Source organism: Shewanella sp. 1311 (genome assembly GCF_059338235.1).
Genome location: NZ_CM181686.1, coordinates 1,038,085 through 1,268,770, shown reverse-complemented (window position 1 = coordinate 1,268,770; position 230,686 = coordinate 1,038,085). Strand labels below are relative to the sequence as shown.

204 protein-coding genes, 12 tRNA genes and 1 riboswitch (2 of these 217 running past the window's edge) are annotated in these 230,686 nt (G+C 46.5%); of the genes, 122 read left to right on the top strand and 94 right to left on the bottom strand.

What is annotated here, in order from left to right:
• Positions 1-369, top strand: partial view of a transposase gene (locus AC5YB3_RS05725; RefSeq protein WP_494526728.1) — the final stretch only. It extends 666 nt beyond the left edge of the window; the window shows 369 of its 1,035 coding nt (coding positions 667-1,035); its start codon lies beyond the left edge, outside the window; its stop codon occupies positions 367-369.
• A 238-nt stretch (positions 370-607) separates the two neighbouring features.
• Here AC5YB3_RS05725 and AC5YB3_RS05720 read toward each other — a convergent pair whose 3' ends face one another.
• Positions 608-1,966 carry a YjiH family protein gene (locus AC5YB3_RS05720; protein WP_494526727.1) on the bottom strand — a complete coding sequence of 453 codons (1,359 nt, stop codon included), beginning with the start codon at positions 1,964-1,966 and terminating at the stop codon, positions 608-610.
• Between the two features lie 694 nt (positions 1,967-2,660).
• Here AC5YB3_RS05720 and AC5YB3_RS05715 point away from each other — a divergent pair.
• Entirely contained in the window at positions 2,661-3,389 is a 729-nt protein-coding gene (locus AC5YB3_RS05715) for a DUF998 domain-containing protein (protein ID WP_494526726.1), read from the top strand.
• Positions 3,390-3,537: 148 nt separating this feature from the next.
• On the opposite strand, the gene AC5YB3_RS05710 is transcribed toward AC5YB3_RS05715, so the two are convergent.
• Positions 3,538-4,431, bottom strand: coding sequence for a U32 family peptidase (locus tag AC5YB3_RS05710; RefSeq protein WP_494526725.1), 894 nt, complete (start codon positions 4,429-4,431; stop codon positions 3,538-3,540).
• 41 nt (positions 4,432-4,472) lie between these two features.
• Positions 4,473-5,483: a ubiquinone anaerobic biosynthesis protein UbiU gene (ubiU, locus tag AC5YB3_RS05705; protein WP_494526724.1), complete on the bottom strand. Its 1,011-nt coding sequence runs from the start codon at positions 5,481-5,483 to the stop codon at positions 4,473-4,475.
• A 137-nt stretch (positions 5,484-5,620) separates the two neighbouring features.
• Between ubiU and ubiT the strand changes: the two genes are divergently transcribed.
• On the top strand, positions 5,621-6,154 hold the full coding sequence (gene ubiT / locus AC5YB3_RS05700; RefSeq protein ID WP_106651277.1) for a ubiquinone anaerobic biosynthesis accessory factor UbiT: 534 nt from the start codon (positions 5,621-5,623) through the stop codon (positions 6,152-6,154).
• Positions 6,155-6,272: 118 nt separating this feature from the next.
• On the opposite strand, the gene AC5YB3_RS05695 is transcribed toward ubiT, so the two are convergent.
• The 3 genes from AC5YB3_RS05695 to trhP all read right to left on the bottom strand — a co-directional run bounded on the left by AC5YB3_RS05695 (position 6,273) and on the right by trhP (position 10,284).
• Positions 6,273-8,162 carry a S8 family peptidase gene (locus AC5YB3_RS05695; protein WP_494526723.1) on the bottom strand — a complete coding sequence of 630 codons (1,890 nt, stop codon included), beginning with the start codon at positions 8,160-8,162 and terminating at the stop codon, positions 6,273-6,275.
• A 498-nt stretch (positions 8,163-8,660) separates the two neighbouring features.
• Entirely contained in the window at positions 8,661-8,912 is a 252-nt protein-coding gene (locus AC5YB3_RS05690; RefSeq protein ID WP_006082676.1) for a YfhL family 4Fe-4S dicluster ferredoxin, read from the bottom strand.
• A 4-nt stretch (positions 8,913-8,916) separates the two neighbouring features.
• A complete protein-coding gene (gene trhP, locus AC5YB3_RS05685) occupies positions 8,917-10,284 on the bottom strand; it encodes a prephenate-dependent tRNA uridine(34) hydroxylase TrhP (protein ID WP_011847485.1) in 1,368 nt (455 codons plus the stop codon).
• Between the two features lie 341 nt (positions 10,285-10,625).
• Here trhP and AC5YB3_RS05680 point away from each other — a divergent pair, with 341 nt between their 5' ends.
• Together AC5YB3_RS05680 and AC5YB3_RS05675 are read left to right on the top strand one after the other, a co-directional pair.
• A complete protein-coding gene (locus AC5YB3_RS05680) occupies positions 10,626-11,468 on the top strand; it encodes an HDOD domain-containing protein (protein WP_006082674.1) in 843 nt (280 codons plus the stop codon).
• A 93-nt stretch (positions 11,469-11,561) separates the two neighbouring features.
• Positions 11,562-13,055 carry a putative bifunctional diguanylate cyclase/phosphodiesterase gene (locus AC5YB3_RS05675; protein WP_006086904.1) on the top strand — a complete coding sequence of 498 codons (1,494 nt, stop codon included), beginning with the start codon at positions 11,562-11,564 and terminating at the stop codon, positions 13,053-13,055.
• A gap of 445 nt (positions 13,056-13,500) precedes the next feature.
• On the opposite strand, the gene AC5YB3_RS05670 is transcribed toward AC5YB3_RS05675, so the two are convergent.
• Positions 13,501-13,932: a thioesterase family protein gene (locus AC5YB3_RS05670; protein WP_006086903.1), complete on the bottom strand. Its 432-nt coding sequence runs from the start codon at positions 13,930-13,932 to the stop codon at positions 13,501-13,503.
• Between the two features lie 386 nt (positions 13,933-14,318).
• Here AC5YB3_RS05670 and AC5YB3_RS05665 point away from each other — a divergent pair, with 386 nt between their 5' ends.
• Positions 14,319-15,299 carry a chemotaxis protein gene (locus AC5YB3_RS05665; protein ID WP_006082671.1) on the top strand — a complete coding sequence of 327 codons (981 nt, stop codon included), beginning with the start codon at positions 14,319-14,321 and terminating at the stop codon, positions 15,297-15,299.
• Between the two features lie 171 nt (positions 15,300-15,470).
• Here the strand turns inward: AC5YB3_RS05665 and AC5YB3_RS05660 are convergent, their stop codons facing one another.
• Positions 15,471-16,727 (bottom strand): adenylosuccinate synthase, encoded by a 1,257-nt coding sequence (locus tag AC5YB3_RS05660; RefSeq protein WP_006086902.1) that lies wholly within the window; start codon positions 16,725-16,727, stop codon positions 15,471-15,473.
• Between the two features lie 140 nt (positions 16,728-16,867).
• On the opposite strand from AC5YB3_RS05660, the gene AC5YB3_RS05655 reads away from it, so the two are divergent.
• Positions 16,868-17,758, top strand: a complete 891-nt coding sequence (locus tag AC5YB3_RS05655) for a LysR family transcriptional regulator (protein ID WP_071938372.1) — start codon at positions 16,868-16,870, stop codon at positions 17,756-17,758.
• A 28-nt stretch (positions 17,759-17,786) separates the two neighbouring features.
• Here AC5YB3_RS05655 and AC5YB3_RS05650 read toward each other — a convergent pair whose 3' ends face one another.
• Both AC5YB3_RS05650 and AC5YB3_RS05645 read right to left on the bottom strand, forming a co-directional pair.
• The gene (locus AC5YB3_RS05650) at positions 17,787-18,611 is read right to left on the bottom strand and encodes a substrate-binding periplasmic protein (RefSeq protein WP_413472002.1); all 825 of its coding nucleotides are present in this window, start codon (positions 18,609-18,611) and stop codon (positions 17,787-17,789) included.
• A 327-nt stretch (positions 18,612-18,938) separates the two neighbouring features.
• Positions 18,939-19,373: a PACE efflux transporter gene (locus tag AC5YB3_RS05645; protein ID WP_006086899.1), complete on the bottom strand. Its 435-nt coding sequence runs from the start codon at positions 19,371-19,373 to the stop codon at positions 18,939-18,941.
• Between the two features lie 90 nt (positions 19,374-19,463).
• On the opposite strand from AC5YB3_RS05645, the gene AC5YB3_RS05640 reads away from it, so the two are divergent.
• Positions 19,464-20,351, top strand: a complete 888-nt coding sequence (locus tag AC5YB3_RS05640; protein ID WP_006086898.1) for a LysR family transcriptional regulator — start codon at positions 19,464-19,466, stop codon at positions 20,349-20,351.
• Positions 20,352-20,460: 109 nt separating this feature from the next.
• On the opposite strand, the gene AC5YB3_RS05635 is transcribed toward AC5YB3_RS05640, so the two are convergent.
• Entirely contained in the window at positions 20,461-21,084 is a 624-nt protein-coding gene (locus AC5YB3_RS05635) for a TetR/AcrR family transcriptional regulator (protein ID WP_115334105.1), read from the bottom strand.
• A gap of 393 nt (positions 21,085-21,477) precedes the next feature.
• Between AC5YB3_RS05635 and AC5YB3_RS05630 the strand changes: the two genes are divergently transcribed.
• From AC5YB3_RS05630 to AC5YB3_RS05605, 6 genes are all read left to right on the top strand, one after another.
• On the top strand, positions 21,478-22,716 hold the full coding sequence (locus tag AC5YB3_RS05630) for an efflux RND transporter periplasmic adaptor subunit (protein ID WP_311898007.1): 1,239 nt from the start codon (positions 21,478-21,480) through the stop codon (positions 22,714-22,716).
• Positions 22,717-22,729: 13 nt separating this feature from the next.
• On the top strand, positions 22,730-25,888 hold the full coding sequence (locus AC5YB3_RS05625) for an efflux RND transporter permease subunit (protein ID WP_494526722.1): 3,159 nt from the start codon (positions 22,730-22,732) through the stop codon (positions 25,886-25,888).
• A gap of 581 nt (positions 25,889-26,469) precedes the next feature.
• On the top strand, positions 26,470-27,147 hold the full coding sequence (locus AC5YB3_RS05620) for a methylamine utilization protein (protein WP_012197474.1): 678 nt from the start codon (positions 26,470-26,472) through the stop codon (positions 27,145-27,147).
• A complete protein-coding gene (locus AC5YB3_RS05615; RefSeq protein WP_494526721.1) occupies positions 27,137-29,443 on the top strand; it encodes a bifunctional diguanylate cyclase/phosphodiesterase in 2,307 nt (768 codons plus the stop codon). Before AC5YB3_RS05620 ends, AC5YB3_RS05615 begins: the two co-directional genes overlap by 11 nt.
• 85 nt (positions 29,444-29,528) lie before the next feature.
• The gene (locus AC5YB3_RS05610) at positions 29,529-30,398 is read left to right on the top strand and encodes a DUF3034 family protein (RefSeq protein WP_427721469.1); all 870 of its coding nucleotides are present in this window, start codon (positions 29,529-29,531) and stop codon (positions 30,396-30,398) included.
• Complete coding sequence (locus tag AC5YB3_RS05605) at positions 30,395-30,871, top strand: group I truncated hemoglobin (RefSeq protein ID WP_494526720.1); 477 nt, start codon at positions 30,395-30,397, stop codon at positions 30,869-30,871. The genes AC5YB3_RS05610 and AC5YB3_RS05605 overlap by 4 nt, the downstream gene beginning before the upstream one ends.
• A gap of 78 nt (positions 30,872-30,949) precedes the next feature.
• Here the strand turns inward: AC5YB3_RS05605 and AC5YB3_RS05600 are convergent, their stop codons facing one another.
• Positions 30,950-31,423 (bottom strand): LabA-like NYN domain-containing protein, encoded by a 474-nt coding sequence (locus AC5YB3_RS05600; RefSeq protein ID WP_006082658.1) that lies wholly within the window; start codon positions 31,421-31,423, stop codon positions 30,950-30,952.
• Between the two features lie 293 nt (positions 31,424-31,716).
• A complete protein-coding gene (locus tag AC5YB3_RS05595) occupies positions 31,717-32,580 on the bottom strand; it encodes a helix-turn-helix transcriptional regulator (protein WP_494526719.1) in 864 nt (287 codons plus the stop codon).
• 193 nt (positions 32,581-32,773) lie between these two features.
• Between AC5YB3_RS05595 and AC5YB3_RS05590 the strand changes: the two genes are divergently transcribed.
• A complete protein-coding gene (locus AC5YB3_RS05590) occupies positions 32,774-33,685 on the top strand; it encodes a DMT family transporter (protein ID WP_226059628.1) in 912 nt (303 codons plus the stop codon).
• A gap of 72 nt (positions 33,686-33,757) precedes the next feature.
• On the opposite strand, the gene AC5YB3_RS05585 is transcribed toward AC5YB3_RS05590, so the two are convergent.
• Entirely contained in the window at positions 33,758-34,525 is a 768-nt protein-coding gene (locus AC5YB3_RS05585; protein WP_494526718.1) for an AraC family transcriptional regulator, read from the bottom strand.
• 142 nt (positions 34,526-34,667) lie between these two features.
• Here AC5YB3_RS05585 and AC5YB3_RS05580 point away from each other — a divergent pair, with 142 nt between their 5' ends.
• Positions 34,668-35,831 carry a multidrug effflux MFS transporter gene (locus AC5YB3_RS05580; protein WP_432367507.1) on the top strand — a complete coding sequence of 388 codons (1,164 nt, stop codon included), beginning with the start codon at positions 34,668-34,670 and terminating at the stop codon, positions 35,829-35,831.
• Between the two features lie 82 nt (positions 35,832-35,913).
• Here AC5YB3_RS05580 and AC5YB3_RS05575 read toward each other — a convergent pair whose 3' ends face one another.
• The 7 genes from AC5YB3_RS05575 to AC5YB3_RS05545 all read right to left on the bottom strand — a co-directional run bounded on the left by AC5YB3_RS05575 (position 35,914) and on the right by AC5YB3_RS05545 (position 45,288).
• Positions 35,914-39,057 carry a multidrug efflux RND transporter permease subunit gene (locus AC5YB3_RS05575; RefSeq protein WP_494526717.1) on the bottom strand — a complete coding sequence of 1,048 codons (3,144 nt, stop codon included), beginning with the start codon at positions 39,055-39,057 and terminating at the stop codon, positions 35,914-35,916.
• A complete protein-coding gene (locus tag AC5YB3_RS05570) occupies positions 39,057-40,166 on the bottom strand; it encodes an efflux RND transporter periplasmic adaptor subunit (RefSeq protein WP_259522288.1) in 1,110 nt (369 codons plus the stop codon). The genes AC5YB3_RS05575 and AC5YB3_RS05570 overlap by 1 nt, the downstream gene beginning before the upstream one ends.
• 211 nt (positions 40,167-40,377) lie before the next feature.
• The gene (locus AC5YB3_RS05565) at positions 40,378-41,172 is read right to left on the bottom strand and encodes a substrate-binding periplasmic protein (protein WP_011847468.1); all 795 of its coding nucleotides are present in this window, start codon (positions 41,170-41,172) and stop codon (positions 40,378-40,380) included.
• Positions 41,173-41,451: 279 nt separating this feature from the next.
• A complete protein-coding gene (locus AC5YB3_RS05560) occupies positions 41,452-42,654 on the bottom strand; it encodes a metallophosphoesterase (protein WP_494526716.1) in 1,203 nt (400 codons plus the stop codon).
• Between the two features lie 325 nt (positions 42,655-42,979).
• Complete coding sequence (locus AC5YB3_RS05555; RefSeq protein ID WP_494526715.1) at positions 42,980-43,450, bottom strand: nuclear transport factor 2 family protein; 471 nt, start codon at positions 43,448-43,450, stop codon at positions 42,980-42,982.
• A gap of 2 nt (positions 43,451-43,452) precedes the next feature.
• The gene (locus tag AC5YB3_RS05550; protein ID WP_494526714.1) at positions 43,453-44,145 is read right to left on the bottom strand and encodes a DsbA family protein; all 693 of its coding nucleotides are present in this window, start codon (positions 44,143-44,145) and stop codon (positions 43,453-43,455) included.
• Between the two features lie 219 nt (positions 44,146-44,364).
• The gene (locus tag AC5YB3_RS05545) at positions 44,365-45,288 is read right to left on the bottom strand and encodes an MBL fold metallo-hydrolase (protein ID WP_006086880.1); all 924 of its coding nucleotides are present in this window, start codon (positions 45,286-45,288) and stop codon (positions 44,365-44,367) included.
• A gap of 273 nt (positions 45,289-45,561) precedes the next feature.
• Between AC5YB3_RS05545 and AC5YB3_RS05540 the strand changes: the two genes are divergently transcribed.
• On the top strand, positions 45,562-46,506 hold the full coding sequence (locus AC5YB3_RS05540; protein ID WP_432395524.1) for a LysR family transcriptional regulator: 945 nt from the start codon (positions 45,562-45,564) through the stop codon (positions 46,504-46,506).
• A 163-nt stretch (positions 46,507-46,669) separates the two neighbouring features.
• On the opposite strand, the gene ettA is transcribed toward AC5YB3_RS05540, so the two are convergent.
• Positions 46,670-48,337: an energy-dependent translational throttle protein EttA gene (ettA, locus tag AC5YB3_RS05535; protein ID WP_006086878.1), complete on the bottom strand. Its 1,668-nt coding sequence runs from the start codon at positions 48,335-48,337 to the stop codon at positions 46,670-46,672.
• Between the two features lie 189 nt (positions 48,338-48,526).
• On the opposite strand from ettA, the gene glyA reads away from it, so the two are divergent.
• From glyA to AC5YB3_RS05490, 9 genes are all read left to right on the top strand, one after another.
• Positions 48,527-49,780, top strand: coding sequence for a serine hydroxymethyltransferase (gene glyA, locus AC5YB3_RS05530; protein ID WP_006082644.1), 1,254 nt, complete (start codon positions 48,527-48,529; stop codon positions 49,778-49,780).
• 200 nt (positions 49,781-49,980) lie between these two features.
• Positions 49,981-50,430, top strand: a complete 450-nt coding sequence (gene nrdR, locus AC5YB3_RS05525; protein WP_006082643.1) for a transcriptional regulator NrdR — start codon at positions 49,981-49,983, stop codon at positions 50,428-50,430.
• 145 nt (positions 50,431-50,575) lie between these two features.
• Positions 50,576-51,730 (top strand): bifunctional diaminohydroxyphosphoribosylaminopyrimidine deaminase/5-amino-6-(5-phosphoribosylamino)uracil reductase RibD, encoded by a 1,155-nt coding sequence (gene ribD / locus AC5YB3_RS05520; RefSeq protein WP_494526713.1) that lies wholly within the window; start codon positions 50,576-50,578, stop codon positions 51,728-51,730.
• Positions 51,731-51,741: 11 nt separating this feature from the next.
• Positions 51,742-52,398 carry a riboflavin synthase gene (locus AC5YB3_RS05515; RefSeq protein ID WP_107948637.1) on the top strand — a complete coding sequence of 219 codons (657 nt, stop codon included), beginning with the start codon at positions 51,742-51,744 and terminating at the stop codon, positions 52,396-52,398.
• Positions 52,399-52,464: 66 nt separating this feature from the next.
• Positions 52,465-53,568, top strand: coding sequence for a bifunctional 3,4-dihydroxy-2-butanone-4-phosphate synthase/GTP cyclohydrolase II (gene ribBA, locus AC5YB3_RS05510; protein WP_006082640.1), 1,104 nt, complete (start codon positions 52,465-52,467; stop codon positions 53,566-53,568).
• A gap of 130 nt (positions 53,569-53,698) precedes the next feature.
• The gene (gene ribH, locus AC5YB3_RS05505) at positions 53,699-54,178 is read left to right on the top strand and encodes a 6,7-dimethyl-8-ribityllumazine synthase (protein WP_006082639.1); all 480 of its coding nucleotides are present in this window, start codon (positions 53,699-53,701) and stop codon (positions 54,176-54,178) included.
• An 11-nt stretch (positions 54,179-54,189) separates the two neighbouring features.
• Positions 54,190-54,594 (top strand): transcription antitermination factor NusB, encoded by a 405-nt coding sequence (gene nusB, locus AC5YB3_RS05500; protein WP_006082638.1) that lies wholly within the window; start codon positions 54,190-54,192, stop codon positions 54,592-54,594.
• A 78-nt stretch (positions 54,595-54,672) separates the two neighbouring features.
• Positions 54,673-55,629: a thiamine-phosphate kinase gene (gene thiL / locus AC5YB3_RS05495; protein ID WP_494527167.1), complete on the top strand. Its 957-nt coding sequence runs from the start codon at positions 54,673-54,675 to the stop codon at positions 55,627-55,629.
• A gap of 15 nt (positions 55,630-55,644) precedes the next feature.
• Complete coding sequence (locus AC5YB3_RS05490; RefSeq protein ID WP_006082636.1) at positions 55,645-56,139, top strand: phosphatidylglycerophosphatase A family protein; 495 nt, start codon at positions 55,645-55,647, stop codon at positions 56,137-56,139.
• A gap of 123 nt (positions 56,140-56,262) precedes the next feature.
• On the opposite strand, the gene recN is transcribed toward AC5YB3_RS05490, so the two are convergent.
• Positions 56,263-57,921, bottom strand: coding sequence for a DNA repair protein RecN (gene recN / locus AC5YB3_RS05485; protein ID WP_006086873.1), 1,659 nt, complete (start codon positions 57,919-57,921; stop codon positions 56,263-56,265).
• Positions 57,922-58,049: 128 nt separating this feature from the next.
• Entirely contained in the window at positions 58,050-59,012 is a 963-nt protein-coding gene (locus tag AC5YB3_RS05480; RefSeq protein WP_494526712.1) for an AEC family transporter, read from the bottom strand.
• Positions 59,013-59,311: 299 nt separating this feature from the next.
• Between AC5YB3_RS05480 and AC5YB3_RS05475 the strand changes: the two genes are divergently transcribed.
• On the top strand, positions 59,312-60,211 hold the full coding sequence (locus tag AC5YB3_RS05475) for a LysR family transcriptional regulator (RefSeq protein WP_011847456.1): 900 nt from the start codon (positions 59,312-59,314) through the stop codon (positions 60,209-60,211).
• A 21-nt stretch (positions 60,212-60,232) separates the two neighbouring features.
• Here AC5YB3_RS05475 and AC5YB3_RS05470 read toward each other — a convergent pair whose 3' ends face one another.
• From AC5YB3_RS05470 to barA, 3 genes are all read right to left on the bottom strand, one after another.
• Positions 60,233-60,466, bottom strand: coding sequence for a DUF3319 domain-containing protein (locus tag AC5YB3_RS05470; protein WP_006082632.1), 234 nt, complete (start codon positions 60,464-60,466; stop codon positions 60,233-60,235).
• A 220-nt stretch (positions 60,467-60,686) separates the two neighbouring features.
• The gene (locus AC5YB3_RS05465) at positions 60,687-61,286 is read right to left on the bottom strand and encodes a YjaG family protein (protein WP_006082631.1); all 600 of its coding nucleotides are present in this window, start codon (positions 61,284-61,286) and stop codon (positions 60,687-60,689) included.
• Positions 61,261-64,062: a two-component sensor histidine kinase BarA gene (gene barA / locus AC5YB3_RS05460; protein WP_494526711.1), complete on the bottom strand. Its 2,802-nt coding sequence runs from the start codon at positions 64,060-64,062 to the stop codon at positions 61,261-61,263. Before barA ends, AC5YB3_RS05465 begins: the two co-directional genes overlap by 26 nt.
• Before the next feature lie 100 nt (positions 64,063-64,162).
• On the opposite strand from barA, the gene rlmD reads away from it, so the two are divergent.
• From rlmD to AC5YB3_RS05445, 3 genes are all read left to right on the top strand, one after another.
• A complete protein-coding gene (gene rlmD, locus AC5YB3_RS05455; protein WP_063882544.1) occupies positions 64,163-65,515 on the top strand; it encodes a 23S rRNA (uracil(1939)-C(5))-methyltransferase RlmD in 1,353 nt (450 codons plus the stop codon).
• Between the two features lie 152 nt (positions 65,516-65,667).
• Positions 65,668-67,878 carry a GTP diphosphokinase gene (relA, locus tag AC5YB3_RS05450; protein ID WP_011847452.1) on the top strand — a complete coding sequence of 737 codons (2,211 nt, stop codon included), beginning with the start codon at positions 65,668-65,670 and terminating at the stop codon, positions 67,876-67,878.
• A gap of 505 nt (positions 67,879-68,383) precedes the next feature.
• A complete protein-coding gene (locus AC5YB3_RS05445) occupies positions 68,384-69,667 on the top strand; it encodes a hypothetical protein (protein WP_311989246.1) in 1,284 nt (427 codons plus the stop codon).
• Between the two features lie 380 nt (positions 69,668-70,047).
• On the opposite strand, the gene AC5YB3_RS05440 is transcribed toward AC5YB3_RS05445, so the two are convergent.
• Together AC5YB3_RS05440 and AC5YB3_RS05435 are read right to left on the bottom strand one after the other, a co-directional pair.
• Entirely contained in the window at positions 70,048-70,404 is a 357-nt protein-coding gene (locus AC5YB3_RS05440; protein ID WP_115334131.1) for a hypothetical protein, read from the bottom strand.
• 73 nt (positions 70,405-70,477) lie between these two features.
• Positions 70,478-75,247: a DUF3320 domain-containing protein gene (locus AC5YB3_RS05435; RefSeq protein ID WP_494526710.1), complete on the bottom strand. Its 4,770-nt coding sequence runs from the start codon at positions 75,245-75,247 to the stop codon at positions 70,478-70,480.
• A 638-nt stretch (positions 75,248-75,885) separates the two neighbouring features.
• Here AC5YB3_RS05435 and AC5YB3_RS05430 point away from each other — a divergent pair.
• Together AC5YB3_RS05430 and AC5YB3_RS05425 are read left to right on the top strand one after the other, a co-directional pair.
• Complete coding sequence (locus AC5YB3_RS05430; RefSeq protein ID WP_259569570.1) at positions 75,886-76,860, top strand: DUF1852 domain-containing protein; 975 nt, start codon at positions 75,886-75,888, stop codon at positions 76,858-76,860.
• A gap of 55 nt (positions 76,861-76,915) precedes the next feature.
• Positions 76,916-77,995 (top strand): methionine synthase, encoded by a 1,080-nt coding sequence (locus tag AC5YB3_RS05425; protein ID WP_259569569.1) that lies wholly within the window; start codon positions 76,916-76,918, stop codon positions 77,993-77,995.
• Positions 77,996-78,173: 178 nt separating this feature from the next.
• Here the strand turns inward: AC5YB3_RS05425 and AC5YB3_RS05420 are convergent, their stop codons facing one another.
• A complete protein-coding gene (locus AC5YB3_RS05420; protein WP_494526709.1) occupies positions 78,174-79,880 on the bottom strand; it encodes an amidase in 1,707 nt (568 codons plus the stop codon).
• Between the two features lie 78 nt (positions 79,881-79,958).
• Positions 79,959-81,071 (bottom strand): agmatine deiminase, encoded by a 1,113-nt coding sequence (gene aguA, locus AC5YB3_RS05415; RefSeq protein WP_259520052.1) that lies wholly within the window; start codon positions 81,069-81,071, stop codon positions 79,959-79,961.
• A gap of 542 nt (positions 81,072-81,613) precedes the next feature.
• Between aguA and mazG the strand changes: the two genes are divergently transcribed.
• The 11 genes from mazG to rpoS all read left to right on the top strand — a co-directional run bounded on the left by mazG (position 81,614) and on the right by rpoS (position 92,105).
• Complete coding sequence (gene mazG, locus AC5YB3_RS05410) at positions 81,614-82,510, top strand: nucleoside triphosphate pyrophosphohydrolase (protein ID WP_494526708.1); 897 nt, start codon at positions 81,614-81,616, stop codon at positions 82,508-82,510.
• A 116-nt stretch (positions 82,511-82,626) separates the two neighbouring features.
• A complete protein-coding gene (gene pyrG, locus AC5YB3_RS05405; RefSeq protein WP_006082617.1) occupies positions 82,627-84,264 on the top strand; it encodes a CTP synthase in 1,638 nt (545 codons plus the stop codon).
• A gap of 229 nt (positions 84,265-84,493) precedes the next feature.
• The gene (eno, locus tag AC5YB3_RS05400) at positions 84,494-85,789 is read left to right on the top strand and encodes a phosphopyruvate hydratase (protein WP_494526707.1); all 1,296 of its coding nucleotides are present in this window, start codon (positions 84,494-84,496) and stop codon (positions 85,787-85,789) included.
• Positions 85,790-85,888: 99 nt separating this feature from the next.
• Entirely contained in the window at positions 85,889-86,188 is a 300-nt protein-coding gene (gene ftsB / locus AC5YB3_RS05395; RefSeq protein WP_086010657.1) for a cell division protein FtsB, read from the top strand.
• A 12-nt stretch (positions 86,189-86,200) separates the two neighbouring features.
• Positions 86,201-86,992 (top strand): 2-C-methyl-D-erythritol 4-phosphate cytidylyltransferase, encoded by a 792-nt coding sequence (gene ispD, locus AC5YB3_RS05390; protein WP_259562232.1) that lies wholly within the window; start codon positions 86,201-86,203, stop codon positions 86,990-86,992.
• 37 nt (positions 86,993-87,029) lie between these two features.
• Positions 87,030-87,515, top strand: a complete 486-nt coding sequence (ispF, locus tag AC5YB3_RS05385) for a 2-C-methyl-D-erythritol 2,4-cyclodiphosphate synthase (RefSeq protein WP_006082613.1) — start codon at positions 87,030-87,032, stop codon at positions 87,513-87,515.
• Between the two features lie 20 nt (positions 87,516-87,535).
• Positions 87,536-88,669 (top strand): tRNA pseudouridine(13) synthase TruD, encoded by a 1,134-nt coding sequence (gene truD / locus AC5YB3_RS05380; protein ID WP_063882520.1) that lies wholly within the window; start codon positions 87,536-87,538, stop codon positions 88,667-88,669.
• Positions 88,666-89,415, top strand: a complete 750-nt coding sequence (surE, locus tag AC5YB3_RS05375) for a 5'/3'-nucleotidase SurE (protein WP_107402385.1) — start codon at positions 88,666-88,668, stop codon at positions 89,413-89,415. The genes truD and surE overlap by 4 nt, the downstream gene beginning before the upstream one ends.
• Positions 89,412-90,047 carry a protein-L-isoaspartate(D-aspartate) O-methyltransferase gene (locus AC5YB3_RS05370; protein ID WP_006082610.1) on the top strand — a complete coding sequence of 212 codons (636 nt, stop codon included), beginning with the start codon at positions 89,412-89,414 and terminating at the stop codon, positions 90,045-90,047. Before surE ends, AC5YB3_RS05370 begins: the two co-directional genes overlap by 4 nt.
• Before the next feature lie 100 nt (positions 90,048-90,147).
• Positions 90,148-91,044, top strand: coding sequence for a peptidoglycan DD-metalloendopeptidase family protein (locus tag AC5YB3_RS05365; protein ID WP_226059651.1), 897 nt, complete (start codon positions 90,148-90,150; stop codon positions 91,042-91,044).
• Positions 91,045-91,124: 80 nt separating this feature from the next.
• Positions 91,125-92,105 carry an RNA polymerase sigma factor RpoS gene (gene rpoS, locus AC5YB3_RS05360; protein ID WP_006086853.1) on the top strand — a complete coding sequence of 327 codons (981 nt, stop codon included), beginning with the start codon at positions 91,125-91,127 and terminating at the stop codon, positions 92,103-92,105.
• Positions 92,106-92,308: 203 nt separating this feature from the next.
• Here rpoS and mutS read toward each other — a convergent pair whose 3' ends face one another.
• A complete protein-coding gene (gene mutS / locus AC5YB3_RS05355; protein WP_494526706.1) occupies positions 92,309-94,879 on the bottom strand; it encodes a DNA mismatch repair protein MutS in 2,571 nt (856 codons plus the stop codon).
• 384 nt (positions 94,880-95,263) lie between these two features.
• On the opposite strand from mutS, the gene recA reads away from it, so the two are divergent.
• The 13 genes from recA (at position 95,264) to AC5YB3_RS05290 (ending at position 102,643) form a co-directional block, all read left to right on the top strand.
• Positions 95,264-96,331 (top strand): recombinase RecA, encoded by a 1,068-nt coding sequence (gene recA / locus AC5YB3_RS05350; protein ID WP_011847432.1) that lies wholly within the window; start codon positions 95,264-95,266, stop codon positions 96,329-96,331.
• Positions 96,332-96,348: 17 nt separating this feature from the next.
• Positions 96,349-96,819: a regulatory protein RecX gene (locus AC5YB3_RS05345; protein ID WP_422397708.1), complete on the top strand. Its 471-nt coding sequence runs from the start codon at positions 96,349-96,351 to the stop codon at positions 96,817-96,819.
• A 369-nt stretch (positions 96,820-97,188) separates the two neighbouring features.
• Entirely contained in the window at positions 97,189-99,813 is a 2,625-nt protein-coding gene (gene alaS / locus AC5YB3_RS05340; protein ID WP_494526705.1) for an alanine--tRNA ligase, read from the top strand.
• Positions 99,814-99,822: 9 nt separating this feature from the next.
• Positions 99,823-101,079: an aspartate kinase gene (locus AC5YB3_RS05335; protein ID WP_006082603.1), complete on the top strand. Its 1,257-nt coding sequence runs from the start codon at positions 99,823-99,825 to the stop codon at positions 101,077-101,079.
• 118 nt (positions 101,080-101,197) lie between these two features.
• The gene (gene csrA, locus AC5YB3_RS05330; protein WP_006082602.1) at positions 101,198-101,395 is read left to right on the top strand and encodes a carbon storage regulator CsrA; all 198 of its coding nucleotides are present in this window, start codon (positions 101,198-101,200) and stop codon (positions 101,393-101,395) included.
• Positions 101,396-101,600: 205 nt separating this feature from the next.
• Positions 101,601-101,692 (top strand) — tRNA-Ser (locus AC5YB3_RS05325).
• Positions 101,693-101,714: 22 nt separating this feature from the next.
• Positions 101,715-101,791 (top strand) — tRNA-Arg (locus tag AC5YB3_RS05320).
• Positions 101,792-101,825: 34 nt separating this feature from the next.
• Positions 101,826-101,902: transfer RNA gene (locus AC5YB3_RS05315), tRNA-Arg, on the top strand.
• 87 nt (positions 101,903-101,989) lie between these two features.
• Positions 101,990-102,066: transfer RNA gene (locus AC5YB3_RS05310), tRNA-Arg, on the top strand.
• Between the two features lie 48 nt (positions 102,067-102,114).
• A tRNA-Arg gene (locus tag AC5YB3_RS05305) sits at positions 102,115-102,191 on the top strand.
• A gap of 58 nt (positions 102,192-102,249) precedes the next feature.
• Positions 102,250-102,326 (top strand) — tRNA-Arg (locus tag AC5YB3_RS05300).
• 45 nt (positions 102,327-102,371) lie between these two features.
• Positions 102,372-102,463 (top strand) — tRNA-Ser (locus tag AC5YB3_RS05295).
• Between the two features lie 103 nt (positions 102,464-102,566).
• A tRNA-Arg gene (locus AC5YB3_RS05290) sits at positions 102,567-102,643 on the top strand.
• A gap of 639 nt (positions 102,644-103,282) precedes the next feature.
• On the opposite strand, the gene AC5YB3_RS05285 is transcribed toward AC5YB3_RS05290, so the two are convergent.
• The 3 genes from AC5YB3_RS05285 to pepA all read right to left on the bottom strand — a co-directional run bounded on the left by AC5YB3_RS05285 (position 103,283) and on the right by pepA (position 108,535).
• Complete coding sequence (locus AC5YB3_RS05285; RefSeq protein WP_259569561.1) at positions 103,283-106,159, bottom strand: valine--tRNA ligase; 2,877 nt, start codon at positions 106,157-106,159, stop codon at positions 103,283-103,285.
• A 20-nt stretch (positions 106,160-106,179) separates the two neighbouring features.
• Positions 106,180-106,683, bottom strand: a complete 504-nt coding sequence (locus AC5YB3_RS05280) for a DNA polymerase III subunit chi (RefSeq protein ID WP_071938331.1) — start codon at positions 106,681-106,683, stop codon at positions 106,180-106,182.
• 343 nt (positions 106,684-107,026) lie between these two features.
• Positions 107,027-108,535: a leucyl aminopeptidase gene (gene pepA / locus AC5YB3_RS05275; protein WP_006082597.1), complete on the bottom strand. Its 1,509-nt coding sequence runs from the start codon at positions 108,533-108,535 to the stop codon at positions 107,027-107,029.
• A gap of 243 nt (positions 108,536-108,778) precedes the next feature.
• Here pepA and lptF point away from each other — a divergent pair, with 243 nt between their 5' ends.
• Both lptF and lptG read left to right on the top strand, forming a co-directional pair.
• A complete protein-coding gene (lptF, locus tag AC5YB3_RS05270) occupies positions 108,779-109,891 on the top strand; it encodes an LPS export ABC transporter permease LptF (protein ID WP_494526704.1) in 1,113 nt (370 codons plus the stop codon).
• Positions 109,888-110,946 carry an LPS export ABC transporter permease LptG gene (gene lptG, locus AC5YB3_RS05265; RefSeq protein WP_006085768.1) on the top strand — a complete coding sequence of 353 codons (1,059 nt, stop codon included), beginning with the start codon at positions 109,888-109,890 and terminating at the stop codon, positions 110,944-110,946. Before lptF ends, lptG begins: the two co-directional genes overlap by 4 nt.
• A 127-nt stretch (positions 110,947-111,073) precedes the next feature.
• Here lptG and AC5YB3_RS05260 read toward each other — a convergent pair whose 3' ends face one another.
• From AC5YB3_RS05260 to AC5YB3_RS05240, 5 genes are all read right to left on the bottom strand, one after another.
• Positions 111,074-111,583 carry an RDD family protein gene (locus tag AC5YB3_RS05260; RefSeq protein ID WP_006082594.1) on the bottom strand — a complete coding sequence of 170 codons (510 nt, stop codon included), beginning with the start codon at positions 111,581-111,583 and terminating at the stop codon, positions 111,074-111,076.
• Positions 111,584-111,637: 54 nt separating this feature from the next.
• A complete protein-coding gene (locus AC5YB3_RS05255) occupies positions 111,638-111,895 on the bottom strand; it encodes a DUF2960 domain-containing protein (RefSeq protein ID WP_006082593.1) in 258 nt (85 codons plus the stop codon).
• Between the two features lie 29 nt (positions 111,896-111,924).
• Positions 111,925-112,275, bottom strand: coding sequence for a DMT family protein (locus AC5YB3_RS05250; RefSeq protein WP_006082592.1), 351 nt, complete (start codon positions 112,273-112,275; stop codon positions 111,925-111,927).
• Positions 112,272-112,769, bottom strand: a complete 498-nt coding sequence (locus tag AC5YB3_RS05245) for a GNAT family N-acetyltransferase (protein WP_006082591.1) — start codon at positions 112,767-112,769, stop codon at positions 112,272-112,274. The genes AC5YB3_RS05250 and AC5YB3_RS05245 overlap by 4 nt, the downstream gene beginning before the upstream one ends.
• 180 nt (positions 112,770-112,949) lie before the next feature.
• Positions 112,950-114,455 (bottom strand): carboxypeptidase M32, encoded by a 1,506-nt coding sequence (locus tag AC5YB3_RS05240; protein ID WP_494526703.1) that lies wholly within the window; start codon positions 114,453-114,455, stop codon positions 112,950-112,952.
• A 63-nt stretch (positions 114,456-114,518) separates the two neighbouring features.
• On the opposite strand from AC5YB3_RS05240, the gene AC5YB3_RS05235 reads away from it, so the two are divergent.
• From AC5YB3_RS05235 to AC5YB3_RS05225, 3 genes are all read left to right on the top strand, one after another.
• A complete protein-coding gene (locus tag AC5YB3_RS05235) occupies positions 114,519-115,085 on the top strand; it encodes a DsrE family protein (protein WP_494526702.1) in 567 nt (188 codons plus the stop codon).
• 106 nt (positions 115,086-115,191) lie between these two features.
• Positions 115,192-115,827: a YqiJ family protein gene (locus AC5YB3_RS05230; RefSeq protein ID WP_006085764.1), complete on the top strand. Its 636-nt coding sequence runs from the start codon at positions 115,192-115,194 to the stop codon at positions 115,825-115,827.
• A 36-nt stretch (positions 115,828-115,863) separates the two neighbouring features.
• Entirely contained in the window at positions 115,864-117,642 is a 1,779-nt protein-coding gene (locus tag AC5YB3_RS05225; protein ID WP_006082587.1) for a flotillin family protein, read from the top strand.
• Between the two features lie 214 nt (positions 117,643-117,856).
• Here the strand turns inward: AC5YB3_RS05225 and AC5YB3_RS05220 are convergent, their stop codons facing one another.
• Positions 117,857-120,226, bottom strand: a complete 2,370-nt coding sequence (locus tag AC5YB3_RS05220; protein ID WP_494526701.1) for an OmcA/MtrC family decaheme c-type cytochrome — start codon at positions 120,224-120,226, stop codon at positions 117,857-117,859.
• Between the two features lie 355 nt (positions 120,227-120,581).
• Between AC5YB3_RS05220 and AC5YB3_RS05215 the strand changes: the two genes are divergently transcribed.
• The 3 genes from AC5YB3_RS05215 (at position 120,582) to AC5YB3_RS05205 (ending at position 123,982) form a co-directional block, all read left to right on the top strand.
• A complete protein-coding gene (locus AC5YB3_RS05215) occupies positions 120,582-121,226 on the top strand; it encodes a 4Fe-4S dicluster domain-containing protein (protein WP_006085762.1) in 645 nt (214 codons plus the stop codon).
• A 16-nt stretch (positions 121,227-121,242) separates the two neighbouring features.
• The gene (locus AC5YB3_RS05210) at positions 121,243-123,366 is read left to right on the top strand and encodes an aldehyde ferredoxin oxidoreductase (protein ID WP_115334154.1); all 2,124 of its coding nucleotides are present in this window, start codon (positions 121,243-121,245) and stop codon (positions 123,364-123,366) included.
• Between the two features lie 94 nt (positions 123,367-123,460).
• Positions 123,461-123,982 (top strand): YdhW C-terminal domain-containing protein, encoded by a 522-nt coding sequence (locus AC5YB3_RS05205; protein WP_494527166.1) that lies wholly within the window; start codon positions 123,461-123,463, stop codon positions 123,980-123,982.
• Between the two features lie 202 nt (positions 123,983-124,184).
• Here the strand turns inward: AC5YB3_RS05205 and AC5YB3_RS05200 are convergent, their stop codons facing one another.
• The 3 genes from AC5YB3_RS05200 to AC5YB3_RS05190 all read right to left on the bottom strand — a co-directional run bounded on the left by AC5YB3_RS05200 (position 124,185) and on the right by AC5YB3_RS05190 (position 126,479).
• Positions 124,185-124,937 carry a substrate-binding periplasmic protein gene (locus AC5YB3_RS05200; protein ID WP_494526700.1) on the bottom strand — a complete coding sequence of 251 codons (753 nt, stop codon included), beginning with the start codon at positions 124,935-124,937 and terminating at the stop codon, positions 124,185-124,187.
• A 159-nt stretch (positions 124,938-125,096) separates the two neighbouring features.
• Positions 125,097-125,732 carry a DUF2913 family protein gene (locus AC5YB3_RS05195; RefSeq protein ID WP_012587120.1) on the bottom strand — a complete coding sequence of 212 codons (636 nt, stop codon included), beginning with the start codon at positions 125,730-125,732 and terminating at the stop codon, positions 125,097-125,099.
• Between the two features lie 99 nt (positions 125,733-125,831).
• Entirely contained in the window at positions 125,832-126,479 is a 648-nt protein-coding gene (locus AC5YB3_RS05190; protein ID WP_006085757.1) for a peroxiredoxin-like family protein, read from the bottom strand.
• Positions 126,480-126,754: 275 nt separating this feature from the next.
• Here AC5YB3_RS05190 and AC5YB3_RS05185 point away from each other — a divergent pair, with 275 nt between their 5' ends.
• The 3 genes from AC5YB3_RS05185 (at position 126,755) to AC5YB3_RS05175 (ending at position 129,752) form a co-directional block, all read left to right on the top strand.
• Complete coding sequence (locus tag AC5YB3_RS05185; RefSeq protein WP_494526699.1) at positions 126,755-126,970, top strand: TIGR02450 family Trp-rich protein; 216 nt, start codon at positions 126,755-126,757, stop codon at positions 126,968-126,970.
• A gap of 469 nt (positions 126,971-127,439) precedes the next feature.
• Positions 127,440-128,342 (top strand): homocysteine S-methyltransferase family protein, encoded by a 903-nt coding sequence (locus tag AC5YB3_RS05180; RefSeq protein ID WP_494526698.1) that lies wholly within the window; start codon positions 127,440-127,442, stop codon positions 128,340-128,342.
• A gap of 9 nt (positions 128,343-128,351) precedes the next feature.
• A complete protein-coding gene (locus AC5YB3_RS05175; RefSeq protein WP_494526697.1) occupies positions 128,352-129,752 on the top strand; it encodes a basic amino acid/polyamine antiporter in 1,401 nt (466 codons plus the stop codon).
• A gap of 142 nt (positions 129,753-129,894) precedes the next feature.
• Here AC5YB3_RS05175 and AC5YB3_RS05170 read toward each other — a convergent pair whose 3' ends face one another.
• On the bottom strand, positions 129,895-131,196 hold the full coding sequence (locus AC5YB3_RS05170) for a DEAD/DEAH box helicase (RefSeq protein ID WP_011847413.1): 1,302 nt from the start codon (positions 131,194-131,196) through the stop codon (positions 129,895-129,897).
• Between the two features lie 406 nt (positions 131,197-131,602).
• On the bottom strand, positions 131,603-133,171 hold the full coding sequence (locus AC5YB3_RS05165) for a methyl-accepting chemotaxis protein (RefSeq protein ID WP_494526696.1): 1,569 nt from the start codon (positions 133,169-133,171) through the stop codon (positions 131,603-131,605).
• 594 nt (positions 133,172-133,765) lie between these two features.
• On the opposite strand from AC5YB3_RS05165, the gene AC5YB3_RS05160 reads away from it, so the two are divergent.
• On the top strand, positions 133,766-135,031 hold the full coding sequence (locus tag AC5YB3_RS05160; protein ID WP_494526695.1) for an HD-GYP domain-containing protein: 1,266 nt from the start codon (positions 133,766-133,768) through the stop codon (positions 135,029-135,031).
• A 241-nt stretch (positions 135,032-135,272) separates the two neighbouring features.
• Here AC5YB3_RS05160 and AC5YB3_RS05155 read toward each other — a convergent pair whose 3' ends face one another.
• The gene (locus tag AC5YB3_RS05155) at positions 135,273-137,060 is read right to left on the bottom strand and encodes an aminopeptidase P family protein (RefSeq protein ID WP_494526694.1); all 1,788 of its coding nucleotides are present in this window, start codon (positions 137,058-137,060) and stop codon (positions 135,273-135,275) included.
• A gap of 392 nt (positions 137,061-137,452) precedes the next feature.
• Here AC5YB3_RS05155 and AC5YB3_RS05150 point away from each other — a divergent pair, with 392 nt between their 5' ends.
• Both AC5YB3_RS05150 and AC5YB3_RS05145 read left to right on the top strand, forming a co-directional pair.
• On the top strand, positions 137,453-138,238 hold the full coding sequence (locus AC5YB3_RS05150; protein WP_259513631.1) for an ROK family protein: 786 nt from the start codon (positions 137,453-137,455) through the stop codon (positions 138,236-138,238).
• Between the two features lie 312 nt (positions 138,239-138,550).
• A riboswitch (cyclic di-GMP riboswitch) is annotated at positions 138,551-138,639 on the top strand.
• A gap of 114 nt (positions 138,640-138,753) precedes the next feature.
• Positions 138,754-141,360 (top strand): glycosyl hydrolase family 18 protein, encoded by a 2,607-nt coding sequence (locus AC5YB3_RS05145; RefSeq protein WP_494526693.1) that lies wholly within the window; start codon positions 138,754-138,756, stop codon positions 141,358-141,360.
• A 97-nt stretch (positions 141,361-141,457) separates the two neighbouring features.
• Here the strand turns inward: AC5YB3_RS05145 and bamJ are convergent, their stop codons facing one another.
• A complete protein-coding gene (bamJ, locus tag AC5YB3_RS05140; protein WP_012587130.1) occupies positions 141,458-141,928 on the bottom strand; it encodes a BamJ family beta-barrel-assembly machinery protein in 471 nt (156 codons plus the stop codon).
• Between the two features lie 234 nt (positions 141,929-142,162).
• On the opposite strand from bamJ, the gene AC5YB3_RS05135 reads away from it, so the two are divergent.
• A complete protein-coding gene (locus tag AC5YB3_RS05135) occupies positions 142,163-143,518 on the top strand; it encodes a short-chain fatty acid transporter (RefSeq protein ID WP_259503789.1) in 1,356 nt (451 codons plus the stop codon).
• A 74-nt stretch (positions 143,519-143,592) separates the two neighbouring features.
• On the opposite strand, the gene AC5YB3_RS05130 is transcribed toward AC5YB3_RS05135, so the two are convergent.
• From AC5YB3_RS05130 to AC5YB3_RS05110, 5 genes are all read right to left on the bottom strand, one after another.
• Positions 143,593-144,060, bottom strand: a complete 468-nt coding sequence (locus AC5YB3_RS05130) for an Sbal_3080 family lipoprotein (protein WP_012587132.1) — start codon at positions 144,058-144,060, stop codon at positions 143,593-143,595.
• 82 nt (positions 144,061-144,142) lie between these two features.
• On the bottom strand, positions 144,143-144,682 hold the full coding sequence (locus tag AC5YB3_RS05125) for a DUF1294 domain-containing protein (protein ID WP_086014847.1): 540 nt from the start codon (positions 144,680-144,682) through the stop codon (positions 144,143-144,145).
• A gap of 9 nt (positions 144,683-144,691) precedes the next feature.
• Positions 144,692-145,915 (bottom strand): DUF418 domain-containing protein, encoded by a 1,224-nt coding sequence (locus AC5YB3_RS05120; protein WP_494526692.1) that lies wholly within the window; start codon positions 145,913-145,915, stop codon positions 144,692-144,694.
• A gap of 199 nt (positions 145,916-146,114) precedes the next feature.
• Positions 146,115-146,552, bottom strand: coding sequence for a nucleoside deaminase (locus AC5YB3_RS05115; RefSeq protein ID WP_028761325.1), 438 nt, complete (start codon positions 146,550-146,552; stop codon positions 146,115-146,117).
• A gap of 65 nt (positions 146,553-146,617) precedes the next feature.
• Complete coding sequence (locus tag AC5YB3_RS05110) at positions 146,618-147,535, bottom strand: LysR family transcriptional regulator (protein ID WP_494526691.1); 918 nt, start codon at positions 147,533-147,535, stop codon at positions 146,618-146,620.
• Positions 147,536-147,670: 135 nt separating this feature from the next.
• Here AC5YB3_RS05110 and xapA point away from each other — a divergent pair, with 135 nt between their 5' ends.
• A complete protein-coding gene (gene xapA, locus AC5YB3_RS05105) occupies positions 147,671-148,498 on the top strand; it encodes a xanthosine phosphorylase (RefSeq protein ID WP_259522330.1) in 828 nt (275 codons plus the stop codon).
• A 293-nt stretch (positions 148,499-148,791) separates the two neighbouring features.
• Here the strand turns inward: xapA and AC5YB3_RS05100 are convergent, their stop codons facing one another.
• Entirely contained in the window at positions 148,792-149,292 is a 501-nt protein-coding gene (locus tag AC5YB3_RS05100) for a hotdog fold domain-containing protein (RefSeq protein WP_259522331.1), read from the bottom strand.
• Positions 149,293-149,516: 224 nt separating this feature from the next.
• Here AC5YB3_RS05100 and AC5YB3_RS05095 point away from each other — a divergent pair, with 224 nt between their 5' ends.
• Positions 149,517-150,431, top strand: coding sequence for a polyprenyl-phosphate transporter (locus tag AC5YB3_RS05095; protein WP_310802083.1), 915 nt, complete (start codon positions 149,517-149,519; stop codon positions 150,429-150,431).
• Between the two features lie 90 nt (positions 150,432-150,521).
• On the opposite strand, the gene AC5YB3_RS05090 is transcribed toward AC5YB3_RS05095, so the two are convergent.
• Genes AC5YB3_RS05090 through AC5YB3_RS05080 form a run of 3 tightly spaced genes read right to left on the bottom strand, consistent with a single transcriptional unit; the run spans position 150,522 to position 152,914 of the window.
• On the bottom strand, positions 150,522-151,181 hold the full coding sequence (locus tag AC5YB3_RS05090; RefSeq protein WP_006085738.1) for a helix-turn-helix transcriptional regulator: 660 nt from the start codon (positions 151,179-151,181) through the stop codon (positions 150,522-150,524).
• A 50-nt stretch (positions 151,182-151,231) separates the two neighbouring features.
• The gene (locus AC5YB3_RS05085; RefSeq protein ID WP_011847397.1) at positions 151,232-152,506 is read right to left on the bottom strand and encodes an L-cysteine desulfidase family protein; all 1,275 of its coding nucleotides are present in this window, start codon (positions 152,504-152,506) and stop codon (positions 151,232-151,234) included.
• A gap of 24 nt (positions 152,507-152,530) precedes the next feature.
• Positions 152,531-152,914 carry a Rid family detoxifying hydrolase gene (locus AC5YB3_RS05080; RefSeq protein ID WP_006082557.1) on the bottom strand — a complete coding sequence of 128 codons (384 nt, stop codon included), beginning with the start codon at positions 152,912-152,914 and terminating at the stop codon, positions 152,531-152,533.
• A 256-nt stretch (positions 152,915-153,170) separates the two neighbouring features.
• On the opposite strand from AC5YB3_RS05080, the gene AC5YB3_RS05075 reads away from it, so the two are divergent.
• The gene (locus tag AC5YB3_RS05075; RefSeq protein ID WP_494526690.1) at positions 153,171-154,442 is read left to right on the top strand and encodes an SLC5/6 family protein; all 1,272 of its coding nucleotides are present in this window, start codon (positions 153,171-153,173) and stop codon (positions 154,440-154,442) included.
• A gap of 151 nt (positions 154,443-154,593) precedes the next feature.
• Here AC5YB3_RS05075 and AC5YB3_RS05070 read toward each other — a convergent pair whose 3' ends face one another.
• Genes AC5YB3_RS05070 through AC5YB3_RS05060 form a run of 3 tightly spaced genes read right to left on the bottom strand, consistent with a single transcriptional unit; the run spans position 154,594 to position 157,754 of the window.
• Complete coding sequence (locus AC5YB3_RS05070) at positions 154,594-156,213, bottom strand: methyl-accepting chemotaxis protein (protein ID WP_494526689.1); 1,620 nt, start codon at positions 156,211-156,213, stop codon at positions 154,594-154,596.
• 44 nt (positions 156,214-156,257) lie between these two features.
• On the bottom strand, positions 156,258-156,668 hold the full coding sequence (locus AC5YB3_RS05065; RefSeq protein ID WP_283628039.1) for a type 2 periplasmic-binding domain-containing protein: 411 nt from the start codon (positions 156,666-156,668) through the stop codon (positions 156,258-156,260).
• A gap of 9 nt (positions 156,669-156,677) precedes the next feature.
• Positions 156,678-157,754 (bottom strand): porin, encoded by a 1,077-nt coding sequence (locus AC5YB3_RS05060; RefSeq protein WP_342897665.1) that lies wholly within the window; start codon positions 157,752-157,754, stop codon positions 156,678-156,680.
• Positions 157,755-158,528: 774 nt separating this feature from the next.
• On the opposite strand from AC5YB3_RS05060, the gene AC5YB3_RS05055 reads away from it, so the two are divergent.
• From AC5YB3_RS05055 to AC5YB3_RS05045, 3 genes are read left to right on the top strand one after another with little or no spacing between them, the layout of a single operon-like run.
• Positions 158,529-159,671: a transglutaminase-like domain-containing protein gene (locus tag AC5YB3_RS05055; RefSeq protein WP_494526688.1), complete on the top strand. Its 1,143-nt coding sequence runs from the start codon at positions 158,529-158,531 to the stop codon at positions 159,669-159,671.
• Between the two features lie 16 nt (positions 159,672-159,687).
• Positions 159,688-160,005: a membrane protein gene (locus AC5YB3_RS05050; RefSeq protein ID WP_012587143.1), complete on the top strand. Its 318-nt coding sequence runs from the start codon at positions 159,688-159,690 to the stop codon at positions 160,003-160,005.
• Positions 160,002-160,286 carry a heavy-metal-associated domain-containing protein gene (locus AC5YB3_RS05045; protein WP_432320242.1) on the top strand — a complete coding sequence of 95 codons (285 nt, stop codon included), beginning with the start codon at positions 160,002-160,004 and terminating at the stop codon, positions 160,284-160,286. The genes AC5YB3_RS05050 and AC5YB3_RS05045 overlap by 4 nt, the downstream gene beginning before the upstream one ends.
• Positions 160,287-160,533: 247 nt before the next feature.
• Here AC5YB3_RS05045 and AC5YB3_RS05040 read toward each other — a convergent pair whose 3' ends face one another.
• Entirely contained in the window at positions 160,534-161,040 is a 507-nt protein-coding gene (locus AC5YB3_RS05040) for a hypothetical protein (RefSeq protein WP_494526687.1), read from the bottom strand.
• Positions 161,041-161,341: 301 nt separating this feature from the next.
• Here AC5YB3_RS05040 and AC5YB3_RS05035 point away from each other — a divergent pair, with 301 nt between their 5' ends.
• The 12 genes from AC5YB3_RS05035 to AC5YB3_RS04980 all read left to right on the top strand — a co-directional run bounded on the left by AC5YB3_RS05035 (position 161,342) and on the right by AC5YB3_RS04980 (position 171,920).
• A complete protein-coding gene (locus tag AC5YB3_RS05035; protein WP_006082548.1) occupies positions 161,342-162,295 on the top strand; it encodes a YbgA family protein in 954 nt (317 codons plus the stop codon).
• 60 nt (positions 162,296-162,355) lie between these two features.
• Positions 162,356-163,369: a MerR family transcriptional regulator gene (locus AC5YB3_RS05030; protein WP_494526686.1), complete on the top strand. Its 1,014-nt coding sequence runs from the start codon at positions 162,356-162,358 to the stop codon at positions 163,367-163,369.
• Positions 163,356-164,855 carry a deoxyribodipyrimidine photo-lyase gene (gene phrB, locus AC5YB3_RS05025; RefSeq protein WP_494526685.1) on the top strand — a complete coding sequence of 500 codons (1,500 nt, stop codon included), beginning with the start codon at positions 163,356-163,358 and terminating at the stop codon, positions 164,853-164,855. Before AC5YB3_RS05030 ends, phrB begins: the two co-directional genes overlap by 14 nt.
• Positions 164,856-164,878: 23 nt before the next feature.
• On the top strand, positions 164,879-165,325 hold the full coding sequence (locus AC5YB3_RS05020; RefSeq protein ID WP_107402336.1) for a nuclear transport factor 2 family protein: 447 nt from the start codon (positions 164,879-164,881) through the stop codon (positions 165,323-165,325).
• Entirely contained in the window at positions 165,325-166,125 is an 801-nt protein-coding gene (locus AC5YB3_RS05015) for an SDR family NAD(P)-dependent oxidoreductase (protein ID WP_259510761.1), read from the top strand. The genes AC5YB3_RS05020 and AC5YB3_RS05015 overlap by 1 nt, the downstream gene beginning before the upstream one ends.
• Complete coding sequence (locus AC5YB3_RS05010; RefSeq protein WP_494526684.1) at positions 166,122-167,372, top strand: NAD(P)/FAD-dependent oxidoreductase; 1,251 nt, start codon at positions 166,122-166,124, stop codon at positions 167,370-167,372. The genes AC5YB3_RS05015 and AC5YB3_RS05010 overlap by 4 nt, the downstream gene beginning before the upstream one ends.
• Complete coding sequence (locus tag AC5YB3_RS05005; protein WP_494526683.1) at positions 167,369-168,193, top strand: DUF1365 domain-containing protein; 825 nt, start codon at positions 167,369-167,371, stop codon at positions 168,191-168,193. Before AC5YB3_RS05010 ends, AC5YB3_RS05005 begins: the two co-directional genes overlap by 4 nt.
• Position 168,194: 1 nt before the next feature.
• Positions 168,195-169,481: a class I SAM-dependent methyltransferase gene (locus AC5YB3_RS05000; protein WP_494526682.1), complete on the top strand. Its 1,287-nt coding sequence runs from the start codon at positions 168,195-168,197 to the stop codon at positions 169,479-169,481.
• Positions 169,482-169,562: 81 nt separating this feature from the next.
• Positions 169,563-170,144, top strand: coding sequence for a DUF2878 domain-containing protein (locus tag AC5YB3_RS04995; RefSeq protein ID WP_494526681.1), 582 nt, complete (start codon positions 169,563-169,565; stop codon positions 170,142-170,144).
• An 86-nt stretch (positions 170,145-170,230) separates the two neighbouring features.
• The gene (locus AC5YB3_RS04990) at positions 170,231-170,845 is read left to right on the top strand and encodes a chalcone isomerase family protein (RefSeq protein ID WP_494526680.1); all 615 of its coding nucleotides are present in this window, start codon (positions 170,231-170,233) and stop codon (positions 170,843-170,845) included.
• Positions 170,833-171,378, top strand: coding sequence for a DUF3833 domain-containing protein (locus AC5YB3_RS04985; protein ID WP_494526679.1), 546 nt, complete (start codon positions 170,833-170,835; stop codon positions 171,376-171,378). Before AC5YB3_RS04990 ends, AC5YB3_RS04985 begins: the two co-directional genes overlap by 13 nt.
• Positions 171,379-171,689: 311 nt before the next feature.
• Complete coding sequence (locus AC5YB3_RS04980) at positions 171,690-171,920, top strand: hypothetical protein (protein ID WP_494526678.1); 231 nt, start codon at positions 171,690-171,692, stop codon at positions 171,918-171,920.
• Between the two features lie 95 nt (positions 171,921-172,015).
• On the opposite strand, the gene AC5YB3_RS04975 is transcribed toward AC5YB3_RS04980, so the two are convergent.
• Positions 172,016-172,360: a DUF3634 family protein gene (locus tag AC5YB3_RS04975; protein ID WP_494526677.1), complete on the bottom strand. Its 345-nt coding sequence runs from the start codon at positions 172,358-172,360 to the stop codon at positions 172,016-172,018.
• Positions 172,361-172,512: 152 nt separating this feature from the next.
• Between AC5YB3_RS04975 and AC5YB3_RS04970 the strand changes: the two genes are divergently transcribed.
• Positions 172,513-172,698, top strand: coding sequence for a hypothetical protein (locus AC5YB3_RS04970; protein WP_006082535.1), 186 nt, complete (start codon positions 172,513-172,515; stop codon positions 172,696-172,698).
• Positions 172,699-173,082: 384 nt separating this feature from the next.
• Here the strand turns inward: AC5YB3_RS04970 and AC5YB3_RS04965 are convergent.
• The 4 genes from AC5YB3_RS04965 to AC5YB3_RS04950 all read right to left on the bottom strand — a co-directional run bounded on the left by AC5YB3_RS04965 (position 173,083) and on the right by AC5YB3_RS04950 (position 173,969).
• Positions 173,083-173,158: transfer RNA gene (locus AC5YB3_RS04965), tRNA-Thr, on the bottom strand.
• A 7-nt stretch (positions 173,159-173,165) separates the two neighbouring features.
• Positions 173,166-173,241: transfer RNA gene (locus AC5YB3_RS04960), tRNA-Phe, on the bottom strand.
• Between the two features lie 555 nt (positions 173,242-173,796).
• Positions 173,797-173,872 (bottom strand) — tRNA-Thr (locus tag AC5YB3_RS04955).
• Between the two features lie 21 nt (positions 173,873-173,893).
• Positions 173,894-173,969, bottom strand: a tRNA-Phe gene (locus AC5YB3_RS04950).
• A gap of 388 nt (positions 173,970-174,357) precedes the next feature.
• Here AC5YB3_RS04950 and AC5YB3_RS04945 point away from each other — a divergent pair.
• Positions 174,358-174,909 (top strand): cytochrome b, encoded by a 552-nt coding sequence (locus AC5YB3_RS04945; RefSeq protein ID WP_259503825.1) that lies wholly within the window; start codon positions 174,358-174,360, stop codon positions 174,907-174,909.
• 4 nt (positions 174,910-174,913) lie between these two features.
• Positions 174,914-175,489 (top strand): YceI family protein, encoded by a 576-nt coding sequence (locus AC5YB3_RS04940; protein WP_006082533.1) that lies wholly within the window; start codon positions 174,914-174,916, stop codon positions 175,487-175,489.
• Positions 175,490-175,566: 77 nt separating this feature from the next.
• Here the strand turns inward: AC5YB3_RS04940 and AC5YB3_RS04935 are convergent, their stop codons facing one another.
• Both AC5YB3_RS04935 and mutY read right to left on the bottom strand, forming a co-directional pair.
• Positions 175,567-175,845, bottom strand: coding sequence for an oxidative damage protection protein (locus tag AC5YB3_RS04935; protein ID WP_006082532.1), 279 nt, complete (start codon positions 175,843-175,845; stop codon positions 175,567-175,569).
• Positions 175,846-175,847: 2 nt separating this feature from the next.
• Positions 175,848-176,939: an A/G-specific adenine glycosylase gene (gene mutY, locus AC5YB3_RS04930; RefSeq protein ID WP_494526676.1), complete on the bottom strand. Its 1,092-nt coding sequence runs from the start codon at positions 176,937-176,939 to the stop codon at positions 175,848-175,850.
• 199 nt (positions 176,940-177,138) lie between these two features.
• On the opposite strand from mutY, the gene trmB reads away from it, so the two are divergent.
• The 5 genes from trmB (at position 177,139) to AC5YB3_RS04905 (ending at position 181,544) form a co-directional block, all read left to right on the top strand.
• On the top strand, positions 177,139-177,855 hold the full coding sequence (gene trmB / locus AC5YB3_RS04925; protein WP_494526675.1) for a tRNA (guanosine(46)-N7)-methyltransferase TrmB: 717 nt from the start codon (positions 177,139-177,141) through the stop codon (positions 177,853-177,855).
• 53 nt (positions 177,856-177,908) lie between these two features.
• Positions 177,909-178,235, top strand: coding sequence for a YggL family protein (locus tag AC5YB3_RS04920; protein ID WP_006082529.1), 327 nt, complete (start codon positions 177,909-177,911; stop codon positions 178,233-178,235).
• On the top strand, positions 178,235-179,149 hold the full coding sequence (glsB, locus tag AC5YB3_RS04915) for a glutaminase B (RefSeq protein ID WP_494526674.1): 915 nt from the start codon (positions 178,235-178,237) through the stop codon (positions 179,147-179,149). Before AC5YB3_RS04920 ends, glsB begins: the two co-directional genes overlap by 1 nt.
• Before the next feature lie 182 nt (positions 179,150-179,331).
• Complete coding sequence (locus AC5YB3_RS04910) at positions 179,332-180,153, top strand: YggN family protein (RefSeq protein WP_494526673.1); 822 nt, start codon at positions 179,332-179,334, stop codon at positions 180,151-180,153.
• A gap of 449 nt (positions 180,154-180,602) precedes the next feature.
• On the top strand, positions 180,603-181,544 hold the full coding sequence (locus AC5YB3_RS04905) for a LysR family transcriptional regulator (RefSeq protein ID WP_006082526.1): 942 nt from the start codon (positions 180,603-180,605) through the stop codon (positions 181,542-181,544).
• 681 nt (positions 181,545-182,225) lie between these two features.
• Here the strand turns inward: AC5YB3_RS04905 and AC5YB3_RS04900 are convergent.
• The 8 genes from AC5YB3_RS04900 to AC5YB3_RS04865 form a co-directional block, all read right to left on the bottom strand.
• A complete protein-coding gene (locus tag AC5YB3_RS04900) occupies positions 182,226-184,076 on the bottom strand; it encodes a DUF885 domain-containing protein (protein WP_494526672.1) in 1,851 nt (616 codons plus the stop codon).
• A 152-nt stretch (positions 184,077-184,228) separates the two neighbouring features.
• On the bottom strand, positions 184,229-185,395 hold the full coding sequence (gene hemW, locus AC5YB3_RS04895) for a radical SAM family heme chaperone HemW (protein WP_494526671.1): 1,167 nt from the start codon (positions 185,393-185,395) through the stop codon (positions 184,229-184,231).
• Positions 185,395-186,012 carry an RdgB/HAM1 family non-canonical purine NTP pyrophosphatase gene (gene rdgB, locus AC5YB3_RS04890; RefSeq protein WP_011847370.1) on the bottom strand — a complete coding sequence of 206 codons (618 nt, stop codon included), beginning with the start codon at positions 186,010-186,012 and terminating at the stop codon, positions 185,395-185,397. Before rdgB ends, hemW begins: the two co-directional genes overlap by 1 nt.
• A gap of 139 nt (positions 186,013-186,151) precedes the next feature.
• Entirely contained in the window at positions 186,152-186,586 is a 435-nt protein-coding gene (locus AC5YB3_RS04885; RefSeq protein WP_006082522.1) for a DUF4426 domain-containing protein, read from the bottom strand.
• A gap of 131 nt (positions 186,587-186,717) precedes the next feature.
• Complete coding sequence (yggU, locus tag AC5YB3_RS04880; protein ID WP_006082521.1) at positions 186,718-187,017, bottom strand: DUF167 family protein YggU; 300 nt, start codon at positions 187,015-187,017, stop codon at positions 186,718-186,720.
• Positions 187,017-187,565 (bottom strand): YggT family protein, encoded by a 549-nt coding sequence (locus AC5YB3_RS04875; protein WP_006082520.1) that lies wholly within the window; start codon positions 187,563-187,565, stop codon positions 187,017-187,019. The genes yggU and AC5YB3_RS04875 overlap by 1 nt, the downstream gene beginning before the upstream one ends.
• Positions 187,566-187,613: 48 nt before the next feature.
• Complete coding sequence (gene proC / locus AC5YB3_RS04870) at positions 187,614-188,432, bottom strand: pyrroline-5-carboxylate reductase (protein WP_006082519.1); 819 nt, start codon at positions 188,430-188,432, stop codon at positions 187,614-187,616.
• Between the two features lie 215 nt (positions 188,433-188,647).
• On the bottom strand, positions 188,648-189,346 hold the full coding sequence (locus tag AC5YB3_RS04865; RefSeq protein ID WP_012197408.1) for a YggS family pyridoxal phosphate-dependent enzyme: 699 nt from the start codon (positions 189,344-189,346) through the stop codon (positions 188,648-188,650).
• Positions 189,347-189,381: 35 nt separating this feature from the next.
• Between AC5YB3_RS04865 and AC5YB3_RS04860 the strand changes: the two genes are divergently transcribed.
• The 4 genes from AC5YB3_RS04860 to hemH all read left to right on the top strand — a co-directional run bounded on the left by AC5YB3_RS04860 (position 189,382) and on the right by hemH (position 193,314).
• Entirely contained in the window at positions 189,382-190,419 is a 1,038-nt protein-coding gene (locus AC5YB3_RS04860) for a type IV pilus twitching motility protein PilT (RefSeq protein WP_006082517.1), read from the top strand.
• A gap of 9 nt (positions 190,420-190,428) precedes the next feature.
• Entirely contained in the window at positions 190,429-191,541 is a 1,113-nt protein-coding gene (locus tag AC5YB3_RS04855; RefSeq protein WP_494527165.1) for a PilT/PilU family type 4a pilus ATPase, read from the top strand.
• Positions 191,542-191,728: 187 nt separating this feature from the next.
• Positions 191,729-192,268 (top strand): glutathione peroxidase, encoded by a 540-nt coding sequence (locus tag AC5YB3_RS04850; RefSeq protein WP_115334187.1) that lies wholly within the window; start codon positions 191,729-191,731, stop codon positions 192,266-192,268.
• Positions 192,269-192,300: 32 nt separating this feature from the next.
• Positions 192,301-193,314, top strand: coding sequence for a ferrochelatase (hemH, locus tag AC5YB3_RS04845; protein ID WP_006085703.1), 1,014 nt, complete (start codon positions 192,301-192,303; stop codon positions 193,312-193,314).
• An 85-nt stretch (positions 193,315-193,399) separates the two neighbouring features.
• On the opposite strand, the gene ruvX is transcribed toward hemH, so the two are convergent.
• The 4 genes from ruvX to AC5YB3_RS04825 all read right to left on the bottom strand — a co-directional run bounded on the left by ruvX (position 193,400) and on the right by AC5YB3_RS04825 (position 195,310).
• On the bottom strand, positions 193,400-193,825 hold the full coding sequence (gene ruvX / locus AC5YB3_RS04840; protein ID WP_006082513.1) for a Holliday junction resolvase RuvX: 426 nt from the start codon (positions 193,823-193,825) through the stop codon (positions 193,400-193,402).
• 29 nt (positions 193,826-193,854) lie between these two features.
• Positions 193,855-194,418, bottom strand: coding sequence for a YqgE/AlgH family protein (locus tag AC5YB3_RS04835; protein ID WP_006082512.1), 564 nt, complete (start codon positions 194,416-194,418; stop codon positions 193,855-193,857).
• Between the two features lie 66 nt (positions 194,419-194,484).
• Complete coding sequence (yciH, locus tag AC5YB3_RS04830) at positions 194,485-194,814, bottom strand: stress response translation initiation inhibitor YciH (RefSeq protein ID WP_037392612.1); 330 nt, start codon at positions 194,812-194,814, stop codon at positions 194,485-194,487.
• A 178-nt stretch (positions 194,815-194,992) separates the two neighbouring features.
• On the bottom strand, positions 194,993-195,310 hold the full coding sequence (locus AC5YB3_RS04825; protein WP_259510782.1) for a hypothetical protein: 318 nt from the start codon (positions 195,308-195,310) through the stop codon (positions 194,993-194,995).
• A 178-nt stretch (positions 195,311-195,488) separates the two neighbouring features.
• Here AC5YB3_RS04825 and AC5YB3_RS04820 point away from each other — a divergent pair, with 178 nt between their 5' ends.
• Complete coding sequence (locus AC5YB3_RS04820) at positions 195,489-196,049, top strand: DUF4136 domain-containing protein (protein ID WP_006082509.1); 561 nt, start codon at positions 195,489-195,491, stop codon at positions 196,047-196,049.
• A gap of 361 nt (positions 196,050-196,410) precedes the next feature.
• Entirely contained in the window at positions 196,411-197,052 is a 642-nt protein-coding gene (locus tag AC5YB3_RS04815) for a trimeric intracellular cation channel family protein (protein ID WP_006082508.1), read from the top strand.
• Between the two features lie 76 nt (positions 197,053-197,128).
• Here AC5YB3_RS04815 and tpx read toward each other — a convergent pair whose 3' ends face one another.
• The 3 genes from tpx to AC5YB3_RS04800 form a co-directional block, all read right to left on the bottom strand.
• Entirely contained in the window at positions 197,129-197,722 is a 594-nt protein-coding gene (tpx, locus tag AC5YB3_RS04810) for a thiol peroxidase (protein ID WP_063883290.1), read from the bottom strand.
• Between the two features lie 123 nt (positions 197,723-197,845).
• Positions 197,846-198,673 carry a mechanosensitive ion channel family protein gene (locus AC5YB3_RS04805; protein ID WP_006082505.1) on the bottom strand — a complete coding sequence of 276 codons (828 nt, stop codon included), beginning with the start codon at positions 198,671-198,673 and terminating at the stop codon, positions 197,846-197,848.
• A 32-nt stretch (positions 198,674-198,705) separates the two neighbouring features.
• A complete protein-coding gene (locus AC5YB3_RS04800) occupies positions 198,706-199,296 on the bottom strand; it encodes an OmpA family protein (RefSeq protein ID WP_494526670.1) in 591 nt (196 codons plus the stop codon).
• A 64-nt stretch (positions 199,297-199,360) separates the two neighbouring features.
• Here AC5YB3_RS04800 and AC5YB3_RS04795 point away from each other — a divergent pair, with 64 nt between their 5' ends.
• From AC5YB3_RS04795 to AC5YB3_RS04785, 3 genes are all read left to right on the top strand, one after another.
• Complete coding sequence (locus tag AC5YB3_RS04795; RefSeq protein WP_259585090.1) at positions 199,361-199,546, top strand: hypothetical protein; 186 nt, start codon at positions 199,361-199,363, stop codon at positions 199,544-199,546.
• Between the two features lie 94 nt (positions 199,547-199,640).
• A complete protein-coding gene (ltaE, locus tag AC5YB3_RS04790) occupies positions 199,641-200,654 on the top strand; it encodes a low-specificity L-threonine aldolase (protein ID WP_012089747.1) in 1,014 nt (337 codons plus the stop codon).
• Positions 200,655-200,845: 191 nt separating this feature from the next.
• Positions 200,846-202,321 carry an HDOD domain-containing protein gene (locus tag AC5YB3_RS04785; protein ID WP_006085696.1) on the top strand — a complete coding sequence of 492 codons (1,476 nt, stop codon included), beginning with the start codon at positions 200,846-200,848 and terminating at the stop codon, positions 202,319-202,321.
• Positions 202,322-202,450: 129 nt separating this feature from the next.
• Here AC5YB3_RS04785 and AC5YB3_RS04780 read toward each other — a convergent pair whose 3' ends face one another.
• The 6 genes from AC5YB3_RS04780 to AC5YB3_RS04755 form a co-directional block, all read right to left on the bottom strand.
• Positions 202,451-203,083: a nuclear transport factor 2 family protein gene (locus AC5YB3_RS04780; protein WP_494526669.1), complete on the bottom strand. Its 633-nt coding sequence runs from the start codon at positions 203,081-203,083 to the stop codon at positions 202,451-202,453.
• A 24-nt stretch (positions 203,084-203,107) separates the two neighbouring features.
• Positions 203,108-203,932, bottom strand: a complete 825-nt coding sequence (locus tag AC5YB3_RS04775) for a M90 family metallopeptidase (protein ID WP_494526668.1) — start codon at positions 203,930-203,932, stop codon at positions 203,108-203,110.
• 111 nt (positions 203,933-204,043) lie between these two features.
• Positions 204,044-205,783 carry a diguanylate cyclase domain-containing protein gene (locus AC5YB3_RS04770; RefSeq protein WP_494526667.1) on the bottom strand — a complete coding sequence of 580 codons (1,740 nt, stop codon included), beginning with the start codon at positions 205,781-205,783 and terminating at the stop codon, positions 204,044-204,046.
• Complete coding sequence (locus AC5YB3_RS04765) at positions 205,770-207,173, bottom strand: ABC transporter substrate-binding protein (protein ID WP_494526666.1); 1,404 nt, start codon at positions 207,171-207,173, stop codon at positions 205,770-205,772. Before AC5YB3_RS04765 ends, AC5YB3_RS04770 begins: the two co-directional genes overlap by 14 nt.
• A 249-nt stretch (positions 207,174-207,422) precedes the next feature.
• Positions 207,423-207,890: a hypothetical protein gene (locus tag AC5YB3_RS04760; RefSeq protein WP_006082497.1), complete on the bottom strand. Its 468-nt coding sequence runs from the start codon at positions 207,888-207,890 to the stop codon at positions 207,423-207,425.
• Entirely contained in the window at positions 207,850-208,692 is an 843-nt protein-coding gene (locus AC5YB3_RS04755; protein ID WP_494526665.1) for an AAA family ATPase, read from the bottom strand. The genes AC5YB3_RS04760 and AC5YB3_RS04755 overlap by 41 nt, the downstream gene beginning before the upstream one ends.
• Positions 208,693-209,240: 548 nt before the next feature.
• Here AC5YB3_RS04755 and AC5YB3_RS04750 point away from each other — a divergent pair.
• From AC5YB3_RS04750 to AC5YB3_RS04730, 5 genes are all read left to right on the top strand, one after another.
• Positions 209,241-209,711, top strand: a complete 471-nt coding sequence (locus AC5YB3_RS04750) for a GNAT family N-acetyltransferase (protein WP_006082495.1) — start codon at positions 209,241-209,243, stop codon at positions 209,709-209,711.
• A gap of 160 nt (positions 209,712-209,871) precedes the next feature.
• Positions 209,872-210,081: a DUF3820 family protein gene (locus AC5YB3_RS04745; RefSeq protein WP_006082494.1), complete on the top strand. Its 210-nt coding sequence runs from the start codon at positions 209,872-209,874 to the stop codon at positions 210,079-210,081.
• A 126-nt stretch (positions 210,082-210,207) separates the two neighbouring features.
• Positions 210,208-210,510 (top strand): hypothetical protein, encoded by a 303-nt coding sequence (locus AC5YB3_RS04740; RefSeq protein WP_006082493.1) that lies wholly within the window; start codon positions 210,208-210,210, stop codon positions 210,508-210,510.
• A gap of 172 nt (positions 210,511-210,682) precedes the next feature.
• Entirely contained in the window at positions 210,683-211,192 is a 510-nt protein-coding gene (locus tag AC5YB3_RS04735) for a GNAT family N-acetyltransferase (protein WP_494526664.1), read from the top strand.
• 167 nt (positions 211,193-211,359) lie between these two features.
• Positions 211,360-211,884, top strand: coding sequence for a GNAT family N-acetyltransferase (locus AC5YB3_RS04730; RefSeq protein WP_006082491.1), 525 nt, complete (start codon positions 211,360-211,362; stop codon positions 211,882-211,884).
• Positions 211,885-212,141: 257 nt separating this feature from the next.
• On the opposite strand, the gene AC5YB3_RS04725 is transcribed toward AC5YB3_RS04730, so the two are convergent.
• Together AC5YB3_RS04725 and AC5YB3_RS04720 are read right to left on the bottom strand one after the other, a co-directional pair.
• The gene (locus tag AC5YB3_RS04725; protein WP_006082490.1) at positions 212,142-212,852 is read right to left on the bottom strand and encodes a pirin family protein; all 711 of its coding nucleotides are present in this window, start codon (positions 212,850-212,852) and stop codon (positions 212,142-212,144) included.
• Between the two features lie 12 nt (positions 212,853-212,864).
• Complete coding sequence (locus AC5YB3_RS04720) at positions 212,865-213,308, bottom strand: DoxX family protein (protein ID WP_494526663.1); 444 nt, start codon at positions 213,306-213,308, stop codon at positions 212,865-212,867.
• A gap of 231 nt (positions 213,309-213,539) precedes the next feature.
• Between AC5YB3_RS04720 and AC5YB3_RS04715 the strand changes: the two genes are divergently transcribed.
• Positions 213,540-214,433, top strand: a complete 894-nt coding sequence (locus tag AC5YB3_RS04715) for a LysR family transcriptional regulator (protein ID WP_126492431.1) — start codon at positions 213,540-213,542, stop codon at positions 214,431-214,433.
• A gap of 159 nt (positions 214,434-214,592) precedes the next feature.
• Here the strand turns inward: AC5YB3_RS04715 and AC5YB3_RS04710 are convergent, their stop codons facing one another.
• Complete coding sequence (locus AC5YB3_RS04710) at positions 214,593-216,338, bottom strand: bifunctional metallophosphatase/5'-nucleotidase (RefSeq protein WP_494526662.1); 1,746 nt, start codon at positions 216,336-216,338, stop codon at positions 214,593-214,595.
• A 144-nt stretch (positions 216,339-216,482) separates the two neighbouring features.
• Positions 216,483-217,574 carry a CNNM domain-containing protein gene (locus AC5YB3_RS04705; RefSeq protein WP_259559822.1) on the bottom strand — a complete coding sequence of 364 codons (1,092 nt, stop codon included), beginning with the start codon at positions 217,572-217,574 and terminating at the stop codon, positions 216,483-216,485.
• A gap of 150 nt (positions 217,575-217,724) precedes the next feature.
• Here AC5YB3_RS04705 and rlmN point away from each other — a divergent pair, with 150 nt between their 5' ends.
• From rlmN to der, 8 genes are all read left to right on the top strand, one after another.
• Positions 217,725-218,846, top strand: a complete 1,122-nt coding sequence (gene rlmN / locus AC5YB3_RS04700; RefSeq protein ID WP_006082485.1) for a dual-specificity RNA methyltransferase RlmN — start codon at positions 217,725-217,727, stop codon at positions 218,844-218,846.
• Positions 218,847-218,878: 32 nt separating this feature from the next.
• Positions 218,879-219,667 (top strand): type IV pilus biogenesis/stability protein PilW, encoded by a 789-nt coding sequence (gene pilW, locus AC5YB3_RS04695; RefSeq protein ID WP_006082484.1) that lies wholly within the window; start codon positions 218,879-218,881, stop codon positions 219,665-219,667.
• Positions 219,664-220,734: a RodZ domain-containing protein gene (locus AC5YB3_RS04690; RefSeq protein ID WP_259540850.1), complete on the top strand. Its 1,071-nt coding sequence runs from the start codon at positions 219,664-219,666 to the stop codon at positions 220,732-220,734. The genes pilW and AC5YB3_RS04690 overlap by 4 nt, the downstream gene beginning before the upstream one ends.
• 48 nt (positions 220,735-220,782) lie before the next feature.
• The gene (ispG, locus tag AC5YB3_RS04685; protein ID WP_494526661.1) at positions 220,783-221,898 is read left to right on the top strand and encodes a flavodoxin-dependent (E)-4-hydroxy-3-methylbut-2-enyl-diphosphate synthase; all 1,116 of its coding nucleotides are present in this window, start codon (positions 220,783-220,785) and stop codon (positions 221,896-221,898) included.
• A 145-nt stretch (positions 221,899-222,043) separates the two neighbouring features.
• On the top strand, positions 222,044-223,324 hold the full coding sequence (gene hisS, locus AC5YB3_RS04680; protein ID WP_006082481.1) for a histidine--tRNA ligase: 1,281 nt from the start codon (positions 222,044-222,046) through the stop codon (positions 223,322-223,324).
• Positions 223,325-223,348: 24 nt separating this feature from the next.
• Positions 223,349-223,969 carry a tetratricopeptide repeat protein gene (locus AC5YB3_RS04675; RefSeq protein WP_494526660.1) on the top strand — a complete coding sequence of 207 codons (621 nt, stop codon included), beginning with the start codon at positions 223,349-223,351 and terminating at the stop codon, positions 223,967-223,969.
• A gap of 11 nt (positions 223,970-223,980) precedes the next feature.
• Positions 223,981-225,168, top strand: coding sequence for an outer membrane protein assembly factor BamB (bamB, locus tag AC5YB3_RS04670; RefSeq protein WP_006082479.1), 1,188 nt, complete (start codon positions 223,981-223,983; stop codon positions 225,166-225,168).
• Between the two features lie 79 nt (positions 225,169-225,247).
• A complete protein-coding gene (gene der / locus AC5YB3_RS04665) occupies positions 225,248-226,714 on the top strand; it encodes a ribosome biogenesis GTPase Der (RefSeq protein ID WP_006082478.1) in 1,467 nt (488 codons plus the stop codon).
• Positions 226,715-226,836: 122 nt separating this feature from the next.
• On the opposite strand, the gene xseA is transcribed toward der, so the two are convergent.
• On the bottom strand, positions 226,837-228,183 hold the full coding sequence (gene xseA / locus AC5YB3_RS04660; protein WP_494526659.1) for an exodeoxyribonuclease VII large subunit: 1,347 nt from the start codon (positions 228,181-228,183) through the stop codon (positions 226,837-226,839).
• 120 nt (positions 228,184-228,303) lie between these two features.
• Between xseA and guaB the strand changes: the two genes are divergently transcribed.
• Together guaB and guaA are read left to right on the top strand one after the other, a co-directional pair.
• The gene (gene guaB, locus AC5YB3_RS04655) at positions 228,304-229,770 is read left to right on the top strand and encodes an IMP dehydrogenase (protein WP_006085677.1); all 1,467 of its coding nucleotides are present in this window, start codon (positions 228,304-228,306) and stop codon (positions 229,768-229,770) included.
• Positions 229,771-229,889: 119 nt separating this feature from the next.
• A protein-coding gene (gene guaA / locus AC5YB3_RS04650) for a glutamine-hydrolyzing GMP synthase (RefSeq protein ID WP_006085676.1) crosses the window boundary here: on the top strand, positions 229,890-230,686 show its 5' portion. Its footprint extends 781 nt past the window's final position; the window shows 797 of its 1,578 coding nt (coding positions 1-797); its start codon is at positions 229,890-229,892; its stop codon lies off the right edge, out of view.

Here is a 230,686-nt window from a genome sequence, read left to right as displayed (position 1 = left end):
ACCTTACAAACAGATTCCTCAACCAATCAAGCTCACATTCCCCACAACTCTCTTGCCCAATTCGATGGTGCAGCACACCTGAATGAGCAAGCGGGCATTCCGTTTCATTTTGCCGATTATCTCGAACTGATTGATTGGACGGGACGCGTTATGCGCCATGATAAAAAAGGCTTTATTGATAATCAGCGGCCCAAACTGCTCAATGAATTAGGCATTGCGCCCGAGGCGTGGCTCACGTCAGCCAAAGAATTTCGTCGCCAATACAGTGGCATAAGTGGTCGATGGGATAGCATGTGCGAGTTTAAAAAACAGCACAACAGCGGCAAATGGTGTAAAGGTAAAGCCTCAAGCGAAGCGTTACACCCTTAAGCTCATCACTGCTCAGGATCAGCGCTGAGGATTATGTTTATTTATCCGAAATGAAGACGATTCCACGCAAAACGCAGCTCGCTTTTGTCCAAACGTGAGTTGTGTGGTTACGAGTGGAGGTTGTACGATTAAGTCATACGATATAATCAAAACTGTCAGTTCGTGTATGAGTTACTACAAAAAAGGGGAGTCAGTTAACCTGACTCCCCTTTTAGCTGAGCTATTGTGCCGTTAGCTTTTAGAACAATAAATGCGCTACACCCGCGATAACAGGCAGTGTCACTAAGGTACGTAGAATAAATACCACGAAGAGCTCAACAAAGTTCACCGGGATTTTACTGCCGATAAGTAATGCGCCCACTTCGCTCATGTAGATCAACTGAGTCACAGACAAGGCCGCAATCACAAAGCGAGTCATATCCGATTCAATTGAGCTGGCCAGAATTGACGGAATAAACATATCCGCAAAACCCACCACAATCGTTTTAGAGGCTTCGGTGGCTTCTGGGATATGCAGTAATTCGAGTAATGGAATAAATGGCATACCTAGATAGTTAAAGATAGGCGTGTGCTCGGCAATAATCAGCGCCAGCGTACCAATGGCCATTACCACAGGGATAATGCCAAACACCATATCGACAACGTTTTTAACGCCTTCATTCAAAACGGCTTTGATGCCACCGGCACTGGCGGCTTTTTCTAAGGCTTTATCAAAACCCCAAGAGAAAGCGTTGTGACCCGCGGGGATCAGCTCATCATCTGGCATGCGTGGAGTATCGTCTATGTAGTTGTCTTTCTTCCACGATAGCGGTGGCAACTTAGGCACAATCACAGCCGCGGCAAAACCAGCGAGACACACAGTCAAATAGAAGGGCACAAACATGTGCTCTAACTTAACCTGTGAGATCACCACTAGGCTGAAGGTAATCGATACTGCCGAAAACGTGGTGCCGATAACGGCCGCTTCTCTTTGGGTATAAAAACGTGCTTCGTATTGTTTGCTGGTCAGTAAAATACCCACACTGCCATCACCTAACCATGAGGCCATACAATCAATTGCACTGCGACCCGGTAGATTGAACACGGGGCGCATGATTTTGGTTAGCAGTGTGCCAAACAGTTCGAGTAGACCGAAGTTCAGCAGCAGCGGCAACAACATACCCGCAAAGATAAACACCGAGAACAGTACAGGCAGTAAGTCGTTTAAGACTAATGCACCTGTACTTGAGGAGTTAATAGTCTCTGGGCCTAAGCCTAAATAGGTCAGCACGACAAACACCGCACCTATGATCCGCGTGATCAACCATAAAGGACTGACATTTAATAAGGCATTAAGGAAGTGATTCTGGGTCACAAACTTAGGCTTAAATGCTTTTGAAAGCGAAGAGGCCAGCGCCGTAGTCACGATAATCATCGTCACTATGAGGGTTAACACGCCGCTCAATGCGCCTTGCAGAGCTTTAGAGATAATCGCGATTGGAATCGTGATCGCATCGTTGTAGCTGATAGGGGTCATAAATAACAACAGACCGATCAGCGAAGGGACGATAAAGGTGAGTATCGTCTTAATGTTTCGATTTTTATTTTCAGTAGTCAATTTTGTACACCTTAAAGTACGAGTCGTACATGGTAAATTTGAATTAATAGCCGCACATAACGCGCTGTTGACGCCGATTAAGGTGCATTTAAATTCAACTCAAAAACGAGAATGGGGAAGATTACTCGCTTAGCTTGTCTATGTAAAACGATTCGCTAGTTAGTTTGATATAAGCAGCAAAACAGCATAGTTATTTTACTTAAGTTGTCGGTGATATTAGGTCGATACTTCTGGATGGTTTCACATAAAAAATTATTACAAACATGGTGTTATGGGTTATTGTTTCTGAGGGGTTAATCGCTTGTATGATGATGTAGTTAAAACGATTGAGATGTTGTTTTTGCACGAAAAAACATCAGCAACTTTAGCCTTACAGCCCTCTTGGTTGGTTTTTTGTGCGATTTAAGTGGACTGTCGTGATAACACTTTCTATATAGCGTGGGTAAGCACTGTTTAAGAATGCCACGCTTATGTTCAGTGTATTTTGCTGCTCGGTACATTTTTATGCGACAGGCAGTTAAATCTGCTTAGAGATAATAGTGATCTTCCTCAGCATCTTGATGTTTTGGAGGCTGACTAAAAAGTCGCTAATAACGATGAAAGTAAAAATATTATTCATAAAGCGGATACCCGCCGCTTTAAATCTTCTCATTTCCATGTAAGTTAGTATCATTCCTATCCAACTCAAGTATTCATGACTGCAAAAGTAGAGAAGGTTAAGATTAAAGGCGGCTCGACACTGGCCATTAAGTTTGGTTTTCTGGGGATCTTTGGGCTTTTAATCGGTATTGTGATGACTGTTTTAGGATTTGACGACGCCGAATCCCATCGCTTTAATTTTTTAAATCATACCCTAAGCGAATTGGGGACTTATGGCCATTCGTCTTTTGCTGTGATCCTCAACGGGGGATTGTTTTTTGGCAGTTTAAGTCTCGTCTTCTATTGCTTGTCTTCGTTACAGCAAGTGACATCTTTCTGGGGATACCCCTTCTTTATCAGTCTGGCATGCACTTTTCTGGCCTTAGCGAGCGTGGGATTATTTCCAGTGAACGTGTATCACTTGCACGTTTTAGGGCTGAAATGGTTTTTCTATCTGGGAAGCTTAAGTGCGATTTTCTACTTAGCCTTAGTTTTTTTCGGCAAGTCTCATTTTGGTCGCTGGACTGGGTTATTAGCTCTCATTGTGCTGTACAGCATGATGACGTTTCTGTATGCGCCGCAATTGGATTTAGGTTTGACCGAAGGGGATAGGCCGTTTTATCAGGAGATGGTATTGCAGCTACCGCGTCCTAGTTTGTGGTGGCCAGCCCTACTGGAATGGATAGGGCTGGGCAGTCTATTGTGCTGGACCACTGTGCTGCTTTTGAGTCAGTTACACTCCAACCAAGAGCGAACCAGCCAAGATCGAAATAGTACTGGTTAAACTCATTCCTTAAGTTAACGTCGATGTTGGCTTAAATCCAGATTATGGTTCCCGCTCAGATTCCTCGTTAGATTAAGCTCTGTCTCATGTTCTGCCTAAGCTCAGTCTCATGTTCAGACTCAGACTCTGGCTAAGGCTCTGAGTCGGGCTAGGGATTGGCATGCACAGCAAGGCCTGCTTCTCCAAACCAATAGCCGTTGCACTGGGTTGTCTCTAGGTTCGCATCGCTGCCAATCGAGAAGTCTTGAGCATTTTCAGGCGTGTTAATCGCATCGACCAAGGCATTGGCGGTGGCGATGCAGTCAAGACTACTGGGTGATACCCGAAACACATCGACCCCCATCTTTGCCATTGTCGTTATTTCACTGCGTAAATCTAAACAACTAGCGGATTGAGTTTGGATCCCATTGAGCCTGAGCAAAGGCTGCTGCTCTTGGGTTTGCGCGAGTAGCCCTTTGCTGTATTCACTGCACACTGTTTCACAATGATCTTTGGTGAGCTGTTTGTGCCTAGCGGTAAAGCAGCGCGCCGAATGAGCGAGGGGTAAATAGCCGTGGCCGAGCACTTCCACTTCAAATGACGGCTTTTGTTGGATCACTTGGCTAAGCCAAGCCTTTGAGAGTTCCACTGGCATCACAAACCTTTGCATCCCAAATCGCTGCAAAATGTCTAAACTGGCGCGATTGTAGTTATTGATACTCGCGCCGCAGACGAAGGGCAGCTTGTGCTCGTTGGCGAGATAGACTGCTGCCATATCGTTCGCTTCGACCATAAATTCGCCGTTATCGACTTGGCGTTTAAGCTCAGTATATTCCGATGGTGCTTCGATTAACGCCAGCGTTGAAATCACCACTTCTTTACCGGCCTGCTTGAGCATTTGCGCCAGCTCTAGATAATCGCCCCATTTGAGTTCGCGTCTGCGACTGCAGACGGCCTCGCCTAAATACACTAAGGGGATTTGACTGGCGGCGACTTGCTGATAAAAATCAGTGACCTGTTGTTTTTGCCAGCAATACAACAGCGGGCCTAGGGAAATATGCATAACTTGTCCTTTGTTAATCTGGTGCTCTGTTCATTAACCTTTTATTGCCAATCACGCTCGTAGGCGCCAAGTGTAGTGATTTGACCCTCGGAAACTTTTGCAAGGGCTTGTTCCCAATGGGGTTGGTTTTGGCTTGTTGAGTACAGTTCTGGGTTATCCAGATAGGTGTCTATGGCTTGACGCCAAACTCTTGTGACTTGCTCAACATAGGCTGGGCTGCGTTGGCGGCCTTCGATTTTCAACGACACTATGCCCGCCTTAGCGAGTTCTGGCAGTAGGCTTAAGGTATTCAAACTGGTTGGTGATTCGAGTAAATACTGCGGCGAATCTTGATCTTCCGTGATGTAACGGCCTTTACATACCACGGGATAACCCATCTGCTCGTCGAGGGCCGACTTATCAATCAACACATCACTGAGCAGCGTTAATCGGTTCTGACCTTCTTCCTGCCAGCGCACGTGTTTTGCCGGTGAACAAGAGCCGCCAGTATTGGGCGATTGTCCCGTTACATAGGATGACAGCTGGCAACGGCCTTCGGCCATAATGCACAGGCTACCGAAGGCGAACACTTCTAAATCCACTGGGCTAACCTTGGCAAGGTCACGCACTTGTTTCATCGATAACACCCGCGGCAGTACGACTCGGGCGATGTTAAAGGCTTCCTTATAAAAGCTCAGCGCGCCCAGATTAGTCGCACTGGCCTGCACCGATAAATGCAGCGGTAAGTGTGGATAATGTTTATGGGCATAATCGAGCAAAGAAAGATCGGCAACAATCAACGCATCCATTCCCAGTTTTGCGGCGAGATCGATGGCTTGATACCAACGATGTTCTTCGCCGGGCTTTGGGAAAGTGTTTAAGGTTAAGAAGATTTTCTTGCCGTATTTTTGCGTGAGCTCAGTGGCTTCTTGCAACTTTGCGGGGGTGAAGTTTAATCCTGCAAACGAGCGCGCGTTGGTGTCGTCTTTTAGTCCTAGATACACTGCGTCGGCTCCGGCATGCAATGCCGACTTTAGCGAGGCCAGATTTCCTGCTGGACACAACAGCTCCATAGTGATGCTCCCGATAAAATGATAGCCGCTGAGTGTAGGTAAGATTGAATGGCGATGAATTGATTTAAAACAGGTTTAAGATCATAAAATCCCGATAAACTGGGATATATATGTTTTATTCTTGTAGGGTTTACGCCATGTCCGCTGTTTTTTCCGCAAAAATCGCTCAGCAACTTTTAGAATTCACTCCAAAAGCCATTGGCTTTCCCCTTGCTAAAATGCCCTTTAGCCTCAAAGCGAAAGTGATCAGCCAATTACTTGGGCTATTACTCGCCGAGCAAGCAGCAGACGATGAACTCGGATTTTTGAGTGATAAATGGGTTGCGATCCGAGTGGATGATTTAAATCTGGCCTTTGAGGTGAGTTTTAATGGCAAGTGGCAAGTCAGAGAGTTGACCGACGCGCAGGTGAGCTTTAGTGCCAATTCGGCTGAACTAGTGTTAGTGGCAGCAGCAAAGGAAGATCCTGATACGCTATTCTTCCAGCGTAAGTTGAGTATTGAAGGCGATACAGAATTAGGGCTCGAAGTGAAAAACCTGCTGCTCAGTATCGAATTTGCCAGTATGCCGACCCCAATTCGCCTTAGCGTTGAAAAGCTCGCAGCTGTGATCGAGCGTTTGCAACTCGAAGCAAAACCAACGGTTATCCTCGCTAAGTCTCCAAGTTATTGATCAAGTGATTAATGCCATTTCGCGGGATTGGCTTCTGAATAAACCACTAAAAAGCCCACTAAGTTGTTACCTTAGTGGGCTTAAGTGTGAGTCAAAATTCACTGAACCGATTCACTCGCTAGTAGCTTGCACTCAGCTGAACGCCCGAGTAATTAGCATAACCACGTAACATCACATGGTAAGTTCCCGCTTGAGTCACGGTGATTGAACAGCTTTCATTGTTACCGTTTTTATAGGGACGGCAATCATAGCTGGTGGTCGTTGGGACAGCCCCTGCTTTGACATACAGATCCACGTCTCCAGTCCCGCCACTGGTGGTAATATTGAGTTGGCTATTCGCTGGGACGACGATTTTATACAGGGCTTCAGTTCCCGTTGCTCCGCTTAAATTCGTGACGGGTACGCCATTGGTTAAGCAGTTCGTATCGGTACAATTTCCGCCGCCATTGAGGTTGTAGCTGGCTGTCAGCTGGGCGTTGGCATAATTGCTATAGCCTTGAACCATCACGTACCAACGACCCGCCGTAGGTGCAGTGAAATTACAGCTCTCATTGTTGCCATTTTGATATGGGCGGCATTGATAGCTGGTCGTAGTCGGTTTTTGTCCTTGGCTCACATAAATATCCGCATCGCCAGAGCCCCCCGCGAGGTTGATGCCTAAACTTGCTGCATTTGCGGGGACATCGATATAGTAATAAGTCGCTGAACCTGTGGTTCCACTGATCGCAATACCCACATTATTTTGCAGCTGAGTCTCGTCAACTGGGCAATCGTTGCCACAGCCTCCATCATCGTTTGCAAGTGAAAACAGTAACTTATTCGGTGAGCCTGTCTTAGCATCTGTGACTTTGTCCGCAGTGGCGCGCGTCTTGAGTAAGTTAGTCACCTGTGCGGGGGAGAGGTTAGGATTTTCATCTAAGTATAATGCCGCGACGCCTGCCACATGGGGGGAAGCCATTGAGGTGCCACTAATGGTATTAGTCGCTGAATTTGAGGTATACCAAGAAGAAGTTATGCTCGAACCGGGCGCATAGATATCAAGGCAAGTCCCGTAGTTAGAAAAACTCGAGCGGGAATCGTTACTGGTGGTTGAACCGACAGTGATGGCATCCGCTGCGCGGGCTGGAGAGTAGTTACAGGCGTTACTATTATCATTGCCGGCCGCGACAACGAAGGTGATCCCCGCAGCTACGGCGGCATTGACGGCATCATCCGTGGCTTGGGAGGCGCCGCCCCCTAAACTCATGTTCGCGACCGCCGGGCCAGAAGCATTGTTTTTCACCCAGTTTATCCCTGCAATCACGCCAGAGTTACTGCCAGAACCTGAACAGTTGAGCACTCTGACGCCCACCACATTGACGTTTTTCGCGACACCGTAGGTTGAGCCGCCAATCGTCCCGGCCACATGGGTACCATGACCGTTACAGTCAGTCGCATCGTAATCATTATCGATAAAGTCATAGCCACTGCTTGCGCGGCCGCCAAACTCATTATGTGTATTAAGCACCCCAGTATCGATAACAAAGGCGGTCACACCAGATCCATCGTAATCCGTGTGATAGTTGTTATCCAATGGCAAGTTGCGTTGATCGATTCTGTCTATGCCCCAGGTCGGACTCGGTTGGTCCGCATTGGCTTCCATCATGGGCGTTACTGACATCACTTGATCTTGTTCTACGTACTTCACGTTTGGATCTTTAAGCAGTGCCTTAACTTGTTGGGCACTGGCATTGATGAGTACACCGTTGAGCACATTGCCAAAGTTTTTCATCACTCTGACATCATATTGATTGACTAAACTCTCGGCTTGTTGAACCGCGAATTCAGCTATGGTGTTGTTATTACTTAGATTAAGAACACTTGGGGTATTGAATACAACGATGTAAGTATCTTTGATGGCTTTAGATTGTGGGACACTCACCATAGTCGCTTGGTATTCATTAGCGTTAACAGGGAAGTAAGCTAGTCCAGTTGCGACCGCGACTGCTATTAAATGTTTCTTATGCATGTTGAACTCCATTTTCTTTTTATGTCTCCACGGACTTCGAGACATAATCCAATGTAGAAGGTATTTTCAACCTGCCCAGTTTAATGCTTAAGGCTTAGCTCATTCACAATATCAAAATGTAACACTTGATTTACAATTTGGGCCTGAGTGAATTTTTACTGGAATGATTTTTTAGTTGTACAAATAAGCGTCAAAATAATAACTCTCAGTCTATTAAAGTAACAATGTTTGTAAAAGTGGTGATTTATCAAGCGACATTATGTCTTGAACTATAAATTGCGAAGAAGGGATAAATACCGTCTGTTAGTTTTTTGACTGGCAGAACTAAATCAGAGTCAGTCTAAAGTAGTGTTTTTAGTAAACCAGGAATGAATGCTCGGATTTATGCGCTTAAATAGTTTCGCATACTGTTTATATGCATGTCTGTTGCATTGTTTTAGGCGGGGATGAGGTAGATTTGACCGAGAGGTTAGATAACCACTCGGTCTGGCGAAGTGATTAAGCTTTTTGCGTTAACACGGCAAATTTCACTAACAGTTCGTCGTTGGATTCGACGCGGTTTGGATCTGGGTCGATGCAATCAATTGGGCAGACAGACACGCAAGTCGGTTTGTCGTAATGCCCCACACATTCGGTGCAGCGGTCGGGATCGATTTCATAGATCTCTTCGCCCATAGTGATGGCCTGATTAGGACACTCAGGCTCACACATGTCGCAGTTGATGCAGCTATCGTCGATCAGTAATGCCATGACCTTAACCTAGTTCATGTGGGTTGCGCGTATCCTGACCTTGGGGCAGGTTACGCAGCAAAATACCGTGGCTCAAATCGACTTCTTTTGGCACGGGCAGATACACAGTGTGCCCAGAACCTAAGCCCGCTGCAACCGCTTCAGCCTTGCGATTTTCAAGTTGTTCAATCGTCAGACTGATATTGCCCTGCGGTGTCATCAGCTCGACACTGTCGCCAACGGAAAACTTGTTCTTCACTTCGATTTCAGCCAGTCCTGCAAGGTTACGTTTACCCGTCAGTTCACCCACAAATTGTTGGGTGTCACTGACTGAGTAGCCATAGTCATAATTTTGATATTCATCATGCACATGGCGACGCAAAAAGCCTTCAGTATAACCACGGTGGGCTAGGCCTTCTAATTGATTCATTAGGCTGCGGTCGAAATCTTTACCCGATGAAGCATCTTCAATCGCGCGGCGATACAACTGTGCTGTGCGGGCGACGTAATAGAAAGACTTAGTGCGGCCTTCAATTTTAAGTGAGTCTATACCCATTTTGGTCAGGCGCTCAACGTGTTGAATCGCACGTAAGTCCTTAGAGTTCATGATATAAGTACCATGCTCATCTTCAAAGGCTGGCATGTATTCGCCGGGACGATTGGCTTCCTGCAGTAGGTAGATTTGATCCGTGGGCGCACCCGCACCTAAAGTCGTCGGAGTTTCGATTTGTACTGCATTAGGCATGGCAATGATGTCGCCGCTGTCGTTTTGCTGCGCTTCATGCACGTCGTATTTCCAGCGACAAGCATTGGTGCAGGTGCCTTGGTTTGGATCGCGTTTGTTGATATAACCCGAGAGTAAACAACGGCCTGAATACGCCATACACAGGGCGCCATGAACAAATACTTCGAGTTCTATATCTGGGCAGCGTTGACGAATTTCTTCGATTTCATCTAAGGATAATTCGCGCGACAGGATCACACGTTTGATGCCTTGGGTTTGCCAAAACTTGACCGAGGCCCAGTTGATGGCGTTTGCCTGCACGGATAAATGCACCACTTGATCGGGAAACGCTTCACGTACCATCATGATTAAACCCGGATCGGACATGATCAGCGCGTCTGGCTTCATCGCCACTACGGGTTCCATGTCCTTGATATAAGTTTTCAGCTTGGCATTGTGGGGTGCTATGTTGCTCACAACATACAGCTTTTTACCCAGCGCATGGGCTTCTTGTATGCCTGTGGCAAGGTTTTCCATTTTGAAGTCATTGTTACGTACCCTTAGGCTATATCTCGGCTGACCGGCATACACGGCATCTGCACCATAGGCAAAGGCGTAGCGCATGTTTTTCAGGGTTCCAGCTGGAGACAGCAGCTCAGGTTTAAACATAATCACTCTCAAATTGGTTAATTAATCGATGAATAAATGGCGCGGTGCGCGGGGGCGGGATTTTACACAATGAAAGTAGGGTTATGCAAATTGCCCTTACTAACTTTAGTGGTACTTCACATTTTACGAATATAGCGAGTTTAGCTTTGAGCAAGCAGCGAGAAACATTTCAGCTCTGGTGATGATTGATGCAGAAGATTACGGCCGATAATTAAGCCAAAATTGATAACGCAATCATACAATTTATTAACGTCCGTTGCTTTTTTCTACGTATCTAATGACGGTCAGCTGATATACTCCAACTATCCAATGTTCATGTTTACAGATTGATGGGAGCTAAGATGTCTACCGAACATCTACTGTTAGTCAGTTTATTAAAAAAACTAAAAGATGATGCTTTAGTGCTACCGACGTTGCCTGAAGTGGCGATGCGGGTGCAAGAAGTGGTCGGACGCTCCGATGCGAGCCTTAAACAAGTGGCTGAAGTGATCGGCCAAGATGCGGCGATTTCTGCCCGTATCATTAAGGTGGCCAATAGCGCCTTATACAGCCGAGGCGTACCCGCTGAAAGCATTAACAGTGCGGTTTCTCGCATTGGTTTAATTCAAATTAAAAGCATCGCAACTTCGGTGGCGATGGAGCAATTATTCATTTCCACCAATGAAATGGTGTGGGAAGTGATGGATGAAGTGTGGCGCACCTCAATCGATGTGACCGCAGCCGCCTGTGCCATGTTGCAGATGTATAATAAACGCCATTCAACCAGTCGATTAAATTTTGATACCTTAACCTTAGCCGGACTCGTACATAACATTGGCGCTTTACCTGTGTTGACCGAAGCTGAGGCGCAGCCGCATTTATTTACGAGCATTGATCAATTACGCGCGCTCGTTCGTAAAATGCAGGGGCCATTAGGTCGTGCTGTGTTAAAGAGTTGGGATTTTTCTACCGAAGTGATGGAAGTGGTTGAGCGCTGGGCCGATTTACCTTATCTGCCCGATCACGTCACCTATCTCGACTTTATCCGTGCAGCGGCCTTCTATACCGGTGAATTACGTGCAGGCACTGAGTTAGAACAACGTCTTGGTGTGTTTGTCGCCCGCGGTTTACCCGTGACAACCGATGATTTAGCCAGTGATGAGTTTATGGAAAAATTCCATTCAATTAGAGAAAGTTACCAATAATCGTTAGGCCTAAATGGAACTCAAATGGCACGTGAACACTGAATTGCAGTGTCATTTGATAATAAGCTTACGCGGTAAAGCAGAGGCCAAGGTATGTTCGAAATCGGGTTAGTTGTTGCTTCTCTCATTTTATTGATATTTTCATTATACATACTGCAGGCAAAATATAGATCGCAACGGTCACAGCAAAAATTCTTAGCACAGCTTTGTCTCCAGCTAGAGCAACAAAAGATTGAACGCCAAGCATTAGACCTTGGCACGGTTCCCCAAGAGTTTGCGCCTCTCTACCATACCTTAGATGAATTATTGAAGGCCTTACCCGCAAGCGCAGGTAAAGATAAGTTGACTGGACTAGTGAACCGTGTAGGCCTTAAACGTGCGCTGACCTCCATGATGCCGCTGACTCAAGGGACATTAGTGCTGATTGATATTTATCGATTTCGCTATGTGAATGATCTCTTTGGGTTTGTATTTGGCGATATCCTGCTAAAGCAATTTGCGGAACGGTTAAACAGCTTAAGTTTATCCCCAAGGTTAATCGCACGGCTCAATGGTGATGAATTTTGCCTATATTACGAGCAAGCGTTGACTGAGGAGCAACTCATTCATTTAAGAGGCCGTTTACAGGTGCCTTTTAGCATTAAGAACACGCCAGTCAGCGTTAAACTTCAAATCGGTTGTGTGCATTTACAAGAACACCACGCCGACACGAGTCAGATGTTACGTCGCGTCGATTTGGCGCTGAAGAAAGCCCGTCACTCTCGTAGCGCGATTGCTTACTATGCCGAGAATGATGATATTCAACAGTTAAGAGAACTGAGAATTATCGATAGCTTGCCTAAAGGTTTGCAACGCAATCAAGTCTATATGGTGTATCAAGCGAAACAGGATATTGCGACGGGAAGGTGTTTTCAGGTTGAAGCCTTGATGCGCTGGGAACACGACGAACTTGGGGTTATTTCTCCTGGTGAGTTTATCCCTTTAGCCGAATATGCCGGCATGATTGATTTAGTGAGCCAATGGGCACTCGATCAGGTTTTAGCACAGCAAGCAAAATGGCGTGCGGCAGGGATACAATTGTGCGTCGCAGTCAACCTATCAACACGGGATCTTGACAGTGAAACCTTGCCCCAAGAAATTGCGGCGAGATTGGCGCATTACAAACTTCCGCCAGAATCCTTAATGATTGAAATTACTGAAAGTACCTTAATGGCGGATTTAACTAAGGCGGTCGAAACCTTAGATAAAATTCGTGCGTTAGGGGTGAGGCTCGCAATTGATGATTTTGGTACCGGTCATTCTTCACTGGCTTACTTGAAGCATCTACCCGTCAATGAAGTCAAAATCGATAAAGCCTTTTTAAAGGATCTTGAGCAGGATAAACCGTCGGAATATATCCTCGAAGCCAGTATTAATATTGCTAAAAAACTCGGTTATGAGGTGACTGTCGAAGGAATTGAAACCCCTGAAATCAGAGAGATACTCGTCGATATGGGCGTCGATACCCTACAAGGTATGTATTATGCTAAGCCCATGAGAGCTGCAGAACTGGAAATGAACTGGGCCCGGCTGCATAACGCCATGTAAACCCAATGCTCATTAACCCACGGTCACTAAGGCTGCTCAACAGAGCCTTAGTGTATTGCTAACTCACCTTTTCAAGTTGCCGTTGTTTGAAGTGGTTTTGCAGAGGCTTTTGTTGCAGTCACTTTTGTAACAGCTACTATTTGTAATCGCCGCTTACGCTTATGTCGAAAGTCAGCTCAGGAAATCGCGCGTGCAAGTGTATGTAACCTGAGCTCGGGATAAGCAGAGCCGCTGAATAGGCATCTTTTCGGACCTCTCTGCGTTGCACTGTCTAACCATAGCTCGCTATGGCGTACGACAGAGCGCCTTGATATGCGCAAAAATCTGCGCATTCAGTCATAAAATAGATTTTTCATTTAAAACTAATCATTTATAGCATTGATTTAGTTTGTTAAATTTTGATTTTTCGACACTCGTTATCCCGAGTTAAGGTTATGTAAGAATATTAGTTTTGTTCATTTGAGACAAAACCCTGACTTAAGACGGCAATTAAATCTGCCGGCATAGGCGCTAGTTGGCGGGCTTTATTCATACATACCATCTCAATTGTTGCCGTGACCGCAGGCTTTTTACCCTGTGGACGCCAAATCTCCTGCTGCCACACAGTGCGGTACTTACTCTCAAAGTAAAACTTAGTGCGCACATCGATAATATCGGCAAACTCCACCCCGTCATGGCACAGCATATCGCTACGATACACAGCAAAACCCAGTTGGTTTTGTTGCCACAACGCACTTAAACGCTCGGCACCAATCACATGCTCGCGGGCACGCTCGAAGTATTTCAAAAAGTTAGGGTGATACACCACGCCAGAAAAATCAGTATCTTCATAGTAGATTTGCACTGGGAAGGAGAAGGTCGGGCTAAATTGCGGCATGGGTTACGGCTATTTTAGATAGTTTTATTGCGCAATAGTTTAGCGGCTTATCTCTTTAAACAAAACCTCTAAAAAACCTTTAAAACAGAGATACAAAAGCGCGGTTGTGTAGCGCAAAGGCTATTTGAGGTTGGCAGCAGGCAGGGTGAGCTTGATCATAATTGAAATGTGACTACTGAAAAAGCAATGAGATTTGATTATGGGACGTTTTCCTATTTTATCGATAAAAGTAAGTCTCTGAGCAACCCATGCTCAAGAAATATCACGCTAATCAGGCAGTAAAATCACACTATCGTGTCTAAGTGCGTGCCTAAATCATTAATCCCTTCCTATACTGATAGCTGGAATACCTTTCTTAAGTTGATTTGCTAGGTTGAGAGCTTTATATGAGCGAAATAAAAAAATCAGAAATATTGACCGAAAGTGGCACAAATGAACTCGAAATTATTGAGTTTCATCTGCATAAGATACTCCCTAACGGTGGCCATAAAGTGTGTCATTACGGGATCAATGTCGCCAAAGTGAGGGAAGTGATTAGGGTGCCAGAAACCTCTGATTACCCCAATGCTCAGCCGCACATGGTGGGGGTGTTCTCGTTGCGAGAAAAGCTGATCCCTTTAGTCGATCTTGCCGGTTGGCTCGGGATCTCTACACCGGAGGATTTAACTCACAAAGTCGTTATCGTCACTGATTTTAATAAGATGATTAATGGTTTCTTAATAGATAGCGTTCGTAGCATTCATCGTGTGTCGTGGGAGCAAGTTGAATCACCGAGTCAATTTTTAGAAGCTGGTGAAAATGATTGTGTCGTTGCTGTGGTTCGCCGTGATGGCATGCTGATTATGATATTGGATTTTGAGAAAATTATTGCCGATATCAATCCTGAACTGAGTATGGATAAGTACGATGTCACGCTCGATAGGAGTGTGCTGATTAATGACAAAATGCTGGCAAAACGTGAAGCGAAAACGATTTTAATCGTCGATGACTCAGCCTTCATTCGCAAAATGATTGAAAATACGCTCCGCAGCGCAGGCTACAACATTATCACCGCTAAAGATGGTGGTGATGCTCTTGAAATGCTAATGGAATTTGAGAGCCTGGCTGAGCAAGATAATGCCTCTATTTCTGATTTTGTCAGTGCTGTTATCACGGACGTTGAAATGCCTCGCATGGATGGGATGCATCTGGTTAAACGATTAAGAGAATCCAAGGCATACCAACAAATGCCGATTGTGATGTTTTCTTCCCTAATGAGCGAGGATAACCGCACAAAGGCGATGGCATTGGGGGCAAATGACACTATTACTAAACCTGAAATTGGCCGTATGGTCGGTATGATAGATAAATACGTATTCGAAGAGTAATGCCATTTCATTACGCTGCGATCTTTGAGTATCAAATACTTAGTACTAGATATATCAATCCAGCTACCAGCGTCTTGAGAGATTCTTAAATGACAAATGACAAATGATATAAAAGTAAAAAGCCATATTCACCGAAGCGAATATGGCTTTTTTGTAGGGTAAACTTCGCGACTAGCGGATGATCATTTGATCGCGCTCAGGTCCAACAGAAACCATGCTAACGCGCACACCCATTAGGGCTTCAATACGTTCAACATAGTGTTGTGCTGCCACTGGCAGGCTCTCGAAGGTGCGACAACCGGTAATATCTTCGCTCCAGCTTGGCATTTGCTCATACACTGGGCTCAACGCGGCAGTTTGTGGCCAAATTGGGTTCTCAGTGTGCTCACCTTCATAGGCTACGCAGATTTTCAGATCTTTCATGCCTGACAGGCAATCAATCTTAGTCAGGGCAATTTCAGTTGCCGCTTGCAGCTCCACACCATTACGGGTGGCAACAGCGTCGAAGTAACCCATGTCACGTGGACGGCCTGTGGTTGCACCAAACTCATTGGCGTTTTCACGGAAGGCGTCTTGCTCTTCCATAGCCGTCACTAAAGTGCCAGTACCCACAGATGAGCTAAAGGCTTTCGCCACAGCAATCACGCGCTCAGGGCGCAGCGCAGGTAAACCACTACCGATACCTGCGTAAGCCGCAGTCACGTTTGATGAGGTGGTATAAGGATATTCGCCGTAGACTAAGTCGCGGCCAGCACCTAATTGCGCTTCAAACAGTAAGCTTGCATCTAGTTTTTGTAATGCTTTTAATGGCTCAGTCACATTACAAATAAATGGACGCCATGGCGCTGTCACTTCTAACAACCATGCGGTCATTTCAGCGGCGCTTTGATTAAAATCGCAGCTTGGATAAAGTGCCTTTAATTGTGGCATTTTCCAGTCGAGCATAAATTGAATACGTTCTTGCAGCACTTCAGGTTGGTTTAACCAGCCGACTAAAATGCCTTTTTTCATCACGCGATCACCATAGGCAGGTGCAATCCCTTGACGGGTTGAACCATAGGCTAAATCGCCAAGACGTTGTTCTTCTAAGGTATCTTCTAATGCATGCAAAGGTAAGCACAGGGTCGCACGGTCAGAAATGCATAACTTGACGTCAACACCGGTCGCTTGTACTTCAGCAATTTCTATGCTGAGCTTTTCAGGGCTGATGACCATGCCAGGGCCTAATACTGCGATGCAGTTAGGGTTGAAAATGCCACTTGGTAATTGGTGTAATTTAAAGGTGCCATAGTCGTTGACTACGGTATGTCCGGCGTTGTTACCGCCTTGAAAGCGAATACTGGCAGCGGCATCCGCGGCTAAATAATCTACGATGCGGCCTTTGCCTTCATCACCCCAATTTGCACCCACAACCACGATCGACGGCATAACAACATCTCCTCATTGATTAAGACGCTATGCTAGACCCGTCATTTGAATAAGAGAAATTAATTATGGTTATCATCTCAATAAGGATTTCATATATCATTGGCTATAATTAACGCTAACACGCAGCAAAAGGAGGTTTTATGCTCGATATCCATTGGTTAAAGACCTTTGTGACTTTGGCTGAACATAAGCATTTTGGCAAAGCGGCCACGGCGCTGCACATGACGCAGCCCAATGTTAGCTTGCATATTAAGCAGTTAGAGCAAAGCACTCGAGTCAAGCTGATTGACCGTAATCCCTTTCGATTAACGCAAGCGGGATTTCGCCTGTTAGAGAGCAGTCAGAAAACGTTAATGGAGCTGCAAATTTGTCAGGCGGATCTCAATGCGATTAACGACCTTAGTCAGGGCACCTTGACCATTGCCGCCAGCGACATTATCTCGCGGTTATTGTTGATCCAGCCGTTTCAGCTCTTTAAGGCGGAGTTTCCGGGGATCGATTTCTCGCTGCTCAATACCACATCATCCCAAGCTTCTGAACTGGTGAAAAATGCTGAGGCCGATTTAGGGTTTGTGATCGCGCAAAAGGAGAGTCAGCCGCTTCATTTTACTGAGTTACAGCAGATTAAATGGTGTGCAATAGGGGACAATTTACAGCAATGGCAGCAGGCAAACCTCTCTGTGGATACGCCCTTGGCTGAGCAACCGACGTTAATTCTACTGGGTCACGATACGCGAACCCGTGAATTGCTGGACCCCGCACTGCCGTCGCTGAGTTTGCCGAATTACCGAATTATGGAGGTGGGCAGTGTTGACGCGCAAATCGATTGGGCCGAGGCGGGGTTTGGGGTGGCGATCGTGCCGGAGTTTTCGGTTTATACTAAGGCGAATTTGACTACTAAAGTCACTCCGCTGCCACAATTTCCTACAACAAGTTTGGGTTATATTGTGCGCCAGAATCAGATCCTGTCTAAGGCCATCAAGCAGCTATTATATTGGGTGAATCAAGAGATCATTCGCTCGCAGCGGTAATCTATCATTCGCTTGCAGCGGTAGGGGATTAGTCAGCGACTAAGAGTAATTTTTCGTATTGGCCTGTGGCTTTTAGCTGTGATAAGCCCGCATCGAGTTGGGTCGCTAAGGTCTGTGCCTGTGGGTTTTCCTTCGAGAATGCCAAAAAAATATCGCTGCTGTGGTTAGCAAATACTGGAATGACGTCATCATCCACGCCCATTTTTTTCAGGTTCTCCTTGGCGACTAAGTCAAACATCAATGCAGCATCTATGCGGCCAATCAACAATAAATTGATTAGCTGCTGCTGATTAGCGACGGTGACGATATTGAGCTGTTGCTGTTTGACTAACTTGGGAAAATCATCGCCATACTCATAGCTTTTAATCACCCCAATAACCGTGCCTTTAGGTAGCGCCCATTTATTGTCAGCCAAAATAGGCTTCTGTTTCTTCTGATAAAAAGATGCAGTGGCGATAAATAATGGGGTTTTACCGAAGATGAAGCGCTGTTCAGTGCTGTTCTCGCGGGTGACGTTAAATACCCCGTCTACGGCGCCTTTTTCTGCCATCATCAAGGCGCGAGAATAGGGCACGACTAAGCTATTTACTTCAATATGCGATTGTTTAAAGGCGGCTTGGATTAAACGATGGGAAATGCCTTGGCCGAATTGATTGGCAAAGGGCGGCCAACTGTCTTCTGCGGCTAAGGTTATCGCCTGAGGCTGCGATTCTGCGGGCACGGCATTGATTTCTTGGGCGAATGCCATGTTGTAAGCCATGGATGCGAGTAATAAAACGATGCTAAGTATTAATGCTGATGGCAAATTTAATGCCTGCTGCATCCTGAGCCTCACTCTGTTCCCTACACGCATTTTGCTTCCATCTCCCTGCTTAATATATGGCTTTTATAGCATAAAGAATTATATCTAGACTAATGATTTGAATATTAATTATTGATAGCGAGTACTTTTGTGATGTTTATAGGATCTTTCAACAGCCTCAGTTCACTGTGTGCGGGTCTATTACTTTTGTTTACTGTGTTTAAGTGGTTTTTTGCGCTGGGCAACGAATATTCTGGCTTAGCTTTTCTGCTGATTAGAAGAAATTGAAATGGATAGGTTTCAAAACTGCTATCAAACGAACCGCTAAAGTGCTTAGTGAGGTTCGTTTGATGGTGTGTTGTGTTGATGTTGGCTGGGCTATTTGACCTTGGTGGCTTGCATCGTAAACCAAGTCTTATAGGGCTGATACTTGTCATAGCACCAATGGAATAGGGTGCTGTAAAAGAAGAAAAAGATCAAAAAAACTGCTTCTAATCCCATGGCTGCCAACCAGCCTATCTGTAAAAACCAAGCGATGGTCGGTATGCTAATGAAAATAAGTCCCCCTTCAAATCCAAAGGTATGCAGTATTCGGGTTTTTAAAGTGCGTTGCTCTCGATTTGCCCCAAATACTCTGTCGAATCCTAGGTTGTAGAAGTAGTTCCACACCACGGTATAAAGACTCAAAGCGATACCGACTATGACAAGCTCACTGGTTCCCTTGCCTGATATGAGGGCAGAAACAGGGATAATAATCGCGAGTGCAATCGCTTCAAAGAGTAAGGCGTTAAAGATACGTTCTGTCGTTTTCATGGCTATTTCCCATTCATTCAATGTGACTATGGCCATAATTTTATCTAGTATAGGGATAAGTAATAGTTAGATAGTATCGGTAAAAGCGATATGTTTAGTCTCGAACAACTCGAAGCCTTTATGGAAACCGTAGAATCTGGTTCATTTTCGAATGCCGCAAGGCAACTTAAGAAAGCACAGTCCGTGATTAGCCAGCATGTGATGAATCTTGAAATTGACTGTGGGGTTGAGTTATTTGACCGTTCGGGTCGTTATCCGGTATTAACGGCCGAAGGCAGTAAATTATTGCCCTACGCAAGAGCGACGATTCTTCAACATCGAAGACTCAAACATACCGCCTTATCGCTTTTTAGTCGTCAATCTTCAGAAGTGTGCCTTGCGATGGATGAAGGCATTCCGATACAGAGAATATCGGAAATTATTCAGTTGTTAGAAAGTGATTTCCCTAATATCGAACTTGAGTTTCTCAGTGCCTCAAGCATAGATATTATCGACATGGTACATTCGGGAAGAGCATCTACAGGACTGATTTTTAGCGAATTATCTATGCCAAGTAGTATAGATTTTGAGAGTATTGGTGTGATTGAATTCGATCTTTATGTGGCGAGTTCGCATCCCTTAGCGAAATCAGTTGCACCGAACATGGACTCATTGCGACTGTATCGACAATTATGCATCCGCTCACGTAATACTAAAACCAGCAGTTTTCAGCAGGCGTTCAGTCCTGATGTTTGGTATGCCGATAACTATTATGTGTTATTGGAGCTCGCATTACAGGGCCATGGTTGGTGTCTGTTACCAGAGCACATGGCATCCAGCTCAGTTTTATCGGGCAACTTGACTCGGGTCCCCATAGAGTTTGAGCAGATAGGCTGGTATGCAAACGTCGATGTGATCCAGCATCAAGATAAAAGCAGCCTGCCATTATTGAAACGACTCAGACAACTGTTTAGAGAACTCTTGGTTGTGCAGAAGTAAATGGTTGGACAGAAATAAAGCAAAGCATAAATAAAACCCCAGTTAAGTGAGAACTCAACTGGGGTTTATTGTTTGTGCGCATCAGGATTTGTGCATTAGGATTTATGGATCAGGACTCATCATTGCGCGGAAAGTTAGCGAGCACTAGCTCGGCGACTTTGCGTAATTCATTCGGGCAAATCCCACTGGTCGCTTGTACGGCCATGCCTTGCAATACTGTGCCGACATAACGGGCAAGCAGTAACGGCTCGGCATCTGCGGGCAAATCCCCTTCATCTTTGGCGCGTTGCAATCTTTCGCACAGAGCGATTTCACCGTCGCGGCGACGATTAATCAAAGTGTCTTTAATCGCTTGCCCTGCTTCACTGCAGGTTAATGCCCCTTGAACAATCAAACATCCCTGCGGATGGCTTTTATCCACCAAAGAGCTCGCGGCCCCGAGCAGCATTGACTCGACCACTAGATAGGCGGTTTTCTGCTCCAGCGCGGGATAGAAAAACGCACAGGGGCGTTGTTCATATAATTCTATCGCTTTGAGAAATAACTGTTCTTTATTGCCGAAGGCGGCATAAAGGCTTGGCTTATTAATGCCCATAGCTTGGGTCAAATCGGTTAACGATGTACCTTCAAAACCTTTGCGCCAGAAGACCTCTAAGGCTTTGGCTAATGCATCGTCAGTGTCGAAGGCACGTGGGCGACCTACACAGGGCGTCGGGGTGACGGTTGACATCATTAGGCTCCTCAATTCTCAATTGCCCCTAGGATAGACATGGGTTTAGTCCGTGTCCAGCCACACTTGCTGACTGATGACCGACTAAGGGGATTTGTCTACTTAGTCATCCAAGGTGTCACCTAAGTTCAGCATTCAATCCGTGTCAGTCAGCGTTCGCCTCAATATTCAAAAAAATGCTTTGAAGATCAAATTAGTGGCTTTCCGCCTAAGGGCGCATTGCAAAGTAAAGATCAGTGCGCGCCTTTAATTTAATACCAATCGGTACATAAATTTGTTGACAGAGTCATTTTACGCTATATATTACCGTCCAGTACAGAATATTTTTTACCAGTCGGTATTTAAATGTGTGTGGTTCGAACAGCGTGACATGCCCGCCACTTTGAGGATAGTAATATGAAGAGCAATAAACCCTTACGAATAATGATGTTAACGGCTGTGGCCGCTTTCGTTCTGTCAGCTTGTGGTGAGCAAACAGCGCAGCAGGGACCAGCACCAAGTGCGCCTATGGTGGATGTAGCCCAAGTATTGCATGAGCGAGTGACCGAATGGGATGAGTTTACCGGCCGTTTACAGGCGCCAGAAAGTGTCACCCTTATCCCGCGTGTATCTGGATATATCGACTCAGTGAATTTTAAAGAAGGCGCCTTAGTGAAAAAAGGCGACGTGTTATTCCGCATCGACCCGAGCGTATTTGAAGTGGAAGTGGCCCGGTTAAAAGCAGATCTTGCTAGCGCACTCTCTGCTGAGCAACTGGCCACAAATGACTTTGAACGAGCCCATAAACTGTTTGACCAAAAAGCGGTGTCTGCCGAGTTACTCGATACCCGTGAGTCAAACAAACGCCAGACCGCGGCTGCAGTGGCCTCGGTGAAAGCGGCCCTGATGCGCGCCGAGCTTGATTTAGCTTATACCCAAGTGCAAGCACCAATTGATGGCCGCGTGTCCTACGCGAATGTCACCGCGGGCAATTATGTCACCGCAGGGCAGAGTGTGCTGACCAGCTTAGTCTCTACCGCCAGCATGTATGCCTATTTCGATGTGGATGAGCAAACCTATCTTAAATACGTGAAATTAACGGCCGAGAAGAAACGTAACGATCCCCGCGCTGGCGACAACCCTGTGTACATGGCTTTAGCTAATGAACGTGATTATCAACATATCGGTATGGTCGACTTTGTGGATAATGCGATGGATAAGCAAACCGGCACCATTCGCGTGAGAGCTTCTTTTGACAATGAAGACAATAGCTTATTGCCTGGCTTGTTTGCTCGCCTTCGCACTGCAGGTAGTGGCGCTTATGAAGGTATCTTGATTGACGATAAAGCCGTTGGCACAGATCTGAATAATAAGTTTGTGTTAGTGGTGGGCGCCGATGGTTTAGTTGAATATCGCGGCGTGACCTTAGGCGAGAAAGTCCAAGGACTGCGCATCGTGACCCAAGGTTTGAAGGCCGAAGACAAGATTGTAGTCAACGGTATGCAGCGTGTGCGGCCTAAGATGCAAATTGATCCGCACATGGTTGAAATGGTTGATAGCGACAAGCTTGAAGCATTACGCCAAGCCCAGTTATTGCTCGATAAAAACCAAGATACTTTGACGGCGCAAGCGGTCGAAACGGCTAGCCGCGGTTAAGGAATAGAACACCATGTTGTCGCAGTTTTTCATTAAAAGACCGATATTTGCAGCCGTACTCTCACTGCTGTTCTTTATCACAGGGGCGATTGCCGTTTGGCAACTGCCGATCACTGAATACCCTGAAGTTGTGCCGCCCACAGTCGTAGTTACCGCTAACTACCCAGGCGCTAACCCTAAAGTGATTGCCGAAACCGTGGCTTCGCCACTGGAGCAGGAAATCAACGGCGTCGAAGACATGTTGTACATGTCATCGCAAGCGACGTCCGATGGACGCATGACCTTGACCATCACCTTTGCCATTGGCACAGATGTAGACAGGGCGCAAACCCAAGTGCAGAGCCGAGTCGATCGCGCTATGCCGCGTCTGCCGCAGGAAGTGCAACGCTTAGGCATAGTCACCGAAAAGTCATCGCCAGACTTGACCATGGTGGTGCATTTGCTGTCACCGGATAACCGTTATGACATGTTGTATTTGTCTAACTATGCGGCGCTGAACGTTAAAGATGAGCTCGCACGGATTAAAGGTGTGGGCGCGGTACGCTTGTTTGGCGCTGGGGAATACAGCCTGCGTATTTGGCTCGACCCGAATAAAGTTTCTGCTCTGGGTTTATCACCTGCGGACATTATTGCTGCCGTGCGTGAGCAAAACCAACAGGCGGCAGCGGGCAGTTTAGGCGCTCAGCCAAGTGGTAGTGCTGACTTCCAACTCTTGATTAACGTGAAAGGCCGTTTAACTGAACTGTCTGAATTTGAAGATATCATCATCAAAGTCGGTCAAAACGGTGAAGTGAATCGTTTGAAGGATGTGGCTCGTATCGAGCTGGGTGCGACGAGTTATGCGTTGCGCTCACTGCTGGATAACAAAGATGCCGTGGCGATTCCAGTGTTCCAAGCATCGGGTTCAAATGCGATTCAGATTTCCGATGATGTGCGCGCCAAAATGGCTGAGCTGTCTAAAGGATTCCCCGAAGGATTAACGTACGAAATCGTTTATGACCCAACCGTGTTCGTGCGCGGCTCGATTGAGGCGGTGATGAAAACCTTGCTTGAAGCCGTGTTGCTGGTGGTGTTAGTGGTAGTGCTGTTCTTGCAAACGTGGCGCGCTTCAATTATTCCGCTGGTGGCTGTGCCTGTATCGTTAGTTGGTACCTTTGCCTTTATGCATTTGCTCGGCTTCTCACTTAACGCCCTGTCGCTGTTTGGACTCGTGCTCGCCATCGGGATTGTGGTGGACGATGCAATTGTGGTGGTCGAAAACGTCGAGCGTAATATTGCCGCTGGTTTAAGCCCTGTTGCGGCAACGCAAAAGGCGATGAAAGAAGTGACAGGCCCGATTGTGGCAACCACCTTAGTGCTGGCGGCGGTGTTTATTCCTACGGCGTTTATGAGTGGTTTAACTGGGCAGTTCTATAAACAGTTTGCCTTGACTATCACTATTTCGACCTTTATCTCGGCGATTAACTCACTCACTTTGAGTCCGGCATTGTCCGCGTTATTGCTCAAGAGCCATGATGCACCGAAGGATGGTTTAACCCGTCTAATGGACAAGTTGCTCGGTGGTTGGTTGTTCACGCCTTTTAACCGCTTATTTAGCCGAGCATCCGATGGCTATGGTTGGTTAGTGCGTAAAGTGATCCGTTTTGGCGGCATTATCGGCCTAGTGTATTTAGGCATGGTAGCGCTAACGGGCGTGCAATTTGCTCATACACCAACGGGTTATGTACCGGGTCAAGATAAACAGTATTTAGTGGCGTTTGCTCAGTTGCCCGATGCGGCTTCCCTTGAACGTACTGATACCGTTATCAAAAAGATGTCTGAGATTGCCCTTAATCACTCTGGTGTGGCGCACTCTATTGCCTTCCCAGGCCTTAGCATCAACGGTTTTACTAATAGTCCTAACTCAGGCGTTGTGTTTGTCGCGCTTGATGATTTTGAATTGCGTAAGAGTCCAGAACTGTCGGCGAATGCCATTGCTGGACAATTGAATAAAGAGTTTGCTGGTATTCAAGACGCATTTATTGCCATCTTCCCGCCGCCACCTGTGCAAGGCCTCGGTACTATAGGAGGGTTCCGTCTGCAAATTCAAGACAGAGCCAACCTTGGTTATGAGGCCTTGTATCAGGTGACCCAACAAGTGATGTACAAGGCGTGGGCCGATCCTCAATTAGCCGGAATTTTCTCTAGCTATCAGGTGAACGTGCCTCAACTTGAACTGGATATTGATCGAACTAAAGCGAAACAGCAGGCAGTGTCGCTCGAGCAAATCTTCCAGACATTACAAACCTATATGGGCTCGACCTATGTTAACGATTTCAATCGTTTCGGTCGAACCTATCGGGTGAATATGCAAGCCGATGAGGCGTTCCGTCAAAGTCCGCAGCAGATAAGTCAGCTGAAGGTGCCGAATCTGAATGGTGATATGATCCCGTTAGGGTCGTTTATCAACGTCAGCCAAAGCTCAGGCCCAGACAGAGTGATGCACTATAACGGCTTTACGACCGCTGAAATCAACGGTGGCCCAGCAGCAGGTGTGAGTACTGGCCAAGCGCAGGCAGCGATTGAGAAAATCCTCGCCGAAACGCTGCCAAATGGTATGACCTACGAATGGACTGAGTTAACTTATCAGCAAATCTTAGCGGGCAATACGGGCTTGTTAGTCTTCCCGCTGGTGATCTTGCTGGTGTTCATGGTACTCGCTGCCCAGTACGAGAGCTTAAGTCTGCCATTGGCGATTATCTTAATCATTCCAATGACCTTGCTCTCAGCCCTCAGTGGAGTGTTAATTTACGGTGGTGACAACAATATCTTCACCCAAATTGGCCTGATAGTGCTGGTGGGACTCGCGACCAAGAATGCTATCTTGATTGTCGAGTTCGCAAAAGAGAAACAAGATCACGGTATGGCACCTATGGATGCGATATTAGAGGCAGCAAGATTACGTTTACGTCCTATCTTGATGACTTCCATCGCTTTTATTATGGGAGTCGTGCCTATGGTGTTCTCCACTGGCGCTGGCGCCGAGATGCGTCAAGCCATGGGCGTAGCAGTATTCGCCGGTATGATTGGGGTGACTGTGTTTGGTCTTATCCTAACGCCATTGTTCTACTACGCACTGGCAAAGCGAGGCAGTAAAAAAGCCGAAGAGCAAAAAGAGCTAACCGTCAGTTAAGCTTGTTTCCCGCGATGGATAAATGTGTACAAAAGGCCTACATAAAGTAGGCTTTTTTGTGTGTTCACGGCGAAAAATATGAAACCTGACTATCTTTAGTTGGGATAAGTTGAGATTAGATTGCCGGCAAAGTTACAGTCAAAGATGGATAGAGCCAGAAGCATATGGGCTTGTTTTAATTGCTGATGAACAACAAAAGGTCATTTGCCAGAGCAGTGTGTTAGTTACATTGCTTATTATGCATGGCAGGCCTATGTTGATTAGATTCAACTGTTTTATTCAGCCAATCAGCTCGCAGTGATATTTGATCTCAGTAAGCGCTATAGTCGATTTAAACGCTTGTGGTTATCCGTGCTTTAAATGTGTGTATGATGTTGTTTATCCATTGTTTGTGGTCACTTTCGTGCGTAATGGCAGTTGGACGATTAGAATGATTACTGTTTTGGCGCTCTTCTATAGGTTCCAATGGAATATTCGATATATTAGTGATGTACAATGCTACACGAATAAAAATAGTTTGTTTTACGCCGTACTCAGCTAAGGTACTTGTTGACCTTGCATCACTATGCCCGAGGTAACTGATGATCTTAAATCGCGCTTTATTTGCTCTAGTTCTGAGTGTTTCTGCCTCTCTGACGCCTCAAGTCATGGCCGCTGAGCTCAATATTAAGCTGGTGGATTTACAGCAGCAGGTGATTGCCGATACTGTCGTGGAGTTGATCCCAGCAGTGATGCCCGATAAGGCTATGCCTGTTGGACATTATGAAATGTCACAAAAAAATCGAACCTTTATCCCTTTTGTGTTGGCGGTCCCTAAGGGCGCCAAGGTGGATTTTCCTAATCTAGATCGCACTCGTCACCATGTGTATTCCTTTTCCGAGGCGAAACCTTTCGAACTTAAACTGTATGTGGGTCAAGCCGAAGCGCCGATTCAGTTCGATAAACCCGGCTTAGTCGCACTTGGCTGCAATATTCACGATTATATGCAGGCATTTATCTATGTGGCGGATAGCCCAATTGTTGCGGTGACGGACGAAAAAGGTGAGATCCAGTTTAAGGATCTTACGGCCGGTCAATATAAAGTCAAACTCTGGCATCCATGGCAGAAGGCGGCCTCCGAGCCGACTGAGCTAATGTTAACCACTGGCGCGAATCAACTCAGTTTGTCCTTAGACATTGAACGCCAAGCTAAACCGTCAGCCCCGCCGTCGGGATTTGGCCACTACGATGCTCAAGGCAAGCCATTACATGCTAAATAGTTTTCGCGCACGGCTGATTTTAGTTTTCTTTATTGTGCTGACTCTAGTGCAGTTTGCCACGGCATTTTCCGTATTGACGGCGACCGAAAGGGACAACTTTTTACAACAACAAAAAAGTTTAGATATTGGTGCCAATGTGTTTCTCGAAGTCCTTTCGAATCGCGGTATTCAGCTCAGCCAAAGTTTGTCCGTGCTCAGTGCCGATTTTGGTTTTAAGCGCGCGATTGCCACCGGCGAGCAAGAAACCATTGAGTCAGTGTTATCCAATCACGGCTCTCGTATCGGCGCCGACGCTGCAGTATTGTTGTCTCCAAAAGGAGAGCTCTTGACCTCGAGTCTACCCGGACTCACTCAGGATGACATTCAATCCTTATTCGATATGACCACCAGCAATAACAATGCTTTAGCTATCCTCAATTTTGATCATGCCAGCTATCAGTTTGTGTTGCAGCCCGTGAAGGCGCCGACCTTGATTGCTTGGGTCGGAATGGGGTTCCTATTGGATGAGAAAGTCGCCCAACAAGCTAAAGCCATTACCGGTATCGATGTCAGCTTTGTCAATCAAGCCACGGGTCGCACCGAAATCGCGTCAACCTTATCCGACGATGAAAAACGCAGTGTGGTAGAGCAAGCGAGCCTATTCCCCAGCCTACTGAAAATGCCCAGTGAGAACATTCCCGTGGATTATCTGTCCATGGCGATCAAACTTTATGATCATAACGGCAGCCAATTAGCCCTACTGCATCAGTCAAACCTTAAGTGGCAGCAAAGTTATCAGCATCTACGCAATAATATGTTGCTGATTTTTGCCTTGACCTTAGCGCTGGCGATTGTGATTGCAATTTGGTTGTCGGGCAGTTTGACTGAGCCTGTGCATCAACTGGTAACTTATGCCCGTAAAATTGGTCAAGGTAAGCAGCCTGGCAGTATTCAAGGTGCGCCAGCAGAACTGCGGGTGTTGGCCAAAAGTTTGTCCTTGATGCGCGACGATATTGAAGCGCGGGAAAAGGATTTAGTCTATCAATCCCGCCACGACAGTTTGACGGGATTGCTCAATCGTTTTGCGGCAAAACAGCATTTAGCGGATCTTAAACATGAACTATCCGGCGCTATGGTATTGCTGGATATTAAACATTTTCGCCATATCAACGACATTATCGGTTTTGCTAACGCCGATACTTTGTTGCTGCTTTTTGCCCGTCGCTTAGAGCAATTAGCCCCCACTCCAGATTTACTCGCGCGATTAGACGGCGACTCATTTTTACTCCTGTATAGCCAAGGTATTCGTCCCGAGCACTTGCTGAAATCATTGGATATGTTGGAGTCGCCATTTCCAATCCAAGGCTCAAATATCTCTCTTACCGTGCGGGCGGGATTACTTGAAATCGATGGCAACGGTGCCGATATCGATGTGTTAGTGCGCCGCGCCGAAATTGCCCTCAATCAAGCCTGTCTCGAGGATCAACGCATTGTCAGTTATCGTCAGGGCGCCGATGAGAAATACCAGCGTGAGCTGACTATTATCCGCGATTTACCCATAGGTTTGGCGCAAAACCAACTCTATCTCGTGTTTCAACCTAAGGTGGATTTACACTTAAATCAGTGTACTGGCGCCGAGGCACTGATCCGCTGGCAGCATCCAACCTTAGGGTTTATCCCGCCCGATGAGTTTATTCAACTCGCTGAAAACTCTGGCAACATTGATATAGTCAGCCAATGGGTGTTGAAGCAGGCGATTAAACAATTAGTCGCATGGCAGCAGCGGGGTATGCTGCTAAAACTGGCCATTAACCTGTCGGCCCATGATTTAGTCGATACCCGCTTGCCGAATCAAATTGCTAGTTTATTAAAAGATAATAATCTGCCAAGCGGCGCACTCTGTATCGAAGTCACCGAAGGCGCTGTGATGAAAGATGCACAGACTGTGGTGAGCGTATTGCAGCGATTCCGTGACATGGGTGTATCCGTCGCCATCGATGACTTTGGCACAGGGCATTCATCCTTAGCTTATTTGAAAATTTTGCCCGTCAATGAAGTGAAGATTGATCGTAGCTTTATCAAAGACATGCTCACGAATAGCCAAGATGTGATGATAGTAAACACGAGCATTCAGTTGATCCACGGCCTAGGGTTTACCGTCGTGGCCGAAGGGGTTGAGGAACCAGAGGGCGTTGAAATCCTGCGTAACCTCAATTGTGACATCATCCAAGGCTATGTGTTTTCAAAACCCTTAAAAGCGGCTGAATTTGATCTGTGGTTCGAAGCGTTTAACCATGCAAATCCCTCAGACACATAAGTTAATTTGCCCAAGAAAGCGCACAAAAGGCGTTAAAATTAGACGTATTCGAAAGAATAAAGCGGAGTAGCGAGTGAACATTGCCATGAATGCATTGAAGTTGAATTCATTAGCTTGGAATTATGTGAAGGCTTTGCCTTGCCTGTTTTTGCTATTGGGCACAGTTCCTGCGTTTGCCGAAGGTAGCCGCGTGGTTGCGACTGGCGGCGGGACGACGATTGAGGGCAGTGCTGGCGGTGGCATAGTGCCGTGGGCGGTGATCAACGGTTATGGCAGTAGCGATGAATGGTCCGCTACGGCGATGGCGACAGGCGTTTATGTCGATGACTTTACGCTGAAAGTGATTGGCGCTTCATTGAGTTTTGATAATCGATTCGAGCTCAGCGTTGCGCGGCAAACCTTTGATTTAGATACTATGGGCGGCGAGTTAGGCCAAGATATCTTTGGGGTAAAATACAAGCTTGCCGGCGAGTTACTTTATACGGCTATGCCGCAAATCACCTTAGGTGCTCAGTATAAAAGAGTCGATGACTTTGCGATTCCTCTGGCGGTTGGGGCGCGGGATGATTGGGGGTTAGATGTGTATATTGCGGCCAGCAAAGTATTTTTCGATGCGGTGGCGGGGCGCAATTTATTACTTAATGGTACAGTGCGCGCGACCAAGGCGAATCAAACGGGTTTATTGGGTTTTGGTACCCAAGCCAGTAATGATTACCAGTTTGTGCTCGAAGCGTCTGTGGCGGTATTGCTGACGGATAATGTGGCGCTGGGTATCGAATATCGCCAGAAACCCAATGAGTTAGCTTTTGCCCGTGAAGATGATTGGCAAGATGTGTTTTTAGCTTGGTTTATCAATAAGCATCTTTCCGTGGTCACCGCTTATGCGAATTTAGGCAGTATTGCGGGTTTTGCCGATCAGCAAGGTTGGTATGTGTCGGTGGAGGGAACACTATGAGTCGTTTATTGCTGAAGCTATTATCTGTCGCCGCTTTGCTTTTTTTTACTGGCTGCGCAGTGCAAACGGCTGAAACATCGGCGCCACAGGTTAACTCAAATAATGACACCTCAAGCCCGCAAACCTTATACCAAGCGCTAGGTGGTGAAGCCGGTTTATCGGCGATTGTCGATGGCTTACTTGCCCGCATAGCAACCGATCCACGCATAGTGCATCACTTCCAAGAGACGGATATCGCGTTATTTCGTGAGCGCGCCATTGAGCATTTTTGTCTGATTGCTGATGGCGGTTGCGTGTATCACGGTGAAAATATGGCACTGAGTCATCAAGGGTTGAATATTACTCAGGCGGATTTTGATGCCTTAGTGGGCCATTTAATTGAATCGATGAAGGAGCAACACATACCATTATCGACCCGCAATGCCCTCCTAAAACGTCTCGCACCTATGTATTCGGACATTACCTATCATTAGATGTGTTGTAACTTTGATGGCTAAAATAGTGAATTTCAGATGCTGCTGTCGTGATGGATAGCAGCATTTTTATTTGCGCTAGAGCAAGAGCGCTTCATCGATGGGGTGAAATTGAGACGCTGCATCCCTTAAGGATTTAGCCGTCAGGGTAGGGACGCCATAGACTTGGGTTTCAACGCCATATTTTTGATGGATTTTTTGCAGTAATAAATCGAAATCGCCATCACCAGACAATAAGATCACAGTATCGACTTCACTCGCCGCTTCCATAATATCGATAGTGATCCCCACATCCCAGTCGCCTTTGGCCGAGCCATCGCTGCGCTGAATGAAAGGTTTTAACTTCACTTCAAAGCCTATGTGCTTTAACGCGTCCTGGAATTTTAACTGCCCATCGTCCCCCTTGTGGATGGCATAAGCCACGGCCAACGCTATGTCGCCTTCGTAACCTAAGTGTTGCCATAATTTACGGTAATTAAATTGGCGGCCATAGGCTTCACGGCAGGTGTAATAGATGTTTTGTACATCCACAAATAAAGCGATTTTCTTCACAGAGTACTCACGTCAGTAGCAGCTAAGGGATGACTATAACACAGACTGGTGTGGCGGTTTTGAAAGGCGCGAAAGTGTGAACTTTACTGAGTCATTTCCAGCGCGAGCATGTTCTCTGTACTTACACTTCACGCTTATAATGCTAATGAACCGTTTGATTTATCAGCATTGCTACTTCATATGCTACTGAAAAGTAATCCCTTTAATGCCGAGTTTAACCAGCGTGCCTAAACGCAGGCTGTGGGCAAAGATTAACGCAGGATTGAATCGAGCAGGGGAATCGTTTTTGTTTGCTAGCGGCCTTGATGATGTTTTTGATATTCGCCCGGTGACATGCCGCTGAGCTTTTTAAAGTAGCGGCCCATGTGGCTTTGATTAGCGAAGCCATTATTGAGGGCGATATCGGTCAAGGATTGCGTTGAATGACTCAAGCTTTGTTTGACCTTTTCGATGCGCACTTGTAGCAAATACTCCTGCGGCGTCATCGCAAATTGGCATTTAAACATGCGGCAAAAATGGTACTCGCTAAGCTGGGCAATCTCGGCCAGTTCAGACAAATAAATCTGCCGATGTGAATGGCAATAAATAAACTCTTTGATCGCTTTCGCCACTTTAGGTGCTAACCCGCCCTTGATTGGCCCCACCGACAAATTAAAGCCGGAACTTTGTAGTAACGTCACCAGCACAGTGTCGGTTACCTGTTCCATCATTAGATGGTTATCACTGATCTGCCAATTGAGCCCGGCAACTTGATGCCGAAATAGCGCCTCTAACCTCGGATTGTCGACAAAGGTCAGCTCAGGTAAACGCACTTGGCGTGGATCTTTATCAAAGACTCGCACGGCCAATTTCTTCAGATGTTCATCGCTAAAATACAAATGCATAAATTGCTGCGGTTGTCCCAGTTGCCAATGGCTTTGGCAGCCTTGGGGCATAAGGCAAAACTTGCTGGGCGCGCCATAGTCGGCTTTGATATCGGTTCTGTGGGTTTCGTAGCCGCCATCCAGATACATGCTCAGCGTGTGTTGTGTGTCGTTTTGGTAATACAAACGCTCGCCCGCATTTTGATAATGGGCCCAAGATAAATCCTCCGTAATCACTTGTTGGCGAATACAGGTCTTAGCAGATTTATCAAAACTGGTGTATTTGGGCTCCATGGGGTCCTTGTTATCTCACTGGCTAAGTGTTTTGTCTGTCCAAATTATCGCACTTATTAATGCGGCTCAACGTTCGCTCGCGATTAAAACCGCAATATCGTGTTATGACCCACAAGATGGTGACATAAGGACGAAAGTCATCGCTGTATAGTTCGCGTCATTAAGTATTTTATGAAGGTGAGGGGGGCTCATTATGGCTGCTGTGATGTATTTGCTGATGATTTTTGTGTGGGGTTTTTCGTGGATTGCCATTAAGTGGCAGCACGGTGAGGTGGCGACGGAAGTCTCGATTTTTTATCGCTTCGCGATAGCAAGCCTGTTGATGTTCGCCTTCGGCTTTGCCTTTAACAAGCTGCAAGCGGTAAAGCTTAGGCAGCATCCTTGGTTTGCACTGCAAGGCGTGTGTCTATTTTGTTTGAACTTTATCGCGTTCTATACCGCAACCCATTATATCGCCAGCGGTTTAACGGCGGTGATTATGGCCACTGCGCCCATTTTTAATGCGATACATGGCCGCATTTTTTACGGCACGCCCACTACCCGCAACTTTTGGTTAGGAGTCAGTGTCGGTCTGGGAGGCATTATCTTACTCTTTGGCGCCGATTTGCTCGCGACTCAGTGGTCACAAACCTTAGTGTGGGGCTTACTGTTTTCGCTGCTAGGTACGTGGTTTTTCTCGATTGGCAATATGATCAGCATGCGTAACTCGCGCGATAATGTGTCGCCTTTTACCTCGACAGCATATGCCATGTGCTACGGCAGTGCGGCGTTACTGCTGATCATCTGGTTTAAAGGTTTAAGCTTTAGTTTACCGCTAACAACGAGTTATCTTGGCAGCTTGTTCTACTTAGCCGTTATCGCCTCTGTGATTGGCTTTACCGCTTATTTGATCTTGGTTGAGCGAATTGGCGCTAACGCAGCGGCGTATCTGTTGGTGATAACCCCTGTGGTGGCGCTTAGTGTATCGAGTGTGTTTGAGGATTATCACTGGACTTGGTATTCAAGTGTGGGACTCTTGCTGGTCGCGCTCGGTAACATGTTAACGCGCCGCCAACGACCGCTTGCTTGGTTTAAGTCTTCTACCACGCCAGCGCTGAAAGCCTAACGTCGCAGCTAGCGTCATGATGCACATGAGGAAAGGCTCGATTCGACGATTGTAAGTCAGTCGAGCCAGTACTTATTTGAAATATTGTGCCGGTGTGGTGCCGGTATATTGCTTAAAAAAGCTGATAAAGGCACTGTCACTGGAAAATTGTAAATTAAAGCCCACCTGCGCTACCGATGCCCCCGCCGCCAATTGTTCAATGGCTGAGAGTAAGCGCCATTGCTGGCGCCATGCTTGATAAGCCATTCCCGTCTGTGCGCTAAAAATGCGGCTAATTGTGCGTTCACTGGCTCCGATTTCTACTGCCATATCCTTAAGATTGGCTGGCGGTTTTTGGTGTTGTTGCAGTTGCGCAAGCCAGGTTTTTAAACGTTTATTCTGTGGGAGGGGTAAAGCCAGATTTTCTTCCGCGGCATTGCCCAATTCTTCGCAGAGCAGCAAAAAGGCATTGTGCTGAGTGCTTCTTGGTTTGTCCCAAGGCCAAAACGACATAGTGTCGATTAACGCTTTGAGTAGCGGGTTTACATGGAAAATAGTGACTTTATCGGGCAATGAAGTGACGGTTTCTGGTTCAAAGTAGAGTGAGCGATAGGCAACCACATTACGCATGGTGACGCTGTGCTTAACGCCAGCTGGCAACCAAGCCGCACGCGTTGGCGGTAACACCATTTGAGTCTCGGCTAGGGTGAATCTCATCACGCCTGTGGGGGCGTACAGCAGTTGTGCTTTTCTGTGGTAATGCACTCCCGAGTCGTGCTCGCCCATATCTGCGGCAATGCCAATGACCAGATTATCCAGCTGGTCTGGATTAAATTGCTGTTCAGGTAGAATAAAGGCCATTTTGTCCTTTTTTTGATGTTTTTTGTCTAAGTGTTGCTAATGGACACATTTGGATTTTATCTATACTGCGCCATCTTTGACAAGTATGGAGCAACATTTCGGTAAACCAACTCATTTGGATGACTGAAATGGACTAAAAATCATGAATATAAAACCACCATTAGGGCTCGTTGTGCTGCTAATGATGTTTCCGCAAATTATGGAAACCATTTATAGCCCTGCTTTGCCTAATATTGCAGAAAACTTTGCTGTGTCGGTTGCCGCTGCATCGCAAACCTTATCTGTGTACTTTATGGCCTTTGCCATCGGCGTATTTTGCTGGGGCCGCTTAGCCGACATTATTGGTCGCCGTAAAGCTATGCTCGCGGGATTAGTCTGTTATGCCATTGGCTCAGCGTTAGCCTTGATGGTTAGCGACTTTAGCCTGTTGTTGATGGCCCGCATATTGTCGGCCTTTGGCGCGGCAGTGGGGTCTGTGATTACCCAAACTATGATGCGTGACAGTTATAGCGGAGAGGAATTAGCGAAAGTTTTTTCTGTGATGGGAATGTCACTTGGAATAAGCCCAGTTATCGGATTGCTATTGGGCAGTGTCCTCAGTGCGTATTGGGGATATCAAGGTGTGTTTGTCGCACTCATGGTCTCTGCGATCGTGTTGTTATTTTTGTCTGTAAAATCTTTACCCGAAACCAAACCCGCACACACCCAGAAAATCGCCATAGGCGAGTTAGCGATTAAGATGCTTACCGATAGTGGGATTATTAAGAACACCTTGTTGGTGGCGGCGTTTAATCTGATGTGGTTTAGCTACTTTTCACTGGCGCCATTTATGTTTGAGGCGCAAGGGTTATCGACGCTTGCCTTTGGTACCAGTGGCTTACTGTTAGGCTTTGGTACATTCCTTGGCAGTTATGTTAATAAAATAATGCTGGGTCGAGGCCACACCGGTGCACGACTGGTTCGCTTAGCCAGTGCTATTGCACTTGTCGGTGGATTGGGGATTTGGCTGATCCAATCGACCTTTATAGGGCTGAATAATGTTTACTTTTTAGCGCCTATGCTATTGATTGTGATTGCTTACGGTATCGCGATTCCGAACATACTCAGCTCGGCTCTGGCAAACTACCGCGCCTATGCGGGCTCTGCTGGCGCACTCTTCGGACTGTTTTATTACATTTTGTTGGGACTAGGTTTAGGCGGCGCAGGAATCATTCACCATTTAGGTATAGTGATTACGTTAAGTGCACTGCTTTGTGTTGGATTAGGTGTAAATGTGGGCTTAGCCCATAAAGCAAAAAACGCTTAAATATAAATAGAAAAAGCCAAGGCACTGATTGCCTTGGCTTTTTGTTATGTGATTATTTACATTTATGAGTAGGCGTGAAGCGCTAGGCCTTAGGCGCAAGCTCCTGCTGTTTTGCGGCCGCCTCTTGGTCCGCTAACTCTTGCGCTTTAATTGCCGCTTCAAGCTTAGCTTCAACATATCCCGGTGAATGGGTCGCTGCCGAGATTAATCGATACATGGCGGGGATGACGAGTAGGGTCACAAAGGTGGCGAATGCCATACCGAAGAACACTACAGTACCTACAGCGATACGACTTTCTGAGCCTGCGCCCGTCGAGAAAATTAACGGTACAGCGCCCACTAATGTGGTGAAGGCTGTCATTAGGATTGGCCGCAAACGACGGGATGAAGCGTCGATAATGGCTTTATCGAGTTCAAAGCCGCGGTCACGTAATTGGTTAGCAAACTCCACGATAAGGATACCGTTTTTGGTCACCATACCAATCAACATGATCATGCCTATCTGACTGTAGATGTTGATCCCTTGACTGGTGATCAGTAGACCTAAGAAACCGCCAAATACGCCCATAGGCACAGTAAACATCACCACTAACGGGTTGATAAAACTTTCAAACTGCGCGGCTAACACTAAGTAAGCGACCAGTAAGGCCAAACCAAATACGATGAAGATACTGCTTTGGTTTTCCTTAAAGTCTTTGGATTCGCCGGTGTAACCAATGGAAATATCCTTAGGTAATAATTCAATGGCTTTAGCATCAAGAAACTTTAAGCCTTCACCTAAGGTGTAACCTTCACTGACGTTAGCCTTGAGGGTGATCGATTTTTGCTTATTGGTGTGACTTAATCTTTGTGCCGAAGCAATTTCTTCGATATGGGTCACGGTATCAAGCGTCACTAATTCGCCTTTACCGGAACGTATGTAGATTTGGCTAAGATCGCCAACGTTGTTAAAACTGTTTTCATCACCGCGCAAGTACACATCGTACTCTTCGCCGCGATCCACATAGGTGGTTTCGGTGCGACCGCCGAGCATGACTTCTAAGGTTTGCGAGACGTCATCGACACTGATCCCAAGCTCCGCAGCGCGTTCTTTATCAACAGTAACGATAAGCTCAGGCGTGGTTTCGGCGTAGTCTAAATCGGCGCCTTCCATCATAGGGCTGGCATTGGCTTCTTCTTTGAGCACCTGCGCCCACTTAAAGAGTTCGGCATAGTCCGAACCACCAAGCACAAATTGCACCGGTTCGCTCGATTGGCCCCTAAAGCCTGGCATCATAGGGCGAACCATCACATCGGGAATGTCCTTCAATGCTTTGCTAATAATCCCAAGCGCTTGCTGTGCGGATTCGGTGCGTGTGCCCCAATCTTCAAGCTGCATGATCACAAAGCCCGTTTGATCGCCCGCACGGCCACCAAACGCGGGGGCTTGCACGCTGAAGGAGCGCAGCACACCTTGACCCAGCAAGGGCATGAGTCTGTCTTCGACTATGTCCATGTTAGCTGTCATACGGTTATAACTGGTGCCTTCGGCGCCTTTAACAAAGGCGAACAATACGCCGCGGTCTTCCTGCGGCGCCAGCTGTGACGGCACTTGTTGCATTAACCAAGCACTGCCGCCAATACAGGCGAGGATAACTAAGGGCGCGAGTAGACGAAGTTTAATCGCCCGAGTAACAGCGACGCGATAGACGCTTTCCATGCGGGCAAAACCGCGATCGACCCAACGATTAAAGCGATTCGGTTTGACGTTGGCTTTAAGTAATTTGCTGCTCAGCACGGGCGTAAGTGTCAGTGCTACTAAGGAGGAAAACAGCACCGACACCGCCAACATCACGGAGAACTCGGTAAATAAAAGTCCGACCATGCCCTCCATAAAGGAAATCGGCAGGAATACCATGACTAATACCGCCGTGGTGGCGACAACGGCAAAGCCGACTTCGCGGGTGCCTTTATAGGCGGCGAGTAAGGGCTCTTCGCCTTTTTCGATATGGTGGAAAATGTTCTCGACCACCACAATCGCATCATCGACCACTAGACCGATGGAGAGGATTAACGCCATTAATGTCAGTAGGTTAATCGAATAACCTAGCATGTTAGCGGCGATAAATGCCGAGATTAACGATACCGGAACCGTTACCGCAGGGATGAGTGTTGCCCGCGCTTGTCCGATAAAGATATACAGCACGAGTACCACTAAGGCGCCGGTGACATAAAGGGTGCTATAGACCTCGTTAATCGAGCGGTCGATAAATACGGTAGAGTCGAAGTCGACCACTAGGCTAGTGCCTTCGGGCAGGAAGTCTTGTACGCGGTCGACTTCTTGGTGCACTTCTTTGGCAACGAGCAATGGGTTGGCATCGGACTGGGCAATAATGCCTAAACTGATGTTAACGATACCATCGCTTTTGAAGGTCGAGTTTTCGTTTTGTGCGCCGACAGCCACATCGGCCACATCTTTTAAGTAGATAGGCGTGCCATCGCTGGCGGTACGCACCACAAGGTAGTCAAAATCCTTTGGCGTGTAATACAAGCGTTTGGTACGGACCGACATCACTGTGGTGTCGTTTCGCACTTGGCCGCCGGGTGTTTCGATGTTTTCTTTACGCAGCGCGTTCGTTATGTCGGTGACTGTGACATTGCGGCCTGCCATTTGCTCGGGTCTGAGCTTGACGTACATGACCTTGTATAAACCGCCGGAAATACTGATGGAGCTCACGCCACTGATAAGGCTGAATCTGTCCTCTAACACGCGCTGGGCGTAATCCGTTAATTGAGTGCGGTCCATCACACTCGAACTTAAATTAACATAGACGGAGGGCTCGCCCGAACCGTTGTCTTTGGAGACAACAGGATCTTTCGCATCTTCAGGCAGCCTGCGCTGGGCGCGGGCCACAGCGTCACGCACATCACTTACGCCTTCGGTTAAGTTCCACCCGAGGAGGAATTTCACTGTGATACGCGAGCTACCATTACGGGTGGTCGACGTGATTTCGTCGATACCACTGATCCCCGTCAGTTCATCTTCTAGGGTTTTAGTGATCTGGCTTTCCATAATGGCCGCCGACGCACCCGAGTAACTGGTGCTAATGGTGACCACAGGGCTTTCGACGTCGGGCATTTCCCGTATCGACAATTTAGAGAAGGAGACTATGCCGAATACGCACAGCAGTAAGCTTAAAACGATGGCAACGACAGGGCGTTTAACCGAAACATCGGATAACCACATTATTTAGTCTCCGTAGCTTTTGGGCTTGAAAGCTCAGCCGCACGGGTAGATGCCTTGGCATCGAGCGTCACTTCATTGATTTTCAGGCCATCGCGCATATTCACTAAGCCTTGTACGACGACTTTGTCACCTATTTTTAAACCGTTTTCAATCAAGACTTGGTTATCGATACGCGCACCTAACTGCACTTCGGTGCGGTTGGCGATGTGATCGGCGCTAACCACGTACACGTAACGTTTAGTGCCTGAATATTCAAGGGCTTGTACTGGCACCATAGGTGCTGAAATTGCAGGGAACGTGATAGTGGACGACATCATCATGCCAGGTTTTAAGCGATTTTTGGGGTTGTCGAATTGCACCCGCACTTTAAGGTTTAAGGTTTCTTCATTGACGCGTGGATCGATAGCGACAACTTTACCGGTAAAGGTTTCATCCGGCCAAGCACGGCTGGTGGCCGCCACTTGCATACCTATGCTCAATTGCGACAGGAAATGCTCTGGCACTTGTAAGTCGAGGCGCATGCTAGATAAATCATCCAGCGACATTAATTCAGTGCCTATGCTGACCATCTTGCCTTCGCTGAAATTAATCAGTCCAGTATTGCCCGCAAACGGTGCAATCAGCGAGTGGTAATGTAAATCCGCTTGGGCTGAAGCTAAACGTGCTTGGGCGATATCCACACTGGCTTTTTGTGCGTCAATTTCGGTTTGGGTGATGGCGTTACGGCTGATCAGTTTTTCAAATTCTTTGAGTTTACGTTTTTCATCGTTGAGAAACGCATTGGCCTCTGCAACGGCAGCTTGGGTTTTCATATCATCGAGTTCGATGAGCAACTGGCCTTTTTTCACCGCTTGGTTTGAGGTCACGGCGACTTTCTTAATCTTACCTGTGACTTGCGGCGCTATGATCACTGCGCGTTCGGCAGCGAGTTTGCCGATAAGCGAGATAGATTGTGCTAACGGATATTCAACGACTTCCCCCGTGACCACTGGAACGGTACGCATAAGGTGGGGAGCGCTTTCGGGTTTGGCTGCTTGAAGGACATCACTAAAACTCACCGCTGTGGCGATAACCGCAAGCAGGGCAATGGCAATAATGGTTTTTTTCATTGTAATTATTATCTCGCGCAAAGGCAGTTGAAAAAGGTGATAGCTCTAATGGGGCTATTCTAGTGAATAACCTACCCGAGTTGGGTAAAAGTTTGTAAAGGTAAGCAAACGAAAATGAAAGAAATTGTGTTTTTTGAGCCTTGAACACAATTCAACGCGGCTTTTGCGGTTTTTTTTGTGCAAAGGGCCAGTGCGAGAAGACCCACGTGCGCTAGGGATGGACCTCAGTACGCGTTTTTTCCACTGGGGCTTGAGTCGTTTCAACCTGAGGATATTGGCTTAAAATGGAAGCTAATCGACCATCGCTACGCATACTTTCTAAGCCTTGATTAAAATCCGTCACTAACTGCTGATGATCCGTCACGGCCAGAGACACCCCTAAGTGAAATACCTCTGTCGCTATGGGTTGACCGACTTGTTCAAAGGCATCGTTATATTCAGCGGGGCCTTTTTTAATTAAGTATCTGGCTAAATTATGGCCAATCAAGACTAAGTCGATACGCTTTAAAAATAGCTTCTTGAGGTTCATTTCATCCGAATTACCTTCTTCGGTGGTGAGCCCTGCGGCGAAGATTTCGGGTGGATTAGCGTAACCGCGACCTATGCCAATCGTGTAGGGCTTGAGCTCAGAGAGCTGACTAAAGCTCAGCGGCGCATCTTTACGTTTATAAAACACGATTTGTACGGGTTGGATTGGCGCAGAATATTGAGCCCATTGCTCACGCTCTTTGCGATACCAGAGTCCAATAATGCCATCGGCTTGGCCCGTTTTAACGAGTAAGGCTGCGCGAGCGAAGGGATAAAACTTAAGGCTGGCATTGTAACCTTGGCGTTTAAAGGCTTCTTTGACCACTTGGGCGACGCCGCCCTGTTCGGGTAAAGCATCGGCATAAAAAGGAGGGTAGTTAGTGGCGACTAAATGGAGTTCTCGACCCGCAAATGCGGGGTGGATAAAGCCGAGCATAAACAAGCAAAAGCCAGATAATGTGAGTAATTTTTTCCCCATATCTACTCCAGCACTTAGGTGAGTCGCACTTGGCTTGAGTATAGTCAGAGTTAATAAAAACTGGCGAACTTATGAGTACTAAGATGAGTGCATGTTGAGAGCAATATAGATTTAGAACTATGCCGATTAAGAGCCATGCAGATTGAGAACGCTACAGATTTAGAACCATGGTGGGTGCCCGTTTTACCTTTGCTTATTTATACATTCGCGCCCTAACTTATTTATGCATTAGGGCGCTTGGGCATTCACATATTATGGCGAAGATATTAGTGAGGTATTTTATAGCGAAACCTGCTCACCCTGATACAGACCGCGGCTGAGTTTGCCGGCGTCGATAAGTAACAGTTCACCGGATTGACCACTCTTAATGCTGCTGTCTATCGCAATGATTTTATTGTGATAGAGACCAAGCACTTGCTCCTGCGATGTGTGTCCAACGACAATATGCTCGACCTTGAAATAGCTCAGTATGCTATCGATATCCGACTCTTTCAGTTCATCTTTAAAGTAACCGCGATACCAAGTTGGACCATTGGTAAAAAACAGAAAGTTGAGTAAATCATCTTGCTTCAAATCGGCTTTTTTATCATCTAAATGCTGACGAAATAGTTGGTTAGCCTCGCTGATATGTAATTTACGCTCGACCCATTCAGGGCTGATGCCCCCATGCATAAACAAGATATTATTGATTTTGACTAATGTGTGTTTGCTGCGAAGCCACTGGCCGATTTCGGTGTCTTTGTTGTAGAGCCCATCGTAGTGGCGTTTGAGTAAATCTGCCGAGACTTGATAGCGTTCGTTGACGTAGCGTAAGTCGCCGCGGAACACCATTTGCTCGTGGTTGCCCATGAGTAGATGTAAGCGCCCGCCCGCAGCTTGAGCTTCTTGATCTAAGGCATATAAAAACCACAATACTTCATTGACTTGATGGCCACGGTCAAACATGTCGCCCGTCATCACCATATGACCGTCATCAAAGGCCCAGTGGTTATCTTTGTCGATAATCTTATGGGCTTTTAGTAAGTTAATCATCACATCAAATTGGCCGTGCACATCGCTAAGGGCGACAATTTTGCTGACATGAGTAAAGGTATCGGGCTCAACCGTGGCCGCTAGTGTGTGAAGATGGGGCTCTGGTAATTCACCGCAACTGGCAGGGCGAGTTAACTGCGCCTTCGCAATCGGCGTTTGTTTTAGCTCACTCTGGCAAATCCAATAGGCAGTGTCTTTTTGAGCATTGTCCAAAAACACATAAGGGCCATCGGTGACGCTGCTTTCTTGAATATTTAGTTCTGGCTCGGCCTCACTGGTATTGGCCGCCAATGAGTTAAAGGAGAGTGTGACAAAAGGGAGTGCGGTGACAAACCATAACAGGGACGTGAATTTTCTATGTCGCTTGAGTATCCATTGGCTGGCTCGACTCAGTCGGGTGATAGATAGTGTGATTGGGTGAGCCCCGACTGGCATCGAATTGATTTGCATTAGACCGCATCCTTGTTCTTGTTTTAGTTATTCATTCTGTCATTTTAGACACTTGAGTTGATGAGTCTTCGAATGTGTAACTTTGCGAAGTTAATCTCAAGTGTTCAATTTTAAACGCTCAGACTCAAGCGCTTAATCTCAAGTACTTAGTTTCAAGTGCTCAACATATTGAAAAGACTAAATCATACGGATAAGGCTTAGGGTCGACAAGTCACTAGGCGGGCTAAATTAAACTTGCCCGCCTCATTATTCAGTTATTTCATACTTGTATGTCTATAGCTGATGACTGTAGTTGCATGGCATTAAACGTTGCATGCATTGACATTTACATGGCATTGACGACGGTATGACTATCGACAAACTGTTCGAAACTGACGATTTTGCCGCTGTGTATCTTCCATAAATGGGCGACTCGGGCGCTAAAATATTTGCCCGTTTTGACATAGGTACCTGAATAAGTGCCGAAGGCAAAAAACTTATCGCCTTGGGCGACATAGTCTTCGATATCGACGCGATAGTTATCCCATTCAGTTTCGAGGCGAGCGAACACCTTGGTGGCTATCGCGCTAAAGCCTATGTAAGTGCCCGCATAGGGAAAACCTGCCGCCTCTGTCCAGCGTGCGTCACTCGCTAATGCATGCTGAAGATTTTTGGCGTTCTCGGCAGAGCTACTTCCCTCATAGGTGCTTTTAACCAGTGCAAGATTCGCATCAGTCTGCCTTGCTGTTTCTATAAGACTTAACTGAGCAGGCTCACTCACTAATGAACCTGTTGAAACACCATTAAGTATTGGCATGATTATGACGCAAATTGCGCTTCAAGATGGCTTAACCACTGGGCGGGTTGGCCGTAGAAGCGGTTGATATTAATGGCGGTGATGTTGCCGTCATTATCCTCTATAGCCATCGAAGGGAAACCTTGGGCACCTATCAGATTCAATAATGCTCTGGACTCAACGATATGCTCATACAGCTTGTCTTCACCTTGGGCATAATGCTGCGCAAAGCCTATAGGGTCGAGCCCAAGTTCAGCGGCTAACCTTGCGAGATTACCTTCATCACTGGCGCTGTGACCATCGCGGTAATGGGCCAGTTGTACTGAGTGTAGATAGGCCAAACTGTCGCCGCCCATAGCATCGACTGCGAGCATGGCTTTAATGGGGGGCGCCGAGTCGAGTACGACTGTGGTATCGCGCAGCAGACCATCGAAATAGTTCTCACCAAAAGGCTGTCCGGTTAGCTCGGCAATGCGCAGATCGTGGGGCATAACATAGTCGCGCCAGTTGGCATCGATTTGTTTGCGTCTTGGGCCTGTGAGCATACCGCCGCCGTGGAGCTTAATGGTAAAGCCAGCTTTGGCTGCAGCATCGAGTAACGGCGCTGCGGCATAACACCAACCACATAAAGGGTCGATAATCGCGTGCAGAGTACGCACTTTGGTCGCTGGTGTGCAGTTGGCCGTGCTAGCAGAATGAGTTGTTGGGGTAGTCATAGTGTTAAACCTTTTGGCTTAAGTTCGTCGCTACATTAGCGACTAAAGCCCTTTGATATCATCGATTAAAATCGTTAGTTTGGTACCGTTATTTAGGTGCGGTCATTTAGCTAAAAAATGGCACGCAATCGAACACGTGCCTGTCTTTAACTGTTTGCACTTAACTATCTTTTACACCTAACTAGCTGTACCTCATCGCCGAGATAGGTATGGCTGGACTTACATAGGCCAGGTCATTTCGCCCATGTAAACTTTGGCGCTGATTTCAAGCCCTGCATCGGCTGGCATTTGTGGGTATAGCGCCAGCATCTTTTGGATTAATTCGGCTGAATCTTTCGAGGCTTTTGCTGCGACTTCAAAGGCTTTCACATAGTCACGGGTAAAACCGATGGCACGGGTATCAAATCGCGCTTCGCCTAAATAGTGCCCCGGGATCACTGTGGTCGGCAGCAGTTTTTCCATCGCATCTAAATGAGTTAACCATTCCTGACGCTCTGCGGTAGTTTGAGTGTCAGCCATCCAAACATGCGTGTTATCAAATACTTCTACGCCACCTGTAATGGTTTTTGCCGATGGCACCCACAGGAAAGTGTGTTTAGGATGTTTATCATTAAAACCTTCGATAATCACTTGCTCACCGTCTATGGTGAAAGTGTCGCTGTGAATCGCCTTAGGTAACACTAATTCACTTGGCGCATTGTCCTTTAAAATCGGACCCCAGTAGGCGAGCTTGCCTTCCATTGAGGCTTTAATGGCATCGACTGTGGTTTGAGTCGCGACAATTTGTGCATCGGGGAAATTCTTTTTAATCACGGCTAAGCCGAAATAAAAGTCAGGGTCACTATGGCTGATATATACCTGAGTCAGCTTTTTACCGCTGGCCTTAATCGTATCAACCAAGGTTTGGGCATCGTTATTTTGAAATTGCGCATCGACTAACATCATTTCGTGTTCGCCGCTGATAAAGCTCGATGACACGGCAAAGATGCTGTTTTCGCCCGGATTAAAATGGCTCACTTGCAATGGTGCCGCATTGACCGCGCCGAGTCCCGCTAGCAGTAAGGTAGCGGCTAGGCTGATTTTAGACGAGGCCTTCAATGTGGCGTTAACTGTGTTGCGTATAGCATAGGTCGATGTGTTCATTTTTGGCTCACTTATAGTCACAGGATGAAAGAGTAAAAAGGTTCGATTTAGCATTCATTGATTTGCAGCTGCTGCAAAAAGTGAGTTAAGTATAGGTTGCAATAATCAATAGATAAATGCGAGTATCTGCCCATATTTGTTGCATTAATCGGACGAATGGCCGGATGTACTCTTAGTTATTATTCATGTGGGGCGCGAGTATGTGAGTGAGCCTTCGAGTGATTGAAAGTGAGTGATTAAACGTTATTGATTGAACGTGAGTGGAGATAAATCATGGATAGACTCGAAGCGGCTAAAGTGTTTGTCACTATTGTCGAGCGCGGCAGCATGATAAGCGCCGCCAATGCTTTAGATATGTCGCGTTCTATGGTGACCCGTTACTTGAGCGAAATGGAAGAATGGTCCGGCGCTAGATTGTTGCATCGTTCGACGCGTAGCCTCAGCTTAACGCCAGCGGGTGAGCAAGTGCTGGATTATTGCCATCGACTGCTCGAACTGGCGAACGAAGTGCCAGCGGTGAGTCATGCTTCGGTGGCGATTCCGCGCGGATTATTGCGCATTAGCTGCTCCCAGTTTTTGGCGCATCAGATTTTAGCGCCCGTGGTGCACCAATACTTAGCCAGTTATCCGCAGGCGAGTGTGAATATCCACGTGAGTAGTCAAACTGTCGATCTGGTCGCCGAGCGGATTGATCTGGCGATTCGCATCACCAATGAACTCGATCCTAACCTTATCGCAAGGCGCTTGGGGGAATGTGAATCTGTGGTGTGCGCTGCACCGAGTTACCTTGCCACCCGCGCCGCCGTGCTGCATCCCGAAGATTTGACCCAGCATAATTGCTTAACCTATTCCTACTTTGGCGATGTGATGTGGCGCTTTTATCAAGCCGATGTGGCTGCGAAGCAGGCTCAGGCGCTGAACTCTGATCCTAAGTTAAACCAAGGTCAGGCGTTTAATGTGCCTGTGAATGGCAATTTCAGCGCCAATGATTCTATGGTGGTGCTCAATGCCACGCTGGCAGGTGAGGGGATTGCAATGCAACCGCTGTGGGCGGCTAAACCCTATTTAGATTCGGGTCAGTTAGTGCCTTTATTGACTGAGTTCATGCCGCAGTCACTGGGTGTGTATGGTGTGTATCAATCCCGCAAACACATGCAACCCGCACTCAGGGTGATGATGGACATGCTGGTGGCTTATTTTGCCAGTTTGAAAAACTGAGTCGTTTTATCGGAACTATTCGACAGCATCCAATAAAAACAAGTCGATAAAGCGAGTCCAGAAAAACTATTCATAAAAACTTCCCCATAAAAAGCATCCAATAAAAAGGAGCGCAGATCCTTAGACCTGAGCTCCTTTTTTGCTTAATCAATTATGCGTTTGACTACTTAATCATGCGCTTGTATTTCAAGCGGTGTGGCTCAACTACATCGGCGCCATAGGTATTTTTCAACCATGCCGAGTATTCTGTGTAGTTACCTTCGTAGAAGTTCACTTGGCCTTCGTCACGGTAATCCAGAATGTGGGTCGCGATACGGTCGAGGAACCAACGGTCATGCGAAATCACCATAGCGCAACCAGGGAATTCCAGAATCGCTTCTTCCAGTGCGCGCAGGGTTTCAACGTCTAAGTCGTTAGTCGGTTCGTCGAGTAATAACACGTTACCGCCCGCTTGCAGCAGTTTGGCTAAATGTACTCGGTTACGTTCACCACCCGACAAGGTGCCGATGACTTTTTGCTGATCGCCACCACGGAAGTTGAAGCGGCCTACATAGGCGCGGCTCGGGATTTCCATGTTGTTGATACGCATGATGTCTTGACCACCGGAGATTTCTTCCCAAATGGTGTTTTTATCATTCATTGAATCGCGGAACTGCTCAACCGATGCCAATTGCACAGTATCACCCAGCTCAATACTGCCGCTGTCTGGCGTTTCAGCGCCGGATAACATGCGGAACAGGGTTGATTTACCCGCGCCGTTGGCACCGATAATACCGACGATAGCGCCCTTAGGCACAGAGAACGACAGGTTGTCGATGAGTACGCGGTCACCATAAGATTTGGTCAGGTTATTCACTTCAATGACCTTGTCGCCTAAACGTGGTCCGGGCGGAATAAACAGCTCGTTGGTTTCGTTACGTTTTTGGTAATCGTTAGTGTTCAGTTCTTCAAAGCGCGCCATACGAGCCTTGCCCTTAGACTGACGGCCTTTGGCACCTTGGCGTACCCATTCCAATTCCTTGGCAATGGTTTTTTGGCGGGCACTTTCGGTAGCCGATTCTTGCTTCAGACGGGCATCTTTCTGCTCAAGCCATGAAGAATAGTTACCTTCCCACGGAATACCTTCACCGCGGTCGAGTTCTAAAATCCAGCCAGCGGCATTGTCGAGGAAGTATCTGTCATGGGTAATTGCGACCACAGTACCGGCATATTCCTGCAAAAAGTGCTCAAGCCACGCCACAGATTCAGCATCCAAGTGGTTGGTGGGTTCGTCCAGTAGCAGCATTTCTGGCTTTTCAAGCAGCAAACGACAAATCGCTACGCGGCGACGTTCACCACCGGATAACACTTCGATTTTTTCATCCCAATCCGGCAGACGCAGGGCGTTGGCGGCGCGCTCAAGGACGTACTCTAAGTTATGGGCATCTTGGGCTTGGATAATCGCTTCGAGTTCGCCTTGCTCTTTTGCAAGGGCGTCGAAATCGGCGTCCGGCTCGGCGTAGGCCGCGTAAACGGCATCGAGGCGAGTCAGGGCATTTTTTGCCTCTGCTACCGCTTCTTCAATCGCTTCACGCACGGTTTGATTCGGATCGAGTTTAGGTTCCTGCGGCAGGTAACCGATTTTCAATCCCGGCATTGGGCGCGCTTCACCTTCAATTTCGGTGTCGATACCCGCCATAATGCGCAGTAGTGTCGACTTACCTGAACCGTTGAGGCCGAGTACGCCAATTTTGGCGCCGGGGAAAAAGCTTAAAGAAATATCTTTAAGGATCTGCTTCTTAGGCGGAACAATTTTACCCACCCGCAGCATGCTGTAAACAAACTGAGCCATTTTTCTCTATCTTAAGTGACTAATGATGCGGCTAATTCTACTCGATTGTGCGCCGAACTCAACTCGACAATGAGCCAAGTTCAAGTACTATCCACAGGAATTTCATGTTTCAAATACTGGGATTGTGGTCGCGTTCCGAGTAGAATACCGCGCAACCCTACCTATAAGAATTGGCAGCTGGAGTAAGCAATGCTGAAAAAAGATATGAATATCGCAGATTATGATCCGGAACTGTTTAAGGCAATTCAGAATGAAACTCTGCGTCAAGAAGAGCATATTGAGCTGATTGCTTCTGAAAACTACACCAGTCCACGCGTGATGGAAGCGCAAGGTTCACAGTTAACCAATAAGTACGCTGAAGGCTATCCAGGCAAGCGTTACTACGGTGGTTGTGAGTATGTGGACGTAGTTGAAACCTTAGCGATTGAACGTGCTAAAGAATTGTTTGGCGCAACTTACGCTAACGTACAACCTCATTCAGGTTCACAGGCAAACAGCGCTGTTTACATGGCATTGTTAAAACCTGGCGATACCGTACTGGGCATGAACTTAGCCCACGGTGGTCACTTGACCCACGGTTCACCCGTTAACTTCTCTGGCAAACTGTACAACATCATTCCTTACGGTATCGACGAGTCAGGTAAAATTGACTACGACGAAATGGAACGTCTGGCCGTAGAACATAAGCCTAAGATGATGATCGGCGGTTTCTCTGCCTATTCTGGTATCGTTGACTGGGCAAAAATGCGTGAAATCGCAGACAAAATAGGTGCTTACCTATTTGTCGATATGGCGCACGTTGCCGGTCTTATTGCTGCTGGCGTTTATCCAAATCCAGTACCACACGCACACGTTGTGACGTCAACGACCCATAAAACTTTAGCCGGTCCTCGTGGTGGCGTGATCCTGTCTGCTGCTGATGATGAAGACTTGTATAAGAAGTTGAATTCAGCGGTATTCCCAGGCGGTCAAGGTGGCCCATTAATGCACGTTATCGCTGGTAAAGCGGTTGCGTTCAAAGAAGCCTTAGAGCCAGAATTTAAAGTGTACCAACAGCAAGTAGTTAATAACGCTAAAGCTATGGTTGAAGTGTTCCTTGAGCGCGGTTACAAAATCGTCTCTGGCGGAACCAGCAACCACTTGATGCTAGTTGATCTGATTGGTCGTGACTTAACCGGTAAAGAAGCCGATGCCGCCTTAGGTAGCGCTAACATTACCGTGAACAAAAACTCAGTGCCAAACGATCCACGTTCACCTTTTGTGACCTCAGGTGTGCGTATCGGTACGCCAGCCATTACGCGCCGCGGCTTTAAAGAAGCGGAATCGAAAGAGCTGACAGGCTGGATTTGTGACATCCTTGATGATGCAAGCAATCCTGCTGTGATTGAGCGTGTTAAGGGCCAAGTATTGGCACTGTGTGCACGTTTCCCTGTTTACGGTTAATCTGTAAATAGTCTCCTTTTTGTGGTGCTGAGCCTAACAAGCATCAGGTGGTTAACCTCAGCCCATAAATAGGATAAAATCCCATGGCCGCATTAAGCGGCCATTTTTATTGCTAAAATCTTAGACTTAAACCAAACAGGCTAACCTTAGATAACATAGTAAAGCCAACGGCTTTACGTCATTCACTGGCAGGAGGCTCAATGCATTGTCCATTTTGCAGCGCGACAGATACTAAAGTCATCGATTCTCGATTAGTGGCGGAAGGCCATCAAGTGCGCCGTCGCAGAGAATGCACCGAATGCCATGAAAGATTTACTACCTTCGAAGGCGCCGAATTAGTCATGCCTAGGGTGATTAAACGTGATGGTTCACGCCAACCCTTCGATGAAGAAAAACTCCAAGGTGGCATGTTGCGCGCCGTTGAAAAACGCCCCGTGTCTATGGATGAAATCGAGCAAGCGCTCAGCAAAATCAAATCTACCCTGCGCGCCACTGGCGAGCGGGAAGTGCCCTCAGAAATGGTCGGTAACTTGATGATGGAGCAATTGATGAGCCTAGATAAAGTCGCCTACATACGTTTTGCTTCTGTGTACCGCGCCTTTGAAGACGTGTCTGAATTTGGTGAAGCCATCGCTAAACTGCAAAAGTAGTTATTCGATTTTTGTGGCCTGTCGTTCAGTCTTCTGGTTGCGCTAGCTTTAATAGAGGCTTTGATTAATAGCTTCTGCAAGACAGGTTTTAAACACAGATTTACAAGACTGGTGAAAGCCGAAACCTTTAACAACAGGGTTGAACATGAGCTTGAACATAAGTTGGTCCGTACTCGATACCCAAATGATGAGCCGCGCTATTCAATTGGCGCGCAAAGGCTTTTACACCACGAGACCCAATCCCAGTGTGGGCTGCGTTATCGTTAAAGATAATCAGATTGTCGGCGAAGGTTATCATCAAAAAGCGGGTGAGCCCCACGCCGAAGTGCATGCGCTACGCATGGCTGGCGAACACGCCCGCGGCGCAACAGCCTATGTCACCTTAGAGCCATGCAGTCATTATGGCCGCACGCCGCCCTGCGCCTTGGCACTGATCAATATTGGCGTTAAGCGTGTGGTGGTGGCGGTTGAAGATCCTAATCCGCAAGTGGCTGGTCGCGGTATTCAAATGCTGCGCGACGCCGGTATTGAAGTGGATGTGGGGTTACACCGCGATGAAGCTTATGCCTTGAATTTAGGCTTTATGAAGCGCATGGAATCGGGTTTACCCAGAGTTACAGTCAAATTAGCTGCGAGTCTTGATGGTAAAACCGCGCTGTCTAACGGTGTGTCTAAATGGATTACCGGGCCTGAATCTCGCCGCGACGTGCAGCGCTTACGCTTACGTTCCTGCGCGTTGGTGACTGGAATTGAAACCATACTGGCTGACGATCCCTCGCTCAATGTGCGATATCAAGAACTTGGCGACATAAAAGACTGCGTAACCGAGGCGCAATTACTGCAGCCATTAAGAGTCATACTCGATAGTCGCGCCCGTTTGCCGTTATCGGCTGCCTGTTTGGCTATCGTATCGCCGATACTCTTGGTCTCGACCGTGGCTTATCCCGCAGAGTTTCAAGCACAATTGCCCTCCCATGTGAGTTGCCTCGTGTTACCTGCAATTGCAGGTCGCGTATCCTTAGCTGAACTATTAAGCTATTTAGGCCAAAGTTGTAATCACGTGCTGGTGGAAGCGGGTGCAACCTTAGCGGGCGCTTTTTTAGCAGGGGGGCTGGCCGATGAGTTAGTGCTATACCAAGCGATGAAAATCCTCGGTGGGCAAGGGCGCAATCTGCTGCAGCTACCCGATTATAAAACCATGGCGCAAATTCCTGCATTAACTTTGGTGGATGAGCGCAAATTAGGGCCAGATACCCGTTTAATCTTGAGCGTTAAGCTTGATACCTCTTTAATTAATTAAGTGAGTTAACCATGTTTACTGGGATTATTGAAGCCGTTGGCACCCTGCGCAAACTGGAGCGTAAAGGCGATGATATTCGTCTTACCGTGGCGAGCGGCAAACTGGATTTAAACGATGTGCGTTTAGGCGACAGTATTGCCACCAACGGTGTGTGCTTAACGGTTGTGCAGCAATTAGCCGACGGTTATGTGGCTGATGTCTCTGCCGAAACAGTGAGTCTAACCGGTTTTGCTCACTACAAAGTGGGCACTAAGGTTAATCTTGAAAAAGCCGTCACCCCAACGACACGCTTAGGCGGACACATGGTCAGCGGCCATGTAGACGGTATTGCTATGGTTGAGCAACGCCTAGTGCGTGGTCAAGCTATCGAGTTTTGGTTAGCCGCACCTGCAGAGCTTGGGCGTTACATTGCCCATAAAGGTTCCATCACCATTGATGGCGTGAGTTTGACGGTTAACGAAGTGGACGGCAGTCGATTCCGACTAACTATAGTGCCGCATACCGCAGGGGAAACCACGTTAATCGATCTGCAAGCGGGCGATAAGGTGAATATCGAAGTGGATTTAATCGCCCGTTATCTTGAACGCTTGATGAATTATGATGGCAAAGACAGCAAGAGCGGTGGTGTTACCATGGAAATGTTAGCCCGTGCCGGCTTTGTGCGTTAGTGCACTGGTAATCGTACTGCTAAGGTATAGAATTTCATAACAACAGCAAAATCATAAGGTCCTACAATGGCGCTGCACAGTATAGAAGAGATCATCGAAGATATTCGTCAAGGCAAAATGGTTATTTTGATGGATGACGAAGACAGAGAAAACGAAGGTGATTTGATCATGGCGGCCGAAATGGTAACGCCAGAAGCGATTAACTTTATGGCGAAATATGGCCGTGGACTCATTTGCCAGACCATGACCAAAGCCCGTTGTCAGCAGTTAAATCTGCCCTTAATGGTGACGAATAACAACGCCCAGTTCTCGACTAACTTTACGGTTTCTATTGAAGCAGCCGAAGGCGTGACTACCGGTATTTCGGCCCACGACCGCGCGGTAACGGTAAAAGCGGCCGTGGCTAAAGAGGCTAAAGCGTCTGATTTAGTGCAACCTGGGCATATCTTCCCGTTAATGGCACAGGACGGCGGCGTATTAACCCGCGCAGGCCACACTGAAGCTGGTTGTGATTTAGCCCGTCTTGCGGGACTTGAGCCATCGGGCGTTATCGTTGAGATTTTGAACGAAGACGGCACTATGGCACGCCGCCCAGATTTAGAGATTTTCTCCGAGTTGCACGGTATCAAAATCGGCACTATCGCGGCATTGATCGAGTATCGCAACACTAAAGAAACCACGGTTGTGCGTGAAGCTAAATGCAAACTACCGACCCGTTTCGGCGAGTTCGATATGGTGACTTTCAGAGACACTATCGACAATCAACTGCATTTTGCCTTAGTCAAAGGTGAGGTGAAGAGTGATTGTTTGGTGCGCGTGCATCTGCAAAACACCTTCAACGATTTACTCCATTCAGAGCGCGATCAGCAACGCAGCTGGCCACTCGAAAAGGCGATGGAGCGTATTTCAGCAGAAGGTGGCGTATTGGTTTTACTAGGGAATCAAGAACATCCCTGTGAAATCCTCTCTAAGGTGAAAGCCTTTGAAGCCGAAGATCAAGGCCAAGCGCCTGCTTCTGCAAAATGGCAGGGAACGTCGCGCCGTGTGGGTGTGGGTTCGCAAATCCTCGCTAGCCTTGGCGTGACTAAGATGCGCCTGCTCAGCTCGCCTAAACGTTACCATTCACTTTCGGGCTTTGGCCTTGAAGTGACTGAGTATGTGGCGGACTAAAACCCAAAGTTACACTGAAGTAAAATTAACAATTTCTGATAATTTGCATAGGGCTCTGGGCAATTGGCTGTGATATCATGTCGCCACTTTTCGCCCCGAGCTGGGTGCTTTAGCTAAATTAGGTAAGATAATGAACGTAGTTCAAGGTAATATCGAAGCGAAAAATGCCAAAGTTGCGATTGTAATTTCGCGTTTCAACAGCTTTTTAGTTGAGAGCTTGCTTGAAGGTGCACTTGACACGCTGAAACGTTTTGGCCAAGTCAGCGACGACAATATCACAGTTGTCCGTGTACCAGGTGCGGTTGAGTTGCCGCTAGCTGCGCGTCGCGTAGCTGCCAGTGGTAAATTCGACGGTATTATCGCATTAGGTGCGGTGATCCGTGGTGGTACTCCTCATTTTGATTTTGTTGCAGGCGAATGTAATAAAGGTCTAGCTCAAGTTGCTTTAGAATTTGATCTGCCTGTTGCTTTCGGTGTTTTGACCACAGATACCATTGAACAAGCTATTGAACGTTCAGGTACCAAAGCGGGTAACAAAGGCGGCGAAGCTGCTTTAAGTCTGCTTGAAATGGTCAATGTTCTGCAAGAACTTGAACAACAGTTGTTATAGTAGGAAAAATAATGAAGCCTTCTGAGCGCCGCAAGGCCCGCCGTTTAGCCGTTCAAGCCATTTATTCATGGCAACTAAGCGGGAATAATATTGCCGATGTCGAGCATGAGTTTTTAACTGAACAAAGTCTCGACGGTGTTGATGTAGCTTATTTTCGTGAGCTATTTTCAGGCGTTGCAACGAAGAAAACCCAATTGGATGAGCTGATCATCCCGCATCTGGAACGCCCGATTGATGAAGTGTCTCCAGTAGAGAAAGCCATAGTTCGTTTAGCGACCTATGAGCTGACTTTCCGTAAAGATGTGCCATATAAGGTCGCGATTAACGAAGCGATTGAGTTGGCAAAAGCTTTCGGTGCGGACGAGAGTCATAAGTTTGTGAATGGACTGCTCGACAAACTGGTTGCACGCAAGTAATAAAGACAAACGGTATCTTAGGATACCGTTTTTCATTGCTAACAAAGGTGGCCGATGTAAGTCGTGCCAAACTGTACAGTGAAAGAATTCCAATTAATTGAATGTTATTTTAGCAACCGCGGCCCCACTCGCCGTGATGTGAAGCTTGGCATCGGTGACGATTGCGCTTTAGTGCAACCCGCAGAAAACAAGTCGATTGCTATCTCCTGTGACACCTTAGTCGAAAATGTCCACTTCTTCCCCGATATGCCTCCTGCTGCCTTAGGTTACAAAGCCTTAGCGGTAAATTTATCTGATCTGGCTGCCATGGGTGCTGAACCTGCGTGGATGACGCTTGCCTTGACGTTACCCGCAGTCGATGAAACTTGGCTCAGTGGTTTTAGCGAAGGTTTATTTGAAGCGGCCGATTACTATGGCATTGCCTTAATTGGCGGCGATACGACTCGTGGCCCACGGGCGATAAATATCACAGTGCACGGCCAAGTCCCGCAGGGTAAGGCACTCACGCGTCATGGTGCTAAAGCTGGTGATTGGATTTATGTCACGGGCACGCTCGGAGATTCGGCCTTAGGTCTGGATATCATTCGCGGTGCGCAACAGGCCAGAGCTGAGCATAAAGAATTCCTGATCAATCGCCATTATCGTCCAACACCAAGAGTCTTAGCGGGCCAAGCTTTGCGTTCGCTAGCCTCCAGTGCTATCGACCTTTCCGACGGGTTTATCTCGGATATAGGTCATGTACTTAAGGCTTCGGCAGTTGGTGCGGTTGTCGATGTTAATTGCATCCCGCTTTCGCGCGCGATGCAAGATACCGTCAGTGAGGATCATGCCTTAGGTTATGCGCTAACGGGCGGCGAAGATTACGAATTGTTGTTCACCGTTCCTGAGGCGCAAAAAGGCGCGCTTGAGACAGCATTAAGCCATGCAGGAGCAAAGTTTGTTCGTGTTGGGCAAATTTGTGCGGGCAGTAAGCTCAAGTTACGACTCAATGGTGAGCCATTTACGCCGCCATATCACGGTTTCGAGCACTTTTAAGCGAAGAGCATGTTAATGAAATGGTTGTCAAAGGATCAGGCGTTAACGCGCCTGTCATTAAAAAATCCTGTCCACTTTTTGGCACTCGGTTTCGGTAGCGGACTCGCCGCTAAAGCGCCCGGTACTTTCGGTACCATAGCTGCTATTCCCCTCTATTTACTGATGGCGCCATTACCGCTTGCTTGGTATATCGGCTTAACTTTAGTGAGTGTATTTGCAGGATTTTATATCTGTGGTAAAGCGGCACATGACATGGGCGTACACGACCATGGCGCGATTGTGTGGGATGAAGTGGCTGGACTGTTGATCACTATGATAGCGGCACCAGCGGGCTGGATTTGGCTGTTAGTGGGCTTTGGTTTATTTCGCTTTTTTGACATCATCAAACCTTGGCCAATCCGTTGGCTCGATGCCAAAGTCGAAGGTGGTTTTGGCATTATGATTGATGATGTCTTAGCGGGCGTATTTGCCTTTATCTGTCTGCAAGGGCTAGTCTGGTGTGTTAGCTAACATGATAGCTAAATTGGCATGATAGTTAACATGGCCAACAACTAACCCTTAGCTTTTGATTTCGCATTTTTCTGATTGAAGGGATTAGCTGAACATCCCTTATCCCTTTTCTGCTTGATTCTACTATTGCAGCAGTTCCCTTGCGTTTGCTAGGGTATTGCTAGTGATAGTATCGCCACCTAACAGTCTTGCAAGTTCTTGAATACGCTGCTCACGATCGAGCGACTTCATTGTAGTTTCTGTACTGCCCGCCTTATTAAACTTATCGACGAACATGTGTTGATGACCATTGCCCGCAACTTGCGGCAAGTGAGTCACGCACAGTACTTGGGTCGATTCCCCTAAGCTGCGTAACATGCGACCCACCACTGCGGCGGTGGGACCCGAAATCCCGACATCCACCTCATCGAAAATCAATGTCGGCGTGGCAACTTTCTTCGCGGTAATGACTTGGATCCCTAAGCCTATCCGTGAAAGCTCACCGCCAGACGCGACTTTCGAAATCGGTTGTAAGGGTTGGCCAGGGTTAGTGGTGACCATAAATTCGATGTTGTCACTGCCGTTGGCTGACATTTGCTCTGGGTGGAAATTGACTTCGATAGTAAATTTACCCTTAGGCATATTCAGTTCGTGGATTGACTGAGTCACGAGTTTGTCGAGTTCTTTGGCATATCTAGCGCGGCTTTGGCTGAGTTTTTGTGCGTTGCTAAGGTAAGCGGCTCTACTGGCATCGACCTGTAGTTGAATTTCTTCGAGCTTGCTTTCGTCACTGTCTAAGGTGCTCAGTTCTGCCTTTAATGCCAAATGATGTTCGGCTAGTTTATTTGGGCTGACATGGTGCTTACGCGCCAGTTGCATGGCTTTTGATAGCCGTTCTTCTAAATAGGCAAAGTGGGTTGGATCGAGTTCAAGCTTACTCAAATAGTGCTGTAATTCGCCTGCGCTTTCTTGCACTTGGATTAAGGCATCATTGAGCATAGTGTTGATATTGCTTAATGCAGGATCGTAGCTTTGCAGATCTTCGGCGAGGGAAACGACTCGGTTAAGTAGCGACTCTATATTGTTCTCTTCGCCTTCAGTGAGTATATCTAGACTCGCCTGACAGGTATCAATCAACTCAGTGCCATTGGCAAGACGTTTGTGCTCTTGCTCAATTTCATCGAACTCATCGACTTTAAGATCAAACTCATCGAGTTCTTCTACTTGATATTGCACTAATTGCTTACGGGCAATACGTTCATGCTGGGAGGCTTCGAGTTGTTTTAGATCGGCCTCAATTTGCTTGCAGCGTTGAAAGCTGGCGGCAACCGTATCGATAAGTAATCTGTGGTTGGCATAACTGTCGAGCAAGGTGAGTTGATGTTCACTTTTTAACATTGCATGGTGCGCATGTTGACCGTGAATACCGATAAGCAACTGACCCAGTAATTTGAGCTGCGTCAGTGGCACTGGATTACCATTGATGTAGGCGCGCGAGCGGCCATCGCTACCAATAGTTCGACGTAGGATGCACTCATCATCGAGTTCAAGATCGTTATCTTCTAACCAACGTTTTGCCAGTGGAATATCATCCAAGGAAAAGCGGGCGCTGACCTCGGTTTTATTGGCTCCTGGGCGAACACTGCTGGCATCGGCGCGATTGCCTAGGCACAGGCCTAACGCATCGATGGCGATCGATTTACCCGCACCAGTTTCACCTGTGATGCTGGTCATGCCGGGGCGAAAATCCAGTTCTAAAAAACGGACGATAGCGAAGTTATTAATGCTGAGTTGGCAAAGCATAGTGAATTCCTGTCGAAAAACATACCAAACCACTGTATTGATAAACAGTATATACTGATTTTATATACAGTAAAGTGGCTTGGGTAAATAATCGGCATTATTGGCAGTAAATATTTTTAATTAACTGATTATGCGTAGGTTCTTACTAAGCTTTCTAAGATAGGCAAACTAAAAAAAGTGACTAAGGTGCCAAATAGAATGCCCTGAGCACTGGTTGAAGCTTGAGTGTTATAGCGCTGGGCGAGCAAGTACACGCTAGCGGCTGTGGGCAGTGCGCTCAAGATCACGCCCATGATCAGGTAGTCACCGCTCACACCAAAATGGTGAAGCATAAAGTAGACGAGTGCCGGTTGGACAACTAGCTTGAAGAGGTTGATAAGGCTCAGTTCGATAAAATTCTTGGGGCTAAATACGCTGCTATCTTTCTGGTAGCGCATCGCTTTGGCGAGCACCATGCCGATGGCAAACAGCGCGCACGGGCTTGAGGTATTGCCAATTTGTTGGATCATGAGCGCCAGCCCTGAGGGCAGTTTTATCTCTAGCGCCGAAATGCCGACGCCAATCAAACTACCAATAACGATAGGGTTTTTACCGACCGCCATCGCCATTATGACTAAGGCATGGTGTTGTCTTTGGGTGTTAGTGGCCAGTTCCATCGAGACTAAGGCGACGGCAAACATCAGCACGGATAATAAGCTGGCAATCGCGGCGGCAACTAACGCACTTTGCTGCTGCGGGAATAAGATGATAAGCAGTGGAATACCAATAAATGCGGTATTACCAAAGGTGGCATTGAGGGCTCGAATGGCGGCAACCGCATGCTGTTTAGGGTTAGCAAGCAGCGAGAGCCCAAGGCAGACAAGATAAGTAATCACCATAGCCGTGCTGTAGCCCGCAATAAATCCCCATTGCAAAATTTCATCAATCGGCTGCTGGGCGAGGGCGATAAGCATGATCGCAGGGAAAGCAATATAGTACACATACTGGTTTAGCACTTGATCCGTATCGACGGGCAAGAGTTTTAATTTTTGCACTAGTGTGCCGAGCAACATGATCCCGAAGACGGCAAACAGAGGGGTTAAAATGGTCATTTCCCTCACTCATCCTTACGATTAAATTTGAATAAACTCAGCCACCACCGTCATTTCTACTATCGCTATGATTTTAGGTGGGCGCTTGCCATTTTTATGTCACGTTAGAACCAGAACTAGCGCCAGCGCAGTAAAACTCGCCACAAAATAACATATCATTTCAGTCTAAGGCTATTGCGCTATGGTCGTATAAGTGGATTAATTGATGTTTAAAACACAATGACTTAGCGTACGCTGTGATTGTTGATGACTTTATATAGTGCCTAAAGTGGGCAGCTAGAACAGAATTAGGACATGCAATGAGTGATGATTTAGGCGCTGAACTACAACTTGTCTACCTTTTTGTGCATTTAGTCAATGCGGGCAGTTTTTCACAGGCGGCGAAGGAGCTTGATATGCCCATTGCCACAGTGAGCCGCAAGCTAGCGAAGTTGGAAGAGAAGCTCGATAAACAGCTCTTTATGCGCAGCACCCGCAAGTTGCGACTGACGGAGGAAGGGTTGGCACTCTTTCAACGCTACCAGAGTGTGGTTGCCCAATTTGATGAACTGAGTGGTGCGGGCAGCGATAAACCCGAGGGCACCTTGCGCATCGCCGCGCCGATTTCGATTATTTCCATTGTGTTTATTCAAGCATTGAATGAATTTGGGCGCCTGTATCCCGATATCCGTTTACACATTTCCCAGAGCAATGAGTTAGTCGATTTGATTGATAAAGGCATAGATGTGGCGATTGTCGGCGGGGCTCAGCCTGATTCTTCTTGGGTGTCGAGTACCTTAGGTGAACTGGATTATTGCCTGTTTGCCACGCCAGAATACTTGGCTCAGGCACCTAAACTTGAGCATCCCGATGATCTCGAAGCCCATCAACTGATAAAAGTCTGGCCGCTGTTTAATTGGCATTTAAAGCATCCGAGCGGTGAGTCTTTTTATTTTAATGGCCCAACTAAGCTGACCCTCACGGATTTGCACGGTGCGATTCAGGCGACCTTAGGCCATGGCGGGATCTTGTATGGTCCCGAGCTATTTGTAAAACAGCAGATTAAAGAAGGGAAACTTAACGTATTATTGCCAGAATGGATTGGCGAGCAGAGGCGGATTTCGATTTTATATCATCAGCGCAGCCAGCAGCCGCTAAAGGTAAGAGTCTTTATTGAGTTTATGCAGTCAAAGGCGCCAGAGTTATTCTCTATGCGTTGATTTAACGAGGGGAACGGATGCTTAACGTCTTTTAGGTTTTACCGTGTTTTTGCTCATGGTATTTTGCGTTTGTTTCGCGTCCTGCAGGCTGGAGCGTGTCGCGGGTAATATGCCGAGTTCCAAGAAGTATCCCACTAAACGCCGTAGTTCGAATAAAGAACCGATACGCTGTTGATCTTTGATGGTCAGTTTCCAACTGTCGGTTCGTCCTTCGCTATTGGTTAAGACAAATCCTTGATAAACAATCTTTTTCATTGGAATAACTCAATATTGGCTGATGGAACTTGCTAGCTTTGGTCTTACTCGTTTTGGGCTTGCTTGAAAGTGATTGCAGTCGAGCTTAGAGGCTTATTGTTTAGAAACATTATTTAGAAACATTATTTAGAAACATTATTTAGAAACATTATTTAGAAACATTGTTTAGACATATTGTTTAGAAATAAGGGTGCTTGAGTTACCCCAAGCACCCCATCAATTAAGCGACGCTGATGCCGATATTAGATACGCCCGCTTCGATAATGTCTTTGCGTAAACCTTTGACCAGTTCCGCAGTGATCTTTGGATTTTCTTCGATAATTTCCAGCAGAGAATTTTGTAATTCTTTCTCTTCTTCCATAACTTCATGGGCAAAAACAAAATCATCTAATGCTTCATCGACTAAATCGACATCACTGATGGCTTCGATATAGTTAGCCACTGTGCTCGATGACAGTTTGCTGATATTGACGATATCTTCTTCAATCTTGCCTTGTATCGCCCCCAATAAGGTTGATATGGCGACCACAGCGTCCATGGCTGGATAGACGCCATAGGCTTCAAAATCAGCGGGTTCTGGGGTGTTATCTTCAAGACGTTGCAGATGCACATCGATATTGAATTTAAGCTTAGGATCGTACAGGGATTGCCACAGTAGCTCTAATGCAGTGCTTAACACTGCAGGGTCACCAAACTCACAGACTTCGGAAAATAGTTGATAGTTGGGCAACATGCGTTGGCAAAGTGCAGTGGCGAAGAGTTGTTTTTGTGGCAATGTTAACGCCTTAAGACGTTTAAAGAAGCCCGTTTTTTTGGTCATCTGTTATTTCCGCTGATAGCTGTGATATCACTTGATTTGCCGCAGATTCTACCTTAGTTAACTCATCAAGTAACTCTAGTATTTCGGGTTCGAGATCTTCGACCGCTGTTTCACGTTTTAGCGCCGATTCTATTTCTTGGCATAATCTTTGGGTTGTTGGCACGCCGCAGTAGCAGCTCGCACCATGAAGTTTATGGATAGTACTGAGCATGACGGGGTGATCGTTTTGACTCAACGCCGTCTGAATTGTCGTCACAGTTTGCGGTAAAGAGTCGAGCAACATTCTCAGCATATCTAAGGCAAGATCAGCCTTGTGATTGGCTTGGGTTAAGCATAAATCCCAGTTCAGCGTATGCAGGTCAAAATGGGTGAATTTGGGGCGAGTGATCCAGCGATGGATAACGTCTTTGAGCGCCGCTTCATCAATAGGTTTCGGTAAATATCCATCCATGCCACTGCCTAAAATCAGCTCGCGTTCTTCGGCAATCGCATGGGCCGTCACGGCAATAATCGGCGTGTTACGGTTCATCGAGCCTTGGCGAATTTGCTTAGTGGCGCTGATACCATCTGTGCCTGGCATCTGAATATCCATAAAAATCAAATCGAAGGTGCGAGTCTTCGCCTGTTTAACTGCTTCATCGCCACTGTTGACCGCAACTACCGTTGTCACTAACTCGCTGAGCAAGGTATCGATTAGCTTTAAGTTAGCAAAGTTATCATCCACCGCCAGTACGGTTAAGGATTGGCGTGCCGCCGGCGTGGCTATGGTCACTGGGGCTATGATGTCGTATTCCATCGGTGGATAGAGTAAGTTGCGGGCAAGTTGATGCTCACTGACGGGCAGAGACAACACCACATCGGCATTCGGGCGGATAAATTGGGTTAAGGCGTCTTGTTCTTGGCAATCGTATAGCACCACAAGGCAATCGGTTTTGGTCTTTGCCAAGTTAAGTGTGCTTACCAGTTGTCCTGCATCGCTAAACCCATGGCAACTCAACAGAACATAGTCGTATGGCGCTTCGGCCGTGTTGAGTGTGGTCAGCAAGCTTGGGATGTGCTGATGGTGAGTCACTTTGGTATCCCATTGATTCAATTGGCGACTCAAGACTGCATGAGTCAGCACTCGGGGCTCATAAAACAGTATGGTTTTGTCTTTGAGTTTTTCGAGCGGCAGTGAGTCACCGATTTGGAACTGACCTAAGCCGAGCGGCAAACTAAACCAGAAGTTTGAGCCTTTTTCTGGGGATGAGGTAAAACCGATTTGGCCGCCCATTTGATTCACTAAACGCTTAGTGATCACTAAACCTAAGCCTGTACCGCCAAAGCGGCGGGAAATCGACGAATCGGCTTGGCCAAAGGCTTGGAATAAAAAGTCCTGCTGGCTTTCATCGATACCGATACCGGTGTCTACCACATCACAACGCAGTACCACTTGTTCATCCGACTGGCTTTGCAGTTCGATTTTGACCATCACGCTGCCAGAGTCGGTGAATTTAATCGCGTTACCGACCAAGTTATTGATGATTTGGCACACACGCATGGCATCGCCATTCACATTGTCGGGCACGTTAGGAGCGATATCGACGACGAGTTCTAGGCCCTTCGCCTGAGCGCTGCCCGAGATTAGCGTGATGGTATCGCCTATGGTTTCCCTTAGACCGAAGGGCATGTTTTCCAACACCATTTTACCGGCTTCGAGTTTAGAAAAATCGAGAATATCGTTGATGATGCCCAGCAGGTTAGTGGCGCTGCGTTCAATGGTTTTGATGTAATCGACTTGGCTCGAATGCAAAGGGGTTTTCACCAATTGCCGCGCAAAACCGATAACGCCATTGAGCGGCGTACGTAACTCGTGGGACATGTTGGCTAAGAATTCTGATTTAATTCGGCTGGCTTCTAGGGCGCGTTTTTTCGCTAAATCTAACTCTACGTTTTGGATTTCAATCTGCTCTAAGGTTTCCCGCAGATCCGAAGTCGCTTGGTCGATATTTTGCTGCATCTCATCATGGTATTCCGACAACGACCCCGCCATGGCATTGATGCCGCGTTTGAGTAAGTCGAGCTCACCAATCAAGTTGCCATCTAAGCGGGCGTCCAACTTACCTTCACGGATTTTAGCGACGACGCGCACCATTTCAGTTATGGGCTGAGTGACGTTTTTCACCAGCCGGAAAGTGAACAGCAAGTTCAACTGCGCCCCGATCAACACGATTATAAAGGCGGCGACGGCGGCTCTATGTTGCTCGAGCAAGGCGCGTTCTTTATTGATGATGATGGAGATATAACCTAACAGCTGACCATCGTCGGTTTGGATATCGTAATTTGCGGGAGCGGCGCTGGGCCCGGTGGAGAAAATCGGTGTCCGTAAAATCAGGCTGTCGCCCACATGCTCTATTTCGGTTTTATGCAGTGTGTTAAGCGCTTCTTTGTAGCGCATAATTTCAAAGTCTTTGTGGTAGTGCGAGGTCACAAAGAGCTGATTGTTGGCATCGAAAATCGCGATGGATTTCACGAGGGTGGACTTGTTGAGCTGCGCCGCGGCGAGTAAGCGTTTGGTCGCCTCGCGATCATTAGCCACTAAACCGATTTCACTGGCAATCGACAGCGGCTCGATAATATTGCTGCCCTGTTCGACGAGCGTATCTTCGAGCTCATAAAAACGGTTTATGGTAAAGTAGCTGCCCAGAAGGATACCGACCAAGATTGTTGGCGCGAGCGCCAGTACAAGAACCCAAGAACGTAGGCTGTATTTGGTCATGTTGTTGACTGGGTTCATAGCAGCGGCGGTGTTTCCTGTGACAGAGACTAAGATAATTTTATAAGACTGCCAGAAAGAGGGCGGTCTTTGCCAGTATTTTATTGATTTAGAGGCCGAAATGGCGCAATTTTTTAAAGCAAAACCAAATAGTTCCAAACAGTTGTCGGCTAAGTTATCGCTGAGCGTCAATCAGCTCGATCACTTAGGGGCAGGTATAGCACAACATCAAGGTAAAGTCGTGTTTATCCCCGGCGCACTGCCCGATGAAACCGTGACGGTACAACTCACCGAGCAAAAGAAAAATTATGCCCGCGCTAAGTTAATTAAAGTCGATACACCTAGCTCTGAGCGCGTAGCGCCCGAGTGTCCACACTATCACACCTGCGGCGGCTGCGACTTACAGCATATGTCATTATCGGGCCAGCGGGAGCATAAAGAAGCGGCGCTGCTGGATATTATGGCTAAGTTTGCCGGCGCCGAAGGCGGCGCGTTATCGCCCGCACTCACGGGTGAAGGTTGGCATTATCGTCGCCGTGCGCGTCTTGCGACTTTGTTTGATAAAAATACCAAACACTTAAGCTTAGGTTTTCGTGCTGCTAGTAGCAGCAACGTGGTGCCTATCAGTCAGTGTCAGGTGTTAGCTAAGCCGTTATCGGACTTGATCGTCCCCTTTGCTAAGTTGCTGAACCAATTGTCGGCTAAAGCCAGCTTAGGCCACCTTGAGTTGATTGCCGCCGATAATGGTCACTTCGCCGTGCTGCGTATCACTAAGGCGCTAAACGATAAAGATCTCGCTAAGCTGTCAGCCTTTGCTGAGCAGCATCAGATCCACATTTGTCTGCAGGATAATGAAGGCCAATTCCAAGGTATTGGCGCTGAGTTAGTGTTACCGGTTTATCAGCTGTTAGATGACAAAGCTGAGTCGGATGCGGTGAGTTTAAGCTTCACCCCAGGTAACTTTGTGCAAGTGAACGGACAGATTAATAAGGCCATGGTCGCTCAAGCGATGGATTGGTTAGCGCCAGCGCCTGATGAGCGCATTTTGGATTTGTTCTGCGGCATGGGGAATTTCAGTTTGCCCTTAGCGAAAATGGGCGCTGATGTGATTGGCGTCGAAGGGGTTGTCGAGATGGTGACTCAGGCACGGGTGAACGCGAAAGCTAACAATCTTGATAAACTGACCTTTTACCATGGCGACTTAAGCGCGGATTTATCCCTTGAGCCTTGGATGGGCAAAATTGATAAATTACTGCTCGATCCCGCCCGAGCGGGTGCTTTTGAAAGCTTGCAATGGCTGAAGAAAATGAAGCCGCGCAAAGTCGTGTATGTTTCGTGTAATCCTGCGAGCTTGGCCCGCGATAGCGCTGTACTGTTAGAGCGCGGTTACCGATTACAGCAATTGGGACTTATCGACATGTTCCCACAAACACACCATATCGAAGCCATGGCACTGTTTGAATTAACCAAGTAATTTGCGCTGGCAAAGTAAGCAAAGCGTTTGAATAACGTAAAAAATGTGATTATTACGTCGGTTGGGTTTGACAAGTTCGCGCCAATGCTGAAGATAGGAGAGCTGAAGTGGTGCCCACTTTCTCTCTGAGCACGGATAAGGAAATAAATTAGATGGTCTCTGTTCGCGAAGCGCACTTTAATGATCCCGATTTTCACTTAGAAGATTGGGTGGCTCGCTATGTCGGTCATGCCGATGAAGCGCAGATGCTGCTCTCCTTGATAGGGCAGATTGACGCCTTACCCGCTAAGAGTCCTGCGGCGAAGAGAGAACTGCTCGAACGTGCTCGAGAGATGATCGAAATCCTCGCACCGCTGAACATGGACATTGAAACCCTGCAAGCGGCGATTCTGTTTGTGGTGTTCGATGCTGGGTTACTGACCGAAGACGCCATCAAAGAAAAATTTGGTGAGCCGCTGGCGCGTTTAGTGGCGAGTGTCGTGACCATGAATGCCATCGGCGCCTTGAAAATCAATCCCAACAGTCGCTCCACCGAGCCGCAAATCGACAACATCCGCCGCATGTTACTGGCGATGGTTGAAGATGTGCGCGCCGTGGTAATTAAGCTTGCCGAGCGTGTGTGTTTGCTACGGGCGGTGAAAAATGCCGACGAAGAAACTCGCGTTCTGTTGGCCCGCGAAATTGCCGATATTTATGCGCCGTTAGCTAACCGTTTAGGCATAGGTCAACTAAAGTGGGAGCTGGAAGATATTTCTTTTCGCTACCTGCATCCAGATACCTATAAAGACATCGCTAAGCAGTTAGACGGCAAACGACTGGACCGTGAAGTCTTTATCGACAAGTTTGTCAGTCAGTTGCAACAAAGATTAGATGAAGATCAAATTCGCGCTAAGGTCTACGGCCGGCCGAAACATATCTACAGCATCTGGCGCAAGATGAAGGGCAAGCACCTCAAATTTGATGAGTTGTTTGACGTGCGCGCCGTGCGTATCGTGACCGATCGTCTGCAGGATTGTTATGGTGCATTAGGTGTGGTGCATACGCTTTGGCACCATATTCCTCGGGAATTTGACGACTATGTCGCCAACCCTAAACCTAACGGGTATCAATCGATTCATACCGTAGTGGTGGGGCCTGAGGGCAAAACCGTTGAAATTCAAATCCGTACCCAAGATATGCATGAAGATGCAGAGCTGGGTGTGGCTGCGCATTGGAAATACAAAGAAGGTAATAATCATTCCGGTAAGCAAAGCGGCTACGAAGAAAAAATTAACTGGCTGCGTAAAATTCTGCAATGGCAGGAAGACGTGGTCGAAAGTGGCAACTTGGTCGAAGAAGTGCGCAGCCAAGTGTTTGAAGACAGAGTCTATGTGTTCACCCCAAGCGGTGAAGTCGTCGACTTGCCACTGGGCTCAACCGTGCTCGACTTTGCCTATTACATTCACTCCCAAGTGGGGCACAAATGTATTGGTGCTAAGGTCGATGGTCGTATTGTGCCGTTCACCTATCAGGTTGAAACAGGCGAGCGTATCGAGATCATCACCTCGAAACAGCCCAATCCCAAGCGCGACTGGCTTAACCCTAACTTAGGTTATATCCGTACCTCGCGGGCGCGTTCGAAAATCCAGCATTGGTTTAAGCAGCAGGATAGAGACAAGAATATTGTCGCCGGCAAAGAAATGCTCGAATCCGAATTGGCGCGGGTGAGCCTTAAAATTAAAGACGCGGCCATCGCGGTCGAGCGCTTTAATATGGCGAGCATGGATGACTTACTGGCGGCGATTGGTGGCGGTGATGTGCGTCTGCATCAAGTGGTTAACCATATTCAGAGTCGTCTGCGACTCGACGAAGTGTCAGAAGAAGATGCCGTCGAAGAATTAGTTAAGAAAGGCCAGCATAAGCCGACCTCCAGTGGCCGTGGTCAGGTTGAAGTCAACGGTGTGGGTAACTTGCTTAACCATATCGCCCGTTGTTGTCAGCCAGTTCCCGGTGATGAAATCTTAGGTTTTATTACTAAAGGCCGTGGCATTTCTGTGCATCGCGCTGATTGTGAACAAGTTAAAGAGTTAATGCGGGTTCACCCAGAGCGCGGTGTCGATGTGGTCTGGGGCGAAAATTACTCCGGCGGTTATCGCATGCGTCTGCGGGTATTAGCCCACGATCGCAGCGGTTTATTACGTGACTTAACCTCAGTGCTAGCTGCCGAAAAGTCCAATGTACTGGCCATGAGCTCGTCATCGGATACTAAAAACCAGACAGCCGCGATTGAGTTGGAACTGGAGCTTTATAACCTCGATGGTTTATCGCGGGTGTTATCTAAACTGACACAAGTCGATAGCGTGATAGAAGCAAGACGGCTTTAGGTTTCATTCACTACAGTAAAAAAGCGGTAGGGCGAATTTCGCCTGCCGCTTTTTTATTTTATGGAGAATTGTGCTGCATGGTCGTACGCTATTTAAACTATTGAGAGCTTAGCGTGTGCTTATGTCCATGGATACAGGTTCGCCATGGCATTCACTCATCGATACAGTGAATAGAAACCTAGGTTTTCTGAGCTTATGAACAAGATCCATGGAGGGCGAACTGGCAGTTAAAAAGGGATGTTGTTCAAGTTAATCCTTGGATGCTCGACCGCCCCGTCCATGGGGTGGACGGTCGTCTCTCAAATCATCATTGCGTCCCTTTTTTATACCGATTTTTCTTCAGTTTCTCTCGTTCCCCCCGTTTTTTGAACATTCTCTGCCCGAACTTTTCTTAGTGGTGAAACTAACATTCTTCTACTACATTTGTTTCTCTTATAGGTGATCCAGACTACCTATACGATTGTGTAAACCAAATCGATGAAACATCTACCAAAAGGAAAGGGTAATGAAAACACAGATCGAGTCTAAAAATCTCACACTACGTCAGATAAATTTTATAAGTAGGGCATACAGAAACTTAGCGGTATTGGTTTTTACCCTAATTGCCTTATTTTCACCCTTCGCCATCGCGGCAACCTATCAAATGTCGACCCCTGCAAATGATGATGGTCAAGGAAACTTCCTATTCCTTGATAGGCACCATGTCGATTGCGGCGTTAATGCAATGAGTTCACTTCACTTGTTCAGACCTTCATTAACCGAAATTGCTTATGAATATCAGTGCACCGAAATGGGCAATGACAACAGCACTAACGTCTTTACTACTGACAATGATGATGGTGGGGGCAATGTTATTTACTTGGATCGACACACTATAAATTGTGAGAATAAAGGGCTTCAATATCTGCATTTAGAACGTCCGACCGCGAGCACAGCTCGTTATAATTACCGCTGTGGCAATCAAACGCTGAGTAATGTGACGGATTATTTTACTGCTGCAGATGACGATGGTGCTGGTAACGCAGTTTTTCTTGATAGACACAATGTGAGTTGTCCAAACAATAAGGTACTGAGCTACCTTCGACTGGAAAGACCTACCAGTAATACCATTCGGTATCATTACAAGTGCGGAACTTATAGTGATGCAACGGTTCATGGATTTACAGGAGCCTTTGCTCCGGGTCATTGGAGTATATCGGGTGTCGCAGCTTCAAGCATGAGCAGCTCGGCATTGACAGCAGTAGTCAATTCCGGAGGAGGTGGTGTAACGGCATCAATCACCATACCCGTAAAGGGAACCATCAACTTTGACTGGATGATATCCATCTACTCTGCTGGTCAATATGGAGATGTCATCAAGTACCTGATAAATGGCGTGTCTTACAATCTCTCTACAGCCGGCAGTGCTTCTGGTTCAGCTCAGGGTATCGAAGTTAATACCGGTGATTTATTTGAACTTCTGACATGGGGGACTACGCGGTCTTCCAGTTATAGCGCCAAGTTCGATAATTTCAGCTTTGTACCATTAGCAGCAATTACTCCCCAATGTGCCTTTGCAGGTGACAACCAAGGTCGTAACGATGCAGGCTTTACTGGACAAACTTTTGTTTACAGTAACACCAGTTACGGTACCAACAGATTTATGTGGGACGGCATTAACAAAGGTGAAGTGCCAATAGGTACAGGCTCAGTAACCGATGAGAATGGCAACGTATTTACTTTAGGGGCGCAAGTATCGCATCCATACGCAGACCTGTGGTATTACGAGATTTGCGTAAACACGCCCTGAGCCCTGCTAATTTAACCTGAACTCAGGATTAGAAAGTTAGAACTAGAGGCCCTCTTAGTGCTTAGATCTTTCGACCAAGAATCATCCAACCACAACAAAGAGGGCCTATACATAAGTTAATGGAAGTATTTTGTAATGTCGGTCTTTTTCTATAAAAATAGGGCTGTCACAGTTTTTAGTCTTGTAAATAAATATGAGCACTCAAAACTGATTTGGTAAAGTTGAATGTTTTTTGAAACTAAAAGTTGGTAGCTTTGTTGAGCTTGTATTTTGACTTGTTCAGAGTTTTTATATTTTCCTTAAAAAATATTTGTCTACTTTTTAAGGCAACCAAGAAGACCTTTATGGTCTACCCAATTTTGGTGAGATAAAAACTATTCTTAGTATCTAAATACATGTAAATCATAAAAAGAATCATTGTGTAAGCACGCGAATGTAATATAAGCCCCCGTTAACTTAGCCTCTTCGATTTGCCTATCTATCGTTTTGACGATTTCTATATCTCCTTTTTTTTCAATGTAGTCTCGAAAATCTTCAAGTTCCATTAGTGTTAGTTTTTTTCGTAAAACAATGATCTCATCAAACTCTTCTATTAAATATTCAATATTTTCATAGAATTCAAAAAGCTCCCCATCTTCCCCCTTTACTTTGTCATCTATGACAGCTTTCACTTCACATTTGTGATAGAACTCATACCCCTGTATTTCATCAAAAATTAAGTCGGTATCTATTAGCATTTCATTACCCCATATAAAAATAAGGATTAGTTGTTGAAATTTTTTGCTGGCGTTAATTTGTGTTCTTTGTTTTTCAGGGCAACGAAGGCTTGGCTATTGATATTTTCAACCGCTCATTCTCACAAACCAGCACATTTTTATCACACTGAATCTGTGCCAACTTGCTCATTCGCTCAGCTGCCTGAGCTGTTGCCCGTTGAAAGCCCAATAGGCCCAGAGCTGCAGAAGCTGCATCCGTCACGCTAATGGCATGGGCGTCTTGCACTGTCAGCAATAAGGCGTTGGTGAGCTCGGCATCACAGACGTTTTCCAGCTTACGGGTCGCGGTGTCGACGCTGTTCCAGTTTCTTAACTTGACTGTACTGCGGCCATGCGGCCATAACACTTCATCGCTATCTAGCTGGATTAATCCTTTGGCAACAGCGCCTGTAATGGCCTGGTCTACAGTGCGTTTAATTTTGGCGCCAACCCTTGTCAAGCCAGCAGCATTAGCTAAACGAGTAGCAACTAGGCTGGCGAATATTGGGTATTCGGTTTCAACAATACGCTCCACTGCATACACCAACATACTTAAAGGGATGGCGCTGAAATCATCGACATGCGGAATATTGAGCTTAGACACATCAGCTTTTTTATAGGGCGTAGTGCAGGCTTCAAATTCTGGTTGTTCTTCTTCTACCCGCATTATTGGCGTTGCAATGGCCTCTGGCGCAGCAACTTTGTGTTTCACTTGTCTGGTGCTAGTGGCTTGTGCTGCCATTGTTACCATCAGTTCGTCATGTTGGGTTATGGCTTTGTCTATGAGTACTTTCAGGCGATGTAACTCTGCCTCTGGATCTCGAAACCAGTCAGTGGACCAAATGCGTTCAAAGCTCCAGCCAAGGCCTTCCAGTACACTTTGCCGCAACCTTTCGCGGTCGCGTGCCGAAGTTGCTCCATAATAGCCAGCGCCGTCATATTCCAGCGCCAATACAAATTTACTGGGGTCTTCAGGATGCTTGATGGCTAAGTCGATGTAATAACCTTGACTGCCGACTCGGGTGGCTACCTGATACCCTAAACGCTGGATTGCCTGATGCAGTAGGGCGCCAAAAGCAAAGTTTTGTTCCTGCTGTTTTTCATAGGCTTTGTTCAATTGGCCTGATTCGGCAAACTGCAAAAAGATTTGCAGTGAACGCACACCAAAAGGGCTGTCTGCGCCAACTTTCAGTTCATCACCTTTGAAGTTGGCAAACACTTCCATTGCCAATCGCGCACGTGAAATCAGTACGTTTAACCGCCGTTCGCCGCCTGGTTTGTTCAGAAGGCCAAAATTCTGGCTCAGCTGGCCTGTGCTGGTTTTGCCGTAACAAATGCTGATCAAAATAACGTCGCGTTCGTCACCCTGCACGTTCTCCAGGTTCTTTACAAAAAACTCATCACCACCTGCATGTTGTGCAAAGAATTCGTCAGTTTCTGGCTGTAAGCGGCGCTCTTTTTCCAGCTCAAGCAAGATAGCATCTCGCTGCGAAAGGCTAAACGCAACCACGCCTAACGATAGGTGAGGTTTAGTTAAAGCGTGATTCAGTACTGCTGCAACCACAGCTTTTACTTCGCCAGTATTAGTGCGAGAGCTGCCTTTGTCGTAATGCGTTTCAGGTAAATAATGAAACTTCAGCCCTGTTGCATCGGGGTGAAAGCCTGGGCTTGGGAAGGCCACTAACTTGTTTTTATAAAACTGGTCGTTGGACACTGCGATCAGTGAATCGTGGCGAGAGCGGTAGTGCCAGCGCAGCATTTTGCTTGCCGCACCACGGGCTTCCATTAATGCCAGAATACTTTCCATTTCTGCGGTGGCGCTGCTTTCCAGTTCCTCCTCTTCCAGTTCAACGGCTTTACCAAACAGGTTGCTTGGTGGCATTTGCTTACTGTCACCTACCACAATTACTTGCTGCCCGCGCAGCATTGCGCCTAAGGCATCGGGTGCTGGAATTTGACTCGCTTCGTCAAAAATCACCAGGTCAAAATCTAACGCACCTTGTTTTAGGTAGGTGGCGATGGACATAGGGCTCATCATAAAAATAGGTTTTACTTGCTGGATCACGTTACCTGCTTCCGCCAGCAATTTCCTAATAGGAATATGACGTTTTTTCTTACCTAGCTCACGCAGTACTAATTCCATTTCACCTTTAGCTGTTTTCTTCGGCAAGCGCTCGTACAGACTGTTTACTAAAAACTCTTGGGCGAAAAATAAACTGTTACCATCAATACGTTTAAAGTCGCGTAGGCTTTGTTCATGTTTATTGCGGTCAAATTGCCGTATTGCTTCTGAGCTGTCATAGGCATTGTTAACCAGACCAGAATAATAGCTAAGTTCGAATACCGTCATTAGCAAGTCTGGGGCTGCATTCCATGAGTACGCCAGTTTAGTGAAGTCCTTGATGTTATAAGGCTCAAACGCCTTAATAATCTGGTTGTAGCGCGCAAAATCGTAAAATAAGGCTGAGTTTTTCCAGCCTTCTAACCAGACATTTAGCTGCGTAAATTGCATTGCTGCTAAATCATGGTTTGGATTGCTGTCGGGGATTTGTATCAGCTCTTGCAGCGTTTGTGCCTGCACTGCAATAGCGTTACAAAGCGCTGTCAGTGAGTTTGTCTGGTCACGCAGCAGCTTTTTATCAACGCCTTTATCAATCAGTTCAGCCAATGACTGCGACAATTCAACACGGTTTACCTTTGCATAAAAGGTGTTTATCCAGCTGTGAATTTGCGTTAATTCATTGTGCTCCGAAAATTCGCCTTGCCACTGCGCACCAAAAGCTTCAGATAACAGGGGGTGGTAGCTAGTTAGCTCTTTTTTCGTGCTTTGGTAAGTTAAAGCAGTATCTAATGCAGTAAGCCAGTCGGTAGACGAAGCGGGCAGAGCGCCAAGCCAAAGCCCTGCTAGCTGTGCTTTGGCTTGGCGATAGCTGGACGACAGGAAACGCCACCATTTATCTGTTTTGCCAATCAAGCCTTGGCGGATACTCAGCAAATCGGCATCCAGCGCCTGCGTGATAAAGTGCTGTTCGCAGCTGGCTTTGAGTGATAAGAAATTAGCTAGGCAGGTCAGGCCGTTATCGATCCGCTTTTTTTCTAAAGCCCATATGGGGTTATTTACTTTAACGCTTTTAAGATCTGGCACTTCGGATAGCCAGCTCGTTGTTGAAATCAGCGGTGCGACTTGTTGCAAGCTTTGTGGTTTATCAAGCTGCAGAAAAACACTGACGGTTTGAGTTTGCGTATCAAGTTGGCTAAGCAACTGGCTTATTTCTACCAAAGTAGAGGTTAATGCCTGCTGCAATGCAGGTGAAAAGTCAGTGCGACCAGACATCGCAAATGGATGCGCTGCAGGTATGCCAATGCGTGCTAGTTGCTGTACTAATTCCGTAACCAGTTTCCTCGCATTACTGTATTCCTCAGCTGTCCATTGTTCGTAGTAGCTAAAGGGGAGGGCGGGTAAGGAGTTGTCGGGATCCTTTGTCTTCAATTGCAGCAATGAGCCCAACGCTTCAATGTAATTGATACCGCTACGCAGAATAGGGGCTCGGATGGCATGCACATAAGCATCCAGCGAGGCTTTTGATTCCGCTAAATCTGAAAACTCTTGCTCCCGGTTTGCTGTTTGTGGCCGACCTTGCTCAAGTGACTCAGCAATAGAACCAAGCACAGATTTCTTGGTACTTTTGTGACTATGTAGTTCGAGTACGGCGTAGCCCATATGAGTTTCATCAAGGCGTTTTTTTACCACCTCAAGTGCTGCCATTTTTTGTGCAACAAACAGCACCTTTTTACCCAGCGCAACCGCTTCGGCAATAATGTTGGTGATAGTTTGGGATTTACCTGTACCTGGCGGCCCTTGAATGATCAGGTCCGCGCCAGATTTCATCGCCAAGATTGCTTCAATCTGGCTGGAATCGGCGTCTTTTACCAAGTGGAGTTTTTCTGGATGATTCAGATCTGCTGGATTGATCTCTGCATCGTGGGGAAAGCCATCACGAAATAAGCGGCCAATCAAAGGTAACTGTGATGGTTTTTTTCCTTCCGGCCAGCCTGTAGGGTCCAAGTCCATGTACATTTGAAACTTGCCAAAAGAGAACAGCCCTAAACCAATTTTATCTTGATGCACCCGCCATGAAGGTTGCGCTGTAATCGCATCAGCTACCGCCTGATAATAATCTGTGATGACCATCTCATCAGAATAGGCGGGAAGCATTAACTTAAACTCAGTCCTTAGTTTTGCTGCTAAGGTCAGGTTTGAACCCAGCTCTTCGCCTGTGTAGCGTAATTTGAAGCTATCTCTGGCTGATGAGCGCATTAGTTGAACAGGGATCAGAATTAAAGGCGCATATCTTGAAACCGATGAGTTTGTTGGCTCATTCCACTGTAAAAAACCAAGTGCTAAATACAGAACCTCGACACCTTGCTCTTGCAGCATGGTATGGGCTTCGGTTTCCAGTTTCAGCAGGGCTTTATCCAGCTTGGCGGGCACTAATCCGGTTTGTAGGTATTTGTCGGTGAAGCGGGCCGCTCCCTTTTTCTGTTCGAGGTATAAATCAAGAGGTGGCAATTCCGATTCATCGTCGGTCTGAAAGAATGATCCTTCATCTTCACTGTCGGCAATTTTTTGTTGATAAGCTTCTGGCAATGGTAAAAAGCTGAGTGTATTTTCTTGCTCAACCAGCATTTCAAATATCTTGGCAGATTGCTCATCAATAATGTCGAGGGCTTTACTACCACTGCGGTAATTCAGCTGAGGGTTGGATCGAAGACCCATATCAAGTAATTCCAGACGCGCACGTTCCAGCTGCTGCTCAACAACCATAAAAATCCATCTCCGAGATATGCTGAACAGCAATAGTTTTCACTAGGTTTTTGCTGGTGGCGTTGGTTAAAAATCTACCATATCAATGGTTGTTTCTAAAAGCAATCTTGCGGATTATTAGAATGATAAGAACAAGTCGGGCAGGAAGTGAGTGGTTGGATATTACTTTTAGGGACCGTTAATAAATTTAACGATATTAGCTAAAGTTGATGGTGCTATTCGCCATGAGATTACTGCTCACCTCATTCCTAATTAAGAAAAATGTGTCCCAGCATTTCTGAGTCTGCCCTTTTGCCTGCAAATTACTTAATCGGCCAGTCTCCTTGGGGCTATTACGCTCTACGGAATTATTTAACCAACAACGGCATGCTAATCGATCATGAATATGGCTCATGTTCTATGTGAAATAAAACCGTTTTTGTTCATGTGCCGAACCACGTATAAATGACTCCAAGCGAAATATTAGACAAGCTTGAAGTTGCACCCTAGCTAAGCCATTAGGACTTAAGTCATCTGCACTTAAGTTAAATAGTACCTCAGACAGAACACGAATAATGTCTATCAGAGTCGGGTCTAGAAGCTAGAAGCGCAGGGCATAAACTCAAGTTTGAAATCAGGCAATGGGATACTGGATCACTATGGATAAGCATTTTACATTTACGATTAACAGCATTTGTCTTGATGAAAATTATCATCCCTCAGACAAGACGCGTATTACCACCAACTTTGCTAATTTGGCCAGAGGCAGTCATCGCCAAGCGAACTTACGCAACGCGTTAAAGATGATTGATAACAGCTTTAATGCCTTAGCGCATTGGGATAATCCTAAAGGCGATCGTTATAGCGTTGAGCTGGAAATTATCTCCGTTAATCTGGATATTGACGGCAGTGGTCAAACCTTCCCATCGATTGAAGTTTTGAAAACCAATATTGTTGATCATAAAACCAATAAACGTATTGAAGGCATTGTAGGTAATAACTTTTCATCTTACGTACGCGATTATGACTTTAGCGTATTACTGGCAGAACATAATAAGGGCCAAGCCAAATTTAGTATTCCAGATGATTTTGGTGGTCTACATGGCAAGCTCTTTCAGTCTTTTGTTAATTCTGATGCTTACAAACAGAATTTTAATAAGCCACCGGTTATCTGTCTCAGTGTTTCGGATAATAAAACCTACCATAGAATTGAGAATCAGCATCCTGTATTAGGGGTTGAATATCAGCCAAATGAATCGTCTTTAACTGAGCAATATTTCAAAAAAATGGGCTTACAGGTGCGCTATTTTATGCCGCCCAATAGCGTGGCGCCGTTAGCTTTTTATTTCTTTGGTGATTTACTCAATGATTACACTCACCTTGAGTTGATAAGCACCATCAGCACTATGGGAACTTTTCAAAAAATCTATCGCCCTGAGATTTATAACGCCAATGCTGTTGCAGGGAAATGCTATCAACCTAATTTGAAAAACTTGGATCATTCACTGACTCAAATTGTTTATGATCGAGCAGAACGTAGCCAATTGGCTAATGAGCAAGGCAAATTTGCCGCGGAGTACTTTATCAAACCCTACCAAACGTTTTTTGAACAATGGTCTGCTAATTTCGTTTAGTCGCTCTGCACTTAATCGTCACGCTCAATAATTAACCCAATACGGCATCAATATCATGACAACACGACTTAATAAAACACCGCTTAACAAAACATTGCTTAACCAAACCCTGTTACCGACTTCAACGGCAGGCAGTTTGCCTAAACCTGTGTGGCTGGCAGAGCCTCAAACACTTTGGTCTCCTTGGAAATTGCAAGGTGAGGAATTAATTGCCGGTAAACACGATGCACTGCGTTTGTCATTGCAGGATCAACTACACGCAGGGATTGATATTGTCAGTGATGGCGAGCAAACGCGGCAGCATTTTGTCACTACCTTTATTGAGCACCTCAACGGCGTTGATTTTTCAAAACGTAAAACAGTGAAAATTCGCGATCGTTATGATGCGAGTGTACCCACTGTTGTCGGCCCAGTGAGTCGCCAAAAGTCTGTGTTTGTTGAAGATGCCAAATTTTTACGCAAGCAAACCACGCAACCGATTAAATGGGCGCTGCCTGGCCCAATGACCATGATAGATACGCTTTATGATGACCATTATAAAAGCCGCGAAAAGCTCGCGTGGGAATTTGCCAAAATTCTTAATGAGGAAGCCAAAGAATTAGAAGCGGCGGGGGTTGATATTATCCAATTTGATGAGCCTGCCTTTAATGTGTTTTTTGATGAGGTAAACGAGTGGGGCATTGCGTGTTTAGAGCGAGCCATTGAAGGGCTTAAATGCGAAACGGCGGTGCATATTTGTTATGGTTATGGCATCAAAGCCAATACTGATTGGAAAAAAACCTTAGGGTCAGAGTGGCGACAATATGAAGAAGCATTTCCTAAACTGCAAAAGTCTAATATCGATATCATCTCTCTAGAATGTCACAACTCCCATGTGCCAATGGAGCTACTTGAACTCATTCGCGGTAAGAAAGTCATGGTCGGCGCGATTGATGTTGCCACCGACACGATTGAAACCGCAGAGGAAGTGGCTGACACCCTACGAAAAGCCCTTAAATTTGTCGATGCCGACAAGCTCTATCCTTGTACCAACTGCGGCATGACGCCTTTATCCCATCAAGTCGCAAGAGGGAAACTCAATGCCTTGAGTGCAGGCGCTGAGATCGTCAGAAAAGAGCTCTTGGCATTAAGATAAGACGTGTTAAGTGCTGCTGTCTGTTTTATCGCAGCATGAGTCCAGCTTTGTTGGAAGGGTATCGACGTCGGTATTAAAAAAACGGGATTGGCAAATTGATGCCAATCCCGTTTTCATTTCTAAGCTCATGTATTTAGTGCTTACAGTTAGTGCTTAGGTTTATGCATTGTCTTGGCGCTTATTCACCAAGCTTTGGTGTGCGCGGCGGGATCATGCGCCTTTCACCTGTTGACTCAAATGCACCTGCAAATTTAAGCAGGTTATTATCGTCATAGGCGCGGCCCGCGAAGGTCAAACCCACTGGCATGTCAATATCGGCCATCACGCCCATAGGCACAGTGACAGTCGGTACCCCTAAGTGACGAATCGCGAGGTTTCCGTTTGCCACCCAAACTCCGTTGCTCCAAGCGATATCGGCTGAAGCCGGATTCACATGGGCATCGGCGGGGCCGACATCGGCCACGGTTGGGAACAGCACGGCATCAAGTTTTAGCCCGTCCATCCAGTCTTCGAGATCTAGCTTACGCGTCTTCTCTAAGCCACGCAGACCATCGGGAATACTGTCGATCTGGTCATAGGATTTAAGACCACGCTTAGCCATGTTGACGTACTCTTCCATGCCTGCCGCTAAGTCACCTTCACGATTTGGCAAGGTGCCAAGATCATGGGGGAAAATCAAATGCCCAACAACATCAGCAAGTTTGTTGAGTTTAGGGTCATTGTTAGCACGCAGGAATTCATCGAACGCCCAACCCGAGAGTTCCCATAATTCATCATGGAGGAATTGGGGCGTGACTATGCCACGGTTAAACACGGTCGGCGCGCCTGGGCGGTCGCCTTCACAATTTGATACCAGCGGGAAATCCACTTCAATCACTTCGGCACCAGCAGCTTCTAAGGCTTTACGAGCCACTTCCCACAAATCGATAACCGATTGGCGAGTGTGGATACGTTGGCCCGTTGGGCCACCAATGCCCGGATTTTCGCTGGTTCCCGCCAATTCATCCTTATTGATGTACATGCGCGGCACACCAAAACGCTTACCTTTAAGCGTGTCGGCTTGAGCGGCAAGCGCCAGATAAGATGCTGGACGGACACTTGATGCTTTGGGAATTTCGACCCAAGGCTGTAGACGCCAGAGATCGCCACGGGTGATAGGATCGTCGGCCACAATCACATCCAACACTTCGAGCATATCGGCCATAGTGCGAGTGTAAGGCACGACGACATCCATGGTCGGCGTTAACGGCCAGTTACCGCGCACGGAAATCACGCCCCGTGACGGCGTATAGGCACACAAACCGTTGTTCGATGCCGGACCACGGCCACTCGACCAAGTCTCTTCGGCAAGGCCAAAAGCAGAGTAACTTGCCGCTGTGCCCGTGCCTGCCCCATTGGAAGAGCCCGAAGCGAATGGTGCAGTAAGATACTCAGCGTTGTATGGGCTTTCAGCGCGGCCATAGTGACCACGCTGCATACCGCCATTGGCCATAGGTGGCATATTGGTTTTGCCTAAGCATATGGCACCCGCGGCGCGTAGGCGCTCAACGGCGAAGGCATCGTACTGGGCCACTAAATCCTTAAAGGCTGGGCTGCCAGACGCCGCCGTCAGTCCCTTCACCAAATAGCTGTCTTTGGCGGTATACGTAATTCCCTCAAGTGGGCTTAAGGTTTCACCACGGGCGCGGCGCGCATCTGACGCCTCAGCTTCTTTGAGTGCATCGGGATTGTGTACCACTAACGCATTGAGCTTAGTCTGCGTCGCTGGGCCGTCATACGCCTCAACCCGTGCGAGATAAGACTTCACCAGCTCCACTGCTGTGGTGCGGCCGGATTCGAGCGCGGCACGCAGCTCGGCAATAGAAACTTCAGTGACTTCAAACATCTTACGCCCTCCCGCTGAAAGCCAATTGTGGTGCAATAACAGTGACATCAATCGTCATGCTGTTCTCCTTAGGTTGACTTACTTTCCAGAGGGGATCTGTTGGGTAATACAATGGATATTGCCACCACCTAATAAAATCTCACGGGCAGGCACACCCACAATCTCATGCTCTGGGAAGATTTCCTGCAGTTTTTGGGCGGCGATATCATCGGTTGCAGGGTCAAGCAGTGGGAACACGATGCGATGATTGGTGATTAAAAAGTTCACATAAGAACCCGCTAAACGCTCACCTGCCGTGCGTGGCACACCAGTGCCTTCTGTCACGCCCAGTGATTCCTCTTCGGTGCAATACAGCGGACCCGGTTGTGGCAATAGATGGATTTTTAACTTACGGCCTTGTGCATCCACGGTATTTTGCAGCACATCTAGCGCAGCTTTTGAGCGAGGATACTGGGGATCAGTCTCATCACCAGTCCAGTGCAAAATCACTTCGCCTGGGCGAGCAAAACAGCACATGTTGTCGATATGACCATCGGTCTCATCCATATACACGCCATCTTGTAACCAGATAAACTGCTTAACATTCAAATAGTCACGCAGTAAGTCTTCAATCTGTTCTTTCGTCAGTTCAGGATTACGGTTGGCGTTGAGTAAACATTCGGCACTCGTCATACAGGTGCCTTCACCGTCAACATGGATAGAACCCCCTTCGAGGATCAGCGGCGCGCTGTAACGGGAAAAACCATGCTGCGCAAGCATTTGCTGTGCAACTTGTTCGTCCTTATCCCATGGGAAGTACAAACCACCGTTATGGCCGCCCCAAGCGTTAAAACCCCAGTCAACGCCACGACATTCGCCATTATCATTTACAACTACGGTTGGCCCAGTGTCACGCGCCCAGCAATCGTTACTGTCCATTTCAACCAAAGTGACGTGCGATGGCATCACTTTTTGAGCTTCAGCTAAAAAGGCTTTAGGTACACCCATATACACGGGCGTCGCTCCACCAATGGCATCGGCCACTTTAGCAAAGGTCGCTTGAGCATAAGCACCAGCAGAGCGCCAGTTGTCAGGACGATGTGGCCAAATCATCCACACCGCTTGCTGCGCTGCCCATTCGGCGGGCATGTGGAAACCATCTTGAGATGGCTTAGTCGTTAACGGCGTGGCATCCACATTCGCGTTTGTCATGAATTTTGTCTCCAGTAATGCTCAAATCTATAAGGGTGTACGCCCCATTTTGGGCGACAGAATAGAAATACACCTAACATAATCAAATAAATCGAATGACCGCATTCATCACGCTGCGCTCATCACGAGCATTTATTACATGCATCCATCACATATATAGTTAGGCCGAAATTGTTAGGTCTTCACTCAGTGAGTTTTAGCTTCATTGAAATATTGCTGCGTATCTTATCATTTAAGATGGCTTGCGCTAAATACTTGTATGCAGGACATAGATGAGAATTTGTTGAGTCGTTAAGTCGTCAGTTTATTGCTCTTTGGGTGAATTTCACCACTACATGGCGCGAATGCACTTTTAGTTAAAATAAGACCTATTAAATAAGAACCCTAAGATCTGATCTCGAGATCAAAATAGCGCTTTTATGTGACCTCGCTTATCATCGCTTTATTATAGCCTTTCGCTAATCAGCACTGCTGAGGCGTATTCTTTTTGTTCATTCTCAGTATTTAGCCTGTTTTAGCATTTATCTTTAAAGGAGGTAAGCATGACTTCCCAAACTGTGCCATTAACTTCATTTTCGACCACTGAACCTTCTACAACGGGATTTTCTATAACAGATGTTGAGCCGCTGCTTAAGATCATGGAAAAATTGCGCGACCCACAAACAGGTTGCCCGTGGGATAAAGCACAAACCTTTCAAACCATAGTGCCTTTTACCTTAGAGGAAGCCTATGAGGTTGCCGATACTATAGAGCGCTTAGCCTGGGATGAGTTGCCCGATGAACTTGGGGATTTATTATTTCAAATCGTATTCTATTGTCAGCTCGGTAAAGAGCAGGGCAAGTTTGATTTTGCTACTGTGATTGAGAAAATCAGCGACAAGTTGACCCGCCGTCATCCCCATGTGTTTGGTGAGCAAAATCCGCAAATAGGCGATAGCGCCCAAGTGATGAAAGCCAATTGGGAGGCGATTAAAGCGACTGAGCGTGAACAAAAGGCACAGCAAGTGGCGGGTGAAACCCAAGCTGATACTGTGGTTTCAGCGTTAGATAATATTCCTCGTACCCAACCTGCGCTGTCGCGCTCAATCAAAATTCAGCAGAGGGTGGCGCGAGTCGGTTTCGATTGGGCCGAACTTGAGCCCGTGGTCGCTAAAATCCACGAAGAAATCGATGAAGTCTTACATGAAGTGAATCAAGGCGAGCAAGACCAAGCGAAAGTGCAGTCCGAAATGGGCGACTTGTTATTTGCCGTGGTGAATCTAGCTCGCCATCTTAAGGTCGATCCAGAGCAAGCGCTGTGCCAAGCTAACCTTAAATTTGAACGCCGTTTTCGCGGTGTAGAGCAGTTAGCCAGCGACAGCGGAAAAAGCATGCAAGAGCACACATTAATGGAGCTTGATGCCTATTGGGACCAAGTAAAAGCGACAGAGACGAGATAAACGGCAAATTATCCCGATTGGTGTTTGTCGAATCGCGCCGCCTTTGGTACACTACTGCCCCGTCCTAGTGCTTTCTTACAAGCACGTATTTTCAAACTCATTTTCTCAGGTTCAGCATGACTACAAGGTATATCTTCGTTACTGGTGGCGTTGTTTCATCACTAGGTAAAGGCATTGCAGCAGCATCATTAGCTGCAATTTTAGAGGCCCGCGGTCTCAATGTAACCATCATGAAACTGGACCCTTACATTAACGTTGATCCGGGTACCATGAGCCCAACCCAACATGGCGAAGTATTTGTTACTGAAGACGGTGCAGAAACAGATCTTGACTTGGGTCACTACGAGCGTTTTATCCGTACTAAGATGAATCGTCGTAACAACTTCACTACTGGTCGTATTTACGAAGAAGTATTACGTAAAGAACGTCGTGGTGATTATTTGGGCGCAACCATTCAGGTTATCCCACACATCACTAATGCGATTAAAGAAAAAGTATTAGCTGGTGGCGAAGGCCATGATGTGGCTATCGTCGAAATCGGCGGTACTGTGGGTGATATCGAATCTTTGCCGTTCCTAGAGTCTATCCGTCAGCTCGGTGTTGAGCTGGGTCGTGATCGTACTCTTTTCATGCATTTAACCTTAGTGCCTTTCTTAGGCGCGGCTGGCGAAGTGAAAACTAAGCCAACTCAACACTCAGTGAAAGAGCTGCGTTCTATCGGTATTGCACCAGATGTGCTGGTTTGCCGTGGTGATCGTGCGATTCCTGCGAATGAAAAAGCCAAAATTTCGCTGTTCTGTAACGTCGAAGAGCGTGCGGTTATTTCATTAAAAGATGTTGATAGTATTTATAAAATCCCAGCTTTGTTACGTTCGCAAGGTTTGGATGACTTAGTAGTTAAGCGTTTCGGCTTAGAATGCCGCGAAGCGGATCTGTCTGAGTGGGAAAATGTGATTTATCAAGAAGCTAATCCAAACGGCGAAGTCGTTATTGGTATGGTGGGTAAATACATTGAACTGCCAGATGCCTATAAGTCAGTTAACGAAGCATTAAAACACGCAGGCCTTAAAAACCGCGTATCTGTGACCATCAAGTACATTGATTCACAAACTGTAGAAGCTAAAGGCGAAGAAGTCTTACAGGGCTTAGACGGTATCTTAGTACCAGGCGGCTTCGGCGAGCGTGGTGTTGAAGGTAAGATACTGGCGGCAAAATTTGCCCGTGAAAACAATCTACCGTATTTCGGTATTTGTTTAGGTATGCAAGTTGCCCTGATTGAATTTGCGCGTAATGTTGCAGGCATGGCTGATGCACATTCAACTGAATTCAATAAAGAAACACCATTCCCAGTCGTGGGTTTGATCACTGAATGGATTGATGAAGAAGGTAATGTTGAGCAGCGCCATGAAGCGTCTGACTTAGGTGGCACTATGCGTTTAGGCGCTCAATTGTGTCATTTACTCGATGGTTCGAAAGCGGCCCAAGCCTACAAAGGTAATAGCTGTGTAGAACGTCACCGTCATCGTTACGAAGTGAACAACAAATACAGAGAGCGTTTAGAGCAAGCTGGCATGATCTTCAGCGGTTTGTCTTCTGATCGTAAGCTGGTGGAAATGATCGAATTAAAAGATCATCCATGGTTTGTTGCCGGTCAATTCCATCCTGAGTTCACCTCAACTCCGCGCGATGGTCACCCATTGTTCGAAGGGTTTATTGCTGCGGCAAGTGCGCATCAAAAACGTGATCTGAAGTAAGAATATTTAAGGCCGGACCCGCGACAGTGGGGCCGGCCTTTTGTTACACTCATCAGACTTGAAACATAAGAACTTAATACCTCTGGGTATAAACAGTATGCGTAGTCAGTGCATCTGTACGGACGCAAACCGTAAATGGAATTTTGTTATTTTCTGCGGTATGTGACTTCCATTTATTCCCATAGGTATTGGTTTTTTCTTTTATCTTTAAACTTAAATCGAGGGTGTTATGGCTAAGATTATTAACGTGATTGGTCGCGAGATTATGGATTCTCGTGGTAACCCAACTGTTGAAGCCGAAGTGCATTTAGAAGGTGGTTTTGTGGGTATGGCTGCGGCGCCTTCTGGCGCATCTACCGGTAGCCGCGAAGCGTTAGAATTACGTGATGGTGATAAAGGCCGTTATTTAGGCAAAGGCGTATTAACGGCTGTTGCCAACGTAAACGATTTAATCCGCACTGCGTTATTAGGCAAAGATGCCACTGCACAAGCTGAGCTTGATCAAATCATGATCGACTTAGACGGCACAGAAAACAAAGACAAGTTAGGCGCAAACGCGATTCTGGCTGTGTCTTTAGCGGCTGCCAAAGCGGCTGCAGCATTTAAAGGTATTCCTTTATACGCGCACATCGCGGAATTGAACGGCACGCCAGGCCAATATTCTATGCCTGTGCCTATGATGAACATCTTAAACGGTGGCGAGCACGCGGATAACAACGTTGATATCCAAGAATTCATGGTGCAACCAGTTGGCGCGAAAACTTTCCGTGAAGCACTGCGCATGGGCGCTGAAATCTTCCATACGCTGAAAAAAGTATTGCACGACAAAGGTCTAAGCACTTCTGTAGGTGACGAAGGTGGCTTTGCACCTAACTTAGCGTCAAACGCTGATGCGTTAGCTATTATCAAAGAAGCGGTTGAACTGGCTGGCTACAAGTTAGGTACGGATGTAACCTTAGCGCTAGATTGCGCCGCATCTGAATTCTATAAAGACGGTAAATACGATTTAGCGGGCGAAGGCAAAGTATTCGACTCGAACGGTTTCTCTGATTTCTTAAAATCATTGGCTGACCAATATCCAATCGTGTCTATCGAAGATGGCTTAGACGAATCAGATTGGGATGGTTGGGCTTACCAAACTCAAATCATGGGCGACAAGATCCAATTAGTGGGCGACGATTTATTCGTAACTAACACTAAAATCTTAACCCGTGGTATCGAAAACGGTATTGCTAACTCAATCCTTATCAAGTTTAACCAAATCGGTTCATTGACTGAGACTTTAGCGGCCATTCGCATGGCGAAAGAAGCGGGTTACACAGCAGTGATTTCACACCGTAGTGGTGAAACTGAAGATTCAACCATTGCTGACTTAGCCGTAGGTACTGCGGCTGGCCAAATCAAAACCGGTTCACTGTGTCGTTCTGACCGTGTTGCTAAGTACAACCAATTGCTGCGTATCGAAGAGCAATTAGGTGAAAAAGCCCCATACCGCGGTTTGAAAGAGATCAAAGGTCAGGCGTAATTTAAACTTTGATGTAAAAAGGCCACCACTTGGTGGCCTTTTTTGTTGTACTATCTGCTGTATATTTTTTTAATCCAAGATACTGACGCTAATTCCTCCATGAAATTTTTTGTCATTGCACTCATAGTGCTACTCGGTTTACTGCAATTTCGTCTTTGGTCGGGAGATAATAGTCTTCCTGAATATTTCGTCCTGCAAAAACAAATTGCCGCGCAGCAAGAAGGTAACGCCAAACTCAATGAGCGTAACCAAGTGCTGAAGGAAGAAATCATCGATTTGAAAAGTGGTACTGAAGCCATAGAAGAACGTGCGCGTAACGAACTTGGCATGGTCAAAGAAGGTGAAACCTTCTATCGCGTCGTGGGTGGTGATCGCTCAGTATCGAGTCCATCCCAGTAATATGGAGTTAGGATGTCAGAGCTAGGACATTTAGATCTTGGATTAAGCGAGCAATCCAATCCAGGCAGTCAATCTGAGCCGGTAATGCAAACTGAATTGCAGCGCCAAGCTGAGCATATCACTCAAGCTGTGGTGGCTATTGTTCCCGCTGCGGGCATTGGTAGTCGCATGGGCGCCGACAGACCAAAACAATATCTTGAAGTGTGCGGCCAGAGTATTCTCGGCCATACTTTAGATAAGCTGTTGTCTCACCCGCACATTTCCCACGTCATCGTTGCCTTACATCCGAATGATAATATCTTCAATACCCTGCCACAGGCCGTGCATCCCAAATTGACCACAGTATTAGGCGGCGGTGAGCGCGCAGATTCTGTGTTGGCGGCGCTGCAAATTGCGCCCGAGCACAGTTGGGCCTTAGTGCATGATGCGGCAAGACCTTGTTTAACCGCGACGGATATCGATAAGTTACTCGCATCCAGAGTGCAATTTCCCCAAGGCGCGATTTTGGCCATGCCAGTGCGCGATACCATGAAGCGCGCCAATAAACAGGGCGAAATCAGTGCTACTGTGTGCCGTGATAATTTATGGCATGCATTAACGCCGCAGTTATTTCCGGCAGCGCAACTAAAAGATTACCTCAATGCCGCTCTGGCGGCAGGCGCGGTCGTGACAGATGAGGCTTCGGCGATGGAATGGGCGGGCATTTCACCTGGACTCGTTTCGGGCCGTGCTGACAATATAAAAGTGACGCATCCCGATGATTTGGGATTGGCCGAATTGTTTTTAATGCGTGCCGCAAAATAGTCATAATCCAAGTAAAATAATACGTTAGGAATATTAAATGAAAATCCGTATCGGCCATGGTTTCGATGTGCATAAATTTGGTGCTGCACGACCCCTTATTCTTTGCGGCGTCGAAGTGCCCTATGAAACTGGCCTAGTCGCACATTCAGATGGTGATGTGGTGCTGCATGCGATTTCCGATGCGATCCTCGGCGCACTGGCGCTGGGTGACATAGGTAAACATTTCCCCGACACAGATGCCGCCTATAAAGGTGCTGATAGCCGCGTATTGCTGCGTCATTGCTATGCTTTAGCGAGGGCGAAAGGCTTTGTGCTGGGTAATCTTGACGTCACTATCATAGCGCAAGCCCCTAAAATGGCGCCGCACATTGAGGCAATGCGCCAAATATTGGCCGCCGATTTAACCTCGGAACTTGACGACATTAACGTCAAAGCGACCACGACTGAACAGCTAGGATTTACCGGGCGTAAAGAAGGTATTGCGGTAGAAGCCGTGGTATTGATGACCCGTAAACACGATTAACTTAAGAGTAAAAAAGTCCCATGAGCGAATTACATTATCTGTATGGCAAGCCTTTAGGTACAGCAGATCTAAGAACCCAAAATAGCGATTTTATCGTGAAAGAGATTTTACCTTTTAGCCCAACGGGTGAAGGTGAACATCACATGCTGCATGTACGCAAAGAAGGGCTAAATACAGTACAAGTCGCTGAAATGATCGCTAAGTTCGCTAAGGTGCATCCGAAGGAAGTGACCTACGCTGGGCAGAAAGATAAAAATGCCATCACAGAACAATGGTTCGGTGTGCGTATTCCGGGTAAAGAGACACCGCTTTGGAAAGATCTCAATAGCGAACGTTTGACCATATTGTCTAGCAGCCGTCACAGCAAAAAACTGCGAATTGGTGCTTTAGTCGGTAACCGTTTTATTCTTACCCTGAGAAATGTCACCCAAGTCGAAGACATTATCAGCCGTATCGAAAAGGTCGCTCAAGTGGGCGTTCCCAATTACTTTGGTGAGCAACGCTTTGGTCACGATGGTAAAAATTTAGTTTTTGGTCGCCAAATGATGGCGGGTAAAAAAGTGAAAGACAGAAATAAGCGCAGCATGTACCTGTCTGCGGTGCGCTCAAATCTGTTTAACACAGTAGTGTCGTACCGTTTAGCCAACCATGGCACTAAGCCGCTAGCGGGTGATTGTGTGATGTTGGCGGGCAGCAAAAGCTTCTTCGTTACGCCTGAATGGGATCTCATCGTATTGAAACGTCTGATTGAAAAAGACATTCAACTATCAGCACCATTATGGGGCCGCGGCATGATGCTGCCTCAAGGTGAAGCTGCTGCGGTGGAAACCTTGGCCATGAGTGAGTTGGCTGACGATTGCTATGGCCTTGAACATGCGGGATTAGAGCAAGAGCGTCGTCCGTTACTGCTTGAGCCCCAAGCCCTTAAATACGAACAAACTGCCGATGGTCTTGTGCTGGAGTTTGTGTTGCCTGCGGGCAGTTTTGCCACATCCTTGTTGAGAGAGTTAGTCAATTATCAAGATGTTAAAGAGCAGCAATGGCAAGCGACACTGGTGCAAGAGCCTGCACCCGAGGCAACGAATGCTAACGTTGCGGCTGATACAATTGAAACTAAGACTGAAGCTGCGCCTAACACTGAAGCAGAGTCATGATCCGCATCTTAGTGAGCAACGATGATGGGGTTAATGCACCGGGGATCAAAGCCTTAACTGAGGCCTTGGCTGAAATTGCGACTGTGCTGACAGTGGGGCCAGATCGCAATTGTTCTGGTGCGAGCAATTCATTAACCTTGACTAATCCATTAAGAATTAATAGGTTAGATAACGGTTACATTTCTGTTCACGGTACACCGACCGATTGTGTGCATTTGGCTATCCGAGAATTGTACGATGGCGAACCCGATATGGTGGTGTCTGGTATCAATGCGGGCGCGAACATGGGCGATGATACCTTGTATTCTGGGACTGTTGCTGCCGCGATGGAAGGGCGCTTTTTAGGTTTTCCTGCGGTCGCGATTTCGCTCAATGGCCGCAAATTCGAACATTATCAATCGGCGGCTGTTTACGCTCGGCGAATAGTCCAAGGCTTGTTGGCCCAGCCTTTGGCAAAGGATCAGATTTTAAATGTGAATGTGCCAGACTTGCCGCTTGATCAAATCAAAGGCATTAAAGTGACTCGCCTTGGTGCTCGTCATAAGGCAGAAGGCATAGTACGAACGCAAGATCCCGCTGGACGTGAGATCTTCTGGCTCGGCCCACCAGGACAAGAGCAGGACGCCACTGAGGGCACTGATTTTCATGCTATCGCCAATGGCTATGTGTCAATTACGCCTTTGACGGTTGATTTAACTGCCTACGGACAACTAACGGCATTGCAAAATTGGGTAGATAAAATATGACTCGAGTTGCCTTAACATCGGCGGTGAACTTAGCTAAAAAGCTTCATGATGCGGGGATCCGCAATCAAGCCGTGTTAAAGGCGATATCGCATACGCCGCGGGAAATGTTTCTCGATAATGCGCTAGCCCATAAAGCCTATGAAAATACCGCTTTACCGATTGGCCAAGGGCAAACCATCTCGCAGCCTTATATCGTCGCCCGTATGACCGAACTCTTACTGCATAAGATGCCCCAGCGCGTATTAGAAGTGGGTACAGGATCGGGTTATCAGGCGGCAATTTTGGCGCAATTAGTGCCGCAGCTTTGTACTATCGAGCGAATAAAAGGCTTACAAATACAAGCGAGACAGCGCTTAAAACGATTAGATTTACATAATGTATCGTTTAAATATGGTGATGGCTGGTTAGGTTGGGCGAATCGTAGCCCGTTCGATGCCATTATGGTGACCGCTGCCGCTTCGACTATACCTGAGGCCTTACTGTCTCAATTAGCCGAGGGCGGAGTGTTAGTTCTGCCAGTCGGCGAAGATACCCAGCAATTGATGCGAATCACTCGTACTGCAGACCGCTTCAGTTCGGAAACAATTGAAACGGTTAAATTTGTCCCTTTGATTAATGGAGAGTTAGCTTAACCTTGTGTTGTGCTACTGTCTCCACTGAACAGCTTGTCTTGCGACGAGGGCATTGTTTTCTCATCATAAACAGTAATACAGCCTCACCAAGGAGTTTTTATTGTTGAATGCGGGTTTAGTCTTAAACCTCTGCTTTATATTTCTGCTTGCAGGCTGTAGCTTTCAGGCCAGCCGACCCGCGCCCGTCGAAAATATTTCCCATAGCTACTCTAAAAACAACAAAGGCCACATTAAATCGAATTCATATAAAGTTAAGAAAGGCGACACGCTTTACTCTATTTCTTGGGGAGCAGGAAAGGATTTTTCTGAAATAGCTAAACTTAATCAATTAGATAACCCTTATACAATTTACCCCGGACAGATTTTATATTTAACGAATGCTAAGTCGAGTAGTCAGTCTAAATCTACAACTTTAGATGGAAGAAAAACGAGCTCCTCGGGTAATAATTCTAGTAAAAATGATAAAAAACAAACAGATAATCAAGTTTCTCAAACCGGCGCTAAGTCAAGTAATGATCTGAAAAAAACACTTGATCAGAAAGCTAAGCCCGCGTACCTTGTAACAAGTTCCCAACAAAATGTTAACTCAATCATGGTTCCACCGACTTCGACACTACCAACCAGTGTGAGTCAGTGGGAGTGGCCAGTAAGAGGGAAGTTAATCGGGACTTACTCTGCCAATGAGCAGGGAAATAAAGGCATTAAGATCGCGGGGAATCGGGGAGATATCATCAAAGCTGCTGCAGATGGGCGGGTGGTATACGCAGGAAGTGCTCTTAGGGGTTACGGTAATTTAGTGATTATTAAACATAGTGACGATTACCTTAGTGCTTATGCTCATACGGACAAGATCTTAGTCAAAGAAAAGCAGCATGTCCTCGCAGGGCAGACAGTTGCAAAAATGGGCAGTACAGGTGCCAATCGGGTAATGTTACATTTTGAAATTCGTTACCATGGACAGTCTGTAAACCCACTTACTTATTTACCCAAACAATGATTGCTTGGGGCCTTGTTGGCAAATGGAGGATAGGAAATTGCACTAATTCAGTAGTTTAATCAGGTTTGGGAGATTTAATCATGAGCCGCATAAAAAGCACTGCCGCAGAAGCACTAGTAGATTTATCCGTAGACACTGTTGACTTCGATCTTGAAAAAGAAGAAGTTGCATCCGATTTAGTTCAAGAGCTAGGAATAGAACAACAGGTTCAAGATGACCTGCAAAAAAATCTTGATGCCACTCAACTTTACCTAGGTGAGATTGGTTTTTCCCCACTGCTTAGCGCAGAAGAAGAAGTTTACTTTTCCCGTAAAGCCTTAAAAGGCTGTGCAAAATCCCGTAATCGCATGATCGAAAGTAATTTACGTCTGGTCGTAAAGATTGCCCGTCGTTACAACAATCGCGGCTTAGCACTGCTTGATCTTATCGAAGAAGGCAACTTAGGCTTAATTCGTGCTGTTGAAAAGTTTGATCCAGAAAGAGGTTTCCGTTTTTCAACCTATGCGACTTGGTGGATCAGACAGACCATTGAGCGCGCCATTATGAATCAGACTCGTACGATTCGTTTGCCTATTCATGTTGTTAAAGAACTCAATGTTTACTTGCGCACCGCTCGCGAGTTAGCACAAAAACTCGATCACGAACCTACGGCCGAAGAAATTGCCGAAAAACTACAAGTGTCGAGTGCAGATGTCAGCCGTATGCTTAAGCTGAATGAGAAAATCACCTCTGTCGATACGCCTTTGGGGGGCGATAATGACAAGGCGCTGCTGGATATTTTAGCCGATGACGATAACGTTGGCCCTGACTATAAAGTGCAAGATGAAGATATTTCTAATTCAGTGGTCAAATGGCTCAATGAGTTAAACACTAAACAAAGAGAAGTGTTAGCCCGCCGTTTTGGTCTGTTAGGTTATGAACCTTCTACACTCGAAGATGTGGGTGCTGAAATTGGTTTGACCCGTGAACGTGTTCGTCAAATCCAAGTGGAAGCATTGAAACGTTTACGTGACTTATTAGGATCTCAAGGTTTATCTGTTGAAGCATTGTTTAGAAACTAATTATTTCGAAACTAATAAATGAGAAATTAAGATCAGTTGTTCGTTGATCTCTATGCCTAGCTCCTAGCTAAGGTCTAGTGATTTAGTCTAGTGCTTAGGTCTAGTCGATAAAAGTAAAACGCCCACTAAAGAGTGGGCGTTATTGTTTCTAGTCCTTTATTGCTGATCATATTGCTTGGCGAATATCATCCGTTCACAGAGCTTTAGCTCAGACGTTTCAGCTCATAGAGCAAATCAAGTGCTTGTTTTGGCGTTAAGTTATCGGGATTAATGCTACTTAACTTCGTTAGCGCTGGATTCTCAACAGGTTCAGGTAACGCGAGTAAGCTTTGAATAGGCGTCCTCGTTCCTTCAGCTTGATGATCGCGACTCTCCAATTGCTGCAACTTATGTTTAGCGGCTTTAATCACTTTGTTTGGTACGCCAGCAAGCGCCGCAACTTGTAAGCCGTAGCTTTTACTAGCGGCGCCTTCTTGCACTGCATGCATAAAGGCGATGGTATCGTCGTGTTCAATGGCATCGAGGTGCACATTGTAAACACCGGCCATTAATTCAGGCAACTGAGTTAGTTCAAAATAATGGGTGGCGAATAGGGTCATAGCGCCGACTTGCTGGGCTAAATACTCTGCCGCCGACCAAGCAAGTGATAAACCATCATAGGTGGATGTTCCGCGGCCGATTTCATCCATTAACACTAAGCTACTGGCGGTGGCGTTGTGTAGAATGTTGGCGGTTTCTGTCATTTCGACCATAAAGGTTGAACGACCAGAGGCCAGATCGTCTGATGCGCCAATACGGGTAAAGATACGATCGATAGGGCCGATCAGTGCGCGATCTGCTGGCACAAAACAACCAATATGAGCCATCAGCGTGATCAAAGCGACTTGACGCATATAGGTCGATTTACCGCCCATGTTAGGTCCGGTGACAATCAACATACGTCTTTGATTGTGCAAGGTGACTGGGTTAGCGATAAACGGTGTTTGACTCACACGTTCCACCACTGGGTGACGACCAGCCTCTATCTGTACGCCGATATCTTGGCTCAGCTCAGGGCAAGTGTAGCCTAAGGTTTCGGCGCGCTCAGCAAAGTTACTTAACACATCAAGTTCTGCCGCCGCTCGAGCAAAAGCTTGTAATTCATGTAATTTTGGCAGAATAAGATCAAATAATTGTTCCCATAACTGCTTTTCGAGTGCCAGTGCTTTACCTTGGCTCGAGAGCACTTTTTCTTCGTACTCCTTAAGTTCGGGCGTGATATAACGCTCCATATTCTTAAGGGTTTGACGTCGTTGATAATTGAGCGGCACCTGCGAGGATTGCAAGCGGCTCACTTCAATGTAATAGCCGTGTACACGGTTATAGCCGACTTTAAGTGTGTTGATACCTGTACGTTCTTTTTCTCTGGCTTCGAGTTGTACTAAGTAATCACTCGCACCTTCGCTAAGACCGCGCCATTCATCTAATTCGCTGTTGTAGCCTTCACGGATCACACCGCCATCGCGGATAAGCATGGGAGGATTATCGACTATCGCGCGCTCAAGCAAGGCTTGTTCAGCGGGGAACTCACCTAAGTGTTGCCGTAATTGAGTTGTGTGCGGCGCGCTCAGTGTGCTTAAACTCTGTTGTAATTCAGGTAGTAAGCCCAGTGCTTGACGTAAACGGGCAAAGTCCCTTGGGCGAGCGGTACGCAGCGCGAGTCTTGCCATGATACGTTCGATATCGCCAAGTGCCTTTAATTGCTCATGCAGACCTTCGTGGGCGTCGGTATCGAGTAATTCAGCCACCGCCTGTTGGCGTGCTTTGATGTGCTTAGGATCTCGCAGTGGCTGATGGATCCAGCGTTGCAACATGCGGCTGCCCATAGGCGTCGCCGTGTTATCCAATACTGCAGCCAAGGAATTATCGCGGCCACCGGCAAGGTTTTGAGTGAGTTCTAGATTTCGGCGCGTTGCCGCATCAAGCACTATGCTATCGGTTTGATTAAAGCGGGTAATGGCATTGATATGGGGCAGGGCTGTGCGCTGTGTGTCTTTGACGTATTGCATCAAGCAACCTGCAGCCTGCAGTGATAAACGTGCATCTGCAATACCAAAACCATGCAAGTCTTTCGTGCCAAACTGAGCCAGTAGTAACTTGATGCTAGTGTCGTAATCAAATTCCCATTCAGGGCGACGACGTTTACCTTTAAAACCGTTTAGTAGACCTAGTTCGCCAAAGTCTTCACTGTAGAGAATTTCAACGGGATTAGTGCGTTGCAATTCAGCTTCTAATGACTCTCGTGTGTCGAGCTCAGCAATCACAAAACGTCCGGATGAAACATCCAGAGTGGCATAACCAAAACCGATTTTACCTTGATAAACCGCTGCCAATAGATTGTCTTGGCGTTCCTGCAGCAGGGCTTCGTCGGTTAAGGTGCCAGGCGTGACGATACGCACCACTTTACGCTCAACAGGACCTTTAGAGGTTGCTGGGTCGCCAATTTGTTCGCATATCGCAACCGATTGACCAATTTGAACTAATTTCGCAAGATAGCCTTCCACAGCATGGTAAGGCAGTCCCGCCATGGGGATAGGATCGCCACCACTTTTACCGCGCGCCGTGAGTGAAATGCCTAACAGCTCAGAAGCACGTTTAGCATCGTCATAAAACAACTCGTAGAAGTCACCCATGCGATAAAACAGCAACATGTCGTGATGTTCTGCTTTCATGGTCAAGTACTGACGCATCATAGGAGTATGTTTTTCTAAATCATCGGTATCAATTACATTCATTAAATCGTTATCGTCCGTTGTGACTGCCGTGGTTATGTGGGATTAAGCGCTATGGAAGCAGAAGACTGCTGTACAATTTTCAGCTAAAAAGACCACGCAAAATTTGCTGCGCCAATCTTAGCAATAATTTACCGAAAATTGAGCCCTTGATGACGGATATTCGTCAAAGGAATGCAATATCCGATTTGATATTCGCTAAAACCTTGGCCATATTAAAAAATCCCATTAGCTAAAAATAATTCAGTCACAGGTCTTGATACTGTATGATTGTACAGTATACTAGTCAGCAGAATTAAGGAAAAAAGCGCGGCTTTTTGAATTACCCGTTTGTAAATTGAATATTACTTTTGACAGCTTAAGGCTTGTCTTGATGAGGGAACTGGAATGAAGGTCGATCCAAATAAAGAGAAAGCACTTGCTGCGGTATTGATCCAAATTGAGAAACAATTTGGTAAAGGCTCCATCATGAAGCTGGGTGAAGATCGCTCTATGGATGTTGAGACCATTTCTACCGGTTCTCTGTCTCTGGACGTTGCTTTAGGCGCTGGCGGTTTGCCAATGGGTCGTATCGTTGAGATCTATGGTCCTGAATCATCAGGTAAAACGACACTGACTTTAGAAGTGATTGCCGCAGCGCAACGTGAAGGTAAAACCTGTGCCTTTATCGATGCTGAGCATGCACTCGACCCTATCTATGCTAAAAAATTGGGCGTAGATATTGATAACCTGCTGTGTTCGCAACCAGATACCGGCGAGCAAGCGCTTGAGATTTGTGATGCATTAACTCGCTCAGGCGCTGTTGACGTTATCGTCGTCGACTCAGTGGCGGCATTAACGCCTAAAGCTGAAATCGAAGGCGAAATTGGTGATTCTCACATGGGCCTAGCGGCACGTATGATGAGCCAAGCCATGCGTAAACTTGCGGGTAACTTAAAGCAATCTAACACCTTACTTATCTTCATCAACCAAATCCGGATGAAGATTGGTGTTATGTTCGGTAACCCTGAAACCACAACCGGCGGTAACGCACTGAAGTTCTATGCCTCTGTCCGTTTAGACATTCGCCGTACTGGTGCCATTAAAGACGGCGATGAAGTTGTCGGTAATGAAACTCGTGTTAAAGTGGTGAAAAACAAGGTTGCAGCACCGTTCAAGCAAGCTGAATTCCAAATCCTTTATGGCCAAGGTATTAACCGTACTGGTGAGTTAGTTGACTTAGGCGTAGCCCATAAGTTGATTGAAAAAGCGGGTGCTTGGTACAGTTATAAAGGCGATAAAATCGGTCAAGGCCGTGCTAATGCAGGTAAATATTTGACTGAAAACCCAGCCATTGCTACTGAAATTGACAAGACATTACGTGAGTTACTTTTGAGCAATCCTAGTGCACTGGCTGCCAAAGCTGATGCTAGCACGGAAGATAATGTTGATTTAGAAACAGGCGAAGTATTCTGAGTCAGTCAGCCCGTCAAATCGCGGTCGCGCTGTTAGCGCGCCGCGATTATTCCCGCCTACAAATCCGCGATAAATTGCTCGAAAAAGGTTTCGAACTGAATGATATCGAACCTGTGCTCGATGCTTGCGAATCCTCCGGTTTTATCAATGATAATCGCTATGCTGAACTGTTGGTCCGTAGCCACATTAGTCGAGGCCACGGTGCCATCCGCATTCGCCAAGCGATAGCGCAAAAAGGCTTGGCTAAAGATTGCATTGAAGCGGCGATAACCAATAGCGATTGTGACTGGTTTGAACTAGCAAAAGATAAAGCCACCAAAAAGTATGGTGTTCCCCGCGTAACAGAAGTGAAGGGCTCTAAAGCTCGGGATGTCATCGCGAAGGAAAAGGCTAAACGAGTGCGGTTTTTGATGGGCCAAGGCTTTAGCTACGATCAAATCACTTATGCGTTAGATTCAGATCCCAATGATCTCGACGACGATTATTAATCGCCTCAATTCATCGATTGCGATGTAACCTTAAGACTGTAAAAGCTTCTTTAACAAGCCCTCAGAAAATTTCTTCTAAAATGTCATCAAATGGGCTTTGTTGCTTTCGTTCCCGACACTTTACCCACTTGCTCAAATACTGTACTTTTTGCACCTAACCCGCAGAGTCTGTCATTGTCCTTTATTATTGCTGTTTTGCCTCTAGCTACTCTGGTATGGGCTATTCACGCAAAAATATTAAATTCCTGATGTGCATATCACCAATCAAGGCTGGTCGTCCTTCCTTAGTCTGCTTATAATGCTGGGCAAATAGAAATACGGCTAGCCTAAGGCGTAGCTGGTAATGCTTACCCAATTCAGGATGATTTCATGTATCAAACTACAGCAGAGCTTAGAAGCGCTTTCCTCGAATTTTTCCGCAGCAATGGTCATCAAGTTGTGGACAGTAGTTCATTAGTGCCAGGCAACGATCCCACACTTTTATTTACCAATGCAGGCATGAACCAGTTCAAGGACGTGTTTCTTGGCATGGACAAACGTAATTATACGCGTGCGACCACTGCTCAACGTTGTGTACGCGCCGGTGGTAAGCATAACGATTTAGATAACGTCGGTTATACAGCACGTCATCACACCTTTTTCGAAATGCTGGGTAACTTCAGTTTTGGTGATTATTTTAAAGAAGAAGCGCTCCGTTTTGGCTGGACTTTTTTAACTGAAACTTTAAAGCTGCCGAAAGAACGTCTGTGCGTCACGATTTATCAAACAGATGATGAAGCCTTTGAAATCTGGAATAAAAAGATTGGTGTTGCTGCCGAGAACATTATCCGTATCGGCGACAATAAAGGTGCTGCTTATGCGTCAGATAACTTCTGGCAAATGGGTGATACCGGTCCTTGCGGCCCATGTTCTGAGATTTTCTATGACCATGGCGATCACATTTGGGGCGGCCGTCCTGGCAGTCCTGAAGAAGATGGTGACCGTTTCATCGAAATTTGGAACATAGTGTTCATGCAGTACAACCGTCAAGCATCGGGTGAAATGCTACCTTTGCCTAAGCCATCGGTTGATACTGGCATGGGGATTGAGCGTATTGCCGCGATTATGCAAGGCGTACATTCTAACTACGAAATCGATATCTTCCGTACGCTGATCGCCAAAGCGGCTGAAATCATCGGCGTAAGCGATTTAACCGAGAAGTCACTGCGCGTCATTGCCGACCATATCCGTTCATGTGCATTCCTTATTGCCGATGGCGTTATGCCGTCGAATGAAGGCCGCGGTTATGTGCTGCGCCGCATTATCCGCCGCGCAGTTCGCCATGGTAACAAGTTAGGCGCGACCGAAGCTTTCTTCTATAAGCTGGTTCCGTCTTTGATTGCGGTGATGGGCGATGCGGCCAAAGGGTTAGCTGAGACTCAAGCGATTGTTGAAAAAGCACTGAAAGCGGAAGAAGAGCAATTTGCCCGTACGCTTGAACGTGGTTTAGGCATTTTAGATGCGGCTTTAAACGAGTTAAAAGGTGACACCTTAGACGGTGAAACGGTATTTAAGCTGTATGACACCTATGGCTTCCCAATGGATTTAACCGCTGACGTGTGTCGTGAGCGCAACATCATTGTCGATGAAGCAGGTTTCGAAGTCGCCATGGCTGAACAACGTAGCCGCGCACAAGCTGCCGGTAACTTTGGTGCAGATTATAACGCGGCGCTGAAAATCGATGCTGAAACCGCATTCAGTGGTTACACCGAATTAGCGGGTCAAGCTAAGGTCACCGCGATTTATCAAAACGGTGAGTCAGTGACGGCGATCAAAGCGGGTGACGAAGCGGTTGTCGTGCTCGATGTAACACCTTTCTACGCAGAATCTGGCGGTCAAGTGGGCGATAAAGGCCAACTGGTTGCGAGCGGTGTTGAGTTTACGGTTAACGACACACAAAAGTATGGTCAAGCAACGGGCCATCAAGGTGTGTTAGCTATAGGTAACTTGAGTGTTGGCCAAGTTGTTGAAGCAAAAGTCGACAAAAAACTGCGTCACCGTACTCAGTTAAACCATTCTGTTACGCATTTACTGCATGCCGCACTGCGTCAAGTGCTCGGTACTCACGTTTCGCAAAAAGGTTCATTGGTTGATCCTGAGCGTTTGCGTTTTGACTTCTCCCATTTCGAAGGTGTAAAAGCCGCTGAATTAAAAGAAGTTGAAGAATTAGTTAACACTCAAATTCGTCGTAACCATGAGCTGAAAACCGCTGAAATGGGTATAGATGAAGCCAAAGAGAAAGGCGCAATGGCGCTCTTTGGTGAGAAATATGACTCACAAGTGCGTGTTGTGACTATGGGCGATTTCTCTATCGAATTGTGTGGTGGTACCCATGTGGGCCGCACGGGCGATATTGGCTTATTCAAAATCACCTCTGAAGCGGGTATTGCTGCGGGTGTTCGTCGTATCGAAGCCGTTACTGGCGCTGCGGCTATGGCCTATGTGGCGCAGCAACAAGCTGAACTGGAAGAAGCTGCAGCCTTATTGAAAGGCGATGCCAACTCAGTTGTCGCTAAGTTAAAAGCCCAGCTCGATAAGATGAAGCAACTCGAAAAAGAAATGGCGCAGTTGAAAGATAAACTCGCAGCTGCAGCCAGTGCTGATTTAGTGGGCGATGCCGTTGTGGTTAATGGCGTTAACGTACTGATCAAAAAGTTAGACGGCGTTGAGGCAAGCTCATTACGCGGTCTGCAAGATGAATTAAAACAAAAAATGAAATCGGCCATTATCGTTCTTGGCACTGCGCAGGAAGGGAAAGTTAACCTGATCGCCGGTGTGAGTAACGATCTTATCGGCAAAGTCAAAGCGGGTGAGCTAGTCGCTATGGTCGCTGCACAAGTGGGCGGTAAAGGCGGCGGTCGTCCTGATATGGCTCAAGCGGGCGGTAGCCAGCCAGAAAATCTGGATGCGGCATTGGCTCAAGTATTACCTTGGATTACTGAGCGTCTAGCTTAAGAGGTTGCTGTGCCCCAAAAACGAAAGCTTAGTGGTAGCAAGCTTTTTGTGAAAAAGTTCGGCGGCACTTCGGTGGGTTCTATTGAACGTATCGAAGCGGTCGCTGAGCAGATTACAAAGTCAGCTCACAATGGTGAGCAGCAAGTCTTAGTCTTATCTGCGATGGCGGGTGAGACTAATCGCCTATTTGCACTGGCAGCACAAATTAATCCGCGGGCCTCGGCGCGCGAATTAGACATGTTAGTGTCAACGGGTGAGCAAGTGAGCATTGCCTTGATGTCGATGGCGCTACAACGTCGCGGCATAAAAGCGAAATCCCTTACGGGCGATCAAGTACAAATTCATACTAATAGTCAATTCGGCCGTGCCAGCATCGAGCGAGTGGATACTGAGTATTTGCAATCCCTGCTAGCCGATGGTGTTGTGCCGATCGTTGCAGGGTTTCAAGGCATCGATCCTCAAGGCGAAGTCACAACCTTAGGACGCGGTGGTTCAGATACCACTGCTGTAGCCTTAGCGGCGGCGTTAGAAGCCGATGAATGCCAGATTTTTACTGATGTGGCGGGCGTATTTACCACAGATCCGAATATTGATAGCAGTGCTCGTCGTCTCGATGTGATTGGGTTTGATGTGATGCTCGAAATGGCAAAGTTAGGCGCTAAAGTACTGCATCCCGATTCAGTCGAATACGCCGAGCGTTTTCGCGTGCCATTGCGAGTCCTGTCGAGTTTTGAAGCTGGGCAGGGGACGTTAATCCAATTTGGCGATGAGTCTGAACTCACTATTGCCTCGTTAGTCCAAGGTATTGCGATTAATAAGGCGCTGGCAACGCTGACGATTGAAGGGCTGTTTACCACCAGTGAACGCTATCAAGCGCTGTTAGGCTGTTTAACGCGATTGGAAATCGATGTGGAATTTATTTCCCCATTGAGGATCCACGAGGATGATCCTTCGGGTCGAGTCAGTTTTATGCTCGCTGAAGCTAAGGTTGATACTCTGCTTAATGAGCTCGAAGGCTTAAGCGAAAGCCTTGCTCTCGGACCATTGATTATCGAACGGCAACGTGCAAAAGTATCTTTAGTTGGCAAAGGTTTACAGGCAAAAATGGGATTATTGACTAAGATGTTAGAAGTCTTGGGTAATGAAACTATTCATGCTAAGTTACTCACGACGTCAGAGAGTAAATTGTCAACCGTTATCGATGAAAGGGACTTACACAAGGCGGTTCGGGCGTTACATCACGCTTTCGAGCTAAATAAGGTGTAATTAAATAACCGTTTGAGTATTGAATACTATTAATTTGTACTAAGCTGACCTTATAATAAGCCCATCTACCGGATGAGTGCCGTGTGTAAGCTGAATTAAGAAATAAAGGAGCTATCGAATGCTGATTTTGACTCGTCGTGTTGGCGAAACACTGATGATTGGTGATGAAGTCACAGTTACAGTGCTAGGGGTAAAAGGCAATCAAGTGCGTATTGGTGTGAATGCACCAAAAGAGGTTTCTGTTCACCGTGAAGAAATCTACCAACGCATTCAATCTGAAAAGTCAGGTACACCATCGGAAGGTGGTAACTTTTAGTACCTTGTCTTGGCAAGAGTATTACGGCAACAGAAGAGTCAGTTTTTTAACTGGCTTTTTTATTTTTTAGACCGAAAGATTGGCGCAAATCAATACATTGGCTTGATATAACAGCAATGTGATTAAAAACAGTTCAAATGGAATCTGTTTCGGAAAAAGGGTTTGACTTATTTTCGTCAAACAGTAATATGTGCGCCAAGAAAACGGAGAGGTGGCCGAGTGGCCGAAGGCGCTCCCCTGCTAAGGGAGTATGGGCTTTAACTCCCATCGAGGGTTCGAATCCCTCCTTCTCCGCCATTTCTTACCGATAGAAAACAGTGCGCGTGTAGCTCAGCTGGATAGAGTACCTGGCTACGAACCAGGCGGTCGGAGGTTCGACTCCTTCCACGCGCACCATTTTTTATTGAAAAAGTAAATTTAGATACAAGTCGCGCGTGTAGCTCAGCTGGATAGAGTACCTGGCTACGAACCAGGCGGTCGGAGGTTCGACTCCTTCCACGCGCACCATCTCTGCATTAGTTAATCTTTAACTCATCAGTTTTGAATTTCAGTTAGAAATTTTGTAGATATTTGCTTATAGCAAAATGTTAAAATGCGCGTGTAGCTCAGCTGGATAGAGTACCTGGCTACGAACCAGGCGGTCGGAGGTTCGACTCCTTCCACGCGCACCAATTTAGATTAATATGATTTCGGTCGTATTAATGTTTACCGTTTTAAATGCGCGTGTAGCTCAGCTGGATAGAGTACCTGGCTACGAACCAGGCGGTCGGAGGTTCGACTCCTTCCACGCGCACCAATTTAAGCTAATATCATTGCGGTTGTTGCAATTAAATTAGTGTTTTACCGTTTAACATGCGCGTGTAGCTCAGCTGGATAGAGTACCTGGCTACGAACCAGGCGGTCGGAGGTTCGACTCCTTCCACGCGCACCAATACAGTTAACGAGACACGTCTTGTTGATTTAAAGCGTTAAACGCGGAGAGGTGGCCGAGTGGCCGAAGGCGCTCCCCTGCTAAGGGAGTATGGGCTTTAACTCCCATCGAGGGTTCGAATCCCTCCTTCTCCGCCATTCTATTCTCTTAGTCGAGGGGAATAGAATAAAGTTGCGAGATAAAAGTGCTTATCCTAGACTCAATCTTGATTGGATCTGTTAGAAGTATAAAAACGAGTTTGCGCGTGTAGCTCAGCTGGATAGAGTACCTGGCTACGAACCAGGCGGTCGGAGGTTCGACTCCTTCCACGCGCACCATATAGATAAGCCCTGCAAGCAATTGCAGGGCTTTTTTATTTTTAGTCTTTAGTGGTTAACTCATTATTGCTTTATCCGTTTCGGCTTACCTCTCTTTACCTCTCATCTCTTGGTTTACTTATCCTTCGGCTGATCATTCTATGGCTTAGCTATCTCGGTTTAGCTTTCTTCGGTGTCGCTATCTTCAGCCATTTCGCTTTTAACACTTCTCTTTCTAGGTTCTACTCACTAAATAATCTGTTTTTGCTTGTGCCGAGAGTCTATGACGACATTAGGTATCGATGTCAGCACTCAATGTCAGCTCTCTCAGTGCAGCCTCGAGAGGTATTAGCTGCTTTTTGGTCTGCATGTGTGTTGTTTGCTCATGCAGGCAGTGATGGGCGACTTGTGAGCTCATGAGCGATAGACCACGGGGAGTGATTAAGATGAATGGTGAGGTGGTTTCAACGCGGTGCAGTAAGTTAAAGGGCAGTGTTGAGAATGGGTTTGGATTTAGTACTGCATCTGGCTCAAAAGCGAAGATGAAGGCTCATAATCGCTCATAGATTGTGCGATATAGATACAAGAAGGGCAGCCTAGTGGCTGCCCTTCATTCAGTTAAAACCAATCATAACAAGTGAATCAGAGTAAATGAGAAGCTTAAGCTTCTAACTTAGCGAACTCTGATTTTTGTTCGTTGAGCTTGTCCATGTCACGCTTGAGATCGGTCATCTTAGCGCGCTCTTTGTCGATAACCTCGGCTGGAGCTTTTGCCACAAAACCTTGGTTCGACAATTTGCCTTCGATGCGAGCGATCTCTTGGCCGAGCTTTTCAAGCTGTTTGTCGATACGGGCCATTTCGGCGGCGACATCGATTAAGCCTGCCATAGGGATCAGCAGCTCCATTTCGCCAATCAAACCTGTGGTCGACATAGGCGCAGTTTCGCCATCGGCTAAAATGGTCATGCTTTCTAAGCGGGCAAGTGTGGTGAAGAAGGTTTGGTTGGCTTCAACACGGGCTTTATCTTGTGCGCTAACACCACGAAGTAGGGCATTTAGCGGCTTAGATGGGGCAATGTTCAGTTCGGCGCGAATGTTACGCACGGCGACAATCACTTGCTTAACCCATTCTAAATCGGCCATTGCAGCGCTATCGACTTTAGCGGCATCAAATGTTGGGAACGGTGCCAGCATGATGGTATCACCAGCGACACCCGCTAACGGTTTAACGCGCTGCCAGATGGTTTCTGTGATATACGGCATCATAGGGTGCATCAGGCGTTGCATCGCTTCGAGCACTGTCACTAAGGTGTGACGGGTGCCGCGCATTTGTGCTTCAGTGCCGTTTTGCAATACCGGTTTAGTTAATTCTAAGTACCAGTCACAGAACTGGTTCCAAGTGAACTCATACAGGGTATTGGCTGCTAAGTCGAAACGGTAGGCTGTCATGTGATCGTCAAAGGTCTTAACGGTTTGATTGAACAAGCCAATAATCCAGCGATCGGCCAACGACAGTTCCATCTCGCCGCCTTTGTGCTCTGGTGAGCCTGGGCCGCAATCTTGATCTTCTGTATTCATCAGCACGTAGCGTGAGGCGTTCCATAACTTGTTACAGAAGCTACGGTAACCGTCTAAGCGCTTCATGTCCCAGTTGATGTCACGACCCGTTGATGCCATTGCCGCAAGCGTAAAGCGCAGTGCATCTGTGCCGTGGGCTTCGATACCGTCGGCAAATTCTTTGCGAGTGCTCTTTTCAATCTTGGCTGCTAGTTGTGGCTGCATCATGTTGCCGGTACGTTTTTCAACTAAATCTTCAAGTCCGATACCGTCGATCATATCTAATGGGTCGAGTACGTTACCCTTAGATTTTGACATCTTGTTACCCGCTTCATCGCGGATAAGGCCGGTCACGTAGACAGTTTTGAACGGGACTTGTGGCTTGCCGTCTTCATCTTTGATGAAGTGCATGGTCATCATGATCATACGGGCAACCCAGAAGAAGATGATGTCAAAACCTGTCACCAACACGTCGGTTGGGTGGAAGGTTTTTAAATCTTCTAAATTGTCAGGCCAACCTAAGGTTGAGAAAGTCCACAAGGCTGAGCTGAACCAAGTGTCCAGTACGTCTTCGTCTTGGCGCAGTGTCATTGAGTCGGCGATATTGTGCTTAGCACGGACGTCGGCTTCGTTGCGGCCGACATAGACTTTGCCGTTTTCGTCGTACCATGCAGGGATGCGGTGACCCCACCACAATTGACGCGAAATACACCAGTCTTGAATGTCACGCATCCACGAGAAGTACATGTTCTCGTATTGCTGCGGCACAAATTTAATGCTGCCATTTTCAACGGCTTCGATAGCGGTTTTCGCCATTGGCGCAACAGCCACATACCATTGGTCGGTTAGCATTGGCTCGATAACCACACCTGAGCGATCGCCGTAAGGCACTTTCAAGGCATGAGGTGCGATTTTTTCGAGCAGACCTAAGGTGTCAAATTCGGCGACGATAGCATCGCGCGCTTTAAAACGGTCAAGTCCGGCAAAACGTTCTGGCAGGCTGCCATCGAGCGTTTTGTTGAAAGTACCGTCAGAGTTCACCACTTCGGCACTTGCACGAATGGCGGCATCTAAGGTCAGTACGTTGAACATTGGCAGGTTGTGACGTTTACCGACTTCATAGTCGTTAAAGTCATGGGCAGGGGTGATCTTTACACACCCTGTACCAAAGGCCATGTCGACGTAATCGTCGGCCACGATAGGAATGCGGCGGTTAACAATCGGCAATAGAATAAACTTACCGACTAGCGCTTGATAGCGTTCATCATCGGGATGCACTGCAACTGCACTGTCGCCGAGCATGGTTTCTGGACGCGTGGTAGCGACTTCTAAATAGTCTTTACCATCGGCAGTCAGTTCACCGTCGGCCAGTGGATAACGCAGATGCCACATGTGGCCCTGTTTTTCTTTGCTTTCCACTTCTAAATCAGAGATAGCCGTGTGCAGCTTTGGATCCCAGTTGACCAAACGCTTACCGCGATAAATCAACTCGTCTTCGTACAGACGTACAAACACTTCTTGCACGGCCTTAGATAAGCCTTCATCCATAGTGAAACGCTCGCGGTCCCAATCAACCGAAGCGCCCATACGACGTAGCTGCTTAGTGATAGTGCCGCCCGATTGCGCTTTCCATTCCCACACTTTATCCATAAAGGCATCGCGACCTAGGTCATGACGATTTTTGCCTTCTTCGGCTTCAAGCTTACGCTCAACCAACATTTGGGTGGCGATACCCGCATGGTCAGTACCGACTTGCCATAGGGTATTTTTGCCTTTCATCCGTTGGTAACGGGTCAAAGTATCCATAATGGTGTCTTGGAAGGCGTGGCCCATGTGCAAGCTGCCCGTCACGTTTGGTGGCGGGATCATGATGCAATAATTGCCTTGGGATTCATCACCGTGTGGCTTGAAGTAACCTTGCTCTTCCCAGTTTTGGTAAAGAGTTTGCTCGATGGACTGCGGATCGTATGTTTTTTCCATGGGAACGTGTCTGTCTCAAACTAATTAAGTGGATGTGTTGCTAAGTCTTGGGTCTGTAAATTGACCCCTAAGCCGCGATACTGTCGATAACGTTCGCGAGCGACCGCTTTATGCTGATCGTCATTGGCAACAAAATCGATAATGTGGCCAAAGTTTACCGCAAATGGGGGCGCTTGGTCTGCAAGATTAATCAGAACTTGGCGACTTTTGTTGGCGCCGAGGCGATCAAAACCAATTTCTACCGGCGATCCCGTCATCGGGCCTTCACCTTTGAGGTTATGTGGCACAAAAGCACTTGGCTCAAACTGCCATAAAAGTTCATCAATCGCATGGGCTTGCTGCTTATCTTGGCAATGGATATAGACCCATTGTTGCTTCACAAAAGCCTGCTGCGCTAGTTGGCATGCCAGAAGATGCATCTCGCAAAGTGCAGGGTTTGCATTCGCGGTTGCAACAGGTGAATCAACCTTGGCCTTGGCAGGTGATGCCACTGGCGGCATGAGATAAAACAGCACTTGAGTCATGATTTCAATGCCTTGCTTCACTTGTTTTAGTGGCGAACGAAAGCAGCAGTTTACACTAAAAGTCAGTATGGGTTAATGCTTGGGGCAAACCTTACGCTGAGCTTTTATCTATCACTGTCTTGCGGGGCTTAATGGGATGCTTTCAAGTCGCTTTTGATGACTTAGGTTTTATTGTTATCTGTTGAAAATATTATTTTAATAGCATCAGTTTTCTAGATTTTCTAACTTAAGCCCTTATCCAGGAAATTGATTTTCAGAATAAAATAGCGAATAAAAAAGGCGAAGATTTTCATCTTCGCCTTTGATTTATCTGCTCTTTAAAACACTAAGACCAGATAGTCGGCTATTCGCCGAGTTCAACGCCTGCACGATTGATCAGGAACTGAGTCAATAGTGGCACTGGACGACCGGTAGAACCTTTGTTAGCACCGCTATTCCAAGCCGTACCCGCAACGTCTAAGTGAGCCCAGTTGTACTTTTTAGCAAAGCGCGAGAGGAAACATGCTGCTGTGATAGCACCTGCTGGACGGCCACCTAAGTTGGTCATGTCAGCAAATGGACTGTCGAGCATATCTTGATATTCATCCCACAATGGCATGCGCCATGCGCGGTCACCACTTTGCTCACCCGCACTTAATAGCTCGTGTGCCAGTGGGTTATGCGATGAGAACAGACCCGATGCGTGTTTACCAAGGGCAATCACACATGCGCCAGTCAGAGTCGCTGTATCGATAACCAATTCAGGATCGAAACGCTCAACATAGGTCAACACGTCACACAGAACTAGACGGCCTTCAGCATCGGTATTTAACACTTCAACGGTTTGGCCTGACATAGTGGTCAGAATGTCACCTGGACGGTAAGCATTACCCGATGGCATGTTTTCACAGCCAGCCAGAATACCCACAACGTTGATAGGTAACTTCATGTCACAGATGGCTTTCATGGTGCCGATAACACCCGCTGCGCCGCCCATGTCGTACTTCATTTCGTCCATTGCTTCGCCAGGTTTCAATGAAATACCACCCGAGTCGAAGGTTAACCCTTTACCGACTAATACTATGGGTTTCTCAGTACTATCGACAGCGCCCTTGTATTCCATCACAGTCATGATGGATTCGTTGGCACTGGCGCGACCGACTGCAAGGTATGAGTTCATGCCCAGTTTAGCCATTTGCTCTTCACCAATAGTGGTGACATGCAGTGTGTCGTGTATTTCAGCCATTTGGCGAGCTTGAGAAGCTAAGTAGGCTGGATTACAGATGTTAGGTGGCATGTTGGCCACATCGCGACATAAGTGCATGCCGGCAGACACTGCCATACCATGCTCGATGGCGCGCTCACCTAAGGTTAATTCACGGCGAGTCGGGACATTGAACACTAATTTACGCAGTGGACGGCGAGTTTCACCTTTGCGGGTCTTCAGGGCATCAAAGCTGTAAAGACTGCTATTGGTGGTTTCAACCGCCTGACGTACTTTCCAATAAGTATCGCGGCCTTTCACGTGCAGTTCAGTCAAGAAGCAAACCGCTTCCATTGAACCTGTTTCGTTAAGGGTGTTGATTGTCTTAGTGATGATTTGTTTGTATTGGCGTTCGTCTAGTTCTCGTTCTTTGCCACAACCCACTAATAATACACGTTCACTCAATACGTTAGGAACATGGTGCAGCAACAACATCTGGCCAGGTTTACCTTCCAGATCGCCGCGACGCAGTAGGTTACTGATATAACCTTCGCTAATTTTATCTAATTGCTCCGCGATACCCGACAGACGACGGGGTTCATAAACACCGACCACGATACAGGCTGAGCGTTGTTTTTCGGGGCTACCGCTCTTTACGCTAAACTCCATGAGCACTCCTAGATTCTTAAAGACAAATTTTTATATTTATTGGATAATGTCTGCTTGTCCCGAAAAGGGCCTAAGTTATTACTCCAAAGGTGATTTATTCTCGGCGCTTGAGTCACGCATTTCGTGACGTTAAGTTTACCTAGAACCCCTGAAGCTGGTCAGAAAACTATCAAAAGTAAACAGTTTACATGAAAGTTAGTCTGTTACCAGCAAAAAGATAAGTTTAGAGACCGGATCCTGCCTGTGATTGTATTTACATACCTTATTCGAGAAGTTTTAAAGGCACAAATTGCGGTACTTTTAGTGCTGTTAACTATTTTTATTAGCCAGCATTTCGTGCGTATACTGGCCGATGCCTCCGACGGCGATTTTCCCGCCTCTTTAATCATGACCCTGATTGGGCTTAACTTGCCTTATCTGGTGATCTTAGTCCTGCCGTTAAGTTTGTTCTTGGGGATTTTACTGGCCCACGGCCGTATGTATTCCGAAAATGAAATGGTCATTCTCCACGGTGTTGGGGTCAGTGAGTGGTATGTCACCCGCGTGACGCTGATTCTTGCCGTGATCAATATGTTGTTTACCGGCTATTTATCCCTTTATGTCGCCCCTTGGGCAGAAGAGCAGCAAAACCAAGTGCTCGAAAAAGCCCAGTCCGAAGCCGGGCTTGCGGCCTTAGTACAAGGGCGTTTTCAGGCGAGCCCTAATGGCCGCGCGGTATTATTTGTCGAACGTATCGGTAAAGATAACGAGTTAGATAAAGTGTTTGTGGCCCAGTTGCCAGACCCTGATGACGAAACCGGCGTCACCAATGTGGTGGTGGCCAAAGGTGGGCGAGTGCAGGAAGATAGCTCTGGTGCCCAGCAATTAAACCTGAATGATGGCGTACGTTATCAAGGCAGCCCGAAGGCGAAGGACTACCAAATGATCGAATTTGGTGGTTATAAAATGCAAATTAAAGAGCAGCAAGTCGACGAGCGTCGGCGTAAGTTATCTGCGCTGCCCGTCGATGAACTCGTAAAAATCGAAGGGGCGGAAGCCGTTGCCGAATTCCATTGGCGTCTTGCCATTCCGCTGGCGATTCCGATCATGACCTTGATTGCGGTGCCACTGGCGCGGGTGAATGTGCGTCAGGGTAAGTTCGCTAAAATGTTCCCTGCAGTACTCTTGTACCTTGGCTATTTTGGCCTCATGGTCGCCGGACGTAAGGCATTGCAAGATGGGATTATTCCACTGTATTTAGGCATGTGGTGGATCCATATTTCGGCTCTCTTGATGGGGCTGTTCTTGCTCGGCAAAGATAGGCCTATATTTAGTCGTATCTCGACCCTGTTTGCCCATAAGAAGGTGGCGGCATGAAGATATTAGACCTTTATATCGCCAGAGTATTGTTAAGCACTTCAGCGCTGTGTTTGCTGGTGTTGACTGGCTTGTCGGGCATCATTAAATGGGTTGACCAGCTGCGCTTAGTCGGTCGTGGCACCTATAGCATGATGGATGCGGGCATCTATGTGTTGTTTTTAGTGCCACGGGACATCGAAATGTTTTTCCCTATGGCCGTGTTGCTGGGCGCATTGATTGGCATGGGAATGCTGGCATCGAACTCTGAACTTGTGGTGATGCAAGCTTCTGGCATGTCACGTTTGCAGATCACTATGTCGGCGATGAAAACCGCTGTGCCCTTGATGTTGCTGGTGATGGTGTTAGGGGAATGGGGCGCACCGATTGCCGAGCAAAAAGCTAATGAGTTGCAAGCCATTAAACTCTCAGGCGGGAGTTTAATTAAGTCCCATCGCGGTATTTGGGCAAAAGACGGGGATTTGTTCGTGAACATTGGTGAAGTTGAAAACATCAATAAACTCAACAATATTACGCTTTATAAGTTCAATAGCGAACTTAAGCTCACCAACGTAGTGCATGCGGATCGCGCGGTGTTTTCCCAAGACCGCTGGCGTTTATTCGATGTCAAACGTACCGATTTAAGCTATGAGAAAGTCGTGCTTGAGTATCTGGAAGAAGATCAATGGCAGTCGAGTTTAACGCCGGATAAGCTCAGTGTAGTTTCGATTAAACCTGAGGCGTTATCTATCCGCGGTCTGGTCGGTTATCTCGATTACCTTAAAACCAACAGCCAAGATCCGAGCCGTTATGAGCTAGCGCTGTGGCGCAAGGTGATGCAGCCAGTGACTGTCGCTGTGATGATGTTAGTGGCACTGTCGTTTGTATTTGGGCCGCTGCGAACTGTGACTATGGGCGCGCGGGTATTGCTCGGGGTTGTGGCGGGTTTCAGCTTTTATATCAGTAATGAGATTTTTGGTCCTATGAGCATAGTGTATGAGTTACCTGCCTATGTGGGGGCTGTGGCACCAAGCTTGCTGTTTACTGGTGTTGCCTTCTATTTTATCCGGCGATGATACTCATCTTATTACTCCCTATTTAGTTTATAAGAATAGTTTATTAAGAACAGCCCATAAAAATAGCCCATAAAAAACGACGCTTTTGCGTCGTTTTTTTATGCTGACAATTTACTAAAAAGTAAGTTTAGGCGCCGTGCCAGTTACGCATTTGGTTGGCTTCTTTAGACAATACAACCACTTCTGAGCGGGTCATACTATCTTGCAGGGCAAGCTTGTTGCCATTGATGAGGATCCACAGATTACCAATGCCGAGCAGTGACCAAACGATACGCGCATAGGCCGTGATCATGCTTAAGTTTTGGCCGTTTGGATGTTGGATCTTAAGCCGCCAAGCGCGCATCCCTAAGGTTTGACCGCCCTTACTCCAGAACAAGGCGTAGAAAGTGCCGACACACAAGACGAGCCAGAGTTGGTAAATACCGTGGTAAATCGGTGTGCCATTGAGCGCGTCAGAGACATGCTCAAAGCCATTCATGCCAGCCAATCCTGAAGCGGTAAGGCCGTAGAAAATGCCAAAGCCCACAGCGCCAGAAACCATATAAACGGCCACAGCTAACAGCGAATCGTAAACGGCAGCACCTAAGCGGCGAAAGAATCCCGCACGGGGAAAGTTAGCATGTTCGGTATTGAGCATCACAGTGTCCTGTTTTTAAAGTGCTTAAAGCGAATACAAAAATGAATATCCTGCCTAGGCTTCGGGTTCTTCGTCTCTGACAAAGTGGATATTGCTAAAGCCAAAACGGGCAAATTCTACTTTTCTGAATTCTTTTTCAGCCTTAGCACCCTTGCGCGACGTCATGGCGACTTGTTGCTCCATGGCTAAAAATTTGGTCAGATCGATGCCTTCGGCTTCGGCCACGGCTTCATATAAATCATGGTGTTTATCGTAGCTAAAGGCGATGGTTTTAGTCTTACCTTTGAAGGTATAAGTGACTTGACGGGCCATGGGGGAGCTCTCCTGAAATAAGTCTGAAATTAATTAAATTCACTTCTAAAAATAAAATACACAGCACCTAATATGCACAATCCTGCCCACAGATAATCGAGCTTCAATGGCTCTTTCATATAGAAATAGGCAAAGGGGACGAACAGACTTAAGGTGATGACTTCTTGTAAAATTTTTAACTGGCCGACATTCATAACCGTGTAACCGATACGGTTAGCGGGCACTTGCAGCAAGTATTCAAATAGGGCGATGCCCCAACTCACTAAGGCGGCGATAATCCAAGGCTTTGAGCCTAAGGTTTTCAAATGCCCGTACCAAGCAAAGGTCATAAAGATATTGCTCAAGCAGAGTAAACCGATAGTGGTCAGGGTTGGATTCATCTTTCATCTCTATGATTAAATTTATAAATCATATACATGGCATCGTCGGTATAACTGCCAAGGCACTTGTCTATGGCCTGAGGCTTAAAGCCCATTTTTAGCCAATAACTGTCGGCGCCTTGAACGGCAACGAGGGACAAGGAATTGAGATTATATCGATCCGCCAGCAGTGTTAAGCGGGTGAGTGCTTTAGCACCGGCGCCTAAACCTTGGGCTTTGGCTGAAAGCGCAATATCGTGCAGATATAAAGTATCAGCCTTAGGTAAATGGGTGATGGGCTGATAGAGCGCTGGCGGCATATTGGTGGTCCAAGGGTGAGCCAAGCAATAACCGACAACTGAGCCATTTACTTCGAACACAAAACAGGACTGTGGCGATACCTGCCATTTACTTTGCAGCACGTGCAATGGCTCAGGATCCAGTTGTGAGTAACACTCATCTTGGATTGCTAAAATGGCATCCCAATCCTGTGGGGTGATTGCTCGCAGTAACATGGCCGACAATTATCCTGTTTCAAAAGTCCTGTTGAAGGAACTCCGTTGAAAGAGTCCTGATTCAAATAAGCTCGGCATTATAACCTCAAGCGGCTTTAAAATGCAGGCATCAGCGGCAATATAAAGCGCTTTAAAACCCGTATAAACTGAGCTTTCAGCGCTTTTAAGTGTCAGCAGCGGTTAAATGCCCAGATATCGTTGGCGCAGGTGACGCTCAAGATATTGACCATTTAAGGTTTCGCCCGTTGCTTGGCGGATCAGTTCATCGGTCGTGAGCAAGGATCCCTTTGACCAAATGTGCTCGCGCAGCCACTGGAATACCGAGTCCAACTTGCCTGCGTCGATTAGGGCTTCAATCGGCCCTAAGGCTTTTTCCATTGCAAAGCGACATTGGGCGGCATACATGGCGCCTAAGGTGTAACTTGGGAAATACCCTAGCTCACCGACAGCCCAATGGATGTCCTGCATACAGCCGTCGCGATAATTGCCATCGGTATTGATCCCCAGTAATTGTTGCATCTGCGTCGACCAAAAATCAGGTAAATCATCGACGGTTAAGCTGCCGTCGACAAAGGCTTTTTCCGCCTCAAACCGCAGCAAAATGTGGCAAGGATAGGTGACTTCATCGGCGTCGACGCGAATAAGTCCGGGATTTACGCGGGTATAATGTTGCGCTAATTCTTGGGCACTGAAATGACAGTTAAGATGCTGCGCGATTTTAGGCTGCAACTGACGTAAAAATGCCGGATTTGCCCCAAGCTGCATTTCGCAAAATAGACTTTGGCTTTCGTGGACGCCCATAGAACGTGCAAGCCCAGCGGGTTGACCGCGCCACGCTTGAGGTAAACCTTGCTCGTATCTGGCGTGGCCTGTTTCATGAACTATGCCCATGATTGCGCTACTGAAATCGGCCTCATTGTAGCGGGTCGTTATCCGCACATCGCTTGGCACGCCGCCACAAAATGGATGGCTACTCATATCCAGCCTGCCGTGATTAAAGTCAAACCCTAAAAACGCCATGACGTCACGGCCAAGGGCTTGCTGCGCGCTGATATCGAAGGGGCCATTGAGCACAAGCTTTGGTTCGTTTGCCTGCTTAGCCAGCACTTCTTGGATGAGTGTCGGTAGCCAATCTTTCAGGCCGCCAAAGGTTTGTTCCAGCTTTGCCGTGGTCATTCCCGGTTCAAATTTATTAAGCAAGGCGTCATAGGGTGTGATATTTTGCGCTTCGCCGCGGATCTGCGCTTCTTCCTTGGCAAGGTCGATGACCGCTTTTAGATTGGGCTTAAAGCCCAGCCAATCATTATTTTTACGCTGCTCGCGCCACGCATTCTCACATTGATAGGCCATCTTGGTTTTGGCTTGTACTAGGTCGCCTGGCACTAAGTTGGCCTGTTGATACTGGTACAGTATTTCCCGCAGATTGGCTTCTTGCTCTGTTGAGAGAGATTCGTCCGCCGCGCCGTGTAAGTGCTCGGCTAAGGCGGCTGAGGTTTTGAGACCGTGGATATGCAGCGCCAGTTCTGCCATTGCATCGCCGCGGTCTGGACCACCGCCCATGGGCATCATGGCCGCTTGATCCCAGTCAGCCAAAGCGCTGAAATGTTCAAAGTGAGAAATTTTCTGGAAATGTGCCGTCAGTTTGTCGTAACTTGGCGTTGGTACTTTAGTCTTAGGTGTGCCCATGGGATTTCCCTTCTGGCGCATAAAACCTGCGCGAATAAATAACAATAACAGGATGATAATACAATGAAGTCAAAATCATATAGCACTAAAACGCTAAAGGCCGCGCTGTGCCTGACCCTTGCCGCTATCGCTTCGACGGCGCAGGCGGGGGCCGATAAATTTGTTGCAGGGCCTGCTATTCCTGAGTTTGGTCAGATTGCCAAAGTCGACAGCATGATGGCCATTCCTAAGGGCATGAAGTTTAAAGTGGCTTTTGATATGAGTAAGGCGGCCGATGTGGGCAAGACGAATCGTCAGCTCGAAAGTTTAGCCCGTTTTATCAATATGCATGTGGCGGCAGGCGTTAAAGAAACGGATATCGAACTGGCTATGGTGGTGCACGGTGGCGGTATTAGCGATTTAGCAGATGATGTTTTTTATGCCAAGCAGCATTCAGGTGCCGTAAACGCCAATCGCACTTTGGTTAAGGCTCTGGTTGATCACGGCGTGAAGTTTTATATCTGCGGACAGAGCGCCGCTTATTTTGATTTAACCAATACCTCATTATTACCTGGTGTTGATATGGCATTATCGGCGATGACAGCCCACGCTATTTTGGCGCAGCAGGGTTACAGTGAAAATCCATTTTAGGGTAAATTTTTAGTTTGGAAATAAGGCTTGGCTTGCTATTCTGTGGCGCATAAGTCGATAATTACAGTGAAATAAATGGAATGCTGTATTGTTCAAGGAGATGACTATGTGGGCGTTTTTAGTTGAACAGCCTAATTTACCTTACACCATAGCTTTTGCCTGTGTTCTGGCCCTCGGTGTGTTTGAAGCCTTCGCGTTAGTCATTGGCTTAAGCATGATGAGTGCGCTAGACCAATGGGTGCCTATCGATGCGGATTATGACGCAGATGTGAGCCCCGGCGGACTTACTGGCATTGCCGGTTGGCTGTGCCTCAATCGACTGCCGTTATTGATTTGGTTTGTGCTCGCGCTGACCAGTTTTGCGATAGCGGGTTATATCGTCAATTTTATCAGTTTCAATGTCGCTGGCCTTTTACTGCCGCAATTGTTCACTTTACCCATAGCCATAGTTGCGAGTGCCTTTTCTTGCCGTTATTTCGGTCGAGTGCTGGCCGAACATCTGCCCAAAAATGAATCGAGCGCGATTTCGCTTGATGATTTGAGCGGCTATGTCGCGACTATTACCTTAGGCTGCGCCATCAAAGGCATGCCTTCCGAAGCCGTTGTGCGTGATAAACACCAACAAAAACATTACGTCTTAGTCGAGCCTGAAACCTCGGGCATCGAGTTTGCCTCTGGCACTCAAGTAGTGCTACTTAAGCGTGAAGGCCGTGTCTGGTCTGCTACGCGTTTTGATAATTAATCGTCCCCAGCCATAAATCAATTGAAAGGAAATCAAATGGATGTGTTAACTGATATCGGTTCATCCGGTAGTTTTATTTTGCTCGTTGCCGGTATGGTGTTACTTGGCTTTATCGTGATCGGGTTAATTTTTGCCAAGTTATATAAACGTGCAACCAAAGAAATGGCCTTTGTGCGTACCGGCTTTGGCGGTGAGAAAATCATTAAAGATGGCGGCGCTATCGTACTGCCAGTGCTGCATGAAACCATTTCGGTCAACATGAATACCCTGCGTATCGAAGTGGAAAAAACTCAGAAAGATGCGCTGATCACTAAAGACAGAATGCGTGTCGATGTGAAGGCCGACTTCTACCTACGAGTTGCCCCAAATTCCGATGGTATTTCGATGGCGGCGCAAACCTTAGGTACGCGCACAAACCGCGTTGAAGAGCTTAAAAAGCTGATGGAGTCTAAGTTTGTTGACGTACTCCGCGCCGTTGCCGCTGAAATGACCATGACAGAAATGCATGAGCAGCGTGCCGATTTTGTGCAACGTGTGCAAAATAACGTGGCTAACGATCTGGAGAAAAACGGTCTCGAACTCGAGTCGGTTTCGTTAACGGGTTTTGATCAAACTGATTTGCAGTTCTTCAATGAAAACAACGCATTCGATGCAGAAGGTCGTGCTCGTCTGGCGAAAATCATTGAAGAGAAACGTAAAGAAACCAACGATATCCAACAGGATAACCGGATTAAGATCGAGCAACGTAACCTCGAAGCCGAAAAAGAATCCCTAGAGATTGAAAAGTCGGAAGAAGAAGCACGCCTGATCCAGCAACAGTCTTTGGAATTTAAACGCGCCGATCAAAAAGCGGAAATCATTAAGCAGAAAGAAAATAAGGCCCGTGAAGAACGCGAAGCCGAAATTGCTAAAGAACGCGCTATCGAAACGGCTCAAATCGAAAAGACGAAAGACATCGAAACCCGCGAGATTGAAAAATATAAGTCGATTGAGCAATCGCGCATTCAACAGCAAAGGGATATCGAAGTTTCTGAGCAGGAAAAACGCATTGCGGTTGCGGCTAAATCTGAAGAAGAATCAGCTGCCCGTGCCCGTGCTGCTGAAGCCGAAAAACTGAAAGTTGAGAAAGAAGAAGCGGTAATCACAGCGCGCCAAGTGGCCGAAGCGAATCGTCGCAAAGAGATTGAAGTGATTGATGCCCGTAAAGAAGCTGAGCGTGATGCGGTAGGTGTAACTGTACAAGCCGAAGCCGAGAAACGTGCCGCTGAAGACAGATCGAGTGCGATTTTGATTGAAGCGCGCGCTAGCGCCGATGCGAAAAAACTGCAGGCCGAAGCAGATGAGAAAGTCTATGCCGTTGAAGCTGCGGGTAAGCAAGCACTTTACGAAGCTGAAAACGTCTTGAGTGATGAGCAAATTGCCCTGCAAAAATCCCTCGCGATTTTAAAAGCGTTGCCTGAAATTGTGGCACAAGCCGTTAAACCGTTGGAAAACATCGAAGGCATTAAAATTCTTCAAGGCTATGGCGCTGGCAATCAATTTGCCGCGGGTGGCGAAGGCGCTCACCATCAAGGTGGTATTGCCGAGCAAGTCACCAGTGCCGCATTAAACTATCGCGCTAATGCGCCGGTGGTTGATGCCATGCTCAGAGAGCTGGGCTTAGTGAACGGTGATACTGGCACCTTGAATGATTTATTGAACGGCAATAATACGTTAACCGCCGAGGCGTTAAGTGGTGTGAAGTCGTCTCATGCAGAGCTTAAAGATTACAGCCAAACGCATGTGGTCGAGAGTCAAAGCGTGCCTAAGCTGTAAGGTCGACTTAGCGAACTCTATGAGGTTAGCCCTATGAGATTAGCTTTATGAGATTAAATCCGCCAAGTAAGCTTTTGCGCTGAGTGAAGTCAGCACTGAGTCAAGGCTTGGTAAATCAGCACGATAAATCAGCTTGATAAATCAACCTGATTAAATAAAACCGCTCGCATTATTGCGAGCGGTTTTGTTTTTGGGCGAGATAAAATCTACCAGCCTATTGGTGCACCTTATCGACACCCGATGAGCGACCCTCGGCGTGACAGATGGCGCAGGATTCTTGCCCCGCTTGGTAAATTCGCCCTCCGCTGGCATCGCTTTGATAAACCCCACCAAAGCCACGTGCATGAACCACTAAGCTATCTGTTTGTGTATGACAGGCGGCGCAGGTTGCTAAGGTTGGCGAATACTCGGCAATTTGGCCATTGTTGACCGCATCGGGTGCGGCAACTAACAGGGATTGCTCTGCACTCAGTCCCGCGAGATCCAGCTGTCTTGCACTGTGGCAAACACTGCAATTGTTTTTCGCATTAGGGTAGGTGAGTTCTGGGCGTGGGTTATCAAAACCGACGACAGTACGGGTTCCCGCGTGCAGTGAATGCACTAATTCCCTGTAGCTCAAGGTATTGTTGATGGTGCGATAGGGCTTGATTTGGTCGGCACCGGGAGTATGCATTATGCCTGCATTGAGATACATGATTGCATCATTGCTGTGGCAGCTTTGACATTGCCCATCTGTGAGCGCGGTTGCGGTTTGCGGTGCATGACAAGTGCCGCAGCTGCTAGTGGGCTCAAAAATCCCCCTCATCTGATGCGCCGACAGAACTCTGTCCTCTAAGCCTTGATCATGACATTGGCGACAAGCTTGTTCATCGACCTTAGCCTTTGCCGTAACCGTTTGACCTTGCAGGGTGAGCGTATTCAACGCGCTGAGGTTCACATTGTGATTGGCGATATTACAGTCAATGGCAAAGCCAGTGTTCTTATCAGCGCAGAGCACCAATTTACTGTAGAGCTTAGATTGGCTCAGATCGCCAAAGTCAGCAGTCGATAAGTTAGATATAGTGACCGTTAACTGATTGGGCGCCGTGATGTTTAAGGCAACATCGCTCGTGTTTGCCAATAAATCCCACACTTTACGCTGGCCATTATTAACTGGCATGTCGGTATGATTGGTTTCACCCGCGGCAATTAACCAGAAAGATTTAATCATGGCTTGAGTAGCGGGAAGTTGGTCAAGTTGCTGCACTTGCAGTGTGACGACTAGAGTTTGCGCCTCAACACTGAGCTGCGAGCTCAGTAACTGAACTTGGTAATCGCTCGCTAGTTTAGCGGCCGTGTTCACTGCGGCATTGTGAAATAGCCCGACACCTTGGGGATTATTGCTATCGGGGTGACAGCCGCTACAGCTGAGTGCCCATGGCTTGGCAAAAATCTCCTTATTATGGAATAACCCCGCGACAGTGCCATTCCAGTCGGCGGGAATTTGCGCTTTATGGCAGTCAAGGCAGGCGGTTTTACTGGGGATATTGTAATTGCTGCTTTGCGCCGCTGCGTCAGCGATATGACATTGCTGGCACTGGTTCATGTCGCCGGGAAAGGTCACATTGGAGAAGTCATATAACTGTCCCTTGTGGCCGACGATTTGATATTTAGCTTGGTGAATTTGGTGCGTCAATGTCGCCATATCTAAGCTGTTACCAGTTTCAGGATCGCCAGAATAAGTCGTGTGACACACCACGCAGCCCTCAAAGGCAAAACGTTTACTACCGTGCATCAAAAGACGGGTATCGGCATTGGCCAAATCGGCATTATGGCAACGAAAACAGGCTTGCTCAGGTGCGATGACCTTTCGGCCCATGTCCGCTGCGACGGTTTGTCCCGTGGCGGGAACAAAGTCGTATACGCTGTTGATCAACTGAGTGTCGATTGGGCTATTGGCTAACGGTTTGAGTTCTAGGTAAATCCTGTGGGTCAGTTCTGGCGTGTATTGGGTATCGAGCCCCGCAAATTGCGGATAAGCCGTCAGAGGTTTGCTAAAGGTATAACGGTAAATACCCGCGCCTAACGAGGTTAAACACGCCGCTTTACAGCTGCTTTCAATGCCCGCTTGGAATTGTGTTACGGCATTGGGCTGAGCATTGGTCGCAGGTTCCACTTGGTTGTTGATGTAGCTGGTCCATTGCAATGCGGCATCTGTCGTACTGGCGGTCTCACTCGTTGTGACAGCGCTATTCTGCGCCGCAGCGTTAGCTGTGGCTTGAGGGATGTGATAGTGCGCCTGCGGCGGTGCAAGCTTGGCGATACCAAAGCCTAAGGTGTCGAGCTCCTTAAGATTTTCTAGTCCAGTGACGGCAATGCCATTGGCGTTACTGAGAAAGAAATCGACCTGCACTTGAGTTTGCGCATCGATAGCGACTTTTTCGATTGTCGCTTTAAGAGTATCGGCCTGTTCTATGCTGATACTCACAATTCCAGGTGGGCCTTCTTTACCCTCTTCACCATCGGAACAGGCGGTCATCAGACAGACTGCAACAGCAATTGGCGTAAAGATTTTCCATTGAGAACGGTTATTCGTGTTCATCATTTTCCATTCCTTTTTAATTAGATTCTGTCGGGACTCTAATCGGAATGTATGCGTTTTAGATATTAACTGAGTTATGCGTTGAGTGGCAGTTAATTAACCGCTTTTAAACCTTTTTGATTAATTATATTGAGGTAGTTTGAATTAAATCATTATTTTAATTTTCGATATATTTAATTGTTAATTCTTAAAAGCGTTAGTCAGACACAAGTCGTGTAACTTGATCTAATACTGCCCCAATTTGGGTAAGTGTGACGCAGACGTAAAATAATAATAGATATTACTCTAGCATAAATTGTCGGGAATCAAAGTGTATGCATATTTTAATTATATTGCTTTGACTAATAAAGGATCGAATATGATTACCAGAAGAGGAATACTTAAAAGCAGTATGGGCGTTGCTGTCGGTACTGTATATCACGGGACACTGATTAGCTTTCTTACCGGTTGTGGCAGCGACAATGACAGTCAGGAAGTCGTAGAAGTCATGGCCGGTGGTTTAATGGTGGTCAACCCTGTGGTGTGTGTGAGTTGTCGACGCTGCGAGATTGCCTGCAGCTGGAACCACGAGGGTGACAGTAGTCCAACGCTGGCGCGCGTAAAAGTCGAACATAACATGAACTTCGGCCCGCATGGCATGCAATTCAACTATCACATACAGCATGGCGAATGCGGTGATGGGACCATAATTCCTGCCACTTGCCGCCAATGTGAAGTTTGTACACAAGTGTGCCCGCAACAGGCTATTTCAACCAACCCGCTAACTGGCGCCAAAGTGGTTGATGAAGAACTCTGTGTTGGATGTGGTTATTGTGCGGATAAATGTCCGCAGCAAGTGATTAAAGTCGTCCGCAGTAAAATGAAAGCCGTGAAATGCGATTTATGCAATGGCCAGCCTGCTTGTGCTCAAGTTTGTCCTACTGGGGCAATTAAATTTTATCCTTGGGATGAAGCCGAAGCTGCATTAGAACAATATGAAAAATATACCGGCTTAGTTTCTTGAATCGAGGTGAGATATTATGAGTAATATAATTGGTGGATGGGCAGGAAAAGTCCTTAGAGTTAATTTAACGACAAATACGATTTCGTATGATCCCATAGAAAAATATTATGACTATATTGGTGGCATGGGGATTGGCTATAAAATATTGTGGGATGGTCATAAGGACAATATAAAGGCAATCGATCCTGAGAATATTATTGTCTTCTCTGCGGGGCCATTAACGGGTTCAGGCGTGATTTGTACTGGACGAACAACGATTACTTCCCGTAGTCCGGTGATTGAAAAACACCTTATTGCCGACGGTCACTTTGGTGGCCATTTTTCACCTGCAATGAAATTTGCCGGCTTCGATGCGATTGCAATTGAAGGCAAAGCGGCGAGCCCTGTGTGGCTAAAAATTGTCGATGACAAGGTCACCATTGAACCTGCCGATGCGCTATGGGGCAAAGGCATATTCGATACCCACGCCATGATAGCGCAAATGATGGGTCCCAATGCACAAGTGGCGGCCATTGGCCAAGCGGGTGAAAATCAAGTGCCGCTGTCTGTCATCATGACTCAGGGCGGACACTCTGCGGGTGGTCATGGCTCAGTTATGGGCTCAAAAAATTGTAAAGGGATCGGCATTATCGGTACCGGCGCCGTCAAAATTGCCGCCAATAATGAAAAGATGCGTGCTTTAGATGATCATATTTTAGGGATTATCGGCGCCAATAATAATGGTGTCGTGCCTTCTACGCCGCAATCTTGGGCCGAGTACTCAGCCCCTATTAGTCGCTGGAAATCACGACCTGGCCTTAAGTGGGGCGCCGCCGATCAAGAAATCGATTTAGGCGAAGTGCCTTGGAATGAGCGTAACCGTATTGGGTTTCGCACTTCGATGGCCGAAAGCTACATAGGCGTCGAATATGCCAACAAGTGGATGAAGCGCACTGGCGGTTGCCATTCATGCCCAATACGTTGTTTCTGCGAGCTTAAAGTCCCTGAACTGAAGAGTAAATATGGTCGTAAAACCGAGCATATTGCCAACGTCTGTATGGGATTCCTCGTGCCTCAGTATTTGATGGGCACTACAAACGGCTCTGAAGCACATGCAATGGCGGGAGCCTTGGGGGCACAGATCCTCGATGACTACGGCATTTGGTGTAACTATGGTTTGATTTCTCATATCTTTAAGTTTTTAAAAACACACGATATGTTCAAGGATTTATTGCCAGAAGAGGAATACAACAGCATTCCTTGGGCACTTTGGGATAATCAAGATCCTGCCTTCTTAATCGATTTCTATCGCCGCATTGCCTACAAAGAAGGCGAAATTTCCCATATGGCGGATGGCTTATATGACTTAATCGCGCGTTGGGGATTGGATGGCACAAACCCCGCATTAGGGTATTGGGACATACATAAAGAGAGTAAAACTAAGGTCTTTAACCGAAAAACCAACGCCGCCGTGCACCATGCGAGTGAAACTGCAGGTCAGGTGGGCACCTTAATCAACGTCGTCTTTAACCGCGATGCCCAGTGCCATTCACACATCAACATAGTTAATAGTGGGTTACCCCACGATATGACAGTCGCTATCGCCGAGAAAAAATGGGGCGAGGGCGCCTTTGATAAGGTGAGCTGGTATACCCCGATTAATGCCGCTAAGGTTCGTTTTGCTAAGTGGTCTTTAGTGAAAAACGTGCTGCATGACTCGCTGACACTGTGTAATTGGATGTTCCCGCTTTTGGCATCGCCCGATAAGAACCGTAATTATGAAGGCGATAGCACCATAGAATCGCAAATGTTCAGCCTAGTTACAGGGATTGAAACCAGTGAAACTGAGTTAGATTTCAAGGCGGAAAGAGTCTTGCATCTGCACCGCGCCTTAACCATGTTGCAGATGAATGAGGGCAATATGCGTGAAGAGCACGATGTGCTCAGTGACTGGGTTTACGATATGGACCCAGACAAAAACTTTGGCGAAGAGGGCACCATCAAGATGGACCGCGCCGACATGCAAACCTCGCTGGACATGTTCTACGAAGCCTTTGGTTGGGACATTCAAACGGGAGCGCCAACGCGGGCCACGCTCGACAAGTTTAGCCTGGGCTTTGTCGCCGACAAATTAGCGGCGCGAGGCTTGTTACCCGCTTGAACACTCTAGTTGGGCACTATGACTGGGCACTATGATTGGCGTTATGACAGGACATTATGAGTGAACACTATGATTGGACATTATGAGTGAACAAATGATTGAACTCGTCGGTTATATCCGAGTATTTAGCCAACACGGACGTTTAGTCACGGCGGAGCAAATTGCCGCTGTGGCTGGGCTGGAATGGGATAATAAGCAAACGGTTGCGGGTTATATTCAGTTGATCCTCGATGAGGCTTATGCGGATGTGCAGATGCGTTTGTCGGATAAGCGGCATTTTTTCTATTCCGACAGAAGTATCGTTGAGCGCTATGCTGAGCAATGGTTAGCACTGGAGCGCGGTGATGCATTTGAGGCCATCATAGCTCAAATTCGCCGCAATAGTTGCCGCCATACTGAGGTGTATCAGGAGAGCGTGCTGACTTTTGCCCCCTATCTTTATGATGAGCCCCAATTAGCCAATGTGCGTGAGCAATTGCCGCAGCAGCTTGGGGCGGAAGATATCCATTATGCCGTGGATAAACAGGGCAAAGGTTACTACTACTCGACTCAAGGACTGAGCCACAGCTATGCCGCCGTCCTCGCCAATTACGATCCCTGTGAATGGTCAAACTGACATTAAGCTGATTCTATTGATCAACACTGATAAGTGTTGATCAACCTTGGATCAGTATCGATAAGCGCCTGCGGGCGCTTTTTTATTGATGACGGGAAATGTGGACAGATGGCATGCTGATGATGTTACAACGAAAGAAAACGATTGAGCTAAGCCCAAGCTGTAACTGTGCTCTTAATAACGCCAATGCATGAGCATAGGCTCAGCTTGTCAGTGTTTGGGTGTATTTTTTGACTATCGCATCAATCTTACCGTTGGCTTTTAGGGTCGCAATCGCTTGATTGATGGCAGGCAGCAAATCGGCATGTTCCTTACGTAACCTAAACACTAAGTCTCCATCGGAATGCACCGCCGCAAAGGCGACAGGGATCCGCAACTGAGTCGACCAATACAAGGCTGGATAATTACCGGAAATAATCGCATCGACTCTGTGTTTATCTAAGGCTTTGACTAACTCTTGCTCAGAGGTAAAGTCGGCACGGATAAAGTCCTTATCGTCGTGGTATAAATAACCGCGCACTGTCCCGATTTGTTTACCTTTTATCTGGTCGATATCCTTATATTTACTGACATTTTCAGGCAGGGTGACCACATATTCGGTGATTTGCATTATGGGGGCGGATTTGACAAACAGCGGCCCCAAATCCTGCTTTTCAAACCAACTCGGGCTGACGATATCAAAGTCGAGTTGACCGGTTTCCAGAGCGTTATTAGTGCGCTTTGGCGGCAGTGTGAGGATTTCACCGTCGATTTTAGCGAGGGATAGAATCAGCGGGATAAGCTCAGTGATCATCCCCGGCGCCTCGGCTTGATCGCCGATAAAATACGGATACCAAGAATAGGAGCCAGTGATATTGTATTTGAGCTGCTCCGCATAGGCGTGTGGTTGAGTAAAGCAAAGGGCAAACAAGGCAAATCGAACTAAGTGTTTATACTGCAAACATCGCTTAACCATATTGCTTTTATCCTTGTTATCTCTGCTTTAGCCAAGGCCTATCCGATGGTCATTCTACCTAAACTGTGTGAATAAATTGTTTATTGGGTCACAATCAGTCACATCAGCCATAGTTAAACAGTTTTCACCTTTACGCCATTACACTTTACGCTATAACACCTAAGCCAATAGCTGACACAGGGCGGGCTGCTGATTATGCGGGAAAATTTGGTAGGTTTTATGGTGCTTAACCAAGCTGGTTTTCTTATTGCCTTGGCTCAGCAATAACCCATGGGATAGGGCGATACGCGTTAGCGTCTGTTCATCGGCGCGGACATATAAGTTGATTGGTTTGACCAACTGATTATCTTTAATATGTTGATTAAATTCTTTTGCATCAATGACTAAGCTAGATTGGCCATCACCATCGAGTTTGAGCTTGGCGCTGATTTCAGTGTCAGTAAAGACCAACCATTCGGCTTGCTTTAAAGTTTCTATCATAGCATTTAATGCCGTACCTAAAGCTTGCTCTGATGTCTCAACTGTTTGATATTGATGCACTATCCTTTCTAGCAAACGCTTGAGTTCGGCGCCCGCACCTTGGCTGCGAGCCAAACGTATCCAAGCCGTGAGATCGTCGGCTACCAGTTTAGAAAAGCGTTTTTCCTTTAAGGACTCGACCATCCAATTACACAAAAAATGACTTTCCTGCGCAGAAGTGCGCTGGGCTTTCTTGGTCTGTGCTGAAGCGGTTAAATCGGCAAGACCCGCAAGGGCGAGTTCGAGCACAGCTTGGTTATAGGTTTGAGAATTCATTATGACTCCGCCGCGGGCTGAAGTGATGTTATCTATTTGAACTTGGACGATATTGATTGCGGCGGAGCTAGTTTAGCAAAGCGGTCGATAAACCGATATTTATTCTTGCGATCCCACCAAACTAGCGGCGGTTAAGATCAGTTTAGGTGCGGGTCTGACCTTGTAGTTAGGATTCACATATTGGAAATGAATCAAACCTTTATCATCGCTAATATAAATGGCGGGCACAGGTAAGACTAAACGTTTGGCTCCCTCGGGAGTCGTCCACATTGGATTATCGACATGAAGACGCGAAGTATAGATCTCTGTGACCTTTTCGCTTGTGTAAAAAGCTAAGCCAAAGGCTTGCGCTGCCAGCATTTTTTCATCGGAAAGCAGCAGATACTTAAGCTCATTTTTTGCCGCCGAAGCCTTAAGTTGAGCTGGTGTATCGGGTGAAATACCCACTAATTGAAAGCCCATTTTTAATAATTCAGGCTCAATTGCTTTTAACTGTCCCATTTGATTGTTACAGAATGGGCACCAGCCGCCGCGGTAAAAGAAAAAGATGGTCGGTTTTTGCTGGGTTAACTCGGCTAAATCGACGGTTTTACCCTTGATATCTTGCAAGTTTACCTTAGGAATTTGCTGACCATTGAGCAGCGGACTAATGGAAAACTCATCTCTGGCAATGGGCTGCGCCAGAGTCGTAAAGCTAGTGAGCAATAGTGTGCCTGCGAGGCAAAGTGTTTTTAGTATGGTTGACATGGGCGTTCCTAACGTTATCTTTCAATGGCTGCGTTTCTAAGCACCGACAGTTATCTTTTGTCTGCCCTAGTACTGAGATCTGCTTGTGTAATTTGTTGCTTAAGTCATATTCTTTTGCGAGATCTTCGCTTAAGTGTTTTTTGTGTAAGTGCCATTGCGCGGTCTTGCTGTATTGTTCGTATTGGCCAAGGCGCTCTTAAGCGAGTCTCTAAAGGAACGGGGATTAGCGGAAGTTATTACATAACCCAGCAAATTAGCTATCATGCGGAGTTTTGATGAATAAAATTAACCCTAAGAAATTACTCAACAGTAAGTGGACCGCCGTTAAGCCGACCAATAAAGAAAAACATTTTTTAGTCACTGAGATTGAGTTTGATGAGGAAGGCTTAGTGATCTCATGTTCAATTGAAGCTGTGATGTCAAAGCGAGTTATACCTATAAACTGGCATGATTTAAAAGATGAAATCCTTTGGTTGCAGGGCTGGAAATAGTTAAACGACTTGGGTAAATACCAATCTCATATTATCCAAAGACATGGAGGGCACTCATCTTGTTCTCCACTTTTTTAGCCATCATCTTCTAGGTTCTCTAGTTCATTTCGCAGCAATATCATTCATCAATGCCCTCATCATGCCCTCCATCAATGTCTTCCATCAACGATCCCATCAATATCTCGTCTCTTGCCGTCAACTGGACATGTTTTCGTAGCGCAGCGGCATCCATTTATTCAAGTTTGAGATTAATCCGTGTTTTTTTACTGATATCGATTGCGGCTAAATCGAGATTCCGTTATTTTTTTGTAGCCATCTAAACGTCTAGATGGTTTTGCAGTTATTAAGGTACTCACTGAAGCTATGCATTGTCGTCATCGAACGCAGCAAGGTGCTAGGTAACAGAATTCTCATTAACTATGAGTGCCTTAGTAAAACGAAGTCGCATAAAAAGATTGAGGTAAGCAAGATGGATAAGCAGCAACTGTGGGTTTTGGATGGTGGCATGGGGCGTGAGTTGGCAAGACGGGGCGCACCCTTTCGCCAGCCTGAGTGGTCGGCGTTGGCCCTGATAGAAGCGCCGCAAACCGTGACTGAGGTACATCAAGCCTACGTAGCCAGCGGTGCCAAAGTCATCACCACCAACAGTTATGCACTCGTGCCATTTCATATCGGCGATGAGCGTTTTGCCGCCGAGGGTGAAGTACTGGCTGCATTGGCGGGCAAACTGGCACGGGATGTCGCGGATGAACACGCAAATGCGGTTCGCGTCGCGGGCTCATTGCCACCCTTGTTCGGCTCTTACCGTGCCGATTTATTTGAGGCCGCGAGGGTGAGTGAACTGGCTCTCCCACTCATTCGAGCGCTGTCACCCAGTGTCGATCTCTGGTTAGCCGAAACCATGAGTTTGATTGCTGAGCCTTTAGCCATCAAGGCCTTGCTGCCAGAAGATGGCAAACCATTTTGGGTTTCTTTTACCTTAGAGGACGAGACGTTAGGTAGCGAACCGACACTTCGCTCCGGTGAGCGGGTGGCAGATGCTATCGACGCGTTAGTAGCAGTCGGTGTGGATGCGATTCTGTTCAACTGTTGTCAGCCTGAGGTGATTGAGGCGGCATTACAGGTGGCCAGCGATAGATTAAGTGCTCTGGGGCGTGCCGATATTCGACTCGGTGCCTATGCCAATGCGTTTCCTCCTCAGCCGAAAGAGGCGACCGCTAACGATGGTCTGGATGAGATCCGTGCCGATCTTGGGCCGCTCGATTATCTCGGTTGGGCTGAGCGTTGGCGCGAGGCAGGGGCTTCGCTTATCGGTGGTTGCTGCGGCATTGGTCCCGAACACATTCAGGCACTTTCTACTCGTTTGCGCTAAGGATTTTGTATGAAAGAGAACAGGATAGGTCTCTGGTCACTCACAGCCCTAGTGTTCAGCTCTATGGTAGGTGCTGGGATTTTCAGCCTGCCGCAAAACATGGCCGAAGTGGCGGGTGTTCGAGCTGTGCTGATTGGCTGGGGGATCACTGGTGTGGGCATCTTGGCATTGGCTGCGAGTTTCCTCTATCTTTCGCGCTTGAAGCCTGAGCTTGATGGCGGCATTTATACCTACGCGAGAGCCGGTTTTGGTGAGCTTGTGGGCTTTTTTTCTGCTTGGGGCTACTGGCTTTGCGCCACCATCGGCGTGGTGGGATATTTAGTGATTGCGTTTGCTGCCCTTGGCAGCTTTGTCGATACGCCGCAGCAAGTTTGGTTTGGCGAGGGCAATACGCTGGCCGCTTTTATCGGTGAGTCGTGCATTTTGTGGGCGGTGCATTGGTTGGTCTCCCGCGGCGTACAGCAGGCGGCGATGTTCAATCTGGTGGCGACATTAGCCAAGAGTTTGCCGTTATTGCTGTTCGTACTGTTTGCCTGCTATTACTTTGACCCTGTGACTTTTGCTCAGGACCAAGCGGCCAGCACTTTAGCTGTGCCAGTGTCTGAACAAGTGCGTAACACTATGCTGATCACGCTTTGGGTGTTTACCGGTATCGAAGGTGCGGCTGTGTTATCGGCGCGTGCCAAAAATAAGCGGGATGTGGGCACGGCGACTGTCCTTGGCGTCGTGCTGGCGCTACTACTTTATGTGCTTATCTCTGTGTTAGCGCTGGGGATTTTAGCTCGTCCTGAACTTGCAGCACTGCCTAATCCCTCTATGGCGGGACTGATGGGGCACATGAGCGGCTCTTGGGGTAAGGCGCTGATCAGTGCCGGGCTTATTGTTTCTGTGCTGGCCTCCTATGTGAGTTGGACCCTGTTCTCGGCAGAGGTGCCTTTCAGCGCAGCCCGCCATGGTGCTTTCCCTGCCATCTTTTTGCGGCAGAATCGCAATGGCACGCCGATCGCTTCCCTCTGGTTATCTAGCTTAACAGTGCAGTTTTGTTTGATACTGGTATGGCTGCTGGGTAAGGGGTATACCAATCTGCTGCTCATTTCTACGTCGATGATTTTAGTGCCTTATCTATTGATTGGACTGTTCCTGTTGAAGCTTTCTTTGAGTGGGCAGGGCAATGGGCTGATGAGAATCGTGGCGCTGGTGGCGAGCGGTTATGGACTCTGGTTACTCTATGCCGCAGGTGTCGAGTATCTGTTGCTGTCCTTGCTACTTTACGGCCCCGGGTTACTCTTGTTTCTCTACAGTCGCCGCCAAGTTGTCGATGGTAAAAAGCTTAACGGACGTGAGCGATTGCTCGCGGGGGCGACGCTGCTGAGTTTGTTCCCCGCGTTATGGTCTTTTTGTTATCAATAAAGGATTGCTGTTGGTTAAAGTGGGCAGTGCTTTATCGAATTGGGCATAAAAAAATCGGCCACAACAGTTGTTGTGGCCGATTTCACTAAAACACGTGGGATGGTGTTAAACGCTATGCGTTTTACAACGCCCGTTTTAGCGATTACTTAAGCTTTTTCGCTTTGCTAGGTGCTTGACCCACCTTCATTTTTACGCGGCGGCCTTGCATGTTTTTCTCAGCAGTAACTTGAGCGCCGACATTGTCGGTTCTTTGTTGTTTCTTGGCAAAGCTACGGCGGGTTTGCAATTGCTTTAACAGCAATTCGCGGCTGCCCACTTCATAACCTGGCACAGTGACGCGGCGAATTTGTTGACCGATCAGTTTTTCGATATCGGCTAAGGTACGTTCTTCTTCGCGGCTCACAAATGAAATGGCTACGCCAGTTTTACCCGCACGGCCTGTACGACCGATACGGTGGACATAGTCTTCGGCGAGGAAAGGTAAGTCATAGTTAACTACGTATTCAAGGCTTGGGATATCCAGACCACGGGCGGCAACTTCGGTGGCAACCAGTACGCGTACATCACCTGCCACAAACTCACGCAGGGCGCGGCGACGACTGCCTTGGCCTTTATCACCGTGGACTACTTCAGATGGGATCCCATCTAAATTCAATTCTTTGACTAGTGTATCGGCGGCATCACGGGTCGCGGTAAATACCAATACCTGTTGCCAGTTTTTCTTGCCGATTAGCTCAGACAGCAGTTCACGTTTACGGCGTTGTTCAACCGGATAAACCACTTGGCTAACCGTATCGGCCGTCGTGTTTTGCTTATCAACGCTGATCACTTGCGGTTTAACCATCATGTCGTTGGCGAGTTTTTTCACCGCACTAGAGAAAGTGGCCGAGAACAACAGGTTTTGACGTTTCTTATTGACCGCTTGAAGGATCTTTTGAATATCGGCGCTAAAGCCCATGTCTAACATACGGTCGGCTTCGTCTAGGACTAAAAAGTCGACGTTCGACAGGCTTAAGTTACAGGCGGTAAGGTGCTCAAGTAAGCGACCTGGGGTGGCAACAATCACATCGGCGCCGCGTTTCAGCTTTTGCGCTTGAGTTTCTATCTTTACGCCACCATAAATGGTTAACACGCTGAAGTTTAAGTACTTGCAGTAAGCCGTAACGTTGTCAGCCACTTGAGCTGCAAGCTCACGGGTCGGCGTAAGAATTAATACGCGGGCATTCGACTTTAACGTTTCGCTTGGATTTTCAACCATCTTTTGCAGGATCGGCAGCGCGAAAGCGGCGGTTTTACCCGTACCGGTTTGGGCACTGGCTAAGACATCTTGGCCGCGGCGGATAGCAGGTATCGCTTGCTGCTGAATAGGCGTCATTTGTTGATAACCGCAATCTGAGATAGCGCGCAAAATCTCGGGGGAAAAACTAAAAGATTCAAATCTCATTTTGGATTCCTATCGTTCACTTATTCAAACATTCAAGCACCGCGAGCCTCTATTATTTACTCGACTAAGGAGAGAGGCGTGCCGACTGGCTCATTCTTCCACACAGATTTTATAAGAAAAATGGCGGGCGCGGAGTATAGCAAAAATTTCGGTTAAAACCTGAACTTTTTAGTGTTTTGGCATTTTATCTGCATCATTTTATCGCCAAGAGATAAAAGCCTTAGCGACGGCTCAGGCGGGATAGGACCAATCCTGCAAGCACTGGGTTGGATCAGCTCTGGATTGAATATGCTTTTAGCAGAGTATGATTTAAGGTTGAGTTAGGGCTGACGGAAAGAACAGGCTAAATGAACGCGATAGAAAAATGCCGCAGTTTTGGCTGCGGCATTTTATATCTTACTTATGACTAACCGAAAGTGCGTCTCAAGCCGAGGGCTTTCTCGGCATTGTGCTTAAGCAGATGGGCGGCATCACCAATCAGATGGGTCGCGGCCAAGTTCTCCGCGCTTGAATGGGTGATTGAGTGTATGTTGCTGGCAATCTCGTTGACCACTTGACGCTGTTGATCCGCTGCGACCGCATTTTGCTGGGCAAAGGTGTGGATATCACTCACTTCTTGGTAAAGGGTATTCACATTGTCGGCGGACAGTTGGATGTCGCTAGCGCAGCGCTCCGCGTGTTGGCGGCTTTGTTCCATTTCTTTGGCCCATGCGTTGAGCATAGTGAACATCTTATCGACACTCTTTGAAATACTGTTGGTCGACAGTTGGGTTCGGCTCGACAGCGCGCGCACTTCATCGGCGACCACGGCAAACCCACGGCCTTGTTCACCCGCACGGGCAGCTTCAATGGCCGCATTGAGGGCGAGAAGATTGGTTTGCTCGGCGATGGAGTCAATTTCGCCCATCGCATTAGCAACTTGCTCGGCTTCTTTATTCAATTGATGGGCATTGTTAGCGGCATCGGCAACAGACTTGGCCAGTTGTTCCACTTTTTGAGTATTGGCCTTCATATTGGCGCTGCTTTTAAGGCAAAGATCGTAGGCGGTATTGATGCTGGTGGACGTGAGATGGGTATTCTGCGCCACTTCTGTAATGGTTGAACTCATTTCTTCCATCGCGCCAGAGAGCTGTTCTAATTGACTTTTTTCTTGATCTAGGCTGACATAGGTTTGCTCGGTCGCGACCACTAATTGATCGGCAATTGCGTGCAATTGATTGGCTTGATCTTGTGTGCGTCCCAGTACGCCATTCATTTTGGCTTGCAGCATGATGAGCTGGAAATCGAGGATAGAAGACGTATCGGCACCCGAGTAGATGTAACGACTGATAGAGTCGTATTTGGTTTGCATTTCAATCAGTTTAGCGGGAATACGAAAGGCCTCATCGTAGAAAATAGCCAAGTTTAAACTCATCAAAACTGCCCCCGCGATAATCACGCCCCAGCCCCAAAAGTAGCCTGCGATCAGTAAGCCTGTCGAGGCGACAACCGCTGAGAGGATACGTTTATGCATTAAGCTTAAGGGCTTAGAAATGGATTTATCCAGTTTAAGTCTTTGGTATATCTCATTTGCTTTGCTGACGTAGGCGGCCTGAGGCTGAATACGCACCGATTGATAACCGACAATAGTGCCGTTTTCAAACAATGGCGAGACAAAGGCATCGACCCAATAGAAGCCACCATTCTTACAGCGGTTCTTCACTATGCCGCGCCAAGATTGGCCCGACTTAAGCTTTTCCCACATTTCTTTAAAGGCGGCGCTTGGCATATCGGGATGACGAACCATATTGTGGGCACTGCCGACTAACTCTTGGGCGCTATAGCCTGAGACTTCGGCAAAACGGGCATTAACGTATGTGATAACACCGCGAGTGTCGGTGGTGGAAATGAGTTCGTCCTGCGGTGTTAAGCGAATTTCTTGATCTGATCTCTGTGCATTCAGTGTTCTGTTGGCAGATGCGTTACTCTGGCTCATTTAGTGTGTCCATTCAGGGCCGATATGGTTTATTGGGGTTCAGTGTCGCGGTGTTAGACGCTAATTTTCTTGCGCTTACTCTCATTGGGGTAAGCTTGTTATGTGATAAGACTATCATTTTTGTATGGGTATAGGAGAGCGCTTTTTGATGGTTAACCCATGAAAATCAATCGTTCGTTGTATTTATAAGCTATTGCAAAATATAAAATTTTTAAGTAATGCGAAAATGGAATTAAACGAGCGTTTATCCTGCTGAAACGTAAATTTCAGTATTTTGTATAGGGTTATTTTTCCTCAGATATTGAGTGGATATTAGACGCTCATGTTATCGACTAAATCTGCTCGGCGATATTGGACTAATGTCCTTGATTCAGTTGCCATATCGCGGCATTCATTCGGGCGCTTTATTCGTCTTAGTCTATTCTTTAATGGGCAACAAACTATGGCTTGCTGGGCGTGTGATTTATCTGGCTTTGCCTCAGTTTTGTCATCTTATTCGCACCCTTTAGTTTATTAACTCAGGTTCATTAGCTTAGGTTCATAAGATCAGCTTCATTAGCTCATAGCGGGAATGCAACATAAGAGGATTTTCCCATGGCGATATCACTTAGACGTGGCGTAGCTAAATTGGCTACCGCGTCCTTGGGGACAGCAGCGGCACTTCCCCATTGGCGACGTTTGATTTTTGGACGTCTATTTGGCTTTCTTGCACTTCTCTGTGTGCCTGTATATATCACCAGCGTGTATTTATGTGTCATAGCCGATCTGTGGTCTATGGTGGTATTCGATACGCTCGCTTATGTGTTTTTACTGTTTCTGCTGTATTTTCCTAAGCTTGCTGATAGCACGCGTTTTGGCTGTGGTTGTTTGTTAGCGTTTGCTATCGGCGTTGGTTTTTTGATTGCGATTGGTCCATCGGGTGCGGGGTTCTTCTGGTTATTTATCTTTCCGCCATTAGTTGGCATTTTCTTAGGAAGTCGCGCGAGCTTATATGCCCAATATTTAAATGGGCTGAGTCTGGTACTGATTGGGCTTGCCTATCACTTTGGCTGGTTAAACTGGCCTGATATTCACGGTTACAGTTTGGGTATTTGGGCCGTTGTCGTGGTCAATTTTATTGTAACTAATGCCATGTTGACGCTAACCATCACTTACTTATTAGGTAAGTTGGCGGATTCACTCGATTCAACCTTAGCCTCACGCCAAGCGACTGTATTAGGGTTAGCCAAACTTGCCGAATACAGAGACAACGAAACGGGCGCGCACTTATTACGTATGCGGCAGTATTCAAAAATGCTCGCGGCGCAGCGACTGCAGGCCGACAATCCACCGGCTGAATTGAACGATGATTTTATTCAAGATATTAGTCTATCGGCCATTTTGCACGACATAGGTAAAGTCGGTATTGCCGATGCGATTCTGCTCAAACCGGGTAAATTAACCCCGCAGGAGTTTGAGCAGATCAAAGCCCACCCTGTGATTGGTGGCCAAGTGTTACGCAGTTTGTTGGAATATGCGCCCCAATGTACTTTTATTCAGATGGGCCAAGATATTGCTTCGGGTCACCATGAAAAGTGGGATGGTAGTGGTTACCCCTTAGGGTTGAAAGGTGAGGATATTCCGCTTTCGGCGCGCATCGTTGCCTTGGTGGATGTCTATGATGCGCTGACTTCGCCGCGATGTTATAAGCGACCCTTTAGCCACCAAGAAGCCATCGATTTAATGATTGAAGGTAAAGGTAAGCATTTCGATCCTGAGTTAGTCGATTGTTTTATGGTAATTCATCACGAGTTTGAAGTGTTATCTAAGGCATCGCTGGATGATGCTTATCAGCCTATGGCGCAGCCTACTATGGTCTAGCAGCTCATGTTTACAATCGTGTTTTGAAATTGAAAATGTGTTTTGAAACCATGTTTCGAAACTATGAGCTGAAAGCATGCTATTGAAATACGACTAGGCCTTGAAAATACAGAAGCAGTGCTAAAAAAAACGCCCAAGGCTCATAGCCTTGGGCGTTTTATTTTGTAGCATATAACGGATGTAGAAGATGATTTAAATGACGACTTAAATCGCTACTTATCCGCAGGAGTGCTAAATCGCTCTAAATCGCTTTAGTTACTTGCGTTAACCACGCGAGTTCATCACCGGACATCAGCGGCGAAAGTGTATTAAACACTTGCTGATGGTAAGCATTGAACCAGTCAATTTCGCTTTGTGTTAGCAAGCTCTTATCGATTAGGCGGGCATCCATAGGGATCATAGTCAGTGCATCGAACTCATACATCTCGCGCTCTGCGCCTTTCAGTGCTTCACAGTGTTGCACTACGACTAAGTTTTCTAAGCGAATGCCAAAACTCTCAGTGCGGTAGTAACCCGGCTCGTTGGAAAGCACCATGCCGGGCATCAGTGCGATACCGTTGACATTTTTACCTATGCGCTGTGGACCCTCGTGCACACTTAAAAAGTGACCCACACCATGGCCTGTGCCGTGGTCGTAATCAAAACCATGTTGCCATAAATATTGGCGGGCGAATGCATCGAGTTGCTGGCCTGAAGTGCCTTTAGGGAAGCGAGCTTGGTCCAGCGCGATATGGCCTTTTAGCACCAGCGTGACCATTTTTTTATGCTCATCAGTGACTTTGCCAATCGCAATAGTACGGGTCACATCTGTGGTGCCATCGATATATTGCGCGCCAGAATCCACTAAGTAGATGCTATCCATCGTCATCATCGCTGGTGTGCCATTGTTGTGATTGTAATGGCACATGGCGGCATTGGGGCCCGCTGCAGAAATGGTGTCGAAACTTGGCTCGCGATAGCGCTCATCTTGCAGGCGGAAGCTTTCTAACTTATCGGCAAGTGTGGCTTCATCGTGCATACGCTTGGCGGCGACTTCGGCATCTAACCATGCAAGGAAGCGGCTCACAGCAACGCCATCACGAATGTGACAAGCGCGCATTCCGGCAAGTTCTGAGGGATTTTTCTGCGCTTTAGGCAAAGAAACCGGATCAATGCCAGCAATCAATTTAGCCCCCGCTTCACGGGCGAGGTTTTGTGTCCAAGCGTTAGCTGAGTTTGGATCGGCAAGCAGTTTAACGCCTGATAAACTCGCCAGCGTATCGGCGAGGGACGCTTCACTTTTAAAGCTAACGCCTGCACCGACATGCTCCTCAATGCCCTCAGGGAGTTTGCTTAAATCGGTAAACAGCTGCATATCGCCATTAGCGTGGAGTAGGGCACTGCCGAGCACGACAGGCAGACGCGGCACATCGTTACCGCGAATATTTAACAACCAGCAGAAAGAATCTAAGGCGGCGATCAACGCGACATCAGCACCGGCTTTTTTCACTAAGGCGCCAATTTCATTACGTTTTTGCAGACTGGTTTTACCGGCACTCTCGTTACTGAATAACGTGATTGGCGCACTCGATGGTGCGGGGCGATCCTGCCAATATAAATCGATAGGGTTTTGCTCAACTGCCACTAATTCGATTTGGGCTTTGTTTAAGGTCGCTTTGGCATTTTCAAACCAAGCTAAAGTATGCAAGCGTGCATCGAAGCCAATGCGTGACCCCGCTGGTAGCGTGTCACATAACCATTCAATTTGTGGCGTGTCTGTCAGGCTTTCGTAGCTGAAAAGTGCAGCATCTACTTGCAGACGAACTTGCACCGTATAACGGCCGTCGGTAAATATTGCGGCTTTATCTTTCAATACGATAGCCATGCCTGCCGAACCGGTAAAGTGGGTTGCCCAGTACAAACGTTCGTTGTGTTCTGGCACATATTCGCCCAGATACTCGTCGGCGCGGGGAATGATAAAAGCATCGAGATTGGCAGAAGATAATTCGCTGCGAATAGCGTCGAGGCGGCTGGCGATAGAATGTGACATATGGGCTCCAAGTGAGACTGGCACGCTGTGCAAGTCGGTAGGCAAAGCTTGCCTAAGGATAAGTAGGTCTATGTTGATTTGAGTTCTAACCAGCTCGGATTATCGCAAGCCTAACGCGCGAGATGCAAGGGGAGCGAATAAAGGATTTTGTATACAATCGTGAATTTGTGTTGACTGTGATGAGCAAGCTAAGTGTTTTACCCTTAATTTATTTGTGTGATTCTTAGCATAAAACCTGAGTAAAACAAAATGTCAGTCATATTTTTTGTAGACTTGTTCCTTACAAATTAGCGACTTAAGTTTTATTCAATCGCTAACATTTGGACCCTATGCTAACATTTGCCATCTCCGCTCGGGGTCAGAGTGGGGCGCATGTATCAGTGGAGTAAGCGATGCAAATACTAACAATAGATGTGGGCGGTACGACAGCCCTGTTCGAACTTCAGCTCGCGGGACATACAGAACAATATAAAATCCCCACAGGCGAAGGTTTTAAAATTGAAGAGTTAAATAATCAAATCGCTGCACTTGAACGCGATTACGATTTACAGCATTACCAATTAGCGATTGGCGTACCAGGACTCGTACAAAATAATCGTTTGGTTGCCTGTAAATCGTTACCCGGACTCAATGGTTTGAGTTTTGACACAGTGAAAACTCAAGGCGAGCTGAAGTTTATTTGCAACGATATGGATGCGGGTATGCAAGCCACGTGCGATGCCAAATATGCCTGTGAGTTGTTGGTCATGTGCGGCACTGGGATAGGGATGTCAATTGCGTTTAATGGGCAAGCCTTTACAGGTGCGACGGGGGTGGCAGGGGAGTTGGGCCATTGCCGCGTGATGACAGAATCAGGCGAATTTAGTTTAGAACAACTCGCCAGTGGCGATTCTGTGCGTAGCCGTAACATCACTACTCAGGATGATTTATACCGTGCGGGCAGTTACCTTGGTATGGGGCTGGCGTGGACCGTTAATTTGTTTAATCCCAATCGGATTTGGCTCGCGGGTAACATGATGAACAGTGTTCCTTACTACAAAGGCTGCCTCGAAAGCTTAAAGCAAATGGCATTGAGCGCGCCCTTAGCTGAGATGAAAATCAACCGCGTCGATGATATGGAAACCTTAGTGTGCCGAGGTTTATCTGTGATGCTCGCAAGGGATTATCCTCGTGCATAAGGATCATAGATGCTGTTAGCTAATGGTTTTGAATTATTAGATTACAGCGGCTCAGTCCTAGCAATTTAAGCAGTATTAGCAGCATAAATAGTGAAATTGATAACAGGACAGGTGATGCCTTTGGCTTATCGTGTCCTGTTTTTTTATGGCTAAAATAGTCAGCAAAGCCTTAATTATCAAAGTAAATATTAGAAATGGCTGAACTGTATTTAATTGCTTTCTTATCAGACCATTACCTTAGTTGATAATATTTTGTTGCATTTTTATTGCGCTTACGTCTATGCTGATTATCTCAATGACAACGTTGTCATTGCGTGTAAAAGGCAAACCAGTTGAAAAACTGGGACGCAAAGCCTCCGGTCTAAGGGTTCGTCTGTACCTATGATAGCGGGGATACCACAGGTTTTTCTTCGTGCAATTGTCTGTCGTGTTGCATGGTCTTAAGAGAGTGTTGTTTCCTGTCTACGCTTTGTTTGCCTTATTGATTCATATAAAAAATTCAATAGGGATATCTCATGTTCAAGACTCAAATTTCAACATCAGCCTTGCTGGTGGCATCGGCGCTGGCATCTACCGTGAGTGCCAGTGCATTTGCCGCAGCGCCCGGCAAACCGACTATAGGTTGGGGTGAAACCAAGTTCGCTATTATCGAAGTTAATCAAGCTGCTACGGCTTACAATCAGTTGGTAACCATTAAAGATGCCGCCGACGTGTCCGTCAGCTGGAACCTTTGGAGTGGCGATGTGGGCAATAAAGCCCAAGTGCTGCTCAACGGTAATGTCGCTTGGGAGGGCCCCTCAGGCACTTCGGGCACCGCTAACTTTAAGGTGAACAAAGGCGGCCGTTATCAGATGCAAGTGCAACTGTGTAACAGCGATGGTTGTACGGCGAGCGATGCCAAAGAAATCCTCGTGGCCGATACCGATGGCAGCCATTTAGTGCCACTCAATGCTCCGCTTAAAGAAAACAATCGTCCATACGTTAACAAGTCGGGCAAAGTGGTCGGCAGTTACTTTGTAGAATGGGGTGTGTACGGCCGTAAGTTCCCAGTCGATAAGATCCCAGCACAGAACTTAACTCATATTTTATATGGCTTTACCCCTATTTGTGGTGGTGATGGCATTAACGATAGTTTGAAAGAAATCGACGGCAGTTTCCAAGCGTTGCAACGTGCCTGTAGTGGCCGTGAAGATTTTAAAGTCGCTATCCACGATCCTTGGGCGGCGGTCCAAATGCCACAGGCGGGCGTGAGTGACTACTCTGATCCCTACAAAGGCAACTTCGGTCAATTGATGGCGCTGAAGCAAGCCCATCCCGATCTAAAGATTTTGCCTTCGGTCGGTGGCTGGACGCTATCTGATCCCTTCTTCTACTTTGGCGATAAAACTAAGCGCGATACCTTTGTCGCATCGGTGAAGGAATTCCTGCAAACGTGGAAGTTCTTTGATGGTGTCGACATTGATTGGGAATATCCAGGTGGTGGCGGTGCGAATCCAAACTTAGGTAATGCCAATGACGGTGAAACCTATGTAATCCTGATGCGTGAACTGCGCGCCATGCTCGACGAGTTAAGTGCTGAGACGGGTCGTACCTATGAACTGACTTCCGCAATTGGTATCGATGCTCAAAAAATGGCAAAGGTCGATTATCAGGCTGCTCAGCAGTACATGGATTACATCTTCTTGATGAGTTACGACTTCAATGGCGGTTGGACGAACACTGAACTCGGTCATCAAACCAATCTTTATGAGGCTAGTTGGGATCCTGATACCCGCTACACCACAGACAAGGGTATTAAAGCTCTGTTAGCTCAAGGTGTTACCCCTGGAAAAATTGTGGTTGGTGCCGCTATGTACGGCCGCGGCTGGACAGGCGTTAATGGCTACTCGGGTAATAACCCATTCACAGGGACAGCGACGGGCAAAGTGAAAGGCACATGGGAAGATGGCGTGGTGGATTATCGCCAGATAGTGAACGAGTACATGGGGAGCGGTTGGACTTACAGCTATGATGAAACGGCCGAGGCGCCATCACTGTTCAAGGCATCTACGGGGGATTTAATCACTTTCGATGATGCTCGTTCCGTTAAAGCCAAGGGCCAATATGTGCTTGCCAATCAGCTAGGTGGTTTATTTGCATGGGAAATTGATGCCGATAACGGCGATATTTTAAATGCGATGCACGAAGGTTTAGGCCATGGCGAAGGAACTACGCCACCGGTGAATAAAGCGCCGATTGCCAATGCGGGTGCGGATGTGAATGTCACAGGTCCCGCCGATGTGGTGCTCAATGGTAGCGGATCGCGGGATCCTGAAAATGAGGCGCTAACGTATCTTTGGACTCAAGTGTCTGGCCCAACGATTGCCATCACAAACGCCGATATGGCGAATGCGGCAATTCAATTGGCTGCAACGCAAACTGATGTTGCCTATAGTTTTAGTCTTAAAGTCACTGATCCAGAAGGGTTATCTGCCACAGATTCAGTGACAGTGACCAATAAGGCGGATACTCCGAACCAAGCTCCCGTGGTGAGTGTAGCTGCCACTGCAACAGTGGAAGCGGGTAAAACTGTTAGCATAGTGGCGAGTGCCTCTGATGCCGACGGTGATGCCTTAACTTACGCTTGGACTGTGCCCGCTGGCGTGTCGGCAACCGGACAAAATAGTGCCACCTTAGTGGTCACTGGGCCTAATGTCACCGAAGCGACCAGCTATGGTTTGAGCGTGCTGGTTTCTGATGGTGCCTTAGATGCGAGCGCATCGACGAATCTCACCGTGACGCCAAAAGTGATCGGTGGTGGTTGTGATGCAACCGATCCTAATGCCGGTAACTATCCTGCTTGGCAAACCAGTGTGGTGTACAACACGGGCGATACTGTGAGCCACAGTCAGTTGGTATGGAAAGCGAAGTACTGGACGCAGGGCAATACGCCATCCCGCACCGCTGATCAATGGCAGCTACTCAGCCAAGTTGATCTCGGTTGGGATGCGGGTGTGGTGTATAACGGCGGTCAAACCACCAGCTATAACGGTCGTGTGTGGAAGGCGAGTTACTGGACTAAAGGTGATGTACCTGGCGTTGCGGCGGTGTGGGTTGATATTGGCGCTGCAAGCTGTCCTTAATCATCCAACATACTAATATTATTTGAGTTATAGAGACAAAAAGCCCTGCGATAATGCAGGGCTTTTTATGACGCGATTAGGCTCATTGCAGACAGATTTAATCAATCTTAAGCAGTTCTACATCAAAAATGAGCACTGAACCACCGCCAATCTTGCCCGTGCTGCTGTTGCCGTAGGCGAGTTCACTCGGGATAAAGAAACGCACTTTATCGCCAACGACCATAAGTTGTACGCCCTCGGTCCAGCCTTTAATCACCCGATTAAGCGGAAATGCGATAGGCTCACCGCGATCAACTGAACTATCAAACACAGTACCGTCGATCAAAGTGCCATGGTAATGCACTGTCACTGTATCGCTGGCTTTAGGATGAACAGTACCATCGCCCTTAGTTAACACTTGATATTGCAAACCCGAAGCTGTGGTGATGACACCTTCTTTGGTTTTGTTTTGCGTTAAAAATTCATTGCCTAAACGGATATTCTCTTGGGCGGCTTTTTGGCCGTTCATCGAGGTAAAGAAGTAAAAAATCACCCCAGCAATCACAGCAACGGCAAGTAACATTTTCATATAAAGAGCACCTTAGTTAATTTTCGCCATATTATCAGTTTTTTAGCTTGAGATGCTATCGGCACTCGCCCGTGTTTTGGGCTTGCTATCTGGTGCTACCAGTTCAAGGCTTTAAAAATCCCCTCAAGACTTTATCCCGCTTTAGATATCGCTTAATCTGTGGGCTTAAGACTCAATAAAAATTCAATAAAAACAGATAAAAACTAGAATTTAGATAATAAACAAGGAAAGTCTATGCTAAACAAAGCGGCAAAACCTTTGGTCAAACTCGTCGACCGATATCTACCCGATCCCTATATTTTCGTCCTTTTACTCACCTTAGTGGTGTTAATTGCAGCTGTGGTCGCAGAACACAAAACTCCGCTGGAAGTCATCAATTACTGGGGCGATGGCTTTTGGACCTTGTTGAGCTTTTCGATGCAGATGCTGTTAGTGCTGGTGGCGGGATTCATGCTGGCAAGCTCACCGCCGATTAAAAAGCTGCTCGATGCGATTGCGGGGTTCGCTAAATCGGCACCGCAAGCCATTATTTTAGTAACCTTGGTCTCACTGGCCGCCAGTTGGGTTAACTGGGGATTCGGGCTAGTGGTGGGCGCGCTATTTGCAAAAGCCTTAGCTCGTAAAGTGCAAGTGGATTATCGGCTGCTGGTCGCCAGCGCCTATTCTGGCTTTGTGGTTTGGCATGGTGGGCTTGCGGGTTCTATCCCGTTAACCATAGCAACGGCGGGGCATTTCTCCGAAGCACAAATTGGCATTATCCCCACCAGTGAAACCATTTTCGCGAGCTTTAACTTATTGTTAGTGGCGATTCTGTTTGTGGTCATGCCCTTAGTGAATCGCTTTATGTTGCCTGAAGGCAAGGACAGCATTTATGTCGACCCAAGCGCCCTTGATGACAAAGGCAGCGAACCAGCAACTTCGGCGCTGGAGCTTAACCCTGCCAATGTGAGCGAGCGTCAGCCTGAAAACCGTCCTGCGGATAAGTTAGAAAATAGCCGCTTACTCGGCTGGAGCGTGGGTGGCGCAGGGCTTGTGTACTTAGGCTATTACTTTTGGGTACAGGGCGGCAGCTTAAACCTTAACTTAGTGAACTTCTTATTCTTGTTTCTCGCCATCCTCTTACATCAAACGCCACGCAGTTTATTAACCAGCTTGAATGAGGCCATTAAGGGCGGCGCAGGGATTGTGATCCAATTCCCTTTCTATGCGGGCATTATGGCGGTGATGGTGCAGTCGGGTTTAGCCCAAAGTATTTCGGAAGGTTTTGTGGCCATAGCCAGTGCCGAGAGCCTGCCATTTTGGAGCTTTATTAGCGCGGGAATTGTAAATATTTTTGTGCCATCGGGAGGGGGTCAATGGGCCGTGCAGGCGCCGATTATGTTACCCGCTGCCGAAGCCTTGGGCGCCGATGTTGCTCGGGTAGCTATGGCCGTAGCTTGGGGTGATGCTTGGACTAACCTTATTCAACCTTTCTGGGCATTGCCCGTGCTGGCAATTGCGGGCTTAAAAGCGCGGGATATTATGGGCTTTTGTTTAATGCAGCTGATGATCACAGGCGTGATTATCAGTATCGCGTTGAGCTGGTTTTAAAGATAATAAACAGTGCAAAACTAAACAGGGTAATTCTATGATTACCCTGTTTTTTAGTTAAGGTTTCAATGATATTAATCGCTTGAACCATTTACTTTTTTTGTTGCTTCATCAGCTGTGATTTGACCAAATAGAGCTGACATCATATAGCTAATACGATTCGCAGCATTACCAAACTTACTCGGGTTCGCAGTATAGGGTACTTGAAACTTAACACTGCCAACTCTTTGGCCATTCTGAAATGCGTTAATTTCAGCGCTTTTTAAATATAATGCCAAGTCCCAAGTCCAATTACCTTCATATTCTAATGTGAGTTTATTTAAATCATGTTTAGAACCATCAGGCTGCACTGTGTAGGTGTAATTATTTGCTTTTAGCCAGGTCTCCATTGTTTCTTGGAAGCCGTCACGTGTTTCTTTATCCTTAATAATGACTATTTCTACATTGTTAGTATTTGTTTCTATTGGTTTTGCTGTATAGCGAGGTGCGGCACAACCCGATAGTATTGCAACACCCAAAACTGCAACTAAAAATTTTTTCATAATTTAACCTTTTGTTTTTGTATTAAAATAAGTTAAAGCGTTTTAGTGACAAACTTTAGATTTTCATAGAATCCATAGCTTGCTAGATAAACATATCTACGGCGCCGGTTTTTATGCCATAACCCAGCACGGCTAAGTTAGCTACAACGGTGAGCCAGAAGACGTTTCTAAATGAGGCTTTAACTGACTTGTGCCTTAATACATTTTGGGCAAACAGGGCGCCGGGCCAACCGCCCATGAGGGCGAGCAGATGCAAAGTGCTTTCTTTAGTGCGCCATTTACCGCGTTTTGCGGCGGATTTATCGATAGCGTAGGCGATAAAGGTTAGCAGGCTCAGTGTGAGGTACATGCCCGCAATGCCGTAGGGCAACATATGTTGCTGGGCCGCGCCGATTAAGCCAGCAAGAAAAATCAGCACTAATAACAGCGGCATAAGGCTTGAACCTGATGCGGCTGTATTGGACTTTTGAGTGCGGCTGTTTTGGGCTCGATTGTTTGTTTGGGCACGATTGTTTGAAGTGCGACTGTTCTGAGCACGACTGCTTTGTGGTCGATTCTTTTGAGCACGATTAGTTTGAGGTGAAGCGCTGTTGCCCGTTTTGGCTGGTTTTGAATTCGTCATTATCTGTTATCAATCTCGTGTCAGTGTTTTAAGCTTGCTTGTGTTCTTGTGATGCCGCGTATTTTTAAACGCGAGGTGGCGCCAAAGTTTCTCCAGCGGTCCTTGCTTGAAATAGCGTAAGTACAGGCTGGCTAACAGTAATTGCACTACTGAATAAACCAGTGCCATGGCCATGTATCCCCATCTGTCTAGACTCAATAGTAATTCTGGAGCTAAGTGTCTAAACACTAACACGCCAACGATGGATTGCAGAATATAGAGACTAAAAGCAAGCTTGCCAACATTTTGCAATGGAGTCAGTCTATTAGGATTGTTCTGGCAAATTTTAACCATAATATGAATGTAAATCAGCGCCATAGGAATAGCGCTTAGCATGATTAACACATCTGAAAACGTGACTAGAATAGGATTGTCCGTAGAGTCTAAACCAGTATCGAGTAGCGATACCGTCACGCTGGCTAGCACTAATTTCAGCAGTTGTGGCTTGCTAAACCCTCGCTCAAAAGTCCCCTGTTGATACAATGCCATGCCAAGCAGCATCAAGCCCGCCGTAAACCACATTATGGTAAAAGGGATCACCAGCGCCATATAACCCACTTGCATCAAATGCAGGAACAGTTGATCAGCATAGCCTGAGGTCCATGCGCTGTATTGCTCTGCAAATAGACCCGATTCTCGAGTGAAAGGTTCATCGCTGCCCGTAAGGCTAATCAGCGTGATGATTACTAAGGCGCTTAAAATAAAAATATTCGCTTTGCGCTTAAGGGCTTCAATACTTAAATCTTTGTAATACAAAGCTAAAAATCCGCTGATCCCATAGGTTAATAAAATATCACCAGGCCAGATAATGATGCCGTGGAGTAAGCCAAACACCATTAGCCATTTCAAACGTGAGCGCAGTAAAGGATAAGCTTCTAGGCCTTTGGCGCTAAATCGCTGATATTGAATAAAAAGCCCGACGCCAAACAAGATGGAAAACAGACTGATAAAGCGCGCCTCGATGAAAAAGTTACTGAACACTTTGATTATGTGATCCGACAGCGGCGGCGTTTCGTGGGGCGCATAGCCAAAAAAAGTAATGCCCATAAAATAGATATTCATAAAAAATATCCCCAACACGGCTAAGCCGCGAATGGCATCGAGATTGGCATTACGCTGTGCAGGAATCGTCATGACGACTGGCTGCGTGGAGTCTGATCTTGACCAAGGGTCTTTAGGTAAGTTTGCTGACACGTTAGCTGAGTTCCTTTCGCTAGTAGACATGTTTCACTTTTCACTGGGATTTGGGAGGGCTAGCCTAGCAGGCGCTAGCCCCCAATGAAATACAGCCAACACAAAAAGTAAAATACAGGAAAGGTAGAAAGTGAACTAGCGCTAACGTAAAAAGTGAAATACAACAATGCAGAAACGGATTGAGAAGACTGTCGAACCATTACTCGCCGATATCTTCGTTCCAGAGTGTGGGATTACTGGCGATAAAGTCCTGCATCAATTGTTTGCACTCGGCATTATCGACCACAGTGACATCCACACCGCGGGATTTTACATAGGCTTCAGGCCCTTGGAAGGTAGCGTTTTCACCGACGATGACTTTTGGTATGCCATAAAGTAATACCGCGCCGCTGCACATATCGCAGGGCGATAGGGTGGAATACAAGGTCGCTCTTTGGTATTCGGCGGCGCTAAATCGGCCGGCATTTTCGAGACAATCCATTTCGGCATGCAGTACTGAACTGCCTTTTTGTACCCGTTTATTGTGGCCGCGCCCGACGATTTTGCCATCGATCACTAATACCGAACCAATGGGGATGCCGCCCTCGGCGAGTCCTTGTTTGGCTTCTTCAATGGCTGCCGCTAAAAATTCATCCATCTTGATATCCTTAAAATATGAGCCTTGAGTATTGAACTCAGCATAGCACTCGTTTGGGAGACAATCTAAATGGTTTTGATTTGTTGCTTCAATAAGTCCCTCAGGCTATCTATAATCGGCAGCGAAGCCATTTCTGGCCGATAAATCAGGCAGATATCGGCGGGGATGGTTTGTTTTAACTTAATAAACTTTACCCTAGGCCAAGGTTGTGAAGCATAACTTTGCGGCACTATGGATACCCTGTTATCGCCAGCGATGATGGCCATCAAGCTATTGGGCTCGACCATTTCCTGTACTAATTGCGGCATAAATCCTGCGGCCTGACAGCTGGCGATAATCAAATCGCTAGAGGCGGAATTGGCACGGCTGAGTAAGGTAAAAGGCTCATCTTTGAGTTCACTCAAGTCGATGCTTTTACGTCTAGCGAAGGGATGCTTACTTGCCAGTGCTAACACCATAGGTTCGCTGGTGATGGTTTCGGCGAGAAGGTGCGGCACATTTAAGGTGTCGGCGTAGCGCACTAGGCCAAAATCGATTTCTTGATGTGCTAAGGCGACTTTTTGAGTTTCAGGTGATAACTCTTGAAATATCAGCTCATTATCAGGGCATTGCTTACGAAAGCTCTTCAGTATGTCACCAAATCCCATCCAAAACAGCGAGCTCATGATGCCAATCCGAATATGGTTTCTATCGAGTCGTCCAAGCTGAGCCACTTGCTCCAATGAGGTATTCACCAGCGCGAATATTTGCTCGCACTTTTCTCTTAACAATTGACCATAGGGCGTGAGCTCTACTTGCCGAGTACTGCGGGTAAACAGCTCAACACCAAGGAGTGATTCTAACTCTTTGATTTGTGCACTCAGCGGAGATTTCGATAGATGCAGTTGCTCGGCAGCAGCGGTAAAGCTTTTCACTTCAGCCACTTGATGAAAATACCGCAGCATCTTCAAGGTGACGAGTTCTGGTGCGTTTATCTTGCTCATCTCAGGCTCACTGCTTTTTAGTTATTGTCCTTTTTATCAGCACAATAGTGCGATTAATCGTGATTATTTGCAACCCTAAGCCCGCTTATACTGAGGGCGTTTACTCTTTCACTCCTTTGCTATGAGGTACCTTGTATGAGCCATGATCCTGTTATTAATGCCCTTGCGACGATTCGAGCCCGTAAACCCAATTTCTCTCCCCGCGCAGCGATGATTTTGGGCTCAGGGCTTGGCGCGTTTGCCGATAATTTAGATAACAAAGTGGTGATCCCCTATGAAGAATTAGACGGCTTTCCCGTGAGTACCGTCGTCGGTCACTCGGGAGAGCTAGTGCTCGGCAGCTTACATGGCGTAGATATAGTGTGCATGAAAGGCCGCGGGCATTTTTACGAGCACCAAAGCATGAAAGTGATGACGACGCCGGTGCGTACTTTCAAACGCTTAGGTTGTGAATTGTTACTGGTGACTAACGCTGCGGGGTCATTACGACCAGAGCGGATCGGCGTGGGTTCATTAGTGATTTTCAGTGATCACATTAACACTATGCCGGGTACGCCTATGACGGGCGCAAACGATGATAGTTACGGTCCACGCTTTTTTAGCCTAGCCAATGCTTATGATAAAGACCTCAGAGCAGAAGCCTTAAGTGTCGCAAAAGCCGCAGGTATTGAAGTGAATCAAGGGGTCTTTGTGTCTTACTCTGGTCCGTGTTTTGAAACCGCGGCTGAAATCCGCATGATGCAAATCATCGGTGGCGATGTGGTGGGAATGTCTGTGGTGCCAGAGGTGATTTCGGCGGCGCATTGTGGTTTGCCCGTCTTGGCTGTGTGTGCCATTACCAATATGGCAGAGGGATTGGGGGATGTGCAGTTATCCCATGAACAAACCTTAACATCCGCTAAGCTTGCCGAAGCTGACTTTATCCGTTTAATTGAGCGTTTTACCGCCAGTCATTTTGCTTAACATCTGGTTTAACTGGGCTGCTATATAGGGTAGTGCTGCGATAAAGGGCTGTTATTTTAAAATCTCGTATTTAACAGGTCGAATTAAGATCTCGTATTTAAGAGCTCATATTTAACAGTTCGGATTTAAAAGTCCGTACTTAAAAATCCTTACTTAAAAGTGAGCGAGCAAGGCGCCGTGCAATTGCGCTAACCGAGTTTTTTAACGAAATACGGCTGAAGGCTAAAAAAGTAAAAGGGAGCTTAGCTCCCTTTTTAGATGCAGACATTAAGCACAGCGCTCGTGTAAAACGCTTATTTCTTTGGTTTTTCTGAAATCCACAACTTGATATGTCCTTTCACCACAACCACACCTTGGGTGTCGTAGGCGGTAACGGGGACGAGCATATCGCCGGGAGTCCATTGTTCTGGCGTCACTTCGGCGATACACAAAATATCGCTGCCGGCTTTAGCGGTATAATCCAAACTCATGCCCTTAGGGATCCAACGTAAATGCTTTGGAATTGAGGCTTCGGCCATCACGCCCATCGCCATTTCTAGGCCGTTACAAATCGCAATCACATGCACAGTTTTTATATGATTATGAACAGCATGGCGTTTTTTAATTAAACAGGCGCAATGATTAAGGCGTAATTCAGTGATCAGTGGTTTGATGGTGCCGAAATAGGGCGCCATGCGTGAAACCATGATTGAAAACAGTTTTTGGCCGAAGGGATAACGGCGAGTCTTATGGTAGAGCGCGAGCACTTTATTTGGTTTTTGTTCTGCAGTGCTAGAAGAGTCTGTCTGGCTCATGGTCATCCTTAATAATGGTGCAAAAGGGTATTGTTATCTTGAGCCTGTTCCAAGTTGGGTTTGGACTGCTCTGGTCGGATGAGTGTAACATTAGGATAACAACAAATACCAGTCGGCTTAATTAAGCAAACTTCATTTCGCGGTTTTTAGTGTAACACCGTATAATTGCGGCCAATTTGCCGTTTAGCGGCAATGGCATATTGATTTAACTACAAGGACTCACAGTGAAATATTTGCTGACGTATTTTAAGGGAATGGCCATGGGCGCTGCCGATGTCGTGCCAGGCGTTTCGGGCGGCACCATAGCGTTTATTACCGGTATTCTCGATACCTTGCTCGACAGTGTAAAACGCATCAATCCTTCCCTTTGGGGTGTGATTAAGTCGCAGGGCATAAAAGGGGCATTTGCCCATATCAATGGTGGCTTTTTAGTGAGTCTGCTGGCGGGGATCCTGACCAGTATTTTTACCTTTGCTAAGCTGATCTCTTGGTTACTGGCGACGCATCCGATCCCGATTTGGTCCTTCTTTTTTGGGCTTATTCTTATCTCTGTCGTGCATATGCTTAAGCAAGTGAGTGGTTTCACTGTGGCACGTTTAGGTTTATTTGCCTTAGGTGTGCTGGCCGCATGGGCGATAACTGTGTTAAATCCGGTCGCGGTAGAAGCCAGTTACATGAATATCTTCTTCGGTGGCGCGATTGCCATTTGCGCCATGGTGTTACCAGGGATCTCTGGCAGTTTTATCTTATTACTACTGGGCTTATATCCCGTGGTTTTAGCGGCGGCTAAAAATATTCAGCTGGATATTTTGGCCTGTTTCGCCGTTGGCGCTGTGATGGGATTACTGACATTCAGTCATCTATTGTCGGCACTGCTGCGTAAGCACCACGATGCCACTATCGTGTTTCTAACCGGATTAATGTTAGGCACCTTAGGTAAAATTTGGCCATGGAAAGAAACTTTGACTTGGCGGACTAACTCCCACGGTGAGCAAGTGCCTTTGCTGGAGCAAAATATTTCGCCGCTTAATTTTGAGCAAGTGACGGGCCAACCTTCGCAACTCGCCTTTGCGATTGTGTGTATGCTGGCAGCGATTGCACTGGTATGGGGTTTAGAGAAAGTGGGTAAAAGGGATTAATCCTTCTATCCCGACTGGATTAGTTTACACAACAAAAAGCAGCGAATATTCGCTGCTTTTTTGTTTTTGATACCCTGAGATAATATTGAATTAAGCTTGATTGGCTTTAATTTCCCGCAGGTAGCGGTAAATAGAATGTACCGAAATCCCTAAACGAGTCGCGGCCACTTGGGCGCTGTCTTTGAGCTCAAAAATACCTAACTCATGCAATTGATTGACGATTTCACGGCTCTTTTGTGAGGGTGAAATCCCAGGGTTGGAGCGCACTTCATGGTTGATACTGTCAATCGTGCTATGCAGCGCTTCATCGATATTGCGGGCAAAAATTTCTGGTGAGCTGGTCACTTCAGTGCTGAAAAGGTTATCCGGCATCATAGTGCGCAGCACAGATTGCAGCGGCGCATCCATGTCGCTGTTAATGCACAGCAAACCTATGGGCTGATTTTTACTGTTGCGGATCACTGTTGTGATCGATCTCAGCGTCTTACCATTGGCGCATTTAGTTAGGTAAGAGTTAGAAATATCCTGACCTGTCTTGAGTTTAAGCAAGGCAAGGTTGGTTATCGGCGCCCCCACTTCTCGGCCAGTGACATGGCCATTGGCAATTTTGACCACAGACGGATGTTTCGCATCTAGGCTGTGCAATACCACTTCTGTGTGCTGACCATACATAGCAGCGATGCCATCGACGATATTTTCGACCGATTTCAGAATATCCAGATCACTTTGCGTTAAATCTTGCAGTTTCACAATTTCAACCTTTGGTTATTAACCCGTCATTATTCAGCGGGTTAAAATCATTATGCCGACATAATATCGATAATAGTGACATCTGTGGATGACATGCCATTGAGGATCATTTTGCCAATGTTTTTAATGGTTTTTTCAACATCGGTTGCAATAATACCTTGGCCGGAGACATTGTGACTACTGAGCGCCATCAAAAATGAGCGCACGGCCGCACTGGAAGACGTGCTGACCTTCATGGCGCAGGAAGCTTTAGCGCCGTCACACACCATGCCCGAGCTGTCACTGATCACGTTTTGAATCGCGAAACAGGATTGTTCGAACGAACCTCCCGCCAAATACACCATGGCCATAGACGCGGCGGCGCTGGTGACTGTATTGCCACAAAATGCCGACAGCGGTGGGTAATGGGACTTGATATAAATCGCCCCGAGATGGCTCATGATCAACGCGCGGGCGAGTTGTTCTTCCGAAACCTTATAGCATTGCGCCGTTAATACCACGGGAATAGTCGCGGCGATGCCTTGGTTGCCACTGCCAAGATTACTCATGGCGGGCAAATTAGCACCGCCCATGCGCGCATCTGAGGCTGCAGCCGTTAACATCACGATTTTATTGAGTAAATCTTCACCAATAATGCCGGCGGCTATGCCGCTTTTCATGGTGCGGCCGACTTCGAGTCCATAGGGATTCGCCATGCCTTCATCGGATAATTTGCCGTTCAGCTCAGAGGCTTCGAGGATGAACTTGATCTCTTCGAAGGGGACTTCTTGGGCGAAGCGATAAATGGACTCGATAGTGATATCGACGCCTTCACAGATGGAACCCGTGGCTTTGGCTTGCGTGCTATCGACGCTGAAGACTGACTCACCGTTGAGGCGCTTTTCGGCAATAAGCGTATGGCCACCACAGATTTTCACTAGGGCTTCGCGGTCGCCTTTTTTTGCGATAACGCAGCAATAAATAAATTCTGCGGTTTCAGTGCGCTCGACGGTGACTTTACCCGCATCGATCAGTGCCTGTGCTTTGGCGACTTGCTCCGGCGTGATCACTGCCAATACTTCTAAGCCCGCATCAGGATTACCGGCAATGGCGCCTGCCGCTGCGGCAATTGCCAGACCGATTTTGCCTGTACCAGGCACAAACACACCCATAGAGTTTTTATAAAGATTGTCAGACACTTGTACCGCAATTGAATCGGGCTCAACACCCAGTAAGGCGCGAGCGACTGCGGCGGCGTAAGCGGCGGCGATGGGCTCAGTGCAGCCTAATGCGGGCTTAACGACTTGTTTGATGATGTTAATATACTGCTGCCATTGGGGTTTCATCAGCTTACAACCTTTTGTTAATACTTAAATTTTCACGTGTGCTATCGCTTCAACTTCCACTTTAACGCCCAGTGGAAGATCCTTCACCGCAAAACAGCTACGCGCTGGGCAGTCGGTTTTAAAATAGGTTTTATACACTTCGTTAAAGGCGGCAAAGTCACTGATCTCAGCAAGATAACAAGTTGTTTTGAGAACCGTTTCTAAGCTACCGCCGCCCGCTTCAAGCACGTATTTGAGATTGTCTAGCGACTGAATCGATTGTGCGGTGATCCCACCGTCAACCACGCCGCCTTTCTCTTTACAAACGGGCAGTTGGCCAGAGGTGAAGATGAGATTGCCATAGCTCGTACCGTGTGAATAAGGGCCAATGGCTGCGGGAGCGCTTTCTGCGTGAATAATGGTTTTCATTGTCTCTCCAACGTGCAAATAAAATTGAATGCCGCGGTCGGCTGATGTGCAACATTATTTGTATTTTTTGCATTTATTGCAATTATTTTTTAATAAATTTCACTTGCCACTGTGATTTGTGCGCTATTTATCCCGTTTTTAGCTAAGTTGTGAGCGTTAACTCTTTGTTCAACAAAAGTTGAGTATAATGGTTGCTGAGTTCGTTTTGTTCAAATATATTTGCACAAAATAATAGCAACAAGGTAAAGGTGAAATAATGGATGCAACAATTACTGCTGCACAGTGGAAAGCAGATACCCGCTTCGATAGTACGGATTGGGGCTGGATAATCATGAGTATCGGTATGGCAATTGGCGCGGGGATAGTTTTCTTGCCTGTTCAGGTCGGTTTAATGGGTCTATGGGTGTTCTTACTGTCAGGCATTATTGGCTATCCGGCCATGTATATGTTCCAGCGGTTATTCATCAATACCTTAGCCGAATCGCCTGAGTGTAAGGATTACCCGAGTGTGATTTCGGGTTACTTAGGTAAAAACTGGGGCATGTTGTTGGGCGGTTTGTACTTCATCATGCTGGTTATTTGGGTGTTTGTGTATTCAACGGCCATTACTAACGACAGTGCTTCTTTTTTACAGAGCTTTGGGGTGACGAAAGACTTGTTGTCACATAATCCCTTCTACGGGTTAGCGCTGATCTGCGGCTTAGTTGCTTTAGCATCCCGCGGCGAAAATCTACTGTTTAAGATCTCCACTTTTATGGTGCTGACTAAGCTGGGCGTTGTGGCTGTGTTAGGGCTATTGATGGTGGACAAGTGGGATATCAATAATATTGGCGCTATTCCGGCAACGGGAGATTGGTTAAAAGATGCGGTCGTTATGCTGCCCTTTACGCTGACATCGATTCTGTTTATTCAAAGCTTAAGCCCTATGGTGATTTCATACCGTTCGCGGGAAAAATCCTTAGCCGTGGCGCGCTTTAAAGCGATGCGCGCCATGAATATTGCCTTTGGTGTCTTGTTTGTCGTGGTGTTCTTTTATGCTGTGTCATTCACGCTCGCTATGGGTCATGAACAAGCGGTGCGTGCATCGGAAGAAAATATCTCAGCCTTAGCCATGGTCGCCCAAGGTATGCAGGGACAAACACTAAAATTACTGAGCCTGACACTGAACATTTTTGCGGTAATGACGGCTTACTTTGGGGTGTATCTTGGTTTCAGGGAAGCTTGCCAAGGGCTAACCATGAATATGCTGCGTCGATATATGCCTGAAGATCGCATCAACAAAAAGCTTGTGGGTTACGGCATCATGATTTTCACGATTCTACTGTCGTGGGGTGCGATTGTATTGAATGCGCCAGTGCTGAGCTTTACGTCGATTTGCAGTCCAATCTTTGGTTTGGTCGGGTGTTTGATCCCTGCTTATTTAGTGTATCAAGTGCCTGCACTGCATAAGTACAAAGGCGCGTCGCTGTACATCATTATCACCACAGGTTTATTGCTGTGTGTATCACCTTTCTTGGCGTTTAGTTAGCAGATTTAAAATGAGGGAAGTTAAGCCTTGATGCATAAAAAAATCGGTATTGAGTTACTCAATACCGATTTTTTGTAGGAAAACTATCTCACACAATCAGCTCAAGCGATGATCTCATGCAATCATCACATGCCATCATCTCAAACAATGGTCAAAGTTTGAATTGTGAGGTGGCGTTTTTCAGTTCATCGGCAAAATCAACTAGCCCTTCGGAGACATTGCGAACCTGCGACAGAATTTGCAATGTCTGTTCGAATGAAGCGTTCATGTTGACGACGTTATCGACTACTTGAGAAGCGACTGAGGCTTGCTCCTCCGTTGCCGAGGCAATGTGGGTGTTCATGCTATTGATACTGACAATTTGCTGCTGAATCGATTTTAATGCACTGCCTGTGTTTTGGGCATTGGTTTCATTTTCTGAAGATTTCGACATGGCCACATTCATGGTATTGACCGAAGAAATGGCCGCCGTTTTAAGGTTTTGCAGCACATGACGAATTTCTGTGGTTGCATCCGCAGTTTTAGAGGCGAGGGCACGGACTTCATCCGCTACCACGGCAAAGCCCCGTCCTTGCTCACCCGCGCGAGCAGCTTCGATGGCAGCGTTCAGTGCCAACAGGTTAGTTTGCTCAGCAATCGAGGTAATCACATTTAAGATAGAGGTGACATTTTCAGTGTCTCTGGCAAGTTCATTAATCGAGTTAGAAGCGGCCTGAATCCCCGTATTTAATTCCTGTGAAATATCGATAGTACGTTGGACGACTGTCATACCTTGCATGGCTTCTTTTTCGGCAATCTGGGCGGCACTGGCGGCTTGGCGCGCATTTTGCGAAATTTCAATGACGGAGTGGCGCATGTCTTCCATTGAAACTTGCACAGCACTGGCATCATGGCTTTGTCTCTGAGTTGCATGCGTCGCATCTTCCATTCGCTGTTTGAGTGAGTGCGAGCTTGCAAGCAAGGGATCGGTAACATTCACTACCCTGCGAATCGAATCACCGAGTAACCCAAGGAATCGATTGAAGTTACTCGATACTTGGCCGAGTTCATCACTACCAGACACGTTAAGTTTATGGCTAAGATCACCCTTACCATCGGCGAGCTCACTCAATGACTGGGCAACATTACGGGCAGAAGAGCTAATGGCGCGTGCAATGGCGATAGTGACAATAAACATCAAGATCAGCAAAGCGATACCGATGGAGAGGGTAAGCCATAAACTTTGCTCCGATCTGTCGCCTGCTTCTTTTATTGATTGTTTAAATTCGAGTACTTTTTCTTGTTTGTAGTTTTGTATTTCATTGAGTACGGCTTCATAGGCTTGGGATTTTTCTTGACTGATTTGGCCAATATTTGCCATATCAATCGTACCTGCCAGCATGCCTTTAGCCAGCTTAATTGTCATATCGTTATAACGGGTTAATTTAGCCGATAGATTGTTGAGTTGATTGGCTTGTGAGGGATCGACGTTGTCTAACTGTTGGAGGTTTTTGCGTAAAGATTCGTACATAGTACCTGCACTGGTTAACAGATCTTCGTCGGCAAAAGAAACGGATTGAGTATAAAGCTCATCGAGTCGTTGGATAAAAAACACGTTTTGATTGGCGAGTTCAACCCTTTGGTAAACTTGCTGCTCCATATAGTTAAGAGTGGTGCGATTTTTATTTATGGAGATAACACTAATGCTTAAGTTTAAAGCGAAAATGATGACTGCTAAAATAAATATCGCGATAACTTTTTTAAAAATTGAAATGTTATTAAAGAAATTCATCCCTTGCCCCCAAGTTGTGCCGAGCTAAAGCCCGGCACTCCAATCTAAAACTCGGCAATAACTTTTACCGAATCATTGGCCTCACTACTATCAATATAGCCAATAATATTAGGGTTAGATGCAACTAATTTTATCATCTCCGCCCCACTACTGACCTCCTTGGGTGGCGTTCCTTTGCCTGTAAACACTTTCTGTGACCAATATGACTTAAGTTGGCTGGATGACTTGCCCAATACTTTAGTGTCAAATGTCTCCCTTAAGGGCATAGCGCTGTCAAGATTGACCGGTACTGCTTGGGATCCTCCTGGGAAGGTCTTTGTTTTTCCTAAAAAAATATTCTCGATTGATTTTTGATCTATTGTATCCGTATTACTGGGATTCACTATGACAACTACGCCAGCAAATAATGGCATTGAGAGTAAACTGAGTAGGATTGAGCAAAGTAATTTTTTCATATCTCTCTCCTAAAATACTAAATCAATACCAAGACTGATGGATTTCGAATCCCCTGCGATTTTCAAGCCTGGGCCACCGTCATCTTTAACATCATCATATTGAATTTTAAAGGCTGCCGAGGGGTGGAAATCCCAACGTATTCCTACTGAACTCGTATGGTGCACTTCGAGATTTTTACCTTCATTGAAGTCCGAATAGGAAATGTATGGCATCACTGAATCGATACGGTAGCCGAAAGTGAGCAAGTAAGTATCTAGATTGCTACCATCGAGATCTAAGCGGTTCAGCTCTGATAGAAAGAGGAAGTTCTCATAATCTATGTTAACTGACAGGCCATAAAATTTGCCTGAACGTTGGGTGCTGCCATTCCATTCCTGCTGAATTCCACCAATATAACGTTCATTCGTGTATTGCATATGTGTAAGGCGAATATCTAACCAATCTTTATTGAATTGGACAACAATACCGCCTATGTCCTTCCACACTTCTCGGGTATTTTCGAGGAAGAAAAAGTCAGATAACAGTTTATTGGGTTCACTATCTTCGCTACCGTAATAGACTTGCCCTGACATGGTCCAGTCGCCAATTAAATAGTTATATAGCGCGCTGACACCTGTGTAGTTAAATATTTGCCATGTGTAGTTATCTGCGGGTGGACGTATCCAAGGATAGGCATATCCAACATCAAAAAAATCACTGTAATAGTAGAGAGGTAAGCGTTTTTTACCGCCTTGTACTGTCCAATGATCATTGATCTCGTAGGATAAATAAGCCCATTCAAAACTTGCTGAAAAATCATCGGCACCGCGTGAGACGACCTGTGCAGTGGCTGTTAATCCTTCAAGTAAATCCGCTGAAAATTGGATTCCAAATAAGGTATCCGGTTTAAAGCTAATATCTTCATCGTAGGCACCAACGAGTGGATAGTCGGCGAGAAAGGTGGGACCTAAATCAAACTCAGCAACGCCAGAACCTTCGAGAACTTGACCCGCGACAACTGAGGCAAAACCTGAAATGTTCACTTCTGCATACGCGGTGGTGCTGAGCAAGAGTGAGCAAAGACCTAATGAAAACTTATGTTTCATAAAAAAGCCCTTTAAAGTGAGGTATATTCGTTTTTAAGCCTAGAACAGGTGTGAACATACGCAAACTTTTATGGAACATTTTTGCAACACAGTGGTCTAACTCTCATTTCGAACGCTGAGTTTGGAATTTATGTTGTGATTATTGAGTTGAAAGTGAGTTGAAAGCGCTAGATGTGCCAAATATCTAGACCTGAATTCGGGCAAGTTTAGAGGCCGCAATTTTAGTACACACTTAAATTGCAGATTTAAGCGTATAAATTTTAGTCACTAAATTCGAATTCTGTTTCATTTTTGCAGATGAAAATGTTGTAAAGCATATTTTGTAAATAATAGTTCGGCCAAGAGAATAACTCATTTTATTAAATGAGAACTCTGCACGTTTGCACGATAAATAACTAGGAATTATCTCCCTCATAAATATTAACTTCGACTAATGTTGATATTTTTTTGCGGTGTGATTATAAATGAAATACGAGTGATACTTGTTTTAGTCGGCTTGAATTTGTTCAGTTTATATAATCCTCTTAATTTTTCATCGTCTTAGTCTTCTAAAATTGCTCTTCTAAGAAAAGTCGACATTTATCCCATTTTCACGAGTATGCCGCGCTGCGGCATATTTTACTGCGTCTTTTTCTCCGATTTACGGTCTTTGTACTGTATGGTGAGCAGCCTAAATTGGGTTTGATTGCTGCATAGGGTCATAGAACCTATAATCTTGCTCTGTGATGTTGAGTTCTCTTCTTTCTAACATGATCCAATAAAAGGAATGTCATAATGCAAAGACGCAATTTTTTAAAAAGTGCGGCTATTTTGTCGACTGCGGGTTTTATCACGCCGGTACTGGCATCTTCCTCTAAATCGAGTGTCGTTGAACCTAGCGCAAGCGATGGACGTCGCCGTTTTATCTTAACAAACGCTTACCATCTTGTTGCTCCTGAAGGCTCTGAGGGCGTGGTTAAGTTGTGGATCCCTTTGCCTGAAGACACGCAATTCCAACGGGTTAGTAAGCTGAATTTCACCGGCAGTTTTAAAGATGCCTATATCAGCTCAAACAACAGTTATGGCGCTAAAACGCTGTTTGCGACTTGGCCAGATGCCAAAGACAGCATGACAATGACCGTTGAGTTAGACATTGAAACCTTAGATTGGGAACCGCTTAAAAGCGGCGCTTTGACTCACTATCGCACACCAACACAGATCCACTATCCTGCAGATGTAGAACGTTATTTACTGCCGACTAAACATATGCCAATTAACGGTATTGTGAAGCAAACGGCGGATAAAATTGTGGGTAGCGAAACTGAACCACTGAAACAAGCGCGACTGATATACCTTTGGGTTAGCGCCAATATGTTCCGCGACAATAGTGTGATTGGCTGTGGTACAGGTGATGTGGCCAGCATTTTAGAAAGTGGCAAGTTAGGCGGTAAGTGTACCGACATTAACTCGGTATTTGTGGCGCTAATGCGCGCTGTGGGTATCCCTGCCCGTGAAATGTTTGGTATTCGCTTAGGTCAGGCGATCAAGATGGGTCATTATTCTAAAAAGGCCTTTGGTAGCGCCGATGACAAAGCGGCTGCCGATGTCAGTGGCGGTCAACATTGCCGCGCTATGTTCTATTTAGCGGGTTATGGTTGGTTGCCAGCCGATCCTGCCGATGTGACTAAAATGCGCTTAACGGAGAAAAAAGAACACAGCGATCCTGCGGTTCAGGCAGTGAATGATTACCTCTTTGGTAACTGGGAAATGAACTGGGTTGGCTTTAACTATGGCCGCGACTTTGATTTATTCCCTGAAGCCGAGCAGACACCACTGAATAACTTTGGTTATCCCTATGCGGAAGTCGATGGCGATCCTGTGAATTATTATGAACCAAAAGTGTTTGCCTATGACTACCAGTCAACCGAACAACGCTAAGGGACTCTTAGCGACGATGGCCGCCGCAGTGGTTGCTGCGGTTGCATCAAGCCTATGCTGTATTGCCCCGCTTATTTATCTGGTGTTCGGGGTGTCGGCCGCGAGCCTGTCTGGGATTGAGCAGCTGAGCTGGCTGCAAGTGCCCATGTTGATACTGTCGACTGGGCTTATCCTGATGGGATTTTGGCGGCTCTATTTTGCTAAAAAACTATTGTGTACTGCGACGTTGAGTCGTACTCAGATGGTGTGGCTGTACTGGTTAACTGTACCTGTCGTGCTGGCATTTCAGTTATATCCTTTTGTATTACCTTGGTTATTAGAGGTGTTCGAATGAAGTTAGTGTTATTTTTTGCCTTTAGCCTGTGTTCAGCGTCGAGCTGGGCGGCAAACGTGCTGGTTACCTTAGATGTTAAGGGCATGACTTGTCCGCTGTGTGTCACTGTCGTGAATAAAGCCCTGCGTAAAACCGATGGGGTGATTAAGGCCAAGGCTTCGTTGAAAACCGAGCAAGCAATCGTGACTGTGCCAGAGGATTTTAATCTGGATAATTTGCTCAGGGCCGTTGATGAAACCGGTTATAAGGGCAGTATTAACAAGATAGAGAAACAAGCTTAAGCGTCTTAGAACAGTTACTGGTAACGCATTTTAGCAACTCGTTTTTAGCCACTTTCTATTAGCCAGTTTTTAGCAAAAGAGTTAGCCAAAAAATATTAAATATCAGCCTAAGTTCAAATGCTTAGGCTTATTTATTACCGAATGAATCACTCGCCACGTCATCAGTCTATCTTCCACACCCGCTTACACTTCTCTCAATACTCAATACACCTCATTTCGCCTAACGCCTAGGCATTCCATTGCTTGGTTAGCTGTAATACACCTCAGGATCGACTCTGCGTTGCCTCTGTTCATTTTTCTCTGAAGACTCCTTTATCAGATCCATTTTTTGCGCTTGCAGTAACTCTAGCTGCTTGGCTTTTTCTTCATCAGACAGGCTTTCATCGTTGGCAATTTTTTCCATTTCAGCCTCTAGCTGCTTCAGTTTTTCCCTATCGATACCTGTACGCTTATCGAGGATCGTCTGCATGGCTTCAGCCAATTTGTCGGTGCTTTTATCTGACTCAGGGTTGCCAGCAATGGCTTGCACATTACCCGTATAGCCTTGTTTGGCGTTAGTTGCGAGATGGCTATAAGTATCGGCTGTCGCGACAGGCGTAGAAAAGGAGAGGGTTACAGTATCTAGGCTTGCTGCGGGACTCGATGCCGCCATCAAAGTGGGATCATTGGCTTGGCTACTCTGACTCGACTTGAGTTGCGTGAGTGCCAAATTAGCATAGGGATTGGTATAGCTGTTGGGGTTGATTGTGCTCATGTCCGATTCCTTTTGGTATGGCCCAGTGGTTGCGATTGAGTCCCTTGGTCACCTTTGGCTTTAATGCTGTGCGGTTAAATGGTGCTACTGGGCGTTTAACTCAATTTAATGATGCTCGGTATTTTATTAAGCAAGTTAGAGGCCAACTCAGGCTTATGTGGGGTTTATGTGTGGTTCATTCGTGATTGATTCATCAGAAGTCACGCTTGAACAAGACTTTTAAAAAATATTTATACAAAAACTTGATCCTTGTACAACTATGGTCCGTAATTAAAGACATAGTGATACAAGGAGTCGACTTATGTACAAGTTTAACCCGCAGCGAATTCAGATTGGGATCAGTGCTTGCTTATTAGGGGAGAAGGTTCGTTTTGATGGCGGACATAAAAATTCTACCTATTGTAATCAAGAGATTAAGCAATTTTTCGATTATGTGCCTATCTGTCCAGAAATGGCGATTGGCCTAGGTGCACCCCGTAAAAGTATCCGTTTAGTCCGTGATGGTGAAACCATCTTAGTGCAGAGCGGTGACGGTAGCTTAGATGTGACCGATAAGCTTAATGAATACAGCGAAAACAAGGTTGAAGAGCTTGATTTCCTCGGTGGATACTTGCTTTGCGCTAAGTCGCCAACCTGCGGCATGGAGCGGGTGACAGAGTATAAAATTGGCACTAACAATGGCTCTAAGTCGGGGATTGGTGTATTCGCCCGTAAGTTGATGGAACGATATCCACTATTGCCCGTGGAAGAAGAAGGCCGCTTGCATGACATGGTGCTGCGGGAGAACTTTTTCACCCGCGTTTATGCCTATCACGATTGGCATCTGATGAAGCATGAAGGGCTGACTAAGCATAAGTTAGTGAAGTTTCATTCCCGCTATAAATATCTGTTAATGGCGCATAGCCCTACATGGTATCGCGAGCTTGGGCCGATAGTGGCCAATATTGAGGATCTTGAACAAAGCGCAACCCGCTACTTTGAAGGCTTTATGACGGCGCTGAAAATCAATGCGACCCGTAAAAATCATACCAGTACGCTGCAGCATATTCAGGGCTACTTTAAAAAGCATTTGAGCAAAGAGCAAAAGACAGAACTGTCTGAAGCGATTATGAAATATCGCGAAGGTTTATTGCCTCTGTTAGTGCCTATCACGCTCATAAATCATTATCTGCGGGAATTCCCAACGCCTTACATTGAAGAGCAAGTGTATTTGAATCCCCATCCTGAGGCGTTAAAGCTGCGCTATGCCTATTAGCATTGGCTTTGTTGTACTGAGTAGTTTTTAGCTTTGAATTTAGTGAGTTATTACTGATATATGAAACAAGATACCCAGTCCATAACCAACGATGAGCCCAATGATGGAGTATTACTCCCCATTGGTGAAGTGTCGGCCTTAACGGGCGTGAATGCCGTGACCTTAAGGGCATGGCAGCGCCGTTTTGGTTTAGTGATCCCTGCGCGCACGCCCAAGGGACACAGATTATATACGAGTGAAAATATTCAAGAAATCCATGAGATTAATACATGGTTAGCTAAAGGTGTTGCGATCAGTAAAGTTAAACCTTTGCTGATGAGTGCCGCCAAATCCTTGTCTATTGAAATGGTAGAAACTCAAGTTGTCGATCTGTGGGGGGAGCAAATTACTGCGCTGAATGCAGCATTGTTCGACTTCAATCAGCATAAATTGCAGCAGATATTAGACGATGCATTTGGCTTATATCCGTTTCAATTAGTGAAAGAAAAGTTACTGCAACCTTGGCTTAATCAACTCGATGACTTAGTGGATGAGCGGCTCGATGCCGAATTGATTGTCGCTTGGTTAAAAAGCGAATTACTCAGCCGAGTGGGTGGGCGTTATGCCTTTACCGGACAGGCCATTGCGGCGCGAATGGCTGTGGTGCAGTTATCCCGCGGCGCTGCCACGCAGCCTAACTCTACCCGAACTAAAAGCCTGTTTTCTTTGCTCCTATCGCTCGAGTTAGCGTCGCTTCGAGTATCGGTTATCGACCTTGGCGAGCAGGCCATAGGTAGTTTACCGCTGCTGCAGGGCAGGCTTAACGTCGATGCACTTTTGCTGATCCCTGATCCAAATCATTCGGGGTCTGAGCAGACTGAAATGCTCACTGTATTGGCACAAATGAGTTTCCCCTGCCGATTTGTTGGCCCCTTTGTACCGACGTTGACTTCCTTATCGGCTTTCTGGGCGCCTTCGATGACTGACTTTATTGGACAAATGCCGTCTCGCTCCGTGGGTAAGGTCAACAGAAGTCACAAAGGCAAAGGGAAAAGCGAGCAGGGCAATAGTGGAGAAAACAATGACATCAGTTAACGATTCAATGCCAGTAGATTCAATGCGAATAGAAGTGCAGGGCAATAATGCACTCATGTGGTTTCGCCAAGATTTACGCCTTGCCGATAATCAGGCGCTAAGTGCAGCCTGTGATTGGGCGCGGGAGAATGGCGTGGCACTTAAGGCGATTTATATCGCTACGCCAACCCAGTGGCAAAGCCATGATGTGGCGCCCATTCAGTTAGATTTTATCGAACGTCACATTAATTTACTTGCCCAAGGGCTGGCGAGTTTGGGGATTGCATTTGAATTAATTCAGTTAGATACCTTTGCCGATGTGCCAGCGTTTATCCGCAATTACTGCCAGCAGCAGGGTATTAGCCGCGTGTTTGCCGGCAGTGAGCCTGAGATTAACGAGCAACAGCGCGACCAAGCCTGTATTCAGGCGGGTATTCCTCTGGTGCTAACCGATGAGCATTGTTTGCTTAAGCCGGGCACAGTGCTGAATTTGTCCGGCGACATGTATAAGGTTTTCACTCCTTTTAGCCGTAAGTGGCGAGAAATTGCCGCCCGTCATGCCATTTTGCCGCTTCCAGTTCCGGCGCCGCTTGGACCTGTGTTGACCGAGGCAAAGCCGCATTTGTTTAACAATGTCACTAAAGTATCGAGTGAACTTTGGGCGGCGGGAGAAGGGCAGGCAAAGCGTATACTTTCTGCATTTATTCAGCAGAAAGTGCAGGATTATAAGCAAGATAGGGATTTCCCTGCCATCGATGGTACCAGTTCAATTTCACCCTATTTAGCCATTGGCGTCGTTAGCCCAAGACAATGCGTTGCCGCGTTGCTGCATGACTTCCCCGAGGTGATTGTCGACGATACTAGCCCAGCTCGTACTTGGTTAAATGAGCTTACTTGGCGTGAGTTTTATCGTCATTTGCTGGTGGCATTTCCTGACTTATCTAAAAATCATAATTTCAATCGACAAGCCGACCATGTGCAGTGGCGTAACAATCAGCAGGAGTTTGCCGCTTGGTGTGAAGGTCGTACTGGCTATCCGATTGTGGATGCGGCTATGCGCCAGCTCAATCAAACGGGTTGGATGCATAACCGTTTGCGTATGGTGGTGGCGAGTTTCCTAACTAAACATCTACTGATTGATTGGCGTTGGGGCGAGCGTTATTTCCGTCAAAAGCTCATCGATGGTGACTTGGCCGCGAATAATGGCGGCTGGCAGTGGTCAGCAGGGTGTGGCTGTGATGCCCAGCCTTATTTTCGCATTTTTAATCCTATGAGCCAGAGTGAAAAGTTTGATCCAGATGGCAGCTTCATCCGTAAGTACTTACCAGAGCTCGCATCTTGGGGAATTAAGCAATTACATCAACCCAGTACAGCGCAGACACCGTCCTTGTTTGACCAGCCGTTATTCACTAAAACGGCTTATCCGAGTGCGATTGTCGAGCACAGTGCAGCAAGAGCAAGGGCGTTAACCGTACTCGGCGTATTGAAAAAGGCCGCGGCCCAATAAATAGGATCAGGAGCAATAACCAGATGACAAACCAAGCGACGACTGAGACTAATACGCTTGTTGATGATTTTATTCAGCTTTATCAAGCCTTGAATAAAGATAACTTGCACCTGTTGGGTCAAGTTTACGACGACAGTATTAGCTTTACCGATCCTATGCATCAAATCACAGGGCTAGAGTCGTTAACTCAGTACTTCGCGAAGTTATATAAGAATGTTAAGCATATTCAGTTTGAGATCAAAGAAGTACAGCAGGATGCGAATCAAGCCGCGCTGTTTTGGCAGATGGAATATAGCCACCCTAAGTTGAATAAAGGCGGACTTATCCATGTTGATGGCATGAGCCAACTTAAATTCAACGACAAGATTTATTTTCACAGGGATTACTTCGACTTAGGGCAAATGTTGTACGAGCATTTGCCTTGCATGGGCGGGCTTATCCGCTTGCTTAAAGACAGGGCGGCTAAGTGATGGACGTTGTTAAGCCATTGAAAATTAATACCGTGCTTATTACAGGTGCAAGCTCAGGCATTGGGCTGCAACTGGCACAGGATTATTTAGCCTTAGGTTGGCACGTCATTGCCTGTGGCCGCTCCCAAGAAAGATTAGATGCGTTAGCCTTGAATGAACTCGTAGGTGCCACCTTGTTAATTTTTGATATATCCCAGCGCGACCAAGTTCAACAAGCTGGCCACGATTTAGCCGAGCTGTTGGCGAAAACCGATTGTCAGCTCGATTTGGTGGTTTTAAACGCGGGCAGTTGTGAGTATATAGACGATGCTAAGGCCTTCGATGATGTGTTATTCGAGCGCGTCGTCCATACCAATTTAATTGCGATGGGATATTGTCTCAGCGCATTTTTACCTTTAATGCCAAGGGGGTCACGTATTGGCTTAATGAGTTCCAGCGCTATTTATTTACCTTTCCCTCGCGCTGAAGCCTACGGCGCCTCTAAAGCTGGCGTGCAGTATCTCGCCTCGAGTCTCTCGCTTGATCTTGCTAAGAATGACATAGGTGTGAGCTTGATTTGCCCTGGTTTTGTTGCGACGCCACTGACCGCAAAAAATGATTTTTCTATGCCAATGCAAGTGAGTGTGCAAACCGCTTCTAAGGCAATCCGCAATGGGCTTAAAGGTGGCAAGCGCGAGATCCATTTTCCGCGACGCTTTACTTATCTATTGAAATTGATGTCGTTTCTACCTGCCTTTGTGTGGCAAAAAATGATTGCAAACGATACTCAAGCCAAGCCGCTTAAGGACAAGAGTTTATGAAAAATATCGCCATCGTCGGCACCGGCATTTCTGGATTAACCTGTGGCCATCTATTAAGCGAGTCGCACAAGGTCACAGTGTTTGAGGCCAATGACTATATCGGCGGCCATACGGCGACAGTCGATGTGGAGCACCAAGGCCAAACCTACGCTATAGACACTGGTTTTATCGTGTTTAATGACAGAACCTATCCAAGATTTGAGCGTTTATTGGCTCGCCTTAACGTCACCATATTACCGACTGAGATGAGTTTCAGCGTCCAAAATGCGCTGACAGGGCTTGAATATAACGGCCACAATTTAGGCAGTTTGTTTGCCCAAAAGCGTAACCTGCTGAATCCGCGCTTTTGGGCCTTTTTAAAAGAAATTCTACGCTTCAATAAAGGCTGTAAGACACTCTATCAAAAGGATATTTATCCTGAAGGCAACTTAGGTGATTATTTAGACAGTGAAAAATTTTCGCGCTTTTTTGCCGAGCACTATATTTTGCCCATGGGCGCGGCAATTTGGTCTTCGAGCATAGAAGATATGCGTGCGTTTTCGTTGAAGTTTTTTATTCGTTTCTTCCAGCACCATGGTTTATTAAATGTCAGTGATAGGCCTCAGTGGTATGTGCTAAAGGGCGGCTCGCGGAGCTATATTCCTGATCTTATTGCGCCCTTTAAAGACAATATTCGCCTTAACTCCCCCGTGACAGGTATTGAACGTCATGGCAATGGGGTGAAGCTAGAGGTTAACGGTGAATGGTTGGAGTTTGACGAGGTGATTTTGGCCTGTCATAGCGACCAAGCACTGCGGATGTTAAACGATCCCACGCCCACAGAACTCGCCATTTTAGGCGATCTCAGCTACCAGAATAACGATGTGGTGCTGCACATGGATACGCGCATCTTGCCTAAGCGAAAAGCGGCCTGGGCGAGTTGGAACTATCGGTTAGATGGCAATCTAAAACGCCCAGCGTCAGTGACTTACAACATGAACATACTGCAGCAGTTGCCAGCCAATGCTCCGACGTTTTGTGTCACTTTGAATCAGTCAGAGTTGATTGATGAGGCGAAAGTGATACGCCGCTTCAATTATGCCCACCCAGTGTTTAACGAAGCCAGTCTTAAGGCCCAGGGCCGCCGTGAGGAAATATCCGGTCAAAATCATACCCATTTTGCTGGAGCCTATTGGCACAATGGTTTCCATGAAGATGGCGTTCGCAGTGCACTGGATGTGTGCGCCCATTTTGGTGTCAGCCTATGACCGATGTAAATGTGACAAGCTTAAATATGACAGAGCTCAATAGCGGCATTTATTACGGCACTGTATCTCACAGCCGTTTTACGCCGATTAAACACAGCTTTAGTTATACCATGGCGCTGCTGGCGATTGACTTAGATGAAGTTGATAGGATCAGTGCCATGGGGCGAATTTTTGCCAGTCAGCGCCGCGCTTTACTGAGATTTAATCCGAAAGACTATTTAACTTCTTTTACGACTAAATCCAATAACAGCGGTGAAGTGGCAGTTGCCGATCCAAGCGCCGCGGCGCTTAAGAGTCGAGTATTGGCGCAAGTAGCGGAGTTAGGTGCTGATAAGCTGTGCGACCGAGTTATGTTTGTGGGTCAGATCCGTCATTTTGGTGTGTATTTCAGCCCAGTGAATTTCTATTTTTGTTATCAAGATCAAACGCCTTTATACATGTTGGCCGAAGTGAGTAACACGCCTTGGGATCAACGCCATTGCTATTTAGTGGATGTAGCTGCGCCCAAACCTTCTGACAAAGTGTTTCATGTTTCCCCTTTTATGACCCTAGATATGCGTTATCTCTGGCATGTGTCTGCGCCGAGGGAAGACTTAAATATTGGTATTGAAAACAAGTCGATGCAGGAAAATGGCAAAAAATTGTTTAATGCCAATCTTGTGATGAAACGTCAACCGATCACGGCGGCCAATTTACGGACGCTGTTGTTTCGCTTTCCTTTTATGACTCTCAAGATCTTCTTCGGGATTTATTGGCAAGCGCTGAAACTCTTCTTCAAACGTGTGCCCTTTGTGCCGCATCCAGCTCAGATGGAGAAATAATATGGAAAATACGGCTTCGCAAACCTCAGTCGCCACAGGAAAACTACCCGACAGTATTGCGCGTAAAGTCTTGCTTAAGGCGTTGGAAAGTCTGCCCCACGGCTGCTTGACCTTAGTTGAGGGCGATAAGAGCTATCGTTTTGGTGAAAGTCATACCGATTTACATGCCACGCTTGTGGTTAAACACCCCAGTTTTTATCGTCAAATCATGCTTTCAGGTTCCATTGGTGCCGGTGAAGCTTATATTCAAGGCCATTGGACGAGTCCAGATCTCACTAAAGTGGTGCAACTGTTTGCCCGTAATTTAGCCTTGCTCGATAGGATTGAAGCTAAGTTTTCTTGGTTAACGGGCACGATAAACCGTGTTAAGCATGTGCTGAATCGCAATTCTCAAGAGGGCTCGAAGCGTAATATTCTCGCCCATTACGATTTGGGAAATGCCATGTACGAGCAGTTTCTCGACCGTGAAATGTTGTACTCGAGTGCGCTTTATCCCCATGAGGAAGCCAGCTTGCAGGAAGCTCAGCTGTTTAAGTTGATGACTATCTGCGAACGACTCGATTTACAGCCAGGTCAAACCTTGCTTGAGATTGGTACTGGCTGGGGGGCACTGGCTATTTATGCGGCCAAGCATTATGGCGTGCACGTGACGACGACGACGATCTCAGATGCGCAATACGCCTATGCCAAAGCGCGCGTTGAACGCGAAGGACTGAGCGATAAAGTGACACTGCTGACCGAGGATTATCGCAATCTGACGGGGGAATACGACAGGGTTGTTTCTATCGAGATGATTGAAGCGGTAGGGCATGAATATTTACCGGGTTTCTTTAAAAAGCTGGAATCACTGTTAAAACCCCATGGGCGCATGCTGCTACAGGCGATAACGATTGCCGATCAACGTTACGACAGCTATCGCAAAAGTGTGGATTTTATTCAGCGCTATATTTTCCCCGGTGGCTGTTTACCTTCTGTCAGTCAAATGGTCGGTCATATTGCCAAACAGACGGATATGGTGGTCTGGTCGCTCAATGATATGGGGCTCGATTACGCTAAAACGCTGAGGCATTGGCATGAGAATTTCGATCATGCCGTGGGTGAAATCCAAACCTTAGGTTATGGCGAAGACTTTATCCGTATGTGGAAATTCTACCTAAGTTATTGTGAAGGTGGATTTTTAGAACGCACCACAAGCACAGTGCATTTAGTTGCCGTACGTCCGGACTATCGCGTTCTAGGCAATAGTCAGCCTAGCCTGGCTGTTCCTGCGACAATCCGGTTAGATTAGCCGTTGAGAGTAGTTCATTTAGATGCATCCGTTTAAATGAAATTGTCGCTGTAGTTGTAGCAAGATAAAAGTGAGGCAAAGATGAAGTCAATGTTAGCTAACTCTCGGCATCTGCCTAAACATCAGGGTTTTATTCTCTATAACGCCCTGAGTTTTCAGGCTGTGTGGTGGTCGAGTGTGCTTTGGCTTAACTTGTCAGTGCTGCTAACTATACCTTTGTTATTGTTTCACTTTATCCTGTTGTCCTCGTCGGGTAAGCGCCAGTATCGCCAAGTCGATTTACGATTAATGCTCAAGGTTGCCGCCCTAGGGATTGGCATTGACGCTGTGCTGTCGGTTTTAGGCCTGTTTGAGTTTGCTGCCTTCCCTTGGTGGCTTGGCTGTTTATGGCTGCACTTTGGCTTGAGTTTGAATCATAGCTTGGCGTTTATGCGACCCTTACCGCTGATATTGCAGGCGTTACTCGGAGGAATATTTGGCACGTTAAGCTATGTCGCGGGTGCGCAGTTTAATGCGGTGACTTTGCCCTACGGCAATGTCATTTCTGCTGTGGTGTTATTTTTTGTTTGGCTAGTCTTGTTGCCATTTTTAATCCAACTTGCTAATCCTTATGGATTTAATCGAAGCACTAAGGCTCGCTCTTTTACTGTGTTTGGGCGTTAATTATTGAAATCTAGGAATTGAAGTCCGGTTAAGTCATTTTTTAGTCAATACCTGTTGTAAGACATCATCCAGTCAAAGGGAAGCCTATGTCGTCAGTTCGTAATCGCAGCTCAAATCTTGGTTTTTCATTTTTGAATTCAAGCTACTTAAGTTTATTTGCGCTCGGTTTGTTGATTGCACCTTTAAAACCATTAGAGGCGAAAACATCTAACTTTGAAAACATTACTATCGAGCTGAATGATGCCGCAGATGTGACGCAGACTTTTCAGGAAGTAGGGCGCGGAGAAATGGATTGGCTGTGGTTTAGTTTGTATAAAGCGAGACTGATGACGGTAAATGGCCGTTATCAACAGGGGCAATATCCTTTGCTGCTAGATATTGAATATTATCGAGATATAGAGTCTGAAGATCTGTTAGAAGCGACAAAGGATCAATGGCAGCATCTAAAGTTTGCCGAAAAGGATATCCAGCGTTGGTTGAGTTTATTAACCGCCACTTGGCCAGATGTGAAGCAGGGCGACCATTTAAGTTTTAAGGTTATGGATGGGCAAACGAGTCAGTTTTTCTTTAATCATCAATCACTAGACATTATCCACGATGCTAATTTTGCTGAGGCATTTTTAGCGATTTGGTTATCGAAAGACACTAGCCGTCCGAATTTACGGGCGCAATTACTCGGAGAAAAACCATGCGATTGTTAACACGACTTATCGGTCAAAACTTATTGCTAGGCCTAATAATGATTGGGCTGCTATCGAGTTGCTCATCGGTGGAAGTGACTGACTATAAAGATACTCATCCTACACTGGTGTTGGAATCATTCTTTAATGGACCATTAAAAGCGTCTGGAATAGTGCATGACTTTAGCGGCAAAGTGATCCGTAAGTTCAATGTCACTATGGAAGCCAGTTGGCAGGGAAACGAGGGCGTCATTAATGAATGGTTTGTTTATGATGATGGCGAAACTCAAACTCGTGTGTGGCGCATTAAAGCGCTAGGGGAAGGGCGATACTCGGGAACTGCAGGTGACATTATCGGCACCGCCGATGGTCAATCCAGTGGTAGCGCGCTACGTTGGAAATACGATATGTTATTACCCGTAGATGGCGATGAATACCAAGTTCATTTCGACGATTGGATGTTCTTAGTGAATGACAATACCATTATAAATCAGAGCGATATTATTAAGTTTGGCATCACAGTCGCTCAGGTGACTTTAGTGATCCAAAAATAACATGAGCCAATTTTTGCCTAGGTTGGCTTAGCTTGGCTTAATTACATTCATCTCAGTTTGTCTTGGATTAACTAGGCCTATTATGGCTTACATGTTTATTAAGACTTAAATGTTGATTAAGACTTAACTTGAGTTAAACAGTATAGCTTGGCTAATAATCACCTTTTGTCTGCACTAAAGTATTCAGCTCAAACCAAAGTGGCTGCTAGGCATTTTTTGCTAGCGGCATAAAGTGATAAATATGAGAGTCATTTTGGTGTAACTCATTGTTTATTATTTTAATTATTCCGAGTTTAAGTTGGTATAGATAAATGATTAAAAAACACTTAGTTCTATGGGGTGCCTTGTTGAGTTTGTCGTTAACGGCTTGTTCATCTTTTGACGTTATGTTTGAGGAACAAGCTGAGACAAAAGCCGATGCTCATCAACCTGCCAGCGATCCTATGGTGCAAGATAATGAACGTCGTATTCGAGATGCGAGGGAAGATGGTCGTTTAGGATCCGATTTTTTAAAACCTAGGTATCTGGTTAAGTTTAAATAAGCAAAGTGAGTTAGGGACTCGCTGCAACCTCAATACTTAACCTTCAACAAGCATTGAGGTTTAAGTATTGAGGTTGCTAGGGGAAAGGCGAAGAACTAGCCTGCTTGACGACTGTTATCTATCGATTTGTTGTCATAATATTCAAACGGAAACAGATTACGGATTCTTTGCTTCACATTGTCACTCACGTTGGCAGAAATATGTAAGCGTACATCTCCAGATTTTTCAGCCCTAACAGTACACGTCAGTTTTTCAGCTTTAGCAATGTGGCGGCATTCCCGCTCGAATCGTTCGGGGATCTTGCCCTTATGCTGAGTCATGCGACCATCTTTAAAATGCATTTCAAAAATAGTCAGACCTTTCTTGCCACCAAATATCAGTTTGTAAACGAGAAATATACCAATAGCGACAAAAATGAGTTTGAAAATATCGGCTGTCATAACGCCTCCTATCTTATGTTTATAGGTCAAAGATACTCCTGAGTGACTTGTTTTAACAGTGCGCTAACACGCAATTTTGAATTGGCAATAAAATCATTCCCGCCTAGACTTAACAGGCTAAGGAAAAGTAACCCTCAGTTAAGGAAAACGCCATGTACTTATCAAATGCAGATCGTTGGTCATTATTGTGTAAGAAGCAAATCGATGTTATCGAAAAACTTTCTGCGCAATTCCCCGAGAGAAAAGCACATCTTAGTGAGCTCACTCAAGGGTGGCGCCATGTTCAACATCAAGTTCAAGCCGGTGATAGGCCTATGCCACTCGAGCTAATTAAATAAGCGCGAGCTGCTTGATCTGATAGTTTGTATAAGAGCCCAAAGTCACTCAATGAGTGGCTTTTTTATTGTGTGAGTATTGATGCGCTGTTTACGCAATTTATCGAGTGGCTTTTTTGTTTGTATGGTGCCGGCACTAAGAGTCGAACTCGGGACCTACTGGTATTATCGAGAGTAAGTCAGTTGCACTTTACTTTGAACTAATTCAAATTTCAGATACAACGAAGCCACTCATTGAGTGGCTTCGTTGTTTATATGGTGCCGGCACCAAGAGTCGAACTCGGGGCCTACTGGAATTATCGAGAGTAAGTTAGTTGCACTTTGCTTTGAACTAACTCAAATATTAGATACAAAAAAACCACTCATTGAGTGGTTTCGTTGTTTATATGGTGCCGGCACCAAGAGTCGAACTCGGGACCTACTGATTACAAGTCAGTTGCTCTACCAACTGAGCTATGCCGGCTAAATAGTGGTGCCCGAACCCGGAATCGAACCAGGGACACGAGGATTTTCAATCCTCTGCTCTACCGACTGAGCTATTCGGGCAACTAACTAAGCGTTAGTTAACTACTTCAAACTAAGTCTTAAAGACCTTGTTCGTTCGAAGTGCGCGTATAATATAGTGCTCGCTTTGGCTGTGCAAGCCCTTTTTAAATGACTGATTAACTATTAAACAAAAATCGAACATTTATTTGATTCTTCCACTTTACTCATATTGAGTCGCTGAAAGTTTCAGCATTTTAGTGACGATAGCCTTGCCTTTAGACTGATAAGGTTAACTTCAGTGCGCGTTTAATCTGTGTTTTAAGAAAGAAAATTAACACTTAAGGCATGCAATGTATGCGAAGGGGAGGGGAATATCGTCTGATGGCGAAGTTTAGTGAGTGTTAGGTACTTTTATCGACAGCAGATTTTGGTTTATAAGTTTGTCTGCAACTATGATTTTGAACTGGCATGAATTGAACGACCAAAAGTAGAGTTCAGGACCTACTGGTTTATCGAGAGTAAGTCAGTTGCGGTGACCAAAGGTTTTGCTGTTGCTCAAATTATTTAAATTTCAAATACAAAAAAGCCACTCATTGAGTGGCTTCGTTGTTTATATGGTGCCGGCACCAAGAGTCGAACTCGGGACCTACTGATTACAAGTCAGTTGCTCTACCAACTGAGCTATGCCGGCTAAACTTTTACTGCAAAATAATGGTGCCCGAACCCGGAATCGAACCAGGGACACGAGGATTTTCAATCCTCTGCTCTACCGACTGAGCTATTCGGGCAACTAACTAAGTGTTAGTTAACTACTTTGAACTCGTTGGCTGAGCCGTCTCGTTCGAAGTGCGGCTATATTAGCTAGTGAGTTTCACCTCTGCAAGTGCTTTTTCCCAATTAATAACTCGTTCGGCGGTTTAATGTGCATCTTGGCTGTTTTTTATCTCTTATTCTGTGAATTCAGGTCAATTTCATTCGTTGACTGTATTTTTCAAGTCAGGGGGATGCTGATGTTTACTATAGATTTGTGCTCATAAATCCTAATTTTCGGCTTACTTTCTAAAATTTAGAAAGATATGAGCGATTTTTACTGATTTTAGTTTTTAAAATTAGACTTATGATAATGAATATTATTTCATGGATGGCATGAAGAAAACGCGAATATGGAGTCGTAGTATGTTTCGAAATAGTAAGTTGGCTTATGGGATAACCGCAATTGTGACTCATTGGCTGAGTGCGATCGTCGTCATTGGGTTGTTTGCGGTAGGTGTGTGGATGGTGGAGTTAACCTACTACAGCGCGTGGTACAAGACAGCGCCACATCTACATAAGAGCGTCGGGATTTTACTCTTGGCAGTGACGTTATTCCGCTTGTTGTGGCGCTTAGTGAATCCTAAGCCCGTACCAGAGGCGAATCATAAGCCTTGGGAGAGGCAGGCGGCTCATATTGCGCATTTAGCTATTTATGTATTGCTGCTGGTGATCATGTGTGCCGGCATTCTTATTTCAACGGCAGAAGGCCGTGGAATTATGGTGTTTGACTGGTTTGAACTACCAGGATTTGGACCTTTTTTTGAAAACCAAGCTGATATAGCAGGCGATATCCACCAATACGCAGCTTATAGCTTAATCGCACTCGTGGTAATCCACGCTGCAGGTGCGTTAAAGCATCACTTTATCGATAAAGACGCAACTTTACTCAAAATGATTAAATTTAATCGAGGATAACACAATGAAAAAGCAACTGTTAAGCGCACTGATTGGTGCATCTCTATTGGCTCCGATGGCGGCTTCAGCGGCGGACTATGTTATTGACCGTGAAGGAGCACATGCCTCTATTACTTTCAAAGTGAGTCACTTAGGTTATAGCTATGTCGTTGGCCGCTTTAATGATTTTAGCGGCGACTTTAGCTATGACGCGGCTAAACCCACTGCGGCTAAAGTGAATGTGACTGTAAATACGCTCAGTGTAGATTCAAACCACGCCGAGCGTGATAAGCATATTCGTAGCGCCGATTTCCTTAACACGAGTAAGTTTGCGCAAGCAACGTTTACCTCAACCACAGTTGAAGATAAAGGTAATGGCGACTTAGTGATTAACGGCAACTTAACCTTAAATGGTGTCACTAAGCCATTAGCGATCAATGCCCATGCAGTGGGCGAAGGTCAAGATCCTTGGGGTGGCTACCGTGCAGGTTTTACGGGCACAACCACGTTTGCGATGAAAGATTTCGGTATCAAAATGGATTTAGGCCCAGCGTCTAGCCATGTTGAGTTAGATCTTGTGGTTGAAGGCGTGCGTAAGTAACGCTCAGTTATTCTTCACGAGATTAATAAACAAAAAGCGCCGAAAGGCGCTTTTTGTCGTTAAGTGAACGACAAGAATTAATCTTGGTCTTTTTCAGGCACAAAACCTTCAATTTCTACTTCTTTACCTTCAAAGAGGAAAGAGGTCATTTGTTCTTCAAGAAACTTACGATCATCAACATTCATCATGTTGAGTTTCTTTTCGTTGATCAGCATGGTTTGCTTTTTTTGCCATAGGCCCCAAGCTTCTTTGCTGATGTTATCAAAAATGCGCTTACCTAAATCACCTGGATACAGTTGAAAGTCTAGGCCGTCGGCTTCTTTATTTAAATATACGCAATTGACTGTACGCGCCATGATTATTCCTTACTGACTGCGGATTGAACGAGTGATCCCAAATTGGCTAGCACGCGCTCGGTGGCGGCGGCGAGTCCCACTTTGGAAGGATGACTTATGTTATACCAGAGAGACTGGTTTTGTTCCATGACAGCGCCCACGCTCTCTTTATTGCCGTGGGTGTTATCTAAATTAAGCATCATGGGCTGAATATCTAAATGGAAGTGGCTAAACGTGTGCCTAAAGCCAGTTAGCCATTCGAGTGGCTGCGCAGCAAACCCTTGCTCTTCGAGGTGGGTTTCAAGTGCGGCTTGGGTGGCAAACTCAGGGAAACACCAAAGTCCGCCCCAAATTCCCGCTGGCGGACGTTTAGCTAAAAACACTTGATTGTCTTGCATTAGCACTAACATCCACGCCGCTTTGGTCGGTATGATTTTTTTAGGCTTCTTGCCGGGGAAATCGGTTTGTCTGCCAATCAGCTGAGCTTTGCAATCAATCGCCACAGGGCAAGCGGCGCAGTTAGGTTTGCTACGAGTACAAATACTGGCGCCGATATCCATCATGGCTTGATTATATTTCTGAATTTCTTGCTGCGGCGTATACGTGTCAGTTAGCTGCCAAAGCTGCGCTTCGACCGTTTTTTGCCCCGGCCAACCTGCTATAGCGCCGTGTCTTGCTAACACGCGTTTGACGTTACCGTCGAGGATTGGGTGATGCTGCCCAAGTGACAGTGACAATACCGCGCCTGCCGTTGAGCGGCCAATGCCAGGCAGCGCAAGAACTTGCTCAAAATCCGTTGGAAATAATCCCTGATAATCGTCGCGGATCTTCTTGGCTGCTTTATGCAGATTACGCGCTCTAGCGTAATACCCAAGGCCGGTCCAATGATGCAACACCTCATCATCTGGCGCGTTAGCAAGTGCTAACACATCGGGGAAACGCGCCATAAATTTAAGGTAATAGGGAATAACAGTCGCAACCTGAGTTTGTTGCAGCATGATTTCAGAAACCCATACGCTATATGGGGTTTTATCTTGCTGCCAAGGTAGGGTTTTACGACCGTGATTGTCGTACCAAGAGACGATACGTGTAGCGAAGGAGGCTGTAGATTTCATCGGCGCAGTGTAGCGGCAGTTATCTTCTTAGACAAGCTCAAAGACAAGGGGATTAGGGCTAAAAAGCCGAAAATCACTGCTAAATTCGCACTCTCAAATAATCTTGGTATACTTTCGCCCCATTAGTGCTTGCACTGTATGTTGAACTTTGGATAATGCCTTTCTTTTATGATAGTGCTGTCCACTAGACGAGGCAAAAATGAGCGAAGTCACTACCGCTGAATTTAATGAAGAAGGCAAGTATCTGCGTAAGATCAGAAGCTTTGTCCTAAGAGAAGGTCGCTTAACTAAAGGCCAAGCCCAGGCTATTGAAAGCCAGTGGCCAACAATGGGGTTAGATTACAGCCCAACGCCATTGGTTCTGAGCGACGTTTTTGGCCGTGAAGCCGATACTGTGCTGGAAATAGGCTTTGGCATGGGCGCCTCTTTAGTGCAAATGGCTAAAGACGCACCAGAGCAAAATTTTATTGGTATTGAAGTGCATAAACCGGGTGTCGGTTCTTGCTTAAGCGATGCAGCCATCGCGGGTGTGACTAATTTACGTGTGTATCATCATGATGCCATGGAAGTATTAGAACATGCGATTGCCGACGGTTCATTAGCCCGAATGCAATTGTTTTTCCCCGATCCTTGGCATAAGAAACGTCATCATAAGCGTCGTATCGTGCAAGCTGAATTTGCTGAACTGATCCGCCGCAAGCTAAAAATTGGCGGCGTGTTCCATATGGCAACTGATTGGGAAGAATACAGTGAGCATATGTTGGAAGTGATGCAAGCGGCTCCTGGTTATCAAAACCAGTCGAGTGACGGCACTGTGGTGCCACGTCCTGATCATCGCCCACTGACAAAGTTTGAAGCCCGCGGCCATAGATTGGGTCACGGTGTATGGGATCTGATGTTTGAGCGTATCGCTTAATCTAGATATTTCAATTGATTAATTAGTTTTTTAACACAACGGGGAAAGTCACTATGGCAACTAATCGTAGCCGTCGTTTACGTAAGAAAATGCGCGTTGATGAATTCCAAGAGTTAGGTTTTGATATGGCTTGGACTTTTGATGCATCAGTATCAGAAGCCGATATCGATGCAACAGTGGATAAATTCATCGATGAAGTGATCGAAACCCGTAAGTTAGGTTTCCATGGCGGCGGTCACATCGAATGGGAAGGCATTATCGCAACCCAAACGATCGGCAAATGTACCGAAGAAGATATTGCTGCAGTTAAGGCATTCTGGGCGAACCAAAAAGTTTCTCAGGTTGAAGTTAGCGAACTGTACGACATTTGGTGGGGTTAATGCCCGAGTTGGCATTACTTGAGGAGGTGGTCGAGAAAGTTCGACCCTTGCTCGGCCAAGGAAAGGTTGCAGATTACATCCCCGCACTGGCCAGCGTTGATGCTGGTAAATTAGGCATTGCCGTCACAACCGTTGATGGTGAAACCTTAGGTGCGGGCGATTACCTTGAGCCGTTTTCGATTCAAAGTATCTCCAAAGTTTTCAGCTTAACCTTAGCGTTAACTTTATATGAAGAGGCCGAAATTTGGAGCCGAGTTGGCAAAGAACCTTCGGGCCATTCATTCAACTCTTTAGTACAAGTCGAGTTAGAACGTGGCAAGCCGCGTAATCCATTTATCAATGCTGGCGCGTTAGTGATTGCTGACTTATTGCAGAGTCGTTTAGGTGCACCTAAACACAGAATGCTCGAGTTAGTCAGGCAACTAAGCCAAAACGATAAAGTGTGTTTCGACAAACAAGTGGCCGACTCCGAATATCTGCACAGTGCGCGTAATGCGGCGATTGCTTATTTGATGAAGTCGTTTGGTAATTTTCAAGGCGATGTCGATACTGTGCTGCGCACGTATTTTCATTACTGCGCCTTAAAGATGAATTGTGCTGACTTGTCTAAGGCCATGTTGTACTTGGCTAATCGCGGCAAAAGCATTACGGGGACTGAGCTTATTTCTCAGGTGCAAACTCGGCAGCTTAATGCCCTGTTGGCGACCTCGGGCCTATACGATGGTGCAGGTGAGTTTGCCTATCGTGTTGGTATGCCAGGTAAAAGTGGCGTCGGTGGTGGCATCATTGCCGTTATTCCCGGGGAACTGTCGATTTGTGTTTGGTCGCCAGAACTTGATGGCAATGGCAATTCACTTGCAGGCACTGCCATGCTTGAGCACTTAAGTCAGCGTCTTGGCCGATCTATTTTCTAGCTTTACCTCTCGTTTTTATTAGCACTATCAGACTAAAAGTTAGCGAATTTCGCTAATGACCTTTTAGTGCTAACTTTCCTAAATCCAATATAATCATATTGTTATAAAGTTGGCACGTCTCCTGCTTTAAGCTATTCAGTAGTTTAGGTTTATCGAATTATTCAGATTAAAGGACGAGCAACATGAAATTAAATAAGCTATTAACTGGATTTGCCTTATCCGGCGTGATTCTAGGGGCATCTGGCCTACAGTTGGCGCAAGCGCAAACAGAGCCTAAAGTCGATGACCGCTGTGAAGTCTCTTTAAATTATGACGTTATGGTTGAGCCTAAAAAATTAGTCATGAGCGAGAAGGGCACAGAAAAGTATCGCATCGAAGTCGATAAGTTATTTGTTGAGGGCAAACAAGTAAACTTAACCGATAAGCAAAAAAAGTTAGTGACTCAATATGCCGATGAAGTGTCGACGCAAGTGCCTGAAGTGATTGAAGTCGTGAACGAGGCCGTCGCATTAGCGTCCCAAGCGGTGAGCATGGCGTTAACCCCTTTAATGGGCGATGCGGCCGGTGCTAAATTCGATGAAATGATGGCAGGTGTCCAAAAGCGCGTTGATTCAGTGGCCTACCGTCATGGCGATAGTTTCTATCTAGGCGCGACGGAAGACTCGATTCAGAACACCTTTAACGACGAATTCGAGCAGGAAATGGAGCAAATTGTTCAGAACTCAGTCGGTACTATTATGATGACCATAGGTGGCCAAATCATGTCGGGTGACGGTGATAGTTTTGAAGCCAAAATGGATTCCTTCTCTAAGAAAATGGACAACTTAGGCCAAGATATTGAGCAACAAATTGAGAGTCAATCTAAGGGACTGGAAGCTAAGGCTGATCGTTTATGCGACCGATTTGAAAATCTGTTAGTGCTTGAAAATCAATTACGCCAAGAAGTACCAGAACTCGCGCCTTATGCGTTGACACAAAACTCAACCAAGGAGCTGCGTGAATAGTTCTTGTTAATCGTCCTTACTAATAGTTTTTGTGAATAGCCCTGAGTTTTAACTGCAATAACTTCTATCTCCTTGTGCATGAGTCAAATTTGAATGCTACGCCCCTAGTCAATTTATCGCCTAGGGGCTTTTTTATTGGCTAATTCTTAGTGGCGAAAGCTATGAGGATAAAGTCGATGTGGCTTGTAGGCTAGGCTTGCAGCGATTTAGTTCGGAATGTTACAGTCTAGAGACGAATATTTGGTATACTCTTAAAATATAATTAAAAGCTGGCATATCAGTCAGATATAACACCCTACTTTAGTGGACTTTTTCGGTCTAAATCTCTGCGTTATATCACTTTAATGCGAGATATCAATGCTATGGTTATTTTTAAGCGATGATTACGCTAACCACTGCTACTCACCGAAAGTTAATATCATTGTCGTAAACAGCTTAAGGCGACTTCCATGTTAGAACTGTTAGAACCTATTGCGATTTTTACTCATGTGGCCAGAGCTGGTAGTTTTAGTGCCGCCGCAAGAAGGCTTGGGATCTCTAAGTCTAAGGTCAGTACACAAGTCGCCGATCTTGAACATAGACTTGGTGTTCAATTAATCCAACGTACCACCCGTAGCTTAAGTCTGACTGAAGCAGGGCATTTGCTGTATCTGCAAGGTGAAGAATTGCTGCGTGACGCTGAACAAGCGATAGCCAGCGTGCATAACTTAAATGATGCAACTCGCGGCGTGCTCAAGGTGGGGATTTCCCAATCCTTTGGGGTGATGCATATCATTCCTGCACTGCCATCCTTTATGGCAAAACATCCTGAGCTTGAGCTACAAGTGAGCTTACTGGACCATAAAGTAGATGTAGTGAGTGAAGGCTTAGATTTACTGTTAACTATGTCGGAGCAATTACCGCTTGGGATGGTTGCTAGACCTCTGATGAAGTGCCAATTCCTGTTAGTTGCTTCTCCAGGCTATATTGCTCAACATGGCGAACCAACTCGACCTGAGCAGTTAGTTGACCACAATTGTTTGGTCTATCAAGGCGAGTGGCACGAGCACAGCATGTGGCAATTTAAGAAGGGTGATGATTACTGTGAAATTGGCGTATCGGGCAATTTCAGGGTAGATAACGCGCCAGCATTAAAATCTGCTGCAATCAGTGGTCTTGGGGTTGTGTATCTTGCAAGTTATTTGATGGAAGATGAAATTGCCAAGGGAACATTAGTGCCTTTACTGAAGGATTGGCAATTGACCCACCATCTGCCATTGCAGGCAGTTTATCCCCGTCGTAAGCACTTAGCACCTAAGGTCAGTTCTTTTATCGAGTTCATCAAAGATCACATAGGAACGCCGCCGTATTGGGATGCACCCTATGTCGAATTATTTAGTAAACGTCAGTAAAATGGGAAACATTGTTCTCAAAACCAGTTCTATGTGATTTCAAATTAACCAAGCACTTTTATGGCTATTTAAAATCAATGCTTTAGATTGAGTTGATGAGTACATTTGCTGATGATTTTTTAGGGTGTTCTAAAGCACTTTTTTATAACATCCTTGAACTCTGTTCTTAATTGAATACAATGGTAACAGTTGATTCGGAATGACCTGAGTCCTATACGTTTATTGGAAATGACCCCTTTCAATTTTTGTGTACAGGTCGGCATTAATGCAGTTTTGGATCACAGCCAACAGAAGTTTGAGAACTAAAACAATGTTGGCTCTTTAAACCATCATCCTAGTTTTTGGTTTACCTCAGCCTTATCGCTGAGGTAATTTTTTATTGATGGTTTGTGCAGCCTTGGGCACAAGTTTTGTCTCCCTGTACCCTAAAGTCGCAACTGTGTGTTAAGTGATGTGAAGGCGAGTGCTAAAGCATAAATTAATACAACAAATATAGTGACCCACAGTGAGAAGGGTTCTGTTATCTAACGGGATAATGGTACCAATAAAAAAGCCACTTTCGAGTGGCTTTTTTATTGAGCGTAGCTTAAGACTTTCATCGATGTCGCTTTAGTCGTGAAGCAGGTTAACAATGCTTCACGGCTAGGCATTAAGGCATTAAGGCATTAAAACATCAGGGTATTAGGCCTTCTTCTTGCTGGCTATCCAGAGATCGACTTGTTGCTCTAACACATCCAGCGGTAATGCGCCGTTAGCAAGTACTAGCGTATGGAAGTCGCGGATATCAAATTGACTGCCAAGCTGTTGTTCTGCTTTATGTCTGAGTTCCAGCAGCTTAATCATGCCCACTTTATAGGCTGTCGCTTGCGATGGCATAACGATATGGCGTTCAACCATTTTCACCGCATCCGATTTAGCATTGGGCGTATTATCCACGTAATAGGCAATGCCTTGCTCGCGGGTCCACTTTTTAGCGTGGATACCAGTATCAACGACTAAGCGACATGCACGCCATAGCTCCATTGCTAGACGACCAAAGTCAGAATAGGGATCGGCGTAGAGTCCCATTTCTTTCGGGAAAGATTCGCTATATAAACCCCAGCCCTCGATATACGCGGTATAGCCACCAAACTTGCGGAACTTAGGAATATTTTGCAGCTCTTGGGAAATGGCGATCTGCATATGATGACCCGGAATACCTTCGTGGTAGGCCAGTGCCTCCATTTGGTATTTCGGCATGGCTTTCATGTCATATAGGTTTGCATAGTAGCTACCTGGACGCGAACCATCTGGTGCCGGTTGCTCATAGAAGGCTTTGCCCGCGGATTTTTCTCTAAAGGCTTCAACCTGTTTCACTATCATGGCGGCCTTAGGTTTTACTTTGAACACTTCATCTAAGCGCGATTTCATATTGTCGATGAGCTTAGTCGCCTCAGCTAAATAGGCGGCTTTGCCTTCGGCGGTATTGGGGTAGTAGAACTGGGGATCGTCACGCATGAAGCTAAAGAATTGCTGTAAATCGCCTTTAAAATTGACCTTCTTCATAATGGCGCGCATTTCGTTATGAATACGTTCCACCTCAGAAAGGCCTAAGTCATGGATTTGATCGGCGGTCATGTTTGTCGTGGTAGTACGGGCTAAGGCATTATTGTAAAAGGCGGCGCCGTTAGGGAGCTTCCACGCACCATCACGGTCGTCTGCTTTGGTTGCTAAGGTTTTGATGTAACTGATGAGCTTGTTATAGGCGGGCTCGACTTGAGTCACTAGTGCTTGCTCAGCCTGTTTAAGCAGTGCTTGCTTTTCCGTTTCTTGAATCGCTAATGCGTTCACTTTACGGCGAAAATCTGCGAGTAGCGCGCTGTCGTCGCCCTTATCAAAAGGGGCTCCTTTGATGATGTTTTGGCTGTCTGAAATGACATAAGCGAACACAAACTTAGGCGCAATAATGCCTTTATCTGCGCGGACTTCTAACACTGTCTGTAATTGACTTAAACGTTTAGGCACGCCATTCAAGCGGCTGATATAGGCCTTGGCATCGCTGACATCTGTAATTTGATGTTGGTTAATCAAGAAGGAGGCGATCATAGAGTGGCCGCCATACATCTGATTCACAGGGTAATTATGGTAGCGCCATTGGTCATCTTCGATGTCATTTTGCAGATTTTGTTTGAGTAAGGTGAGGCTGAGGTTTGTTTGTGGATCGAGTTTGGCCGCATCAATCAGATTGACCTGCGCCAGTTGTTTTTTCGTGCGCGCTAGGGCTTTATCATCGGCGGCATCACCCAGTTCATCCCATTTATCATAGTCTTGCTTGATCCCCATATAGGTTTGCGAAATGGGGCTCGCCATGATGTTTTCCATGAAGAGGGTTTCGAACAACGCATTGGCTTTGTCTGACTCGGTTTGCACCACTGCATTCACAGGTTCGCTTGCACTGTGAAAGGCTGGCGAAGTTGATGCTGCATACGCGGGAATGGTCAGCAGAGCTGAAAGGGTCAGTGCGACTAAGCTGATTTTAGTTTTTATTGGCATGATCAGGCTTCCTGGATTGAGTTGCATTAATTCTAAAGAAGCTGGACAAGAATGTATGGATATTAATGTTAGAAAATGTGTTAGCAGTAATAGTATTAAACTGCACTATTTACCACTAACACATTATTTATATAGCTATTTTAACGGCAGTATTAGCAGAATTGTGTCAGTAAATCATTAACAAACATGTGACCTTTACTGGTTAATTGCCAATGTTCAGCGGATTCTGTGAGTAAACCGCGTTGTTTGGCCTTTTCCATTCCTTCGGTCAATGTGTCTCTGTGTTGTCCGGTACGCAGTTCAAATTCTTGCTTAGGGATAGGTGTCATCAGTCGCAGGCGATTCATTAAATATTCAAGCGCGCGATCTTCCTCTGCCACATCAATCGATTCGAAGGTGTAGTTGCTGGCACTCAGATATCCCTTGGGATGTTTAATTTTTATCGTGCGTATAATGCGGTTTTCTTCTGGCAGCGTCACTTTACCGTGGGCGCCACAGCCTATGCCTAGATAATCACCAAACTGCCAGTAGTTGAGATTGTGCTTACATTGGTAACCGGGTTTCGCATAAGCGGATATTTCGTATTGCTCATACCCTAATGCGGCCAGCTTTTGTTGACCTTGCTCATAGATATGCCAGAGCGCTTCGTCATCGGGCAACTGCGGCGGTTTTGAGTGGAATAGGGTGTTGGGCTCAATTGTTAACTGATACCAAGACAGGTGGGGCGGATTGAGCGCCGCTGCCGTGTCGATATCAGCCATGGCTTCAGCAAAACTTTGGTTGGGTAATCCATGCATTAAATCGAGGTTAAAACTCAAGTATCCCGCTTGGCTGGCTTTTTGAGCGGCGACTTGTGCCTCGTTTTGATCGTGAATACGTCCAAGTAAGTTGAGCTTATCCTTAGAAAAACTCTGCACACCGATAGATAAACGAGTGACACCGGCTGCGCGATAGGCACTAAAGTCATCGTGTTCCAAGGTGCCAGGGTTGGCTTCCATGGTGATTTCGATATTGTCACTAAAGGGGATTAGCGCATTGGCACCATCGAGTATGCGTTTGATTTGCAAAGCATCGAATAAGGATGGTGTGCCGCCACCGATAAAGATGGTATGGATTTGCCGCCCTTGGACGAGATGTAAGTCTTGGCGTAAGTCTTCCAGTAGCGCAGCAACATAGGCTTCCTGTGGCAGCTCACCATTTTGGCCATGGGAGTTAAAGTCGCAGTAAGGACACTTTTGTACGCACCAAGGAATATGGATATACAGACTGAGTGGCGGCAGTTCGAGCTTCATCGCAGTAGTCACGGCAGTTGGCGACATTATTGTGCATTCCCGCCAGTTAACACGCCTTGGGCTTGCATGGCGGCGATGAGTTGCACTAGGGCTTTACCACGATGGCTTAAGGCATTTTTCTCGTTGCTGCTCAGCTCCGCCGCGCTACATTGATAATTTTCAGGGATAAAAATCGGATCGTAACCATGGCCATTGTCGCCACGTTGGTTAAAGTCGATTTGGCCTTCCCATGCGGCTTGGCAAATAATTGGGGTTGGATCTTTAGCGTGGCGCATATATACCAGCACGCATTGGAATCTTGCACTGCGAGGTGCTGGCTGGTCTTTTAATGTCTCAAGTAGTTTCAATACGTTGTCTTGATCTTTGGCATTCTCTCCCGCGTAACGCGCTGAATAAATGCCGGGAGCGCCTTGGAGTAAATCTACTTCTAAACCTGAATCATCGGCAATGGCCGCAAGTCCGGTAATTTCGGCAGCGTGCCTGGCTTTGATAATGGCATTTTCGACAAAAGTGGTGCCCGTTTCGGCCACTTCGCTGACATTAAATTGGCTCTGCGGCAGTACAGTGACACCGTAGCTGGCGAGCATTTGATCGAATTCGGCGAGTTTGCCTTTGTTGCCACTGGCGAGGACGATTTGTTGCATGGAACACCTATATCATTGGGGCGACTTATACTGCGGCAATGATACCCAAGCTGAGGGCTAAAGGACAGGAAAAGGGCGGGACGGTACAGACTTGTATCGTCCCAAAGTTACTTATGTATTGCGGTAATCTCAGCTTGGCTTATTCGACGTAGAATTTTTGCTTGAACTGCAAGTTGGTATTTAATTGATTACCATGCTTGATCGCGATATTGAAGTTGATCTCCTGATCATCGCGGTAAGGAACTTCGGCAATATAATAAATCGCATCACCTTCGCGGATCTCTTTGAAGGTTAAGTTGATTCGAGCATCTAATAAGTTATTGGCGACACCAGTAATTTCAACGGGTACTGCGGGTTTATTCGCTTCGCTGATATCTAACACCGCAATGTTGATAATGCCTGTATAGCTACTGCGTTGAATGCCATAGGATTTGGCTATGCTAGGCGTTAAAAATGTACTGCCAAGTGCCATGTAATGAATGTCAAAATTGCCGACAGTTTCTTTTTGCTCTGCGTTTGCAACACCACAAAGGCTAGCGGTGAGGGCTAATACAGCCAGAATATTACGGAACATGATGGGATACCTCATATTAGGGAATGTTTGAGTATAGGTCGCTGTGACTATTGTTTATGTTTATCTGTTTATCGATAAATTAACCGCATTCAAAGAAGTATTTTGGTTTTTAGCCTTTCAAGAGTATTAGCTCAGCTAGTTTGTCCCATTAGCTCAGTAATGATGCTTGGGATGATCTTTGGGTCAATCACGCGGATTTGCTTATGCCGACCAAGTTCACCTTTCATTATATGAATGTCGCTCTTGGGCACTTTAAAGGTCTTTGCTAAGTACTTGCTTAAATGGGCATTGGCCTTGCCATCAATAGGCGGCGCAGTGATGGCTACTTTTAGCTCATCACCGTGCAGTCCTACAATTTGATCTCGGCTGGCCTTAGGCTGAATGTAGAGATTAAGCAGCAAGTCACCTTGCTGCAAAGTCACTGCACTCATTAGATCACAGCCCAATAAGGGATATATTGGGCAAGTAACATATTGAGGAAATTCATACCAATAATCACCAACATTACCGATAAATCTAAGCCACCAATTGGCGGTATGATACGGCGGATTGGCGCTAATACGGGTTCAGTTAACTGGCCCATGACCATCACTATTGGGTTATAGCCTTGGTTAAACCAGCTCAATATTGCGCGTATCAACAGCATCCAAAACAGCAAGACCCCTGCTTTTTTGATCACAGATACGACGGCAAACATCAAAAACAGCAGTATGTCTATGCCACCGCCCGCGATAAGGCTGATCAGCAGTACTTTGACCATCACGACCAGCAACGCGAGGACGAATGATGCGGTATCAAACCGTCCTAAGGAAGGCAGAATACGGCGCATTGGCGCGATGAGCGGGTGAGTCGCTTTGACAATAAATTGGCTAAAAGGATTGTAAAAATCCGCCCTTGCCAGTTGCAGCCAAATCCGCAAAATCACCACCATCAAATATAAGTCGAATAGTGTGGTGATTAAAAAGGTAAATGCATTCATCGAGATTTCTACCTATTAAAGTCCGATATAAAAACGCGTTAGTGGAAATTAAAATGTCTTAGCCATTTCTTCTGCACGTTTAATGCAGTTTTCCATGGCTTTTTTTACTAAACCACGCATATCCGCAGCTTCAAATGTCGCCAGCGCCTGTGCGGTGGTACCGCCCTTTGAGGTGACATTCTCCCTTAGATTACCTAAGGTCAGTTGTGGATTTTGCTTTGCCATCATAGCAGCGCCGAGCGCGGCTTGCTGCACTAAAGTTCTGGCTTTGTCTTCATCCATTCCCATTTCTTTGCCTGCATCTATCATAGACTCCATTAGCAAAAAGAAATAAGCCGGTGAACTGCCCGATAGTGCAATCACTTGATCTAATTCTGACTCTTCATTAACCCACACAATTTCGCCGCCGCTTGACATCAAACGATCGCAAATGGCTTTTTGCTCGGTAGAAATAGCCTGAGGCGCATAGAGGCCAGTCATGCCCACACTAATCTGCATCGGTGTATTGGGCATAGCGCGGATAAGCTTAATATCCTGCGCCAGATAATCGGTATAACGCTTTGCTTTAATGCCTGCAGCAATAGTGATGACTAACTTTTGCGACATGTCGACAGTTTGTAATGCTTCACACACTTGCTGCATCAATTGCGGTTTTACCGACAGCACTATGACATCGGCAGCTTGCGCTGCGGCTAAATTGTCTTGAGAAACCAAAATCCCTAAATCGGCTTTTAGTGCGTCGAGTTTACCTTGGCTAGGATTGGTCGCTTGGATGAGTTGAGCAGGATAGCCGCTATGAACTAGGCCACTGATGATGCTGCGCGTCATGTTGCCGGCACCGATAAAGCAGATTTTCTGTTGATCCATTTGATTCTCTTCAGTGTGTTAACCGTTAATTTGTAACAGACTCACCTTAAATCAAGATGATAAAACGGTTAGTCATTTGAATGTCAGAGCCAGATTAGTCGGCTCTCGCTAATTGATCTTAAATGTCGTGAACTTAAATACAGTATTTGGGCATAAAGCGCTAAAAACAAGGTCAAGCTCGTACACTGACCTCGAACTTCATACCTCGAGTGAGTTTACGCGGCGTAATTGCGCTCACCAAAAATGGCACTGCCAATACGCACCATAGTTGAACCGCAGCTAATCGCTGCATCTAGGTCATTACTCATCCCCATGGAAAGCGTGTCTACATTGGGGTAATGTGATTTAAGTTCTTGAAATAGATTGTTTAACATAGAAAACTCTTTAAGCTGTAACTCAGTATCTGCAGTAGCCGTTGGGATTGCCATTAGGCCTCTCAGTGCAAGATTAGGTAACTGAGCGATAAGCTCTGCCAGTGGCAGCATTTGCGCCGCATCTATGCCAGATTTTGTGTCTTCAGCACTGATATTAATTTGAATGCAGATGTTTAATGGCGCTAATTCAGCTGGACGTTGGTCATTGAGACGTTGGGCAATTTTGTCGCGCGAGACAGTGTGCATCCAATCGAAATGCTGGGCGACTATGCTGGTTTTGTTGGATTGGAGTGGCCCGATAAAGTGCCATTCAATGTCCGGAAAATCCCCCTTGAGTGCGATAATTTTCTCCGCACCTTCTTGGACATAGTTTTCGCCAAAGCAACGCTGACCCGCTTGATAGGCTGCTATAATGTCTTCAATAGGTTTGGTCTTGCTGACGGCAAGTAAGCGAATACTGCTAGGTTGGCGGGCACATTTTTGCGCCGCTTGTGCGATCCTGCGCTGGGCGATTGCGAGTCTGTCTGCTATTGTTGTCATGATGTAATTATCTAGTTGCAAGGATATCCCAAACGATGGAAATCACTGAGTTATTGGCATTTAGTGTAAAACACAAAGCCTCGGATCTACACCTTTCTGCAGGGATATCTCCCATGATCCGTGTCGACGGTGAAGTGAGAAAGATTAACCTGCCCGCGCTCGATCACCAAGGCGTACATAGCCTAGTGTACGACATAATGAATGATAAGCAGCGCAAGGACTACGAAGAACATTTAGAAATCGATTTCTCGTTCGAAGTCCCTAATCTTGCACGCTTTCGTGTTAACGCATTCAATCAATCCCGTGGTGCTGCGGCCGTATTTCGTACCATTCCTAGCGACATCTTGTCACTTGAGCAATTAGGTGCGCCGGAGATTTTTAAAAAAATCGCCAGTTTCCCTCGGGGATTAGTCCTAGTGACTGGGCCAACAGGTTCGGGTAAGAGTACCACACTTGCCGCTATGGTGGATTACGTTAACGAAAATCGACACGATCACATCTTAACCATTGAAGATCCTATCGAATTCGTACACCAAAATAAGCAATGTTTGATTAACCAGCGTGAAGTTCACCGCCATACCCACAGCTTTAATGCGGCGCTTAGAAGCGCACTGCGTGAAGATCCGGACGTGATTTTAGTTGGTGAGATGCGTGACCTTGAAACTATTCGTTTGGCGATGACCGCCGCAGAAACGGGCCACTTAGTGTTTGGTACCTTGCATACCACCTCCGCCGCGAAAACCATTGACCGTGTGGTCGACGTATTCCCCGCCGGTGAAAAAGACATGGTACGCACTATGTTGTCGGAATCGCTGCAAGCGGTTATTTCGCAAACCCTGATTAAAAAGGTTGGTGGAGGCCGTGTCGCCGCCCATGAAATCATGATGGGCACTCCCGCTATCCGTAACCTTATTCGTGAAGACAAAGTGGCGCAGATGTATTCGGCGATTCAAACCGGTATGGCCCACGGAATGCAGACCTTAGAGCAATGTTTACAGAACTTAGTCAATCGCGGTCTTATCACCCGTGAAGATGCAATGGCGAAGAGTTCGAATAAACAAGCGACATTTTAAGGATTTATGATGGATGTTCTTCCGTTTTTAAAAGTGATCGTTGAGCGCAAAGCCTCCGACTTGTTTATCACAGCTGGCTTTCCGCCAAGTGCCAAGATTGACGGTGAATTGCGTCCCTTGGCCGAAAGTGCCTTTACTCCGGCACAATCACTGGATTTTGTTGAATCCTTAATGACCGAAGCGCAGAAACAAGAGTTTCATTCGAGTCGTGAGTGTAACTTTGCTTTTGCGGCAAAGGATTTAGGTCGTTTTCGGGTGAGTGCATTTTGGCAGCGTGAATCGCCTGGCTGCGTGATGCGTCGTATCGAAACTAAAATCCCTGATGTTGATGATTTAAAACTGCCACCCATTCTGAAAGATCTGGTGATGAGTAAACGTGGCCTCATTATTATGGTGGGCGGAACGGGTACGGGTAAGTCAACATCTCTGGCGGCCTTGGTGGGATATCGTAATGGTCATGCTCGTGGTCATATTCTCACGATTGAAGATCCAGTCGAATTTGTTCACGACCACAGAAAAAGCATTATCACCCAGCGTGAAGTGGGTATAGATACTGAATCTTTCGATGCGGCGCTAAAAAGCTCCCTTCGCCAAGCACCCGATGTTATCTTGATTGGTGAAATTCGTACCCAAGAGACGATGGAGTTCGCCCTGTCGTTTGCAGAAACAGGCCACCTCTGTATGGCAACCTTGCATGCCAACAACGCCAACCAAGCATTAGACCGCATTATGCACCTCGTGCCTGAGAGTAAACATCAACAGTTATTGTTCGATTTGTCATTAAATTTGCGCGGTATTGTGGCGCAGCAATTGATCCCAAAAGTCGATGGCACTGGGCGTCGCGCCGCGATTGAAGTATTGATCAACACCCCAAGGGTGGCGAGTTTAATTGCGAAGAACGAGCTGCATTTGCTCAAAGAAACCATGGCTAAATCGAATGAGCAGGGCATGCAGACGTTCGATCAGGCCTTGCTGAAACTTTATGTCGATGGCGAGATTAGTTACGCCGATGCGCTGCACCATGCTGATTCACCAAACGATTTACGTTTGATGATTAAATTGCAGAATAAAGAATCCTCGGGCTCAGGCTTTATGGAAGGTGTCACCTTAGACATGGACTAACGCGATAGTCAGGTTCTAGGTTAAGCAGCTCTTTATGGGCTGCTTTTTGTTGGTGTCGTTAGATTTTAGTTCTGCTCAATCGGTTTTACTTCATAGCTATGCGGTCGTTAACCATAGCTTTTATTTTTTAATTCAATATGATCTTTACCTAGTACGTTTACGTAATGTACCGGTAAAGGAGAAAGCAATGAAAAAATTACCTATGATATTCGCTATGACAGCGAGCTTGATGAGTGTTGGTGCTATGGCGGCCACTTGTCCTGAGTATTTGAACCTTGAAGTACGAAAATTACATTCTGAAGAGACAGTTAATCTGTGTGAATTGACTCAGGGAAAGCCAGTGTTGATTATTAACACTGCGAGTAACTGTGGTTATACCCCGCAGTTTAAAGCGCTCGAAGCATTGCATGAAAACTATAAAGACAAAGGCTTAGTGGTTATTGGTTTCCCATCGGATGATTTTTTCCAAGAAGAAAATGATGAGAAAGACACGGCTAAGGTGTGTTACATCAATTATGGTGTCACTTTCACTATGTTGTCGACTTCAGCTGTGCGTGGCAGTGACGCCAATAGCGTATTTAAATACTTAGCCGAAAAAACCGGTGCGCCTAAGTGGAATTTTTATAAGTATGTCGTTAGCGGCGATGGCGCAGTTGTGCAACAGTTCAATTCTAAAGTGAAGCCAGATAGCGAAGAGCTTAAGCAAGCAATAGAATCTGTACTTTAATTTTATAAGTATTTATTAATTAAGAGGCTGTTTTGGCTAAATTTTCAGGCTTATCCAAAGAAGTTGGACACGGACAGCGCGGCAAAGTGGGCGTGCTGTTATTAAATTTAGGTACGCCAGATGCACCCACAGCATCGGCTGTTAGGCGTTATCTAGCTGAGTTCTTAGCAGATCCCCGCGTAGTCGAAATTCCTAAATTAGTGTGGATGATGATTTTACACGGGATCATTTTGCGGGTACGCCCAGCAAAATCGGCGGCGTTATACCAGAAGGTATGGACAGCGGCCGGCTCACCGTTAATGGACATTAGTTTGCGTCAAACGGCGAAGTTAGCCGATAAACTTAACGCCGATAACCATGATGTTTCTGTCCATTTAGCAATGCGTTATGGCAGTCCATCGGTCGCCAGTACATTGCAAACTATGCATCAAAATGGCATTGATAAAATCGTGGTGTTACCTCTGTATCCCCAATATGCGGCGCCAACTACGGGTTCTGCTTTTGATGCGATTGCGGCTGAGTTGTCTAAGTGGCGCTATATTCCATCGTTGCATTTTATTAATACTTATCATGATAATGCTGATTTTATTAATGCGTTAGCGAGTTCGATCACGGCTGATTTTGAAGCCCATGGTAAACCGCAAAAATTGGTGTTGTCTTATCATGGTATGCCTGAGCGTAATTTGCATTTAGGCGATCCGTATTATTGCTTCTGCATGAAAACGACTCGACTAGTTACCGAAAAGCTTGGGTTAGGCAAAGATGAGTTTGTGATGACATTCCAATCGCGTTTTGGTAAAGCAAAATGGCTACAACCTTATACCGATGCGACTTTGAAAGCGTTGCCGCAACAAGGCGTGCGCGATATTGCTATCGTTTGCCCCGCTTTTAGCGCCGATTGTTTAGAGACGCTGGAAGAAATTGTTGGTGAGAATGGTCATCTCTTTGCCGAGGCGGGTGGTGAGAAGTTCCGTTATATTGCTGCACTAAACGATGATGATGCGCACATTACTATGATGGCCAACTTAGTGAAGCCACATTTTTGATCCGGTAATATATCGGGTTAAACATAAAACTGAAAAGGATAAGGCAACTTATCCTTTTGTTTATATATGGTTTTTTATTGTGGCATTACTTGCTGAAGTTATTTTCAAAGTAGCTTTCAATAATCAGTACGGCAGACACAGCATCGACTTGGCCTTTGGTGAGCGCCTTGAATCCGCCTAACTCGAATAATCTTGCCTTAGCATCGGTAGTGGTTAATCGCTCATCTTGAGTGGCTATTTTGACTTTGAACTTAGCATTGATACGGTTCGCAAATTTACGCGCCCTGTGGGTCATATCTTGCTCAGTGCCATCCATGTTTAAGGGCAGACCAACAACCACTAGGTCGGGTTGCCACTCTTTGATTAAATCGCCTATCTGATCCCAGTTGGGGATCCCATCGACGGCTTTGATTGACAATAATGGCGTGGCGCTAGCGGTGATTTCTTGGCCTATAGCCACACCAATACTTTTAGTACCAAAATCAAAGCCTAATACGGTTTTCGAATTCATAGTGTGCTGACTTATATTAAGAAATAGGCTTAAGCGTGACCCGCTTGAGCTGAAACCTGCCAAGCATCAAATCCAAGAGCTCGGCTGGCCTGTGGCCAACGGTCTTCGTGTTTAATGTCAAACAAGAGTGCATTGGTTGCTGGAATCGTTAGCCAAGAATTATCGGCAAGCTCTTGTTCGAGCTGATCTTTGCTCCATCCAGCATATCCTAAGGCGACGAGGAATTTCTCTGGCGATCTGTTGCTTCCTATCGCGGTTAACACATCGCGTGAGGTAGTTAGCATTAAACCACAACCCAGATCTGTGCTGTTGGCCCAATAGGGCTGAGAGGTATGCAGTACAAAGCCACGATCTTGGGAAACGGGTCCGCCCATCATGACATTGGCATTGAACGCTAAATCGGTGGAGACTTGCTCAGCTGGCAAATCCATTTGTTCTAATAGCGAATTAACTTCGATACCGAGCGGTTTATTGATCACCAGTCCCATGGCGCCTTTGGCATCATGTTCACAGATATAGATGACTGAGCGTTCAAAAAACGTATCGTGCAGTGAAGGCATGGCAATTAAGAAATGGTTCTGCAAACTCTCCATTAAACTACTCCGTTCGATGTGGCTAAGTTGATCTAGCATGCTGCTATATTGCTAAGTCGGGCGAGATTAACCGCCAGCTAATTTAACTTTGTAGTTCTGCTTCTCAAGCAATAGCTTTAATTGCTCGCGGTTATCGGTTTGGACCTCAATAGTGAAATCTTTAACCGTGCCACCACAACCACATTGTTTTTTAAGGGTTTGAGCCATTGCTTTTAACGCGGTTTCATCGAGACCTAGGCCTGAGATAATCGAAACGCCTTTGCCTTTGCGGCCCTTACTGTCTCTATGGATCCTGACTATACCGTCTGATTCAGGAATCGCTTTAGTGACGGGCTCTGCATTAATACGGCCTTTGTCGGTGCTGTACACTAAGGATACATTAGGATCTGCTTTCATAGATTTCATTCATTGGTGTTAAAAGATGACTTATACCCGTTGAGTTTATCAAATTTGCAGGGGTTCTGGGAGGTAAAAAAAGACCACTTGAGGATTATCCTTAAGTGGTCTGAACAAAATGCTAACTCTTTGCAGGGAAGTAAGCATATTTTTGAAAAAGGGAGCGTTATCAGCCGTTTTAATTCATGCGCATAAAGACCATGACGATCAGCGCCACTGCTGTCAGTAAGGCGCTGGGCATAATAAATTTATGCAGCTTAGGTAGCGCAATTAAGCAGGCGGTGGTTACAAAGCCGAATGCGGCGACTGTCGCATAGTTAGTGCCATTCGCGACGGTATCTATGACCAACCAGCCAAGTACAATGAGAGGTAAAATCAGTAAGCTGACGGGTAAATGACGCTTTATCTTAACGTTATTGGCCTCGAGTGAGATTTTTTCTGGCGCAAGGAAAAAAATGGCTGATGCAACCAAAAACGCGCTAATAAACCAGTACATTTCATTACCCCTCTAACCTCAATTGATAATCATTATCATCTTTGGTTTTGCTGAAGTCAAGCTGAATGAGATGCTGCTTTTTAATCAATTGAGTTGTAGATCAGATGATTGCTCTGTAAGCTAAATTCATATCTCTGATACTTGTCTTTGTTCGGTTCGAACATCTGAGGAAATTAAGATGAAAAATATTTTTGTAGCTTTAGCTGTGCTGGCATTAAGTGCCTGTAGCTCGATGAAGTCTGGCTGGGACTATGATCCTAGCGCCAATTTTACCCAATATAAAACCTATGCTTGGGTTGCTCAGAAAGCCGATTCTGCCGGATATCATCTTGATGGTTTGATGGATCAAAGAGTAAGAGAAGCGGTTAATAGCCAGTTAGCGAGTAAAGGCATGACATTAGTCGATGCGAAAGACGCTGATGTATTGGTGAACTACCTGACCAAAGTCGATAAGAAAATCAATGTTGATACCTTCAATAGTAATTTTGGCTACAACCCATACTATGGTCCAGGATGGGGTTGGGGCGGCAATATGCAGACCCAAACTACAGTGAGAGAATATGAAGTTGGTACTCTGATTATTGATTTAGTTGATAATAAAACTACTAAGCTTATCTGGCGTGGTTCTGTTGCCGATACCATTCGCGACAAAAATACCCCAGAAGAAAGAGTACAGATCATCAATCAAGCGGTGGGCAGTGTGATGGCAAATTATCCCCCTAAGCCTGACACTAAGTAGTTCTGACTCAGTTTGAATGAAAATTAAGCGGCCTGAGGGCCGCTTTTTTGTGGCTGATTTTTATGCGTTTTGCCCATTCGATTAGATTATCTGCAGTTATTTATCATCTAATTGAATTTACGTTATTAATACTTATTAAAAACTTTAGTTATCTAAATAGACGTGAGAAGTAGTTTTGCGCATAACTGGCTATTTTATTTGCAATTTATACAGTGCTATTTTGTGGTTGTAGGTATTGGCAATTCATTATTGATGAAATGATGAATTAATTTTTCTAATGATCTATTCAAAATAAAATCATTATAGAACTGAGGGTTTATCAGGCAGAATCTGTTTCTTTACCTTGTTGGTAGTAGCAGAGATGCATGAGACGCAGATTATTGGATTACTTTGGCTGATTGGTATTATTGCCGAGGCTATGACGGGCGCTCTGGCGGCGGGTCGCAAGCAGATGGATTTGTTTGGTGTAGTGATCATTGGCTGCGCAACGGCGATTGGTGGCGGCACACTAAGGGACATGATGCTCGGCAATTACCCCTTAATTTGGGTTGAGCACGTGAATTACCTTATTGCGATTGCATTCGCTTCTTTGCTCACTGTCGCTATCGCTCCTGTGATGCGTTATCTATCTAAGTTGTTTTTAGCTATCGATGCCTTAGGCTTAGCCGTGTTCTCCATCGTGGGCGCGCAGAAGACCTTAATGTTGGGATTTAGCCCAACGATTGCCGTGGTGATGGGATTGGTGACGGGCGTCTTTGGTGGCGTTATCCGCGATATCCTGTGTAATCAAGTGCCTTTGATTTTTAAGAAAGAACTCTACGCAGTGATTTCACTACTGACGGCAGGCTTGTATATCGTCTTAAAAGCCTATCAATTAACCGAGTGGATTAATCTGGTTATTTGTCTGAGCGTTGGTTTTAGCCTGCGGATGTTAGCGCTGCGCTATCATTGGTCTATGCCGACCTTTGATTATCAGGCCAATGGCGATCAGCACACACATTAGATCGTAAAACCAAATCGTAGAAATACAAACGTAAAACAAAAGGGCAGCTAAGGCTGCCCTGTTTTTTAGCGGTAAATTACTGCTGTGCTTGAATGGTTTTCAGCGCTTCAAGTGCGGCATCATAGTTAGGATGCTCGGTGATATTCGGAACTAACTCTTGGTATTGGAGTTTACCTTCGGCATCTATGATGAAAATAGCCCTCGCGAGCAAGCCGTAATCTTGAATCAACAAGCCATATTTTTCACCAAAATCACGCCAGACGGAATCGGATAGTACTTTGATTTTATCTACGTTTTCTACTTTGCAGAAACGTTTCTGTGCGAAGGGTAAATCGGCACTGATGGTTAGCATGACCACGTCATCGGAAAAATGGCCCACTTCGCTGTTGAAACGTTTAGTTTGTAGTGCGCACACGCCCGTATCTAAGCTTGGTACGGCACTTATCAGCACGGTTTTACCCTTAAAGTCGCTTAGCATGACAGGCGCAAAATGATCATCAACCACTTTGAAACCTGGCGCCATTTGCGACAGCTTAGGTAACTTGCCTTCCAAGGTGACGGTTTTTTCACCCATAAGAACCTGGGTTTTCTCACTGGCAAGCACATTGGGGCTTATCAGCACTAAGCCATAAATGCAGCTGGCGGCTAAAAATGATACGTATTTTTGCATTGGATTTCCTCGCACATGAATATCTGTGCCTTCGCTAATATCTGTCCTTTAAGGTACGCTAAAATGCTATGCAGAACCATAAAAAAAGGCCGGCAATTGCCGACCTTGGTTATTCATTTAGGGTTATTTGCTGAGTGGCAATTCTTTGACATGAATATCCATTTGTGGGAATGGAATACCGATATCGGCTGCATCTAATGCATTTTTGATTTGCTCAAGCAGTTGGAAACGAGCCGTCCAATAATCAGCCGTTTTTACCCAAGGGCGAACCACGAAATTAATTGAAGAGTTCGCTAATTCAGCCAGTCCAACTGTATATGATGGATCTTTTAACACATATTGGTTGTTGTCTAAAATCTCAGTTAAGATTTTCTTCGTGAGTGCGATATCGGCAGAATAAGATACGCCAATCACTAAATCGATACGGCGAGTATCCATTGCCGAATAGTTAGTGATAGTGCCATTCATGATGGATGAATTTGGCGCCACAATAACCTTGTTGTCTGGTGTACGAAGCTTGGTTGAGAATATAGTAATTTCATCAACAGTACCGGCAATGCCAGCGGCTTCAATATAGTCACCAACGCGGCAAGGGCGGAATAACACCATTAACACGCCCGATGCGAAGTTAGACAGAGAACCCTGTAGCGCTAAACCCACCGCTAAACCAGCGGCACCGATAACGGCGACCAATGATGCGGTTTGTACGCCAATTTGGCCTAAGGTGGCAATCACTGCGAAAACAAACACAATTGCCCAAGCGAGGTTTGCGACAAATGAAACAACTGTCGGATCAACTTTACGGCTGTTAAGTAATTTACGAACCAGCTTTTGCGCTACGCCGGCAAAGTATTTACCAACAAAGAAAATGATAATGGCAAATAAAACTTTTAAGCCATAAGTCACAATCAGATCCGGTGCTTGCTTTAATAAACCTTCAAGGTTTTCCATTGAATAACTCCCTAAATATACGCTAACTAAAACTATTTATTATTGACGATAAATTGTACTCGTCGATTTAAACTGCGCCCTTCGCTAGAACGGTTGTCCGCTACAGGTTCAGATATACCTTTACCCATTACGGTAAAGCGATTTGGATTAAAGCCATAATCTTCAACCAAAATACGTTTCACATTTTGAGCGCGCTGAAGTGACAGCTGATAATTAAACTCAGGCGTGCCAACGATATCTGTGTGGCCCACTAAGGTTAGTGCGACATCATTCGCTGCTAAATATGCTTTCACTAAGGCTAAAGTTTTCCATTGCGAAAAGTCAACTTCGGCAATGGCAAATTCAAAATACACCACAGCGGTAGAAATATTATGACAATCTGCGCTGAACTCAGCATTGGGATTACTCGCACTACAATCTGCTGATGCAGTCGCTTCCACCTCTACCTCTTCAACACAGCCATTGGCCATTACTTGCGTGTCTGGCGCTGTGTTAGGGCAGGCATCTTTGATGTCAGGCACGCCATCTTGGTCAGTATCAGACCAAGCGAATACCTGCGATGTCAGGCTTAAACTTAATAGTAAAAGTACCAGCTGAATCCATCGAGATTGGGAGTTTTTCACTACAAATCACCTATTGAACGATAAGTATTAGTCAAAATTACTAAAGTGATCGCATGGTTGTAGCATGACCATCTTAGTGCGGCATTCTATCGACTTAGGCGCATTTCGCCAAGTGAAACGCGTTCACGCGTCAACTCATCGACAGGCATATATCGGCAATATCTTGAGTATATTTATGTTTTTATTAGTTGAAGCCAATATTCAGATCATCACTTCGCCCCTGTATTCACGTTTGGAGTCAGTAAAATGATGAATAAGCATGATGATAAACTATACAAAATAAGCCTTTGGCGCTAGAGTCTTGAGCCCATTAAGCGCCAACCAAACCTTAAGTTGAGGACGAGATGATAGATTTACGCAGTGATACTGTTACCCAGCCAACAGCAGCGATGCGATTAGCCATGTCCAGAGCCGAAGTAGGTGACGATGTTTACGGTGATGATCCCACGGTAAATAGTCTGCAGGATATGGCCGCAGAGATGTTTGGCTTTGAAAGCGCATTATTTACCTGTTCAGGTACGCAGGCGAATTTATTGGCTTTGATGGCCCACTGTGAGCGTGGTGATGAGTATCTGTGTGGCCAGCAGGCCCACAATTATAAATTTGAGGGTGGCGGAGCCGCCGTCTTAGGCAGCATTCAACCCCAACCTTTGTTGAATCAAGTCGATGGCACCATTGCCTTGGCCGATATTGAAGCCGCCATTAAGCCTGACGATATCCACTTTGCCCGCACACGTTTGCTCAGTTTAGAGAATACAATTGGCGGTAAAGTGATTCCGCAAAGCTATTTAGCGGACGCGCAGGCATTGGCCTTTAATCGCGGATTAAAAATCCATCTCGACGGCGCGCGAGTTGCTAATGCGGCTGTGGCGCAGAATATCGCGATAAGTGAGATTACGGCGCATTTTGATTCTGTGTCAATTTGTCTGTCCAAAGGGTTATGCGCGCCAGTTGGCTCATTACTCTTAGGTGACGAGCGTTTGATTAAGAAGGCGATACGCTGGCGTAAAATGCTCGGTGGCGGCATGCGTCAAGCTGGGATACTTGCTGCGGCAGGTAAGCTCGCCTTAACTGAGCAAGTGCAACGACTGAGTGAAGATCATGACAACGCGGCGTATTTGGCTCGCCAGTTGGCAGAGTTGAGTGAGTTCGACGTCGATTTAGCCGCAGTACAAACCAATATGTTATTTGCCAAATTAGCGCCTAAAGTTGATGCGGATTTATTGGCAAAACACTGTCGAGCTGAAGGCATTCTGATAAGCCCTGGGCGCACGATTCGGCTTGTGACTCACAAAGATGTGAGCCGTCAGGACATAGATAAAGTGTTGCGGGTTATGAAGCAGTACTTCACTGCCTAAACGCAGCTTGTTTTAAAACCTCTAAATGCCCGAGCTTTGCCTCGGGCATTTTTATTTGCGGGTATAACTTGATGTTGAATTATTGAGCAATTAACTGTTGATTGGTGAAAACAAGCCTTAGACCACGGGCGAAATATTTGTGCTTATCTATACTCAAAACAATAAGGTTTTATTGCTAAGGTAAATTTGGGTTGAAGCCTAATAACAATACTAATAAAGGGGTCGATTATTGGACAAATCGGATCAGTGAATTAGAAATGCCCGCACTGTGTTCGACTGTTAAATCGCTAGAAAAGCTCGCCAAGGATGACGTTTCCTCTCTCGCATTACTTGGGCGTAGCGTGATGCACGATAACGCCTTAACCTCTCGTATTCTTCGAGTCGCCAATAGTGCTATTTACCATAAGGGGAGTAGCCAAATCTCCACCGTTAGCCGCGCCGCCATAGTGCTTGGTTTCGATGCAGTGCGAAATATCTGTATCACAGCTAAGTTACTCTCAAGCTTGTTGGAGAGTAAAAATCTCGCGCCCAATGTCTATCAAAGGTTAATTAAGTTGATGGCCAAGGCATTTCAAGCGGCCATGATTGCGCGGATGATGTTGAGTCATCATGACGAGGAAATGCAGGAGGAAGCCTTTATTGCCTCTTTGTTGTATCACATCGGCGAGAGCGCTTTTTGGAGTATTGGGGGCGAATTTACCGAAGAATTAGATTTAACGCTCTGCCAATGTGAAACGCCCGCCGAAGAGAGAAGTGCTACCCGCGAAGCCCTTGGTGCTTCTTTTTTGCAGCTCACCCAGAGTATTGCCCGCAATTGGGGATTGGGAGAGTTGCTGATCCAAGCGTTGAATTATCCAGAGGATCAGCGGCCAGATATTCGGGCTATTTTTCTTGCCGATAAGCTCTGCGACATTTTATCGCAACCCGTTCTCGATAAGCTCGAGTTAGCGAAACGTATGACTCAAGCGGCTAGTTTTACTGGGCTAGAAGAGAAAGAGTTTTTGGTACGAATGCAACGCTGCGCGAATGCGACCCATAAGTTGGCAGAAGTGTACGGTGCTAAAGTGTTACTCGATTACTTGCCCGATCCTAAACGTATTGTCGCCGCTGAACCCGATCTACCTCCCATTCCGTTAGATATGCCAGTCTATCAAGTTAACTTGAATATTCAGTTAGCTAAGTTGCGTGAATTGACAGGTTTTGCCATTAATAAAGCAGATTTCAATCAGATAATGCAGACGGTTCTTGAAGGTATTCTTGAGGGCGTGGGTGTTGACCGCTGCGGTGTTTTGTTGTTATCGCCAAGCCGTAAACAGCTCCAGCCTAGGGTGATATTGGGCCGTGATGCCGATGCGATAAAACAAGAGTTTATTATCGATTTGAGTGACAAACGTGGGCTATTTCATCAAGCGATGGAGCATAAGGCGCCACTTTGGGTGGACGATCCCTGTTCTAAAAAATGGCAGGAGCAGTGCAAGGAATTACAGGCACGGCACGTGTCAAGGCAGGGCTTTTTACTGGCGCCTTTGTTGGTTGATAGCAAAGTGATCGGGTTTTATTATGCGGATCGGGGCCCTTCGGAAAGGGCATTTGAAGAAGTGGATTTTCAAAGTTTTATCCACTTCTCCCAATTGGCGAATGTGTGTTTTACCGTGTCCTTGAGATAGCGTTCGCTGTTAGCTGCTTTCTCTTAACGCTGCTTTTTTTGAAACCGTACAATTTGAAACAGCGATGCTATCTAAATCTCACTTTTATAAATTGTACGCTTTCGAAACTGTATTCTGGGGAGTACGGCATTATTGTTTATTTGCGGCTTTGATCTCGGCGGTGATCTGTTTCGCTATCTCATTGGGGATTGGGAAACTTAAGTGGTATTGCGCAATTTTCCAGTTGCCATCGGTTTTGATCAAAGTACCGGTTCCTCGACTGACACCATAGGCGGGGCTATTTAATAACTCGTCGAACAATATGACGTCGCCATGTTGGATTAAATGCCGCTCCGTTAAATCATAGCGCCAACCTTTTGTAGGGCGGGAGTAATGTTCAAACTCCGCCATTCTCCAACGTTCACTCGCATCCGTACCAATAAAAATGCCGTCTTTTCGGTACAGGGCAAAATACTTATCCCAATCGGCATCGCTTGAATATTGGTTGAGTAAATCCAACACCTGAGCTGCCGCTTGTTGGTCTGAACTCGATGTTGTTTGAGCGCCTTGGACTTGAGTATCTTGTGTTTGAGCGCTTTGTGTCGGCGAGTCCTGTGCCTGTGCGCTTACATTAAGTCCACCAAGCATTAATACGCTGAGCAGTAACCCCAAGCTAGCGCGATTAACATTAGTGGCACGACTGGCATTAGTCGCGCGATACATATTAGCGGGGCGATTAACAGTGGTGCCTTCAATTGCGAATGCATGAGTGTCTTTGAGCATTTAGTGTGCCTCTACTTTTATAGGTTAATACCAGTTTATCGGATCGAGTTGATAAAAGCGGCTCAGTTCCCGATACAAGTCTGGATGTTGTTGGTAGAAATCCTCTGGCTTTTCAAAAAAAACTTCAGTAATAACGGCAAAAAATTCAGCGGGATTCGTCGCACCATAGTAATTAAATAATGAGGGCGTGCCAAAGTTTGCGCTGTGTTGTAATTGGGTGAAAGCCTTGCTTAGCACTTCGGACCAAGTGCTGTAATCGGCAAAATGCTGCAGTATCGGCGCGCCATTAGCTTGGCCGTCTTCTTGATCCAGCTGATGGGCAAACTCGTGGATCACGACATTATTGCCATCGTGGGGATCGGCGGCGCCGTCTAAGGTATTTTTCCATGAAAGTACCACTTTGCCGTATTCCCAAGATTCGCCCGCCAGCACATTACGCTGTTCCCACACGATACCGCTCGTGTCTCTATGTTGATTATTAACGATAAAGGCATCGGGATAGACCAAAATTTGTTTCAGTTTAGGGTAAAAGTCTGTTTTTCGATTGAGCAGCAGGAGGCACGCCTGTGCTGCGATAGTGACTCTCACTTCATCGGTGATCTCGAAATCATCGCAGCCAACAAACTCCTTTTCATCGATGAAGATTTGGATAAGCCGTTTGAGCTGTAGCTGTAAATCTGTCGGTAACGCATGGAAGTAAGGCAGTCTTTTTTTGAGAATGCTGCGCCATTCTTTTGGAAAGGGTTTTGCTGTGACTCGGCGGCGGTGCAAGGTTTTGCGCCAACGACTTGAAAGTAGCCAAGCGATTGCCCCGACTCCGAGGATAAGCGTGATAACAATGGCGAGCATACTTTCCCTGACCTGATCCTGATTAACTTAGTATTAGCTAATGGGGGTGAAGAGGACTTAACTCAATCCTTTGCTGAAAAAAGAAACGTTTCTGCCGCCGCGATTGGCTCCTTAGGAATAGCGAATGGGTTGGCCGAGGAGGGCTTCGGTGCGGTTACGCCCCGTCAGTTTGGCATGATAGAGGGCTTCATCGGCGCGATTAATTAAACTATTGGCATCTAGCTGTTGCGGTAGTTGCCAGCAAGTAATCCCCGCGCTGATGGTAAGTATGCCCGCATGGGGAGAGTCTTCATGGGGAATTTCTAGGCTGATGATTTTCTCCCGCAATCGTTCGGCAAATTGATAGACCTCCTCGAGATGACTCGATGGCAGCACTATCATAAATTCCTCACCGCCATAGCGGGCGAGCATGTCAGTTGGGCGTTTTAAGATGGATTTAGCGGCGTTAACAATGTTTTTCAGGCATTGATCGCCGGCGACATGGCCATATCTGTCGTTAAATTGTTTAAAGTTATCAATATCAAACAGAATAATGCCAAGGGGCATATTGTGATCCCTTGCATACTCGAGTTCTTTTTGGAGTTGTATATCTAAATAACGTCGGTTGTAGCAGCCCGTTAGTCCGTCGGTTTCCGCCATTCCTTTAACCTGGGCCGCATAGCTTTTTAGTGTTTCTAAAGAGTTCACCATTTGCTGCAGTTCTAGGTTGTCAGTGACTGGCATGTGGGTGTCGAGCTTTTCGTTGGCGATAGCGTTCATAGCATCTCGTGTCGCCATCACAGGCTTGATAATCCCCTTAGTGATAAAGTGCCAGCTGGTGAGCCAGATGAAGAAGCAATACAGAATACCACTGCAAAAAATCAATATGATAAATGCGGTACTGTCGCTTTTAAGTTCGCCGCCCGTTTGTTGGATTTCATTCTCGACTTGGTTGACCAGATTTTGAGTATAAGTCGCGACAATTTGCGCGGCATCGGCTTGGTACTCTAAATGCGCATTGGCGATATGCGTGCTTTTAATGGCCTTGCGGGACAGTTCAAACAGGTTATCTTCACCGACCATGGTCTGTTTTATTTGCGATAACAAATTGAAATATAAACTGGTATCCCCGCTAACGCCCCCGAGAATCGCCTCCATATTTAACAGCAGCCGCATCGCTTCTCTTTGGGTGCGGTTAAGCTCAACCAGATTGTCGATAATTTTTACCTGAGATAGGCGGGTAAATAAGTGTTCTCCCAAATGACTAAATTGAGACAATTGCTGGTTGGTATTGATATTCATCGCAATCTTGTCAAAATTTTTCAGCTTAAGCTGATGCTCTGAATCGGCATTGATGCTGTGAAATTGGGTCTGCATTTCATCGGTAAATCCCGATGCCATTGAGGTTAAATTGGCCTGAATATTTGTTGCTTGTAAATTGGCTTGTAGGGCGGAATCGGTTAACTCGGCAAGTAATGGCAGCTGTTGTAAATAGTAAAGTTGGATATCTAACGCGTGATTCAATTCTTGCTTACTGACACTAGAGGTTTCAATCAAGGCCAGTAATCGGGAGTCATTAATTAATCGTTCCCACTGCGCCGAGAGCTCACTCAATAGGCGAAGTCTTTGCTGTTCATTATCATAATGATTTAAGCGCGCTGTGATGATTTGCAGTTTTTCACTGTTTTTTGCCAGTTGCAGCGCAGTGGTGACTTTAACAACATTCACTCCCACTAAATGCTCAATTTCTGATTTCAGTTGCTGTGACAGCAGTATGGCGACGACACCATTAAATAGCGCCATGCCCACTATGATATAGAAGGCTAAGGTTATTTTTTGTTTTAGGCTTTTCAGCGGTTTAGTGCTTGTCATTGGTTTTCTTGTCAATCGCAGGTACCTCTCCATAGGTATTTTGGAGGTGTTTTATCTCTGCACTTAATTTAATAAAAATATCCTCGCTGTCAGTGGGCCTGCGGCTAGCGCGATAACATGCATGGCTGAGTTCAGGGTAAATCTGTCCCATGGCTGTACTGGTAAAATGCCCAAGTTCTAACACCTTAGTTGACCAAAACATATTCGCGATATGGCTTGCTTCGAATGCCCCCGCTATGGTCCTTAATGATTCACTTTTAAATTCGTTGGCGGTCACAACATCCATACGACAGGGGTTACCGCCGCCCAAGGCATAAGCGTATTGCGCCTCATAGGTGCCCATGTATTTGATGAGCCAATAGGCCGCTTGGGGATTTTTACTGTCGTAGCTCACGGCAAAGGCATAGGCGCCGTTATAGGGATAACCGCCGGGCACTTGACTCACCGCAAGGCGTGCGCCGGGAATATTTTGTTCAACTTTAAAAGATTTGTGCCACAAATTATTGTAGGCAAAAGGCCACATTGCCGCTTGGCCCGTGGCGATTGCATTGGCGGCCTCATTGAAGGCAAATTGCTCGTTAGCAGGTACGGCATAGGGCATTAATTCGCGATAAAGCTTGGCGGTTTCAATGGCTTCATGGTTGATGGTCGGCACTTCAAAATGACTGATCTGTTTTTGGTCGTTATAAATTGGCTGCATCCAAGCGCCGCCTAAGCTCCAGATCATGCTGGAAAATTCATCGTTAATATGTGGCTTATCGCCCGACATTAGCGCTAGGCCATAAAAGTCGTGGGTTAACATTTTATCCGCCAACATAGCGCCCGCTTTACGAGTGAAGAACTGGGCTTGATCCCGTAACTCGGTTAAGGTTTTTGCTGGTGCGAGCGGGTAGCCGAACTGGCTCTGAAAGTGTGTTTTTTCGGTTTTATTAGCGAAGAGATCCGCTCGGTAATGATTGCCCATCACATAGTTGTTGTAGGGAATCGCATGGATTTCACCATGGTAGGACAAAATATTAAGTAGCGATGGATAATAGGGTTCTAGGTATTTCTCCATGGCCTTTTCGCCATCGGGATCGTACAGTTTCGCGAGTTCGACTAAGGGCACAGTGTAGCCATTGGCGGCCCATTCTTTTGCCCAGCCAGCTTCCATCGTTAGCAAGTCGTATTTGCCCGAACCTTGGAGTAAATCTTGGGTCTGTAAGTTAAACATAGTGTCTAGCTCAGTGCTGATCACTTGCACCTTGACGCCAGTTTTTTCGGTAAATTTAGGCAACATTTCTTGGGTTAAATAGTCGGTCCAAAATCCCTTTTCTGCGACTAAGGTGATGGGCGTTTTGTTCGTGAGCGGCGGGATTTGTGCCAATGAAAACTCTGCGTAGCAGGGCATCAGAAACACGGCGCATAAACAAAGGCAAATAAGTCGGATCGGCTTTAACAAAAAATACACCTTAATGTTGCGTGTTAACCCTGAATAAATATCATTTATTCAGCATTCTGTACATTTAAGGATAGGTGGGATCAGAACTTATGCCGCGATTTTATTGTGGTTTTTATCTTGGTGCTTGTTCTTAAGTAAAAAAGCCGATAACCCGAGCTTAGCTGAGTTACCGGAAAAGGGTGGGAGTATTGCGAAGCGTTAACGGTTTTGGAGCTGTTGTTCTCGTAATTGCCTCAGGGCAATGGGCAGTTCGTAATGTTGTTCAATCAAGAATCGGAGCAGTTTCGATTTGGAGAGCGTGCTTTCTTCCGACAAGGTGGCGAGCTGGCTAATAGCCGCTTCGCTGAGTGAAAAGGTTGCCTTGCGATAGTGAGTTGTGGCCTCTACTTTTGCTGGCGATAAAACTTCAGTTCCTAAGCTCTGCTTGTGCAAGAGCAGCACATTGGAATGACTTAGCCCGATGTCGGTCGTTATGTTAGCGACCTTTGAGTCAGCGGTGTTAGCGTTTGTTGCATCCGCTTCAAAAGCGAAATGACTGCTTTTTGTCTTATTTAGGCTTTGTCCCATGGCATATAAGTTTGCGGCCTCAATAAATTCATCTAACGAAAGCGACGGTTGTATGCTGCTAGATGGCATAGCGTTTTTCTTGAGGTCGCTGAGTCCCATTTTGCCCCCTTTGTTTAGTGTTAAGGTGAGTGGGTTGAGTTTGATGGAGCAAACCATTATTGAGCAAACCATTATTTGTCAAACCATTGTGCATCTGACCCTTACCAGCACTCTGAGCGAGCATCGCAGGATGTAAGCGGTCTTCTAAACTGGCGGCGCAATCAACTTGGAACAGTTCACAGGCGATAGTGCGGATTTCTTCGGCGGCCTTTCCGTTAGGGTCTATTTCAATTACTGACAGACCTGACTCTTCGCTGTCATCATACACATTCCTGCAGTAGGTTATTGCATCAAGGACGTTGATATCATAGGTTTTACAGACTTCTTTGGCTTCTAAAATTCGGTTAGCTTGATTAGGTAAACTTGGGCATTGGGTAATCACAAATGAAGCCTGTAGCTTTGGGTTTATCATCTTACAGGTCGCGACGATATCGTCCATGTGGCTAACGGTTTTCAAATCGCGACGCTTAGGTCTTAAGGGCATTAAAATGTAAGCGGCGACTGACATGGTTGCTCGCAGCGCTAGGTTGTCTTGACCACCACAGTCGACTATGACCACATCATAATGTTGTTCAAGACTGAGCAAGTCATTACGGATCTTGCCGTAAAGCTGCACACAATTAATGCTGGCCAGTTTGGGATTGTTGTTTCTCGCCTGGATCCAATCTGATGTGGTGCGCTGGGGATCGCAGTCCACCATGATGACTGAGGCATTGCATTCTGTGGTTAGAAAAACTGCTATGTTTTGGGCTAAGCAACTTTTACCGCTGCCGCCTTTTTCTCCGCCGATTAACACTATCATGACGCATTCCTTAATTCTTTTGATGACCCTTGGGCAGCGAGTTGATGAGTTTGGAGCCACACCGCATTTATGCTCAAAATCGAATGTAAACCTTATGTTAATCTCGGTCAATTGGCTGATTTTTGACGGTTTTTAATTAAATTGTCGCACATCATTTTTTGTCAGTATCTGGTCATGCGCCGTTAATTTGACGAGCAACAGGTGAGGAGGAATGTATCAGTACGATTTTTTATCTTATTGGTTTTAAATGGTTTTAAATGGTTTTAAATGGTTTTATTTATTTTATCTCTACTTGCAGGCTTGTTTGTTGTAATCGATGGCTATGCACAGGATGTGAATTCTGGTTTTTTATTTCTCTATCGGTATAAATGTTAATTTTATATTGCTAAATGTTATTAACAAATCTGTGTAAAGAATCGGCTTCTCAGTCGAAAGTGGTCTTGTTTGGTGAGGTGCTTGTCATCAAACTGCCAAATGCTGGCTTTATCATCTCTATAGACTGCCGTCTAAATCGCTTGAAATTTCAACCATGAGAGAAGGGACGCCAAATGGATATCAAAACTATTATGCCTATTAAGTTTGAACTCGTTGAAACCGCACCGTTATTCCATGAACTCCTCAATTTGCGTAGCACTGTGGGCCGCCCTTCTATCGGCGTTGAGCTTGCGGATGTACAGGCACTGTTTTGGGTCTCTATCCGATTGAGTGACAATGCTGAAATGGAGCATGCTGGCGCGGGAGTCGCTAAGTCTAATCTGTTAGCAACGGCGTGTGTTTACGGCAATAAGCCTGGGCATTTGGCCATTGAAGATTTTATCGTGTTGCCTGAATACCAATCCTATGGACTGGCGAAGATCATGCTTGAGCGAGTGATGGACTTTGTCGATGGACACGCAAGTTCTGGGACTTGCATCAGTATTACCGCCCATGGCGAGTCTGAGCGTTTATGCAGTGAATATGGTTTTCAATATGCGCCATGCGCTAACTTAGGGCCAAATTTATTAAAGATTGTCGCTTAGGGTTCTGCGTGGAGCATTTTGTGCGTCGATGATGCCAACTTGGCCTTTGGGCGTCGGGTCACTTTTGTGTGCGTTTTTGTATAAGCTAACGGCGACATTGATTGGCTTATGTTGTAGCATCCGTGGGATTATCGGGATTACCTGCACGAGATAACAATCTATGGATCAGCAACTACTCATCGACGCTGTAAATCAAAAAATGCCCTTTGGTAAGTACGCTGGGCGTAAGTTACTCGAATTACCCGAACCTTATTTGGTGTGGTTCCATAAGCAAGGTTTCCCCCAGGGAAAACTCGGTGAGCAATTAGCCCTAATGTACGAAATCAAGCTTAATGGTTTAGAAGGCATGCTAAAACCGCTGTTGAAATGAAGTTCCCGTCTTTTAAGAAAAATACTGCTTTTGCGATAAGTGTTGTATTTCGTGATAGAGATTAGCGATTTATTGTTTTTAGCGTGCTTTAATGCAGCATATTAGCAAAACAAAAGGAACGCAGGCATGATGGCAAAATGGGTAAAATTAGCGGCGGTAGCGACTTTAGCGTTAGGCATGTCAAGTGCTTGGGCTCAGGGTGTCACCCACGAAGGTACTGTTGTTGATACGATGAACGGTGGTGGTTACACCTACGTACAAATTAAAGAAGCTGACACCACTTTTTGGGCTGCGGGTCCTCAAACTGAAGTGAGTAAAGGCGATAAAGTGGCTGTGGTTGAACAAATGTGGATGAACGAATTCACTAGCAAAACCTTAAACCGCACCTTTGATAAACTGTTATTTGTCGGTCAAATCGATAAGAAGTAACAGTGGCGAGTGCGCTAACCTGTGCGCCTCTTTAATCCAACGGCTTCGATACCTTCGAGGCCGTTTTTGTTTTTAGCCTTCAATGCCGCAAAATCTGAGTCTATCTCGATTAAGCGAAACGCGGCAAAATAGCGCTATTGCTAGCGGTTATTACTTAACAGAGAACACTTAAGTGACGGCGTTTGAACAGTTCGAGATCCAGCCTTATCAGTCATGTTATGCCCGTGAGGTGAGTGAGTTATTTCATCTTTGTGTGCATAACATCACCCATGCTCGTTATTCACAGGCGCAACTTTCTGCTTGGTCTGCGGCGCCAAGATCGGCTAAACATTGGGATTTGCGCTTAAACCGCTCAAAGGCGTGGGTGGTATTAGTCCAAGATGCAGCGACAGCTTCTTCAATTTGCTGCGGTTTTATCAATGTCGAAACCCATTTTGCCCACCAAGGTTATGTAGACAGCTTATATATCCATCCAGATTATCAAGCTAAGGGATTGGGTGAACGTGCTTATCTTGTTTTAGAAGCGTGGGCTAAGGCGCAAGGCTATGCGCGCTTGAGTGTGGACGCCTCTTATCTCTCTAAAGGATTGTTTACCCGTATGGGATTCATTCAAATACAGCGTAGTTATCAGCAAAAACTAGGGCAAGTGATCCCTGGCTTCTATATGGAGAAGAATATTTAACGTTAGCTTACTATGGTTTCAACCAAAAAGTGATGTAAGGTATTCCACAGTAAAACATTAGCTTAACGCCGTTGAGTGACACTATTTAAGTTAAATCAGCACTATTTAACTTAAATTAGAATACGGTTAATCTTAAGCGGTTAACAATTCAAGATGGAGGGCAGAGAATGAAGATCCGACTATTTACGCCATCGGATGTCTCGCAGCTGGCGGCGATCTTTGAGGCGAGTGTAATGCAAGGCTCTGGCGAGTTTTACTCGTTTGCCGAGCGCTCTGCTTGGGCTTATATCGAAGGTGAGATCCGCAGTGAGAACTATTGGCTCGAACGCTTAAAGGGCACCACGATTTGGGTTGCTGAAGCCGATAACATGCTGGTGGGATTTATCAATCTTAAGATAGGTGCCGACAGTGAAGTTGAAGCCGCTGCCGAAGTGGAATGTCTGTTCGTTCATCCCGAATATGCCCGTTCTGGGGTCGCCACCTCTTTGTATTTTGCGTTGTTTGAAGAAGTTAAAATTTTAGCGCTGAAACGATTAACGGTTGAAGCATCCTATCTCGCGCGACCTTTTTTTGAAAAACAAGGATTTCGCAGTATTCGCCGTAATGAACATAAGCGTTTTTTAAATGCGGCGGATAAAGCACAGGGCCAAGCCCAAGTGTTGGTTAATTTCAGCATGACACTCGCGCTATAACTCAGCTTATCAAAGTGCGGGTCTGGTTCGCTCAACGAGGCCGTTAGCACTGCTTTTATAACATCGCCTTATAACATGGCCATCAAAACGCCAATAAAAAACACTGCCAAAGATGACTTGTGGCAGTGCTTCTAGGTGAGTGCTTATCAAGCTGGCATGTAATCACTTGCTCAACCGTTTGCTCAATGACTTGCTTAATCGTTTACTCAATCGTTAAGCGGTTTTACTGAGTGGTTCAGTTAAGCCATTCGCTCGTATTACGCGTTAGCTGACAAGTCGAATACTAGTGCGGTGACTTGGCCGCTTGTCGCCGTAAAGTCGACACTCGCAAGTTGGGTCAGATGTGCGCCGTCCCCCGCCGTGAGTGTTGTGCCATTGATATCTAGCGTACCTTCAATCAATTGAACATACAGATGACGACTCGCTTGTTCGGCGGTTCTGGCCATCGTCACTTTTTCGCCTTCGCTTAATACTAAACGATATAGGGTCGCATCCTGTTGCACTTTTAGCGTGCCGTTTTCACCGTTTGGTGTCACCACAGCCGTCAGCGGTGAGCTCTGCTCGAATGCCTTTTGCTGATAACCCGCATCTATGCCTAAGGTATCTGGGCGGATCCAAATCTGTAAAAAGTGTAGCGGCTCAGTATTAGAAGCATTGAACTCGCTGTGGTAAATGCCTTTACCCGCCGACATCAACTGAAACTCACCAGCGGGTAAGGTTTTGATATTACCGAAACTATCTTTATGGGCGATAGTGCCAGATATCACGTAACTGATGATCTCCATGTCTTTATGACCATGGGTATCAAAACCTGCGCCGGGCGTTACTCTGTCATCGTTGATGACTCTTAGGGATGATATCCCCATGTGCTCTGGGTCATAGTAGCTAGAGAAAGAGAAGGTATGTTGACTCTTTAGCCAGCCTAAGTCTGCTTGACCGCGGTCCTGTGCTTTTCTTAATGTGATCATCTTGCTTCCCCTTTATTTGATGCGGCTAGCGAATACGTTATCGACAGCGAACTTACCGGCGCCTGAAACCGCCAATGACACTGTAGCTGCGAGTAGGGCGAGACCAAATTCGTAACCGTTGTTAGCAAGGAACAGACCGTTGCCTATGTGTACTGAGAAAATCGCTATTATCATAGTGAATGACAATACGAGGGCGGTTGGGCGAGTTAGCAGGCCGAGTAACAGGAATAGGCCGCCAAAGAATTCACTTGAACCTGCCATCAGTGCCATTAAGTAACCTGGCGTCAGACCAATGGATGCCATCCATTGTCCAGTGCCTTCTAAACCGTAACCACCAAACCAACCAAACAGTTTTTGTGAACCATGGGCGATTAAGATAATCCCGATAGGAATACGCAGTGCCAGTGGGGCAAGATTAGGGGCTGATTTGAGTGTTTTTGCGATGAGTGCTTTCATGGTGTATTCCTTATTTCAAATTATTTAACAAGTATTTAAGTGTGTTGTTCAATCAGTTTTAACTCAGTTTTTAAATCTGTTCTAACTTAACTTTACTCAGTATCTACATCCGATTTCGGCAGTGAGTTCCGTAGAACCTCTCCATTGCTAAGCAGTGTAGACTTGACCTTTGGCAAAGAAAATCGGAACATTTTCAATGTTGACTTCAAATAATTTGAATATGAGGTTTTTATGTTGCCATCTATTAGTCTCGATGGATTAATCGTACTCGATGCCATTGATAGAAAAGGCAGTTTTTCCGCAGCGGCCGAGTCCTTGTTCCGTGTGCCGTCGGCGCTGACCTACACAGTGCAGAAACTGGAAAGCGATTTAGGCACAAAATTATTTGAACGTAAGGGCCAACGCGCCGAACTGACCTTAGTCGGCCAACTTGTGCTGCGCCAAGGGCGAGAAATCCTTTCGGCAACGTCTAGGCTGGAAGAAGCGGTACGTCAACTCGAGACCGGCTGGGAGTCTTCGTTAACCTTAGCAATCGATACTGTCGTGCCGGATTTACCCCTATTGCAGTTGATTGGGGAATTTACTGAGCTGGGTAAGCAAGTGACGGTGAACATCAGTGAAGAATCCCTAGGTGGCGGCTGGGATGCACTCTATTCGGGCCGTGCCGATATTGCCATTGGCGTGACGGGTGAACTGCCAAAAGGTCAATATCATGTGGTCGAAATCGGTGAGTTGGAGTTTGTGTTTGCCTTAAATCCTGCCCATCCATTGGCGCAACATGCGGGTCCTATTCCGACCGAGGCATTGTTGCAATTCCCTTCCATCGTGGTGGCAGACAGTTCGACGGCCTTAGCGCAGCGTTCGAGCGGTTTATTTGATAGTCGCCAAGTGATTCGGGTGCCAAATATGCAGACCAAGATAAAGGCGCAGCAATTGGGACTTGGCGTAGGCTATATTCCAAAACACTTGATTTTAGATGCGTTGGCGACGGGAAGCTTAGTGGCTTGTCATGTGGAAATGCCGCGCCCACCCCAAGCTGTGTTTATGGCGTGGCGTAAAGACGCGCAGGGCAAGGCAAAGGATTGGTTTACTGAGCGCTTGCCACAATCCGACTGGCAATTTTAAGAGCCTAGCAATTTTATAAGTCTAGCAATTTGAGATGACAGGCAATGAGAGCAACGTTTGTTTTGCATCACTGCCTATTCAACGTTTTCTATGTCGTCACTCATTCGTTTACTTTGCTCCTCACTGCATTAATGTTGACGCCATGGGGAGCATCGGCACTTAACCTATACGTTGGCTGTGGCTGGTGTAATGCACGTGCTGTGACAGTAAATCAGACAGATTCGGTGAGCGATTTAAAAATCGAATAAAGGCTTGTGGCAAAGTCAGTGACTCCATCGACTCCTGCCAGCGGGCTTGCAGCAATGGATGATAGCCTTCCTTACCTGCAGCTGTGTAAGAGGTCGATACCCCAACATACAGTGACTCTTGTTCAACTGGATACCAAAGGGAGTGACTGTCTGGCTGCATCATCTCTAATCTGAATAAACGTTCGCCCAGTGGACGGCGGCCATCGTAGTAATACCGTAAGCCGTAGGTGTAAGGGAAACTGCCCGCACCAGTGCCACGGACGCTGTTGTTGGTCGCCGCGTTAATCGCCGACTCGAGCGCTTGATAGAGGAACTGGCCTTGAATTTCATACTTAACCAGCGGCAATTCGAAGGGCAGTAATTGCCCCATCACATCCGCCAGCGTCAACTGACCTTGGGCCACCGACTGGCGAACACCGCCGGCATTATGCAGGGCAAAGTTCACCCTAGGATCGACAAGCTTAGCTTCTTGGAACATGCTGCGACTGACCCAAGGCGCAATTTCACTGCCGTGGGGCAGGGCCTTAGAGGGCAGGCGCGTATGGACTAAGTTTTTTGGCACCAGTGCTAAAACTTTGTTCTCCATATCCGCGATGGCGGGTTTGTAGATGTCTCGGATCACGCCATCAATATCGGCATCGGCATCATCCCAAAGGACATTCGGGTGCTGACTGAGTTGTTGACGCACCGCTTGGTAATCTTGATTATCGACAGCTGTGTTAGCACTTAAGATAAAGTGATGATCCAGCATGAAATAGTTGCCGCCCTTTACATTGAGCACTTTGCCTTCAGCATCAAACGTTATCTCGGCTAAGCCGACGACTTCGGCATATTTACCCGCATGCACTATCGGCGTGTTGTTAATGACTTCGCCGTAGGGCAGGTTGCTCAAACCTAAAGCGCGAAAATCGCCCTGTAGCGTATGCGTGTGACCACCGACGATAAGGCTAATACCATCGACTTCGGCCGCAAGGCGCTTATCCTGATCTAAGCCTAAGTGGCTGAGCACGATAATATGTTCGATGCCTTGATTTTTAAGGTGCTCAACCGTGCGTGCGGTTGTCGCGATAGCATCGACAAAATGGGTGTCAGGATCGGGGCGAGCGATCTCTTTCATTTGATCTAAAGTAATGCCGACAATGGCTAACGTCTTATCGTGGAAAGGCTTAAGCAGGTATTTCGCGCGTTTTTGCTGGTGATCATAATCCAAGATATTAGGCAAACCGCGCAGACAACCGGGTTTGTTGAGATCTTCTTGGCTTAAATCCATGTTGCCCGCAAGCAATGGGAAATCAATCTGCTTGGCAAACTCGGCAAGTCTGGCGTTACCTTCATCGATATCGTGGTTGCCAATGACCATAGCATCGGGCGCTAACAGATTGAGTAAGTGGGCGTTGGCCTTGCCTTTAAAATGGCTGAAATAAAGCGTGCCTTGAAAGCTGTCACCACCGTGCAGAAAAATAAACGGCGTATCGTTTTGTGCGGCTGCTTGACGTGCCTTAGTGATGTTGTGGCCGATGCGGGCATAACCACCGCTATGGCTGGTTACATCAAGCTTATGCTGGCCGATGTTAAGGTTAAATTGGACGCGGCTGGGTTCAAAATTCGAATGGGTGTCATTAATGTGCGCGAGTGAGAGTGTGTAACCCTGTGTCATAACTTACCTCTATTACGGCGGGTGAGTATATACCCAAGCGACCTCAAAATGCGAGGTTCAGACGGTTCTGAGTCATTTGCATTCTAAAAGAATAAAGGGAGCTAGGCTCCCTTTATATTAACAAGCACTAAATTTGCTTAGCCTTCAGCCGGATTTGGCTTCGTCATCATCGGATGCGGCTTCAAAATCACCGTCATCGGATAGGCGAATGCCTTTTTGCTTCATGCGCTTAGTCCAAAGTTTACGTGCTAATTGCTGCATATCGGTCGCGGGATCGTTTAAATCGACAATCTCTAATCCTAACATAGATTCGATAATATCTTCTTGAGTCACGATACCTTGGCTACTGCCGTACTCGTCGACCACCATAGCAATTTGGGTGTTACGCTTAATCATACGCTCAAAAAGTGGCAGAATTTTTGCGGTTTCAGGCACCACAAATAAACTCCGTTTAAGCTCACCAATCGGCGCTTCTGGCGTGTAACGCTCAGCCAGCAACACATCGGTGCGGGTAATGTAACCAATCACATCATCATGATCTTGGTCGTACACGGGAATACGGGTAAAAGGTTTGTCGCGGTATTGACGCACAAACTCATTTTGAGTCAGATCCACTGGCAGCGAGAACATCACAGTGCGCGGCGTCATGATTGCCGTAACGGGCATATCACGTACCTTGAGCATTTGCGTCAGAATTTTTGACTCTTGCTCGTCAAGCTCACCGGATTCATGGCCGATTTTGGCCATAGCGCTCATTTCTTGGCGGATATAATGGCCTTCATCACCTTTGCCCATCAAACGAGTGACTTGCTGCGACATCCAGATCAGCGGTCTAGTGACACGCTTCATCCACATCACAGCAACAGAAACGCTCGGTGCGAGGCGACGCCAATGGTTGGCACCTAATGATTTAGGAATAATTTCTGAGAAGAACAGAATAATAAAGGTCAATACGCCCGAGAAAACACCCAACATATCGTCACCAAATATTTTCGCTGCTTGCGCACCCGCAACGGCGGCGCCGACGGTATGGGCGATAGTATTCAACGTAAGGATTGACACCAATGGGGCTTCGACATTTTCTTTCAGTTTACGCAAGCGCGTGGCTGCGGCACAGTCAGTTTGTTCGAGTGATGCGATATAACTTGGGGTAACCGATAGCAGAACAGCTTCGAACACACTGCACAGAAAAGAAACTCCGACAGCGACAAGCACTATAATGATGAGGGTTAACATATAGGTGGAATTACAACTCCGTATTTTAGGCCAACATTAGCCCGTGGAGATTCTAGCATAGGTTAATTGAGTTACTGGCTAAAATTTATTTGCGTCTGTATAATTCGCCGCCCTGTTACAGGATCCGGTTTTGGTGTTGAGGTTAGCTATATGAGTGAAAAGAAGATCAATTTATTAGACCTTGATCGTAAGGCGATGCGCGCATTATTTGCGGACATGGGAGAGAAACCCTTTCGTGCCGATCAGCTCATGAAATGGCTATATCATTTCGGCGTCAGTGACTTCGAAGAGATGACCAACATCAACAAAGTGTTACGTCAAAAATTGGCGGCACGCTGCGAGATCGTTGCGCCAGAAATCTCGAGTTTCCAAAAATCGACCGATGGGACGATTAAATTCGCGATCAACGTTGGTCAAGGCCAAGAAGTTGAAACGGTTTATATTCCTGAGGATGACCGCGCGACCTTGTGTGTCTCATCCCAAGTGGGTTGTGCCCTCGAATGTACTTTCTGCTCAACGGGTCAGCAAGGGTTTAACCGTAACTTAACGGTTTCTGAAATCGTCGGCCAAATTTGGCGTGTATCGCACTTTTTAGGTTTTGCTAAAGACACGGGCGAGCGTCCTATCACTAACGTCGTGATGATGGGTATGGGTGAGCCATTGCTCAACTTAGCCAATGTGATCCCTGCGATGGACATCATGCTCGATGATTTTGGTTTTAGCTTGTCAAAACGCCGCGTGACCTTATCAACATCAGGCGTAGTGCCTGCGTTAGATAAACTGGGCGATGCCATTGATGTGGCACTTGCCGTCAGTATCCATGCGCCAAATGATGAGCTGCGTGACATTCTGGTCCCAATCAATAAAAAATATCCGCTGGATGAGTTTCTAGCGGGTATTCGTCGTTATATCGCCAAGTCCAATGCAAACCGTGGCCGCGTGACGGTTGAATACGTGATGCTAGATCACATCAACGACAGCACAGATCAAGCCCATGAGTTGGCTAAGTTGATGAAAGATACACCTTGTAAGGTGAATTTGATCCCATTCAACCCGTATCCAGGCTCGCCTTACGGCCGTTCATCTAACTCACGAATCGACCGTTTTTCTAAGGTGCTAATGGAGTACGGTTTTACAGTGATCGTGCGTAAAACCCGTGGCGATGATATTGATGCAGCTTGTGGTCAGTTAGCTGGTGATATTCGCGATAGAACGAAACGTTTAGCAAAAAAACGCATGCAAGAAAACCAGATTTCAGTCACAATGAATTAACTCTTTGTTTGCACAGATTTATAGGCTTGCCCATGAAGCATGGATTGCCAAGGTTTTCGTTGATTTTAACCCTGTCATTATTGATGACAGGGTGCGTCACTGAGCGTACTTATACTGGGACAGATATTCCTGTTTCGGAACGAAAGTTAGACAAAGTCGCCGCCGCGCGCGAGCGTTTACAGCTCGGCTTAACCTATTTAAATCGAGGTAACTCGGAACAAGCCAAATACAATCTTGATAAAGCATTAGAATATGCTCCAGAGCTCGAAGATGTGCATACTGCTTTGGCTTATTACTATCAAACCGTGGGCGATCTAGTACGTACCGAAGAGTCGTACATGAATGCCATTAGTACCAAGGACGCCTCTGGCGATTCCATGAATAATTTCGGGGTGTTTTTGTGTCAACAAAAGCAATACGACAAAGCTGAAAAAATGTTTTTGGCCGCAATCGAGATGCCTAAATATACGCGAACGGCCTCAAGCTACGAGAACTTAGGTCTCTGTAGCCGTGAAGCAGGACAAGCAGAAAAGGCACGACAGTATTTTCAGATGGCGTTAAAGTATGACCCGAGAAGATCGGTGTCATTGCTGGAGATGGCAGAGTTAGAAGTCGACCAAGGTGATTTTATTCAGGCGCGAAACCAATTAGCGCGGTATCACCAAGTGGCTGAGCAAACTCCAGAAAGTTTAGCGCTCGGAATCAAAATAGAGCAGGCAGTGAATGATGATGCCGCTGTGAAGAGATTTGGTATTTTATTGCTTGCCAAATTCCCAGCATCACCTCAGGCCAAGCAATACAGAGTTAATTTGCATCAATGAAAGATCATGAAACCAATGCGCCAGTTGAGTCGGTAGCTCCGCAATCAGTCGCGCTAGATGTAACGCTTGGAACCTTATTAAAAGACGCCCGCGAAAAAATGGGCCTTAGCATTCAAGATGCAGCGGTTAAACTGCATCTACGTCCTCGCATTATTGAAGACATTGAAGCTGACAATTTTACCAACATAGCTTCATCCACTTATGTTCGTGGCTATGTGAAAAACTATGCCCGTATGGTCAGTGCCGATGCGGCCTTGATTGAAGCGTGTTTAGTGCGGCAAGTGCCGGTGGTGACTGAGCCTGCGATGCAAAGCTTTTCACGTAAGACGACTTACCAAGCTAGCGATACACGTTTAACTTGGCTGAGTATTTTTATCGTTATTGTATTACTCGGCTCGTTAGTTGTCTGGTGGATGCAAAAAACGACCTTGTTAAGCACTATCGATGTGTCACAGCCTACGGCCGAAGAGGTCGCTGCGGTGAATCAAACGCTGCCCGGTGACGTGCTATTGACCGAAACTGATGCCAGCCAGCAATTGACTGAAATAGCGGCTAACGGCTCTATGTCAATCGACGGTCCGATTAAAGATACCGATGCCAGTACTATCGACGTGAGCACTGGGCCTACTGACAACAATTATCCTCAAACGGCGGATACGAGCAATGAAGATGGTGGCTCAGCTATCGCTGCCACCACTGGGCCGCAAACGGCCGCGACTGTAGCTCAACAACCTGTAGCTCAACAGCCAGTTGCCACCGCAACGCCTTCACCCGCCTCAACATCGCCAGCCAACTCAGTCAACACTCTGGTTGCTGTTGCTGGACAATCTATTATTGATGTTCAGTTAACCGGTGATTGCTGGATAAACATTGTCGATGCTAAAGGCAAAGCCTTAGTCGATGGTGTGAAAGGCGCCGGCGCTGCTGTACAAGTGAGCGGTGTGCCACCGTTTAAAATTATTTTAGGGGCGCCCCATGTGGCGACCTTAAGCTTAGATGGTCAAATGGTTAGCTTAGCGGATTTCCCCAAGGGACGTGTCGCACGTTTAACCTTGCCGAGAGCCTAACGACCGCGTAATGATCTGCAGCACGTACCGAAATAGAGCGTATTAAGCATGTATAATGAAACTCCCATAAAAAGACGTCCTTCCACCCGCATCTATGTGGGTAATGTACCGATTGGTGATGGGGCGCCGATTGCCGTTCAGTCAATGACCAATACTAAGACCACAGACGTTGAAGCGACTATCGCTCAAATTCGTGCCTTAGAAAAAGTCGGTGCCGACATAGTGCGTGTCTCAGTACCTACTATGGATGCGGCTGAAGCCTTTAAACTCATTAAGCAAGCAGTCAACGTGCCTTTAGTGGCCGACATCCATTTCGATTATCGTATTGCCTTAAAAGTTGCTGAGTACGGTGTCGATTGTCTGCGTATTAATCCGGGCAACATTGGTAATGAAGAGCGTATTCGTAGCGTGGTTGAATGCGCCCGTGACCACAATATTCCCATCCGTATTGGGGTGAATGGCGGTTCATTAGAGAAAGATCTGATGGACAAGTACAAAGAGCCCACGCCACATGCATTGCTCGAATCAGCCATGCGCCATGTGGATATTCTGGACAGATTGAACTTCGACCAATTCAAAGTCAGCGTGAAAGCCTCAGACGTGTTTTTAGCGGTTGAATCCTATCGTTTATTGGCAAAGCAAATTCGTCAGCCTTTGCATTTAGGTATTACCGAAGCGGGCGGCGCACGCGCGGGTTCAGTTAAATCGGCAGTGGGTTTAGGCATGTTATTGGCCGAAGGTATCGGTGATACCCTGCGTATTTCCCTTGCCGCCGATCCTGTCGAAGAAATTAAAGTCGGTTTTGACATTTTAAAATCGCTGCGGATCCGTAGTCGTGGGATTAACTTCATCGCCTGCCCATCTTGCTCCCGTCAAGAGTTTGATGTGATAAGCACTGTCAATGAGTTAGAACGTCGCCTCGAAGACGTGACTACCGCCATGGATGTATCTATTATCGGCTGCGTAGTAAACGGTCCGGGCGAAGCCTTAGTGTCGCATATTGGTTTAACCGGCGGACACAATAAGAGCGGATATTACGACGAGGGCGAACGTCAAAAAGAACGTTTTGATAACGACAATATTGTCGATTCCCTCGAAGCGAAAATTCGCGCTAAGGCCAGTCAAATGGCGAACCGGATTCAAATAAAAGACACAACTGAGTAATATGCATCTGCATTTGGGCATAGATTACGCCTAATGATTTTGAGCTAGGCCCCGAAACCGACGGGGTCGTTTTACGTTTTACGTTCAAAAGCCTATAATGCGTGACATTTTTTATTAATTTAGCTAAATCGGACGAGTCGATACAGTGGCAAAACAGATCCAAGCGATTCGCGGAATGAATGACATTCTGCCAACTCAAAGTCCTCTATGGCAAAAAGTGGAAGCGGTACTACGTTCGAGCGTCAGTGCTTACGGTTACAGCGAAATCCGCACTCCAATAGTGGAAAATACCGATCTCTTTAAACGCTCTATCGGTGAAGTGACTGATATTGTTGAAAAAGAAATGTATACCTTCGCAGATAATAACGGTGACAGCTTAACGCTGCGCCCAGAAGGTACGGCATCGACAGTGCGTGCGGGTAACGAAAACGGTCTGCTGTATAACCAAGAACAACGTCTTTGGTATATGGGTCCTATGTTCCGCCACGAGCGTCCACAAAAAGGCCGTTATCGCCAATTTAACCAATTTGGTGTGGAAGTCTATGGCATAGGCACTGCGGATATTGATGCTGAAGTCTTGATGCTTTCGGCACGCCTGTGGGAAAAACTCGGTATTAGCGATCACGTGTCGTTAGAGCTGAACACCTTAGGCGATCCTGCTGAGCGCGCGGTTTACCGTGATGCCTTGATTGCGTTTTTAGAGCAGCATAAAGATGCGCTCGATGAAGACAGCAAGCGTCGCATGTACAGCAATCCGCTGCGGGTATTAGATTCAAAAGATCAAAATGTCCAAGCGATTTTGGCTGGTGCACCTGAGTTGATGGATTTCCTCGGTGAAGAATCGAAGACACATTTTTCACAATTGCGTGAACTACTTGACGCAGTGGGTATCAAATACACCATTAATCCGCGCCTTGTTCGTGGTTTAGATTATTACAATCGCACTGTATTTGAATGGGTTACATCGAGTTTAGGCTCGCAAGGTACAGTACTTGCGGGTGGTCGCTACGATGGCTTAGTTGCCCAATTAGGCGGTAAAGATACCCCAGCGGTGGGTTTCGCTATGGGCTTAGAGCGCATTGTCTTGCTGCTTGAAACCTTAGAGCTGAACAAAGATATTCCGTCAGAAGTGGATGTGTATGTCACTGCCATGGGCGATAGCTGTCTGGTTGAAGCGATTAAAATTGCGCAGGAATTACGCAGCGCGCTGCCAAACCTTAAAGTGATGAGTCACTGCGGTGGTGGCAACGTGAAGAAACAAATGAAACGTGCCGACAAAAGCGGCGCGAGTGTGGCGTTACTGATAGGCGAAGATGAACTTGCCGAAGGTATGGTGACGGTTAAACATTTACGCAATGACATCGAACAACAACGGGTAGCTCGAAGTGCCTTAGGTGCATTTTTAGCTGAACTGGCCATTAAGTAATAGATCATATAAGGGGACGTGCGCGTGGAAATTTATAGCACAGAAGAACAACAAGTTGATGCTATCAAGCAGTTCTGGAAAGATTACGGAAATTCAATTTTAATCGGTGCCGTCGTCGGTTTAGGCGGCCTGTATGCGTGGAATTATTATTCTGACGTTAAAGTGGCCCAAGCGGAAGAAGCCTCAAAAGCCTTCCACGAGTTGACCACTAAATCAAGCGACGAAGCTGCAATGCTTGCGGGCGTCGCCGAGTTTTCTAAAAGTCATGATCAAAAGGGCTATCAGGCGTTGTTAGAACTGATCGTGGCTAAAACGGCGGTAGAAGCCAAGGATTACCCTAAAGCAATCGAAGCCTTGAACAAGGTTATCGCGGCTAAGCCAGGTGCTGGTTTAGATGTGATTGCAACTTTACGTGTAGCCCGAATCCAAGCCGAACAAGGTCAAATTGACGCCGCTCTGGCGACCTTAGATCAAGTCACAGATAAAGCCTTCTTCGCCCAGCGCAATGAATTAAAAGGTGATTTATTAGTACGTCAAGGTGAAGTTGAGAAAGCGAAAACAGCTTATCAAGCTGCCATGGACAATGGTGGTGTGGTGACAAGCCCAGCGCTTAAAATCAAACTTGATAGCCTAAATCAGGCATAAGGGATCCCTTGATGAAGTCTTGGTGCAAAAACCTGCTAGCCGCCGGATTAAGTCTGGCCATGTTATCCGCCTGTTCGTCGAGCGATGTTGAAGACGAGCCTGTCAGTGAGTTAACTGCCATTCAGGCGACAGTGTTCCCTGAAGTAAGTTGGAGCGCCTCTGTCGGTGATGGTGTGGGTGATTATTATTCTCGCCTCGCTCCCGCAGTCCGTTATGGAAAAATCTTTGCTGCCGATCGTTATGGCGAAGTCACCGCGTTTGATGAAGCGACTGGCGAGCGCGTTTGGACTAAAGATTTCAGCGAAGAATTTCGTGATAACGCGTTAGCAAAAAACAAAGGTGCGCGTATTGCCGCCGGTGTGACTGCTGCGCGTAATAAAGTCTTTTTAGGTGGTGAAAGCGGGCTGTTAGCCGCGCTGAACGCCGAAGATGGCCAAGTGTTATGGCATGTGATTGCGGGCGGTGAATTACTGTCAGCACCAACGGTTGCCGATGACGTCGTGGTTGTCAGCACCAGCTCAGGTTCACTCGAAGCCTTTAACGTCGATACTGGCGCTAAGTTATGGGTGTATGAAATGCAACTGCCGAATCTGACCCTGCGCGGTACCGGTTCTGCAGCTTATGAAGCGGGTGGTTTCTTCATCGGTACTGCCGATGGCAAAGTGGCTGTTGTGATTAAAAACAATGGTCAAGCTGCATGGGAACAGGCGATTTACAATCCAACGGGCGGTAACGAGTTTACGCGTATGGCCGACGTAGATATGACGCCGCTGATCCTTGGCGACAACTTATATGCGGTGAGCTACAACGGTAACTTAGTGTCGATGGAATTGCGCACGGGTCGAGTGGTGTGGACACGTAAGTATTCTAGCTTTAACGAGTTAGCCTCAGCGGGCTTAAGCTTGTTCGTCGTTGACGACCACAGCCGTATCTACTCAGTTGATAAACGTAACGGTCTAGAACTGTGGAGCAACTCTGAGTTAGCTAACCGCACTCTGACGTCACCAGCTGTGTATAAAGACTATTTAGTTGTGGGTGATTTCGAAGGTTATTTACACTTCATCGATCGCAGTACAGGGACGATTGTGGGTCGTGTCCAAGTGGACAGCTCTGGATTATACAGCCAGCCATTAGTGGTTGACGATAAAATCTATGTTCAAGGTCGCAGTGGAAAGTTAGCTGTTGTAACACTTCCATAGTTAAAAGTGTTATCCTTGCTGAGCCCCTGGAAGTGTGTTCCGGGGGCTTTTTATTGAAAAGTTTTTTAGAGGCAAAATCATGATCCCTGTAGTGGCCCTTGTTGGTCGGCCGAACGTCGGTAAATCCACCCTATTTAATCGCCTTACGCGCACGCGTGATGCGCTGGTTGCTGACTTTCCTGGCCTAACACGTGACCGTAAATATGGTCGAGCATTCTTATCCGGCTATGAGTTCATTGTGGTCGATACCGGCGGTATCGATGGCACTGAAGAAGGGATCGAGACGAAAATGGCTGAGCAATCCCTTGCTGCCATTGAAGAAGCCGATGTCGTTCTATTTATGACCGATGCGCGCGCGGGTTTAACCGCTGCGGATCTGTCGATTGCACAGCACTTACGTAGCCGTGAAAAAACCACCTTTGTGGTTGCAAACAAAGTTGACGGTATTGATGCCGATTCAGCTTGTGCCGAGTTTTGGTCTTTAGGTCTTGGTGAAGTTTACCAAATGGCGGCGTCTCAAGGACGTGGTGTGACCAATATGATCGAATACGCACTGACCCCTTATGCCGAAGCGATGGGCATTGTGCGTCAAGGTGAGGACGAAGTTACTGAAGAGCGTGAATATACCGAAGAAGAAGCCGAAGCTGAGCAAAAGCGTCTGCAAGATTTGCCTATCAAGCTGGCGATCATAGGTAAACCTAACGTCGGTAAGTCAACCCTGACTAACCGTATTCTAGGTGAAGAGCGCGTTGTGGTATTTGATGAACCCGGCACGACCCGTGACAGTATTTACATTCCAATGGAACGTGAAGGTCGCGAGTACGTGATTATTGATACCGCGGGTGTTCGTCGTCGCAGTAAAGTACATCAAGTCATTGAGAAATTCTCAGTGATCAAAACTTTGAAAGCGGTTGAAGATGCTAACGTGGTGTTACTTATCATCGATGCCCGTGAAGGTATCGCCGAGCAAGATTTGGGTCTGTTAGGTTTCGCGCTCAATGCGGGTCGCGCTTTGGTTATTGCTGTCAACAAGTGGGATGGTATCGACCAAGGTATTAAAGATCGCGTGAAGAGCGAGCTTGACCGTCGTCTTGGCTTTATCGACTTTGCCCGTATTCACTTTATTTCGGCGCTGCACGGTACAGGTGTTGGCCATTTATTTGAATCGATTGAAGAAGCTTACGACAGTGCTACGCGCCGCGTCAGTACTTCTATGCTGACACGTATCATGCAAATGTCGCAGGACGATCACCAGCCGCCATTAGTGAATGGTCGCCGAGTGAAGCTTAAATACGCTCACGCCGGTGGTTATAATCCGCCAATCGTGGTCATTCACGGTAACCAAGTGAGTAGACTGCCAGACTCGTATAAGCGCTACATGATGAACTACTTCCGTCGTTCATTGAAAGTGGTGGGTACGCCAATCCAGCTACGTTTCCAAGAGGGTGATAACCCATTTGAAAACAAGACTGAGAAGTTGACTATGAGCCAAGAGCGTCGCCGCAAGCGCGCACAAAGCCATATCAAAGACAGAAAAACCAAATAGTGTTTTTTACCAGACACATTTGAAACAAAAGGAACCTTAGGGTTCCTTTTGTGTTTTAAGACTATTTCAGTCTTACTTAAACTATGCCAGCCTTGGTTAGACTATTTCAGCGTCATGTAGATTTATTCGAGCGGCTTTATCTGAGTGACGGTTGAAATCACTTGTCCATGGCGCAATCGGGTTTGCAGGCTATCACCGATTGTCAGCTTATCCGTGGAGTCGACCACTTGATTATGGATGTCAGTGGTGATGCTGTAACCACGGCTCAAGGTAGCAAGCGGACTGACGGTTTCGAGTTGATGGGCCGCGTATTTTATCCGTTGCTCACTTTGGCTCAGTTTGTCCTGTAATGCATCCTGTAAGCGACTCGCAAGATAACTTAGGCGGTTACCCTCAATGGCGAGCTTATGCTTGGGAGATTGCTGTTCAAGGCGACTTGCGAGCAACTGCTGACGGCGGCTGAGTATGTGCAAGCGATTCGACAGCGCCGACTCCAGTCTTAATTGCATCTCATCGAGTCTTTGCTCGAACTGTTGCAAGGTCCGTTTAGGATCTTGGCGTTGCAGTCTGTGCTCAAGCAAGCTGAGCCGTCTTTCTTGTTTGAGCTGATAATGTTTCGCACTTTGTTGCAGGCGCGATAAGGCTGTTGCGAGCTTTTGTGCCTTATTGTCGCTATCTTGGGATAACAACTCTGCACCTGCAGACGGTGTTGGGGCGCGAATATCGGCCACATAATCACTGATGGTGGTGTCGACTTCGTGGCCGACGGCGCTGACCACGGGCAGGGCGCTGTTATAAATTGTGTGGGCGAGGGCTTCGCTGTTAAAACACCACAAATCTTCAAGCGAACCGCCGCCACGGGTGAGCAGTAATACATCGACTTCTAAACGCTGGTTGGCGATATTGATTGCCTGACAAATACTCTGCGCTGCAGTTTCGCCTTGAACTTGGGTCGGATAGATAATGACTTCAATTGAAGGGTCGCGCCTTGCGAGTACGTGTAAGACATCGCGAATCGCCGCGCCGGTTGGCGAAGTGATAACGCCAATGCGTTGGATATTTTTAGGCAATGATCTTTTGGTGTCGGCGGCGAATAATCCTTCGGCGGCGAGCTTCATTTTGAGTGCATCGAACTGCTGGGCGAGTAGTCCATCCCCTGCGGGCAGCATGGACTCAATTAATAATTGATAGTCGCCTCTGGGTTCATACACGCTGATCGCGCCTTTGACTAACACTTGCTGACCATTGATGGGCTTAAAGCTGACCGTTTGGTTACGGCCTTTAAACATGGCGCAACGGATCTGCGAAGAGTGGTCTTTTAAGGTGAGATACCAATGACCTGAGCTGGGGGAGGAAAAGTTGGATATTTCGCCATTGAGCCAAATTTTACCCAGTTGTCCCTCGAGAATTTGTCTGACTTCACCATTGAGCCGCGAGACAGTATAAATATTGTTTTTGGTGCCTTGCATCGAATTACTCAATTAAATGGGGATATTTGCTATTTTCCATTTACCAGTGCCGATATGCAAGGTATAATCCCGCCGCAATATTTCACCTCTAAATCCTACTCAACTGGGGAGATGTTGCATATGCTACGTTTAATTAAAGAAGCGCTTACTTTTGACGATGTGTTGCTTGTTCCTGCGCATTCGACTGTACTCCCAAATACCGCCATTCTTAAAACTCGCCTGACCAATACCATTGAATTGAATATCCCACTTGTGTCTGCCGCTATGGACACAGTTACCGAAGCTCGTCTTGCGATCGCTATGGCGCAGGAAGGCGGCTTAGGCTTTATTCATAAAAACATGAGCATTGAAAAACAAGCCGAAGAAGTTCGTAAAGTAAAAATTTACGAAGCGGGCGTGGTTCAACAACCTGTGACTGTGACGCCATCAACGACTTTAGCCGATCTGAAAGTGTTAACACTGAAGAATGGTTTTGCGGGTTATCCCGTGGTTAACGAAGCAAACGAGCTGGTCGGTATCATTACTGGCCGTGACGTCCGTTTCGTGACGGATTGGAGCAAAACGGTAGAAGAAGTGATGACGCCTAAAGCGCGTTTAGTCACTGTTGCCGAAGGCACTAAATTAGATGAAGTGCAAAAATTAATGCACTCACACCGTATCGAAAAAGTGCTTGTGGTTGATGATAACTATAAGCTGAAAGGCCTCATCACAGTTAAAGACTTCGAGAAAGCCGAACGTAAACCTAACGCCTGTAAAGATGAATTAGGCCGTTTACGTGTTGGCGCTGCAGTTGGTGCGGGTGCAGGTAACGAAGAGCGTGTTGACGCACTCGTTAAAGCTGGCGTTGACGTATTACTTATCGATTCTTCCCACGGACATTCAGAAGGCGTTTTACAACGAATTCGTGAAACTCGCGCTAAACATCCTGATTTGCAAATTATCGGTGGTAACGTTGCCACGGCTGAAGGCGCATTAGCGCTGGTCGAAGCGGGCGTTAACGCAGTTAAAGTCGGTATTGGCCCTGGTTCTATCTGTACGACTCGTATCGTAACTGGTGTTGGCGTGCCACAAATCACAGCCGTTTCAGATGCAGCCGCAGCCATGAAGAGCCTAGGTATTCCTGTTATTGCCGATGGTGGCATTCGTTTCTCTGGTGACTTAGCCAAAGCATTAGCCGCGGGTGCATCTTGTATCATGGCGGGCTCAATGTTTGCGGGAACTGAGGAAGCACCAGGCGAAACTGAACTCTATCAAGGCCGTGCATACAAGTCATATCGCGGCATGGGTTCTTTAGGCGCTATGTCTCAAGGCTCCTCTGACCGCTATTTCCAATCAGATAATGCTGCCGATAAGTTAGTCCCAGAAGGTGTTGAAGCACGCGTGCCTTACAAAGGCAAGTTGAAGGAAATCATCCATCAACATATGGGTGGTCTGCGTTCATGCATGGGCTTAACAGGTTGTGCCACCATTCTAGAACTGAATGAAAAAGCCCAATTTGTGAAAGTGACTTCAGCGGGTATGGGCGAGTCCCACGTGCACGATGTGACTATCACTAAAGAAGCGCCGAACTACCGTTCAGGTTCTTAATCGTTTGATAAGAGGGGCGGCAATAAGCCGCCCCTTTGTAAAGCGTGTGATCCAATACTCAAGGCCGGCTTTCGCCGCGTTGAGCAATGTTAAAACAATAGATGAGATAAAGGTTACACATGAGCGATATTCATGAGCACAAGATACTGATCCTCGATTTTGGATCTCAGTACACTCAACTGATTGCCCGTCGTATCCGTGAAATCGGTGTGTACTGTGAATTATGGGCTTGGGACGTAACAGAAGCCCAAATCCGCGAATTTGCCCCGAACGGTATTATTCTTGCTGGCGGACCTGAAAGTGTAACGGCTGAAAACTCGCCGCGTGCGCCTGAATACGTATTTACCGCAGGCGTGCCTGTACTGGGCATTTGCTACGGCATGCAAACCATGTCTGAGCAGCTGGGCGGTAAAGTGATCCAAGGTGTGGGCGAAGGTGAATTTGGCTACGCTCAAATTGAAATGCTGACAGATTCCTTGCTATTCAAAGGCATAGAAGACGCAGTTAACAGCGAAGGCAAACCCTTACTCGACGTATGGATGAGCCACGGCGATAAAGTGTCGGCCATTCCTGAAGGGTTTGTGGCGGTCGCTAAAACGGACACTTGCCCATTTGCTGCTATGGCAAACGAAGAGAAGCAATTCTTCGGCGTACAGTTCCACCCAGAAGTGACCCACACTCGCCAAGGCATGCGCATGTTATCGCACTTTGCCTTAGACATTTGTGGTTGTGCGGCTAACTGGAAACCTTCCTCCATCATCGAAGATGCGATTGAGCGCTTGAAGAAGCAAATTGGCGATGATGAAGTGATTTTAGGGCTTTCGGGCGGTGTCGATTCTTCGGTTGTGGCTATGTTGCTGCACCGCGCTATCGGCAAAAAACTGACCTGCGTATTCGTTGATAACGGTTTATTGCG

Excerpts from the sequence above, each read along its gene's own strand:
- AC5YB3_RS05715 (WP_494526726.1), top strand. The coding sequence starts at position 2,661 with ATGACTGCAAAAGTAGAGAAGGTTAAGATTAAAGGCGGCTCGACACTG.
- AC5YB3_RS05710 (WP_494526725.1), bottom strand. The coding sequence starts at position 4,431 with ATGCATATTTCCCTAGGCCCGCTGTTGTATTGCTGGCAAAAACAACAG.
- ubiU (WP_494526724.1), bottom strand. The coding sequence starts at position 5,483 with ATGGAGCTGTTGTGTCCAGCAGGAAATCTGGCCTCGCTAAAGTCGGCA.
- ubiT (WP_106651277.1), top strand. The coding sequence starts at position 5,621 with ATGTCCGCTGTTTTTTCCGCAAAAATCGCTCAGCAACTTTTAGAATTC.
- AC5YB3_RS05695 (WP_494526723.1), bottom strand. The coding sequence starts at position 8,162 with ATGCATAAGAAACATTTAATAGCAGTCGCGGTCGCAACTGGACTAGCT.
- AC5YB3_RS05690 (WP_006082676.1), bottom strand. The coding sequence starts at position 8,912 with ATGGCATTACTGATCGACGATAGCTGCATCAACTGCGACATGTGTGAG.
- trhP (WP_011847485.1), bottom strand. The coding sequence starts at position 10,284 with ATGTTTAAACCTGAGCTGCTGTCTCCAGCTGGAACCCTGAAAAACATG.
- AC5YB3_RS05680 (WP_006082674.1), top strand. The coding sequence starts at position 10,626 with ATGTCTACCGAACATCTACTGTTAGTCAGTTTATTAAAAAAACTAAAA.
- AC5YB3_RS05675 (WP_006086904.1), top strand. The coding sequence starts at position 11,562 with ATGTTCGAAATCGGGTTAGTTGTTGCTTCTCTCATTTTATTGATATTT.
- AC5YB3_RS05670 (WP_006086903.1), bottom strand. The coding sequence starts at position 13,932 with ATGCCGCAATTTAGCCCGACCTTCTCCTTCCCAGTGCAAATCTACTAT.
- AC5YB3_RS05665 (WP_006082671.1), top strand. The coding sequence starts at position 14,319 with ATGAGCGAAATAAAAAAATCAGAAATATTGACCGAAAGTGGCACAAAT.
- AC5YB3_RS05660 (WP_006086902.1), bottom strand. The coding sequence starts at position 16,727 with ATGCCGTCGATCGTGGTTGTGGGTGCAAATTGGGGTGATGAAGGCAAA.
- AC5YB3_RS05655 (WP_071938372.1), top strand. The coding sequence starts at position 16,868 with ATGCTCGATATCCATTGGTTAAAGACCTTTGTGACTTTGGCTGAACAT.
- AC5YB3_RS05650 (WP_413472002.1), bottom strand. The coding sequence starts at position 18,611 with ATGCGTGTAGGGAACAGAGTGAGGCTCAGGATGCAGCAGGCATTAAAT.
- AC5YB3_RS05645 (WP_006086899.1), bottom strand. The coding sequence starts at position 19,373 with ATGAAAACGACAGAACGTATCTTTAACGCCTTACTCTTTGAAGCGATT.
- AC5YB3_RS05640 (WP_006086898.1), top strand. The coding sequence starts at position 19,464 with ATGTTTAGTCTCGAACAACTCGAAGCCTTTATGGAAACCGTAGAATCT.
- AC5YB3_RS05635 (WP_115334105.1), bottom strand. The coding sequence starts at position 21,084 with ATGATGTCAACCGTCACCCCGACGCCCTGTGTAGGTCGCCCACGTGCC.
- AC5YB3_RS05630 (WP_311898007.1), top strand. The coding sequence starts at position 21,478 with ATGAAGAGCAATAAACCCTTACGAATAATGATGTTAACGGCTGTGGCC.
- AC5YB3_RS05625 (WP_494526722.1), top strand. The coding sequence starts at position 22,730 with ATGTTGTCGCAGTTTTTCATTAAAAGACCGATATTTGCAGCCGTACTC.
- AC5YB3_RS05620 (WP_012197474.1), top strand. The coding sequence starts at position 26,470 with ATGATCTTAAATCGCGCTTTATTTGCTCTAGTTCTGAGTGTTTCTGCC.
- AC5YB3_RS05615 (WP_494526721.1), top strand. The coding sequence starts at position 27,137 with ATGCTAAATAGTTTTCGCGCACGGCTGATTTTAGTTTTCTTTATTGTG.
- AC5YB3_RS05610 (WP_427721469.1), top strand. The coding sequence starts at position 29,529 with ATGAATGCATTGAAGTTGAATTCATTAGCTTGGAATTATGTGAAGGCT.
- AC5YB3_RS05605 (WP_494526720.1), top strand. The coding sequence starts at position 30,395 with ATGAGTCGTTTATTGCTGAAGCTATTATCTGTCGCCGCTTTGCTTTTT.
- AC5YB3_RS05595 (WP_494526719.1), bottom strand. The coding sequence starts at position 32,580 with ATGGAGCCCAAATACACCAGTTTTGATAAATCTGCTAAGACCTGTATT.
- AC5YB3_RS05590 (WP_226059628.1), top strand. The coding sequence starts at position 32,774 with ATGGCTGCTGTGATGTATTTGCTGATGATTTTTGTGTGGGGTTTTTCG.
- AC5YB3_RS05585 (WP_494526718.1), bottom strand. The coding sequence starts at position 34,525 with ATGGCCTTTATTCTACCTGAACAGCAATTTAATCCAGACCAGCTGGAT.
- AC5YB3_RS05580 (WP_432367507.1), top strand. The coding sequence starts at position 34,668 with ATGAATATAAAACCACCATTAGGGCTCGTTGTGCTGCTAATGATGTTT.
- AC5YB3_RS05575 (WP_494526717.1), bottom strand. The coding sequence starts at position 39,057 with ATGTGGTTATCCGATGTTTCGGTTAAACGCCCTGTCGTTGCCATCGTT.
- AC5YB3_RS05570 (WP_259522288.1), bottom strand. The coding sequence starts at position 40,166 with ATGAAAAAAACCATTATTGCCATTGCCCTGCTTGCGGTTATCGCCACA.
- AC5YB3_RS05565 (WP_011847468.1), bottom strand. The coding sequence starts at position 41,172 with ATGGGGAAAAAATTACTCACATTATCTGGCTTTTGCTTGTTTATGCTC.
- AC5YB3_RS05560 (WP_494526716.1), bottom strand. The coding sequence starts at position 42,654 with ATGCAAATCAATTCGATGCCAGTCGGGGCTCACCCAATCACACTATCT.
- AC5YB3_RS05555 (WP_494526715.1), bottom strand. The coding sequence starts at position 43,450 with ATGCCAATACTTAATGGTGTTTCAACAGGTTCATTAGTGAGTGAGCCT.
- AC5YB3_RS05550 (WP_494526714.1), bottom strand. The coding sequence starts at position 44,145 with ATGACTACCCCAACAACTCATTCTGCTAGCACGGCCAACTGCACACCA.
- AC5YB3_RS05545 (WP_006086880.1), bottom strand. The coding sequence starts at position 45,288 with ATGAACACATCGACCTATGCTATACGCAACACAGTTAACGCCACATTG.
- AC5YB3_RS05540 (WP_432395524.1), top strand. The coding sequence starts at position 45,562 with ATGGATAGACTCGAAGCGGCTAAAGTGTTTGTCACTATTGTCGAGCGC.
- ettA (WP_006086878.1), bottom strand. The coding sequence starts at position 48,337 with ATGGCTCAGTTTGTTTACAGCATGCTGCGGGTGGGTAAAATTGTTCCG.
- glyA (WP_006082644.1), top strand. The coding sequence starts at position 48,527 with ATGCTGAAAAAAGATATGAATATCGCAGATTATGATCCGGAACTGTTT.
- nrdR (WP_006082643.1), top strand. The coding sequence starts at position 49,981 with ATGCATTGTCCATTTTGCAGCGCGACAGATACTAAAGTCATCGATTCT.
- ribD (WP_494526713.1), top strand. The coding sequence starts at position 50,576 with ATGAGCTTGAACATAAGTTGGTCCGTACTCGATACCCAAATGATGAGC.
- AC5YB3_RS05515 (WP_107948637.1), top strand. The coding sequence starts at position 51,742 with ATGTTTACTGGGATTATTGAAGCCGTTGGCACCCTGCGCAAACTGGAG.
- ribBA (WP_006082640.1), top strand. The coding sequence starts at position 52,465 with ATGGCGCTGCACAGTATAGAAGAGATCATCGAAGATATTCGTCAAGGC.
- ribH (WP_006082639.1), top strand. The coding sequence starts at position 53,699 with ATGAACGTAGTTCAAGGTAATATCGAAGCGAAAAATGCCAAAGTTGCG.
- nusB (WP_006082638.1), top strand. The coding sequence starts at position 54,190 with ATGAAGCCTTCTGAGCGCCGCAAGGCCCGCCGTTTAGCCGTTCAAGCC.
- AC5YB3_RS05490 (WP_006082636.1), top strand. The coding sequence starts at position 55,645 with ATGAAATGGTTGTCAAAGGATCAGGCGTTAACGCGCCTGTCATTAAAA.
- recN (WP_006086873.1), bottom strand. The coding sequence starts at position 57,921 with ATGCTTTGCCAACTCAGCATTAATAACTTCGCTATCGTCCGTTTTTTA.
- AC5YB3_RS05480 (WP_494526712.1), bottom strand. The coding sequence starts at position 59,012 with ATGACCATTTTAACCCCTCTGTTTGCCGTCTTCGGGATCATGTTGCTC.
- AC5YB3_RS05475 (WP_011847456.1), top strand. The coding sequence starts at position 59,312 with ATGAGTGATGATTTAGGCGCTGAACTACAACTTGTCTACCTTTTTGTG.
- AC5YB3_RS05470 (WP_006082632.1), bottom strand. The coding sequence starts at position 60,466 with ATGAAAAAGATTGTTTATCAAGGATTTGTCTTAACCAATAGCGAAGGA.
- AC5YB3_RS05465 (WP_006082631.1), bottom strand. The coding sequence starts at position 61,286 with ATGACCAAAAAAACGGGCTTCTTTAAACGTCTTAAGGCGTTAACATTG.
- barA (WP_494526711.1), bottom strand. The coding sequence starts at position 64,062 with ATGAACCCAGTCAACAACATGACCAAATACAGCCTACGTTCTTGGGTT.
- rlmD (WP_063882544.1), top strand. The coding sequence starts at position 64,163 with ATGGCGCAATTTTTTAAAGCAAAACCAAATAGTTCCAAACAGTTGTCG.
- relA (WP_011847452.1), top strand. The coding sequence starts at position 65,668 with ATGGTCTCTGTTCGCGAAGCGCACTTTAATGATCCCGATTTTCACTTA.
- AC5YB3_RS05445 (WP_311989246.1), top strand. The coding sequence starts at position 68,384 with ATGAAAACACAGATCGAGTCTAAAAATCTCACACTACGTCAGATAAAT.
- AC5YB3_RS05440 (WP_115334131.1), bottom strand. The coding sequence starts at position 70,404 with ATGCTAATAGATACCGACTTAATTTTTGATGAAATACAGGGGTATGAG.
- AC5YB3_RS05435 (WP_494526710.1), bottom strand. The coding sequence starts at position 75,247 with ATGGTTGTTGAGCAGCAGCTGGAACGTGCGCGTCTGGAATTACTTGAT.
- AC5YB3_RS05430 (WP_259569570.1), top strand. The coding sequence starts at position 75,886 with ATGGATAAGCATTTTACATTTACGATTAACAGCATTTGTCTTGATGAA.
- AC5YB3_RS05425 (WP_259569569.1), top strand. The coding sequence starts at position 76,916 with ATGACAACACGACTTAATAAAACACCGCTTAACAAAACATTGCTTAAC.
- AC5YB3_RS05420 (WP_494526709.1), bottom strand. The coding sequence starts at position 79,880 with ATGTTTGAAGTCACTGAAGTTTCTATTGCCGAGCTGCGTGCCGCGCTC.
- aguA (WP_259520052.1), bottom strand. The coding sequence starts at position 81,071 with ATGACAAACGCGAATGTGGATGCCACGCCGTTAACGACTAAGCCATCT.
- mazG (WP_494526708.1), top strand. The coding sequence starts at position 81,614 with ATGACTTCCCAAACTGTGCCATTAACTTCATTTTCGACCACTGAACCT.
- pyrG (WP_006082617.1), top strand. The coding sequence starts at position 82,627 with ATGACTACAAGGTATATCTTCGTTACTGGTGGCGTTGTTTCATCACTA.
- eno (WP_494526707.1), top strand. The coding sequence starts at position 84,494 with ATGGCTAAGATTATTAACGTGATTGGTCGCGAGATTATGGATTCTCGT.
- ftsB (WP_086010657.1), top strand. The coding sequence starts at position 85,889 with ATGAAATTTTTTGTCATTGCACTCATAGTGCTACTCGGTTTACTGCAA.
- ispD (WP_259562232.1), top strand. The coding sequence starts at position 86,201 with ATGTCAGAGCTAGGACATTTAGATCTTGGATTAAGCGAGCAATCCAAT.
- ispF (WP_006082613.1), top strand. The coding sequence starts at position 87,030 with ATGAAAATCCGTATCGGCCATGGTTTCGATGTGCATAAATTTGGTGCT.
- truD (WP_063882520.1), top strand. The coding sequence starts at position 87,536 with ATGAGCGAATTACATTATCTGTATGGCAAGCCTTTAGGTACAGCAGAT.
- surE (WP_107402385.1), top strand. The coding sequence starts at position 88,666 with ATGATCCGCATCTTAGTGAGCAACGATGATGGGGTTAATGCACCGGGG.
- AC5YB3_RS05370 (WP_006082610.1), top strand. The coding sequence starts at position 89,412 with ATGACTCGAGTTGCCTTAACATCGGCGGTGAACTTAGCTAAAAAGCTT.
- rpoS (WP_006086853.1), top strand. The coding sequence starts at position 91,125 with ATGAGCCGCATAAAAAGCACTGCCGCAGAAGCACTAGTAGATTTATCC.
- mutS (WP_494526706.1), bottom strand. The coding sequence starts at position 94,879 with ATGAATGTAATTGATACCGATGATTTAGAAAAACATACTCCTATGATG.
- recA (WP_011847432.1), top strand. The coding sequence starts at position 95,264 with ATGAAGGTCGATCCAAATAAAGAGAAAGCACTTGCTGCGGTATTGATC.
- alaS (WP_494526705.1), top strand. The coding sequence starts at position 97,189 with ATGTATCAAACTACAGCAGAGCTTAGAAGCGCTTTCCTCGAATTTTTC.
- csrA (WP_006082602.1), top strand. The coding sequence starts at position 101,198 with ATGCTGATTTTGACTCGTCGTGTTGGCGAAACACTGATGATTGGTGAT.
- AC5YB3_RS05285 (WP_259569561.1), bottom strand. The coding sequence starts at position 106,159 with ATGGAAAAAACATACGATCCGCAGTCCATCGAGCAAACTCTTTACCAA.
- AC5YB3_RS05280 (WP_071938331.1), bottom strand. The coding sequence starts at position 106,683 with ATGACTCAAGTGCTGTTTTATCTCATGCCGCCAGTGGCATCACCTGCC.
- pepA (WP_006082597.1), bottom strand. The coding sequence starts at position 108,535 with ATGGAGTTTAGCGTAAAGAGCGGTAGCCCCGAAAAACAACGCTCAGCC.
- lptG (WP_006085768.1), top strand. The coding sequence starts at position 109,888 with ATGAAGATATTAGACCTTTATATCGCCAGAGTATTGTTAAGCACTTCA.
- AC5YB3_RS05260 (WP_006082594.1), bottom strand. The coding sequence starts at position 111,583 with ATGCTCAATACCGAACATGCTAACTTTCCCCGTGCGGGATTCTTTCGC.
- AC5YB3_RS05255 (WP_006082593.1), bottom strand. The coding sequence starts at position 111,895 with ATGGCCCGTCAAGTCACTTATACCTTCAAAGGTAAGACTAAAACCATC.
- AC5YB3_RS05250 (WP_006082592.1), bottom strand. The coding sequence starts at position 112,275 with ATGAATCCAACCCTGACCACTATCGGTTTACTCTGCTTGAGCAATATC.
- AC5YB3_RS05245 (WP_006082591.1), bottom strand. The coding sequence starts at position 112,769 with ATGTTACTGCGAGCAATCACCCCACAGGATTGGGATGCCATTTTAGCA.
- AC5YB3_RS05240 (WP_494526703.1), bottom strand. The coding sequence starts at position 114,455 with ATGGGCACACCTAAGACTAAAGTACCAACGCCAAGTTACGACAAACTG.
- AC5YB3_RS05235 (WP_494526702.1), top strand. The coding sequence starts at position 114,519 with ATGAAGTCAAAATCATATAGCACTAAAACGCTAAAGGCCGCGCTGTGC.
- AC5YB3_RS05230 (WP_006085764.1), top strand. The coding sequence starts at position 115,192 with ATGTGGGCGTTTTTAGTTGAACAGCCTAATTTACCTTACACCATAGCT.
- AC5YB3_RS05225 (WP_006082587.1), top strand. The coding sequence starts at position 115,864 with ATGGATGTGTTAACTGATATCGGTTCATCCGGTAGTTTTATTTTGCTC.
- AC5YB3_RS05220 (WP_494526701.1), bottom strand. The coding sequence starts at position 120,226 with ATGATGAACACGAATAACCGTTCTCAATGGAAAATCTTTACGCCAATT.
- AC5YB3_RS05215 (WP_006085762.1), top strand. The coding sequence starts at position 120,582 with ATGATTACCAGAAGAGGAATACTTAAAAGCAGTATGGGCGTTGCTGTC.
- AC5YB3_RS05210 (WP_115334154.1), top strand. The coding sequence starts at position 121,243 with ATGAGTAATATAATTGGTGGATGGGCAGGAAAAGTCCTTAGAGTTAAT.
- AC5YB3_RS05205 (WP_494527166.1), top strand. The coding sequence starts at position 123,461 with ATGATTGAACTCGTCGGTTATATCCGAGTATTTAGCCAACACGGACGT.
- AC5YB3_RS05200 (WP_494526700.1), bottom strand. The coding sequence starts at position 124,937 with ATGGTTAAGCGATGTTTGCAGTATAAACACTTAGTTCGATTTGCCTTG.
- AC5YB3_RS05195 (WP_012587120.1), bottom strand. The coding sequence starts at position 125,732 with ATGAATTCTCAAACCTATAACCAAGCTGTGCTCGAACTCGCCCTTGCG.
- AC5YB3_RS05190 (WP_006085757.1), bottom strand. The coding sequence starts at position 126,479 with ATGTCAACCATACTAAAAACACTTTGCCTCGCAGGCACACTATTGCTC.
- AC5YB3_RS05185 (WP_494526699.1), top strand. The coding sequence starts at position 126,755 with ATGAATAAAATTAACCCTAAGAAATTACTCAACAGTAAGTGGACCGCC.
- AC5YB3_RS05180 (WP_494526698.1), top strand. The coding sequence starts at position 127,440 with ATGGATAAGCAGCAACTGTGGGTTTTGGATGGTGGCATGGGGCGTGAG.
- AC5YB3_RS05175 (WP_494526697.1), top strand. The coding sequence starts at position 128,352 with ATGAAAGAGAACAGGATAGGTCTCTGGTCACTCACAGCCCTAGTGTTC.
- AC5YB3_RS05170 (WP_011847413.1), bottom strand. The coding sequence starts at position 131,196 with ATGAGATTTGAATCTTTTAGTTTTTCCCCCGAGATTTTGCGCGCTATC.
- AC5YB3_RS05165 (WP_494526696.1), bottom strand. The coding sequence starts at position 133,171 with ATGAGCCAGAGTAACGCATCTGCCAACAGAACACTGAATGCACAGAGA.
- AC5YB3_RS05160 (WP_494526695.1), top strand. The coding sequence starts at position 133,766 with ATGGCGATATCACTTAGACGTGGCGTAGCTAAATTGGCTACCGCGTCC.
- AC5YB3_RS05155 (WP_494526694.1), bottom strand. The coding sequence starts at position 137,060 with ATGTCACATTCTATCGCCAGCCGCCTCGACGCTATTCGCAGCGAATTA.
- AC5YB3_RS05150 (WP_259513631.1), top strand. The coding sequence starts at position 137,453 with ATGCAAATACTAACAATAGATGTGGGCGGTACGACAGCCCTGTTCGAA.
- AC5YB3_RS05145 (WP_494526693.1), top strand. The coding sequence starts at position 138,754 with ATGTTCAAGACTCAAATTTCAACATCAGCCTTGCTGGTGGCATCGGCG.
- bamJ (WP_012587130.1), bottom strand. The coding sequence starts at position 141,928 with ATGAAAATGTTACTTGCCGTTGCTGTGATTGCTGGGGTGATTTTTTAC.
- AC5YB3_RS05135 (WP_259503789.1), top strand. The coding sequence starts at position 142,163 with ATGCTAAACAAAGCGGCAAAACCTTTGGTCAAACTCGTCGACCGATAT.
- AC5YB3_RS05130 (WP_012587132.1), bottom strand. The coding sequence starts at position 144,060 with ATGAAAAAATTTTTAGTTGCAGTTTTGGGTGTTGCAATACTATCGGGT.
- AC5YB3_RS05125 (WP_086014847.1), bottom strand. The coding sequence starts at position 144,682 with ATGACGAATTCAAAACCAGCCAAAACGGGCAACAGCGCTTCACCTCAA.
- AC5YB3_RS05115 (WP_028761325.1), bottom strand. The coding sequence starts at position 146,552 with ATGGATGAATTTTTAGCGGCAGCCATTGAAGAAGCCAAACAAGGACTC.
- AC5YB3_RS05110 (WP_494526691.1), bottom strand. The coding sequence starts at position 147,535 with ATGAGCAAGATAAACGCACCAGAACTCGTCACCTTGAAGATGCTGCGG.
- xapA (WP_259522330.1), top strand. The coding sequence starts at position 147,671 with ATGAGCCATGATCCTGTTATTAATGCCCTTGCGACGATTCGAGCCCGT.
- AC5YB3_RS05100 (WP_259522331.1), bottom strand. The coding sequence starts at position 149,292 with ATGAGCCAGACAGACTCTTCTAGCACTGCAGAACAAAAACCAAATAAA.
- AC5YB3_RS05085 (WP_011847397.1), bottom strand. The coding sequence starts at position 152,506 with ATGAAACCCCAATGGCAGCAGTATATTAACATCATCAAACAAGTCGTT.
- AC5YB3_RS05080 (WP_006082557.1), bottom strand. The coding sequence starts at position 152,914 with ATGAAAACCATTATTCACGCAGAAAGCGCTCCCGCAGCCATTGGCCCT.
- AC5YB3_RS05075 (WP_494526690.1), top strand. The coding sequence starts at position 153,171 with ATGGATGCAACAATTACTGCTGCACAGTGGAAAGCAGATACCCGCTTC.
- AC5YB3_RS05070 (WP_494526689.1), bottom strand. The coding sequence starts at position 156,213 with ATGAATTTCTTTAATAACATTTCAATTTTTAAAAAAGTTATCGCGATA.
- AC5YB3_RS05065 (WP_283628039.1), bottom strand. The coding sequence starts at position 156,668 with ATGAAAAAATTACTTTGCTCAATCCTACTCAGTTTACTCTCAATGCCA.
- AC5YB3_RS05060 (WP_342897665.1), bottom strand. The coding sequence starts at position 157,754 with ATGAAACATAAGTTTTCATTAGGTCTTTGCTCACTCTTGCTCAGCACC.
- AC5YB3_RS05055 (WP_494526688.1), top strand. The coding sequence starts at position 158,529 with ATGCAAAGACGCAATTTTTTAAAAAGTGCGGCTATTTTGTCGACTGCG.
- AC5YB3_RS05050 (WP_012587143.1), top strand. The coding sequence starts at position 159,688 with ATGGCCGCCGCAGTGGTTGCTGCGGTTGCATCAAGCCTATGCTGTATT.
- AC5YB3_RS05045 (WP_432320242.1), top strand. The coding sequence starts at position 160,002 with ATGAAGTTAGTGTTATTTTTTGCCTTTAGCCTGTGTTCAGCGTCGAGC.
- AC5YB3_RS05040 (WP_494526687.1), bottom strand. The coding sequence starts at position 161,040 with ATGAGCACAATCAACCCCAACAGCTATACCAATCCCTATGCTAATTTG.
- AC5YB3_RS05035 (WP_006082548.1), top strand. The coding sequence starts at position 161,342 with ATGTACAAGTTTAACCCGCAGCGAATTCAGATTGGGATCAGTGCTTGC.
- AC5YB3_RS05030 (WP_494526686.1), top strand. The coding sequence starts at position 162,356 with ATGAAACAAGATACCCAGTCCATAACCAACGATGAGCCCAATGATGGA.
- phrB (WP_494526685.1), top strand. The coding sequence starts at position 163,356 with ATGACATCAGTTAACGATTCAATGCCAGTAGATTCAATGCGAATAGAA.
- AC5YB3_RS05020 (WP_107402336.1), top strand. The coding sequence starts at position 164,879 with ATGACAAACCAAGCGACGACTGAGACTAATACGCTTGTTGATGATTTT.
- AC5YB3_RS05015 (WP_259510761.1), top strand. The coding sequence starts at position 165,325 with ATGGACGTTGTTAAGCCATTGAAAATTAATACCGTGCTTATTACAGGT.
- AC5YB3_RS05010 (WP_494526684.1), top strand. The coding sequence starts at position 166,122 with ATGAAAAATATCGCCATCGTCGGCACCGGCATTTCTGGATTAACCTGT.
- AC5YB3_RS05005 (WP_494526683.1), top strand. The coding sequence starts at position 167,369 with ATGACCGATGTAAATGTGACAAGCTTAAATATGACAGAGCTCAATAGC.
- AC5YB3_RS05000 (WP_494526682.1), top strand. The coding sequence starts at position 168,195 with ATGGAAAATACGGCTTCGCAAACCTCAGTCGCCACAGGAAAACTACCC.
- AC5YB3_RS04995 (WP_494526681.1), top strand. The coding sequence starts at position 169,563 with ATGAAGTCAATGTTAGCTAACTCTCGGCATCTGCCTAAACATCAGGGT.
- AC5YB3_RS04990 (WP_494526680.1), top strand. The coding sequence starts at position 170,231 with ATGTCGTCAGTTCGTAATCGCAGCTCAAATCTTGGTTTTTCATTTTTG.
- AC5YB3_RS04985 (WP_494526679.1), top strand. The coding sequence starts at position 170,833 with ATGCGATTGTTAACACGACTTATCGGTCAAAACTTATTGCTAGGCCTA.
- AC5YB3_RS04980 (WP_494526678.1), top strand. The coding sequence starts at position 171,690 with ATGATTAAAAAACACTTAGTTCTATGGGGTGCCTTGTTGAGTTTGTCG.
- AC5YB3_RS04975 (WP_494526677.1), bottom strand. The coding sequence starts at position 172,360 with ATGACAGCCGATATTTTCAAACTCATTTTTGTCGCTATTGGTATATTT.
- AC5YB3_RS04970 (WP_006082535.1), top strand. The coding sequence starts at position 172,513 with ATGTACTTATCAAATGCAGATCGTTGGTCATTATTGTGTAAGAAGCAA.
- AC5YB3_RS04945 (WP_259503825.1), top strand. The coding sequence starts at position 174,358 with ATGTTTCGAAATAGTAAGTTGGCTTATGGGATAACCGCAATTGTGACT.
- AC5YB3_RS04940 (WP_006082533.1), top strand. The coding sequence starts at position 174,914 with ATGAAAAAGCAACTGTTAAGCGCACTGATTGGTGCATCTCTATTGGCT.
- AC5YB3_RS04935 (WP_006082532.1), bottom strand. The coding sequence starts at position 175,845 with ATGGCGCGTACAGTCAATTGCGTATATTTAAATAAAGAAGCCGACGGC.
- mutY (WP_494526676.1), bottom strand. The coding sequence starts at position 176,939 with ATGAAATCTACAGCCTCCTTCGCTACACGTATCGTCTCTTGGTACGAC.
- trmB (WP_494526675.1), top strand. The coding sequence starts at position 177,139 with ATGAGCGAAGTCACTACCGCTGAATTTAATGAAGAAGGCAAGTATCTG.
- AC5YB3_RS04920 (WP_006082529.1), top strand. The coding sequence starts at position 177,909 with ATGGCAACTAATCGTAGCCGTCGTTTACGTAAGAAAATGCGCGTTGAT.
- glsB (WP_494526674.1), top strand. The coding sequence starts at position 178,235 with ATGCCCGAGTTGGCATTACTTGAGGAGGTGGTCGAGAAAGTTCGACCC.
- AC5YB3_RS04910 (WP_494526673.1), top strand. The coding sequence starts at position 179,332 with ATGAAATTAAATAAGCTATTAACTGGATTTGCCTTATCCGGCGTGATT.
- AC5YB3_RS04905 (WP_006082526.1), top strand. The coding sequence starts at position 180,603 with ATGTTAGAACTGTTAGAACCTATTGCGATTTTTACTCATGTGGCCAGA.
- AC5YB3_RS04900 (WP_494526672.1), bottom strand. The coding sequence starts at position 184,076 with ATGCCAATAAAAACTAAAATCAGCTTAGTCGCACTGACCCTTTCAGCT.
- hemW (WP_494526671.1), bottom strand. The coding sequence starts at position 185,395 with ATGTCGCCAACTGCCGTGACTACTGCGATGAAGCTCGAACTGCCGCCA.
- rdgB (WP_011847370.1), bottom strand. The coding sequence starts at position 186,012 with ATGCAACAAATCGTCCTCGCCAGTGGCAACAAAGGCAAACTCGCCGAA.
- AC5YB3_RS04885 (WP_006082522.1), bottom strand. The coding sequence starts at position 186,586 with ATGTTCCGTAATATTCTGGCTGTATTAGCCCTCACCGCTAGCCTTTGT.
- yggU (WP_006082521.1), bottom strand. The coding sequence starts at position 187,017 with ATGAGTGCAGTGACTTTGCAGCAAGGTGACTTGCTGCTTAATCTCTAC.
- AC5YB3_RS04875 (WP_006082520.1), bottom strand. The coding sequence starts at position 187,565 with ATGAATGCATTTACCTTTTTAATCACCACACTATTCGACTTATATTTG.
- proC (WP_006082519.1), bottom strand. The coding sequence starts at position 188,432 with ATGGATCAACAGAAAATCTGCTTTATCGGTGCCGGCAACATGACGCGC.
- AC5YB3_RS04865 (WP_012197408.1), bottom strand. The coding sequence starts at position 189,346 with ATGACAACAATAGCAGACAGACTCGCAATCGCCCAGCGCAGGATCGCA.
- AC5YB3_RS04860 (WP_006082517.1), top strand. The coding sequence starts at position 189,382 with ATGGAAATCACTGAGTTATTGGCATTTAGTGTAAAACACAAAGCCTCG.
- AC5YB3_RS04855 (WP_494527165.1), top strand. The coding sequence starts at position 190,429 with ATGGATGTTCTTCCGTTTTTAAAAGTGATCGTTGAGCGCAAAGCCTCC.
- AC5YB3_RS04850 (WP_115334187.1), top strand. The coding sequence starts at position 191,729 with ATGAAAAAATTACCTATGATATTCGCTATGACAGCGAGCTTGATGAGT.
- ruvX (WP_006082513.1), bottom strand. The coding sequence starts at position 193,825 with ATGAATTCGAAAACCGTATTAGGCTTTGATTTTGGTACTAAAAGTATT.
- AC5YB3_RS04835 (WP_006082512.1), bottom strand. The coding sequence starts at position 194,418 with ATGGAGAGTTTGCAGAACCATTTCTTAATTGCCATGCCTTCACTGCAC.
- yciH (WP_037392612.1), bottom strand. The coding sequence starts at position 194,814 with ATGAAAGCAGATCCTAATGTATCCTTAGTGTACAGCACCGACAAAGGC.
- AC5YB3_RS04825 (WP_259510782.1), bottom strand. The coding sequence starts at position 195,310 with ATGTACTGGTTTATTAGCGCGTTTTTGGTTGCATCAGCCATTTTTTTC.
- AC5YB3_RS04820 (WP_006082509.1), top strand. The coding sequence starts at position 195,489 with ATGAAAAATATTTTTGTAGCTTTAGCTGTGCTGGCATTAAGTGCCTGT.
- AC5YB3_RS04815 (WP_006082508.1), top strand. The coding sequence starts at position 196,411 with ATGCATGAGACGCAGATTATTGGATTACTTTGGCTGATTGGTATTATT.
- tpx (WP_063883290.1), bottom strand. The coding sequence starts at position 197,722 with ATGCAAAAATACGTATCATTTTTAGCCGCCAGCTGCATTTATGGCTTA.
- AC5YB3_RS04805 (WP_006082505.1), bottom strand. The coding sequence starts at position 198,673 with ATGGAAAACCTTGAAGGTTTATTAAAGCAAGCACCGGATCTGATTGTG.
- AC5YB3_RS04795 (WP_259585090.1), top strand. The coding sequence starts at position 199,361 with ATGACCATCTTAGTGCGGCATTCTATCGACTTAGGCGCATTTCGCCAA.
- ltaE (WP_012089747.1), top strand. The coding sequence starts at position 199,641 with ATGATAGATTTACGCAGTGATACTGTTACCCAGCCAACAGCAGCGATG.
- AC5YB3_RS04780 (WP_494526669.1), bottom strand. The coding sequence starts at position 203,083 with ATGCTCAAAGACACTCATGCATTCGCAATTGAAGGCACCACTGTTAAT.
- AC5YB3_RS04775 (WP_494526668.1), bottom strand. The coding sequence starts at position 203,932 with ATGCTCGCCATTGTTATCACGCTTATCCTCGGAGTCGGGGCAATCGCT.
- AC5YB3_RS04770 (WP_494526667.1), bottom strand. The coding sequence starts at position 205,783 with ATGACAAGCACTAAACCGCTGAAAAGCCTAAAACAAAAAATAACCTTA.
- AC5YB3_RS04765 (WP_494526666.1), bottom strand. The coding sequence starts at position 207,173 with ATGCCCTGCTACGCAGAGTTTTCATTGGCACAAATCCCGCCGCTCACG.
- AC5YB3_RS04760 (WP_006082497.1), bottom strand. The coding sequence starts at position 207,890 with ATGGGACTCAGCGACCTCAAGAAAAACGCTATGCCATCTAGCAGCATA.
- AC5YB3_RS04755 (WP_494526665.1), bottom strand. The coding sequence starts at position 208,692 with ATGATAGTGTTAATCGGCGGAGAAAAAGGCGGCAGCGGTAAAAGTTGC.
- AC5YB3_RS04750 (WP_006082495.1), top strand. The coding sequence starts at position 209,241 with ATGGATATCAAAACTATTATGCCTATTAAGTTTGAACTCGTTGAAACC.
- AC5YB3_RS04745 (WP_006082494.1), top strand. The coding sequence starts at position 209,872 with ATGGATCAGCAACTACTCATCGACGCTGTAAATCAAAAAATGCCCTTT.
- AC5YB3_RS04740 (WP_006082493.1), top strand. The coding sequence starts at position 210,208 with ATGATGGCAAAATGGGTAAAATTAGCGGCGGTAGCGACTTTAGCGTTA.
- AC5YB3_RS04730 (WP_006082491.1), top strand. The coding sequence starts at position 211,360 with ATGAAGATCCGACTATTTACGCCATCGGATGTCTCGCAGCTGGCGGCG.
- AC5YB3_RS04725 (WP_006082490.1), bottom strand. The coding sequence starts at position 212,852 with ATGATCACATTAAGAAAAGCACAGGACCGCGGTCAAGCAGACTTAGGC.
- AC5YB3_RS04720 (WP_494526663.1), bottom strand. The coding sequence starts at position 213,308 with ATGAAAGCACTCATCGCAAAAACACTCAAATCAGCCCCTAATCTTGCC.
- AC5YB3_RS04715 (WP_126492431.1), top strand. The coding sequence starts at position 213,540 with ATGTTGCCATCTATTAGTCTCGATGGATTAATCGTACTCGATGCCATT.
- AC5YB3_RS04710 (WP_494526662.1), bottom strand. The coding sequence starts at position 216,338 with ATGACACAGGGTTACACACTCTCACTCGCGCACATTAATGACACCCAT.
- AC5YB3_RS04705 (WP_259559822.1), bottom strand. The coding sequence starts at position 217,574 with ATGTTAACCCTCATCATTATAGTGCTTGTCGCTGTCGGAGTTTCTTTT.
- rlmN (WP_006082485.1), top strand. The coding sequence starts at position 217,725 with ATGAGTGAAAAGAAGATCAATTTATTAGACCTTGATCGTAAGGCGATG.
- pilW (WP_006082484.1), top strand. The coding sequence starts at position 218,879 with ATGAAGCATGGATTGCCAAGGTTTTCGTTGATTTTAACCCTGTCATTA.
- AC5YB3_RS04690 (WP_259540850.1), top strand. The coding sequence starts at position 219,664 with ATGAAAGATCATGAAACCAATGCGCCAGTTGAGTCGGTAGCTCCGCAA.
- ispG (WP_494526661.1), top strand. The coding sequence starts at position 220,783 with ATGTATAATGAAACTCCCATAAAAAGACGTCCTTCCACCCGCATCTAT.
- bamB (WP_006082479.1), top strand. The coding sequence starts at position 223,981 with ATGAAGTCTTGGTGCAAAAACCTGCTAGCCGCCGGATTAAGTCTGGCC.
- der (WP_006082478.1), top strand. The coding sequence starts at position 225,248 with ATGATCCCTGTAGTGGCCCTTGTTGGTCGGCCGAACGTCGGTAAATCC.
- xseA (WP_494526659.1), bottom strand. The coding sequence starts at position 228,183 with ATGCAAGGCACCAAAAACAATATTTATACTGTCTCGCGGCTCAATGGT.
- guaB (WP_006085677.1), top strand. The coding sequence starts at position 228,304 with ATGCTACGTTTAATTAAAGAAGCGCTTACTTTTGACGATGTGTTGCTT.